Annotated in this window: 228 protein-coding genes and 1 tRNA gene (2 of these 229 cut by a window edge); 94 read left to right on the forward strand and 135 right to left on the reverse strand. The window is 62.3% G+C overall.

The features are described 5' to 3' along the window. On the forward strand, positions 1-143 hold the 3' portion of the coding sequence (locus R4P65_RS05565) for an SHOCT domain-containing protein (protein ID WP_317825752.1). It extends 457 nt beyond the left edge of the window; only the last 143 of its 600 coding nucleotides appear in the window; the start codon falls outside the window, past its left edge; it ends in the stop codon at positions 141-143. 104 nt (positions 144-247) lie between these two features. On the opposite strand, the gene R4P65_RS05570 is transcribed toward R4P65_RS05565, so the two are convergent. From R4P65_RS05570 to R4P65_RS05600, 7 genes are all read right to left on the reverse strand, one after another. Further along, positions 248-1,036, reverse strand: a complete 789-nt coding sequence (locus R4P65_RS05570; RefSeq protein ID WP_317825753.1) for an SDR family NAD(P)-dependent oxidoreductase — start codon at positions 1,034-1,036, stop codon at positions 248-250. 24 nt (positions 1,037-1,060) lie between these two features. After that, positions 1,061-1,711: a PaaI family thioesterase gene (locus R4P65_RS05575; RefSeq protein WP_317825754.1), complete on the reverse strand. Its 651-nt coding sequence runs from the start codon at positions 1,709-1,711 to the stop codon at positions 1,061-1,063. Beyond that, positions 1,711-2,580 (reverse strand): MaoC/PaaZ C-terminal domain-containing protein, encoded by an 870-nt coding sequence (locus R4P65_RS05580; RefSeq protein WP_317825755.1) that lies wholly within the window; start codon positions 2,578-2,580, stop codon positions 1,711-1,713. Before R4P65_RS05580 ends, R4P65_RS05575 begins: the two co-directional genes overlap by 1 nt. Then, complete coding sequence (locus R4P65_RS05585) at positions 2,580-3,782, reverse strand: lipid-transfer protein (RefSeq protein WP_317825756.1); 1,203 nt, start codon at positions 3,780-3,782, stop codon at positions 2,580-2,582. The genes R4P65_RS05580 and R4P65_RS05585 overlap by 1 nt, the downstream gene beginning before the upstream one ends. A 7-nt stretch (positions 3,783-3,789) precedes the next feature. Continuing rightward, on the reverse strand, positions 3,790-5,970 hold the full coding sequence (locus R4P65_RS05590; protein WP_317825757.1) for an acyl-CoA dehydrogenase: 2,181 nt from the start codon (positions 5,968-5,970) through the stop codon (positions 3,790-3,792). Between the two features lie 34 nt (positions 5,971-6,004). Then, entirely contained in the window at positions 6,005-7,168 is a 1,164-nt protein-coding gene (locus R4P65_RS05595) for a steroid 3-ketoacyl-CoA thiolase (RefSeq protein ID WP_317825758.1), read from the reverse strand. A 193-nt stretch (positions 7,169-7,361) separates the two neighbouring features. Next, the gene (locus R4P65_RS05600) at positions 7,362-7,988 is read right to left on the reverse strand and encodes a TetR family transcriptional regulator (protein ID WP_019745323.1); all 627 of its coding nucleotides are present in this window, start codon (positions 7,986-7,988) and stop codon (positions 7,362-7,364) included. Between the two features lie 153 nt (positions 7,989-8,141). Here R4P65_RS05600 and R4P65_RS05605 point away from each other — a divergent pair, with 153 nt between their 5' ends. Continuing rightward, the gene (locus R4P65_RS05605; protein ID WP_317825759.1) at positions 8,142-9,674 is read left to right on the forward strand and encodes an FAD-dependent oxidoreductase; all 1,533 of its coding nucleotides are present in this window, start codon (positions 8,142-8,144) and stop codon (positions 9,672-9,674) included. Positions 9,675-9,753: 79 nt separating this feature from the next. Here the strand turns inward: R4P65_RS05605 and R4P65_RS05610 are convergent, their stop codons facing one another. The 7 genes from R4P65_RS05610 to hsaA form a co-directional block, all read right to left on the reverse strand. After that, on the reverse strand, positions 9,754-10,305 hold the full coding sequence (locus R4P65_RS05610) for a pyridoxamine 5'-phosphate oxidase family protein (protein ID WP_317825760.1): 552 nt from the start codon (positions 10,303-10,305) through the stop codon (positions 9,754-9,756). A 30-nt stretch (positions 10,306-10,335) separates the two neighbouring features. Next, the gene (locus R4P65_RS05615; protein ID WP_317825761.1) at positions 10,336-11,352 is read right to left on the reverse strand and encodes an LLM class flavin-dependent oxidoreductase; all 1,017 of its coding nucleotides are present in this window, start codon (positions 11,350-11,352) and stop codon (positions 10,336-10,338) included. A 1-nt stretch (position 11,353) separates the two neighbouring features. Beyond that, positions 11,354-12,232, reverse strand: coding sequence for an SMP-30/gluconolactonase/LRE family protein (locus R4P65_RS05620; RefSeq protein ID WP_317825762.1), 879 nt, complete (start codon positions 12,230-12,232; stop codon positions 11,354-11,356). Between the two features lie 81 nt (positions 12,233-12,313). Beyond that, on the reverse strand, positions 12,314-12,775 hold the full coding sequence (locus R4P65_RS05625; protein ID WP_317825763.1) for an SRPBCC domain-containing protein: 462 nt from the start codon (positions 12,773-12,775) through the stop codon (positions 12,314-12,316). Then, a complete protein-coding gene (locus R4P65_RS05630; protein WP_317825764.1) occupies positions 12,768-13,127 on the reverse strand; it encodes a metalloregulator ArsR/SmtB family transcription factor in 360 nt (119 codons plus the stop codon). Before R4P65_RS05630 ends, R4P65_RS05625 begins: the two co-directional genes overlap by 8 nt. 64 nt (positions 13,128-13,191) lie before the next feature. After that, positions 13,192-14,484 carry a glutamine synthetase family protein gene (locus R4P65_RS05635; protein WP_317825765.1) on the reverse strand — a complete coding sequence of 431 codons (1,293 nt, stop codon included), beginning with the start codon at positions 14,482-14,484 and terminating at the stop codon, positions 13,192-13,194. Between the two features lie 38 nt (positions 14,485-14,522). Next, positions 14,523-15,689 (reverse strand): 3-hydroxy-9,10-secoandrosta-1,3,5(10)-triene-9,17-dione monooxygenase oxygenase subunit, encoded by a 1,167-nt coding sequence (gene hsaA / locus R4P65_RS05640; RefSeq protein WP_317825766.1) that lies wholly within the window; start codon positions 15,687-15,689, stop codon positions 14,523-14,525. Positions 15,690-15,926: 237 nt separating this feature from the next. Here hsaA and R4P65_RS05645 point away from each other — a divergent pair, with 237 nt between their 5' ends. The 4 genes from R4P65_RS05645 to R4P65_RS05660 are packed head-to-tail and all read left to right on the forward strand — an operon-like array spanning position 15,927 to position 18,693. After that, complete coding sequence (locus R4P65_RS05645; protein WP_019745333.1) at positions 15,927-17,090, forward strand: Rieske 2Fe-2S domain-containing protein; 1,164 nt, start codon at positions 15,927-15,929, stop codon at positions 17,088-17,090. Further along, positions 17,068-17,364 carry a hypothetical protein gene (locus tag R4P65_RS05650; RefSeq protein ID WP_317825767.1) on the forward strand — a complete coding sequence of 99 codons (297 nt, stop codon included), beginning with the start codon at positions 17,068-17,070 and terminating at the stop codon, positions 17,362-17,364. Before R4P65_RS05645 ends, R4P65_RS05650 begins: the two co-directional genes overlap by 23 nt. A 30-nt stretch (positions 17,365-17,394) precedes the next feature. Continuing rightward, entirely contained in the window at positions 17,395-18,183 is a 789-nt protein-coding gene (locus R4P65_RS05655; protein ID WP_317825768.1) for an SDR family NAD(P)-dependent oxidoreductase, read from the forward strand. Between the two features lie 51 nt (positions 18,184-18,234). Continuing rightward, on the forward strand, positions 18,235-18,693 hold the full coding sequence (locus R4P65_RS05660; protein WP_317825769.1) for a nuclear transport factor 2 family protein: 459 nt from the start codon (positions 18,235-18,237) through the stop codon (positions 18,691-18,693). A gap of 1 nt (position 18,694) precedes the next feature. Here R4P65_RS05660 and R4P65_RS05665 read toward each other — a convergent pair whose 3' ends face one another. Continuing rightward, on the reverse strand, positions 18,695-19,489 hold the full coding sequence (locus R4P65_RS05665) for an SDR family NAD(P)-dependent oxidoreductase (RefSeq protein WP_317825770.1): 795 nt from the start codon (positions 19,487-19,489) through the stop codon (positions 18,695-18,697). 214 nt (positions 19,490-19,703) lie between these two features. Between R4P65_RS05665 and R4P65_RS05670 the strand changes: the two genes are divergently transcribed. Beyond that, positions 19,704-20,282 (forward strand): GNAT family N-acetyltransferase, encoded by a 579-nt coding sequence (locus R4P65_RS05670; RefSeq protein ID WP_317825771.1) that lies wholly within the window; start codon positions 19,704-19,706, stop codon positions 20,280-20,282. On the opposite strand, the gene R4P65_RS05675 is transcribed toward R4P65_RS05670, so the two are convergent. The 6 genes from R4P65_RS05675 to R4P65_RS05700 all read right to left on the reverse strand — a co-directional run bounded on the left by R4P65_RS05675 (position 20,273) and on the right by R4P65_RS05700 (position 30,135). Beyond that, on the reverse strand, positions 20,273-20,779 hold the full coding sequence (locus R4P65_RS05675) for a ClbS/DfsB family four-helix bundle protein (RefSeq protein WP_317825772.1): 507 nt from the start codon (positions 20,777-20,779) through the stop codon (positions 20,273-20,275). The two genes, R4P65_RS05670 and R4P65_RS05675, sit on opposite strands and share 10 nt — an antisense overlap. Before the next feature lie 86 nt (positions 20,780-20,865). Beyond that, complete coding sequence (locus R4P65_RS05680) at positions 20,866-21,801, reverse strand: alpha/beta hydrolase (RefSeq protein ID WP_317825773.1); 936 nt, start codon at positions 21,799-21,801, stop codon at positions 20,866-20,868. A gap of 32 nt (positions 21,802-21,833) precedes the next feature. Then, positions 21,834-22,913: a dipeptidase gene (locus R4P65_RS05685; protein WP_317825774.1), complete on the reverse strand. Its 1,080-nt coding sequence runs from the start codon at positions 22,911-22,913 to the stop codon at positions 21,834-21,836. A gap of 98 nt (positions 22,914-23,011) precedes the next feature. Next, complete coding sequence (locus R4P65_RS05690; protein ID WP_317825775.1) at positions 23,012-24,406, reverse strand: serine hydrolase domain-containing protein; 1,395 nt, start codon at positions 24,404-24,406, stop codon at positions 23,012-23,014. A 217-nt stretch (positions 24,407-24,623) separates the two neighbouring features. Beyond that, a complete protein-coding gene (hutC, locus tag R4P65_RS05695) occupies positions 24,624-25,379 on the reverse strand; it encodes a histidine utilization repressor (protein WP_230815477.1) in 756 nt (251 codons plus the stop codon). Positions 25,380-25,488: 109 nt separating this feature from the next. Then, positions 25,489-30,135: an NAD-glutamate dehydrogenase gene (locus R4P65_RS05700; RefSeq protein WP_317825776.1), complete on the reverse strand. Its 4,647-nt coding sequence runs from the start codon at positions 30,133-30,135 to the stop codon at positions 25,489-25,491. Between the two features lie 235 nt (positions 30,136-30,370). Between R4P65_RS05700 and R4P65_RS05705 the strand changes: the two genes are divergently transcribed. The 11 genes from R4P65_RS05705 to hutG all read left to right on the forward strand — a co-directional run bounded on the left by R4P65_RS05705 (position 30,371) and on the right by hutG (position 44,022). Next, positions 30,371-31,540 carry an acyl-CoA dehydrogenase family protein gene (locus R4P65_RS05705; protein WP_317825777.1) on the forward strand — a complete coding sequence of 390 codons (1,170 nt, stop codon included), beginning with the start codon at positions 30,371-30,373 and terminating at the stop codon, positions 31,538-31,540. A gap of 11 nt (positions 31,541-31,551) precedes the next feature. Continuing rightward, the gene (locus R4P65_RS05710; RefSeq protein ID WP_317825778.1) at positions 31,552-32,694 is read left to right on the forward strand and encodes a CoA transferase; all 1,143 of its coding nucleotides are present in this window, start codon (positions 31,552-31,554) and stop codon (positions 32,692-32,694) included. A gap of 37 nt (positions 32,695-32,731) precedes the next feature. Continuing rightward, the gene (locus R4P65_RS05715; RefSeq protein WP_166809096.1) at positions 32,732-33,394 is read left to right on the forward strand and encodes an IclR family transcriptional regulator; all 663 of its coding nucleotides are present in this window, start codon (positions 32,732-32,734) and stop codon (positions 33,392-33,394) included. 118 nt (positions 33,395-33,512) lie between these two features. After that, entirely contained in the window at positions 33,513-34,304 is a 792-nt protein-coding gene (locus tag R4P65_RS05720; RefSeq protein WP_095968444.1) for an IclR family transcriptional regulator, read from the forward strand. A 106-nt stretch (positions 34,305-34,410) separates the two neighbouring features. Continuing rightward, entirely contained in the window at positions 34,411-35,979 is a 1,569-nt protein-coding gene (hutH, locus tag R4P65_RS05725) for a histidine ammonia-lyase (RefSeq protein ID WP_317825779.1), read from the forward strand. Then, positions 35,976-37,049, forward strand: a complete 1,074-nt coding sequence (locus tag R4P65_RS05730; protein WP_317825780.1) for a histidinol-phosphate transaminase — start codon at positions 35,976-35,978, stop codon at positions 37,047-37,049. The genes hutH and R4P65_RS05730 overlap by 4 nt, the downstream gene beginning before the upstream one ends. Before the next feature lie 16 nt (positions 37,050-37,065). Further along, entirely contained in the window at positions 37,066-38,430 is a 1,365-nt protein-coding gene (locus tag R4P65_RS05735; RefSeq protein WP_317825781.1) for an FAD-binding oxidoreductase, read from the forward strand. Between the two features lie 202 nt (positions 38,431-38,632). Continuing rightward, positions 38,633-40,069, forward strand: a complete 1,437-nt coding sequence (locus R4P65_RS05740) for a purine-cytosine permease family protein (protein ID WP_230815262.1) — start codon at positions 38,633-38,635, stop codon at positions 40,067-40,069. Between the two features lie 59 nt (positions 40,070-40,128). Continuing rightward, positions 40,129-41,802: a urocanate hydratase gene (gene hutU / locus R4P65_RS05745; RefSeq protein ID WP_069145580.1), complete on the forward strand. Its 1,674-nt coding sequence runs from the start codon at positions 40,129-40,131 to the stop codon at positions 41,800-41,802. Between the two features lie 37 nt (positions 41,803-41,839). Continuing rightward, complete coding sequence (gene hutI, locus R4P65_RS05750; RefSeq protein ID WP_317825782.1) at positions 41,840-43,030, forward strand: imidazolonepropionase; 1,191 nt, start codon at positions 41,840-41,842, stop codon at positions 43,028-43,030. Between the two features lie 23 nt (positions 43,031-43,053). Continuing rightward, a complete protein-coding gene (gene hutG, locus R4P65_RS05755) occupies positions 43,054-44,022 on the forward strand; it encodes a formimidoylglutamase (protein WP_317825783.1) in 969 nt (322 codons plus the stop codon). On the opposite strand, the gene R4P65_RS05760 is transcribed toward hutG, so the two are convergent. Next, positions 44,019-44,672 carry a TetR/AcrR family transcriptional regulator gene (locus R4P65_RS05760; protein ID WP_317825784.1) on the reverse strand — a complete coding sequence of 218 codons (654 nt, stop codon included), beginning with the start codon at positions 44,670-44,672 and terminating at the stop codon, positions 44,019-44,021. The genes hutG and R4P65_RS05760 overlap by 4 nt on opposite strands. A 110-nt stretch (positions 44,673-44,782) precedes the next feature. On the opposite strand from R4P65_RS05760, the gene R4P65_RS05765 reads away from it, so the two are divergent. Beyond that, the gene (locus R4P65_RS05765) at positions 44,783-45,046 is read left to right on the forward strand and encodes a hypothetical protein (RefSeq protein ID WP_317825785.1); all 264 of its coding nucleotides are present in this window, start codon (positions 44,783-44,785) and stop codon (positions 45,044-45,046) included. On the opposite strand, the gene R4P65_RS05770 is transcribed toward R4P65_RS05765, so the two are convergent. From R4P65_RS05770 to R4P65_RS05785, 4 genes are all read right to left on the reverse strand, one after another. Beyond that, complete coding sequence (locus tag R4P65_RS05770) at positions 45,015-45,566, reverse strand: TetR/AcrR family transcriptional regulator (protein WP_317825786.1); 552 nt, start codon at positions 45,564-45,566, stop codon at positions 45,015-45,017. The two genes, R4P65_RS05765 and R4P65_RS05770, sit on opposite strands and share 32 nt — an antisense overlap. A gap of 27 nt (positions 45,567-45,593) precedes the next feature. Then, the gene (locus tag R4P65_RS05775) at positions 45,594-46,280 is read right to left on the reverse strand and encodes an ABC transporter ATP-binding protein (protein ID WP_317825787.1); all 687 of its coding nucleotides are present in this window, start codon (positions 46,278-46,280) and stop codon (positions 45,594-45,596) included. Next, complete coding sequence (locus tag R4P65_RS05780) at positions 46,277-47,407, reverse strand: ABC transporter permease (protein ID WP_317826131.1); 1,131 nt, start codon at positions 47,405-47,407, stop codon at positions 46,277-46,279. Before R4P65_RS05780 ends, R4P65_RS05775 begins: the two co-directional genes overlap by 4 nt. A gap of 143 nt (positions 47,408-47,550) precedes the next feature. Then, complete coding sequence (locus R4P65_RS05785) at positions 47,551-48,501, reverse strand: TauD/TfdA dioxygenase family protein (protein ID WP_317825788.1); 951 nt, start codon at positions 48,499-48,501, stop codon at positions 47,551-47,553. Between the two features lie 127 nt (positions 48,502-48,628). On the opposite strand from R4P65_RS05785, the gene R4P65_RS05790 reads away from it, so the two are divergent. After that, entirely contained in the window at positions 48,629-49,444 is an 816-nt protein-coding gene (locus R4P65_RS05790) for a MerR family transcriptional regulator (RefSeq protein ID WP_317825789.1), read from the forward strand. A 77-nt stretch (positions 49,445-49,521) separates the two neighbouring features. Next, positions 49,522-51,075 (forward strand): alpha/beta hydrolase, encoded by a 1,554-nt coding sequence (locus R4P65_RS05795; RefSeq protein WP_317825790.1) that lies wholly within the window; start codon positions 49,522-49,524, stop codon positions 51,073-51,075. A 5-nt stretch (positions 51,076-51,080) separates the two neighbouring features. Here R4P65_RS05795 and R4P65_RS05800 read toward each other — a convergent pair whose 3' ends face one another. The 3 genes from R4P65_RS05800 to R4P65_RS05810 form a co-directional block, all read right to left on the reverse strand. Beyond that, complete coding sequence (locus R4P65_RS05800; RefSeq protein ID WP_317825791.1) at positions 51,081-52,610, reverse strand: AMP-binding protein; 1,530 nt, start codon at positions 52,608-52,610, stop codon at positions 51,081-51,083. Positions 52,611-52,683: 73 nt separating this feature from the next. Next, positions 52,684-53,805 (reverse strand): DUF5938 domain-containing protein, encoded by a 1,122-nt coding sequence (locus R4P65_RS05805; protein WP_317825792.1) that lies wholly within the window; start codon positions 53,803-53,805, stop codon positions 52,684-52,686. 56 nt (positions 53,806-53,861) lie between these two features. Further along, entirely contained in the window at positions 53,862-54,665 is an 804-nt protein-coding gene (locus R4P65_RS05810; RefSeq protein WP_317825793.1) for an SDR family NAD(P)-dependent oxidoreductase, read from the reverse strand. 223 nt (positions 54,666-54,888) lie between these two features. On the opposite strand from R4P65_RS05810, the gene R4P65_RS05815 reads away from it, so the two are divergent. Beyond that, positions 54,889-55,575, forward strand: coding sequence for a TetR/AcrR family transcriptional regulator (locus R4P65_RS05815; protein WP_317825794.1), 687 nt, complete (start codon positions 54,889-54,891; stop codon positions 55,573-55,575). A 1-nt stretch (position 55,576) separates the two neighbouring features. Here R4P65_RS05815 and R4P65_RS05820 read toward each other — a convergent pair whose 3' ends face one another. Beyond that, positions 55,577-56,170: a TetR/AcrR family transcriptional regulator gene (locus tag R4P65_RS05820; RefSeq protein ID WP_003940428.1), complete on the reverse strand. Its 594-nt coding sequence runs from the start codon at positions 56,168-56,170 to the stop codon at positions 55,577-55,579. Between the two features lie 116 nt (positions 56,171-56,286). On the opposite strand from R4P65_RS05820, the gene R4P65_RS05825 reads away from it, so the two are divergent. The 3 genes from R4P65_RS05825 to R4P65_RS05835 all read left to right on the forward strand — a co-directional run bounded on the left by R4P65_RS05825 (position 56,287) and on the right by R4P65_RS05835 (position 59,156). Further along, positions 56,287-57,048 carry an enoyl-CoA hydratase-related protein gene (locus R4P65_RS05825; RefSeq protein ID WP_317825795.1) on the forward strand — a complete coding sequence of 254 codons (762 nt, stop codon included), beginning with the start codon at positions 56,287-56,289 and terminating at the stop codon, positions 57,046-57,048. Positions 57,049-57,289: 241 nt separating this feature from the next. Continuing rightward, a complete protein-coding gene (locus tag R4P65_RS05830) occupies positions 57,290-57,805 on the forward strand; it encodes an OsmC family protein (protein ID WP_230815236.1) in 516 nt (171 codons plus the stop codon). A 37-nt stretch (positions 57,806-57,842) separates the two neighbouring features. Further along, positions 57,843-59,156 (forward strand): bifunctional o-acetylhomoserine/o-acetylserine sulfhydrylase, encoded by a 1,314-nt coding sequence (locus tag R4P65_RS05835; RefSeq protein WP_230815235.1) that lies wholly within the window; start codon positions 57,843-57,845, stop codon positions 59,154-59,156. A 64-nt stretch (positions 59,157-59,220) separates the two neighbouring features. On the opposite strand, the gene bphC is transcribed toward R4P65_RS05835, so the two are convergent. The 4 genes from bphC to R4P65_RS05855 all read right to left on the reverse strand — a co-directional run bounded on the left by bphC (position 59,221) and on the right by R4P65_RS05855 (position 63,391). Beyond that, positions 59,221-60,141 (reverse strand): biphenyl-2,3-diol 1,2-dioxygenase, encoded by a 921-nt coding sequence (gene bphC, locus R4P65_RS05840; RefSeq protein WP_230815234.1) that lies wholly within the window; start codon positions 60,139-60,141, stop codon positions 59,221-59,223. 35 nt (positions 60,142-60,176) lie between these two features. Further along, entirely contained in the window at positions 60,177-61,355 is a 1,179-nt protein-coding gene (locus tag R4P65_RS05845; protein ID WP_003940250.1) for an acyl-CoA dehydrogenase family protein, read from the reverse strand. A gap of 181 nt (positions 61,356-61,536) precedes the next feature. Continuing rightward, on the reverse strand, positions 61,537-62,406 hold the full coding sequence (locus R4P65_RS05850; RefSeq protein ID WP_019745379.1) for an alpha/beta fold hydrolase: 870 nt from the start codon (positions 62,404-62,406) through the stop codon (positions 61,537-61,539). Positions 62,407-62,482: 76 nt separating this feature from the next. Further along, a complete protein-coding gene (locus tag R4P65_RS05855; protein ID WP_317825796.1) occupies positions 62,483-63,391 on the reverse strand; it encodes an IclR family transcriptional regulator in 909 nt (302 codons plus the stop codon). 138 nt (positions 63,392-63,529) lie between these two features. Between R4P65_RS05855 and R4P65_RS05860 the strand changes: the two genes are divergently transcribed. The 3 genes from R4P65_RS05860 (at position 63,530) to R4P65_RS05870 (ending at position 66,305) form a co-directional block, all read left to right on the forward strand. Beyond that, a complete protein-coding gene (locus R4P65_RS05860) occupies positions 63,530-64,405 on the forward strand; it encodes a TIGR03619 family F420-dependent LLM class oxidoreductase (protein ID WP_230815231.1) in 876 nt (291 codons plus the stop codon). Between the two features lie 32 nt (positions 64,406-64,437). Then, positions 64,438-64,929: a nuclear transport factor 2 family protein gene (locus R4P65_RS05865; protein WP_317825797.1), complete on the forward strand. Its 492-nt coding sequence runs from the start codon at positions 64,438-64,440 to the stop codon at positions 64,927-64,929. 128 nt (positions 64,930-65,057) lie between these two features. Beyond that, complete coding sequence (locus tag R4P65_RS05870) at positions 65,058-66,305, forward strand: Nramp family divalent metal transporter (protein ID WP_317825798.1); 1,248 nt, start codon at positions 65,058-65,060, stop codon at positions 66,303-66,305. 56 nt (positions 66,306-66,361) lie between these two features. Here R4P65_RS05870 and R4P65_RS05875 read toward each other — a convergent pair whose 3' ends face one another. Then, a complete protein-coding gene (locus R4P65_RS05875) occupies positions 66,362-67,957 on the reverse strand; it encodes an acyl-CoA synthetase (RefSeq protein WP_317825799.1) in 1,596 nt (531 codons plus the stop codon). Positions 67,958-68,326: 369 nt separating this feature from the next. Here R4P65_RS05875 and R4P65_RS05880 point away from each other — a divergent pair, with 369 nt between their 5' ends. After that, positions 68,327-69,265 carry a 3-oxoacyl-ACP reductase gene (locus R4P65_RS05880; protein ID WP_214879990.1) on the forward strand — a complete coding sequence of 313 codons (939 nt, stop codon included), beginning with the start codon at positions 68,327-68,329 and terminating at the stop codon, positions 69,263-69,265. Positions 69,266-69,292: 27 nt separating this feature from the next. Next, complete coding sequence (locus R4P65_RS05885) at positions 69,293-70,036, forward strand: SDR family NAD(P)-dependent oxidoreductase (RefSeq protein WP_019745385.1); 744 nt, start codon at positions 69,293-69,295, stop codon at positions 70,034-70,036. Positions 70,037-70,057: 21 nt separating this feature from the next. Here R4P65_RS05885 and R4P65_RS05890 read toward each other — a convergent pair whose 3' ends face one another. Further along, entirely contained in the window at positions 70,058-70,963 is a 906-nt protein-coding gene (locus R4P65_RS05890; protein WP_003940342.1) for an amidohydrolase family protein, read from the reverse strand. A 125-nt stretch (positions 70,964-71,088) separates the two neighbouring features. Between R4P65_RS05890 and R4P65_RS05895 the strand changes: the two genes are divergently transcribed. The 3 genes from R4P65_RS05895 to R4P65_RS05905 all read left to right on the forward strand — a co-directional run bounded on the left by R4P65_RS05895 (position 71,089) and on the right by R4P65_RS05905 (position 73,833). Further along, positions 71,089-71,616 (forward strand): nuclear transport factor 2 family protein, encoded by a 528-nt coding sequence (locus R4P65_RS05895; RefSeq protein ID WP_019745387.1) that lies wholly within the window; start codon positions 71,089-71,091, stop codon positions 71,614-71,616. Positions 71,617-71,620: 4 nt separating this feature from the next. Beyond that, positions 71,621-72,754, forward strand: coding sequence for a 12-oxophytodienoate reductase (locus tag R4P65_RS05900; RefSeq protein WP_317825800.1), 1,134 nt, complete (start codon positions 71,621-71,623; stop codon positions 72,752-72,754). Between the two features lie 80 nt (positions 72,755-72,834). Then, the gene (locus R4P65_RS05905) at positions 72,835-73,833 is read left to right on the forward strand and encodes an MDR family oxidoreductase (protein WP_317825801.1); all 999 of its coding nucleotides are present in this window, start codon (positions 72,835-72,837) and stop codon (positions 73,831-73,833) included. Between the two features lie 5 nt (positions 73,834-73,838). On the opposite strand, the gene R4P65_RS05910 is transcribed toward R4P65_RS05905, so the two are convergent. Continuing rightward, positions 73,839-74,390, reverse strand: a complete 552-nt coding sequence (locus R4P65_RS05910; protein WP_230815474.1) for a ribonuclease H — start codon at positions 74,388-74,390, stop codon at positions 73,839-73,841. A gap of 45 nt (positions 74,391-74,435) precedes the next feature. Here R4P65_RS05910 and R4P65_RS05915 point away from each other — a divergent pair, with 45 nt between their 5' ends. From R4P65_RS05915 to R4P65_RS05925, 3 genes are all read left to right on the forward strand, one after another. Continuing rightward, on the forward strand, positions 74,436-75,389 hold the full coding sequence (locus R4P65_RS05915) for a DNA-3-methyladenine glycosylase 2 family protein (protein WP_317825802.1): 954 nt from the start codon (positions 74,436-74,438) through the stop codon (positions 75,387-75,389). Between the two features lie 30 nt (positions 75,390-75,419). Continuing rightward, positions 75,420-76,070 carry a pyridoxamine 5'-phosphate oxidase family protein gene (locus R4P65_RS05920; protein ID WP_317825803.1) on the forward strand — a complete coding sequence of 217 codons (651 nt, stop codon included), beginning with the start codon at positions 75,420-75,422 and terminating at the stop codon, positions 76,068-76,070. A gap of 111 nt (positions 76,071-76,181) precedes the next feature. Next, entirely contained in the window at positions 76,182-76,679 is a 498-nt protein-coding gene (locus R4P65_RS05925; RefSeq protein WP_317825804.1) for a hypothetical protein, read from the forward strand. Between the two features lie 7 nt (positions 76,680-76,686). On the opposite strand, the gene R4P65_RS05930 is transcribed toward R4P65_RS05925, so the two are convergent. The 5 genes from R4P65_RS05930 to R4P65_RS05950 are packed head-to-tail and all read right to left on the reverse strand — an operon-like array spanning position 76,687 to position 80,806. Then, positions 76,687-77,070, reverse strand: coding sequence for an ArsR/SmtB family transcription factor (locus R4P65_RS05930; RefSeq protein ID WP_230815221.1), 384 nt, complete (start codon positions 77,068-77,070; stop codon positions 76,687-76,689). A 59-nt stretch (positions 77,071-77,129) separates the two neighbouring features. Continuing rightward, positions 77,130-78,326 (reverse strand): acetyl-CoA C-acetyltransferase, encoded by a 1,197-nt coding sequence (locus R4P65_RS05935; RefSeq protein ID WP_317825805.1) that lies wholly within the window; start codon positions 78,324-78,326, stop codon positions 77,130-77,132. Between the two features lie 40 nt (positions 78,327-78,366). Beyond that, positions 78,367-78,819, reverse strand: a complete 453-nt coding sequence (locus R4P65_RS05940) for a MaoC family dehydratase (protein ID WP_230815219.1) — start codon at positions 78,817-78,819, stop codon at positions 78,367-78,369. 57 nt (positions 78,820-78,876) lie between these two features. Continuing rightward, positions 78,877-79,623, reverse strand: a complete 747-nt coding sequence (locus R4P65_RS05945; protein WP_003940169.1) for a GntR family transcriptional regulator — start codon at positions 79,621-79,623, stop codon at positions 78,877-78,879. A 31-nt stretch (positions 79,624-79,654) separates the two neighbouring features. After that, positions 79,655-80,806, reverse strand: coding sequence for an acyl-CoA dehydrogenase family protein (locus R4P65_RS05950; protein ID WP_317825806.1), 1,152 nt, complete (start codon positions 80,804-80,806; stop codon positions 79,655-79,657). A gap of 200 nt (positions 80,807-81,006) precedes the next feature. Between R4P65_RS05950 and R4P65_RS05955 the strand changes: the two genes are divergently transcribed. From R4P65_RS05955 to R4P65_RS05965, 3 genes are read left to right on the forward strand one after another with little or no spacing between them, the layout of a single operon-like run. Further along, the gene (locus R4P65_RS05955) at positions 81,007-81,882 is read left to right on the forward strand and encodes a CoA ester lyase (protein ID WP_317825807.1); all 876 of its coding nucleotides are present in this window, start codon (positions 81,007-81,009) and stop codon (positions 81,880-81,882) included. Then, positions 81,879-82,877 carry a MaoC family dehydratase gene (locus R4P65_RS05960; RefSeq protein ID WP_317825808.1) on the forward strand — a complete coding sequence of 333 codons (999 nt, stop codon included), beginning with the start codon at positions 81,879-81,881 and terminating at the stop codon, positions 82,875-82,877. The genes R4P65_RS05955 and R4P65_RS05960 overlap by 4 nt, the downstream gene beginning before the upstream one ends. A gap of 31 nt (positions 82,878-82,908) precedes the next feature. Continuing rightward, on the forward strand, positions 82,909-84,129 hold the full coding sequence (locus R4P65_RS05965) for a CoA transferase (RefSeq protein WP_317825809.1): 1,221 nt from the start codon (positions 82,909-82,911) through the stop codon (positions 84,127-84,129). Between the two features lie 66 nt (positions 84,130-84,195). Here R4P65_RS05965 and R4P65_RS05970 read toward each other — a convergent pair whose 3' ends face one another. Continuing rightward, positions 84,196-85,353, reverse strand: a complete 1,158-nt coding sequence (locus R4P65_RS05970) for an acyl-CoA dehydrogenase family protein (RefSeq protein WP_317825810.1) — start codon at positions 85,351-85,353, stop codon at positions 84,196-84,198. Positions 85,354-85,548: 195 nt separating this feature from the next. On the opposite strand from R4P65_RS05970, the gene R4P65_RS05975 reads away from it, so the two are divergent. The 5 genes from R4P65_RS05975 to R4P65_RS05995 all read left to right on the forward strand — a co-directional run bounded on the left by R4P65_RS05975 (position 85,549) and on the right by R4P65_RS05995 (position 91,748). Then, complete coding sequence (locus tag R4P65_RS05975) at positions 85,549-87,012, forward strand: MFS transporter (protein ID WP_317825811.1); 1,464 nt, start codon at positions 85,549-85,551, stop codon at positions 87,010-87,012. A gap of 134 nt (positions 87,013-87,146) precedes the next feature. After that, positions 87,147-88,277, forward strand: coding sequence for a thiolase family protein (locus tag R4P65_RS05980; protein ID WP_317825812.1), 1,131 nt, complete (start codon positions 87,147-87,149; stop codon positions 88,275-88,277). 53 nt (positions 88,278-88,330) lie between these two features. After that, positions 88,331-89,095: an SDR family NAD(P)-dependent oxidoreductase gene (locus R4P65_RS05985; RefSeq protein ID WP_317825813.1), complete on the forward strand. Its 765-nt coding sequence runs from the start codon at positions 88,331-88,333 to the stop codon at positions 89,093-89,095. Between the two features lie 41 nt (positions 89,096-89,136). Continuing rightward, positions 89,137-90,789 carry a class I adenylate-forming enzyme family protein gene (locus R4P65_RS05990; RefSeq protein WP_317826132.1) on the forward strand — a complete coding sequence of 551 codons (1,653 nt, stop codon included), beginning with the start codon at positions 89,137-89,139 and terminating at the stop codon, positions 90,787-90,789. Continuing rightward, positions 90,786-91,748: a nitronate monooxygenase family protein gene (locus R4P65_RS05995; protein WP_317825814.1), complete on the forward strand. Its 963-nt coding sequence runs from the start codon at positions 90,786-90,788 to the stop codon at positions 91,746-91,748. Before R4P65_RS05990 ends, R4P65_RS05995 begins: the two co-directional genes overlap by 4 nt. Here the strand turns inward: R4P65_RS05995 and R4P65_RS06000 are convergent. The 6 genes from R4P65_RS06000 to R4P65_RS06025 are packed head-to-tail and all read right to left on the reverse strand — an operon-like array spanning position 91,745 to position 97,788. Further along, positions 91,745-92,641 carry a LysR family transcriptional regulator gene (locus R4P65_RS06000; RefSeq protein ID WP_230815210.1) on the reverse strand — a complete coding sequence of 299 codons (897 nt, stop codon included), beginning with the start codon at positions 92,639-92,641 and terminating at the stop codon, positions 91,745-91,747. The two genes, R4P65_RS05995 and R4P65_RS06000, sit on opposite strands and share 4 nt — an antisense overlap. Before the next feature lie 3 nt (positions 92,642-92,644). Next, on the reverse strand, positions 92,645-93,547 hold the full coding sequence (locus R4P65_RS06005) for a LysR family transcriptional regulator (RefSeq protein ID WP_230815209.1): 903 nt from the start codon (positions 93,545-93,547) through the stop codon (positions 92,645-92,647). Positions 93,548-93,577: 30 nt separating this feature from the next. Then, entirely contained in the window at positions 93,578-94,390 is an 813-nt protein-coding gene (locus R4P65_RS06010; RefSeq protein ID WP_317825815.1) for an enoyl-CoA hydratase/isomerase family protein, read from the reverse strand. Continuing rightward, positions 94,387-95,148, reverse strand: a complete 762-nt coding sequence (locus R4P65_RS06015) for a crotonase/enoyl-CoA hydratase family protein (protein WP_317825816.1) — start codon at positions 95,146-95,148, stop codon at positions 94,387-94,389. The genes R4P65_RS06010 and R4P65_RS06015 overlap by 4 nt, the downstream gene beginning before the upstream one ends. Before the next feature lie 37 nt (positions 95,149-95,185). Beyond that, on the reverse strand, positions 95,186-96,232 hold the full coding sequence (locus R4P65_RS06020; protein WP_317825817.1) for an MBL fold metallo-hydrolase: 1,047 nt from the start codon (positions 96,230-96,232) through the stop codon (positions 95,186-95,188). Next, complete coding sequence (locus R4P65_RS06025) at positions 96,229-97,788, reverse strand: AMP-binding protein (protein WP_317825818.1); 1,560 nt, start codon at positions 97,786-97,788, stop codon at positions 96,229-96,231. The genes R4P65_RS06020 and R4P65_RS06025 overlap by 4 nt, the downstream gene beginning before the upstream one ends. 187 nt (positions 97,789-97,975) lie before the next feature. Between R4P65_RS06025 and R4P65_RS06030 the strand changes: the two genes are divergently transcribed. Continuing rightward, entirely contained in the window at positions 97,976-98,920 is a 945-nt protein-coding gene (locus tag R4P65_RS06030; protein ID WP_317825819.1) for a LysR family transcriptional regulator, read from the forward strand. Here R4P65_RS06030 and R4P65_RS06035 read toward each other — a convergent pair. Further along, positions 98,854-99,744, reverse strand: a complete 891-nt coding sequence (locus R4P65_RS06035) for a LysR family transcriptional regulator (protein ID WP_317825820.1) — start codon at positions 99,742-99,744, stop codon at positions 98,854-98,856. The genes R4P65_RS06030 and R4P65_RS06035 overlap by 67 nt on opposite strands. Before the next feature lie 181 nt (positions 99,745-99,925). Here R4P65_RS06035 and R4P65_RS06040 point away from each other — a divergent pair, with 181 nt between their 5' ends. After that, the gene (locus R4P65_RS06040) at positions 99,926-101,596 is read left to right on the forward strand and encodes a chitobiase/beta-hexosaminidase C-terminal domain-containing protein (protein WP_317825821.1); all 1,671 of its coding nucleotides are present in this window, start codon (positions 99,926-99,928) and stop codon (positions 101,594-101,596) included. A gap of 78 nt (positions 101,597-101,674) precedes the next feature. On the opposite strand, the gene R4P65_RS06045 is transcribed toward R4P65_RS06040, so the two are convergent. Then, positions 101,675-102,865, reverse strand: a complete 1,191-nt coding sequence (locus tag R4P65_RS06045; protein ID WP_230815201.1) for an acyl-CoA dehydrogenase family protein — start codon at positions 102,863-102,865, stop codon at positions 101,675-101,677. Between the two features lie 308 nt (positions 102,866-103,173). Between R4P65_RS06045 and R4P65_RS06050 the strand changes: the two genes are divergently transcribed. Beyond that, on the forward strand, positions 103,174-104,394 hold the full coding sequence (locus R4P65_RS06050) for an acetyl-CoA C-acetyltransferase (RefSeq protein WP_317825822.1): 1,221 nt from the start codon (positions 103,174-103,176) through the stop codon (positions 104,392-104,394). Between the two features lie 5 nt (positions 104,395-104,399). Here the strand turns inward: R4P65_RS06050 and R4P65_RS06055 are convergent, their stop codons facing one another. The 5 genes from R4P65_RS06055 to R4P65_RS06075 form a co-directional block, all read right to left on the reverse strand. Then, positions 104,400-105,596 (reverse strand): CaiB/BaiF CoA-transferase family protein, encoded by a 1,197-nt coding sequence (locus R4P65_RS06055; protein ID WP_317826133.1) that lies wholly within the window; start codon positions 105,594-105,596, stop codon positions 104,400-104,402. 73 nt (positions 105,597-105,669) lie between these two features. Then, the gene (fabG, locus tag R4P65_RS06060) at positions 105,670-106,410 is read right to left on the reverse strand and encodes a 3-oxoacyl-ACP reductase FabG (protein WP_230815199.1); all 741 of its coding nucleotides are present in this window, start codon (positions 106,408-106,410) and stop codon (positions 105,670-105,672) included. A 44-nt stretch (positions 106,411-106,454) separates the two neighbouring features. Then, the gene (locus R4P65_RS06065) at positions 106,455-107,621 is read right to left on the reverse strand and encodes an acyl-CoA dehydrogenase family protein (protein ID WP_230815198.1); all 1,167 of its coding nucleotides are present in this window, start codon (positions 107,619-107,621) and stop codon (positions 106,455-106,457) included. A gap of 120 nt (positions 107,622-107,741) precedes the next feature. Then, positions 107,742-109,262, reverse strand: a complete 1,521-nt coding sequence (locus R4P65_RS06070) for an acyl-CoA synthetase (protein ID WP_317825823.1) — start codon at positions 109,260-109,262, stop codon at positions 107,742-107,744. A 44-nt stretch (positions 109,263-109,306) separates the two neighbouring features. Next, the gene (locus R4P65_RS06075; protein WP_029256329.1) at positions 109,307-110,104 is read right to left on the reverse strand and encodes an enoyl-CoA hydratase; all 798 of its coding nucleotides are present in this window, start codon (positions 110,102-110,104) and stop codon (positions 109,307-109,309) included. 109 nt (positions 110,105-110,213) lie between these two features. Between R4P65_RS06075 and R4P65_RS06080 the strand changes: the two genes are divergently transcribed. Continuing rightward, positions 110,214-111,644, forward strand: a complete 1,431-nt coding sequence (locus R4P65_RS06080) for a coniferyl aldehyde dehydrogenase (protein ID WP_317825824.1) — start codon at positions 110,214-110,216, stop codon at positions 111,642-111,644. A gap of 36 nt (positions 111,645-111,680) precedes the next feature. On the opposite strand, the gene R4P65_RS06085 is transcribed toward R4P65_RS06080, so the two are convergent. From R4P65_RS06085 to R4P65_RS06130, 10 genes are read right to left on the reverse strand one after another with little or no spacing between them, the layout of a single operon-like run. Beyond that, complete coding sequence (locus R4P65_RS06085) at positions 111,681-113,603, reverse strand: SEC-C domain-containing protein (protein ID WP_317825825.1); 1,923 nt, start codon at positions 113,601-113,603, stop codon at positions 111,681-111,683. 35 nt (positions 113,604-113,638) lie between these two features. Continuing rightward, on the reverse strand, positions 113,639-115,549 hold the full coding sequence (locus R4P65_RS06090; RefSeq protein ID WP_317825826.1) for an SEC-C domain-containing protein: 1,911 nt from the start codon (positions 115,547-115,549) through the stop codon (positions 113,639-113,641). 18 nt (positions 115,550-115,567) lie between these two features. After that, complete coding sequence (locus R4P65_RS06095) at positions 115,568-116,245, reverse strand: GAP family protein (RefSeq protein ID WP_019745421.1); 678 nt, start codon at positions 116,243-116,245, stop codon at positions 115,568-115,570. A 49-nt stretch (positions 116,246-116,294) separates the two neighbouring features. Beyond that, positions 116,295-117,857: an acetolactate synthase large subunit gene (locus R4P65_RS06100; RefSeq protein ID WP_317825827.1), complete on the reverse strand. Its 1,563-nt coding sequence runs from the start codon at positions 117,855-117,857 to the stop codon at positions 116,295-116,297. Continuing rightward, on the reverse strand, positions 117,854-118,594 hold the full coding sequence (locus R4P65_RS06105; RefSeq protein ID WP_021331919.1) for an enoyl-CoA hydratase/isomerase family protein: 741 nt from the start codon (positions 118,592-118,594) through the stop codon (positions 117,854-117,856). The genes R4P65_RS06100 and R4P65_RS06105 overlap by 4 nt, the downstream gene beginning before the upstream one ends. 52 nt (positions 118,595-118,646) lie before the next feature. Then, positions 118,647-120,221, reverse strand: a complete 1,575-nt coding sequence (locus R4P65_RS06110; RefSeq protein ID WP_020970881.1) for a polyamine aminopropyltransferase — start codon at positions 120,219-120,221, stop codon at positions 118,647-118,649. Beyond that, entirely contained in the window at positions 120,221-120,724 is a 504-nt protein-coding gene (locus tag R4P65_RS06115; protein ID WP_019745424.1) for a DUF350 domain-containing protein, read from the reverse strand. Before R4P65_RS06115 ends, R4P65_RS06110 begins: the two co-directional genes overlap by 1 nt. Next, the gene (locus R4P65_RS06120; protein WP_044480673.1) at positions 120,721-121,098 is read right to left on the reverse strand and encodes a DUF4247 domain-containing protein; all 378 of its coding nucleotides are present in this window, start codon (positions 121,096-121,098) and stop codon (positions 120,721-120,723) included. Before R4P65_RS06120 ends, R4P65_RS06115 begins: the two co-directional genes overlap by 4 nt. A gap of 26 nt (positions 121,099-121,124) precedes the next feature. After that, complete coding sequence (locus R4P65_RS06125) at positions 121,125-121,625, reverse strand: DUF2617 family protein (RefSeq protein ID WP_182261327.1); 501 nt, start codon at positions 121,623-121,625, stop codon at positions 121,125-121,127. Then, the gene (locus tag R4P65_RS06130) at positions 121,622-122,254 is read right to left on the reverse strand and encodes a DUF4178 domain-containing protein (protein WP_019745427.1); all 633 of its coding nucleotides are present in this window, start codon (positions 122,252-122,254) and stop codon (positions 121,622-121,624) included. Before R4P65_RS06130 ends, R4P65_RS06125 begins: the two co-directional genes overlap by 4 nt. 171 nt (positions 122,255-122,425) lie before the next feature. On the opposite strand from R4P65_RS06130, the gene R4P65_RS06135 reads away from it, so the two are divergent. The 3 genes from R4P65_RS06135 to R4P65_RS06145 all read left to right on the forward strand — a co-directional run bounded on the left by R4P65_RS06135 (position 122,426) and on the right by R4P65_RS06145 (position 125,759). Next, on the forward strand, positions 122,426-123,739 hold the full coding sequence (locus R4P65_RS06135; protein ID WP_317825828.1) for a YhgE/Pip domain-containing protein: 1,314 nt from the start codon (positions 122,426-122,428) through the stop codon (positions 123,737-123,739). 99 nt (positions 123,740-123,838) lie between these two features. Next, positions 123,839-125,215 (forward strand): NAD-dependent succinate-semialdehyde dehydrogenase, encoded by a 1,377-nt coding sequence (locus tag R4P65_RS06140; protein WP_021345629.1) that lies wholly within the window; start codon positions 123,839-123,841, stop codon positions 125,213-125,215. 100 nt (positions 125,216-125,315) lie between these two features. Beyond that, positions 125,316-125,759: a hypothetical protein gene (locus R4P65_RS06145; protein ID WP_317825829.1), complete on the forward strand. Its 444-nt coding sequence runs from the start codon at positions 125,316-125,318 to the stop codon at positions 125,757-125,759. Between the two features lie 4 nt (positions 125,760-125,763). Here R4P65_RS06145 and R4P65_RS06150 read toward each other — a convergent pair whose 3' ends face one another. Beyond that, positions 125,764-126,597: an alpha/beta hydrolase gene (locus R4P65_RS06150; RefSeq protein ID WP_317825830.1), complete on the reverse strand. Its 834-nt coding sequence runs from the start codon at positions 126,595-126,597 to the stop codon at positions 125,764-125,766. A 74-nt stretch (positions 126,598-126,671) separates the two neighbouring features. On the opposite strand from R4P65_RS06150, the gene R4P65_RS06155 reads away from it, so the two are divergent. The 5 genes from R4P65_RS06155 to R4P65_RS06175 all read left to right on the forward strand — a co-directional run bounded on the left by R4P65_RS06155 (position 126,672) and on the right by R4P65_RS06175 (position 132,566). Beyond that, a complete protein-coding gene (locus R4P65_RS06155; protein WP_020970889.1) occupies positions 126,672-127,151 on the forward strand; it encodes a MarR family winged helix-turn-helix transcriptional regulator in 480 nt (159 codons plus the stop codon). Then, positions 127,148-127,780: a 5-oxoprolinase subunit B family protein gene (locus R4P65_RS06160; RefSeq protein WP_020970890.1), complete on the forward strand. Its 633-nt coding sequence runs from the start codon at positions 127,148-127,150 to the stop codon at positions 127,778-127,780. Before R4P65_RS06155 ends, R4P65_RS06160 begins: the two co-directional genes overlap by 4 nt. Then, positions 127,777-128,640 carry a biotin-dependent carboxyltransferase family protein gene (locus R4P65_RS06165; RefSeq protein ID WP_020909246.1) on the forward strand — a complete coding sequence of 288 codons (864 nt, stop codon included), beginning with the start codon at positions 127,777-127,779 and terminating at the stop codon, positions 128,638-128,640. The genes R4P65_RS06160 and R4P65_RS06165 overlap by 4 nt, the downstream gene beginning before the upstream one ends. Positions 128,641-128,687: 47 nt before the next feature. Next, positions 128,688-130,238, forward strand: a complete 1,551-nt coding sequence (locus tag R4P65_RS06170; protein WP_113682604.1) for a bifunctional 3'-5' exonuclease/DNA polymerase — start codon at positions 128,688-128,690, stop codon at positions 130,236-130,238. Positions 130,239-130,340: 102 nt separating this feature from the next. Beyond that, on the forward strand, positions 130,341-132,566 hold the full coding sequence (locus R4P65_RS06175; protein ID WP_317825831.1) for an MMPL family transporter: 2,226 nt from the start codon (positions 130,341-130,343) through the stop codon (positions 132,564-132,566). 3 nt (positions 132,567-132,569) lie between these two features. Here R4P65_RS06175 and R4P65_RS06180 read toward each other — a convergent pair whose 3' ends face one another. The 4 genes from R4P65_RS06180 to R4P65_RS06195 are packed head-to-tail and all read right to left on the reverse strand — an operon-like array spanning position 132,570 to position 135,049. Further along, positions 132,570-133,415, reverse strand: a complete 846-nt coding sequence (locus R4P65_RS06180; RefSeq protein ID WP_020970893.1) for a DNA-3-methyladenine glycosylase family protein — start codon at positions 133,413-133,415, stop codon at positions 132,570-132,572. Then, positions 133,412-134,011, reverse strand: coding sequence for a methylated-DNA--[protein]-cysteine S-methyltransferase (locus tag R4P65_RS06185; RefSeq protein ID WP_133727148.1), 600 nt, complete (start codon positions 134,009-134,011; stop codon positions 133,412-133,414). The genes R4P65_RS06180 and R4P65_RS06185 overlap by 4 nt, the downstream gene beginning before the upstream one ends. Next, positions 134,008-134,562: a sigma-70 family RNA polymerase sigma factor gene (locus R4P65_RS06190; RefSeq protein ID WP_317825832.1), complete on the reverse strand. Its 555-nt coding sequence runs from the start codon at positions 134,560-134,562 to the stop codon at positions 134,008-134,010. The genes R4P65_RS06185 and R4P65_RS06190 overlap by 4 nt, the downstream gene beginning before the upstream one ends. Then, entirely contained in the window at positions 134,549-135,049 is a 501-nt protein-coding gene (locus R4P65_RS06195; RefSeq protein WP_317825833.1) for a methylated-DNA--[protein]-cysteine S-methyltransferase, read from the reverse strand. The genes R4P65_RS06190 and R4P65_RS06195 overlap by 14 nt, the downstream gene beginning before the upstream one ends. A 144-nt stretch (positions 135,050-135,193) precedes the next feature. Between R4P65_RS06195 and R4P65_RS06200 the strand changes: the two genes are divergently transcribed. Continuing rightward, the gene (locus tag R4P65_RS06200) at positions 135,194-135,739 is read left to right on the forward strand and encodes a hypothetical protein (protein ID WP_019745442.1); all 546 of its coding nucleotides are present in this window, start codon (positions 135,194-135,196) and stop codon (positions 135,737-135,739) included. On the opposite strand, the gene R4P65_RS06205 is transcribed toward R4P65_RS06200, so the two are convergent. The 4 genes from R4P65_RS06205 to R4P65_RS06220 form a co-directional block, all read right to left on the reverse strand. Continuing rightward, entirely contained in the window at positions 135,740-136,477 is a 738-nt protein-coding gene (locus R4P65_RS06205) for an SDR family NAD(P)-dependent oxidoreductase (RefSeq protein WP_020970896.1), read from the reverse strand. After that, positions 136,474-137,499, reverse strand: coding sequence for a phosphotransferase family protein (locus R4P65_RS06210; protein WP_317825834.1), 1,026 nt, complete (start codon positions 137,497-137,499; stop codon positions 136,474-136,476). The genes R4P65_RS06205 and R4P65_RS06210 overlap by 4 nt, the downstream gene beginning before the upstream one ends. Further along, a complete protein-coding gene (locus tag R4P65_RS06215; protein WP_317825835.1) occupies positions 137,496-138,707 on the reverse strand; it encodes an acyl-CoA dehydrogenase family protein in 1,212 nt (403 codons plus the stop codon). Before R4P65_RS06215 ends, R4P65_RS06210 begins: the two co-directional genes overlap by 4 nt. 75 nt (positions 138,708-138,782) lie before the next feature. Then, positions 138,783-140,561 carry an ABC transporter ATP-binding protein gene (locus R4P65_RS06220; RefSeq protein ID WP_317825836.1) on the reverse strand — a complete coding sequence of 593 codons (1,779 nt, stop codon included), beginning with the start codon at positions 140,559-140,561 and terminating at the stop codon, positions 138,783-138,785. A gap of 94 nt (positions 140,562-140,655) precedes the next feature. Here R4P65_RS06220 and R4P65_RS06225 point away from each other — a divergent pair, with 94 nt between their 5' ends. Continuing rightward, the gene (locus R4P65_RS06225) at positions 140,656-141,243 is read left to right on the forward strand and encodes a helix-turn-helix domain-containing protein (protein WP_317825837.1); all 588 of its coding nucleotides are present in this window, start codon (positions 140,656-140,658) and stop codon (positions 141,241-141,243) included. Here the strand turns inward: R4P65_RS06225 and R4P65_RS33120 are convergent. Beyond that, positions 141,178-141,321 carry a hypothetical protein gene (locus R4P65_RS33120; RefSeq protein WP_411742515.1) on the reverse strand — a complete coding sequence of 48 codons (144 nt, stop codon included), beginning with the start codon at positions 141,319-141,321 and terminating at the stop codon, positions 141,178-141,180. The two genes, R4P65_RS06225 and R4P65_RS33120, sit on opposite strands and share 66 nt — an antisense overlap. Positions 141,322-141,334: 13 nt before the next feature. Here R4P65_RS33120 and R4P65_RS06230 point away from each other — a divergent pair, with 13 nt between their 5' ends. After that, positions 141,335-141,466: a hypothetical protein gene (locus R4P65_RS06230; protein ID WP_317825838.1), complete on the forward strand. Its 132-nt coding sequence runs from the start codon at positions 141,335-141,337 to the stop codon at positions 141,464-141,466. On the opposite strand, the gene R4P65_RS06235 is transcribed toward R4P65_RS06230, so the two are convergent. After that, positions 141,453-142,430 (reverse strand): DMT family transporter, encoded by a 978-nt coding sequence (locus tag R4P65_RS06235; RefSeq protein WP_411742516.1) that lies wholly within the window; start codon positions 142,428-142,430, stop codon positions 141,453-141,455. The genes R4P65_RS06230 and R4P65_RS06235 overlap by 14 nt on opposite strands. A 34-nt stretch (positions 142,431-142,464) precedes the next feature. Between R4P65_RS06235 and R4P65_RS06240 the strand changes: the two genes are divergently transcribed. Beyond that, positions 142,465-143,043 (forward strand): TetR/AcrR family transcriptional regulator, encoded by a 579-nt coding sequence (locus R4P65_RS06240; RefSeq protein ID WP_317825840.1) that lies wholly within the window; start codon positions 142,465-142,467, stop codon positions 143,041-143,043. A gap of 501 nt (positions 143,044-143,544) precedes the next feature. On the opposite strand, the gene R4P65_RS06245 is transcribed toward R4P65_RS06240, so the two are convergent. Both R4P65_RS06245 and R4P65_RS06250 read right to left on the reverse strand, forming a co-directional pair. Further along, positions 143,545-145,158, reverse strand: a complete 1,614-nt coding sequence (locus R4P65_RS06245) for a P-loop ATPase, Sll1717 family (protein WP_317825841.1) — start codon at positions 145,156-145,158, stop codon at positions 143,545-143,547. Positions 145,159-145,565: 407 nt separating this feature from the next. Continuing rightward, the gene (locus tag R4P65_RS06250; RefSeq protein ID WP_317825842.1) at positions 145,566-146,189 is read right to left on the reverse strand and encodes a TetR/AcrR family transcriptional regulator; all 624 of its coding nucleotides are present in this window, start codon (positions 146,187-146,189) and stop codon (positions 145,566-145,568) included. Positions 146,190-146,278: 89 nt separating this feature from the next. On the opposite strand from R4P65_RS06250, the gene R4P65_RS06255 reads away from it, so the two are divergent. Further along, positions 146,279-146,740, forward strand: a complete 462-nt coding sequence (locus R4P65_RS06255) for an SRPBCC family protein (protein WP_317825843.1) — start codon at positions 146,279-146,281, stop codon at positions 146,738-146,740. Positions 146,741-146,742: 2 nt separating this feature from the next. On the opposite strand, the gene R4P65_RS06260 is transcribed toward R4P65_RS06255, so the two are convergent. The 3 genes from R4P65_RS06260 to R4P65_RS06270 all read right to left on the reverse strand — a co-directional run bounded on the left by R4P65_RS06260 (position 146,743) and on the right by R4P65_RS06270 (position 149,490). Then, the gene (locus tag R4P65_RS06260; RefSeq protein ID WP_230815469.1) at positions 146,743-147,390 is read right to left on the reverse strand and encodes a TetR/AcrR family transcriptional regulator; all 648 of its coding nucleotides are present in this window, start codon (positions 147,388-147,390) and stop codon (positions 146,743-146,745) included. A 97-nt stretch (positions 147,391-147,487) separates the two neighbouring features. Next, complete coding sequence (locus R4P65_RS06265; protein WP_003939707.1) at positions 147,488-148,249, reverse strand: SDR family NAD(P)-dependent oxidoreductase; 762 nt, start codon at positions 148,247-148,249, stop codon at positions 147,488-147,490. A 95-nt stretch (positions 148,250-148,344) separates the two neighbouring features. Beyond that, a complete protein-coding gene (locus R4P65_RS06270) occupies positions 148,345-149,490 on the reverse strand; it encodes an acyl-CoA dehydrogenase family protein (protein WP_007730036.1) in 1,146 nt (381 codons plus the stop codon). Positions 149,491-149,630: 140 nt separating this feature from the next. Here R4P65_RS06270 and R4P65_RS06275 point away from each other — a divergent pair, with 140 nt between their 5' ends. The 3 genes from R4P65_RS06275 (at position 149,631) to R4P65_RS06285 (ending at position 152,319) form a co-directional block, all read left to right on the forward strand. Then, a complete protein-coding gene (locus tag R4P65_RS06275) occupies positions 149,631-150,230 on the forward strand; it encodes a TetR/AcrR family transcriptional regulator (RefSeq protein ID WP_317825844.1) in 600 nt (199 codons plus the stop codon). Between the two features lie 35 nt (positions 150,231-150,265). Beyond that, the gene (locus R4P65_RS06280) at positions 150,266-150,844 is read left to right on the forward strand and encodes a hypothetical protein (RefSeq protein ID WP_317825845.1); all 579 of its coding nucleotides are present in this window, start codon (positions 150,266-150,268) and stop codon (positions 150,842-150,844) included. Between the two features lie 62 nt (positions 150,845-150,906). Next, positions 150,907-152,319 (forward strand): FAD-binding oxidoreductase, encoded by a 1,413-nt coding sequence (locus R4P65_RS06285; RefSeq protein ID WP_317825846.1) that lies wholly within the window; start codon positions 150,907-150,909, stop codon positions 152,317-152,319. Between the two features lie 8 nt (positions 152,320-152,327). Here the strand turns inward: R4P65_RS06285 and R4P65_RS06290 are convergent, their stop codons facing one another. Then, entirely contained in the window at positions 152,328-153,569 is a 1,242-nt protein-coding gene (locus R4P65_RS06290) for an RNA polymerase sigma factor (RefSeq protein WP_317825847.1), read from the reverse strand. A gap of 6 nt (positions 153,570-153,575) precedes the next feature. After that, on the reverse strand, positions 153,576-153,920 hold the full coding sequence (locus R4P65_RS06295) for a YciI family protein (protein WP_007730031.1): 345 nt from the start codon (positions 153,918-153,920) through the stop codon (positions 153,576-153,578). A 139-nt stretch (positions 153,921-154,059) separates the two neighbouring features. Between R4P65_RS06295 and R4P65_RS06300 the strand changes: the two genes are divergently transcribed. After that, positions 154,060-154,536 carry a DUF309 domain-containing protein gene (locus R4P65_RS06300; RefSeq protein WP_020970927.1) on the forward strand — a complete coding sequence of 159 codons (477 nt, stop codon included), beginning with the start codon at positions 154,060-154,062 and terminating at the stop codon, positions 154,534-154,536. Next, positions 154,536-155,174, forward strand: a complete 639-nt coding sequence (locus tag R4P65_RS06305; protein ID WP_020970928.1) for an LON peptidase substrate-binding domain-containing protein — start codon at positions 154,536-154,538, stop codon at positions 155,172-155,174. Before R4P65_RS06300 ends, R4P65_RS06305 begins: the two co-directional genes overlap by 1 nt. Positions 155,175-155,180: 6 nt before the next feature. Here the strand turns inward: R4P65_RS06305 and R4P65_RS06310 are convergent, their stop codons facing one another. The 4 genes from R4P65_RS06310 to R4P65_RS06325 are packed head-to-tail and all read right to left on the reverse strand — an operon-like array spanning position 155,181 to position 158,944. Beyond that, a complete protein-coding gene (locus R4P65_RS06310; protein ID WP_317825848.1) occupies positions 155,181-155,996 on the reverse strand; it encodes a mycofactocin-coupled SDR family oxidoreductase in 816 nt (271 codons plus the stop codon). A gap of 58 nt (positions 155,997-156,054) precedes the next feature. Next, positions 156,055-156,681: a lactate utilization protein C gene (locus R4P65_RS06315; RefSeq protein WP_317825849.1), complete on the reverse strand. Its 627-nt coding sequence runs from the start codon at positions 156,679-156,681 to the stop codon at positions 156,055-156,057. Then, positions 156,678-158,198, reverse strand: coding sequence for a LutB/LldF family L-lactate oxidation iron-sulfur protein (locus tag R4P65_RS06320; RefSeq protein ID WP_317825850.1), 1,521 nt, complete (start codon positions 158,196-158,198; stop codon positions 156,678-156,680). Before R4P65_RS06320 ends, R4P65_RS06315 begins: the two co-directional genes overlap by 4 nt. After that, a complete protein-coding gene (locus tag R4P65_RS06325; protein WP_317825851.1) occupies positions 158,195-158,944 on the reverse strand; it encodes a (Fe-S)-binding protein in 750 nt (249 codons plus the stop codon). The genes R4P65_RS06320 and R4P65_RS06325 overlap by 4 nt, the downstream gene beginning before the upstream one ends. Positions 158,945-159,042: 98 nt before the next feature. Between R4P65_RS06325 and R4P65_RS06330 the strand changes: the two genes are divergently transcribed. Together R4P65_RS06330 and R4P65_RS06335 are read left to right on the forward strand one after the other, a co-directional pair. Beyond that, on the forward strand, positions 159,043-159,753 hold the full coding sequence (locus tag R4P65_RS06330; protein WP_317825852.1) for a FadR/GntR family transcriptional regulator: 711 nt from the start codon (positions 159,043-159,045) through the stop codon (positions 159,751-159,753). A gap of 53 nt (positions 159,754-159,806) precedes the next feature. Further along, positions 159,807-159,880, forward strand: a tRNA-Met gene (locus R4P65_RS06335). A 97-nt stretch (positions 159,881-159,977) separates the two neighbouring features. On the opposite strand, the gene R4P65_RS06340 is transcribed toward R4P65_RS06335, so the two are convergent. The 8 genes from R4P65_RS06340 to R4P65_RS06375 are packed head-to-tail and all read right to left on the reverse strand — an operon-like array spanning position 159,978 to position 166,953. Beyond that, entirely contained in the window at positions 159,978-160,604 is a 627-nt protein-coding gene (locus R4P65_RS06340; protein ID WP_230815152.1) for a TenA family protein, read from the reverse strand. Further along, positions 160,601-161,353: a glutamine amidotransferase gene (locus R4P65_RS06345; RefSeq protein WP_317825854.1), complete on the reverse strand. Its 753-nt coding sequence runs from the start codon at positions 161,351-161,353 to the stop codon at positions 160,601-160,603. Before R4P65_RS06345 ends, R4P65_RS06340 begins: the two co-directional genes overlap by 4 nt. Further along, positions 161,346-162,395, reverse strand: coding sequence for a phosphotriesterase (locus R4P65_RS06350; protein WP_317825855.1), 1,050 nt, complete (start codon positions 162,393-162,395; stop codon positions 161,346-161,348). Before R4P65_RS06350 ends, R4P65_RS06345 begins: the two co-directional genes overlap by 8 nt. Next, entirely contained in the window at positions 162,392-163,435 is a 1,044-nt protein-coding gene (locus R4P65_RS06355) for an ABC transporter permease (protein WP_020970933.1), read from the reverse strand. The genes R4P65_RS06350 and R4P65_RS06355 overlap by 4 nt, the downstream gene beginning before the upstream one ends. Next, positions 163,432-164,202, reverse strand: coding sequence for an ATP-binding cassette domain-containing protein (locus R4P65_RS06360; protein WP_003939830.1), 771 nt, complete (start codon positions 164,200-164,202; stop codon positions 163,432-163,434). Before R4P65_RS06360 ends, R4P65_RS06355 begins: the two co-directional genes overlap by 4 nt. A gap of 2 nt (positions 164,203-164,204) precedes the next feature. Further along, positions 164,205-165,212 (reverse strand): substrate-binding domain-containing protein, encoded by a 1,008-nt coding sequence (locus tag R4P65_RS06365; protein WP_317825856.1) that lies wholly within the window; start codon positions 165,210-165,212, stop codon positions 164,205-164,207. Next, positions 165,209-166,108 (reverse strand): carbohydrate kinase family protein, encoded by a 900-nt coding sequence (locus R4P65_RS06370; protein WP_317825857.1) that lies wholly within the window; start codon positions 166,106-166,108, stop codon positions 165,209-165,211. Before R4P65_RS06370 ends, R4P65_RS06365 begins: the two co-directional genes overlap by 4 nt. Before the next feature lie 2 nt (positions 166,109-166,110). After that, a complete protein-coding gene (locus R4P65_RS06375; RefSeq protein WP_003940276.1) occupies positions 166,111-166,953 on the reverse strand; it encodes a BtpA/SgcQ family protein in 843 nt (280 codons plus the stop codon). 234 nt (positions 166,954-167,187) lie between these two features. Between R4P65_RS06375 and R4P65_RS06380 the strand changes: the two genes are divergently transcribed. Further along, on the forward strand, positions 167,188-168,213 hold the full coding sequence (locus R4P65_RS06380) for a LacI family DNA-binding transcriptional regulator (protein WP_317825858.1): 1,026 nt from the start codon (positions 167,188-167,190) through the stop codon (positions 168,211-168,213). Here the strand turns inward: R4P65_RS06380 and R4P65_RS06385 are convergent. The 4 genes from R4P65_RS06385 to R4P65_RS06400 form a co-directional block, all read right to left on the reverse strand. After that, entirely contained in the window at positions 168,174-169,256 is a 1,083-nt protein-coding gene (locus R4P65_RS06385) for a M20/M25/M40 family metallo-hydrolase (protein WP_317825860.1), read from the reverse strand. The genes R4P65_RS06380 and R4P65_RS06385 overlap by 40 nt on opposite strands. A gap of 27 nt (positions 169,257-169,283) precedes the next feature. Further along, positions 169,284-169,901 carry a class F sortase gene (locus R4P65_RS06390; protein ID WP_317825861.1) on the reverse strand — a complete coding sequence of 206 codons (618 nt, stop codon included), beginning with the start codon at positions 169,899-169,901 and terminating at the stop codon, positions 169,284-169,286. Continuing rightward, a complete protein-coding gene (locus R4P65_RS06395) occupies positions 169,873-171,567 on the reverse strand; it encodes a hypothetical protein (RefSeq protein WP_317825862.1) in 1,695 nt (564 codons plus the stop codon). The genes R4P65_RS06390 and R4P65_RS06395 overlap by 29 nt, the downstream gene beginning before the upstream one ends. 133 nt (positions 171,568-171,700) lie before the next feature. Continuing rightward, positions 171,701-172,273: a peroxidase-related enzyme gene (locus tag R4P65_RS06400; RefSeq protein WP_070795619.1), complete on the reverse strand. Its 573-nt coding sequence runs from the start codon at positions 172,271-172,273 to the stop codon at positions 171,701-171,703. 154 nt (positions 172,274-172,427) lie between these two features. Between R4P65_RS06400 and R4P65_RS06405 the strand changes: the two genes are divergently transcribed. Beyond that, positions 172,428-173,306, forward strand: coding sequence for an AraC family transcriptional regulator (locus tag R4P65_RS06405; protein WP_230815144.1), 879 nt, complete (start codon positions 172,428-172,430; stop codon positions 173,304-173,306). A 63-nt stretch (positions 173,307-173,369) separates the two neighbouring features. Here the strand turns inward: R4P65_RS06405 and R4P65_RS06410 are convergent, their stop codons facing one another. Together R4P65_RS06410 and R4P65_RS06415 are read right to left on the reverse strand one after the other, a co-directional pair. Next, positions 173,370-174,017 (reverse strand): CoA transferase subunit B, encoded by a 648-nt coding sequence (locus R4P65_RS06410; protein WP_007730017.1) that lies wholly within the window; start codon positions 174,015-174,017, stop codon positions 173,370-173,372. After that, on the reverse strand, positions 174,014-174,760 hold the full coding sequence (locus R4P65_RS06415) for a CoA transferase subunit A (protein ID WP_007730016.1): 747 nt from the start codon (positions 174,758-174,760) through the stop codon (positions 174,014-174,016). Before R4P65_RS06415 ends, R4P65_RS06410 begins: the two co-directional genes overlap by 4 nt. Positions 174,761-174,931: 171 nt before the next feature. Here R4P65_RS06415 and pcaH point away from each other — a divergent pair, with 171 nt between their 5' ends. The 6 genes from pcaH to R4P65_RS06445 are packed head-to-tail and all read left to right on the forward strand — an operon-like array spanning position 174,932 to position 180,911. Continuing rightward, positions 174,932-175,651 carry a protocatechuate 3,4-dioxygenase subunit beta gene (gene pcaH / locus R4P65_RS06420; protein ID WP_317825863.1) on the forward strand — a complete coding sequence of 240 codons (720 nt, stop codon included), beginning with the start codon at positions 174,932-174,934 and terminating at the stop codon, positions 175,649-175,651. After that, positions 175,644-176,336 carry a protocatechuate 3,4-dioxygenase subunit alpha gene (pcaG, locus tag R4P65_RS06425; RefSeq protein ID WP_317825864.1) on the forward strand — a complete coding sequence of 231 codons (693 nt, stop codon included), beginning with the start codon at positions 175,644-175,646 and terminating at the stop codon, positions 176,334-176,336. The genes pcaH and pcaG overlap by 8 nt, the downstream gene beginning before the upstream one ends. 11 nt (positions 176,337-176,347) lie before the next feature. Next, positions 176,348-177,676, forward strand: a complete 1,329-nt coding sequence (gene pcaB, locus R4P65_RS06430; RefSeq protein WP_317825865.1) for a 3-carboxy-cis,cis-muconate cycloisomerase — start codon at positions 176,348-176,350, stop codon at positions 177,674-177,676. Then, on the forward strand, positions 177,673-178,854 hold the full coding sequence (gene pcaD / locus R4P65_RS06435; RefSeq protein WP_317825866.1) for a 3-oxoadipate enol-lactonase: 1,182 nt from the start codon (positions 177,673-177,675) through the stop codon (positions 178,852-178,854). The genes pcaB and pcaD overlap by 4 nt, the downstream gene beginning before the upstream one ends. Next, on the forward strand, positions 178,851-179,675 hold the full coding sequence (locus R4P65_RS06440; RefSeq protein ID WP_095972084.1) for an IclR family transcriptional regulator C-terminal domain-containing protein: 825 nt from the start codon (positions 178,851-178,853) through the stop codon (positions 179,673-179,675). The genes pcaD and R4P65_RS06440 overlap by 4 nt, the downstream gene beginning before the upstream one ends. A gap of 24 nt (positions 179,676-179,699) precedes the next feature. Beyond that, positions 179,700-180,911: an acetyl-CoA C-acetyltransferase gene (locus R4P65_RS06445; RefSeq protein WP_317825867.1), complete on the forward strand. Its 1,212-nt coding sequence runs from the start codon at positions 179,700-179,702 to the stop codon at positions 180,909-180,911. Here R4P65_RS06445 and R4P65_RS06450 read toward each other — a convergent pair whose 3' ends face one another. Beyond that, a complete protein-coding gene (locus R4P65_RS06450) occupies positions 180,912-181,451 on the reverse strand; it encodes a MarR family winged helix-turn-helix transcriptional regulator (RefSeq protein WP_317825868.1) in 540 nt (179 codons plus the stop codon). A gap of 72 nt (positions 181,452-181,523) precedes the next feature. Between R4P65_RS06450 and R4P65_RS06455 the strand changes: the two genes are divergently transcribed. After that, positions 181,524-182,249, forward strand: coding sequence for an SDR family oxidoreductase (locus tag R4P65_RS06455; RefSeq protein ID WP_317825869.1), 726 nt, complete (start codon positions 181,524-181,526; stop codon positions 182,247-182,249). Here R4P65_RS06455 and R4P65_RS06460 read toward each other — a convergent pair whose 3' ends face one another. Both R4P65_RS06460 and R4P65_RS06465 read right to left on the reverse strand, forming a co-directional pair. After that, complete coding sequence (locus tag R4P65_RS06460) at positions 182,250-182,969, reverse strand: dienelactone hydrolase family protein (protein ID WP_317825870.1); 720 nt, start codon at positions 182,967-182,969, stop codon at positions 182,250-182,252. It abuts the gene before it with no gap. Positions 182,970-183,015: 46 nt separating this feature from the next. Further along, positions 183,016-184,023 carry an ABC transporter substrate-binding protein gene (locus R4P65_RS06465; RefSeq protein ID WP_317825872.1) on the reverse strand — a complete coding sequence of 336 codons (1,008 nt, stop codon included), beginning with the start codon at positions 184,021-184,023 and terminating at the stop codon, positions 183,016-183,018. Between the two features lie 362 nt (positions 184,024-184,385). Between R4P65_RS06465 and R4P65_RS06470 the strand changes: the two genes are divergently transcribed. Next, the gene (locus R4P65_RS06470; RefSeq protein ID WP_003939930.1) at positions 184,386-184,589 is read left to right on the forward strand and encodes a cold-shock protein; all 204 of its coding nucleotides are present in this window, start codon (positions 184,386-184,388) and stop codon (positions 184,587-184,589) included. A 69-nt stretch (positions 184,590-184,658) separates the two neighbouring features. Here the strand turns inward: R4P65_RS06470 and R4P65_RS06475 are convergent, their stop codons facing one another. From R4P65_RS06475 to R4P65_RS06490, 4 genes are all read right to left on the reverse strand, one after another. Continuing rightward, entirely contained in the window at positions 184,659-185,387 is a 729-nt protein-coding gene (locus R4P65_RS06475) for a Clp protease N-terminal domain-containing protein (protein ID WP_317825873.1), read from the reverse strand. A gap of 70 nt (positions 185,388-185,457) precedes the next feature. Then, positions 185,458-186,243 (reverse strand): alpha/beta hydrolase, encoded by a 786-nt coding sequence (locus tag R4P65_RS06480; RefSeq protein WP_317825874.1) that lies wholly within the window; start codon positions 186,241-186,243, stop codon positions 185,458-185,460. An 83-nt stretch (positions 186,244-186,326) separates the two neighbouring features. Then, positions 186,327-187,319, reverse strand: coding sequence for an ABC transporter substrate-binding protein (locus R4P65_RS06485; protein ID WP_317825875.1), 993 nt, complete (start codon positions 187,317-187,319; stop codon positions 186,327-186,329). 428 nt (positions 187,320-187,747) lie between these two features. Beyond that, positions 187,748-188,386: a DUF2461 domain-containing protein gene (locus R4P65_RS06490; protein ID WP_003939783.1), complete on the reverse strand. Its 639-nt coding sequence runs from the start codon at positions 188,384-188,386 to the stop codon at positions 187,748-187,750. A gap of 86 nt (positions 188,387-188,472) precedes the next feature. On the opposite strand from R4P65_RS06490, the gene R4P65_RS06495 reads away from it, so the two are divergent. Next, positions 188,473-189,318 (forward strand): mechanosensitive ion channel family protein, encoded by an 846-nt coding sequence (locus R4P65_RS06495; RefSeq protein WP_024487521.1) that lies wholly within the window; start codon positions 188,473-188,475, stop codon positions 189,316-189,318. Positions 189,319-189,412: 94 nt separating this feature from the next. Here R4P65_RS06495 and codB read toward each other — a convergent pair whose 3' ends face one another. Then, entirely contained in the window at positions 189,413-190,744 is a 1,332-nt protein-coding gene (codB, locus tag R4P65_RS06500) for a cytosine permease (protein WP_259116596.1), read from the reverse strand. Next, complete coding sequence (locus R4P65_RS06505) at positions 190,741-191,205, reverse strand: nucleoside deaminase (RefSeq protein WP_003940577.1); 465 nt, start codon at positions 191,203-191,205, stop codon at positions 190,741-190,743. The genes codB and R4P65_RS06505 overlap by 4 nt, the downstream gene beginning before the upstream one ends. A gap of 175 nt (positions 191,206-191,380) precedes the next feature. Here R4P65_RS06505 and R4P65_RS06510 point away from each other — a divergent pair, with 175 nt between their 5' ends. Continuing rightward, positions 191,381-192,901: a PucR family transcriptional regulator gene (locus R4P65_RS06510; protein WP_223257826.1), complete on the forward strand. Its 1,521-nt coding sequence runs from the start codon at positions 191,381-191,383 to the stop codon at positions 192,899-192,901. A 26-nt stretch (positions 192,902-192,927) separates the two neighbouring features. Beyond that, positions 192,928-193,572, forward strand: a complete 645-nt coding sequence (locus tag R4P65_RS06515; RefSeq protein ID WP_030243927.1) for a formylglycine-generating enzyme family protein — start codon at positions 192,928-192,930, stop codon at positions 193,570-193,572. Here R4P65_RS06515 and R4P65_RS06520 read toward each other — a convergent pair. Together R4P65_RS06520 and R4P65_RS06525 are read right to left on the reverse strand one after the other, a co-directional pair. Then, complete coding sequence (locus R4P65_RS06520) at positions 193,555-194,130, reverse strand: hypothetical protein (protein WP_020909296.1); 576 nt, start codon at positions 194,128-194,130, stop codon at positions 193,555-193,557. The genes R4P65_RS06515 and R4P65_RS06520 overlap by 18 nt on opposite strands. 9 nt (positions 194,131-194,139) lie before the next feature. Next, positions 194,140-195,258 (reverse strand): DUF6670 family protein, encoded by a 1,119-nt coding sequence (locus tag R4P65_RS06525; protein WP_317825876.1) that lies wholly within the window; start codon positions 195,256-195,258, stop codon positions 194,140-194,142. Positions 195,259-195,404: 146 nt separating this feature from the next. Between R4P65_RS06525 and R4P65_RS06530 the strand changes: the two genes are divergently transcribed. Genes R4P65_RS06530 through R4P65_RS06540 form a run of 3 tightly spaced genes read left to right on the forward strand, consistent with a single transcriptional unit; the run spans position 195,405 to position 197,679 of the window. Continuing rightward, positions 195,405-196,247, forward strand: a complete 843-nt coding sequence (locus R4P65_RS06530) for a lysophospholipase (protein ID WP_317825877.1) — start codon at positions 195,405-195,407, stop codon at positions 196,245-196,247. Between the two features lie 2 nt (positions 196,248-196,249). Beyond that, positions 196,250-196,816, forward strand: a complete 567-nt coding sequence (locus R4P65_RS06535) for an NTP transferase domain-containing protein (RefSeq protein ID WP_046379382.1) — start codon at positions 196,250-196,252, stop codon at positions 196,814-196,816. Positions 196,817-196,875: 59 nt separating this feature from the next. Beyond that, a complete protein-coding gene (locus tag R4P65_RS06540; protein WP_317825878.1) occupies positions 196,876-197,679 on the forward strand; it encodes a transglutaminase-like domain-containing protein in 804 nt (267 codons plus the stop codon). Positions 197,680-197,686: 7 nt separating this feature from the next. Here the strand turns inward: R4P65_RS06540 and R4P65_RS06545 are convergent, their stop codons facing one another. From R4P65_RS06545 to R4P65_RS06565, 5 genes are all read right to left on the reverse strand, one after another. After that, positions 197,687-198,658, reverse strand: coding sequence for an alpha/beta hydrolase (locus R4P65_RS06545; RefSeq protein ID WP_230815121.1), 972 nt, complete (start codon positions 198,656-198,658; stop codon positions 197,687-197,689). Positions 198,659-198,801: 143 nt separating this feature from the next. Further along, positions 198,802-199,239, reverse strand: coding sequence for an SRPBCC family protein (locus R4P65_RS06550; protein WP_317825879.1), 438 nt, complete (start codon positions 199,237-199,239; stop codon positions 198,802-198,804). Between the two features lie 17 nt (positions 199,240-199,256). Continuing rightward, positions 199,257-199,796: a LiaF domain-containing protein gene (locus R4P65_RS06555; RefSeq protein ID WP_317825880.1), complete on the reverse strand. Its 540-nt coding sequence runs from the start codon at positions 199,794-199,796 to the stop codon at positions 199,257-199,259. A 46-nt stretch (positions 199,797-199,842) separates the two neighbouring features. Further along, positions 199,843-200,373, reverse strand: coding sequence for a gluconokinase (locus tag R4P65_RS06560; RefSeq protein WP_230815118.1), 531 nt, complete (start codon positions 200,371-200,373; stop codon positions 199,843-199,845). A 12-nt stretch (positions 200,374-200,385) separates the two neighbouring features. Beyond that, the gene (locus tag R4P65_RS06565) at positions 200,386-201,774 is read right to left on the reverse strand and encodes a GntP family permease (protein ID WP_003939838.1); all 1,389 of its coding nucleotides are present in this window, start codon (positions 201,772-201,774) and stop codon (positions 200,386-200,388) included. A gap of 133 nt (positions 201,775-201,907) precedes the next feature. Between R4P65_RS06565 and R4P65_RS06570 the strand changes: the two genes are divergently transcribed. Further along, entirely contained in the window at positions 201,908-202,636 is a 729-nt protein-coding gene (locus R4P65_RS06570) for a FadR/GntR family transcriptional regulator (RefSeq protein ID WP_230815117.1), read from the forward strand. A 97-nt stretch (positions 202,637-202,733) separates the two neighbouring features. Then, positions 202,734-203,741, forward strand: coding sequence for an NAD(P)H-dependent glycerol-3-phosphate dehydrogenase (locus tag R4P65_RS06575; protein WP_003940093.1), 1,008 nt, complete (start codon positions 202,734-202,736; stop codon positions 203,739-203,741). 54 nt (positions 203,742-203,795) lie between these two features. Here the strand turns inward: R4P65_RS06575 and R4P65_RS06580 are convergent, their stop codons facing one another. The 8 genes from R4P65_RS06580 to R4P65_RS06615 all read right to left on the reverse strand — a co-directional run bounded on the left by R4P65_RS06580 (position 203,796) and on the right by R4P65_RS06615 (position 209,968). Further along, positions 203,796-204,632, reverse strand: coding sequence for an NAD(P)-dependent oxidoreductase (locus tag R4P65_RS06580; protein WP_317825881.1), 837 nt, complete (start codon positions 204,630-204,632; stop codon positions 203,796-203,798). 173 nt (positions 204,633-204,805) lie between these two features. Then, positions 204,806-205,525 carry a M50 family metallopeptidase gene (locus tag R4P65_RS06585; RefSeq protein WP_230815115.1) on the reverse strand — a complete coding sequence of 240 codons (720 nt, stop codon included), beginning with the start codon at positions 205,523-205,525 and terminating at the stop codon, positions 204,806-204,808. Beyond that, positions 205,522-206,709 carry an ATP-binding protein gene (locus tag R4P65_RS06590; RefSeq protein WP_007729973.1) on the reverse strand — a complete coding sequence of 396 codons (1,188 nt, stop codon included), beginning with the start codon at positions 206,707-206,709 and terminating at the stop codon, positions 205,522-205,524. The genes R4P65_RS06585 and R4P65_RS06590 overlap by 4 nt, the downstream gene beginning before the upstream one ends. 118 nt (positions 206,710-206,827) lie before the next feature. Continuing rightward, positions 206,828-207,889 carry an FAD-binding oxidoreductase gene (locus tag R4P65_RS06595; protein ID WP_317825882.1) on the reverse strand — a complete coding sequence of 354 codons (1,062 nt, stop codon included), beginning with the start codon at positions 207,887-207,889 and terminating at the stop codon, positions 206,828-206,830. An 80-nt stretch (positions 207,890-207,969) separates the two neighbouring features. Continuing rightward, entirely contained in the window at positions 207,970-208,263 is a 294-nt protein-coding gene (locus R4P65_RS06600; RefSeq protein WP_317825883.1) for a DUF4259 domain-containing protein, read from the reverse strand. A 122-nt stretch (positions 208,264-208,385) separates the two neighbouring features. Beyond that, positions 208,386-208,868 carry a MaoC/PaaZ C-terminal domain-containing protein gene (locus tag R4P65_RS06605; protein ID WP_317825884.1) on the reverse strand — a complete coding sequence of 161 codons (483 nt, stop codon included), beginning with the start codon at positions 208,866-208,868 and terminating at the stop codon, positions 208,386-208,388. Beyond that, positions 208,865-209,314, reverse strand: coding sequence for a MaoC family dehydratase N-terminal domain-containing protein (locus R4P65_RS06610; protein WP_124569115.1), 450 nt, complete (start codon positions 209,312-209,314; stop codon positions 208,865-208,867). Before R4P65_RS06610 ends, R4P65_RS06605 begins: the two co-directional genes overlap by 4 nt. Positions 209,315-209,323: 9 nt before the next feature. Next, positions 209,324-209,968 (reverse strand): TetR/AcrR family transcriptional regulator, encoded by a 645-nt coding sequence (locus R4P65_RS06615; protein ID WP_317825885.1) that lies wholly within the window; start codon positions 209,966-209,968, stop codon positions 209,324-209,326. Positions 209,969-210,079: 111 nt separating this feature from the next. Between R4P65_RS06615 and R4P65_RS06620 the strand changes: the two genes are divergently transcribed. Then, positions 210,080-210,961: an alpha/beta fold hydrolase gene (locus R4P65_RS06620; protein WP_317825886.1), complete on the forward strand. Its 882-nt coding sequence runs from the start codon at positions 210,080-210,082 to the stop codon at positions 210,959-210,961. On the opposite strand, the gene R4P65_RS06625 is transcribed toward R4P65_RS06620, so the two are convergent. After that, the gene (locus R4P65_RS06625; RefSeq protein ID WP_317825887.1) at positions 210,937-211,194 is read right to left on the reverse strand and encodes a hypothetical protein; all 258 of its coding nucleotides are present in this window, start codon (positions 211,192-211,194) and stop codon (positions 210,937-210,939) included. The two genes, R4P65_RS06620 and R4P65_RS06625, sit on opposite strands and share 25 nt — an antisense overlap. On the opposite strand from R4P65_RS06625, the gene R4P65_RS06630 reads away from it, so the two are divergent. Next, the gene (locus R4P65_RS06630) at positions 211,169-213,124 is read left to right on the forward strand and encodes an ABC1 kinase family protein (RefSeq protein WP_317825888.1); all 1,956 of its coding nucleotides are present in this window, start codon (positions 211,169-211,171) and stop codon (positions 213,122-213,124) included. The genes R4P65_RS06625 and R4P65_RS06630 overlap by 26 nt on opposite strands. A gap of 14 nt (positions 213,125-213,138) precedes the next feature. Here R4P65_RS06630 and R4P65_RS06635 read toward each other — a convergent pair whose 3' ends face one another. From R4P65_RS06635 to R4P65_RS06645, 3 genes are all read right to left on the reverse strand, one after another. After that, the gene (locus tag R4P65_RS06635; protein WP_230817582.1) at positions 213,139-213,870 is read right to left on the reverse strand and encodes a hypothetical protein; all 732 of its coding nucleotides are present in this window, start codon (positions 213,868-213,870) and stop codon (positions 213,139-213,141) included. A 37-nt stretch (positions 213,871-213,907) separates the two neighbouring features. Then, the gene (locus tag R4P65_RS06640) at positions 213,908-214,192 is read right to left on the reverse strand and encodes a hypothetical protein (protein ID WP_230817581.1); all 285 of its coding nucleotides are present in this window, start codon (positions 214,190-214,192) and stop codon (positions 213,908-213,910) included. 139 nt (positions 214,193-214,331) lie between these two features. Then, positions 214,332-215,939, reverse strand: a complete 1,608-nt coding sequence (locus tag R4P65_RS06645) for an AMP-binding protein (protein WP_230817579.1) — start codon at positions 215,937-215,939, stop codon at positions 214,332-214,334. A gap of 320 nt (positions 215,940-216,259) precedes the next feature. Between R4P65_RS06645 and R4P65_RS06650 the strand changes: the two genes are divergently transcribed. Further along, positions 216,260-216,775 carry a CGNR zinc finger domain-containing protein gene (locus R4P65_RS06650; RefSeq protein WP_317825889.1) on the forward strand — a complete coding sequence of 172 codons (516 nt, stop codon included), beginning with the start codon at positions 216,260-216,262 and terminating at the stop codon, positions 216,773-216,775. Between the two features lie 10 nt (positions 216,776-216,785). Here the strand turns inward: R4P65_RS06650 and R4P65_RS06655 are convergent, their stop codons facing one another. From R4P65_RS06655 to R4P65_RS06665, 3 genes are all read right to left on the reverse strand, one after another. Continuing rightward, a complete protein-coding gene (locus R4P65_RS06655) occupies positions 216,786-216,920 on the reverse strand; it encodes a hypothetical protein (RefSeq protein WP_317825890.1) in 135 nt (44 codons plus the stop codon). An 88-nt stretch (positions 216,921-217,008) separates the two neighbouring features. Further along, positions 217,009-217,545: a hypothetical protein gene (locus R4P65_RS06660; RefSeq protein ID WP_317825891.1), complete on the reverse strand. Its 537-nt coding sequence runs from the start codon at positions 217,543-217,545 to the stop codon at positions 217,009-217,011. A 150-nt stretch (positions 217,546-217,695) separates the two neighbouring features. Beyond that, on the reverse strand, positions 217,696-218,859 hold the full coding sequence (locus R4P65_RS06665; protein WP_317825892.1) for an LLM class flavin-dependent oxidoreductase: 1,164 nt from the start codon (positions 218,857-218,859) through the stop codon (positions 217,696-217,698). 157 nt (positions 218,860-219,016) lie between these two features. Here R4P65_RS06665 and R4P65_RS06670 point away from each other — a divergent pair, with 157 nt between their 5' ends. From R4P65_RS06670 to R4P65_RS06680, 3 genes are all read left to right on the forward strand, one after another. After that, positions 219,017-220,348, forward strand: a complete 1,332-nt coding sequence (locus R4P65_RS06670) for an MFS transporter (protein ID WP_317825893.1) — start codon at positions 219,017-219,019, stop codon at positions 220,346-220,348. A gap of 141 nt (positions 220,349-220,489) precedes the next feature. Beyond that, positions 220,490-221,155, forward strand: a complete 666-nt coding sequence (locus tag R4P65_RS06675; protein WP_317825894.1) for a TetR/AcrR family transcriptional regulator — start codon at positions 220,490-220,492, stop codon at positions 221,153-221,155. Next, entirely contained in the window at positions 221,152-222,807 is a 1,656-nt protein-coding gene (locus R4P65_RS06680; RefSeq protein ID WP_317825895.1) for an FAD-binding dehydrogenase, read from the forward strand. The genes R4P65_RS06675 and R4P65_RS06680 overlap by 4 nt, the downstream gene beginning before the upstream one ends. 6 nt (positions 222,808-222,813) lie before the next feature. Here the strand turns inward: R4P65_RS06680 and R4P65_RS06685 are convergent, their stop codons facing one another. Then, entirely contained in the window at positions 222,814-222,951 is a 138-nt protein-coding gene (locus R4P65_RS06685) for a hypothetical protein (RefSeq protein WP_153211511.1), read from the reverse strand. Between the two features lie 47 nt (positions 222,952-222,998). Beyond that, on the reverse strand, positions 222,999-225,365 hold the full coding sequence (locus tag R4P65_RS06690) for an arylsulfatase (RefSeq protein WP_317825896.1): 2,367 nt from the start codon (positions 225,363-225,365) through the stop codon (positions 222,999-223,001). A gap of 117 nt (positions 225,366-225,482) precedes the next feature. Between R4P65_RS06690 and R4P65_RS06695 the strand changes: the two genes are divergently transcribed. After that, positions 225,483-226,694 carry a DUF2254 family protein gene (locus tag R4P65_RS06695; protein WP_317825897.1) on the forward strand — a complete coding sequence of 404 codons (1,212 nt, stop codon included), beginning with the start codon at positions 225,483-225,485 and terminating at the stop codon, positions 226,692-226,694. Between the two features lie 94 nt (positions 226,695-226,788). After that, on the forward strand, positions 226,789-227,505 hold the 5' portion of the coding sequence (locus R4P65_RS06700; protein ID WP_317826135.1) for an APC family permease. It continues 1,116 nt past the right edge of the window; only the first 717 of its 1,833 coding nucleotides appear in the window; the start codon lies at positions 226,789-226,791; the stop codon falls past the right edge of the window.

The raw sequence follows: 227,505 nt of genomic DNA on the forward strand, positions 1-227,505 counted from the left end.
CACCGCCAGAAGCGGCCCCGCCAATGACAACCGCGCCGGACGCGATCGAGCAGCTCACGAAGCTCGGTCAGCTCCGCGACGCTGGAATCCTCACCGAAGACGAGTTCGCCCAGAAGAAAGCGGACATCCTCGCAAGAATGTGAGATCGGCGGGTTGATAGATCCGCCCGCCACCGAAGTGGCGGGCGGAAACACAAATGTTGGAAATTTTCTGAACTTCCAAAACGCACGAGCGCAGCAACGGTCGATCAGTCGACGGTCGGCGCCCACTGCACCCCGTTGATGTGCCCACCACCGTCGACGAAGAGAGTGTTGCCGGTGACGTAACGGCTGTCGTCACTCGCCAGGAAGGCCGCAACGGGGCCGATATCGTCGAGAGGATCGCCGATCCGCCCCATCGGGTTCTGGGCGGCCATCACTGCTACGTTCTCCGGATTGGCTTCGGCGACACGCTTGTACGCCGCGCTCTGCGCGCCGGGGCAGATGACGTTGCAGTTCACGTGCCGAGGAGCCCACTCACGAGCGGCGGTTCGAGTGAGCGTCCGCAAAGCTTCCTTGGCCGCGTTGTACTGCACCGAATACATGTGGGCGTTGACGCCGTTGAGGCTGCACATGTTGATCACGCGGCCCGTGCCGTGACGCTCGAGTTCCGGTAGTGCAGCCTGCATGGCCCAGAAAGCCGCCATCACCGCCATGTCGAAACCGCCGCGCAACTGCTCGTCGGTCATCTTCTCGAACCGAGCGAAACCGAAAGTCCGCCAGGCATTGTTGACCAGAATGTCGAGGCGTCCGAACCGCTCGACAGCCCGGTCGACCATGGTAACAACCTGCTCTTTGTCAGTGACGTCGGTGCGGATGAACTCCGCCTCCGCGCCCCATTCGTCCCGCAACCACTGGGTGGTTTCGAGGCCCGCTGCCTCGTCGATCTCGGCAACCAGCACCGACGCGCCTTCACGCGCGAACGCGCCTGCCACTCCACGCCCGATGCCCATACCGGCACCGGTGACCACTGCTACACGTCCGTCGAGTTTGCCCACAGGGGCCCTCCTTCGTCAGAACCCCTATCTGGGGCGTGGCACGGTCTTGTCGATGAACAGTCCCTCTACCGACACACACAATTCGCCGTCTGCAGTCTTGATCTCACCGACGGTGTGGATCTTGCGGCCGTCCTTGGAAAGGAATTTGCCGCTGATCGTGAGGGGCTCGAACAGCGGAGTCGGGCGATGGTACCGAGTGCTCAATTGTGCTGTCATGCCGGAAGTTCCACCCCAGGCGTTCGCGACGCCGAGAACGTGATCGAGCAGCAACGCCGAAACACCGCCGTGTACATGGCCAGGAGGGCCCTGGTACGGCAGCGTCAACGTGACCACTCCCTGCACCGACCCGTCAGCGAGCCCTTCCAGAACGAGCGGCGGCGCAATGGCATTCTCGAGGCCGGTCACCGGATCGTGTCGAGTCACGCCCTCGCCGTTCCACATGTCGATCAAGCGCTCGGCCACCTCGGGTGAGTGCTGCTCGAGGTGCTCGGCAATGCTGTTGAGTTCCTCCGCAACCCGGTCCAGGTTGGCGTTTCCGCGGTCGGTGCGCAGCATCGCGTCGACAACGCGACGGGCCGCTGCCGTCGCCCGGTCCACCGGGGCGTCCTGAGGCGGCGACGTCAAAATCGTGCCGCCCGGGTGTGTGGCTGTTGTGGGGTGGGTGCCCAGGTCCATCAGTTGATCTCCATTGTTGCGTGTGTGAGAACCGGGGAGTTCTCGCGTTCGGGGCACGTCGCCGCCAAGGTCAGTGTGTTGCCGTCCTGCCATACCGAGGTGGTGATGGATTCGCCGGGGAACAGCGAACCGGCGAACCGCACCGAGTAGTTCTTCACCCGCGTCGGATCTCCGTCGAGAATTCCGTCTACCACTGCCTTGCAGACGATGCCGTACGACGCCAGACCGTGCAGAATCGGAGCGTCGAATCCCGCCATCTTCGCGAAGGAGGGATCAGCGTGCAGCGGGTTCATGTCTCCACTGAGTCGGTACACCAGCGCCTGTGAGGGACTCGTGCTCGACGTCAGTACTTTGTCCGGTGCTCGATCAGGCACCCCGGCAACAACTTCGGGACCGGTGCCACCACCGAATCCGCCTTCTCCGCGCGCCCAGATCTGCATTCCGGTGGTCCACAACGGGTTCCCGTCAAGGTCGTGCGCCGCGGTCTCGAGAACGATCACAGCTGCCTTTCCCTTGTCCCAGACGTCGGCGACCCGGGAGGAAATACGAGCGGCACCCGTCGACGGGATCGGCGCGTGAAGTGTCAGCGACTGCCCACCGTGCAGAATCTTGCGGAGGTCGATGTCGATTCCCGGCATACTCATCGACGGTGCGGGCAGTACACCCGCCGAAACTCCCTGACCTGAAACCATTGCAAACGTCGGGAGTACCTTCAGACCCTTTTCGTACACCCAGGTGAGCTCGGCGGGATCCAGAGCGTTCACGCCGGCGCCGAGCCCCAACTGGTAGAGCATGACGTCGCGGTCGGTCCACGACGCTTCGCGCACAGTCGGTTCGGCGGACAACGCCACCTCGAGATCGATAGCCATCAGTTCTCCAAAGTTCCGGCTCGGTAGACGGTCACGACGCACGCGCCGCCCAGCCCGAGGTTGTGCTGCAATCCGATTCGCGCGCCTTCGACCTGGCGAGCGTCCGCGGTCCCGCGAAGCTGCCACGTGAGTTCGGCGCACTGTGCCAGCCCGGTGGCACCCAGCGGGTGGCCCTTCGAGATCAGACCGCCAGACGGGTTGACGACCCACTGGCCGCCGTACGTAGTCGCACCGGACTCGACGAGCTTTCCGCCTTCACCGGCGCCGCACATTCCGAGACCTTCGTAGGTGATGATCTCGTTGATCGCGAAGCAGTCGTGCAGTTCGATGACATCGACGTCGTCGATGCTGATGCCGGCTTCGGCGAAGACCTGCTCGGCGGCCGCAGCCGTCATCGGCGCGCCGACCACGTCGATCATCGACTTCTCGGCAAACGCTGCCTCGGTGTCGGTGGTCATGGCCTGAGCGACGATCTCGATCGCACGATCCTCGAGTCCGTGCTCACGGACGAACTTCTCACTCACGACGACGGCAGCACCGGCACCGTCCGAAGTCGGTGAACACTGCGAGCGCGTCAGCGGCTCGTGAATCATCTTGTCGCCGAGTACCTGTTCGAGGGTGTACTCGTCACGGAACTGCGCATACGGATTGTTGACCGAGTGCTTGTGGTTCTTGACCGCCACGGCTGCAATCTGCTCGACCGTGGTGCCGTACTTCTTCATGTGCTCGACGGCGGCATTACCGAACAACTGAGCTGTCATGGGTGATCGGGCGAAGCCGTAGTCCTCGACCATGATCTTCAGCTGCGAGTCCAAAGTGGTGACCTTGGGCATCTCACCGTTGCCGGTCAGCGCCGTTTTGGTCATCTTTTCGAAGCCAACGGCCAGTGCGCAGTCCGCTTGTCCGGCCTGGACCCACTCGCGCGCCATCATCAGTGCCGTCGAGCCGGTGGCGCAGTTGTTGTTGACGTTGAAGATCGGGATACCGGACAGACCCGTTTCGTACAGGGCACGCTGGCCTGCTGTCGACACGTTGAACACGTAACCGACTGCAGCACGCTGGATCTGGCCGTAGCTGATCCCGGCATCGGTGAGTGCATTCGAGACGGCTTCGGTCACCATGTCCGGGTATTCCCAGTCGCGGGTCTCGATCTTCTCGAACTTGGTCATGCCCACGCCGATGACGAAGGTGCGATTGCTCATGTGCAGGTCACTTTCCCGGTTCGGGGTCACGAGGCAGACCCAGGATTCGCTCACCGATGATGTTGAGCTGAACATTGGTTGTACCACCCGCGATGGACATGCACTGCGAGTTCAGGAACATCTGCGTCGCAGACATCCGATGCTGATTGCCCAGAAGGGAACTGGGACCAGCCCACTCCATCGCCACATCCCAGACCTGCTGGATGTGTTCGACCCCGATCAGCTTCGCCACCGAGGACTCAGCCCCCGGTTGCGCGCCTGTAAGCGAGCGCAGCGTGGTTCGCAGACCGAGCAGACCGCCGGATTGCGCGTCGCACAGCACCTTTCCGAGAACCGTCAGCTGCTCGTCGTCGATACCACCGGGTAGTCCGTCGACCAGGCTCAGAAGAGCCTCACCGCCCGATCCGAGAGACGAGTCGTTGGACAGCGAGACACGCTCGTTGGCCAGTGTGGTGCGAGCGAGCTTCCAGCCGTCCCCCGGCTCGCCGACCAGGCACTCGTCGGGGACGAAGACGTCGTCGAAGAAGACTTCGTTGAACAGTGCTTCACCGGTGATCTCGCGAAGCGGGCGAATGTCGAGGCCGCTGTTCTTGATGTCGATCAGGAAGTAGGACAGGCCCTTGTGCTTGGGGGCGTCGGCGTCGGTGCGCGCGAGGCAGATTCCCCAGTGCGCGTCGCGTGCCATCGACGTCCACACCTTCTGGCCCTGCAACTTCCAGCCACCGTCGACCTTGGTGGCCTTTGTACTCAGCGCGGCGAGGTCGGAACCTGCGCCGGGCTCGGAGAAGAGCTGACACCAGACGATGTCGCCGCGCAGTGACGGCGGGACGAACTTGGCGAGCTGCTCTTCGTTGCCGTGCGCGATGAGCGTCGGGATGACCCAGTTGCCGATGATCATGTCGTGCGGCTTGATCTTCGCTGCACGTAGTTCTTCGGCGATGACCAGCTGACTGACAGCGTCCGCGGACTTGCCCCACGGAGCCGTGAAGTGTGGTGCGGTGTAGCCCTTTTCCGCGAGATACGTCTTCTGCGCGGCACCTTCGAGGTCCAAAGCCGGTGCGAGCTCGGCGCGGATGTCCGCGCGGATCGCCTCGGCCTCGGGCGGCAACTCGATGCTGAGCACGCGACGGGTACCGGCAATGGTCAGCTCGGCAACCCGACGGCGCCAGGATGCCGTGGAACCCAGCAGAATTCGCAGGGACTGCGCGCGGCGAAGGTACAGGTGCGAGTCGTGCTCCCACGTGTAGCCGATTCCACCGAGCACCTGGATGCAGTCACGTGTGACGGAGAAACCGGCTTCGAGGGCCGTAGCTCCGGCGACGGCTGCTGCGAGAGAAGCCTCTTCGGCACCGACGCCGTTGGCGGGCGTCAGTGCGCGGGCAGCGTCCCAGGCGCAGACGCGCGCCTGCTCGGCAAGAGCGAGCATCCGGGCAGCCTTGTGTTTGACACCCTGGAACTGGCCGATCGGGCGACCGAACTGCTGACGCACCTTCGCGTACTCAGCCGACGTCGTGACTGCCCAGTCGGCCAAGCCTGATGCCTCGGCCGCGAACAGTGTTGCGGCAATGTCGAGTACACGCTGGGTATCGATGGTGAGGATCTCTGAATCGGTGAGGACCAAACCGTCGACGGTGACTTCGGAGTTACGACGCACGACGTCGTAGCTGGCCAAGTCCGTGACCTCGAGGCGGTCACGTCCGAGCAGAACGAATCCGCTGTCCGTCGCGAGGAGGAACACGTCGCCGACATGGCCACCGAGAATCTGGCTGGACGTTCCGCTGAGGGTGGCGGTGTCGCCGTCACGGGTGATCTTCAGCGAACCCGGCTGCAGTGCAACGGCTCCGAGTGTGCTGCCGTCGACCAGTCCGGCCAGCGGCGCGGTGACTCCGGCGTCGCTGAGAACGGCGCTGACCACGACTGTCGGCAGGAACGTGCCGGGAACCATGGAGCGCCCGAGTTCCTCGACGACAATCGCGAGCTCGACTAATCCGTATCCGGCGCCGCCGAATTCCTCGGCGACGTGTAGTCCGAGAAGTCCCTGCTCGGCAAGCCCGTTCCAGAGTTGGGGGCGGGTTTCGACCTTCGCCTCGACCGCTTCACGGATAGCGGTGGGTGTTGCGTGACGCGCCGCCCAGCCCCGTACGGAGTCGCGGAGGTCACGATCTTCTTCACTCAATCCAATGGTCATGTCTACCTCGTCAATTCGACAGTGTGAGTGCGGGTCAGATGCGTTCGATGATGGTGGCGGTCGAGAGAGCTCCACCGGCGCACATCGTGACCAGCGCCGTGGACTTGTTCGAGCGCTCGAGTTCATGCAGCGCGGTCGTGATCAGACGAGCGCCGGTCGAACCGACGGGATGCCCGAGTGCGATCGCACCGCCGTTGACGTTGACCTTGGACAGATCTGCGTCGTGAACCTGCGCCCAGGAGAGCACTACCGAGGCGAACGCTTCGTTGATTTCGACGAGATCGATGTCGTTCAGAGTCATTCCAGCCTTGTCGAGCACCATCTGGGTGGACTCGATCGGTCCGTCCAGGTGATAGAAGGGATCGGATCCGACCATGCCGGACGCGACGATCCGCGCGCGCGGCTTCAATCCCAGTTCCTGTGCGCGCTCTTCACTCATCAGCAACACTGCTGCGGCGCCGTCGCTGATCTGCGACGAGTTGCCGGCGGTGTGGATATGGCCCTCGATGACCGGCTTGAGCCCGGCGAGCGCTTCCGCTGTCGTCTCACGCAGCCCACCATCGCGCGTGACAGTGGCGATCTCGCCGGTGGGCGTACCTTCCTTGTCCACCACCGGAGCCTTGACGGGAACGATCTCGCGGTCGAAACGGCCTTCCACCCAGGCCTGGGCTGCGCGGCGCTGCGACTCGAGACCGAAGGCGTCCACGTCGGCGCGCGTGATGCCACGCTTCTCGGCAATACGCTGCGCAGAAGTGAACTGGTCACCCATGTCGATGGTCCAGTCGTCCGGGTACGGGTTTCCCGTTCCGGGCGCATTTGCCTGACCCAGGAACACACGGCTCATAGCCTCGACGCCGCAACCGATACCGGCCGAGATCTGACCCGACGAAATCAGGCCGGAAATCAAATGCACTGCCTGCTGGGCAGATCCACAGGCGCAGTCGATAGTGGTTGCCGCGGTGCTGTATGGCAATCCGGCGTGCAGCCACGCCTGCCGCGTGACGTTGTTGGACTGCTCACCCGCCTGCGTGACACAGCCACCGATGATCTGTCCGATGTCTTCCGGTGCGACGCCTGCCCGTTCGAGAACGCCGAGCTGTGCTGCTCCCAGAATCTCGGCGGGGTGCAGTCCCGCCAGGGCGCCGCGACGACGGCCGATCGGTGTCCGAGCGGCCTCGACGATGACTGCATGACCCATGATGTGCGCTCCTTCGTGGAGTTTTCGGTCGGTGAGCTGACTCACCGTCAGCTTTTCTGTAATGTATTCTATTGATGATGTCAGGGCAATGCCGGAATGAACGTCATCTTTGAACCAAGTCTGACTCGAATAATAGAATTGATTTCAATTTTGAGGACATGACGAACCCACCCCGAGAAGGGGCGAGGTCACGTCAGTGTCGTGAGAGATTCACCAAAAGCAGGTCGCACCCCTTGCGGATGTCGTACTCCGCATCCGGGATGGAAATTCGACCGTTGAGGCACGATTGGATGACCCCGAACCACAGCTGCATCAGCAGACGCAACCCGGTGTTGTCTTCCTCGGTCGGGTTCTCGATCCCGGCCGCATCGAGGATGATCTGCCGGAAGCCGCGATCGATCTTGCCCACGTCCGGCACCGTCGCGACGTTGGCGGTACTGGACGACTGCAGCATCGCAGTCGAAAGGGCCGGCCGACGCAGTAACCCGCGAGTCGCGCGCACCAGGACCTCGTACACCGCGTCCTGCGGATTGGCCGACTGCACCTGATGCTTGGCAAAACTGTCGCCGATCTGATCGATCTGCTCGACCATCACAGCGACGAAGAGGTGCGTCTTCGAAGGGAAATAACGGTAGAGAGTGCCGATGGCCACGCCTGCCCGCTTGGCAACTTCGTGCATCTGAACCCGCGAGAGTTCTTTCTCGGTCCCCAATTCGGCGGCCGCTTCCAGCATCCGCACATGGCGCGCCCGCTGCTCGTCCGAACTGGGCTCAGCAGCGTCCCTGACCTCGGCAATTCTCGGCAACGTCGCCCCCATCATCGATTATGTGTCCCGGCCGCGAACGACCGCGCTAATTCTCTCACCTGGACCACCCATCTCGGCATATTGCCCGCTCAGTGGGACCTGGCATGGCCTTCCAGTGCCGTGCGGTATTCCGTGGACACCCCACCCTCTTGGAGTAAGGACGCAATGATGCAGGACTGGACCAGCGAGTGCGACGTGTTGGTAGTCGGCTCCGGCGGCGGAGCGCTGACCGGCGCATATACCGCCGCTGCTCAGGGATTGACGACGATCGTCCTCGAGAAAACCGATCGTTTCGGCGGGACCTCCGCCTACTCGGGCGCCTCGATCTGGCTCCCAGGTACCCAGGTGCAGGAACGCGCCGGACTTCCCGACTCGACCGAGAATGCCCGCACCTATCTGCGCGCGTTGCTCGGTGACACCGAGTCCGAGCGCCAGGACGCCTACGTCGAGACCGCTCCCGCTGTCGTCGCTCTACTCGAGCAGAACCCGAACATCGAATTCGAGTTCCGTGCGTTCCCCGACTACTACAAAGCCGAAGGCCGGATGGACACGGGACGCTCCATCAACCCTCTCGATCTCGATCCCGCCGACATCGGTGACCTCGCCGGCAAGGTGCGTCCGGAACTGGACCAAGACCGCACCGGTCAGGATCATGCTCCCGGCCCGATGATCGGTGGGCGCGCACTGATCGGCCGTCTGCTGGCCGCAGTTCAGAGCACCGGCAAGGCAGAACTTCGCACCGAATCCGTCCTCACCTCGCTAATCGTGGAAGACGGCCGTGTTGTCGGCGCCGAGGTCGAATCCGGCGGCGAAACCCAGCGAATCAAGGCGAACCGCGGTGTCCTGATGGCAGCAGGCGGCATCGAAGGCAACGCCGAGATGCGTGAGCAGGCAGGCACCCCCGGCAAGGCGATCTGGAGCATGGGCCCCTTCGGCGCCAACACCGGCGACGCGATCTCCGCCGGAATTGCTGTCGGCGGCGCAACAGCCTTGCTCGATCAGGCGTGGTTCTGCCCCGGCGTCGAGCAGCCCGACGGCAGCGCCGCCTTCATGGTCGGCGTTCGCGGTGGGCTCGTCGTCGACAGCGCCGGTGAGCGCTACCTCAACGAATCGCTTCCGTACGACCAGTTCGGACGAGCCATGGATGCTCACGACGACAACGGTTCTGCCGTGCCGTCGTTCATGATCTTCGACTCGCGCGAGGGTGGCGGACTGCCCGCCATCTGCATCCCGAACACGGCGCCCGCCAAGCACCTCGAAGCCGGAACCTGGGTCGGTGCCGACACACTCGAAGAACTCGCTGCCAAGACCGGACTACCGGCCGACGCATTGCGCAGCACTGTCGAAAAGTTCAACGATGCCGCAAAACTGGGCGTCGACGAAGAGTTCCATCGCGGCGAAGACCCGTACGACGCGTTCTTCTGCCCACCCAACGGTGGTGCGAATGCGGCACTGACGGCCATCGAGAACGGTCCGTTCTACGCGGCCCGCATCGTCCTCAGTGACCTCGGCACCAAGGGCGGATTGGTCACCGACGTCAACGGCCGAGTCCTGCGTGCTGACGGCAGCGCCATCGACGGCCTGTACGCCGCCGGCAACACGAGCGCGTCACTGAGCGGCCGCTTCTACCCCGGCCCCGGAGTTCCACTCGGCACGGCCATGGTCTTCTCGTACCGAGCAGCCCAGGACATGGCGAAGTAACCAGCACAACGAGGTCGTGGGGCAGGCAATGTCAGAATCACCTGCCCCACACTCTTTCTCACGGCGTCGCGATTTTGTATCACTCCGCGTCGATACCGGGCAAACCGTCCACACTCTTCGCGTTCTTCTCGGCGCGATAGGCGATGAGCCGCTCCGGACCCCGCTTCTCCGCTACGCGGTCGAGCACGTCACGATCGGATTGGTAGTCCATCAGCGGTACTGCGTATCCGCACGAATCCGAAATGCGCGTCAGATCGACCACGACGATCGACCGCAGCCCCGGATGCTCCGGGAACCTACCGACAATCGCGTTGAACGCTTCCGACCCTGCAAGCAGAACTTGTCCGTGACCGTGCAGTCGAACGATCTTCGGCGGACCGTCAAATGCCATGAACATCAGGGTTATTCGGGAGTTCTCGCGCACGTGCGCGATGGTTTCCACACCGCTGCCAGTGAGATCGAGGTACGCCACCCGGGTGGATGTCAGCACCACAAACGATCCGACTCCCCCTTTGGGTGAGCAATTGATCAACCCGTCAGGAGACAACGGCGCGGTAGCAACAACGAACAGCGGTTGAGCCTGCAACCACGTGGTGAGCTTTTCATCGATGCCTTCGTAGACGCGCCCCATGTCGAGAGTGTAGTTCGCGCCGACGGCACGTCACTTGGCGGACGCTGAGGCCGCGCGTAGCCCCTCACACATCGCTGCGAAGGTGCGGTCGTCGGCGGGATCCGCCGGCACTGCCAGTGCAATGCCGTCGCAGAGACTCGCGTATTTCGAACTCAGCACCTCGGGGAGCTCGGCGTAGGTGCATTGCGTGACCAGCCTGTCGAGAACATCCTCGGTGAGGACGGCACCCAGATCAGCCCACTCCCCAGCTCTCCCCATTGCGGTCAACTTCTCGCCGATCCCCGCCAAGCCGAGAACCTCGAGCGCGGTTCGATATGCCGGCGTGGAGTAGAGAAAGGCAAGTTCGCTGCGCACCGCTTCTCGTTGAGCAAGTATCGCAGCACGATCTTTGCCGGTGATCGTCTTCGGAACGGCAATCAGTCGCGGCTTCCTTCCGCCTGCCGTCAATGATGGAATAATCCTCTCCGCGAGCACCTTCGGATGGGAGCTGGTGGGGTGAGCAACAAAACCGTCGGCGACGGCTCCTGCCAGTGAGCACATGCGGGAGTTCACTCCCCCGGTCCAGATCTCCGGAGCCTGAACATCGAGCGGCCCCGGATTGAAGTAGGGCTGCAGTCGGTTGAAGGTGTAGTGCGTTCCGGCATAGTCGAGTTCACCGCCCTCCTGGAACACTCGGAAGATCTCGCGTACAGCACTGACGTAATCACGCAGTTGCGCAACAGGATCCGTCCACGGCATCGAGTACCGCCCGACGATGTTCCCTCGCACCTGCGTCGCGAGCCCCAGCTGGAATCGTCCGCCGGAGAAGTCCGCCAGATCCCACGCAGCCAAAGCCGTCACCATGGGACTGCGCGCAAATGCGACAACCATCGACGTCCGGACTGTGAGGGTGGTGCTGTGTTCGACGGCGAGTGCTGCCACCGCAAAAGGATCGCGGACGGTCTCGGAGATGTGTACCGTGTCGAAACGGAGTTTCTCGATGCGTTCGACGTGCTGAGCTACCTGCCGTAGCGGAGTGTCGGCAGGTAGCGAGGTCACCAATTCCATGTCAGCCCAACGGCTCCAGGCGAATCGACAACAGCTTTCCTTCGTTGGCGACCTTACGAGCGTGCTCATTGAAGTCCGGTGCGGCGCAGACGAACAGCGTACGTCCGTCGGAGCCGCCGAGCCCGCACGCGAAGACACCGCTGTCGAAGGCAATTTCATCGATTATCTTGCCGGCGCTCACATGAAGAACACGACTTCCAAGGGCATCGGCCACCCACATCGAATCGTCTCCGTCGATGCAACATCCGTCGGGCGCAACGACGATCTGAGCGAGAGTGGTCTCCACCTCGGGGCCACCAGGTACCGGCCCGAACGACGCCCAATCACGGCGTTCACTCAGGGAGCCGTCGGCCTGAACCGCAAATGCACTGATTCGATTTCCCAGCGTTTCGTCCACGAGCAGATCTCCGGTCGACGTCAGAGCCATACCGTTGGGGAAGTGGAGATCTCGCGCCACGACGTGTACCGATCCGTCCGGGTCGACGCGGAGGAGATCTGCCGTCTCGACGGGAGCCAGGTTCATCAGGTCGAACCCGAAGTTGCCCACGTACGCTCGTCCCTGCGCATCGACCAGCATGTCGTTGACGTTGGCACTGACGTACTCGGACAAGTCTGCGTGCACCACCAACTCGCCGTCGGATTCTCGCCGCAGAATCTTCTGGTCCCGCATGGAGACCACCAGCAATCTGCCGTCCGGAAGCCACCCCAGCCCGGACGGCTGCCCTGGAACCTCCGCCTCGACGCGTATGTCGGTCCCGTCCTCGCGGGCCGAAATCACCTGGTAGGTGTAGAAGTCCGACACCCAGATCCGGTTCTCGTGCCAGCGCGGGCATTCGAAGTAGGTGTATCCCTCGAGAACTACCGCAACTTCTGGTGCCATCAGGCTCTCCTGCGTCGGTGAAGAATGGTGTGTCAGCCTCATTCAATCACCGGCGCCCCGGTCGCGGTGTGCAATTCCCGACTAGTCGCCGGCGCGAACTTCTTCCAACACGTCGAACGCGGATTCCCACCCGTCGTACACATTCCCGTCACCCTTGAATCCCGGAATCCCTACCAGGTGGAATGTCATTTCGGTTTTGTCACCCCGTTCTGCGAGCGTGACCGTTATTCGAGGCGCAGCGCCTACCGGATCACCCGGATTTCCCCAGGTGAAGACAAGCCTCTTCGGCTCGTCGACCTCGAGATAGGTTCCGCCGGTGGGGTACTCGGCTCCATTCTCGTCGTTGATCATCAAGTAGCGGTACGTTCCGCCAACTCTGGGATCGATCGTGACGTGCTCCCGGGGGCTGCTGACGCCCTCGGGATGCCACCAGCGTGCTGCCTCGTCGGGATCGGTCCACGCTTGCCACACGAGTTCACGTGGTGCGTCGAAGATTCGGGAGATGGTGAATTCTGCGGTGGTATCTGCATTCTGGTCACTCATTGTCCTTCTCCTTCTTCAGTCGACGTTGCTTCAGCTCACGTAGACGCTCGTCGAGGAGATCGAAGCGTTCGTTCCAATCCCGCCGATGTTCGTTGACCCAGGCACTGGCGTCGTCGAGTCCCTCTGCGCGAAGGGTGCAGGTGCGCCATTGCGCAGTGGCGGTCCGTTCGATGAGACCTGCCTTCTCCAACACCTTCAGATGCTGCGAGATGGCGGGTCGACTCATCTCGAACGGCTCAGCCAACTCACCGACGGTCATCGAACCATCCGTCAGGCGAGAGAGCATTTCACGCCTCGTCGGGTCGGCCAGTGCGCTGAACACTGCATCGAGCCGGCCACTTCGCTCATCCATGTAAGCAACTCCTTAATTAAGGAATAACTTAAACATAGAACTCAGGAACTTGGGCGTCAACCCTTCAACTCCAGGTGTATCGAAGCCGTTCGACGGTTGTCGCCTCGTCCATCTGGGAGAACGTCTCCCGCTCAGCTCCCTTCACGGACACCATCGCTTCGATGATCGACTCCCCGAAGATTTCCTTCGCCGCCGAGGAACAGTTGAACTTCTGCACTATCTCGCCGAGATCGGTGGGGACTCGGGTCACCCCGCGCTCATCGCGTTCCGCATCCGTGAGAGTCGACGGGTTCACCACAATTTCCGCAGGTAATGGCGCGGCATTGCCGATACCGATATGCGAAAGGCCAAGTATCGCAGCGGTCGCCAGATACGGGTTGGCCGACGGATCGACGTTTTTCACTTCGGCGTTGGCGCCGTGCGGATTCGACGGTGACTCTGCGCAGAACCTCAGTGCCGCTTCGCGGTTCTCGAGCCCCCAACAGACGTAGGCCCCCGACCAACTGTCCGGGCGCAGCCTGAGGCCGGAGAGCGGTGAGGACGCAAAGACGGCCGTGAATTCCGTCAGATGAGCGAGGACTCCACCCAAGGCGAAAGCTCCCGCATCCGTCATTCTGTGCTCCCGATTGCCACCGGAGAAGATTGGCCTACCATCTGCGGTCATCGAAAAGTGCTGGTGTGCACCGTTTCCTGCGCCGCCCAGGGTGGGAAACGGCGAGAACGAGGCCGCCAATCCGTGCGCTCTGGCTGTACGGCTGATCAAGATCCGAGCCAACACCGCGAGATCAGCGGCTTGAACAGGAGCACTCGGCGCGATCGACATCTCGAATTGATCTGCTCCGTACTCGGCATGGACTTGCTCGATATGCAGTTGTGCGCGTTCGGCATTGCGCAGGAGGTCCTTGAGGAAGTCTTCGCGACCAAGGACTGCGCCCAGACCGTAGGCCGACCACTCACCGCCGCACACATCACCGAAAAGAGTGAACTCGATCTCGTTACCCACCCGAGCTTCCAGTCCGTCGGCAGCAAGCCGCGCCACGACCGCGGCAAGCGCGGAACGTGTGCACACGGCAGCCGTCGAACCGTCTTGCTCGTGCAACGTGGCCGGCGCCCACGACACACCCCCGCCGAGATCGCGGAGGTCGGATCGGTCGATACGCAATCGGAGATCACCGACGACCGAGAAGGAATCGGTGAAGGCAATCCGATCATCGCTACAGAAGACGTTCCAGCTCGGTGAGACTCCCGCACCGACTTCCTCGAAGACACCGGTTCGGCCAGCCGGCATCACTTTCGCGCGCGCGACACCTGCCATGTCGACGATCGAGCCGATGGTCAGAGCCGGTACTTCCCTCATCCAAAGGCAAATACCCCACCCGGTGGCGCGCCAACCGGTCAGATCAGGTTGTCCTCCACCGGCAGTCCGAACGCCGCCCGGCCGTACAGCGCCAACGCGCGCTCGGGTTCGTTGGCAACGTGAACGCTGCCCGCATGAACGTCACGCCACGCACGCTCGATCGGGTTTCCGCGAGAGAGGGAGTTGCCGCCTGCCGTCTTGAACAGCATGTCGATCGCTTCCACCGAACGTTCCGTCGCGCGAACCTGATCACGACGCGCGCGCAGCCTCATCGAGAGCGGAAGCTCCTTGCCGGCGACAGCAAGTTCGTACATCTCCCGGATGTTGCGATCCATCTGCAGAATCGCGGCATCGATCTCCGACGACGCACGTGCGACGGCGACCTGAGCGAACTGGTCCTCGCTGAACCGTCCGCCACCCAGGCTCAGACGGACGCGCTCACACATCACGTCCAGGTACCCCTCGTAACAACCGGCGACGATGCCCACACACGGAGCAGCGACCGTCGAGGTGAAGATGCTCCCGAACGGAAGTTTGTACAGCGGGCCAGGATTGACCGCTTGGCCAGGCCCACTCAGTTGCGCGGTTTCGTAATTGCGTTTCAAGCGGTGCTCGGGAACGAACGCGTTCTTGACCACGATCTCGTTGCTCGCGGTGCCTCTCATTCCCACGACGTCCCAGACGTCGCGGATCTCGTAATCGGTGCGCGGCACCAGCACCGTCATGAAGTCGACGGGACGGCCGTCCACGCCGACCACCATCGCTCCCAGCAATGCCCAACTTGCGTGATCACAGCCGGAAGAGAAACCCCACTGGCCCGACAGTTCGTAGCCACCGTCCACCGCCGTAAGTCGACCGACCGGCGCGTAGGCGGACGAGATGAGCGTCGTCTGGTCCTCTCCCCACACGTCGTCCTGCGCTCGGTCGTCGAAAAGCGCCAGATGCCACGGGTGCACTCCCACCACCGAGGCGACCCAACCGGTCGAGCCACAGGCAGCGGAGATGGCCCTGATGACTTCGTAGAAGTGGACCGGGTCGCTCTCGGCGCCTCCGTATCTCTTCGGCGCAAGCATGGAGAAGACACCGGCTTCGGACAGTTCCCGGATGGTCCGTTCGGAGATCTTGCGCGAATCGTCGACCTTCTGAGCACGGGCCGCGATCTTCGGAAGCAGATCACAGACTGAGCTCAGAACCTTGTTGACCATAGGAGACACTCCTCGCACCGAACCGTGAGGGAGCGGATCGGCAGATAGACATAACGGCTGCCTCGCCACGATATGTCGGTCACGCGGTCCGGTGATCGGAAGTCCCGAAGGCCGGGATGAGCCGCCGGATCCTCGCGCTCTCCGCAGGTCCCGGCCAGTGAGACGAGGCCCCAGAGGCAATTCACGCTCCCCTAGCGTCGGGCGTCGACACTGCCCCTGGAAAGGACGGGACTCATCGTGACGATCAATCAGTCCGACAACGACGAAGTTCGCGAGATCCAAGCTGGAACCGCGCCTACTCGCTTTGCACGTGGATGGCACTGCATTGGGCTCACGGAGTCCTTCAAGGACGGCCAGCCGCACTCCATCGAGGCGTTCGGCACCAAGCTCGTCGTCTTCGCCGACAGTGAAGGCAACGTCAAGATCCTCGACGCGTACTGCCGTCACATGGGTGGCGACCTGAGCCAGGGCACCATCAAGGGCGACGCCATTGCCTGTCCGTTCCACGATTGGCGATGGGGCGGCAACGGCAAGTGCCAGAAGATTCCGTACGCACGCCGCGTTCCCCCGCTGGCCAAGACGCGCGCATGGCAGACCCTCGACCAGGACGGCATGCTCTTTGTCTGGCACGACCCCGAGGGCAACCCGCCGACCGACGACGTAGCCATCCCCCGCATCGAAGGCGCGCTAAGCGACGAGTGGAGCGACTGGGTCTGGTACACCACGACCGTCGACACCAACTGTCGTGAAATCGTCGACAACATCGTCGACATGGCGCACTTCTTCTACGTGCACTACTCCTTCCCGACGTACTTCAAGAACGTCTTCGAAGGCCACGCCGCAACGCAGTACATGCGCGGCGTCGCTCGCTCGGACATGCGTCCCCACGCAGCAGGCACCCCGAAGATGGTCGGCAGCAACTCGGTTGCGACATACTTCGGCCCCTCCTTCATGGTCGACGACCTGACCTACGAGTACGAGGACTACAACGTCGACTCTGTGCTCATCAACTGCCACTACCCGGTCAGCGCTGACAAGTTCGTGCTCCAGTACGGCATCATCGTCAAGAAGTCCGATCGCTTCCAGGGTGAAGCCGCCGACGCGATGGCCGCGAACTTCGGCACGTTCATCGCCAAGGGCTTCGAGCAGGACGTCGAGATCTGGAAGAACAAGACTCGCATCGAGAACCCGCTCCTGTGCGAAGAAGACGGCCCGGTCTACCAGCTCCGTCGCTGGTACGAACAGTTCTACGTCGACGTCGCTGACATCGCTCCCGAGATGACCGAGCGCTTCGAATTCGAACTCGACACCGCGCGACCCGTCGCCGCCTGGCAGAAGGAAGTCGAAGACAACCTCGCTGCGAAGAAGGCAGACGAAGATGCAGCCTCTTCAGTGCGCTGAGTGCAAGGCGCAGGTCCTGGTCCAGAAGAACAGTTGGGAACACACCACCGTTCAGTGGAGTGACCAGGCCCGCGCCCAGTGCCTCGAAATCGCCGACGACCGTGAATTCGGGCAACGTGAGGGACGACCCGGTGCTCCTCGCAAGGAGTGCGGCGCCTTGATCGCGTCCATCGTGAACGCCGCGACCGCCGGCGAGCTCGAGATTCTCAACGACGAGCCGGCGCCTCAGCCGATCATCGACGACAGCGAACCAGTACCCGCTCCGTTTCACTAGACGAGCCAACATCTTTCGAAGAAGGTAGTAATGATCGATCCCCAGTACTACGGCCCGTGGGCAGTCATCGCCGGCGGTTCCGAAGGTGTCGGCGCAGGGTTCGCCGACGAGCTCAGCAAGATCGGCATCAACCTCATTCTCATCGCCCGCAAGCCGGGCCCACTCGAGGAGACCGCGGCCAAGGCACGCGCCAACGGCGTCGAAGTACGAACTCTTGCACTGGATCTATTGGTTCCCGACGCGCTCGACCAGATCAAGGCTGTCACCGACGACGTCGAGGTCGGCCTGCTCATCTTCAACGCCGGCGCCAACAGCTACGGCCACGAGTTCGTCACCGGTGATTTGACGGGATTCGCCGGAGTCATCGAGCTGAACATCAACAAGCAGCTCGAACTCTCGCACCACTTCGGCGGTTTGATGAAGGATCGCGGACGAGGCGGCATCATGCTGCTCGGCTCGCTGGCCGGATTCATGGGCTCCGAGCACCAGAGCATCTACGCGGCCTCGAAAGCTTTCGGTCGCATCTTCGCCGAAAGCCTGTGGCTCGAACTTCAGCCGTACGGCGTTCACGTCGTCGAGTTCATTCTCGGTGTCACTCGCACGCCGGCCATGATTCGCGCGGGATTGAACTTCGACATCCCGGGCATGAACGTCGCAGAGCCCGAGGATGTTGCACGCGAAGGCCTCGAACACCTTGCCGACGGCCCGATCTGGGTTGCTGCAGGAAACTACGAAGGCGCCAAGAAGCGCAGCGGCTTCCCCCGAGACAAGATGGTCAAGGGCGCTGCCGAAGCGATGCGCAAGCTGCTGAACCGCTGACTTCTGCTGTGCGCCTTTATTAACCCCCGACGCCCGAGAAAGGCGCACAGCATGAGCGTCGACATCACCACTCTTCTCGACGAACGCGAGATCACCCGCTCCATTTTCGAGTTCGCCCGAGCCATGGATGCGCGGGACTGGGATGAACTCCACCGGATCATGACTCCGGACGCTACGGCAGAACTGGGAACCGGAACTCTGTGCGGACCCGCCGAGGTAGTGGCTTCCATCCGCTCGTTCCTCGACGAGTGCGGTCCCACCCAACATCTGATCGGCAACGTGCTGGTCGAGGTGGTCGGTGATATTGCCACCAGCCGCTCCTACGTCAGTGACATGCACGTGGGCACCGGGAGCAAAGCTCACCTGAACTTCTTCACGCTCGGCGACTACCACGATTCGTGGTCGCGAATCGACGGAACGTGGCGAATGACGCACCGCACCAAGCATTCACACGCCAGTCAGGGATCCATCGAGGTTCTGGGAGCCGGCCCCAGCGGTTGGCGGAGCTGACTCAGCTCAACATCGACGACCGGCCGGTCGCGAGTGGACTCTTGCTGGTGAGTCCGCCGTCGACCACCAAGGTCTGCCCCGTTATGTAGCGAGATTCGTCCGACGCCAGGTAGACCATGGCGTGTGCGATGTCTTCGGGTTCGCCGAGGTAAGGCAGGGCGTTGGCCTGCTTCATGCCTTCGATGACGTCAGCAGGGATGTTGTCCACGAGTGCGGGTGTCATGATCGCACCCGGCGCTACGGCGTTGCACCGAACACCGTTTGCTCCGTACTGAACTGCGATGTATTGAGTCAACCGGATGACCGCCGCCTTGGCAGACCCGTAGGCCGACTGCAGGGAGTCTCCGATCGATCCACCGACCGAGGCCGTGTTGACGATCGATCCTCCGCCGGCACTGTTCATGTGCGGAATCGCAAGGCGTGAAGCGACCACAGTGCTTCGGACGTTGAGCGACATCACGCGATCCCACTCGTCCAGGTCCATCCGTAGCAGGTCGAGATCCTTGCGCGGATTACTACCGCCCACGTGATTGCACAAGACGTTGATGCCACCGAATTCGGCGACCGCCCTTTCGATCATCGCTGCCAGGGACTCCTCGTTCATGACATCGACGCCGAAACCCAGCGCAGTGCCACCGGTCTCGCGTATCGCCGCCGCTGCTTCCTCCGCTCGAGCTGGATCGAGGTCGGCAACCAGCACCTTGGCGCCTTCTGCCGCCATGAGTTGTGCTGCTGCACGCCCGATTCCGCTGGCGGCGCCGGTGATCACTACATTTTTGCCTTCGAGCCTGTTCATATTCATTCCCTTCGCGGGGAATCGCCGTACCCGGATCTCATGTGCCCGAAATTGACAGCTCGGCGATTACCCGATCACTACCAGTGAACGCAGGATCGACAGCCGCGTCCAACTTTCTTGAATGAACTCACAAGTACGTGACCACGGCCCGCGCACCTGCTACACCGCCGAAATCGAGTGGCGACAGAAGACACCACTGTGCTGAAGTGGCACTATGCAGAATTCTGTTCGACCGCTGTCCATCAACGACCTCGACCGTGCCGCCGAGGTTCTCGGCGAGGCTTTTGCCGACTATCCCTGGACGAACTGGTGCGTCGCCGAAGACTCTCACGTGGAACGGGTCGCCGCTCTACAACGGATCTACCTCGAACACCTGGCACTACCGTTCGGACGTTCATACATCGATGATTCAGGCAACGGCGTCATCGCAGTCCTGCCGCCCGACGCCCCGGAGCCTGATGAAGCGACTGTCGAGAAGATCGTGGAACTGCACGGAGATCGGTTCGAGCGCATTCTCCAGGCTGACGAACAACTGTCTGCGCTTCCCGCCCTCGAGCACGCGTGGTCGTTGGCAACGATCGGTACGACACCGCGTTCACAGGGCAGTGGATTGGGCTCTGGACTACTGAAACATGCTTTGGCGGAACTGGATCGAACCGAACAGACTTGCTGGCTCGATACGTCAACCGAACGGAATCTCCCGCTGTACCAACGGTTCGGTTTCACGATCGTCGGACAGACCTCGCTCCCCGACGGACCGGACGTATGGCGGATGCATCGACTTCAGGGCTGATTGTTCGACTTCAGCACTCGCCGAATCATTTTCGACAACGACGCGTATTGGGTGATCGTATTGACGGCGATCCACCTCGACACCGGCCACGTCCGGGTCCACGAGAAAACCCCGACCGACAGCAGTTGATCGTCGTCGAGAGTTTTCACATACCGACGCAGCGCTGCGACGGCCGCGCGCAAACGATCCCGAAGCTCTCGAACCGAGGTACCTGCACTCGCCTCGACCACCGACTGGTTCAGCGCGGGTGTTTGCGTCCACTTGTAACCCGCAGCCGGCGTCTGCGGTGTCTCGTCTCGCAATCCGGCACCTATCCACTCTACGACGGCCTCTGCCCACCAGACACGCAAAGAGAGTACGTCGTGCACCGTCCACGCATCGACGGCAATGGCGTCGAAAACATCGGCCTCGGCGGCGCTCTCGAGTAACGCGTCGAGTTTCGAATACGCCTTGTCCAGCTCACTCGCCAGTTCCTCGCGTGACAAGGTCTGCGCCACAATGCCTCCGAACTTTCGTCAAAAAATGGAAGAAGCGGAGCCATCGCAATCCGATGACCCCGCGTCCAACTTAACGTCTACCGAAGCTAGTTCAGTTCTCCCATGAATCTGTTGACGTTCTCGGCGATCTCCTTCGACTTGGTGTGGTGCAGGTAGTGGTCTCCGTCCAGCAAGACCAATTCACCATGATCGACCGATGCTGCCTGTCCTTCGTGCAGCTCTGTCCAGCCCTGGACCTTGGAATTCTGTACCGCGAACAACAGAATCGGAAGATCGGCCGGGAACGTCTTGCCGATCGCCGCGGCGAAGTTGCTCGAGAGGTGATCCATTTCGTTGAGGTACGTGTCGCTGAAGTTGTTCTTCGCGACCAGTCTGCTCATCTCTGCCTTCTCGGCTTCATCGAGGTATGCATCGGTTTCCTCGCTGCCACCGAGTTTCGCCAGGACGTCGGAGAAGCCCAATTTCTTTGCAACGCGGAAGGCTTCGATCGGGAACTTGGTGTCCATGTTCGGCTGCCCCGGGACGCTGCTGTCGATGCCCACGAAAGCGGTGACCTCGTCGCCGTACTTCGCTGTGTAGTCCAAGGCATAAACACCGGTGATCGAGTGACCCATGAGGATGTATTCGTCAATTCCCAAGGCCTGCACAGCCTCGTGTATCTCTTCGACGATGTTCTCAGCCGTGCGGTCCTTGTCGGTGGCGTCGCTGTATCCGTAGCCGAAGGGCTCGATCGTGACCACGCGGTAATCAGGGGCAAGCTCGTTGATGAGCGATTTGAAGTCGAGAATCGGTGCAGACGTTCCGAACCCCGGTAGCAGCACTATGGTCTGATCGCCGTTGCCGCGGATCGAGTAGCTCATGTTCTTTCCGTCTACGGACACGAACTGGTTGCCGGTTTCCCCGGTCGGAACACTCGCCTTGGCGGAGCCGACATTGAATACGAGCGCTATCGATACCAGCACAACCAGAACTACGGACACCGAAGCAAGAACCTTCAGTGCAACGGTACGAATCTTCTTCATTCTCATCCCCATCTTTTCGGGCGTCGATACGGCTAGGAAAGGCTCGACATCGAGGCCACACTTGTCTCGTCGAGCACACGCAACACGTTGTTGCCCATCAGCTTTGCCAAGTCTTCCGCAGACCAACCGCGTTCCGCCAGACGGTCTATCAACACCGCGAAACCGGATACGTCCTGCATACCGTCCGGAAAGTCGTCGAATCCATCGTAGTCACTACCCAAACCGATGTGGTCGATGCCCGCGACGTCTCGGGCATGCTCGACATGTTCGGCCAGATGGTCCACCGTCATCGCCGGCCGTGGGCCGACCCGCCCGCCTTTGAACCACTCGTTGTACTCGGAAGAAAGGAACATGGGCACAAAGGCGATCATGATGACCCCGCCGTTTGCCGCGAGCAGCCGCATGACGTCGTCGGGAACGTTGCGGGGGTGACCGCATAGCTGAGAGCAGGACGAATGGCTGAAGATCACCGGTGCCGACGACGTCTCGATGGCATCTCTCATCGTTTCCACCGAGACGTGCGACAGGTCGACGAGCACGCCGAGCCGGTTCATTTCGCGCACGATCTCGCGGCCGAAGTCCGTCAGCCCGCCGTGTACTCGCGTATCCGTCGCGGAGTCCGCCCACCCGGTGTTGTCGTTGTGCGTCAGAGTCATGTACCGAAGACCAAGGCGCGCCATCATTCTCAGGACGCCGAGCGAACTGCCGATGCTGTGACCGCCCTCTGCGCCTAACAATGACGCAACCTTGCCCTCGCTCCAGATGCGACGCACGTCGTCACCTGTACGCGCGAATTCGAAAGTATCCGGGTACCGCCCGATCATCCGGTACACATAGTCGATCTGTTCGAGTGTGTAATGGACAGCCTCGGCCTCCGTCCGGTCACACGGGGTGTAAACCGACCAGAACTGTGCACCGACGCCACCGCGACCGAGTTTGTCGATGTCGGTTTGGAAGATGGAATCCTTCTCGAGATTCTCCACCGAGTAGGCGGCAGTCTCGCGAGCCGTCCATGCCAGATCGTTGTGACCGTCGATGACCGGCGCAAGGCCGTAAGCATCCAGTGCCGCTGGGTGATTCACGTCCGGGAAAGGAGCGAGAGGTTTCATCATGAGTCTTCCTCGGGAAAGTAGTGCGGGCAGGTCGAGGGCCCTCATCGCCCTCGACCTGCCCGAGATTTCATCCAGCGGAGAGAATCATCTCGCCGCGACTAGTCGGAAATCTTCTTGAAAAGCCTGGTCATGTACAGATATTCCTCGCCATCGATCGTGAGATGAGCCATCTCACCCGAAGCGCTCTCGTTACTGATCGAGAACCGGGAAGCCGACAGAGGCACGACCTTGGTGGGCGGGGCCGGCGGCTCGCCGTCGATCTCGATCTTGGCGAAGTTCTGCACCTGGAATCCGCCGTCGTCGCCACGCGTGAGTTCGATGCGAACGGTTGTCGATTCATAGGTTCCGAGAATGTTCGACAGGTCGATGTCTTCTGCATTCGGCTCGGACTTCGGCTCCGGCAAAACGAGGTCGAGCTCCTGCGCGATCTCCTTCTCGATGTCGTGGGCCAGGGCACCGCCGCCACGCGAGTTGGTGACTACGGCCATGGCGAGACCGAGCTCGGGGAAGGTGTGAAAACGAGTGATCTGACCGATCGTCGCACCGCCGTGCTGCGCGGACGTCACACCGCCCCAGTCGGACAGGATCCATCCGAGACCCCAGGCCTGATCGACGCTCGAGACCGCGGTCAGGTCGAATTGCGGAGTGCGCATCAGGCGCGCGGACTCTTCGGACAGAATGCGTTCACCCGTCAATGCGAGGCCGTCACGCATATGTGCAGCACCGAAGGTCAGGAGCGAGCTGACGGATCCGGTGATGATGCCGGCCGGACCGATACCGCGGGGAAGCAGCCACTGCTTGGTCGGAACCACCTTGTCCGGCGACGTCCAATCCGGGTTGGCCACATGGCCGACAGCCGTGCGGAACAGCGGGGCGTCCTTGGCCTTGGTGATGATGTGCGTCAATCCGAGTGGCTTCCAGAGGTATTCGACCAACGCCTCGTCCCACGTCATCTCACGAAGAACCTCGACGATACGGCCGGCCACGGCGAAACCCGCGTTGCTGTAACTCAGATGCCCGCCGGGCTCGGTGACGCTGATCGCGGTCGCGAGTTCGTCGACGTACTTCTCGACGCAGTCGTCGCCGTCACCGGTGTCGTTGAACAGGTCTCCGTCGATACCGCTTGTGTGCGTGAGCAACTGGCGGATCGTGATTTCCTTCGTGTTGGAAGGATCTGCGATCGTGAACTCCGGAAGCACCTCCACCACCAGGGTGTCCAGCGTCAGCTTGCCCTCGTCGACGAGTTGCATGATCAGCGTCGTCGTCCAGATCTTGCTCGCGGATCCGTACTGGAACAGGGTGTCGGCATCGACGTCGACTCGCGTGTTCAGGCTCGTCACTCCGGTGGTGATCACGCGGATATCCGCAGTGCCGTCTTCACCCAGCGCGATCACACCGACCTGCGCGCCCGGTACCGAATGCTTGGCTGCCAGTTCGTCGAGGCGTTCCTGCCACTTCGGGGCGACAAGTAGGTCCTTTGGCAAGTCGGTCACAGGTCGAACTCCTTCGATCATGGAAGCCAGTGGCGTAGATGGCGTTGCTTCGATCCGCTCAGGTCTCACTCGTCGGGAAGTGAGGTTGCGGAAGCAATAGCCGTCCACCCATGATCTCAGTGTGCTCGCAGTCACGTCCTGGTCGATTGCACCGAAGTTGCACCCGAAAATGGTGCGATCGGACGAGCCTGTGTTCAGGATTCGCCATTCGAAACGATCAGCGCTCGAAGGTTCCTTCCAAGCGATTGCGTGAACCCGGATGGATCAAGCGCGCCGCACTGACCAACCCGTTGGCCGACCAGGTGCGGCGGCGAATCAGCAGGCATGGTTCCCCTCGATCGATGCGGAGCAGCTCGCATTCGTCCGGGCTCCCCAACACCGCTTCCACGACATGCTCACCGCGAACCAGAGGCGCAACGTCACTCAAGTAGTTGTTGGGGGTGATCGCAGTGAAGTCCTGGCGCAGATAGTCGGGCGCCTCGTTCGGATTCACGAACCGATCTTCCACCTGAATCGGAGTTTCGTCCTCGAAGTGCACCATCAGCGAATGGAACACCCGTTTGCCCACCGATTCACGAAGGAACGTCTGCCCGTGGTCGGTTTCTTCCTCACGAACGAAGACGACCTCGGTTCGATGACGGTGGCCGCGGCGCTGAATCTCGTCGGCGATGTTCTTGACTTCGAACAGCGGGGACGCGGTCTTCGTGGCGGCGACAAAGGTACCGACCCCCATCATCCGCACGATCAGACCGTCGTTGGTGAGTTCACGAAGCGCTCGATTGATCGTCATACGTGACAATCCCAGCGCACTCACCAGTTGGTTTTCCGAAGGCAGCTGATCGCCTTCGGTCCACCGACCCGAGTTGATCTGCGAGACCACGAGGTTCTTGACCCGTTCGTAGGCAGGGGCGGACTCGCCGCCTGCCTCGTTGAACAGCACGGCGAGTTCTGCGTCCACCTCGGCAATCGCCATCGCCACCACCCGTTCGTCGAAAACCACCGAGTCGGTTCTCCCGTTCGGCCTCCGAAGTCTATCCGCCTCGTGCACCTTTCCGATCCATCCGCGGGCGTCCGCGCCGGGCCTAACCCACCATGCGCCGCAATTGGCTCGTCGCAACCGAAAGCGCAGCAAGATCGTGTTGCCCGGATGCCTCGATCTCGGCGAGCGCGAGAGTGGACCTCTCGATTCTCGACGCATTCCTCTCTTCCCACCGGGAGAGTTTTTCCGCTGTCGAGTCACCCGCTTGCGCGTCGGCCAAGACGTCGAGGGTCAATGCCCGCACCGTCGAGTACAACTCGTCACGCAACGACAACCTGGCCAGCGCGTTCCACTTTCCGTCCTTGCTCAATGCTGACACTCGATTGAGCATCGGGACGAGCCCAACATGCTCACCGAGCCGGAAGTAAAGCTCGCCGGTCTCCGCGATTGTGCGATCGGCGAGGTCCGCGATCTCCACCACGTCCAGCAGCCCGAACTGGTCGAGCAGGATCTCCACTCGCCTGACCAGGTTCTCCGGCGCGCCCTTGTCCGTGATGAGGACAGTTCGCGCAGCCAGGTTCCGCTGATCTGCACCTACCAGCCAGCCATCGAGTTCGGCCGATGCCTCGGCGATGCGATCACCGAATCGGCTGATCTCCGCCCCGACGGCCAGCGGTTGAGGCCGACGCGTCAGCATCCACCGTGACGCGCGGTCGAGCAGTCGCCTGGTGAGCAGGATCAACTCGTCGGACACAGCAGTCGAGCTCGAGGCTTCTCTGATGTCGCGCCACAACTCCCACAGACCGAACACCTCGGACACCACGGTGAAGGCGCGTACTGCGTCCTCCGGATCAGCGCCGACCTCTTCACCGAGGCGATACACATAGGTGATGCCTCCCCGATCTACGACGCTGTTCGTCAGCACCGTCGCGACGATCTCGCGCCGCAGTGGGTGCCGGTCGAGGGCGTCGCCCCCTGCATCTCGAACGCCCTCCGGAAAGTAGTTCACCAGCGCCTTGCGGTAGATCTGGTTGTCGATCGAGCTTCCCGCCAACAGAGTGGATTTCAGATCGAGTTTGACGTGGGCCATCAATGTGGCGAGTTCCGGCGACGTCAGTCCCGTTCCCGCCTTCTCGGCCGCGGCGAACTGCTTCTTGGTCGGAAACCCTTCGATGACGCGGTCGACGATTCCGCGAGCCTCGAGGCTCGAAATCACTCTGCCGTGCACGCCGATCATCGCCCCCGCATCCGCACGTGTGGTGCCCATCAGTTCGTTCTGTGAACGGTTGTCTGCAAGAACGAGTTCGGCGACCTGATCGGTCAACGATTCGAGCAGTGCGTCGCGATGTGAGTCCGCGACGGCGCCTGAGCTGATCAGGGAGTCGAGAAGGATCTTGATGTTCACCTCGTGATCGGAGCAATCGACTCCCGCGGAATTATCGAGAGCGTCGGTATTGATCCGCCCGCCGATGCGCGCGTATTCGATCCGTCCGGCCTGGGTGAGGCCGAGGTTGCCTCCTTCACCGATCACACGTGCGCGCACTTCGTTGCCGTTCACCCGAACCGCGTCGTTACTCTTGTCACCGACTTCGAGGTCGGACTCACCGGAGGCCTTGACGTACGTTCCGATGCCGCCGTTCCACAACAGATCTGCCGGGGACCGCAGAATCGCCCGAACCAGTTGCGGTGGAGTCAATTCGGTGACGTCGTCCTCGAGGCCCAGCGCCTGTCGCATCTCGTCACTGATCGGAACGCGCTTTGCCGAGCGCTCCCACACTCCGCCGCCGGCACTGATCAGGGTCGGGTCGTAGTCGGCCCACGACGATCGTGGGAGCGAGAAGAGACGTGATCGCTCGTCGTACGAGCGCTCCGCTGCCGGGTTCGGGTCGACGAACACGTGCCGATGATCGAACGCCGCGATCAGGCGAATGTGATTGCTGCACAACATTCCGTTACCGAAGACGTCACCGCTCATGTCTCCGATCCCCACCGCGGTGAAGTCGTCGTGATGAGTATCGACGCCGAGCTCCCGGAAGTGCCGCTTGACACTTTCCCAGGCGCCCTTCGCCGTGATACCCATGGCTTTGTGGTCGTAGCCGACCGATCCGCCGGAGGCGAAGGCGTCGCCGAGCCAGAATCCGTACTCCGCAGCAACTTCGTTCGCGATGTCGGAGAACTTTGCAGTGCCCTTGTCCGCGGCGACAACAAGATATGTGTCGTCTCCGTCGTGGCGAACGACCCGTCGCGCTGCGACAACGGCGCCGCTCTGTTTGTCGACGTTGTCGGTGAGATCAAGTAGTCCGCGAATGAAGGATCGGTAGCACTCGATCCCGGCCGCCAAGGTAGCTTCTCGGTCTGCGTCTACACCCTGCCCTGGAACCGGCGGGCGTTTGACGACAAATCCGCCCTTCGCGCCGACAGGCACGATGACTGCGTTCTTGACTGCCTGCGCCTTCACCAATCCCAGGACCTCGGTGCGGAAGTCCTCTTTCCGATCCGACCAGCGCAAGCCGCCGCGGGCAACCGTACCGAAGCGAAGGTGCACACCTGCTACATCGGGTGAGTACACGAATATCTCGAACTTCGCTCGAGGGAAGGGCAGTACGGACAGCTTCTCCGAATCGAACTTCAACGAGAGTGCGCCGAGCGATTCGGTGCCATAGACGAAGTAGTTGGTACGCAACGTGTTACGGACCAGTTCGGACAATGCACGCAGGATCCGATCGGCGTCGAGTCCTTGCACTTGTGCCACGGCCGTTTCCATCTCCGCTGCTGCACGCGCACCTCGATCTCCGTCTACGACGTCGGGATCAAAACGGCTCTCGAACAATTCGCACAGACCAGCGGCGATCTCGGGATGATCGGCAAGTACCTCGGCGACGCGACTGGTGCTGTACGGAAATCCTGCTTGCTGCAAGAACTCCGCGTATGCCCGCAGCACCACTACCTGTTTCCAACCGAGTCCGGCGATCGCGACAAGTTCGTTGAACGAGTCCGGCTCGGCGGAGCCGTTTCGAACCGCGGCAAACGTCGCCGCGAACCGCGCGGCAAAGTTGTCGAAGCCTTCGACCGGCGCACTCGGATAGCCGAGCGTGAACTCGTAGATCCAGGACTGTTCCGAGCCTGCCGAGACGAGCTCGTACGGACGCTCGTCGACCACTTCGACGCCTAGGCTCTGCAATACGGGCAGCACCTCGCCCAACGAGAGCGGATCACCCGATACGTACAGCCCGAGACGGTGAGTACCGGGTCCGTCGACAGATCGGGCCAACCGTGGACTTACTTCTCCGGGCGCGAGGCCCTCGAACACCGCCATGTCCTCGGCGGCTCGGACAGCGTCGAAATCCTGCTTGTATGCCACCGGAACTCGCTCGGCGAACCGAGCACGCCTGCGCCGCTCGTCGTAGTGCGAAGCATCCAGAACGAATCGCTCGTCCCATGTCAGGCACGCGTCAACGACGAGGTCCCGAATCTCCCGTGCTTGTCGCGCCGACGCGAAGTTCGCGCCGCCGCCGACTGCGGCCGTGAAATGTACGACGGCCAAGGGGGATTCCGAGACTCGACTGGAGAACTCGATATTGCGGGCACCGAGTGCGTCGGCGAGTACCGACTCGGCCGTTGTTCTGATCGTCGTACTGAACTTCTCGCGCGGAACGAAGAGCAACGCCGACAACTCTTGGTCCGGCCCAGCCGCAGGAGAACATCCCACCGGTTGCAAGAAAAGATGGATCGACGTGCGGCCGTCCACCGAAGTGAGTTCGTCCAGCGCGTCCGCGATTCGGGCCGGCTCGGCTGCAAACAGCACTGTGATCGGGATCGACTGGATTACTGCCAGCATCGATTGTCCGACAAACGAATCGACGGTGGATCCGGAGGCATCGAAGATGTCTGCGACACGTCCACGCACGAGCGGGGTTCGTCGAACATCCGAGACAAGGCCGGTCGCGGTCAAGGACCCGATGAACCGGTACGCACGGTCACCGACAGACACATCGATCTCGGTGGCGTAGGCGGAGCCACCGAACCCTTGCCCGAGAGACACCACCCCGACCGAGAGGGGCGCCGCTTTCGAATCCGAAGAGCCGGTTGGATCGGGGAGCACGCCGAGAGTCTTCGTCTCCTCGCCGTCGATTGTCCGCGCTCCGCCGACGACGCTGAAGTTTCCGGCGCTGCACCACCGGAGGAAGTCAGCCTCTTCTGCGTAGCCATCCGAGTCCAGTTGCTCGCGAGCCTCGTCGACAAGATCCCGCAGGGGTAAGGAATCGCGGAAGGCATGCGCGATTCGGTCGAGGATTCCGTCGACGTCCTCCGCGATCACCTGCGCCTGCTCGTCCGAACAATGTGCGGGTAGTCCTATGTGAATCCATGATTCGGTGCGCTCACCAATCTGGGCGCCTCCGGTGCTGTGCGCCGGTTGCACGACTGTGCCAAGCACGGGGTGCACCACGAATTCCGGTTCCATGCGAGCGCGGGCGAGTGTCGCCAGGACCGCTTCGACGAGCTGCGGCATGTCGTCGCCGACGTATTGAATCGCCGGGCCGTCCCCTAACTCCCCGGCCGGCGCGAGTCGCGAGATCGACGAATTATGTCCTCGCCGACGCGAAAGGTCCATGTGCGCGGCGACGATCGCACGCTTGCGGTCTTCGGCAAGCGCAGCGTATCGATCCGCCGACAAGCCCTCGAAATACGTACTGGACACCCTCCTCACATTCTCGGAGTCCGGTGTCATGTCGACTGAAACGAGGCTCATGTCAGCACCTTCCGCCGAAAGCCACGCTGCTTCCGACTTGTAGGGGGTTCGATCCGCGATCAACTTGTCTATACAGGAGTAGACAAGTTGATCATTGCAGAACGTGAGCCGCGACACAACAGCTACACCTCTGGACAAATTCGCCACCCTCGGCCATAGTCAGTCCATGCCAACTAGTGGCAATTTGATTCCATTAGATGAAATTCGTTAGACACCTCGCCTCGAAGGAGCCCCCGTGACCACCCAGACCGCGCCCGACATCGACAACATTGATCTCGCAGAGTTCCGCAGCACCGTCCGAGCCTTCGCCAACGCCGAGGTTCACCCCGGTGCGGCCGCACGCGACGAGTCAAAAGAGTTCCCGGCGCAGCTGGTCAAGCGCCTCGGGCAGCAGGACCTGATGGGCATTTCCGTGCCGGAGGAATTCGGCGGACTGGGTCTCTCGACACGAACCCAACTGGTCGCCATCGAGGAGGTTGCACGCACCGACGCCGCTCTGGCGTCGATCTACACCGCGCACTACCTGGGCCTCGAGCCGATTCTCGTCGGCGGCTCCGAAGAGCAGAAGCATCGCTGGTTGCCCCAGTTGGCTTCAGGCGAACTACTGGCCGGCTTCGCACTCACCGAACCCGACGCCGGATCCGACATCGCGTCGATGCGTACCGTCGCTCGACGCGAGGACGACGGCTGGCATCTCTCCGGATCCAAGACGTACATCTCCAACGCGAAGGAAGCCGACCTGGTCGTGCTCTTCGCCAAGACGGACCCGAGCGCAGGATTCCGCGGCATCACCGCCTTCGTCGTCCCCAAGGGCACTCCGGGAATCAGTTACTCGGAGCCGCAGGACAAGATGGGAATTCGTTCAGCTCCGACATACACCGTCTACCTCGACGACGTCGTGTTGCCGCTCGACTCGGTGATCGGCACCGAAGGTCGCGGCGGCAACATCGCCTTGACCGCACTGAACCGAGCGCGCATCGACGTAGCGGCAATGGCGAACGGCATCGCTTTGCGCGCTTGGGAACTGGGACGTGAGTACGCAACGGAGCGAAAGCAGTTCGGCACGCCGATCTTCGACTTCCAGGCAATTCAACTCCTCCTCGGTGGCTGCGATGCACAACTGGTCGCATCACGCGTCACCGCAGACTGGGCCGCCGACGTCAAGGACACCGGCCAGGACATCCGTCGCGCCGCATCGATCTCGAAGTACGTTGCCACCGAAGCCTGCTTCTCGATCGTCGATCAAACCGTGCAGATCCACGGCGGCGCGGGATTCATGCGCGAATCGGAAATCGAACGCCTGTACCGCGATTGCCGCATTCTCCGCATCTTCGAGGGCACCTCGCAGATCCAACTGCTCACCATTGCCGGCAACGCTCCGTCGCCGCGTTCCACCGATTTCTGAAAGGCGCGGACATGTCTGCACTTCCCCCACTCGACGGCATCCGGGTCATCGACCTCTCTCGCGTCCTCGCCGGGCCCTACTGCACCGCACTGCTTTCCGACGCCGGTGCGGACGTCGTCAAGATCGAATCCGAACACGGTGAAGACTCGAGGCACCTCGGCCCGTTCCGCGACGGTGAAAGCATCTACTTCAACGTGCTCAATCGTGGCAAGCGTTCGGTGGCACTCAACCTCAAGAACGACGAGGACCGTGAGGCGCTGCTGACGCTCATCGAGACCGCCGACGTCGTCGTGGAAAACTTTCGCCCGGGCGTCACCAAGCGCCTGGGAATCGACTACGAGGCTGTGCGGGCTCGCAATCCGCGGATCGTGTACGCGTCGATCTCCGGTTTCGGCCAGGACGGCCCCATGTCCGGCGCCGCCGCCTACGACCTTGTAGTCCAGGCTCTTTCGGGAATCATGAGCATCACCGGCTCGGAAGAATCCGGGCCGACACGGCTGGGCGAGTCGTTCGGAGACCTGGTCGCCGGGCTGTTCGCTGCCTGGGGAATCAGTACCGCCCTGCTGAGCGCGCGGGCGACCGGGCTCGGGCAGCATCTGGACGTCGCGATGTTCGACAGCATGCTCGCCATGCTGCCGACAGCACACAGCCAACTGCAATCCACCGGGCTCACTCCCCCACGCGTCGGCAACCGTCATCCAGTGTCCACACCGTTCGACACCTATCGGGCCGACGACGGACTCTTTGTCCTCGCAGTTGCGAGCCAATCCGGCTTCGAGAAATTGGCGCAGACGATGAATCGCATCGACCTGATCGCAGATCCCCGATTTGCCGACGACACCGCCCGGACTGAGAACGAGCCGGCACTGCGCAAGGACATCGAAAACTGGGCTGCCGGAAAGACCGTCGCCGACGTGGTCGGCATTCTCGGCGACGCGGGCCTCGCCGGCTCGGAGATCTGGGACGTTCAGCAGGCACTCACCTCCGCACAGGCCGAGTATCGCGGAGTCGTCCAATCGTTCGAGCACCCGGTAGCAGGAAAGATCTCCTACGTACGACAACCCGTCGTCTTCGGTGAGAGCCAGCGCCCCGTTGTCCGCCGCAGCCCCCTGCTGGACGAGCACCACGGTGAGGTACTGCCGGGGTCGCGATAGATTCAGCGCAGACAACCCTCGGCACTTGGAGTAGGACATGGCCCCCGGCGACGTGACCCGCAGCGCGAATCGCACGTTCGAACTTCTCGGTGCGATCGTCGAGCATGGCGGGTTGACGCTCGGCGACGCCGCCAAGGCAACCGATCTGGCAACCAGTACCGCGCTTCGCCTGATCAGAAGCCTCGAACAAACCGAGTTCGTCGTTCGCGGCGAGGACAACGTCTATCGCGTCGGCCCACGGCTACTGCAGATCGGAGCTCGCGCTCTCGGCGACAATCAACTGTTGCCGAGAGCCCGGCCCGCGATGAAAGCCATCGCCGAAACCACGAGGGAGTCGACCTACCTGTCGACGATGGGACCGAAAGACACTGCGCTGTATCTCGATCAGATCGAGGGCACGCACGCGATCCGCCACATGGGGTGGGTGGGCCAGAGCGTCCCCCTGAACGGCACCGCCGTCGGCGCTGCGTTGAGCGGCAAGGTCGGTGAGAGCGGATACGCCATTGCGCACGACACCATCGAGGACCACTCGACCGGAGTTGCCGCGCCGATCTACAACGCAGTCGGTCAGATAGCCGGAGCGCTCAGCGTCGTCGGCCCGACATTCCGTCTGACGGACGAGGTCTGCGCCAGCCACGGTCGCGTCTTGGTGGAGCACTGCGCCCGGTTGTCCGCGGAACTCGGCAGCCAGACTCCCTGAGCCACCCCGAGCGCTTGGCGATTCAGTCTCGTATCCGAGCGCTTGGCGATTCAGTCTCGTATCCGAGACAATGTGGGTCCCCCGCTAGCTCCTCCGACCTACCTGTAAGGACACACCCATGAGCACGAGCCGCGTGAAATCCGCTGAGCGTGTGCTCGACGTGCTCGATCTGCTGGCTCGCCGGGGTGTGCCGCTGGCGACCGCGGACATCTCCAGCGCCCTCGACCTACCCAAGAGCACGACGCATCATCTGCTCAATGTCATGCGGGATCGACGGTTCGTCTCGTACTGGGCTGATCAACGCGCCTGGACTCTGGGTGTCTCGGCGTTCGAAGTCGGTGCGTCGTACATGCGATCCGGCCCACTGCACCGCGAGGGCCAACGATTCATGCTGGCACTCACGCAGTCGACGGACGAGACCTCCCACCTGGCGGTACTTCAAGGTTCTGACGTCATCTACCTCGACAAACGTGAACCGCTCAAGCCGGGCGTGCGGTTGGTGACCGAGATCGGGACCCGCCTTCCGGCGCACCTCACCGCAGTCGGGCGGGCAATTCTGAGCCGCCTGGACGCGGAACAGATCAGCGCGCTGTACGAGGGGTACACCTGGCCGACGCGGACCGGAACGGGACCGTCGACCCTCGCCGAACTGCGAAACCTGCTCGCCGAAGCACGCGAGAGCGGGTATGCGGTCGAAGAGAATGCGACGACATCCGGGATCAATTGCATCGCCAGCCCCGTGATCACACGGGACGGTCGTCCGGTCGCAGCTCTCGGCGTCACCTTCCTCTCCGGCTCCAAATCGGCCGAGGAGAGTGCCCTGATCGCCGACCGAGTGCGCACCGTCAGCGCCGAGTTCTCCGCCGACCTCGGCGATCGAATGGTGGAGACCCCGACCGCCGACATGTAACAAAATTCTCCCCTGCGTACTTCTCGGGCCTTGTTTTCGTCTCATATTCAAGACTAGAGTCTCGTATACAAGACTTACTAAATCACTGCCGCACCATTGGAGTCCCATGAACGCCACCCCTGCCACCCAGACAGCCACCCGAACCATCCAGGTCGGAATCGGCGCTGTCACCATCGCCGACGTCGTCGACGTCGCACGAAACGGTTACGGCGTCGCGTTGACCGCCGAGTCCCTCGCCGCGATCGCCGAAAGTCGTGCACGCATCGAAGCCCTGGCCGCAGACCCCACGCCGGTGTACGGCGTTTCCACGGGATTCGGCGCGCTTGCCACCCGGCACATCCCGGAGCATCTACGGACGCAGTTGCAGCGCAGCCTGATCCGCTCGCATGCGGCAGGTTCGGGGCCGGAGGTCGAACGCGAAGTGATCCGGGCCTTGATGCTGCTACGCCTGTCGACGCTCGCCACCGGACGGACCGGAGTGCGCCCCGTGGTCGCGCAGGCGTACGCCGACCTACTTACCGCAGGCATCACTCCGGTGGTGCACGAATACGGCAGCCTCGGATGCTCGGGAGATCTGGCACCACTGGCGCACGTGGCGATGGCAATCATCGGTGAAGGTTCCGTTCGCACCGCCGACGGTGAACTCACCGATGCCGCAACGGCATTGGCCGACCATGGCCTCGAACCGGTGGTTCTAGCCGAGAAGGAAGGCCTCGCACTGATCAACGGTACCGACGGGATGCTCGGCCAATTGGCCCTCGCGATCACCGATCTCGATCATCTACTCAAGCTGGCCGACATCGCTGCCGCGATGAGCGTGGAGGGTCTGCTCGGCACCGATCAGGTATTCGCCGCAGATCTTCAGGCGCTTCGCCCCCACCCCGGACAGGGTGCAGCGGCCTCGAATATGGTGCGGTTGCTGGCCGCCTCCCCGATCGTCGCCAGCCATACTGGCCCTGACTGCACCAGGGTTCAGGACGCGTACTCACTGCGGTGCGCTCCGCAGGTCGCCGGCGGCGCACGTGACACCGTCGATCATGCCCGCCTCGTCGCCGGACGCGAATTGGCCAGTGCTGTCGACAATCCCGTTGTCACCCTCGACGGGCGGGTTCGGTCGAACGGCAACTTCCACGGCGCTCCCGTGGCCTACGTCTTGGACTTCCTCGCCATCGTGACCGCGGACGTCGCGGGCATCAGCGAACGCCGCACCGACCGCTTCCTCGACGTTGCGCGCAATCACGGCTTGACTCCCTTCCTCGCCGACGACCCCGGAGTCGACAGCGGACTGATGATCGCGCAGTACACGCAAGCTGCCGTCGTGTCCGAACTCAAGCGACTCGCGAGCCCCGCCAGCGTCGATTCGATTCCTTCCTCGGCCATGCAGGAAGATCACGTCTCCATGGGATGGTCGGGTGCACGCAAGCTCCGCCGGTCCATCGACGGTCTCACCAGGGTTCTCGCCATCGAGATACTGACTGCAGCACGAGGAATCGATCTCCGGTCCCCACTCGAGCCCTCCCCCGCCACCGGAGCGGTTCTCCGGACGCTACGCGAGAAGGTGCAGGGACCGGGTACCGATCGCTTCCTGTCGCCCGAGATCGAGGCGGCAGTGGACTTGGCCGCATCCGGCGCACTCGTTGCCGCCGCGGAGAACGCGATCGGTGCCCTGGCATGACCGCGCCCGGAGCGCTGAGGCCTCGTCCTCGACCCGAAATCGAAGCACTTCCTCGATACTCCAAAGCAGCCGGCCTCGAGCAGGTTCGGTGGCGGGCGTCGAGCAACGAGTCGACGGTTGCACCCTCGGCCGCAATTCTCGACGCCGTCAATCTCGCGGCGTCACAATCACACTTGTACCCGTCGTTGTTCGGCGACACGCTGATCGCCCGGTTGAGCGATCGCCTGGGCGTCGGCGACGACCAGGTGTTGGTCGGCGCCGGGTCGTTGGCACTGCTCCAGCAGGTATTGACTGCGTACACGGGTCCGGGCACCGAAGTCGTCTACCCGTGGCGCAGCTACGAGGCGTACCCGATTCTGATCGGAATCGCCGGAGCGAGCGGTGTACCTGTCGCACTCGATTCCGAACATCGACACGATCTGAGTGCGATGGCGGCAGCCGTGACTCCGCAGACCCGCGCGGTACTCGTCTGCAACCCCAACAATCCGACCGGAAGCGAGTTCTCGACCGCGGAGTTCGTCTCGTTCGCCCGCTCGATCCCAGGTGACGTCCTCATCCTTCTGGACGAGGCTTACCGTGAGTTCGCGACCAGCGATGTCGACGGCGTCGACCTGCTTCGAGCCTTTCCCAACATCGCCGTCTTCCGAACCTTCTCCAAGGCTTACGGATTGGCCGGCCTGCGTGCCGGCTATGCCATCACCAACTCGGCGATTGCAGCGGACCTTCGTAGCGCGGCGCCCCCCTTCGGTCTCAGCGCAGTTGCCGAGGCCGCGGCCTGCGCAGCGTTGACCGATCCGGCGCACACCGATTCGATAGTCGAAACGGTAACCGAGGGTCGCGCTCACCTACGTGAGCAATTGGCTCTGCGCGGCGTCGAGTCCGTCCCCAGCGGAGCCAACTTCGTCTGGATCCCTGTCGGCGAGAGAGCTTCTGCACTCGAAGCGGCTTGCGTCGCCCAGGGTGTCTCGGTCCGGATGTTCCCTCGTGAGGGGGTTCGGGTCACCGTCGGCGAGCGGGCCGCAGAAGACGCCGTGATCTCTGCTGTGGACGCTCTCGCACAAAACCTTTGACCGACTGGAGAAAAGAATGTCCGTCCACGAACTTGCTCGGTCGATCGGTTCGAGTCGCCTGATCACCGACCCGGCGGTAATGGACTCGTACCGCCGCGACGAGGCCCATCTCGCCGAACCCGGCCATCCGGTAGCCGTCATGCTCGCCGAAACAGCGGCCGACATTTCCGAGGCTCTGAAATGGGCTACTGCTCACCGTATCCCGGTGGTAACCCGCGGTGCGGGAACCGGTTTGGCGGGCGGCGGGGCAGCCGTCGAGGGCTGCCTGGTCATCTCGACCACTCGCATGCGCTCGATTCTCGAGGTCAATCCGGACGATCAGCTCGCTGTCGTGGAGGCCGGGGTGATCAACGCCGACATCAGCCGAGCCGCAGACGAGTACGGGCTGATGTACGCCCCGGATCCGAGCAGTTTCGAGATCTCCACGATCGGCGGGAACATCGCCACCAACGCTGGTGGACTTCGATGCGTGAAGTACGGCGTCACCCGCGATTCAGTCTTGGGCCTCGAGGTGGTACTCGCCGACGGGCGGATCGTGCGAACGGGCCGAAGGACCGTCAAAGGTGTTGCGGGATACGACCTGACGAGCCTTCTCGTCGGTTCGGAAGGAACTCTCGGAGTCGTCACGAGCGCCACACTCAAGCTTCAGCCCAAACCCAAGAGAGCACCGGTCACCGTCGTCGGCAGTTTCGATTCTCTCCGCTCGGCAGCGGACGCAGTTGCCGCTGTGGTTCGTGACGGGATCGGGCCGAGCCTGCTCGAACTGATCGATCGAGCAACGCTTCGCGCAGTCGACGACTGGAAACGAATCGGATTGGAGGACAACACTGCCGCGATGCTGATCGCGCAGACAGACGGGGTCGACGCCGAAGCAGCAGCAGCGGCGATGCAGAAACACTTCGAGCAGGCCGGCGCCGATTTTGTCGCCGTCTCGCAGGATGCATCGGAAGCCGCGCAGCTACTCGAGATCCGCCGGCTCGCCTACCCGGCGTCCGAACGTCTCGGGCAATGCCTCGTGGAAGACGTCGGAGTTCCGCGGTCGAAACTGCCCGACATGCTCGAAAGTATCGACCGGGCCGCTGCCGAGCACTCGGTGAAGATCATGACGGTCGCCCATGCGGGTGACGGCAACGTCCACCCGACGTTCGTATTCGACCGCACCGAAGACGGCTCGGCCCCCGAAGCCGTGTGGACCGCCGCGGACGAGGTCTTCCGACGTGCTCTCGAGCTCGGCGGGACTCTGACCGGAGAGCACGGCGTCGGCGTTCTGAAGCGTCGCTGGCTCTCTCTCGAGCTCGGCGAGGACAGCATGCAACTGCACCGATCGATCAAGGCCGCGTTCGATCCGCTCGGAATCCTCAACCCGGGTAAGGGTTTCTGATTCCCGAGTGGTGTTACACAGCATTTACGTGAAAACGGGTTCCGGGTATTGACGCCTGTATATACAGGCATATACATTTATCCGCAGTGACAGTGACCCAGCGCACAGAGCGCCGAGCAACAGGCACAAAGCACGAAGAAGGTGGGCAATACCCCGACGTCGATTCCGTCGCTCGACGGGCTCGCAGCAGAAAGACAGGCCTATGACTCACGATGGACCGGCCGAGGTCATCCTCACTCCGGAACGACGCACTATCGACGTCGTCCCGGATGCAGAACGACACGGCACCCCGCGCAGCCAGTTCACTCTCTGGTTCGGCGCCAACATGCAGATCACTGCAATCGTCGACGGTGCCCTCGCCGTCGTATTCGGCGCCGACGCCATCTGGGCGATCGTCGGACTTCTGATCGGCAATATCTTCGGTGGCGCTGTCATGGCGCTGCACTCTGCACAGGGTCCGCGCATGGGCCTCCCCCAGATGATCTCGAGTCGCGCACAGTTCGGCGTCAAGGGAGCCGTCGTCCCGCTCGTTCTCGTCATTTTGATGTACCTCGGCTTCGCTGCCACGGGCACCGTGTTGGCCGGACAAGCCGTCAACAAGATCCTGCACATCGACAGCCCCACCGTCGGCATCGTCGTCTTCGGTCTCCTCACCGCATTCGTCGCCGTCACCGGCTACAAGCTCATCCACATCGTCGGCAAGGTCGCGACCGTCGTCGGCATCGTCGGATTCTCCTACCTGGCCGTTCGACTGTTCCTCGAGTACGACGTCGCCTCGTTCGTCGGCATCAAGGGCTTCGACATCGTCACCTTCCTGCTCGCGATCTCGTTGGGTGCCGGTTGGCAGCTCACCTTCGGCCCGTATGTCGCCGATTACTCGCGGTACCTGCCGCGCAGCACCTCCGAGAGCACCACCTTCTGGTCGACGTTCCTCGGCAGCGTCATCGGATCGCAGTGGTCCATGACCTTCGGCGTCCTCGTCGCGGCCTGCGCCGGTGATGCGTTTCTGGGTAACCAGGTCGGTTTCATGGGAGACCTGGCCGGGCCGGCCGCCATCGCCTTCCTCATCTACTTCGTCATCCTGGTCGGCAAGCTGACGGTGAACGTGCTCAACGCCTACGGCGGATTCATGTCGATTCTGACCACCGTCACAGCATTCAACGGACAGTCACGAATCTCGAGCACCGCACGCACCCTCTACATCCTCGGTTTCACTGCGATCTCGGTACTGATCGCGATCGCCGCCAGCGCCGACTTCCTGGACAACTTCAAGAACTTCGTCCTGGTGTTGCTGATGGTGTTCACGCCGTGGAGTGCGATCAATCTGATCGACTACTACCTGATCTCCAAGGAGCGCATCGACATTCCGGCGCTCTACGACGTCAACGGTCGATACGGAGCCTGGAACTTCACTGCCTTGGCCTGCTACGCCGCAGGTGTTCTCGCCCAGATCCCGTTCCTCGCACAGAAGATGTACACCGGCCCCGTCACGGACATGCTCGGCGGCGCCGACATCTCTTGGATCGTCGGGATCGTATTCACCGGCCTGATCTACTACCCACTCGCCAAGCGCACCAGCAATCCGCCTGCGTCGATGATCTACCCCGATCACACCACGATGACCGACTCTCGCGTCTGATCCCCCACCACTTTTCGAACTTCAGTACAGCTGGAACTTCAGCGAGCAAGGAGAACACAATGGAAATCAGCACCCCCGGCCACGAGCCGCGCCCCGTCCGTGCTCCCCGCGGCCCCGAGCTCACGACGCTCGGTTGGCAGCAGGAGGGCGCCCTGCGCATGCTCATGAACAACCTCGATCCCGATGTTGCCGAGCACCCGGACAGCCTCGTCGTCTACGGCGGAACCGGTCGCGCAGCACGTAGTTGGGCCGCATTCGACGCCATGGTCGCCACGCTGAAGACGCTGAAGAACGACGAGACCATGCTGGTGCAGTCCGGCAAGCCGGTCGGCGTCTTCCGCACCAACGAGTGGGCACCGCGAGTGCTGATCGCCAACTCCAACCTTGTCGGTGACTGGGCCAACTGGGAGGAGTTCCGCCGTCTCGAAGACCTCGGCCTGACCATGTACGGCCAGATGACCGCCGGCTCCTGGATTTACATCGGCACGCAGGGAATCCTGCAGGGCACCTACGAGACCTTCGGCGCCATCGCGAAGAAGCGCTACAACGGCTCACTCGCCGGAACCATCACCCTCACTGCAGGTCTCGGCGGCATGGGCGGCGCTCAGCCACTCGCCGTCACGATGAACGACGGTGTCGCGATCTGTGTCGACTGCGACATCACCCGGATCGACCGTCGTATCGCCCACAAGTACCTCGACACCAAGGCCGACAGCATCGAGCACGCGCTCGAACTGGCGACCGCGGCACGTGACGCCAAGAAGCCGCTCTCCATCGGCCTCGAAGGCAATGCGGCAGAGATCTTCCCGGCGCTGCTTGAGATGAAGGCCCCCATCGACATCGTCACCGATCAGACCTCGGCGCACGATCCACTCGCCTACCTGCCGATCGGCATCGACTTCTCCGACATGAAGATCATGTCGGAGAAGGATCCACAGAAGTTCACCGAAGATTCCCGCAACGCGATGGCCGCGCACGTCAAGGCCATGGTCGGATTCATGGACGCCGGCGCCGAGGTGTTCGACTACGGCAACTCCATCCGTGACGAAGCCCGCAAGGCCGGCTACGACCGCGCTTTCGACTTCCCCGGATTCGTTCCGGCCTACATCCGCCCGCTCTTCGAAGAAGGACTCGGCCCCTTCCGCTGGGCAGCGCTCTCCGGTGACCCCAAGGACATCGAGGCCACCGACAAGGCCATCCTCGAACTCTTCCCCGAGAACGAGCACCTGCGGCGCTGGATCACCATGGCAGGCGAAAAGGTTGCCTTCGAAGGCCTTCCGGCCCGCATCTGCTGGCTCGGATACGGCGAGCGTCACCTCGCCGGCCTCAAGTTCAACGAGATGGTCGCCTCGGGCGAGCTGTCCGCACCGATCGCCATCGGCCGCGATCACCTCGACTCGGGATCGGTCGCCTCGCCGTACCGCGAAACCGAATCGATGATCGACGGGTCCGACGCCATCGCCGACTGGCCGCTGCTCAATGCCCTGGTCAATACCGCGTCCGGCGCTTCGTGGGTTTCACTTCACCAGGGTGGCGGCGTCGGTATGGGACGCTCCATCCACGCGGGTCAGGTGTGCATTGCCGACGGCACCGAACTCGCAGCCAAGAAGCTCGAAGCAGTTCTCACCAACGACCCCGGTATGGGCGTCATCCGGCATGCGGATGCAGGATACGACCACGCCATCGACACGGCAGCCACGCGCGGCGTCCGAATCCCGATGACCGAGAACTGAAACAGCTCCACCACCTCACACTGAGTTAGGAATTACATTGACCACGAATGGTTCTCGAACCACAGTTCTGACCAACATCGGAACCCTCGTCACCAATGACCCGACTCTGGGTGAGGGCAAGCTCGGCGTACGACACGACGCGGCAATAGTCTTCGACGACGGCGTTGTTGCTTGGGTCGGCGATTCCGCCGACGCCCCGGCTGCCGATATCGGTCAGGATATCGGCGGTCGGGCACTGCTCCCCGGTTTCGTGGAGAGTCACTCACACCTGGTGTTCGGTGGCGAGCGGGCCGAGGAATTCGCAGCTCGGATGGCGGGCGAAAAGTACGCCGCCGGCGGCATTCGCAACACCATCGAAGCGACGCGCTCGGCCACCGACGAGCAATTGCAGGCCAATGTTCGGCGCCTACTCGCCGAATCCCTGCGCTCGGGCAGCACAACCGTCGAATGCAAGACCGGGTACGGGCAGAACACCGAGAGCGAACTACGCAGCGCGCTGATCGCGGGGCAGTTCACCGACGAGGTCACACTGCTGGCCGCCCACGTTCCACCACCCGAATATGCCGGCCGCGCCGATGATTACGTCGCCATGGCGTGCGACGAGATGATCCCTGCCTGTGCGCCACATGCGAAGTGGATCGATGTCTTCTGCGAGCGAGGGGCATTCAACCGCGAACAGGCACATGCAGTCCTGAGCGCAGGCGTCGCCGCCGGGCTGATCCCCCGCGTCCACGGAAACCAACTCGGCGAAGGGCCAGGAGTCCAGCTCGCCGTCGAGATGGGTGCCGCGTCCGTCGATCACGTCACCTACGTCACCGCCGAAGACATCGATGCCCTGGCTCAGAGTTCCACCGTCGCAACACTGTTGCCCGGCGCCGACTTCTCCACCCGCAACAAGTACCCCGACGCCCGCGCACTTCTGGACGCCGGAGTCACCGTAGCTCTGGGCGCCGACTGCAACCCCGGCACCTGCTACACCACCAGCCTTCCGTTCTGCATCGCAATTGCGGTGCGAGACATGCATATGACGCCCACTGAGGCGGTCTGGGCAGCCACTGCAGGTGGCGCCCGCGCGCTACAACGTACCGACGTCGGAACCCTTTCTCTCGGAACACGTGCCGACGCCATCGCGCTCGATGCACCGTCGTACCTCCACCTCGCCTATCGCCCGGGCGTGCCTCTGGTGCGCGAGGTCTGGAAAAACGGCGCACTCGCCACCAGCTACTGAAATACACTCACCGGGAGGCCGTCGTGGCACATCAGATCGCAGTCGACATCGAACCCAAGCCGTGGACCGGCCGCTCCGACGGTACCTCTGCCGAGCATCTGCGGTGGCATCATGCCGTACAACCGTATTCAGTCGAAACCGCGCCTGGCGACTGTGTTCTGATCGGGTTCTCCAGCGACGAAGGAGTCCGCCGCAACAAGGGCCGTCGCGGTGCCGCGGACGGCCCGGACGCATTGCGAGCCGGGTTGGCTTCCATGGCGCTGGCCGAACCGCTGCAGATTCAGGACGTGGGAACCGTTGCCGTGTCGGGTGAGGAACTCGAGGCCGGTCAAGCCGCACTCGGGAACGCAGTCAGCGCTGCGCTCGATTCGGGACACTTCCCCGTGGTTCTCGGAGGAGGACACGAAATCGCCTATGGTACTTACCTCGGCGTCGCGGGCTCCAAGTTGCGGACCGCCGGAGCCAAACTCGGAATTCTCAACTTGGATGCGCACTTCGATCTACGTGGCGATCCGATCCCCAGCTCCGGCACGCCCTTTCGTCAGATCGCCGAGGACGAAGCCGCGGCCGGTACCTCGCATCAGTACAGCGTGATCGGAATCAGCCAGCCCAGCAACACCACTGCTCTGTTCGACACGGCCCACCGTCTCGGCGTTCGCTATCTGCTCGACGAAGAATGCGGAGTGATCGATCGAGGCGTCGTGGATCAGTTCCTCGCAGACTTCCTCGACGACGTCGATCTGGTCTACCTGACCATCGACCTCGACGTACTTCCTGCCGCCGTGGCGCCGGGCGTCAGCGCACCCGCGGCCTACGGTGTCAGCCTGGAAACCATCCAGTACGTATGTGATCGAGTCACGTCCAGCGGAAAGCTCGCGGTTCTCGATGTCGCCGAACTGAACCCGAGCCTCGACGTCGACAATCGCACTGCCCGAACGGCTGCTCGCCTGATCCACAGGATAGTCACGAAGCACGTGCCGATTCAGCGCTAGCCTCGGCGTGCCTCGAGCGCATCGAGGATGAGATCTAGACCGTAGGCGAACTCACTCGTGTGGTCGTAAGCCGAACTCAGACCGTGGTCGACGATCATCTCGTGAAGGAAGGGCAGCTCTTCGACAGGAAGGCGCTCGAGGATGTCACTCGCAACTTCTTCGACGTCGCCGGGTGCGCTCATCGGTAGATTCGCCTCCTGGAGAACATATCCGCCGATGTAGCTGTCGATCAGCGAGGCCCCGTGGGCGGCCATCGGCAGCGTGAACCCCGCCTTCCGGAAAACTCCCAGCACAGCGTCGAGATGACGCAAAGTCGCCGGGCCAGGGTTGCGTCGCGAATCCAGCAGGCCGAGAGCCCAACGGTGCTGAGACAGGACTGTGCGAGCGGAAAAGGCGCGGCCGCGGATCGCATCTCGCCAATCCTCACACTTGCTGTCGGGCAGGTCGATCGCCTCGAAGACCGCATCGACGACGCCGTCGAGAATCGCATCTTTGTTGGGCACGTGGTGGTAGAGCGACATCGCCTCGATGCCCAACTCCTGGGCCACCCGTCGCATCGTGACGGCCTCGACACCACCCGCGTCGGCAACTCGGATGGCACCCTCGATCACGCGAGTTCTGCTCAGCGACTGTCGCGGTTGCCGTGACACACAGACTCCCCTCGGCGGAACGAATACGCTGACAACCTTACATACGTAAGTCACCCTTACAAGTGTAAGCCCGCCTTACGCTCGTAAGGCGCTAGCGAAAGGAGATCACAATGCCGATGCCGAGATGGTGGGGACACGTCAACAAGCGAGTGTTCAATCCTCGCGCGATCTCGAGCGGGAAGCGGCCGGTACTGACACACGTCGGACGCACATCCGGCACGACCTACCGGACGCCTCTCGACGCCTATACGGTCGACGGCGGCTACGTCTTCATCCTGCCCGAGGCTGCTCCGCATCACCGAGTACCTTCGGATGGATCTGATTACTGCCTGAGGCTGCCCGTCACGCGAGGATCTCACGCACTGCGGACCTGACTTCCTCCATGCCGCAACCGGATTCGATCAGTTCAGTACCCGAATGCACCAGCGAGTTGATCAGCTTGGCGGTGAGCCTCGGGTCCGAGACGCCACGAAGACGGAGGGCCTCGACCAGAGGAAGCACAAGACTGTCGTGCATTTCCATGATCCGCGAATCTCGAAACGTTTGCGGGGTCAGTGTCGCCAACGCTCCGACTATCGCATGCTCCCCGTCGGCAACCAGTTGGAGGTTTGCTTCGACGTACGCCCATACCGGATCGTCGGCGCCTGCCATCGACTCGACGATCTTGTCGTTCCAGCGCGGGAACATGTCTTCGACGACGGCGCTGAGGAGATCTTCCCGGGACCGGAAGTAGTGGTAGGCACTCGATCTGGCGAGCCCGGCCTTCGCTGCCACCTCACCGAGCCCCGGCGGCCGGTCCGGGGCCTCGGACAGAAGAGCGTGTGCAGCGTCGAGGAGGGCGCGGCGCTGAGCAGCACGATGCTCGACCACAGTGGGCGCATCGATCCTCGGCACCGAATCTCCTCCAGTCCCCTTGCGGGCTTACTCGCTCTGACGCAATCGACCGTCAACCATTTCGAGGATGCGGTCGCAGTGCCCGAGCACGTCGTGATCGTGGGTCACCATGATCGTAGCGACGCCTGCCTCGTGAGTTTCGCGCGAGAGCAGTTCGACCACCTCATGGCTGCGTTTGCGGTCGAGAGCAGCCGTCGGCTCGTCGACGAGCAGTAGCGAGGGATTGCTCATCAATGCCCGAGCGATACCGACACGCTGGCGTTCACCACCGGAGAGTTGACCAGGTCGACGATCTGCACGGTGACTCATACCGACCGAGTCGAGCAATTCCTCGGGATCGCGACCCGGACGCCCCGTGAGCTTGGGAATCAGCCGAAGCTGATCGCGCGCCGTCAGTGCTGGAATCAGATTGCCGGATTGAAAGACGAAGCCGACCTTGTCTCGTCGAAGTTTGGCCAGGGCGCGGGCCCGCATCGCCGACACGTCGACGCCGTCGATGGCAATCGTTCCACTCGACGGCCGACCGAGTCCGCCGGCCACAGCGAGCAAGCTGGACTTTCCAGCGCCTGACGGCCCGACGATCGCGACAAGTTCGCCGCCCAAGACCTCGAGGTTCACGTTGTCGAGGGCGAGCACGGTGGAGTCACCGTCACCGAATCGAAGACTGACAGCGGTCAATACCAATCCGGTAGTGGTCTTTTCGACTGTGGTCATCGGTTTTCTCCCAATGCGGTGAGCGGGTTGACACGGGTAACGCGGACGATGGCAACGGCTGCGCCGACCAGCCCGAGTACCGCCAAGAGCACGGCGCCGTTGACGACAGGGCCGGACTCGAGGGCGAACGGCATCCCCCCGCCTTCGAGTCCCGAACCGAGCCCCAAGCCCAGCAACACACCGATGCCGATGGAACCGAGCAGCACTACCAGTGCCTGCGCCATGCCGTCACGAAGCAGGAAGCCGGTGGAGGCGCCCATCGCGCGCAACACTGCGAGTTCACGACCACGCTGAACCGTCCAGATACTGAAGAATGCACCGACCACCAGCGCGGAGATCGCGTACAGAAACGCCTTGATCATCGACATTGTCATCATTTCCGCGGAGAAGCCTGGTGAGGAGTCGAACGATTCCTCGAGCGTCTTGGCGGACGTTCCCGCCGCCGCATCGCCCGACACGAGGTCCGGCAACGCGCCACCAATGCCCCGAATCGCAACAACACTCGCTTCGGAATAGGCACTGGCGTTGGCGGTTTCGCCGATCTTGGCACCGGCGTGAACCTCCTGCCAAGTACGCAGGGGCAGGTAGGCCACGTCAACGTGACCGAAAGTGCGCTTGTCTTCGGTGAATCCGACAACTGTCAGCTCTGTACCGAGTCGATCGAGTATCACGGTGTCACCGATCGCAACACCATCATCACGGAAGGTAGAGCTGACGATGATGTCCGTGTCGGCTTGCAGTCCCCTCCCGTCGGCGGAGACTGGCTCGAGGAAGGAGCCAGGTTCGATGCCGAAAAGAGTGAGATCGACGGGAGTGCCACTGCGAGTTTTTGCATTGACGATCATGTTTCCGAACAGTTCGGCGTCTTGGACATCCGGTTGCGCGCGCCATGCCTGCGCCTGCTCTTCGGTGACGACCGAGCGCGAAAACGCCGAGTCGGCTTTGGTGTCCGGGGCGAAGGCAAACGCCTGGATCGGCGTCCGCTGCAAAGCGGAGACACCGTCGTTGACCAGGCCGGACGAGAGGCCGGACAGGATCACCATCAAGATCGAGATGAGGGCAACCACGGCGCCCATCAAGAGGAATCGGTTTCGCGCAAACCACAGTTCACGCAGGGCGAGGAACATTCGGGAAGCTCCAAAGTCGTCGGTGCGAGTCACGCCGACTTTTATCGACGCCTTGTCGAAATCATATCGACAAGGCGTCGAAAAATTATGTGAGGTGCGTTACTACGATTTGTAGTAGGCGCCTCGGGGCAGTGAGCGCCGAATCAGCCCACAATGCCCACCGGTCGATCTCCCACAATCGAGATTCGGTCCATCACACGTCTCGCAGGGAAGTAGTCGCTGGCTGCATAGTGCTGGCACGTTCGGTTGTCCCAGAAGGCAACGGTATTCGGCTCCCACTTGAGACGGACCTGAAACTCCGGACGGTTGACGTGTCTATAGAGCATCGTGAGAAGCTCGTTCGACTCCTCTTCGGATACCCCCAAGATTTTCTGCGTGAAGGTCATGTTGACGAACAACACCCGCCTGCCGCTTTCGGGAATGACCCGAACCACCGGATGTTGCACAGCGGGGAACTTCGGACGCAACATCTCGACCGCATCCGCCGGCATCGACCTCCCGAACGAATTGATCCAATCATGTTCTGCAACAAGCGGGTCGATACGCTTCTTGACGTCCTCCGGAAGTAGATCGTAGGCAGCAGCGGTGTCAGCCCACAATGTGTCACCACCCACCTCGGGCACCTCGACTGCACGAAGCACGGCAGCAAACGATGGAAACTCGTGCCACGTCACGTCGTTGTGCCAGTTGTTCTCGACGCCGCCGACCATCGCATCCTTGGCCAGCGTCGTGACATCGACGTCCGTCTGCCCGGGCTGCGTGTACTTGAAGAATGGATGCTGTTCTAGATCACCCCAACGCTCGGCAAAAGCTCGATGTTCCGCTCGGCCCAGGTCCTGATCCCGGAAGAAGAGGACTTTCCATTCGAGGAGAGCTCGGCGGAGTTCCGCAATCACGGCATCGGACAGGCCCCCGCTGAGTCGAATACCGGAGATCTCCGCTCCGATCGTCGGCGCGACCGCCTGGACTGCAAAGTGTTCGTACGGTGCCGGATCTACCGACTCGGGATTCCGGCGAGCAACGAGTGGACCGTAGGCAGCAAGCGGATCGGTGGGGATCGGAAAGATTGTTGCCGCAGGTAAAAGGGTAGCCATCGGGGCACTTCCTCGGAATCGACGATGTCGTAACGGACGAAATCCAGATTAAGGCTATGTCCTTAACGTGTCAACGGTCACGTTCTCTGCGCGAACCTTGACCCTGACGCCGCGTCAGGGTTGGAGAATGGTTTCCACAGACGGAATCCGAATCGACAAACGGGAGGGCGAGGCGATGATGACCATCGGCGAGCTGGCGAATCTGGCCGGCACCACTGTCAGATCCGTTCGCTACTACCACTCGAACGGACTTCTCGAAGAACCACAACGCCAACCCAACGGCTACCGCATGTACCGGGCGGTGGACCTGGCACGACTGAGCCGCATTCGCCGCCTGCGCGATCTGGGGATTCCTGTTGCCAAGATCGCCGAACTGCTCGACGGCGACGCTCATGACACCCGGTCCGCACTCGACGCACTCGACAAGGAACTGGCAGCTAAAGCCGAACAGATCGCGGTTCAGCGTGCTCACATCGAGTCGCTTCGCCGCAACGCCGACCCCGAACTACCCGATGCATTTTCGGAAGTGCTCGCACAGTACGTCGTTGCGGGTGCGCCGACAGCGTGGATCGACAACGAGCGCGAACTCCTGATCCTCGCGCTCACGGTCTCCGGGGGTGATCCCGAAGTCTGCGATTCACTCCTGAGCGCACACCGCCGGGCGTTGGCGGAACCGAACCGCGAGCAGGCAATCGAATTGATTACTCGCATGTACGCCCTCACCGAGGCTCCGGCGGACGCCGACACGATTGCGGCCCTTGCCATTCAGTTCTGCGATTTCACCGAGAGAGTGCTACCCGAACAGGCTGCTCCGGAGGGCCCTTCACCCACGCGGCTGGTAGCGGTACTGCGCGAACACCAAGCGGATCGACGAACCGTCACCCAGGAAAGATTCGCGAAGGCTGTGGCTGCGGAGTTCGCCGACCGCCAATCCCGACTCTGAACCCCGACACCGAATCCCCACATCAGAAGTGGGGCGATCAATGCTGCCCGAAGCGGGCCCGACCCAAGGACACGACAATGACTGGATCCATCATGCCCAGATCACGCTTGCCTCGACCACGAAAGTGGCTGGCTACCACAATCGCCGCTGCCGCGCTCGCGGTACCTGCATTGGCGGCGTGCTCGGATCCTGCTGCTCCGCAGGAAGATCCACAATCGAATCTCAGCGCGTTCTACGACCAGGATGTCGAGTGGGGGCCATGCGCCACAGACACCGGAACGTCGAAGGCAAGCGACTGTGCAATGGTCACAGTACCTTTGGACTATTCCGCCCCTGACGGTAAGACGATCGAAGTGGCGATCTCGCGGGTCGCGTCCACCGACCCCGCGCAGCGACGCGGGATCTTGCTCACCAACCCTGGCGGCCCGGGCGGCCGAGGACTGGGATTGCCCGAGATTCTGAATGCGGGCATGACACCGGAAGTCGCAGCGGCATACGACGTCATCGGCATGGACACCCGAGGACTCGGCAAGAGCACACCGATCGACTGCGGCGTCGAGCAGATGACATGGATGCGTTCGCCGGGTATCACGGATGAGGGGTGGAACGAGAGTGTTGCGCTCGCACGCGAGGCCGCCGACACATGCTGGGACAAGTACCCGGACTATCTGCCGCACATCAATACTCAGAACATCGCCCGCGATCTCGACCTGATTCGCGGTGCCCTCGACCACGAGAAAGCGTCGTACTTCGGGTGGTCTTACGGCACATATCTGGGTGCAACCTATGCTCAAATGTTCCCCGACAGGATCGACCGTGTGGTTCTTGACAGTGCACCGGACCCGAAAAAATACGGATACGAAATGTTCCAGGACATGGGCCCGGCCAACGAGAAGGCTATCGACGGTTTCTCGCGGTGGGCAGCAGAACACAACTCCACCTATGCACTCGGATCGACACCGGCCGAGGTTCGAGCCCTCATCGAAAAGCTGATCTCGGACGCTGCCACCACTCCGATTCGGATCGGTGACTACGCCGTCGACGATCACGTCCTTCCATTCCTGATGTACGTCAACGGAACCGGCGACACCGAGAAGGAGAGCGAGGCATTCGCACAGGTACTGGTTCAGTTGCGCGATCTCGCCGCCGGTAAGACCGTCGAGAACATCCATCCCCAGCTGACGGGACTGATGCAGGCGTGGTTCCAGACCGAGTTGGGAACCGGCCCTGACTATGCCGGAACAATCGCCATTGTCTGCGGAGACGTATCGATGCCGAGCGATCCCCAGTGGTACCGCAACAAGTTGGAGGAGCACCGTGATGATCAGCCGATCTTTGCCGGCACGCACAACACGATCATGCCCTGCGCATTCTGGCGCAGTGAGGCCCCGACGCGGATCGACATCGACAACAACGTTCCGACGTTGCAGATTCAGGCAACCGGTGACACCCGCACGACGTACGACGAAGGTCTCGGCATGCATGAAGCGATGAAAGGATCACGGCTCGTGACAGTTCCAGGCCGCACACATGCGGTGTTCCCCGGCTACGCGAATACTTGCGCAAACGCCGCCGTCAACTCGTACCTACTCGACGGCACACTGCCGGCAGAAGACGTGGTGTGCGAGTAGTGATCTCAACCAGCCAGCTCGCTCTTGATCTCGTTCTTGAGAACTTTGCCGACCTTGGAGCGAGGTAGATCGTCCCAGACGATGACTTGCTTCGGAGTCTTCACACTTCCGATGCGAGACTTCACGAAAGCCATCACCTCGGCGCCGTCGATGTCTGCGCCGAGGTGTGGCTGCACCACGGCCACAACGCGTTCGCCCCACTTGTCGTCCGGCAACCCGATCACTCCGCAGTCCTGAATCCCCGGATACGCCATGAGTGCCTGCTCCACCTCGACCGAATAGACGTTGAAACCGCCGGTGATGATCATGTCCTTCGCACGATCGACGATGAACAGGAAATTGTCCTCGTCCAGGTACCCGATGTCGCCGGTGTGATGCCAGCCGTGGGCTGACGCTTCCGCGGTCGCGTCGGGGTTCTTGTAATAGCCCGCCATCACCAACGAACTGCGGATCACCACCTCACCACGCTCACCACGCTCACCACGGTCGAGCAGTGCGCCTTTGTCGTCCATGATCCCCACGGTCACCAACGGCGACGGTCGACCGGCCGAGGAAAGTCGCGACGTTGCGACAGTGCCGTCCGGGCCGAAATGTTCCTTCGGTGACATCGTCGAGATCATCATGGGGGCTTCACTTTGCCCGAACAGCTGAGCCATGACCGGGCCGATCTTGTCGATCGCCTCCTCGAGCCTGGTCGGGGAGATCGGTGCCGCGCCGTACCAGAAGCACTGCAACGAGCTGAGATCCGTGGCTGCAAGACTCTCGTGCTCGAGCAACATGTAAATGAGCGTCGGCGGCAGGAAGGTGTGAGTCACCTTGTGCTTCTGAACGTTCGCGAGGAAGTACCCGAGGTCGGGCTTCGGCATGATCACCACTTCGCCGCCGAGGGCCATAATCGGGAAGCACAGAACACCGGCGGCGTGAGTCAACGGCGCCAACGCCAGATACACCGGGCGTCCCTCGAACGGATAGCTCATCAAGGTGATGGCCGTCATCGTCTCGATGTTGTGCCCGGTCAACATCACTCCCTTGGGCCGACCAGTTGTACCACCGGTACCGACCAGCATCGTGACATCATCGGGTGCAACGACATCGAGTTCTTGTTCCCCGAGCCAGCTTTCGAGGGACTGAGCTGAATCCCATTCGCCGTCGATACAGACGAGCGTCACCAGCTGGGGAAGCGCATCCTTGATCTGGTCGACGAGCGGCGCATAGGACTTCTGGAAGAAGAGAGCGCGACAATCGAACAGGTCCAACAGGTCTCGGTTTTCCGCAGCTTCGTTGCGAGGGTTGATCGGGCACCAGACCGCGCCAGCCCTACTGATACCGAATACGCAGGAGAACGAGATCGGGTCATTGCCGGACAGAATCGCGACCTTCTCGCCCGCCGCGATGCCCGAAGCCGCGAGCGACGCTGCGAAGCGTCGGCTGAACTGTTGCACCTCGCTGTAGGTGAGAGTGCGCTCCCCCATCGTCAAACACGGTGCGGTGGAACCCAGAGAGGCTCCCTTGTCGAGATAGTCGGTCAAACGCATGGGGAGCCTCCAGGGCGGGGCTCCCGGCGCGATGCACGCCGGGGGCCGTGAACATGATGACGAGGGCGACGAACTAGGCGTTGATAGTTACTTCCGGTTCCAGAGCCAGCCCAAAACTACGTAGCGCGCCGAGCAATTCGCGATGGCCGAACGCCTGGCAGGCCGAGGCAAGCCCGGTCCTCTTGGGCGCCTGCTGAAGCAACGAATGCGCTGCATAAGCGTGCAGGAGGCCCGTCTGCTTGTAGTTGCAGTTTCCGTGGATCACGACGTGCGAGCGACCCAGCGGTCCCGACGCGTAGACGGAGTCGAGTGAGGTGTTGATGCGCGGATTTTCACGAGGGGGCATACCCGCCTGAACCGAACCGGCGATCTCGGCCAAGGCGGCTTCCTGCTCGTCGGCGGGCAGGGTCTTGATCTGCTCCTCCACGATCTTCTGTGTCGCGACAACACCTTCCATCACGGTGCGGTCGAACACCCCACCCGCAGCCTTGACGTTGGAAACTCGCGGATCGTTCTTGAACCACACCGGGTGGCAAGTTCCGCCCCACGGCAACGCAAGCGCAGTTTCGTGTTGGCCGGGAACGACGACGTCGAAAGTCTGGCCGGGCGCCCACTGCACGTACTTGTTCTGCTCGAGGTAGTACCAGTTCGCCTTGAGGATGGTGAAGATCGTCTGAGTGGAGGCGTAGGTGGGAAATCCCTTCCACAGCACGAGAATGTCGAGCGTATCGAGACCCGGCGTTTCCAGTGCGATGTTGGCCGCGATCTCACCGGTGGTGTACATCTGCGCGATACCGGGCGAGAGAAGCAGACCCTTCTCCTGGTACTTGTCGCCGAATTTCCCCTGGACGTCGAGTACCCAGTCCTGCTCACCTGTGGTGTCCATGTAGTGGCAACCGGCATTCAACGCAGCCTCGACGACGGTGCCGCCAAGCTTGATGAACGGCCCGACCATGTTGCTGACAACCTGTGCGCCGGTGAACAGTTCAGTGAGCGCCTCGACGGTGTGCTCGACCTCTACGACCTCGTGATCGACGGTGTCCAAACCGGGGATCTTGTCGAGGACCTCTTGGATGCGAGCCGCGTCGCGACCGGCTGCGATGAACGGGATGTTGAACTCGCGCAGGTATTCACACACCAGACGGCCGGTGTACCCGGAGACGCCGTAGACGATGACTGGCTTCTTTTCGGACATGTTCGTGGAACCTTTCGAAGACGTGAGGAGGGTGTACGTACGAATGGGGAGGACAGTTACATGCCCATGCCACCGTCGACCGGTAGGCCGATTCCGGTGATGAATCGCGCGGCGTCGGAGGACAAGAACACCACGGCGTCAGCCATGTCGTTCACTTCACCAAGGCGGCCGAGCGGGGTGAGACCGATGACGTCGCCGACTGCCGCTTCGGCACTGGGCCACAGGCCGAGCTTCTCCATGTCCGCCGCGAGTCCGAGACCCATCTCCGTGGCGACGAGGCCCGGGTAGATGCAGTTGACGCGGACCCCGTAGCCGAGCTTGCCCGACTCGGCGGCGGCAACTCTGGTGAAGCGATCGACCGCGGACTTGGTCGCGGAGTATCCACTGATCCCGGGAAACGGAATGGTTGCGGCCACTGAAGAGATGTTGATGATGGAGCCGCCGGTTCCGGCTACGCCACCCGGACGCATGCTGCGCAGTCCGTGTTTGGTTCCGAGCGCCGTGCCGAGGATGTTGACCTCACACATACGGCGGATGTCGCCCGGATCGAGGTCAACCACCAGCGAGGAAATCTCGATGCCTGCGTTGTTGACGAGGATGTCGAAGCCGCCGAGAGTCTCCGCGGTGGCGGCGACTGCCTCTTCCCAGTTGGCGTCGTCGGTGACGTCCAGCTTTACGAAGCCGGTCTTGACTCCTCCCGAACCAACAGCCTCTGCGGTGGCACGACCTTCGTCTTCGAGAACGTCGCCGATCATCACTGACGCTCCCGCCTTTGCCAACGCCTCAGCCATTCCGGCTCCGAGCCCCTTGGCACCACCTGTGACCAGTGCTTTTCGTCCATCGAGATCAAACACGCTCATTTTCGACTGCCTCCATGACTGAAACGACTCTCGCGATGCCACCGTTCACAGCGACGCTGCCAAGTGGTGTGAGTCACAGAGTATTCAACTTTGGACGAGTGTCAAGAGAATTCTTGACGATTGTCAAGATTTTGTTACACGCTCGTCAAAGACTAAGGGTTACACTGATTCGGACGCGGCGATCGTGCCGCTGTGAAAACCGCAGGGAACAGGACGTGCCATCATGACCACGACAGTCGAGAAGCCAAGTGGGGCAGGAAAAAAGGCGGTTCCTGCTTCTTCGGAGAAGCGGTCCAACGCCGACAAGGTGTCACGTCGCCAGGTCGACAAGTTCTCCGAGCGACGCGATCAACTGGCCGAGGCTGCACTGCAAACGCTGGCCGAACTGGGTTACGCACGCACGAGCCTGCGCGAAATCGCCCAGAATTCGGAGTTCTCACACGGCGTTCTGCACTACTACTTCAGCGACAAAGTCGACCTGATCACCCACTGCGTGCGCCACTACAAGGCGCGCTGCGTCACCCGCTACGACGGCATCGTCGCCACCGCTCAGACGCCGGAGGAACTGAAAACCGGGTTCGGCGCGCTGCTGGCGGAGACCATGATCGAAGAACCGACGATGCACCGCCTCTGGTACGACCTGCGCGCGCAGTCGATGTTCGAGGAGTCGTTCCGAAGCGACGTGGCCGCGATCGACGAGAGTCTCGAAAACATGATCTGGCGCATCGTTTCTCGCTACGCCGAGCTTCTCGACGTCGAAGCATCGGTCACCTCGCCGGCGATGTACGCGATCTTCGACGGTTTGTTCCAGCAGAGTCTGCTGCGCCATCTGTCCGGTGATCAGACTGCTGCGAACTATCTTTCGGAGAGCGTCCAGCAGATGCTGCCCCTGGTCGTGCCCACACCCTGAATCAGCGGGCAGCGATGCCTTCCGCGACGTACCTGGCTCCGCGATCGAATTCGCCGACCACGTCGTAATCGGCGTCTTGCCGCCAGAAGCGGACCAACGCCCCGTAGGTACCACCGATCATCTGCGCGAGAAACAGCGGCGGGTAGTCCGATCTCACTTCGCCGGCTTCGATACCGGCAGTGACGATCCGCAGAAGTTCCACGTGGAACCGATGATCGTGGGCCGCCCCCGCTCCAGAGGAGGCGAAGTCGCGCTCGAGTTCTGCAGTCACCATGCGCAGATAGCGCGGATGCATGATCGCTTGCTGCGCAAAGTCCTGAAAAATCCGGGAGATGCGATCAGAAGTCGGCATCGGCGATTCCATGAGCTGATCTACCAGTGCCGCAAGCTGATCGAGATGATCACTGTGCAGCGCCTCGAGGACCGAGTCCTTGCCCTGGAAGTAGTTGAAGAAGGTGGCTCGCGACACCTCGGCTCGCTCGGCGATGTCGTCGACGGTCGTGCTGGCGAAACCCTGCGCCGAGAACAGAATTCGAGCAGCCGAGAGCAACCTGTCGTTGGTGTCGCGCTTGTTCTGTTCTCGTTTGGAAATCACGTCGACCTGCCTTTCTCCGCCTCAGCACACAGTCTTCGCCACAGTCCGGAATGTGTCCAACGTCCGCCCCGTCAGGTAACGCACCACCCCTTCGATAGATGGACTACAGTCCAATTATGTCGACTGTTTCCACCGAACGCCACGACCGCGTCCTCATCGTCAGGATCGAACGCGAAGAACGTCGTAACGCGATCAATCGCGAAACTGCCGAGGGAATCGAAGACGCACTGAACCTTCTCGACGACGACCCATCCCTGTGGGTCGGCATAATCACCGGAACCCCCAACATCTTTTGCGCCGGAACCGATATCCGCGAACGCGCCGACCTTCGTATGCCCCGCGGCGGTGAGTACGGCGTGATCCGGCGTCAGCGGAACAAGCCCCTGATTGCTGCCGTCGAGGGATACGCACTGGGTGGAGGTTTCGAAATCGCTTTAGCCTGCGATCTCATCGTCGCCTCTGCCACAGCACAATTCGGCCTTCCCGAAACCAAACGCGGTTTGGTTGCGACGTCCGGTGCACTCTTTCGGGCGCCTCGGACACTCCCGATCAACATCGCCCGCGAACTCCTGATCACCGGCCGCACACTCGATCCCATACGGGCCAGGGACCTCGGCGTCGTCAACGCAGTCACTGCGCCAGGAAAGGCATTCGACGAGGCGTTGGTGATGGCGGCCGAGATCTGCGATTCCTCCCCAACCTCGGTGAGCTTGAGCCTGAAGGCGATCGACGCACTCTACGCCGAAGCCGATGCCGTCGGATGGAACGTCACCGACGATGCCAAGGAAGCAGTGTTGCGTTCCCCAGACATCGCCGAAGGACTCGACGCCTTTGCGGGTCGTCGGACACCCCGATGGAGCGGACTGCCGCCCGCATGAGCGACCACGATCCGAGACAGATTTCCTACAGGGCTGGTCGGAAAGGGTGTGAACCGGTTACAGTCTCTTCCGTGACGGGAATTGGCGCATACGAGACGGGCACGCTGCTGACGCGGCGACGCCATGTCGATTTTGCGCACGTCTGTACATCCGGGTGTCCGATCTACTGATCGGACCTACGACGTGAGCGCCGCTCACGTCGATTCTCGTATGTACACCCAGATCAGGGGACATTCCTGTCATGACCACCGCTTCCATCTCGCACCTGAGTTCCGTCGTAGCAGCCAACGCCGACGCCATCGACAAGGACACAAGCAAAGCGCACGTCGTCTTCAAGGCTTCCGCTCAGGCACACGACGCCGTTGCCAGCACCATTTCTCTCGGTAAGTACAGCGTCGAGGTCGACGAACCGCCGGCCCTCGGCGGCGCGAACACCGCAGCCAATCCTGTCGAGTACTACCTCGCATCCCTGCTCTCCTGCCAGGTGGTTACCTACCGCGTGTGGGCGGACAAGCTCGGTATCGCGCTCGACGACATCTCGGCCAGGGCAGAAGGCGACCTCGACGTTCGTGGATTCTTCGGCTTCGACGACGCCGTCCGCCCAGGTTTCTCCGAGGTCCGCGTCGTGGTGACCCTGACCGGCCCGGAAACTCGCGAGCGATACCTGGAGTTGCAGGAGGCGGTCGACGCCCACTGCCCCGTACTCGATCTCACCCGAAATCCCGTCCCAGTGCATACAGTCGTCGAAACCGCCTGACCCGCACCAACCCACCTTCACCACGGAGTATGAATTCATGAGCGAGAACACCCCCGTCGACACCGATCCGACCGCCGATTGGTCATTCGAAACCAAGCAGGTTCACGCCGGACAGGGCCCGGACAGCGCGACCAACGCTCGGGCGCTTCCGATCTACCAGACCACCAGCTATGTCTTCGACAGCACCGACCATGCGGCGGCGCTCTTCGGCCTCGCCGAGCCAGGCAACATCTACACCCGCATCATGAACCCGACGCAGGATGCCGTCGAGCAGCGCATCGCCGCCCTCGAAGGCGGGGTCGCGGCTCTGCTGGTTGCGTCGGGTCAGGCCGCCGAGACCTTCGCGATCCTCAACATTGCCGAGGCCGGCGACCACATCGTCTCCAGCCCTCGTCTGTACGGCGGCACGTACAACCTCTTCCACTACACGCTGCCCAAGCTGGGTATCACCGTCGACTTCGTCGAAGACCCGGACAACCTCGAGCACTGGCGTGCAGCCATCCGTCCGAACACGAAGGCGTTCTACGGCGAAACCATCTCCAACCCCAAGAACGACGTGTTCGACATCCCCGGCATCAGCGCAGTCGCCCATGAGCACGGCATCCCCCTGATCGTGGACAACACGGTGGCAACTCCTTACCTCATTCAGCCGCTGAAGCACGGCGCTGACATCGTCGTCCACTCCGCCACCAAATACCTTGGCGGACACGGCACCGCGATCGCCGGCGTCATCGTCGACGGTGGCACCTTCGACTGGACGCAGGGTCGCCACACCAACTTCACCACCCCGGATCCCAGCTACCACGGCGTCACCTTCGCCGATCTCGGTGCACCCGCCTACGCCCTCAAAGCACGCGTTCAGCTTCTGCGCGACCTCGGTTCGGCCATCGCACCGTTCAACGCCTTCCTCATCTCGCAGGGCATCGAAACCTTGAGCCTGCGCATCGAGCGCCACGTGTCCAACGCCCAGAAGGTCGCGAAATTCCTCGAGGGCCGCGCCGAAGTCACGTCGGTCGCGTACGCCGGACTGGAATCCTCACCCTGGCACGAGCGCGGAAAGCAGCTGGCACCCAAGGGAACCGGCGCCATCGTCGCGTTCGAGCTCGCCGGTGGAGTCGATGCAGGCAAGAAGTTCGTCAACGCACTGACGCTGCACAGCCACGTCGCCAACATCGGTGACGTTCGCTCACTCGTCATCCACCCCGCCTCGACGACGCACTCGCAGCTCACCCCCGAGGAACAGCTCGCTTCGGGCGTCACCCCGGGACTCGTCCGCCTCGCGGTCGGTATCGAAGGAATCGACGACATCCTCGCCGACCTCGAAACCGGTTTGGCAGCAGCAGCTTCCTGATCAAGCACACGAAAAAGCTCGGTCCCGACAAGCGTCGGGACCGAGCTTTTTCGTTGCGCCAGAACTAGCTCTTGGGAGTGAACGCGGCCAGCGGTTCACTGTCGGACCAGTCGTGGCCCCAGTAGCTGTCCGCCGTGATTTCCTCAGCGGTGTAGAAGGTTTCGTCGACAAGCATGCCTTCGCAACCGAACTCGAGATCCCAGCCACCCGGTGCGCGCACGTAGAACGACACCATCTTGTCGTTCGTGTGGCGACCCAACGTCGAGGAGATCGAGAAGCCGAGCTTGGCAACACGATCGAGAGCCTGACCTACCGCGTCGAGAGTCTCGGCTTCCATCATCAGATGCACGAGACCGGGCTCGTCAACCGGCGGCGCCGGGCATAGCGCCAGGCTGTGGTGGCGCGAGTTGACACCCATGAAGCGAACGCGGCGAGCCGGCGGCGGTGCATCGATACCGCCGAGACGGATGGAACCGCGCGGGAGGAATCCGAGCACCTCGGTGTAGAAGGTGTACGCCTCGTCGAAACGCGTAACTGGAAGCACCACATGGCCGAGGCCCTGATCGCCGGTGACGAAACGGCCGCCGTGCGGGGTGACCAACGGGCTGTGGTCGAGCACCGGTCCGAAGAAGACCTCGACGCGATTGCCGTTGGGATCGTCGAATGCGATGACCTGCTCGGCATCGCGGTAGCTTGCGTCGACCTCGGAGAGGACCTCGACCTCGACTCCGGCCTTCTCTACTGCTTCACGAACGCGCTGGAGCGCGAAATGATCTCGCACTTCCCAGCCCACTGCGAGGGCCTTGTCGGTCTCACCGGGCAGGACGATCAGTCGCGCACGACGCTCGTCCAGGCGCAAGTAGAGGCCGTCGGCTTCTGGGCCACTACCGACCGCGAGGCCGAGTCCGTCGACCACGAGCTCGCGCCAGCGAGCCACGTCCTGCGTCTGGATCCTGAGATACCCCAGGCCCCGAATTTCAGTCATGCCTAACCGTCCTTGCTTCGAGAGTAATTGTGGGACTAGATCATCGAGCGGTGGATGCCTTGCGGTTCGCCACCGAGCTGCGAGAGCGTCGACGCATGGAAAATCGAACCGGGTACGTGGATCGCATGCGCCAAACCGGCATGCGCATCACGCCAGAACCGCTGCATCGGCGTGTTCAACTGCAAAGCGCCACCACCGGAACGAGCAAAGATCTCGTCCACCGCGCGCACCGCCCGCCACGCCGCAGCAGTCTGCGTACGCCGACCGATCGCACGAAGCTCGAACGAAACTTCCTGCCCCTTCTCCGTCATGTCCCAGAAACGATCCACCGTCTCCAAGATCGCAGCCCGAGAAGCAGCGATCTCGGCCGCCGCCTCACCGATCGCGAACAGCACGTACGGATCTTCCTTGATCGGAACACCACTGACCGTCACCCGCTCACGCTGCGCCGCCATGTTGCACGCCAACGCACCCTCGGCGATACCGATCAACGACGAGGTGATTCCCAGCGGGAAAATGCACGAGAACGGGAACTTGTACAACGTCTCCGTACGGCCCGCTTCCTTCCACGCCGTCCCGTCGTACACCTTTCCGGCGTCGATCGTGCGGTAGGTGGGCAGGAACGCGTCCTTGACGATCAGGTCCTTCGACCCGGTTCCGCGCAGGCCCACGACATTCCAGCTGTCCTGGTCGATGTCGTAATCGGAGCGCGGCAGCAGTACGTGCAGGTGCTTCGGCGGCATCAACGGCTTACCGGACTCGTCACCGACCATCGCGCCGATCATGATCCAGTCACAATGATCGGTACCCGAGGAGAACGACCAGCGACCATTGAGGATGTAGCCACCCTCGACCGGCCTCGCCACGCCCATCGGCGCATACGGTGACGCCATCCACGTATCGGGATCGGTTCCCCACACCTCTTCCTGAGCCTTGCGGTCGAAGAACGCAAGCTCCCACGGATGAACACCGACGATGCCGCTGACCCAGCCGGTGGCACCGTCCATCGCGCCGATAGCCATTGCCGTCTCGGCGAATTCACGCGGATGCGCCTCGAGGCCTCCGAACTCCTTCGGCTGGAACATCCGGATGACGCCGGAGTCGCGCAGGCGCTTCGCGCTGCCGTCCGTCAAGCGCATCAGCTTGTCGCCCTCGACTCCGTCGGCGCGGATCTCGTCGGCGAACTGTGAGATGTTGTCCAGAACCTGACCCATGATTTTTCCGGCTTTCTGGTTTCGCTACCCGGCGAGTGCCTGGGCAGAATGAAAATCTGTTGGTGAAACGGTGGCAGGTAGCCCGCCGAAGTGCAGAAACGCTTCCCGGTGAGTGGGAGCACCCCCTGTGCGCCTTTTTGGTAGTGGGAGCTACCAAAAAGGCGCACGGGGGCGAAGCCCCTTACTTGCCTTCTGGACGCGTCAGGAATGCCAGAACGGACGCGACCCAGGCGTCACGGGCCTCGATCATCGTCCAGTGTCCGCAGTTGGGGAAGATGTGAACTTCGCCGTTGGGGATGTCGCGCATCGGCAGTATCGCCATGTCCACGGGGCTGACGCGGTCGTCGCGTCCCCAGGTCAACAGCGTCGGCGCCTTGATCTTGTTCAGCTGCGCCCAGTACGGCACGGCGGTCGACGCAGCGGCAGCCGCGCCCATGGCGGCCATGGCCTTGCTGCTGTACATACGTCGGGCGATCTCGAGCGTCGTCGGCTCGGTGGCCAGGGCCCAGCGCTCTTCGATGAGCTGCTCGGTGACGACCGCGCGGTCGAAGACCATCGAGTGCAGCCACCGGACCAGTGCTTCGCGGGTGGGGTTGTCGGTGAACTCCATGAGAAGTTTGATGCCTTCACCAGGGCCGGGAGAGAAGGTGTTCTTGCCCATGCCGCCGATGGTGACGAGCTTGCTCACCCGGTGTGGTTCGTCGATCGCGACCTTGGTGGCGACGATGCCGCCCATGGAGTTGCCGATCATGTGGACAGGTCCGAGGCCGAGGCCGTCGAGGAACATCCCCACCGATGCCTGCGCCATCATCATCGGGTGGTCGGGGCCGGGATCGCTGACGCCGAATCCGGGGAACTCGAGAACGTAGCAGTGGAAGTGCTCCGCGAAGTCCGCGAGAACGCCGCGGTAATTACGCCAACCGGTGACACCGGGGCCCGAACCGTGCAGCAGCAGGAGCGGCGGGCCGTCGCCGGCTTCGTGGTACCGGAGCACACCGAGATCGGTCTGCAGTTCCTTCAGGGTTCCCTCGTAGCTCAGTTCAGTCGTCATGGTCCGAACGGTGCCATCAGTGCCGCTGAGCTGCTATGACTCGTCCCGATCAGCGAGACAAGTCGATCTAAATACGTCAGATCCAGTGGTCGGACGACGCTGCCAGCAGGCGATCCATCGTCTCCGCCGAGAACGTATTGGTCGGAACGGGAGGCGTCTTGCGGCCGCGGCGAGGAGCGCCCAGTTCGGGGTACAACGTCCGCGAGACCTCGCGAGCCGCGTCGACGACCAGCGGAGCAACTCGCTCGAGCTGAGCGGTCCGCATGTCACCACACAACGCGATGCTGCCGACGGGACCCTCGTGTCCGCGAATCGCCGACGCCACACAAGCGACCCCACGCGCCGACTCACCGCGCTCGAAGGCCAGTCCCCGACGCTGACGGATCCGGTTCAGTTCCTGATGGAGCACCGCGACGTCGGTGATCGTGTTCTCGGTGCAGCGGGGAAGACCCGACCCGAACAGAGCGTCGACACGCTCGGGGTCGATCCACGCCAGCATCGCCTTGCCGCCGGCCGTCGAATGAGCGAGCACTCTGCCGCCGACGCGGGACGGTAACGCCGCGGCGAACCGCCCGCCGACCTTGTCGAGGTAGACGCTCTCGCGCCCGTCGAGCACCGACAGATGAACAACCATGCCGGTCTGCAGGTGCAGTTCGTGCAGAAGCGGCGCTGCGGCTTCGCGGATCTGGCTGTGGCCGCCGTCGCCACCACCGAGGCCGAGCGCGCGGCGCCCGAGGCAATAGCCGAACGATGCGTGATCGACCCAGTCCAGCTTGACGAGCTGATCGAGAATGCGGTGGACGGTGGACCGCGGCAACTGAGTGCGGCACGCGACCTCTTCCAGCGTCAGCCGCGCAGCGCGGCCGTCGAAGGCGTCGAGAATCAGTGTCATCCGCTCGACCATCGACGGCGGCAGATCCTTCTTGGGTTGCTCGGCGGCGGTCTGGACGGTGGACAGTGTGTCGTTCATGTCAACGATGGTCATGGACGCCTCCCGAAAACTGGAATTGATTCTACCGACTATAACCCAGGTCACAGTTTCTGGAAAGTGAATCAACCTTTTCGATCCCGATCAGCGGTAATTCACCTGCCTCCGCGTGAGCGGGAGGGTTATAAACGCCCGATGCACCTGGGAATCGTCACGCCGGTCCTGATTCAGCACCCGAGCACGCGTTCGGAGTGGGAGGCGAGCGCCGACATCGGTGAGATTGCCACAATTGCGGCCGCGGCGGATCGACTCGGTTTCCACCATCTGACCTGCAGTGAACATGTGGCGGTTCCAGAGGAGATCGCCACCGAACGTGGCGGAACCTACTGGGATCCGCTCGCCACCCTCGGTTTTCTCGCCGCACGTACGTCACGAATCCTGCTGGCGACGCAGGTGCTGGTACTGGGTTATCACCACCCCCTCGAGATCGCCAAGCGCTACGGAACGCTTGATCGCGTCAGCAACGGACGCTTGATACTCGGGCTCGGAGTGGGGACTCTGAAACAAGAATTCGATCTCATAAATGCTCCGTTCGTCGACCGAGGAGCGCGTGCCGACGACGCTCTCGCCGCACTTCGAGCATCACTGTCGACTCCGACTCCGGAGTATCACGGCGAGTTCTACGACTACTCCGGATTTGTCGTCGAACCCCATGCCGTCCAGAAACGTGTGCCCCTCTGGATCGGCGGCCGGACCAAGAGATCGTTGCGCCGGGCCACCACACACGGCGACGGGTGGGTGCCGTTCGGGCTGCGATTCTCCGAACTGAAGGAAATGCTCGACGCCACGACGCTCCCCGACGGATTCGACGTAGTGCTTCCCGCCGGTGCGCCGCTCGATCCCCTCGGCAATCGCGAATCCAGCGTCCGCGCCTTGACACGCGTCCGCGACGCCGGGGCGACCATCGCCAGTTGCTCGATCAGCGCCAGAAGCGCAGAACACTACTGCGAACAACTCGAGGAACTTCACCGAATCGCCTTCGCCGAGGGCTTCGCTTTCACCACCCCATGATTCGTCAACCTTCCTACGCAAAGGACGTACCGATGACCGACTCGACCGCCCTGATCGAATCCCTGCTCGCCCGAGTGGAATTGCTCGAGGACAAGCTCGCGATCACCGAGCTGCTGACCACGTACAGTCCCGCCGTCGACAGCGGATCAGCCGACCAGGTCGCGAACCTGTGGCTCGAGGACGGTGTCTACGACGTCGACACCGGCGCGATGCACGGCCGCGGCGAACTGCGGGCCATGGTTCACAGTGCCTCTCACCAGAACTGGATCATGAACGGCGCGGCTCACATGATGACGCCCGCGCACGTCCGCATCGACGGCAACAAGGCCGTCGCTACCTGCCATTCGCAATTGGTGATCAAGGATCCCGAGAACCCGACGGGGTTCAAAGTCCTCCGCATCACGGCAAACCGTTGGGAGCTGATCAAGACGGACGGCGAGTGGAAGGTCGAGCTGCGCACCAACGCCCTCCTCGACGGCCGACCCGAGGCTCGCGCCCTGCTGGCCGCCGGAGTGACGGCCTAACCCCCTGTGCGCGGTTAAGGACCCTCTGCGGTCACTGACCGCGCACAGCTGTTGAAAGTTCGGCTACCCGAACTCTATAGTTCACTTATTCGAACCAACAGGTCCGAGTACGTGTGACCAGGAGACCGATGAGCACCAGTACGCAAGAGCCGACGACTCCGCGCCGACGACCTACGGGGAGATCCATCGCTCTGCTCGGTCCGGCGTTCGTCGCGGCAATTGCGTACGTCGATCCGGGCAACGTCGCCGCCAACCTCACAGCCGGCGCGAAGTACGGCTATCTCCTAATCTGGGTGCTCGTCCTCGCCAACGCGATGGCCGTCCTAGTGCAGTATCTGTCCGCGAAACTCGGGTTGGTCTCCGGCAGATCCTTGCCCGAAATGCTGGGTCAGCGCCTGCGTAAGAACAACCGTCGCGCGTTCTGGCTCCAGGCCGAGATGATGGCGATCGCGACCGACGTCGCCGAAGTCATCGGCGGCGCCATCGCACTCAACCTGCTCTTCAACATCCCGCTCTTCCTCGGCGGACTGATCACCGGATGCGTGTCGATGGTGATCCTGACGATCCAAAGTCGGCGCGGACAGCGCACTTTCGAGTTCGTGGTCATGGGATTGCTGGCCATCATCACCATCGGCTTCCTGACCGGGCTCGCCTTCACCGACGTCTCCGGGAGCGAAGCAGTCGCGGGACTGGTCCCCCGCTTCGAGGGAACCGAGACCGTACTGCTCGCCGCCAGCATGCTCGGAGCCACGGTCATGCCGCACGCGATCTACCTGCACTCCGCGTTGGCGCGTGATCGCCACGGCCACATCAAACCCGGGCCACGGTTGCAGCGACTACTCAAAGTCACCCGCTGGGATGTCGTCGTCGCCTTGATCATCGCCGGTGGCGTGAACATCGGCATGCTGCTTCTGGCCGCTTCGGCGCTGCGCGGAGTACCCGGCACCGACACCATCGACGGTGCGCATGCCGCGATCGAGAATTCGCTCGGCCCGGGCGTAGCCGTGGTGTTTGCGATCGGCCTCCTCGCCTCCGGACTCGCGTCGACCTCCGTGGGATGCGCGGCCGGCGCCGAGATCATGCATGGTCTTCTGGCCATTCGCATTCCGGTGATCACACGCCGAATCGCCACTCTCATCCCGGCACTGATCGTGCTCGGACTCGGCGTCGACCCGACGCTGGCACTCGTGCTCAGCCAGGTGGTCTTGAGCCTGTGCATCCCCTTCGCGATCATCCCGCTGGTGCGAATGACCTCGGACCCCGAACTCATGGGCGACGCGCGCAATGCCCCGCTCACGACCGTCGCGGCGTGGATTGCGGCGGGCTTGATCGTTGCACTCAACGTCGCTCTGCTGGTTCTGACGGTGACAGGCTAGAGCACCGGAGCCACCCAACGCGTCCCTCACAAACGCGCTGGACGGCTCCGGCCGGACTAGGAGACTTGCTCGGCGAGAGTGGCCTTGGCCCAGCGATAGTCGGCCTTTCCGCTGGGAGAACGCCTGATCGACGGAACGTTCATGACGGTGCGCGGCACTTTGTACCGAGCGACCTGCGACGCGCAATGCTCACCGATCTCGGCAGCGTCCGGGACGTCGAAGCCTTCGCGGGTCGTGATGACCGCAGCGACGCGCTCACCGAACTTCGCATCCGGAATTCCCGCGACCAAAGCGTCGAGCACCGCCGGGTGACTCTTGAGCGCCTGCTCGACCTCTTCCGGATACACCTTCTCCCCGCCGGTGTTGATGCACTGAGAACCACGTCCCAGCAAGACGATCGAGCCGTCGGCTTCCACGCGTCCGACGTCGCCGAGCACCGACATCCGCACCCCGTCGATCACCGGGAACGTAGCCGCGGTCTTGACCGGATCATTGAAGTAGCCGACAGGCACGTGACCACTGCGAGCGATGTAACCGGTCTCGGGGGATCCGGGCTCCAGCGGCCGCATCCTTTCGTCCACGACGCGGGTCTCGTCGCGAGCGGCGATGCGCATCAGGCCGTCTTCGCCGATCTCGAGATTGCCGTCGACGCCCGACTCCGAGGAGCCGAATCCGTCGCGGATCACCAGGTTCGGAAGTATCGACTTGAGCTGCTCCCGCAGTGAGAGCGAGAACAAGGCTCCGCCGGACGAGACCATTCCGACCGTGCTGAGGTCGTAATCTGCTGCGTTCGCAGCCAATTCGTCTGCGAGCGGACGCGCCATCGCATCTCCGACGACGGTGATGGAGACGGCCTTCTCACTCCCGGCGAGCTGCAGGGTCGTCTTCGCGTCGAACCGCGCCATCAGAATTGCGTTGCCACCCATGAAGAATCCGGTGAACAGCGAGTACGACGCCGCACCGTGCATCAGGGGTGCAGTGCTGAGCATGTTCATCGCGGGCACGTTCGGGACCGCGGCGTACAGAGCTTCAGCGGTGGTGTGCGGCGGACCGAACGGATTTCCTCCGGTGAGCGCCGCGAAGTAGAAGTCCTCGTGACGCCACATGACGCCCTTGGGCATACCCGTCGTGCCGCCGGTGTAGATGACAAAGAGGTCGTCGTTGCTGCGGGGCGCGAAGTCACGAGTGACGGACTGCTCCGCGGCAGCGTCGGCATATCGAACGATGTCGACGCCTTCGATATCGCGGACGGCTGACTCGCCGACGACAACGACGTGTTTGATGCCGGGTGCGGCCGGGAGAACCGCCTCCACGACGGAAATGAACTCCTCGTCCACGATCAGTGCTACCGACTGCGAATCGTTGTACAGGTAGGTCAGTTCGGCGTCGACGTAGCGATAGTTGACGTTGATCGGGACCGCTCGGATCTTGAGGCAACCGAGCAAACTTTCCACGAACTCGATGCTGTTGCGCATGTGCAGAGCGACGTGATCGCCCGGCCCGACACCGACACTCGCCAAGTGGCGGGCAATGCGGTTCGATCCTTCGTCCAGTTCGATGTAGGTGCGACGACGGCCATCGCACACGAGCGCCGTGCGGTCCGGAATCAAATCCGAAATGCCCTCGTACAGATCTGCCAAATTCAGTGACACTACTGGTGCCTTCCTTGATGTCCGGCCCGGTGAATTCGGGACCGACCGTACTGCGTTTTCGGTGAGAACTATCCGACCCTGGTGCCGACGAAGGCGGCCGAGAACTGAGCGGATCGGTGGTGACGCAAATGCGTACGCGGTGGGATCGCCGCGTCGACCCAAGGTGGCATGCGCCGCTCGTGACCCAGATCACCGCTCCCGCTCAGTGAGACTACTCGTCTTTCGGCCGACCTTCTGCTCAAAACTAGAACTAATTCTGATTTTGCTCGAATGATTTTTTCGGAACGACAACCGAACTCTCGACTTCAAATTAGAATGAATACTAATTTTGTTGAACCTACTCGCCAGACCGGATCGAAGGAGCACGACATGACGCAATCACTGAGCTTGGAAGGCAAAGTTGCCGCCGTCACCGGCGCCGGTGCCGGGCTGGGTCGCGCCGAGGCACTCGGACTCGCCGCTGCCGGCGCAGCCGTCATCGTCAACGACATGGGTGCAGCGGCCAACGATGTGGTCGACGAGATCAAGGCCGCAGGTGGACAGGCACTCGCCATCACCGGCGACGTCTCCGACTGGTCGCTCGGCGGGCGCATCATCGAAGAAGCTGTCAAGAACTTCGGATCCTTCGACATCCTCGTCAACAATGCAGGCATTCTGCGCGACAAGATGATCTTCAACCTGACCGAATCCGATTGGGACGACGTCATCCGCGTGCACCTCAAGGGTCACGCCGCCACCTCGCACGCAGCCGCAGTCCACTGGCGCGCAGCCAGCAAGGCAGCCGACGCACCGGTCTACGGCCGCATCATCAACACCTCTTCCGAGGCCTTCCTCTTCGGCAGCGCCGGACAGCCCAACTACTCGGCAGCCAAGGCCGGTATCACCGCTCTGACGCTCTCGAGCGCAGCAGGCCTCTCCCGCTACGGCGTCCGCACCAACGCGATCTGCCCCCGCGCCCGCACCGCCATGACGGCAGAAGCCTTCGGCGAGAACAACACCGGCGTAAGCGGCCTCGATCCGCTTGCACCCGAGCGCGTCGCGACCCTGGTCAGCTACCTCGCATCCCCCGATTCCGACGAGATCAACGGCCAGGTCTTTGTCGTCTACGGCAAGATGGTGGCGTTGATGGAAGCACCCAAGGTCGAGAATCGTTTCGACGCAGCCGGATCCGCGTTCACGGTCGAAGAGCTCGGTGGCCAGCTCTCGTCCTACTTCTCAGGCCGCGGACCGTACGAGACCTACGCCGCCTACAGCGTCGCCGGCCTCGAAAAGATCGCACTTGCAGTCGACGAGACCGCAACAGTTTAAGCAGCACTGACGAAGAGGAGCGTTTTCATGAGGTTGAACGGCAAGGTAGCGATCGTCACCGGCGGCGCCGGTGGAATCGGTCGTGCCATCACCCGAGTCTTCGCCCGTGAAGGCGCGAAGGTCCTGTTCGTCGACATCAACGACGAGCAGGGCCAGGCCCTCGAACAAGAACTAGCCGGCTCCGGCAAGTTCCTGAACGTCGACCTTGCTGCCGCCGGTTCGGCCGAGCAGATCCGTGACGCCGCGCTCGAAGCTTTCGGCAAGCTCGACATCCTGGTGAACAACGCTCACGCGTCCCGTCAGGCTCCGTTGCTCGAAACCACGCAGGACATGTTCGACCTGTCCTTCAACACCGGTTTCTACCCCGTTGTCCACCTCATGCAGGCGTGCCACGACGAACTCGCGAAGACCAAGGGTTCGGTCGTCAACTTCGCATCGGGTTCAGGTTTGGACGGAATGCCCACCCAGACGTCCTACGCTGCGGCCAAGGAAGCTGTGCGAGGCCTGACGCGCGTCGTCGCCAACGAGTGGGCGCCAGAAGGTATTCGGGTCAACGTGGTCTGCCCGTTCGCCGCCACCGAAGGCGTCGTCAAGTGGCAGGAAGCCTTCCCCGAGCGCGCAGCCGCATCGGTTGCCAAGGTACCTCTCGGACGCATCGGTGATCCCGAAACCGACATCGCTCCCGTCGTGGTATTCCTGGCGAGCGAGGACTCCAAGTACATGACCGGACAGACATTGATGGCCGACGGCGGCAGCATCAAATTGCGATGAGCGAAATACTTCTCGGTGGGCTCAGCTCACCGAGAAGAGTTTCGCAGCGTTGTCGTGCACGACGGCTCGCAGCCATTCGTCTCCGAGATCGAAGCGCGTAACCGCTTGCAAGGCTGTGAGATACGGGTACGGAATGTTCGGGAAGTCGCTACCGAACAGAATCCGGTCCTGCATGTCGACGAGCCGTGAAACGTCTGCCTTCGGGAAGGCGCACTGCTCTTCCGTGAAATCGGTGAACGCCATGGTCGTATCCAGGCGGACGTTGCCGTAAGCCTCTGCCAGATCGAGGAATTCGCTGTACTCGGGCATCCCCATGTGGGCGACGATCAAAGACAGGCGCGGGTACCGTGCGAGCAGCGAAGCAATGCGGTCGGGTCCCGTGTACTCCCCCGGCGCCGGTCCCGATCCACAGTGAATCACGATGGGCGTCTCGGAGTCCTCGAGCTGACCCCAGACCTTGTCGAGCAGAGGGTCGTTCGGATCGTAGTTTCCGACCTGGATGTGGGACTTGAAGATTCGCGCGCCCGACTCCAGGGCCTTTCCGACGTACGACGCCGCCGACTCCTCGGGATAGAACGTGGCCGTGTGCAGGCAATCAGGTGTTTGCGCGGCAAATTCGACGGCCCACTGATTGAGCCACTCGGCCATCGCGTGCTTGTGCGGGTAGATCATCGACGTGAAAGCCCGGACACCGAACTCGCGGAGACGATGTACCCGCTCCTCCTCGGCAAGTCGGTACGCGATCGGCCATGGTCGACCGATCATCGGTCCCGCCGAATCGAAGTAGCCCCACACCTTGTCCATGACGCTCTTCGGCATGAAATGGGTATGGACGTCGATCACGCCCGGAACACCCAACTCGCGCCAGAAAGCCCGAACCTCGGCGATCTCCTCCGGTCCGGTCGATGGGACCTCTTCGGTACACACGTCTGACACCCCTTTCGTTCGCTCGACCATACCGAGTGCCGTCGCGCTCACCGGGACAGGTCGTTGACGGCCCGCGTTGAGCACCCGAATGTGAACCCATCTTGCCGATCACCGTTGGAGGTTGAATGTCTCAGGCCGAGTCCGAAGTGGGATCGATCAGTGCCGTCGAGGAACTGCTCGCAATCGAGGAAATCAAACGTGTCTTCGCCGCGCGCCTACGCTGCATGGACACCAAGCAGTGGCACGTCTACCCAACCCTGCACACCGCAGACGTCGTCAGCGAGACGTGGGGCGGACTCCCGACAGACAAGCAACCCAAGACCGGTGACACCTCGAACCAGGTAGTGGGCATCGACAAACTCACCGCGGCAATTCGGAACATGCTCGACGGCGACATCCCCCTCACCACGGCGCACCACGCACACACTCCCGAAATCGTGCTGACCTCACCCACCACCGCAACCGGTATCTGGGCGATGGAAGACATGCTGTGGTGGAACGACGGCGAGAAAGAACTACACCTGCACGGCTACGGCCACTACCACGAGGAATACCGCAAAGAAGACGGCAAGTGGCTGATCAGCTACCGAACCCTCACCCGGCTCCGTGTCGACCAGGACCCCGGATTCTTCCGATTCATGAAAGCGCTGTGACGAAGTGACCAACCCGCTGTTCCAACCGCTCCGCATCCGTTCGCTCGAACTGTCCAACCGAATAGTCATGTCGCCGATGACGCGCACGTACTCCATCGAAGGTGTGCCCGGCAGCGACGTTGCCGACTACTACCGCCGACGCGCTGAGGGCGGCACCGGGTTGATCGTCACCGAAGGCGTCGCGATCGATCACGAGACGGCTGTCGATCACGCCAACGTCCCCAACCTCCACACCCCCGCTGCGCAGGCTGGATGGCGCAAGGTCGTCGACGACGTGCACGCGGCGGGCGGCAAGATCGTGCCTCAGCTCTGGCACGTCGGACCGCTGTGGGGCGCGATGACGCAGATGGACCCTTCACTCAAGCCGATGCGCCCCTCCGGTGAATGGGGCCCGCTCGGCGTCACCTCGTACTCCGCTGCCTACGTCGAACGCGCGCAGGCGAGCACCGAAGCGATGACCGAGCAGGACATCCAGGACGTCATCGACGCGTATGTCCGTAGCGCGAAGCACGCCGTCGAACTCGGCTTCGACGGTATCGCGATCCACGGCGGTCACGGCTACCTCCTCGATTCCTTCTTCTGGAAGGGCACCAACCAGCGCGACGACGCGTGGGGCGGCGACCTGGAGCGTCGTACCAAGTTCCCGGCCGCCGTCGTCGCTGCGATCCGCGCGGCCATCGGACCGGATCTGCCGATCATCTACCGTTTCTCGCAGCACAAGCAGCAGGATTTCACCGCGAAGATCGCGGAGACCCCCGAGGAGTTGGGCGTCATCCTGGGCGCGCTGGTCGACGCCGGAGTCGACGTTCTCGATGCCAGCATCAGGCGCTTCGACGTCCCGGCCTTCGAAGGCAGCGACCTCTCACTGGCCGGTTGGGCAAAGAAGCTGACCGGTGCCGTCACGATGGCCGTCGGTAGCGTAGGGATCGGAAAGTCACTGCGCGACAGCCGCATCGAAGGCGTTGCGCCGGTGGTGGACAACATCCCGCAACTCGAGGAGCGCATCGGCAGTGGTGAGTTCGATCTGATTGCGATCGGCCGTCTCCATCTCGCCGATCCTGCGTTGGCGACGACCCTGCGCGCGGGCGGTCCGCTGCCGGCTTTCGATCGAGCGGTGCATGAGGGCAGCTTGATCTAGGGGCTCCGCCCCTGTGCGCCTTTTCGGTAGTTCGCACTACCAAAAAGGCGCACACCGCCGAAGGCCTTTATGTTCGACCTATGACTACCTTCAACGCCTGGGTCGCCCGCGACAGCGACGGCACCATCGACTTCGCCCCCGAAACCGTCGACGAATCCATCCTCCCTGCAGGTGAGGTCACCATTCGCGTCGAGTATTCGAGCGTCAACTACAAGGACGCCCTCGCGGTCACCCCGAAGGGCGGGGTGGTTCGCGACTACCCGATCGTCCCCGGCATCGACGTTGCCGGCGAGGTCATTGCCTCCGAGTCCGACGCGTTCGCCCCCGGCGACAAGGTCGTGGCCCACGGGTACGAGATCGGGACCGCCCGTAACGGCGGCTACGCGGAGATCGCCCGGCTGCCTGCCGAGTGGGTCGTGAAGCTCGACGGCATCTCCACTGCCGACGCTGCTGCAATCGGCACGGCTGGATTCACCGCGGCCATGAGTGTCCAAGCCATTCTGGCCAGCGGAGTGAAGCCCGCCGACGGTCCGGTACTGGTGACGGGAGCGAGCGGCGGAGTCGGCACCGTCAGCGTCGACCTTCTGGCACGCGCAGGCTTCGACGTGGTCGCCTCCAGTGGCAAGCCCGGCGCGGCAGACCTTCTGACGTCTCTCGGTGCGTCTTCGGTGATCGGCCGGCTCCCCGAGGATCCCGACGCCAAGCCTCGCCCGCTCGGAAAATCTCAGTGGGCGGCGGCCGTCGACTGCGTCGGTGGGAAGACCCTCGCTCACGTTCTGAGCACGATCAACTACGGCGGTGTTGTGGCCGCCAGCGGATTGACCGGTGGCGCCGCGCTGCCTACGACCGTGCTGCCGTTCATTCTCCGCGGAGTCTCACTGCTGGGCATGGACTCGGTATTGATGCCGATCGAACCCCGTCGCGCGCTGTGGACCCGTCTGGGCTCCGACTTGGCGCCACGTCATCTGAAAGAGATCACGAACCTCGTCGCCGTCCGCGACGTCGTCTCGGTGATCGATCAGGTACGCGAGGGCAAGTACACGGGCCGGGCGCTTGTTCAGGTTGCCGACGGTTTCTGAACCGCTCAGAAAAGTGTGAACAGATCTGCCGGTTCTTCGGCCGTCGTGGACTTCTCTTTGTACGAGGAGTTCACGACGGTGGGTTCCTTCTTCACCGGCGCCGCAAGCGGGACCGACGCGATGTCCCCCGAGACGATGGCGCGTGCGGCTTCGCCGGCCAACTTGTCTGCCATCTCGTTGTAGTGGTTGCCGACGTGCCCGCGCACCCAGCGAAAGCGCACCGGTCCGACACGGTCGGTGATGGCTCGGTCGATGCTCTGCACCAGTTCCAGATTCTTGACCGCCCCGCCGCCCGCGGTCTTCCAACCCTTGCGCTTCCAACTGGGCAACCATTCGGAAGCGCACTTGATGGCGTACTGCGAGTCGGATTCGATGAGCAGAGGATCCCCACCCGGATGCGCGACGACGGCCTCGAAGAGGGCACGCAACTCGGCAATCTGGTTGGTACCGGATGCTTCTCCGCCAGACATGCTCGGACCCTCGTGATTGACCCACGCCCAGCCGATAGCCCCACCGGGGTTTCGCAGACAGGATCCGTCGGTGCTCACGATGATCATGGCTCGGACAATACGTTGCGCCACCGACACACGCCTTAACGGAGGATGGACGGTGGCGATACGCTGATCTCGATGACGCCGCTATCTCCGGCCGACGAAGTCACGGTGACTTCTCAGCGACCACTCGATGCCGCGCTGACGCTCAGCCCGCATCAGCGCGGACCCGGCGACCCCGCACATCGGCGGTCCGCCGACGGAGCGATCTGGCGAGTTTCCCGCCAACTTTCGGGTCCTGTGACCTACCGCATCACGCAGTCGGATCGGCACATGGTCCGCGTGCAGGCGTGGGGTCCCGGTGCCACGGAATTATTGGAAGGCGCCGACGCGCTGCTCGGCCTCGACGACGAAGCCGAAGATTTTGCCCCCGAACATCCCAAGCTCGCCGAAGCTCATCGACGCTTCCCTCATCTGCGCATCGGCCGCACCCGCCGCGTCATGGAAGCTCTCGTTCCCGCGATCCTCGAGCAACGAGTTCACGGCATCGACGCGTTTGCCGCGTGGCGCCGCCTGCTGACCAAGTTCGGTGAGCGCCCACCCGGCCCTGCACCCGACGGAATGCGAGTCCCACTCACCGCGGACCAATGGCGTCGAATGCCGTCATGGGAGTTCCATCGCGCGAACGTCGATCCCGCGAGGTCCAAGACGATCGTTCAGTGCGCTCGCGTCGCCGACCGCCTCGAGCAGGCATCCACGTTCCCCAGGGCCGAAGCGACCAAACGATTGCGAGCGGTGCCCGGCGTCGGAATCTGGACTGCCGCCGAAGTGGCTCAGCGTGCCTTCGGCGATTCCGACGCACTCTCGGTCGGCGACTACCACCTCGCTGCCGTCGTCGGGTGGTCACTACTGGGTGAACCGATCGACGACGCCGAGATGGTGCAGTACCTCGCTCCTCTCCAACCGCATCGATACCGCGCGGTGCGGCTTCTGCAGGTCAGCGGCCAAGCCGTCAAACCCAAGTTCGGTCCGCGAACTGCCGTTGCCGACCACCGCTGGCACTGAGGGATTGCACCGAGAACAAGGAGATAAGAAATGTCGACCCGATACGCACACATCGCCTTCTCCCCCGCTGCGGTGGAGCGTCAGCGGTCGACCGGGAGTTTCACCGTCTACGGTTCGAGACTCGATCAGCCCGACGAAGGCCCGATGGAATTCGATTTCCGCGCTCAGGGATTCGTGAAATCCGTGGATACCTTCTTCATGTCCACGGTGACGCCCGACGGTTGGCCGTACGTCCAACATCGCGGCGGCCCGCGCGGATTCCTGCATGTGTTGGGTCCGAATCGAATCGGATTCGCCGATCTTCCCGGCAATCAGCAATTCGTGACACTCGGCAATCTGGAAGCGAACAATCGCATCTCGCTGTTCGTCATCGACTACCCAACGCGGACGAGATTGAAGATCTACGGGCGTGCGCACGTGATCGAGGCGGACGAGGACCCTGCACTACTGCAACAGCTCTTGCAAGTTCCCGGCGGCACCATGACGGCAAAAGCCCAGCGTTCCATCGTCATCGACGTCGAAGCGTTCGACTGGAACTGCAGTCGAAACATCACACCTCGTTTCGACAAGGAGCGCATGGACGAATCCCTCGCTCTGGCACGCCAACCCCTGCAAGCCGAGGTCGATCGGCTTACTGCCGAGGTCGAAGAATTGCGTGCGCGGTTGTCGAAAAACGAATGAGACTGGGCGGTTTCAGGGCACCCGGAGTCGGGTAGCCACCAAACACGGCCCGTCGCGCGGAGACGACGGGTCCCGTTGTGCCCGAGGAGGTCCGCACGATCGATCCAGACGGTGGAGTTCCGGCTAGCGAACTGCACCGCTACCATTCACGACTGGTTCCACACAGACAGATTGGCCGTCCCCATGAAACTGTCCCGAACTCTCACCATGTCCGTACTCGTTGTCGCCGCAGTCGGCGCCGGAACCGGCACCGCGGTCGCAGCGCCCCCGAATGCGGGCTTCGATCCGTCCCAACCCCTACTGACCCCGACCGCAGAGTCGAACAGCCAGGCGGCGTTGATGCTCTTCCCCGGTAACGATCCGAAGCAAGCCGCGTTCGACACGATGGCCAACGAGGTCAATATCGGCTGGAACAACGGCGGCGTGCAGTCGACGCTCATCGGAGCCAACCTCGGCGTCGGAATCGGTTGCCTGTCGATCTTCCCGAACTTCATCGCCGGCTGCATCGTCGGTGGAGTCATCGGAACGGTTGCCGGGGTCGGCGCGGGAATCACCAACGGAAACCCGAACGCTGCACCGGCCGTCGAGAAGTTCTTCGCGACTCCTTGAGAAACGGTCAGCTGTGCGTGTGGCCGGGGGTGGGTGTCTCGTCGTGAAAATGCGTGGCGCCGATCGAATGCAACAGTTGGTGAACGGTGTCGTCTGCCAGTTGGTATCGCATCGATCGGCCGTCACGCGTCGCGCTCACCCACCCCTGGCTACGCAGTAGCCGCAGCGCATGTGAGACGGCTGTGCCGCTCATCCCCAGCGCCACGGACAGATCCGTGACGCAGATACCCGGTGCGTGGTGAAGGCAGAGCAACAGACGCAGACGGTTGGCGTCGGAGAGCAACTCGAAGCGACCGGACCAACTGGTGACATCGAGACCCTCGAGTGCAGCCCTGGCGCGACGAACATCCTCGACGCTCAGCGCGCCACTGGTGTCTGCTGCATTCGTCAACCGACTGCCTCCGTAGAACTTCCGATCCCCGGCGCAAGTGTACCCAGAAGCGAACCTCGTCAGGCAGACTCCACCACGGCTGCCATGCCCTGGCCACCGCCGATACACATGGTCAACAGCGCTTTTCCGCCGCCGCGACGGCCGAGTTCGTGAAGCGCGGTTGTTGCCATACGCGCACCTGTCGCTCCCACGGGGTGCCCGAGCGAGATGCCGGAACCGTTGACGTTCAGTCGATCGAGGTCCTCGAAGCCCCATTCCTTCACGACGCCGAGAACCTGGCACGCAAACGCCTCGTTCAGCTCGACCAGATCGAAATCGGCAAAGCCTGCCCCTGTCCGAGCAAACAGTTTCGAGACGGCGGCAACCGGCCCGAGGCCCATCAGCGCCGGTTCACAACCGGCCGCGGCCCAGCTGTCGAGGAACCCGATGGGCTCCAGCCCCAGCTCGTCCAGACGATCCTCGGCGACCACCAACATCGCTGCCGCAGCGTCATTCTGTTGGCTGGCGTTACCAGCGGTCACCACGCCTCCCTCGGTCACCGCACGCAGCCGTGCCAGGGTTTCGAGTGAGGTATCCGGACGGATCCCCTCGTCAGCACGAAACCGTGTGACGTTCCCTTTTCGATCCGTCAGTTCGACGGCGACGATTTCGTCATCAAAGCGGCCGGATTCTCTTGCCAGTATAGCTTTTCGGTGACTGTCGACGGCGAAGGCGTCCGACTCTTCCCGCGTGATCCCGCAGCGTGTCGCAACGTTCTCGGCCGTTTCGATCATTCCGCTGATCCGGCCGAAACGCCACTCGGGTTGCGAGCGCTCTCGACCACGATCGAGGCGGTCGAACAGTTGCAGCCCACCGGTTTTGGTGCCCCACCGCGCTCCGGTGGTGTAGTGCTCGATCCCGCTCATCGATTCGACGCCACCCGCGAGAACCACGTCGGCCGCACCTGTCTGGACCATCATGGCCGCGGTAACGATGGCCTGCAGACCCGTTCCACATCGGCGATCCGTCTGGAAGCCGGCTACCGAAATCGGCAACCCTGCCTCGAGCGCCGCCCACCTTCCGATGCACGGTGCCTCCGAATTGGCATACGACTGCCCCATCGCGACGTCGTCGATGCGGGACGGATCGATTCCGCTACGACGCACGGTCTCCTTGACGACAGTGGCGGCCAAACTTTCCGCAGGCACGTCACGAAGTGCCCCTCCGAAACGGCCCACCGCGGTTCGGACCGGCGCGACCAATGCTGCTCGTTTCACAACTGACCTCGAATCTCGTTCTGGAAGAATGGAAAAGGATTCAGGAGACCAACAGGCGCACGGTATCCGCCACCAGCGCCGGTTTACCCGCTCCTTCGATTTCGATCGTGTACCGCACGACAATCGTCGCGCCCTTCGCGGTGCGCTCGAAGGAAAGAATCTCCGCACCTGCCCGCACCGAAGAACCGACCTTGACCGGTTCGGGGAATCGCACCTTGTTGCTGCCGTAGTTCACGGTCATGGAGATTCCGTCGACACGCATCACCTGAGCGCCGAGCACCGGCAACAACGAAAGAGTCAGATAGCCGTGGGCGATGGTTCCGCCGTACGGCCCCTGCGCTGCGCGCTCGGGATCCACGTGAATCCACTGGTGATCCTCGGTGGCGTCGGCGAACTTGTCGATCCGATCCTGTGTGACCGGGAACCACTCGCTGTAGCCCAAGTGCTCACCGACAGCCGTCTCTACTTCGTCGATTCCGTTGAAAATTCGCATAGTTCTCTCCTGAAAGGTGTTGAACAGCAAAGGAAGCAACAGCGCCCGAGCGCAGTTCTAATGTGCGCCCCGGCGCAGTGTCACCCGATACGTGTACTGCTCCGGCAAGAAGTAACTCACCGACAACTCGTTGGCGACGCCCTGCGCGTTGGAGTACAACCGGTCTACCCGCAACATGGCGTGCCCGATCTCGCAATCGACGTCCCTGGCTACGTCCGCCGTCGCCGGGGACACCGTGATCGATTGTGCTGCTTCGACAATCGGACTGTCGATCAGCGGTTCCAGCAGGCCGATCACCGTATTGGCGCTCACCGCACCGGCCGCCATGGCAGGAAGGTCGATGATCTGCCGAGCGATCGCCTCCGGCAGATGCGCCGTCGTCTGGACGAACGGAACTCCTTCGTGTATCCGCCGAAAGACCACGGTGTACACGACGTCGGTGTCGAGCCGAAGCCGACTGGCAGCCTCGATGTCCACGCGCCGTTGCAGCGGTGAGACTACTTCCATGGTCGTATCCCGCGAAAGGTTCATGAGATCTTCGATGGACCCTAGATGACGGAGATAGCGGCCACTGTTCTCGGTCACGAACGTTCCGCGCCCGGGTACCCGGTACACGATGCCCTCGGCAACGAGGTCGTGAAAGGCTCGGCGGACGGTCTGTCGGCTCACGCCATGATGCTGCGCCAGTTCGGATTCGGTGGGCAGTTGAATGCCGTCGCGGTAGGTACCGGCAGAGATCTGCTGACGAAGCTCACGAGAGAGGCGTTGGTACGCCGGCTCCGTCTCTCTTTCCTTACCGCTCATAGCGACATGATCCTACTTGCTCACCGGGCCGTCACAGACCGCCGCGGGCAACCAACTGCGAAACGATCACGTTTCGCTGAATTTCGTTGGTTCCCTCACCGACGATCATCAGCGGTGCATCACGGAAGTACCGCTCGACGTCGTACTCCGTCGAGTAGCCGTAACCACCGTGGATGCGGACGGCGGACAACGCGATTTCCATTGCCACCTCGGAGGCGTACAGCTTGGCCATGCCTGCCTCCATGTCGCATCGCTCGCCGCTGTCGTACATCTGTGCCGCGTGCCACGTCAGCTGCCGCGCGGCCGTCAGCTTCGTTGCCATGTCGGCGAGGTAGTTGCCGATCGACTGGTGCTTCCAGATCGGCTGGCCGAAGCTCTCGCGCTGCTGCGCGTACGCAAGTGAATCTTCGAGTGCGGCCGTGGCGACGCCCAGTGCACGGCAAGCCACCTGGATACGGCCGGTCTCGAGCCCTTTCATCATCTGCCCGAAGCCCTTTCCGGGAGTGCCGCCCAGAATGGCCGACTCGGCGATGCGGTAATTGTCGAAGGACAGTTCACAACTCTCGACGCCCTTGTATCCGAGCTTCGGGAGATCGCGGGAGACGGTCAGCCCTTCGCCGTGCTCGACGAGAACGATCGAGATGCCCGCATGACGAGGGCTTGCGCTTGGATCGGTCTTGCACAGCAAGGCGATCACGCCGGATCGGCGGGCATTGGTGATCCATGTCTTGGCGCCGTTGATGACCAGATCTGTGCCGTCGATCTTGGCGTTGGTCGTCATGGCCTGCAGATCGGAGCCACCGCCGGGCTCGGTGAGGGCCATCGTTGCCCGGATCTCGCCGGTAGCCATTCGCGGCAGGTACTTCACCTTCTGCTCTTCGGTACCGAACAGCGAGATGAGCTTGGCAACCACTGTGTGTCCGCCCATCGCTCCTGCCAGGGACATCCATCCGCGCGACAGTTCCTGCGTCACCTGCGCATAACAGGGCATGGACACCGGCGATCCGCCGTACTCCTCGGGAATCGTGAGGCCGTAGATCCCGATCTGCTTCATCTGATCGATCCACTTCTCGGGATACTCGTTCGCGTGCTCCACCTCCTGGACCGTGGGCTTGACCTCTCGGTCGACGAACCGGCGCACGGTTTCGATCAGGAATGTCTCTTCGTCGTTGAGCTTGAGCATGAATCCGCCTCGACTTGAAATAAGTTTGTACGGCCATATTTCGATATTGTTCGCGCAATGTCAATACCGCGCCTTGACATCGATACGCAGCAACTGCCAGCATCGAGGCAGTTCGCTGCATATCAACGCCGTTCACGGCAGCACATCTATTTCGCAACTGGCCGTACATTTGATCACCAGATCGAGGTAATCGACACACTATGGACGAGAACCACTACCGCGCGACCAGACGCCGTGCGTCCCTGGTCGCTCCGGGTTCAGACGAGCGCAAGGCCCGCAAGGCACTCTCTTCGAACGCAGACGAGGTGATTCTCGACCTCGAAGATGCCGTCACTTCGGCGAACAAGGACCTTGCGCGAGCCCTCGTCACCGCACTGGTGCAGGAGTTCGGTGCGACGCGCACCATCTCGGTGAGGATCAACGGCCTGGCCACGCCGTGGGCCCGCGACGACCTGATCGCCTGCGGCACCCTCGGAGAATCGCTGACCAGCGTGATCGTCCCGAAGGTCGAGTTGTCCGACGAACTGCTCGAGGCCGAACAGATCCTCGCGACTGCCGGTGGGCACCACACCACCCTGCAAGCCCTGATCGAAACTCCGCTCGGCGTCCAGAATGCCGACTCCATTGCCCGCGCGACTCCTCGTCTGCAGGCCGCGATCATCGGATACGCCGATCTCGGTGCAGCGCTGGGTCGCTCACGCTCGGCACTGCCCGAACACTGGCTTGCCGTCCAGGACAGAATCCTGATCGCCTGCCGCGCAGCCGGCGTCGCCGCCATCGACGGACCCTTTCTCGGCATCACCGACGACGACGCCTTCCGCCGCGCCGCGCACTGGACCAGCGCTCTCGGGTTCGACGGCAAATGGGTCATCCACCCGGCGCAGATCGACTCGGCCACTACCGCATTCACTCCTTCGGACGACGCCGTCAATGACGCCAGACGGGTGTTGACCGCACTCGAAGAAGCAGAAACCCTGGGTTCCGGCGCCGCCCAGCTCGACGGTCAGATGCTCGACGAAGCTGTGGCCGTGGCAGCGCGTCGTACGCTTGCCCGAGCCGAAGGAGTCACCGTATGAGCGAGTACTACGTAGGAGGACCGTACTTCGACGAACTCACCCACGGTCAGATCTTCGACGAAGCACCAGCGGTGACGTTGACCAGTGGACTCGCCGCCTCCCATCAGGCGATCCTCGGTGACCGCATGCGCTTGCCGCTCGACGCACACTTGTCGTCGAGCGTCACAGGTTCCGCTGCACCAGTGGCGAATCCGGGACTGGTCACCGACGTCGCCATCGGCCAGTCAACCGTGGTCACACACCACGTCAAGGCGAACCTCTTCTACCGCGGACTGCGATTCCACCGTTTCCCGGTACTCGGTGACACCCTGTACACGCGCACCGAGGTTGTCGGTCTACGCGAGAACTCGGCCAAGCCGGGACGCGGCGCCACCGGACTTGCCGCGCTACGGATGACGTCTGCTGATCAGAACGGCAACACGGTCCTCGACTTCTATCGCTGCGCCATGCTCCCACTGAGCCCCGACCCGATCGAGACGAGAACTCGCCACGCCGACGATCTCTCCGTGATCGGTCCGTCCGAACCGGCGCCGTACGTATCACCTGACGGTTGGGACCTCGACATATATCGCGAGCGGGTACCCGGCAGGCACTTCGAGTCGGATTTGGTGGGCTCGGTATTCCTTAGCAGCGGCGACGTCGTCACCAGTGCACCCGAACTTGCCCGGCTGAGCTTGAACATCGCAGCGACGCACCACGACGAGCGCGTCGGCGCCCACGGTCGCCTCGTCTACGGCGGCCACACCATCGGGATTGCTCTCGCCCAGGCAACTCGCGCACTGCCGAACGTGGTGACAGTGCTGGGGTGGCACTCGTGCGATCACACCGGACCCGTTCACGAGGGCGATACCCTCTCGAGCGAACTGCACGTCGAAGGTTCGTCGCCCCTCGAACACGGAACCGCAGTGCAGCTGCGTTCACTCGTGTTCTCCCACAATGCTTCTGCAACACAAAATCCGGTCCTCGACTGGCGTTTCACCGTGTTGATGGCATGACCGCACACTCTTCTACCCCGGAGGAACACAGATGACTCAGACCCCAGGCCCGTTGTCCGGGCTTCGCATCGTCGAGGTCTCGAGCTTTGTCGCCGCACCCCTGTGCGGGCTTACTCTCTCACAACTCGGTGCGGACGTGATCCGGATCGATCCGATCGGAGGAGCCTCCGACTACAACCGATGGCCGGTGACGGCCGAGGGTGAAAGCATCTACTGGACCGGGCTCAACAAGGGCAAACGCTCACTCTCGGTGGACATGCGTGCCGAGCGCGGCCAGGAACTGATTCGCCAACTGGTCACGGCTCCGGGACCTGGCGGCGGAATCCTGGTCACCAATGCCGGCGGCCGCAACTGGATGAGCCACGACTCCCTGGCCCAGTTGCGCAGCGACGTCATCACTCTCGAGATCCTCGGGCGCCGCGACGGCAGCCCCGGGGTCGACTACACGGTCAACGCCGCGTTGGGATTTCCACAGATCACCGGCCCCGCCGACTACGCCGGAGTTGTCAACCACGCACTGCCCGCCTGGGACGTCGCCTGCGGGCTCTACGCCGCCCTGTCGATCACTGCCGCAGTGCGCCAACGTGACTCGACCGGACACGGCACGCAGATCACGCTGCCACTCGAAGACGTCGCATTGGCCACCGCAGGAACACTCGGCTACCTCACCGAAGTACAAGTGAACGGTCGCAGTCGCGAGTCCGGCGGAAACGCCGTCTACGGCACGTACGGAATCGATTTTGTCTCCCGCGACAACGAACGGTTCATGATCGTTGCACTCACTACCCGCCATTTCCGCGACCTTGCGTCGATCACCGGCACCACGGCGGCTGTCGACGCCGTCGAAGGTGCCCTCGGAGCCGACTTCTCCACCGAAGCGGATCGCTACCGCCATCGAGAGATACTCACTGCTCTGTTCTCACATTGGTTCCGGGAACACAGCGCCGCCGAGATCGTCGCAGCGCTGGACACATCGTCAGTTCTGTTCGAGAGGTACCGCAGTTTCGAGGAAGTAGTGAATTCCGGTGAACTGGAGAACAACCCGATGTTCTCCGCACTCGATCAGCCTCGAATCGGAAGTTATCTGGCTGCCGCGAACCCAGCCTCGTTCGACGGCGCCCACCTGAGCACCGGACCGGCCTCCGAGGTCGGCGGCGATTCGATTGCGGTGCTCGCGGATGTCCTCGGAACCAACGCCGATCACGCCTCGGCACTGATCGCGGACGGCATCGTCGGCGTTCCGGCGAACTGATCTACCTGGAACATGTTTTCGGCCTCGGAACAAATGTTCCGAGGCCGAAAACATGTCGAGAGTGCGTCAGAGACCAAGATCCTTCGCGATGATGGTCTTCATGACTTCACTTGTGCCACCGTAGATTCGTGTGACACGCGTGTCTGCGTAAAGACGCGCGATGGGATACTCGGTGATGTAGCCGTACCCGCCGTGCAATTGAAGGCACTTGTCGATCACTCGACCTGCTGCCTCGGTGCAGAACAGTTTCGCCTTCGCTGCGTCGGGAATCGTCAGAGTGCCGCGGTCATGACATTCGAGTGCGTTGTCGGACACCAGCTGGATGGCATCAACCTCGGTAGCGCATTCGGCCAGAACGAATTTGGTGTTCTGGAATGCCGCGACGGGCTTACCGAACACCTTGCGATCTTTGACGTAGTCGATGGCAAAGCGAAGCGCTGCACTGGCAGTGGCGGCCGCTCCGAAAGCGATGGTCAACCGCTCCTGAGCCAGGTTGTGGGTCAGATAGCTGAATCCGTCGCCCTCTTCTCCGAGTCGGTCCTCGACGGGCACCTGTACGTCGACAAACGAAAGCTCCGCAGTGTCGGAGGTCTTGAGACCGATCTTGTTGATCTTGCGCCCCACCGAGTATCCGGGCGACGACGTGTCGACCACCAGGATCGACAACCCGGTGCGTCGGTTCTCCGCTGTGCTCGGCGCGGTGCGGCACACTACCAGGACGCGATCGGCAAGTACCCCGCCGGTGATGAACGTCTTGGAACCATTGACCACGTAGTGCGTACCGCCCTCCGACAGCTTGGCCGTCGTCGCGATGTTCGCCAGATCCGACCCTGTTCCCGGTTCGGTCATCGCAATCGCGAACATCAGATCGCCGGAGGCGAAGCCCGGCAACCAGCGGCTCTTCTGCTCGTCGTTCGCGTACTCGAGCAGGTAGGGCAGGATCAGGTTCGTATGCACCGACTGCGAGCCGAAAGACGCCCCGGCGGCAGCAACCTCCTCGGCGACGACGACGTTGAACTTGAGCGACTTCTCGCCGCCTCCGCCGTATTCCTCCGGCACCTGAATTCCGAGTACGCCCAGCTCTCCGAGTCGTCGGTAGAAGTCACGAGGCGGGTGACCGTCCTCTTCCCACTTCTCGTGGACCGGGGTTACTTCCTTCGCGATGAAATCGCGGACGGTAGCCCGGAATGCCTCGTGATCCTCGTTGAACACGGTGCGCTGCATGTATGAACTCCAGTCGGTCAAGGGAACAGGGTGATCCTGATCTCACCTTGCCTCAAGGTTCCGCATTCGATCCAACACTCATCAGCTATGCGTCCGATAGGGCGTACCAATATGGCCTGACCTGCGATACATAGGCAACCGCTATCGTTCCGATCATCGACGCGACATTGCTCAAAGTGATCCAGAACACGTTGAATGGGTCAGCCGGCAACCACAACACCATCGATCGCTTCGAGGCCGCGCTTCGAGCACGATCGCATCCGCCCACCAGTCTCGAAGGGACGCCACGTGACCCCCATCGCGCCACAGCGTAACGACGTCCAGCCCGAAGCAACAGCAACGCCAGATTCGTCAGCAGTCCCCGTCTTCGGTACCCGCAAGCGTGCGTGGACGATGACCGGGCTCGTCGTCTTCCTCTACATCGTCAACTACGCGGACAAAGCAGTCCTCGGAATCATCGCTCAGCCCCTCGCTCGCGAGCTCGGACTGAAGTCTTCGCAAATCGGCATGGTCGGCTCGCTGTTCTTCCTGATGTTCTGCATCGGCGGATTTCTCGCCGGACCGCTCAACAAGTACCTGACCCTACGTTGGGCGCTGTTGATCCTGGCCGCAATCTGGTCCGTGGTCATGCTCCCCCTCGTTCTCGGTGCCAGCCTCGCGATGTTGATCGTCTCGCGCATGCTCCTCGGATTCGCCGAAGGCCCCAGCTCGGCGCTGATGCACACCGCCGCGTACTCGTGGCACCCGCCGGCCAAGCGCGGCCTTCCCGGTGCAATGCTCGCCGGATCCGCCTCCGTCGCGAAGATCGCCCTCGCGCCCGTACTGACCTTCATCGCCGTTCACTACGGCTGGCGCGCAGCGGTTCTCTCGCTCTCTGTCCTCGGACTCGTGTGGATGGGTTGCTGGCTGGCCGGTTGGTCCGAAGGCCCGTACACGAGCAAGGCCGTCAAGTCGACCAAGACTGCAGATACAGAAGCAACCGAGGCGACCAGGACGGCAACGAAGGCAGTCACCGAGCCCAACGTTCCGTGGCGCAAGATCCTGCTCTCCCGCACCTTCGTCAGCTGCTGCTTCCTCATCGCCACCATCTACGCACTGACCACCGTCGTTCTCACCTGGTTGCCGTCGTACTTCGAGGTCGGCCTCGGATACAGTGCGATGCAAGCCGGTTCGATGTTCGCGCTGCCCTCGATCGTCGGTCTCGTCCTCATGATCACCTCCGGTTCCGTCACGGACAAGTTGATCGGCCGCGGCTTCACCTCTCGCACGGTTCGCGTCATCGTCCCCTGTGTCGGCGTTCTGATCTGCGGATCGATTCTCCTGTTCCTGCCACAGATCTCCACTCCCATCGTCGCTGTCGCCATGGTCTCGATCGGCTACGGATTCTCGGCAATCACCTTCCCGCTCATCAACGCTGCGATCTCCGAACTGTGCCCGCCGCAGCAGACTGCAGGCACCATGGGATTCTTCCTCGCCATCATGTCGATCGGCGGCCTGATTGCCCCCTACGCAACGGGAGTCATCGTGGACAACGCAGCAACCCCGGCCGACGGTTACGCCCAGTCCTTCCAGGCAATCGGCATCATCGGAGTCGTCGCCGCGGTTCTGGTCCTCGTCTTCGCCAATCCCGAGCGCGATCGCAAGCTCATCCGCGGCTGAATGCTCCACGTATAGCCATTCGCTAACAAAGCCATTCAGCGAAAGACATTGCCGGGTCGACCCGCTCGTGATCGACTCGAGGTACGCCCCGACCGCACAATCGCAACACCGGGCACGAACAGCAGGAGAGATACATGCGAGATGCCGTCATCGTCGACGCAGTACGTACACCGATCGGCCGTCGAGGACGCGCCCTCTCGGAGATCCATCCGGCCGAACTGTCCGCACATGTACTGCGTGCACTCGCTGAACGGACCGGACTCGACGCGGCCACGGTCGACGACGTGATCTGGGGATGCGTCAGTCAGGTCGGCGAACAGGCCGGAAGCATCGCCCGCACAGCGGCACTCGCCGCCGGCTGGCCCGACAGCGTTCCCGGCGTCACATTGACCCGGGCCTGCGGATCGAGCCAGCAGGCAGTTTCCTTTGCTGCCGCCACCGTCATCTCCGGTCAGAACGACGTGGTCGTAGCCGGAGGCGTCGAATCGATGTCGCGAGTTCCGATGGGAACCGCCAGCAAGAACGGTGAGCATTTCCCGGCTTCGGTACTCGAACGCTACGGTGTGGACAGTTTCAGCCAGGGAACCGGCGCCGAGATGATGGCCCGGAAATGGGCACTCACCCGAACGGCCCTGGACGAATATTCCCTCCGCTCACACGAACTCGCGGCCAGCGCCACCGATGCTGGAGCATTCACCGGGCAGATCACTCCGATCGCCGACTTGTCCCAGGACGAAGGCATTCGGCGAGGTGGAAGTCTGGAGTCGCTCGCGAAGTTGCCCCCGGCCTTCGACGCCGACGGTGTCATCCACGCCGGCAACTCTTCTCAGATCTCCGACGGAGCGGGCGCCACACTCGTCACGACCAGCGAGTACGCCCGGGCACGCGGTTGGAAGCCGCTCGTTCGTATTCACACCGCAGTGGTCGCAGCCGACGACCCGGTCATCATGCTCACCGGTCCGATTGCCGCCACCGCAAAGGCACTAAACCGCTCAGGGTTGTCCATCGACGACATCGGCGCCTTCGAGATCAACGAGGCATTCGCTCCCGTCCCGCTTGCCTGGCAGGCTGAAACCGGAGCAGCCATCGATCGTGTGAATCCGCTCGGCGGCGCTATCGCTGTCGGCCACCCACTCGGCGGATCAGGTGCGATCTTGATGACTCGCCTGGCACATCACATGCGCGACAACGGAATTCGATACGGTCTTCAGTCGATGTGCGAGGCCGGCGGCATGGCCAATGCGACCATTCTCGAATTGATCTGACCCGACAACGCTTTCGGGTCACACGTCATCCAGCAGGAAAGAAGAATTGATTCATGAAACTCGAGGGACTTTCCACCGCGATCACCGGCGGCGCTTCAGGTCTCGGCCTGGCCACCGCTCGACGACTGCTCGACGCCGGGGCGCAGGTCACGTTGATCGATCTGCCTTCCTCCGACGGTAAGCAGGTGGCGGCCGATCTCGGAGCTGCCGCGCAATTCGCCCCGGCCGACGTCACCGACAGCGAACAATTCGCCGAAGCACTCGACGCGGCGCACGAGCGCGGCGGCCTTCGCGGCGTCGTCCACTGCGCGGGTGCCGGGCGTCGCATGCGCATTCTCGACAAGGACGGAAAAGCCGGATCGGTCGAAGATTTCGAGTTCGTCGTCAAACTGAATCTTGTCGGTTCGTTCAACGCACTCCGTCTCGGCGCCGAGCGGATGGCCGAACTCGACGCCGTGGACGGTGAGCGCGGTGCCATCATCATGACGGCGTCGGTCGCGGCATTCGAAGGTCAGATCGGTCAGATCAACTACACGGCATCCAAAGCCGGCATCGTCGGTATGACGGTCACCGCTGCTCGCGATCTCGCCAGCCGAGGAATCCGCGTCAACACCATCGCTCCTGGCATCATGGACACTCCCCTGCTGGCGCGCCTGCGCGAAGACGTGCGCACCGCCCTCGAAGCTTCGGTTCCCAACCCTTCACGGTTGGGTCGCCCCGACGAGTTCGGTCAGCTGGCCGTCTCGATGCTCGAGAACCGCTATCTCAACGGCGAAACCATCAGACTCGACGGCGCGATCCGAATGGCTCCCCGGTGACGGGCATCAGCGTGATCGCCAATCCACAACTGCGCCACAACATGCACTACCCGGACACCACCATGGCCTACTGGGCACCCAGCATGGCGGCGCTCTACGGTGATCGCCTCGCCGTCGTGGACGGCGAGCGCACGTGCACCTTCCGCGAACTCGGTCAGCGCAGTGCGCAATTCGCCGGCGCACTGCGGCAAGCCGGGGTGGGCGTCGGCGACGTGGTGTTGATGCACCTCGGGAACTGCGTCGAGTTTCTCCAGGCTTACTACGGATGCCTACAGGCCGGGGCGACAGTCACATTGGTCAACCCACTGCAGCCAGAGCTCGGCCTGCGCAAGCAGATCGAAGAGACGTCCGCCGTTGCTGCAGTCACTCAGAGTTCGCAGCTTCACATACTGCTCGCGGCCGCTTCAGGAACCTCCGTGCGTACGATCGTGATGGTCCAGGACACCGAGGGCGCGCTCGACACACCGGAGTCGGTCGTCGCATTCGACTCCTTCATCGCCGATCTACCCACCGAATTCACCCCTGCCTCGGTTCGTAGCGACGACATCGCACACATCGCGTTCACGGGCGGAACCACCGGGGTGTCCAAAGGTGTTCGCGTTCTTCACCGCAACGTCGTCGGCAACATCACGCAGATGTGTGGTTGGAGAACCGGACACGAGTTGGAGGCAGGTGCCGACGGTCTCGTCACGCCTCGACGCATCGACGGCCTCGACGTGCTCGGTCCGACGCCGGGGACCGGGGCGACCATCGTGGTCTCACCGCTCTTCCACGCGCATTCGTTGCTCAACACGTCGTTCCTGTTGATTTCCGGGCTCACCCAGGTATTTGCCGGCCGGTTCGAACCCGGCCGGATGCTCGAGCTGATCGAAAAGCACGGTGCCACCTATCTCACCGGGTCTCCCGCCATGTGGCACGCACTGTCGGTTCATCCCGACGCTACGGTGCGCAACACCGACAGCGTGTGCGTCGTGTCCTCGGGCGCTGCCCCGATCGACAGCGTCACGCTCGCCGCACTCCGCCGGGCATTTCCCAAAGCGCTCGTCGTCGAAGGGTACGGGCTGACCGAGGCCACTTGTGTGGTCACGGCCGCTCCGCTGATCAACGGCTCGCAATACCGTCAGAGCAGCGTCGGCCTCCCGATCTTCGACACCGAAATCCAGATTCGCGATCAGCTCGACCGGAAGACCGTTCTGGGCGAGAACGAACGTGGTGAACTGTGGGTGTGTGGACCTCAGGTCACCGACGGCTATCTCGGACACCCGGAAACCACCGCAGAACAGTTCGTCGACGGCTGGTTGGACACGGGCGACATCGCGTACCTGGACTCGGACGGATACCTCTTCATCTGTGACCGGGCGAAGGACATGCTCATCTACAAGGGGTACAACGTCTATCCGCGTGAACTCGAAGAGATTCTGGTCTCGCACCCGGCGATCTCGACTGCCGCGGTTGTCGGCCGCGAAGTGGGGAGCAATGGTCAAGAACCCGTCGCCTTTGTGGTGATGATTCCGGGTGCCGAGTTCGACGCCGAGCAGATCAAGGCGTTTGTCGCCGAGCAAGTGCTGCCGTACAAGAAGATTCGCGATGTCGTCGAGGTAGAGCTACTCCCGACGTCCGCCGCCGGCAAGGTCCTCAAAACCGATCTCCGGTCGAGGCTTCTCGAGTCGGTCGACAAGGCAGGTTCCAAATGACAACCTTCGCAGATCTGACGTCGCAACTGCGGGTACCCGTTCTCGCGTCACCGATGTTCATCATCTCGACGCCCGACCTCGTCATCGCGCAGTGCACGTCCGGGATCATCGGGTCTTTCCCGGCCCTGAATGCTCGTCCGCAGTCAGCACTTCGGGATTGGCTCAAGCTGATCACGGTGGCGCGCGAGGAGCACGATCGTGCGCACCCGGAGAAGCCCTCCGCACCATTTGCGGTCAACCTCATCGTCCATCGGTCCAACAACCGCCTGGAAGAGGACCTTGCGACCATTGCCGAGTTCGAGGTCCCGATCGTCATTACCTCGCTCGGCGCACGCACGGACATCAACGATGCGGTTCATGCGTACGGCGGAATCGTTCTCCATGACGTTATCGACAACCGCTTTGCGTGCAAGGCGATCGAGAAGGGCGCGGACGGGCTGATCGCGGTCGCCGCCGGAGCAGGCGGACATGCCGGTAGACAGTCGCCGTTCGCCCTGATTCGGGAGATTCGTGAGTGGTTCGCCGGTCCGCTACTGTTGTCAGGTGCCATCGCTCATGGTGATTCGATTCTTGCTGCACTCGCGGCCGGTGCCGACCTGGCTTATGTCGGTTCGGCTTTCATCGCAACCGAAGAGGCCAACGCCGATCCGGCGTACAAGGAGATGATCGTGGGTTCAGGGGCCTCCGACATCGTCTATTCCAACCTGTTCACCGGAGTACACGGAAACTACTTGCGGGGCAGCATCGTTGCTGCCGGCTTGGACCCCGACAACCTAGCCGAATCCGATCCTTCCGCAATGAGTTTCGCGACCACCGACACCGATACCAAGGCGTGGCGTGACATCTGGGGCGCGGGCCAGGGAATCGGTTCGGTCGACGCCGTACTTCCGACGCATGCAGTAGTAGAGCGTCTCGCATCCGAGTACGAGGCGGCTCGCGAGCGTATCTGCCGACGCTAGGGCTGAGACAGGTATTCGTCGGACAGGTATTCGTGGACCAGGTTCACGAATGCCTGTCCCACCGGCGACAACGTCGAGGGGTCGAAGGCGAGACCGTACGCACGCAGGAATCTCGGCTCGCAGGCTCGTTCCACCACCTGACCTGGCATCGATTTCGCCACCGAGCGCTCGACCAACGAACCGCCGAGCCCAGCGATGACCATCGGTAGCCGCGACTCCCGCTGCTCCGTGACCACTGCGAGTTCCGTTCTTGTACCGGCTTTTCGGATCGAATCTTCGATCGCGTCCCCCATCGCCGCCCCGCGAGGAACGAATACCATGGGAATGTCCGGCATTTCCGAAAGACGTACCGGCCCCTCGGGCAGATCAGTTCCCGCCGGGTAGACCAGGCGGTACTCCTGCTCCCCCAATTCTACGATCTCGAGCCCTTCGCCGGCCTCGAGCGGCAGATGCGCCACCGCGAATTCGCAGTGACCGTCCCGGATGAGACTTTCCAGATTGTCCTCCCGCTCGAGTTCCGAAAATCTGACTCGCGCTTGCGGATACCGTCGACAGAACTCCGCGATCAGATCGACGATCGTCCCGGAGGTCAGAGCAGGAAAAGCCATGATGTCGAGTCGACCGACAATCGCACCGTCGGATGCTGTCAATTGTTCCGCCGCGGCTGCAACGTCTCGCAGAACCTGTCGACTCGGGCCGACCAAACTGCGACCGGCTGCACTGAGCACCATTCCGCGCCCGATCCGGTGGAAAAGCCTCACTCCCAGTTCACGTTCCAACCCGCGCAACGCCTGGGACACCGTCGGCTGAGCAACACCCAAAGCCGCTGCGGCACCGTTGATTCCCTTGTTCTCGACGACCGCGAGAAAGTACTCCATCTGTCGAAATTCCACCGCTCAGTCCTTCCCCGTGGATGAAGAGGACGTGGCGGCCATCTCGGCAGCCGTCGCGATGAGCGCGGCAGCGGCCGGCGATTGCTCGCCCGAGCGGTAGACGATGCCGACGTCGCGTCGAAGCGGCGGATCGAACGAGAAGGCACACACATCCGACATCTGCTGTTGTGCAACCTTTCTCGGAACAACCGTGGCGCCGATTCCGCGACGGACCAGGTCCCACGTCGTGACCGGATGGACACAATCCACGACGACGTTCTCGGCGCCTTCGCTGAGCAAACCCCGGAACTGGTTCGATTGGTCACCGAGGTCGACGACGAGAGGCAAAGTGTGCAGTAGCGCTCGAGGAACCGGATCCATCAACGGCGCCACCAAGCGGCCGGACAACGACGCGTGCGTGGCGAGCACCAACTCCTGAGTGACGATCGGAGCCGTGACCAACCCCTCGTACCCGATACTCAGATCGGTGACACCGACCTCGGCCGATCCGCGCCGCAACGCGTTGTCGACCCCGGCCGGGCCGTACGTGTCGAGAACGCGCACGACGATCTTCGGGAAGTTGGCCCGGAATCGACGGACCAACTCGACCATCGGATCGATCGAGAACGCCGAGTACGAGACGACGTCCACCCGGCCGAACTCGAGTTCGCGAACGGCGGTCACCTTTGCCTTCGCGCGCTCGACGTCGGCGAGTATTCTCCTGGCCGCGAGATCGAAAGTTCGTCCGGCATCGGTGAGAACCAGCCGTCTGCCGGTCCGGTCGAACAGCGTGGCGCCGAGTCGACGCTCGAGCGTGCGAATTGCCTGTGACAGCGAGGGCTGCGAAATGTAGAGAGCCTGAGCGGCCTTCGTTATCCCACCGTGGTCGACAACAGCGACGAAGTAGGTAACAAAGTGCAGGTCCACTCACTCATCATACGACCAGCGATCTGTCGCTCACTCCACGCGAGTTACCCCTGGTACCGCCCACTCTCCGGTGAAGATCGGCTCCCGCTTTTCCACGAAGGCACGAACCGCGTCGGTAGCGTCCGTCGCAAAATTGACCGCTTGTGCCCTCGCCTCGTTGTCCAAGGCTTCCCGCAACGAGAGTGAGGTGTGATGTTCGAGCATGGCGGCAGACTGACTCAGTGCGGCTGGCGGACCGTCAGCGAGCCGCTGCGCAAGCTTCGACGTGTGTTCGTCCAGTTCACCCGGCTCGACCAGATAGGTCACCAGCCCGAGCTCGTAGGCTTCCTGTGCGTCGATCGTCTCGGCGAGCATCACCAGTCGCTTGGCTTGCTGGAGGCCGACCAGTCTCGGCAGGATCCACGAACCCCCGAAGTCGACAGACAACCCCCGTTTGGCAAAGATCTGGCTGAACTTCGCGCCCTTGGCTGCCACGACGAAGTCGCAGAGCAACGCCATGTTCCATCCGGCTCCGACGGCAAACCCGTCGACCTTTGCCACCAGGGGCTTGGGAAACTCACCCAGGGCGGCTGCCGTTGCGTTGACGACGCGCATTCGATCGAGCGGATGCGACGAGCCGCGTTTGTCCAGATCGGAACCCGCGCAGAAGGTCCCGTCCGCGCCGGTCAGGATCACCGAGCGAATCTGCGAGTCCTCTTGAAGTTCGAGGACTGCTTCACGGAGAGCGATCCAGGCGTCGAGATCGAGAGCGTTGCGGCGGTGCGGCCGACAGAGAACAATCGTCGCGACAGCACCGTCACGTTCGATGCTTACGGCCGCGCGCTCGATCGTCTCGGCACTCATGAACCACTCCACACGGGAGAGCGCTTCTCGGCAAACGCCGTTGCACCTTCCTTGGCGTCACGTGAGATGAAGACCGGATCGATGAATTCGCGTTGCGCGACAAAGGCATCCGGATCGGTGTACTTGGCGGACATTGCCAGTACCTGCTTGGTCGCGCGAACAGCCAGTGGACCGTTTGCCGCTACTCGGGCCGCAAGCTCGCGTGCGACGGTCAGTGCCTGTCCAGGTTCGGCGAGCCGATTGACCAAGCCGTGGTGATGCGCCACGGTGGCACTGAGCGGATCCCCGGTGATCGCGATTTCCATGGCCGACTGGTACGGGAGGATCTTGGGCAGACGCAGAAGACCACCGGCGGCCGCGGCAAGCCCCCGCTTCACTTCGGGTAAGCCGAATTTCGCGTCGGAAGATGCCACGATCAGATCGGCTGCCAACGCCAGTTCACAACCGCCGGCGAGGGCCCACCCCTCGACGGCTGCGATCAGCGGCTTCGACGGCGGAGCTTCAGTCAGGCCGGCGAACCCACGACCAGGCAGCGATGGTCGTTCTCCACGCGCGAATCCCTTGAGATCCATACCAGCGCAGAAGGTTCCACCAGCTCCGGTCAGAATTCCGATGGTGAGATCGGACCGTTCCTCGAACTCGTCGATCGCGGCCGCCAAGGCCTTCGCGAGTTCCAGGTTGACCGCGTTCTTGGCCTCGGGACGATTGAGGGTGATGACGGCAACGCCGTCGGCGAAGTCGGTGAGCACGACGCTCATGTTCGGTTCCTACTTCCGTGATGTGATTCTTGAAAGGTCACTGCGCGCGAATGCTCCAGCGCACGGGTGTGCCGCCGGACGGTGTCACGATCTCCCTCTTGGCCAAAACAACAAGATGAGCATGGGTTTCGCGGACCGCCAAGCGAAGTAGTCGCGGCGACATCTGTTCGAACGGGCGAGACCAGGAGATCGTGCGTGAGAGTTCCCAGGCCGTGGATTCGGGCTCATCCTGCACCGCAGCCACGATCTCCGCCAATCGCTCCTCGTGGTGCCCCATCAATTGACGTGCACGATCGGCGATCCCGCGGAATCGATATTCATGTGCCGGAAGCACTTCGCACTCACCCAGGGTTGTCGTCGCCTCGAGCGAGAGCAGATAACGATGAAGCGGGTTCTCGAGTTCACCGGGAATCGTGGAGATGTTCGGGCTGATCCTCGGCAGCATGTGATCGCCGCTGAACAACAAGCCTCTGTCCTCTTCCACGAAGCAGAGATGTCCGGGAGTGTGCCCCGGCGTCCACTGGGCCCGGAGATTCCATCCCGGCAGCTCGAGTGAATCTCCATCTCCCAGAACAACGTCGATGGTTTCGTGCTCGGCGAACCGAACCAGGTCGACCCGAGACGCGTCGAGCACTTCCGCCGGCGCGCCGAGTTCGGACAACTGCAAGTTCCAACCACTGATGTCGTCGCGAGTCTGCTCGGGGCCGTGGTATCCGAGAAGCGTCGCGTCGGCCAAGTGCATCGCCAGCGTTGCACCGCTGACCTGCCGAAGGCGCGGCGCCAGGCCGAAGTGATCGGGATGCAGGTGTGTGATTGCCGCATAACGCACTTCGGAAACGTGGTATCCGATCGACGCTATGCCATCGACCAGAGCCTGCCACGACTGTTCGTGATCCCAACCGACGTCGATGAGGGCTAGTCCGTCGTCGAGCGCGAGCGCGTAGACAAGCACGTAGCGCAAAGGGTTGTCCGGCATGGGAACAGGGATCGACCACAATCCATCCCGAACCTGCTCCACCGGTGGAAGGACTTTGTTCGCCCACGCCTCACGTTGTGCGACGCCGACGTCTTCGGTCACGATCATGATGCTTCTCCGCTCGCGTTCAGCATGGTCCGCAGGCTCGACTTGAGCAGTTTCCCGCTCGCATTGCGAGGTAGAGAGTCCACGAAATGAATCTGGCGAGGCTTCTTGTACGACGCCAACTTCGCTGTGCTGAACGCGATCAACTCGTCGACGCTCGGCACGTCGGCACCGTCGACCAGTTTGACCACCGCGGTGACGGATTCACCCCAGCGCTTGTCGGGAACCCCGACCACCGCGACCTCGGCAACCGAGGGGTGTTCGGCCAGGATGGATTCCACCTCGATCGGATAGACGTTCTCTCCGCCGGTGATGATCATGTCCTTGAGGCGGTCGGTGACGAACAGATAGCCCTCGTCGTCCAGATGGCCGGCGTCGCCTGTTCGGAGAAAGCCGTCCTTAGTGAACAATTCCGCGGTCTCTCGTTCACGTCGCCAGTACCCGCGAGTGTTGTTTCTGCTGCGCGCGACGATCTCACCGGATTTGTTGGGCAGCAATACCTCACCAGTTGTGACGTCTCGAATGGAGATCTCGACGCCGATCATCGGTTTTCCTGCAGAGCGGAGCAAGTCCGATCGCGGCCCACTCACATGATGGTCGTAGGCGCGAAGGACGGATACCGAACCCGTTGTCTCGGTCATCCCGTATCGCTGAACGAATTTGCAGTTCAACACGTTCATCGCGTGGGCGAGGAGTGCCGGTGTGATCGGCGACGCCCCGTACGCGACCACCTGCAAGCTGGAGAGATCGAAACTGTCGAGGGTGGGCAGATCTACCAGTGTCTGAATGACCGCAGGCACCAGAAATGCGTGGGTGACGTGGTGAGTCGCGATGGCATCAGCGACCCGAGCCGGCGCCATGTCTCCGAGCAGCACCAAAGGCACTCCGGCGGACAGGCACGTACTCATCCAGCCTGCACCGGCGATGTGAAAGAGGGGCAGCGCGTCGAGTGCCACTGCATTCGAACCGAATTCGTACACGTCGAACCCCACGGGTTCGTTGTACAGATTCCGGTGCGTGGCCACGACTCCCTTGGGCCGGCCGGTGGTCCCGGACGTGTACAGCTGCAAAACTGCCGCGTCTGGATCGTGCCCAAGTCCGGGGTCGACGCCGTTTCCGGAGGCCACGAACTCCGCCCAGGTTCGCGAATCCGGCAGGCCCCCTGCAGCTCCCACGGTGATGACCTCGATCTCCGGCAACGCTGCGGACATCGCCGCCGCGCCCGCGGCGAACTCGTCATCGACGATCAAGACGTCGAGCTCCGCGTCCTCGGCGATGTCGACGAGTTCGAGTGGGTTGAGCCGCCAGTTCAACGGGATGAACACAGCGCCTGCCTTCGCACACGCGATGAAGGTTTCCGCACCTTCGAGCCCCATCCGCAGTAGCGCACCGACGCGAGCACCGGCTGCGGTCACTTCTGCCAGCGCGCTCGCCAAGGTACTGGTCTCGCCATCCAGCTCAGCCCATGTCAAAGTTCGGTCGCCGCACGTGATCGCCGGATCGGACGGCCGTGTCGACGCCGAGTGACGTATCCGGTTGGGTAGGTGAAGCTCGCTCACATCACGCTCCTGTGTTCCAGGTACTCACCGAGCACGAACCGCGGTCGGTGGTACTGGAACAGTCGACCATCGCTATGGCCTGCGCCACAAAGACGAGAAGGCGCACAGAGCCATAGCTGAGACCTATGTCTGCAGGTCGCAGCAAGTCACCGCCGCCAGGACGCCGTCATCTGGGAGAATTTGTCAGATGCAGGCACCCGGGATGGACATACGCAGCGCACAGTATCTCGTCGCCGTTGTCGATCACGGCAGCGTCACCGCCGCCGCGGACGTCCTGCGTGTCTCGCAACCGTCACTCTCGCAGGCCGTACGCAACCTCGAACGAGCGCTGGGAGCCACACTCTTCGAGCGCACCACTCGCGGCCTGGCTCCCACCACAGTCGGACTTGCGGTCGCCGAGTCTGCTCGTGCGTTGCTTTCCGACGTTGCCCGGGCCGAAGCCGCGGTGGCTGCGGTAACCACCTTGCGTGCCGGGGAACTCGCCATAGCTGTCCAGTCCGATCTTGCCATCGACCCGGTGGCAGAGGTCGTCGGACGCCTCCATCTGACGGCACCCGGAATTCGGTTCTCCACGAACGCCGCCGCGAACGCACAGGACGTGCGAGCACTGGTCAGAGCAGGCGCGTGTGAACTCGGGTTTCTCGAAGCCCAGCCGGGTACCGGTGTCTCCGACGGGCTTCGAGAAATCTCCGTGAGCACCCAGGAAACGGTCTTGTCTATCCCCGTTCACCTGGCCACAGAACTACCCGACCCGGTTCCACGCGCTGTAGTTGCGCGCTTGCCGATGGTGGTCGAGGCCTCTGCAGCCAGGCGCGGGCATTCGGTCGACGACGACCTGGAACTCACCAACGTCGTGGTGGAAGTACCTGATCGCCTTGCCGTCCGGGAGATGGTCGGTCAAGGTGCAGGCGCCGCACTGCTTCCCAGATCGATCGCCGAACAAGACACCCCAGCAGCTGAGGTTCGCTCGCTGTTCCCACCGATCACCCGGCAGACGATCTTGGTCTACCGCGACGGCCCACTCTCACCGGCCGGGTCCGCGTACATCGAGAAACTCTGCACACGTCACAAGCCGTCCACGAACAGCCTGCCCAACGGGGAGAGCGTCTCCGGATCGAATTCGACGCCGTAATTCAGTGAGATCGCCGGCTCCACCGGAAATATCTCCGCGCCGGACGCGACCGATCTCTCGGCCAGCGAACGCTCCATGAATGCCATTCCCAAACCCGCAAAGACGAACGCGCCGACGGTCTCCCGCTGCGCCAGCTCCGTCGACATTCGAGTCCTGGCACCGGCAGCCTGCAGGGACGACTCGATAGCGAGCCGCGCCCGCGAGTGTTTGAGCACGCCCACCACCGGGAGATCGGGCAATGCCGTCAATGACACCGGCCCTCCCGCAGCGGGTTTCGCACCATTCGGCCACACGTCGGGATGAACCCCCGACGGCACTGCCAGCCAGTACTCGTTCACCCCGATCACTTTCGCGGACAGCGCCGACATGTCGGGTGGCCAATAGCTGAAGACCACCTCGCATGCGCCGTCCGCCAACACCTGCTCCGACGTTGCACCCTGCGGCAACTCACCGACCCGAACGGTCACACCAGGCCACCGCTCACGAAAGTCCGCCACGATGCGTGCGATCGGCCCTTCGAGACCATGTGCCGCGGAGCAGATGTCGAGCCTCCCACGAGGCTCGTCGGCCGTACCGATCGCGACATTGAATGCTGCCGCACTGCTACGCGTCATCTGCCTGGCCGGCCCTACCAACGCCCGACCTGCTGCCGTCAGAACCAAACCGCGACCGACACGGTGAAACAGTTCGACTCCGAGTTCGCGCTCGAGACCACGAATACCCTGCGACAGCGACGGCTTGGTGACCGACAGATTCTGCGCGGCCGCCGACAAGGACTCCCCACCGGCAACGGCAAGGAAGTATTCGATCTGACGTAGGTCCACGCCATCGACTTTGCCACAAGCGCAGCCGAGGGTACCGCCGGCAAGTGCGGACGGTGTTCATACACGCTTCACTAATCAGACATTCGGGACACACCTTTTTCTACCCGGCACCACCTACCGTAATTGGTCCAGACCAATTACGGATGGGTCTGAACCACCGCGTCGAAGACAAGGAATCCTCGTGAGACGTACGACCATCGCGATAGCAGCCGTGACCGCGGCTCTCGCCGTTCCCGGCATCGCCCCCGCCGAATCCCACGCCGAACCCAGCTGGGGCAGTTCGTCCTTCGAATGGGGCAGCTCTTCGGGCGAGAACAACACGCCGCCCGCAGCGCCCGGCGTCAGCGTCCCCGGCGGACGGTACGAGCACCCCCTCGACCTGACCTTCACCGCCGAGCGGGGCGCCACCGTCCGCTACACCTTGGACGGAACGACACCCACCGCCGACAGCCAAGCTGCCACGCCGGGACGTCCGCTGCAGATCGCACAGGACACCAACGTCACTGTCGCCGCTTTCCGCGGCGATCACGCGAGCGCGGCCGTCTCGTTCGGCTACCTGATCAAGACCTCGGAGAAGCCGCTGGCTCAGGTCGTCGTGATGTCCGACGTCCATGTCGGCGATCACGTGAACAACGACAAGAAGTACGAAAGCTTTTTCGACACAATCGGTTCCATCTTCCCGAAACCCGACGCGATCCTCTCCAACGGCGACATGATCAACGACAACGGAGACGGCAAGGGGCCAGACCACAAGATCGTCGCAGAAATCTTCCAGGCAAACCTCACCAGGAAGGGCATGAACGACACACAACTCCTGATCTCCAACGGCAATCACGATGCAAGTCTCGCGGCGATCAGAGCCGGATATCCGGCGGAGTGGTTCCCGGATTCCGGTGGCGGATACTACGAATCCGACGTCAGCGGTGTCCATCTCTTCACGGTCAACACCGAAACCTACAACAGTGATTCAGCGCAACGTAATTGGCTGAAGTCCCGCCTGACCGAAATCACCGCGGAGTCCGGGAACCTGACCAAGCCGATCCTGGTCCAGGGACACCGGCCGGCAAGCAACACAGCCATGGACGGCCAGCAGGCGTCGAACCCTCGACTGACCGAAGACTTGAGTGCCTTCCCTCAGGCAATCTTCTTCTCCGGACACTCGCATCTGAACAACAACGACGACCGGTCGATCCATCAGCGTGACTTCACGTCGGTCAACGACGGCTCGATGTCGTACATCGAAATCGATCACGGCTACCAGATGGTGACCGAGTCCGGTCTCGCGAACCGATTCGAATCACCCACTGCCCAAGCGCTCTTCGTCGAGGTCTACCAGGATCGCACGGAAATCAACCGCATCAACATGGCGGCAGACAAGCACGACATCTACACCGGCGGCGCATGGTCAGCCAACTGGCAGCCGCCGTACTCGAGCGCCGGCACTCTCAGCGGTTCGGGGTGGACCGTCGAGCTCGACGGGTCGACCAACCAGCAGATCAAGGACAACTTCCGTTACACCTCGGGCGCACGCAACACGAATGCACCGGAATTCACCACGGCCACCCCGCTATCGGCGAGCACCGGAGCGAACGGGGAAACAGCGCTACGGATCGCGCAGGCGAAGGACGACCAGATGGTCCATCACTATGCCGTCGAGATCACGGACACAGCCACCGGGGCGAAGGTGGTCTCGTCGAAGGTGCTCTCCGACTTCTATTTCATGCCACGGCCGAACAGCCTCGACATTCCGATTCCCGATGCAGCAGCAGGCACCGCATACGAAGCCCGTGTCGAAGCCGTTGACGCATACGGCAACCGGTCACCGGTGACGACCCTGGCCTTCACCCGCTGATATTTACCCACTGACGTCCACCCGCTGATCCGACACGACAAGGCGGCACCGCGCATGTTCGCGGTGCCGCTTCTCGGTTCAGTTGTAGGTACGCAGCAGGCCCTTGCTGATGATCTGCTTCTGAATGTCGCTGGTGCCTTCACCGATCAGAAGGAACGGCGCCTCACGCATCAACCGCTCGATCTCGTATTCCTTGGAGTAGCCGTACCCGCCGTGGATGCGGAAGCTGTCCTGTGTGACCTCAGAGCAGAATTCGCTCGCCAGATACTTAGCCATACCTGCGGCGACGTCGTTGCGCTCACCCGAGTCCTTGAGCCTGGCAGCATTGACCATCATCAGATGGGCCGCTTCGACTTTGGTGCCCATCTCGGCGATCCGGAACGCGATCGCCTGATGCTCGGCGATCGGCTTGCCGAAAGTCTCGCGTTGCTTGGCGTAGGTGACCGCCAGCTCGAAAGCGCGCTGGGCGATTCCGCACGCGCGAGCGGCGACGTTGACCCGGCCGACCTCGACGCCGTCCATCATGTGCCGAAATCCCAAACCGGGTGTCCCACCGAGAACCTCTTCGGCTGCGATCTCGAAACCGTCGAAGATCATCTCCGTGGTGTCGATTCCCTTGTAGCCCATCTTCTCGAGCTTGCCCGGAATGGTCAGGCCCGGGAGTACCTCACCGAAACCTGCGGGCTTCTCGATCAATATCGTCGTCAGATTGTTGTGCGGCTTCTCCGCACCCTCGTCCGTCTTGACCAGGACTGCAACCAGCGTCGACGAACCACCGTTGGTCAGCCACATCTTCTGACCGTTGATGACGTAGTCGCCCGATTCGGTGCGCCGCGCCCTGGTGGTGATCGCGGCAACGTCCGAACCCAATGCAGGTTCGGACATGGAGAATGCGCCGGTGAGCTCCCCGGACGCCAGACGCGGCAGGTACTTCGCCTTCTGTTCCGGTGTCCCGTGCGCGGAAATCATGTGAGCCACGATGAAATGCGTGTTGATGACACCGGACACGCTCATCCATCCGCGGGCCAACTCTTCGACGCACAGTGCGTAGGTGAGCAATGACTCGCCGATACCCCCGTACTCGGGTTCGATGGTCAATCCGAACAGACCCATGTCCTTCATCTGCTTGACGATGTCGGTCGGGTACGTGTCCGAGTGTTCGAGCTCCTGCGCCGCGGGGATGACGACGCGATCGACGAACTCTCGTACCGCCCCGACGATGTCGGTCTGGGTTTCGGTCAATCCCGCCGTCTGCGCCAAACGAGTCACTGTTCCACCTGTCAGTCGGTACTTTGCACTCTCCTGTCGACGAAACAGATTCGACTACAGGAACTTTCAACCAGCGGCGAGCCGTGCTCAGCAGAGGTCGTGCGTCCATTCAATCCTTGAACGGTATATGTGTCAAAGTCGATTTCGCATACGAACCGTATGGCGGAAACTATGTCCGAACAGGCCGTTCCCTCTGTTGACAATCCCGCCGCGCGTGCTGGATATTCGAGTGGCCAGGTCGCGGTGGCCCTTCGATCGGTCCCTTCACGCGGCGCATTCCCCACCTCTCCTCGAGACAGGCGCATTCCATGCACGACGCAGTCATCTGTGAACCCGTTCGCACCCCGGTAGGCGGATTCGGCGGAGTATTCAAGGACGTTCCCGTCACCACTCTCGCCGGCGCTGTTGTGCGTGGCCTTGTCGAACGGACCGGCATTGCGTCCACAGATGTCGACGACGTCATCTTCGGTCAGGGTTACGCCAACGGGGAAGCTGCGGCCATCGGGCGAATCGCGGCACTCGACGCCGGTCTCGACGTGTCCGTTCCCGGAATACAACTCGATCGCCGTTGCGGTTCAGGTTTGCAAGCAATCATCTACGCCGCGATGCAAGTACAGACCGGGATGAGCGACCTGGTCATCGCCGGCGGCGCCGAGAGCATGAGCGGAACCGAGTTCTACTCCACCGACATGCGTTGGGGCACAAAGCGCCCTTCCGTCGAGTTCCACGACCGATTGGCCAAACCGCGCACGAACTCCGGCGGAGTCAACTTCCCGGTCGAGGGCGGAATGATCGAGACCGCCGAGAACTTGCGTCGGGAGTACTCGATCACTCGCGACGAGCAGGACCGTTACGCGGTCCGATCACACGAGCGGGCAGTTCATGCCCAGGACAGCGGATACTTCGACGACGAGACCATTCCCGTTTCGGTGCCCGGACGCCGTGGTGAGCAAACGGTGGTCACCCACGACGAGCATCCGCGCCGAGGGATTCAGTTGGCCGATCTCGCTGCACTGCGCCCCATTCGAGGTCGCGTCGATCCCGAAGCCACTGTCACGGCCGGTAATGCGTGCGGCCAGAACGACGCCGGCGCAGCCGCGATCGTCACTACAGCTGCCAACGCCGAACGGCTGGGCCTGCGACCGTTCGCGAAACTGGTCAGCTGGGGTGTAGCCGGTGTGGAGCCGAACCGGATGGGCATCGGCCCGGTGCCTGCCGTGGCGAAGGCACTCTCCCGTGTCGACCTGTCACTCGACGACATCGACCTCATCGAAGTCAACGAGGCCTTCGCCGCACAGGTTCTCGCGTGCGCCAAAGCCTGGGGATTGAGCGCGCAGGACATCGAAGAACGCTTCAACGTCAACGGTTCCGGGATCTCGCTCGGACATCCTGTCGGCGCTACCGGTGGGCGGATCCTCGCCAACCTGCTGCGCGAACTCGACCGGCGCCAGGCACGATACGGGATCGAAACCATGTGTATCGGCGGCGGACAAGGGATTGCCGCGGTGTTCGAGAACCTGCGACGCTAGAAGCGTTAACCGATCGATCTGTCGCGGCGAAGTTCCGCGATCTGGTCGCCCGTAAGCCCCAACTCGGCCAGCAGAGAATCCGTCTGCTGGCCGAGTGCCGGAACGTCACCCATGCGCATTTCGACATCCGAGTACGTCATCGGAGGCAGCACGGCATCGATCGGACCGTTCTCGGTGCCCACGGACCGCCACCTGGCACGCTTCTCCAACTGCGGATGTTCCAGCAGACCGGCCATGTCGTTGAGTGCCGCGGCCGGAACACCCGCGGCGGCCAGGCGCTGATCCAGATCTGTCGTCGAGTACAGACGAGTGAGAGATCCCACCAATTCGTCTACCTCAAAACGGTTTTCGACGCGCACGATATTGGTGCGGTACCGCGGATGGTCGACAAGATCCTCGCGCTCGAACACGTCCACCATCAACGCGCGCCATCCACGATCGTTCTGGACGCCGATCAGGATCTCGCCGTCGGTCGTGGGGTACGAATCGTAGGGAACGATCGCGGCATGGCCGAGACCGACGCGCGGAATCTGCTTGTCCGCATACATTTTCATGTACATCGGATGACCCAGCCACTCGACGGTGGAATCGAACATCGAGACCTCGACGAGCGCTCCCTTGCCCGTTCGCTCTCTACGGAACAGGGCGCTCAGAATCGAAGTCAGCGCGTACATTCCTGCCGCGATGTCCGAGACCGGGATGCCGGTCTTGGTGGCCGTCTCCGGTGTACCTGTCACGGAGATCATTCCGGTCTCGGCTTGAACCAACATGTCGTACGCCTTGCGCTCGCGCCGTGGGCCAGCGCTGCCGTAGCCGAACATGTCGATCACGATGAGCCGTGGGAATTTCTCGCGCAGTTCCTCCGCGCCGAACCCCAGTCTCGCGGCAGCGTCGGGAGCCAGGTTCTGCAGGAACACATCGGCTCGCGCGACAAGGTCGAGAACGATCTGCCGGCCGGATTCCGATTTCACGTCGACGGCGATGGATTCCTTGGAACGGTTGAGCCACACGAAGTGTGATGCCTGACCGTGAACCGCCTGGTCGTAGTGACGCGCAAAGTCACCCTCGCCGACGCGTTCTATCTTGATCACCCGCGCACCCATGTCCGCGAGATGTCTGGTGGCGAGCGGTGCCGCCACCGCCTGTTCGAGTGCAACTACGGTGATTCCGTCGAGCGGAAGATCCGAGTTCGGCTGTCCCATGTCAGTAGTCACCCCAGAAGTTTTACACCCAGAAGTTTTGCACCCTGAATTCTTGCACTCGAACAGGACAGCTTCAGATGTGGCGGCCGCCGGTGATCTCGAGAACCGTGCCCGTCATGTAGCTCGAGAGGTCGCTCGCGAGGAACAGAACAACCGAAGCAACTTCCGAAGGCTCGGCTGCGCGCCCCATCGGAATCTCGGCCAGCTTCTCGTTCCAGATCCGTTCGGGCATCGCCTCGGTCATTGCCGTACGGACCAGTCCGGGCTGAACGGCGTTGACGCGAACGTTCTTGAACGCGACCTCTTTTGCCGCGGCCTTCGTCAGGCCGACGATGCCTGCCTTGGCGGCGGAGTAGTTGGTCTGCCCGAGCATGCCGACCTTGCCGGAGATCGACGAGATGTTCACGATTGCGCCGGTTTCGCGCTCACGCATGCGGGCTGCGGCAGCGCGTGTCCCGTTCCACGCTCCCTTGAGGTGAACGGCGATCACGTCGTCGAAGTCCTGCTCGGTCATCTTCCGCATCGTGGCATCGCGAGTCATGCCGGCGTTGTTGACCATGACATCGACTGGACCGAAAGCGCTTTCAGCCAGATCGAGCATTGCCTCGACCTGTCCGGAGTCCCGCACGTCGCAGGAAGCGAAACGGGCGACCGACTCTCCGCCGAGTTCGGCGACCGCAGCCGTCCCCACGCTCTCGTTGATGTCGCCGAGAACGACGGTCGCGCCTTCCTTGATGAAGGTGCGCGCAATTTCGAGCCCGATCCCCTGTGCTCCGCCCGTCACCACTGCGACCTTGCCGTCCAACAATCCCATGTCCACTCCGTTCGTGAGGTTAAAGCTCGTCAGGTAAAAAGGTGTCAGCGCTGGTTTTGCTTTTTCGCTTGCGCCACGAGCCCACCGCCGAGAATCAGTCGCTGGATTTCGCTGGTTCCCTCGTACAGGCGCAACAGGCGAACTTCACGGTAGATGCGTTCGACCGGCACACCGCGCATGTACCCGTTGCCGCCGTGGATCTGCACGGCGAGATCCGCGACCTTGCCCACCATCTCGGTGCAGAAAAGCTTTGCCGCCGAGGGTCCGAGACGTCGATCCTCACCGCTCACGTACCGCGCGGCTACCTCACGCACCATCGCGCGTCCGGCCATGACACCGGCCTGCTGGTCCGCCAGCATCGCTTGAACCAGCTGGAAGTCGCCGATAGCGGTACCGCCCTGTTCCGTGACCACGGAGAACGCGACAGATTCGTCGAGCGCTCGCTGTGCTGCTCCCACCGAGAGCGCAGCGATATGGACTCGTCCGCGTGCGAGAGACGTCATCGCTGCGCGGTATCCGGTGTCCTGGTCGCCACCGACGAGGGCCGACCCGGGAACCCGGACGTTGTCGAAGGTGACCTCGGAGGTCCAAGCACCTTCCTGACCCATCTTCTTGTCCTTGGGGCCGACCGTGACGCCCGGTGTGTCGGCCGGAACCAGGAACACTGCAATTCCGGGGCCATCGGAGTCCGCCGGGCGGGTGCGTGCGAACACCACGAACAGCTGCGCCAGTGGAGCATTGGTGATGAACCGCTTGTTGCCGTCGATGACCCAGTCGGATCCGTCCAGAACTGCCTTGGTCCGAAGGCCGGCCGGGTTGGAGCCTGCGCCCGGTTCGGTCAGAGCAAAGGAAGCCACGACGTCACCGGAGGCGATGCGCTCGAGCCACTGAGCCTTCTGCTCGTCGGTACCGAAGCCGACCAATACCTGCCCGGCAATTCCGTTGTTTGTACCGAACATCGAGCGCAGTGCCAGGGACGTATAGCCGAATTCCATTGCCAGTTCGACGTCTTGGGTGAGGTCGAGTCCAAGCCCACCCCATTCCTGAGGGATCGCGTAGCCGAAGAGCCCGATGGCTGCGGCCTTCTTGCGTATGTCCTCAGGAATGGCGTCGGTGTCGGCTATTTCTTGCTCACGCGGAACGACTTCCTTTCGGATGAACTCCCGCGCAGTCGCCAAGATATCTGCGAAGTCATCTGCATCGACCTGCATTCCCACCACTCACCTTGCTGTTTCCGAAGTCCATGCCGTCCTCCGAAGTCAATACCGTGAGGCAATCGGAGTCAAAGACCTGAAAACGAACCGAAGGTAAGGCAGAACCTATAGCAAGTCTCAGACGGTGCGCAGTTCCCGCTTCAGTAGCTTGCCGCTCTGATTGCGCGGAAGTTCGGCCACGAAACGGATGTGCTTGGGCACCTTGAACGGAGCGATCCGTTCCTTGACGTGGGCAATCAACGCCTCGGGCGTCAACTCGTCGTTGCCGTCCTTGAGCACGACGATCGCGGTGACGGCCTCGATCCACTTCTCGTCGGGAGTACCGATCACGGCAACTTCTGCCACTGCGGGGTGTGTGTAGACCGCATCTTCGACCTCGCGCGACGCCACCAGGATGCCGCCGGTGTTGATGACGTCCTTGATCCGGTCGACGACCGTGATGAAACCTTCTTCGTCCCGCACGACCAGATCGCCCGAATGGAACCAGCCGTCGCGGAAGGCCTCGGCGGTGGCTTCCGGATTCTCCCAGTAGCCGTTGCACAGCTGCGGCGAGCGGTAGAGAACCTCACCGGACTCACCGTCGGCGACGTCGATTCCGTCGGCGTCGACGACTCGGGTTTCGACGAAGAACACTGCGCGACCGCAGGAAGACGGACGATCAGCATGCTCGCTGGGCTGGAGAACCGTTGCCAGTGGACCGATTTCGGACTGACCGAAGCAGTTGTAGAAGCCGATGTCCGGGTAGCGCTCGCGCAGGCGATTGAGCACGGTGACCGGCATGATCGAGGCGCCGTACTGTGCCTTCTTCAGCGAGGACAGATCGCGGGTCTCGAGGTCAGGATGGTTGGCCAGCGGTACCCACACGGTCGGGGCCAGGAACAGCGATCCGATCTTTTCGGCTTCGACACGGCGCAGGATCTCCGGGATGTCCGGCGCCTGCATCAGACTGACCGTCGCGCCGACGGACAGGTACGGCAGCATGAAGACGTGCATGCCCGCGGAGTGGTACATCGGCATGCAGATCAGCGGGTTGTCACTCTTGTCGAGCCCCAGCGCGATCACCGACGACACGTACTCGTGAACCAGCGCACCGTGAGACATCATGGCGCCCTTGGGCTTCGAGGTGGTACCCGAGGTGTAGAGCAGCTGCGCCAGATCCGTCGACGTCGCACGCGGTTCGAAAACAGGCACCTCGCCGGCCTCGCTGATCGTGACCACCGACAGTTCCGCGTCCCGCAGTGCGATCACGTGGTCGAGATCGAGGTCGGAGCGAACCGAGTCGAGCGTCGACGCCAATGCCGGATCCACCAACACCGCGCGGGCGCCTGACTGCGCCACGAGGTACCGGAGTTCCTCCCCCTTGAGTGCGTAATTGACCGGAACATGCACCAAACCTGCTCGCGCACAGGCAAGGAATCCGATTGCATAGGCGTCGGAGTTGGTTCCGTATGCCGCGACGCGGTCGCCGTGTTCGAGGCCCAGACCGAGCAAGTGGGCAGCGACCCGCGTCACCGCGTCGTCGAGTTCGCGGTAGGTGCGAGTGCGATCTTCGAAGACGACGGCTACGCGGTCGGGGTACTTGGCTGCCGAGCGCCGAAGCACTCCGTCGACGGTGTTGGTGCGTGGATCCAGGCTCATTCGCTCAGGTTATAGGACGTCCAACTAAACCGGAAGAGCGATCGTTACTTATTGCGCCATTCAGGCTTTCGCTTGTCCACAAAAGCTTGCATACCTTCTTGAGCGTCGCAGGTCACGGCATTGGTTGCCATCGTTTCCGCCATCGCCTCGTACGCCTGGGCTTGCGGCAGATCGATCTGGTGATAAAACGCTTGTTTACCGATCTTCACCGTCAGGGGGCTGGCCGTCGTGATCTTGCCGGCCAGTTCGCGCACCTCTCGGTCCAGGTCTTCGGGCGCGACGACGAAGTTCACCAGACCCCAGTCCGCAGCGGTGTCGGCGTCGATCGTCTGCCCGGTGAGCAACATCTGCATCGAGCGCTTGCGCCCTACTGCCCTGCTCAGGGCCACCATGGGCGTCGAGCAGAACAGTCCGATCTTGACGCCGGGAGTACCGAAGACAGCGTTCGACGCAGCAACAACCAGATCACACGACGCGGCCAGTTGGCAGCCCGCCGCGATAGCCGGGCCCTGTACTGCGGCAATCACCGGCTGCGGAATCCGCTGTACGGTCTCCATCATCTCGGTACAGCCGTCGAAGATCGCCCGCTCGTCTTCGAGGGTTCTCCCGATCATCTCCGTCAGATCGTGGCCGGCGGAGAACACCGGGCCTTCGGCGCGCACGATCACGACCCGCACGCGCTCGTCTGCAGACAATTCGAGAAGGGCAGCCGTCACCTCGCGCATGGTCTCCGCCGAGAGCGGATTGCGCCGCGCCGGCCGATCGAGCGTCAGGAATCCGAGTCCCACCGACTCCTCGACGGAAATCTTCACTGCAGTGTCTTCTACCTGTGTCTGCGACATGTGTTCTCTCTACCAATCGAATCCGTCCCGGTCAACGAGACGAAAGGGGCATCTGTTCGCGCCGCGTCGATACGGTCCGGTCAATACTTCGCCACTACGAGGAGTGCCCATGAGCACCGATGCCGCCGTCACCACCGATCTCGAAGAGATTCTGCGGGCCCAGCAGGAAGCAACTCGCGCCGCTGGTCTTCCGTCCGCGCAGACACGACGCGAGCGCATCCAACGCGTCGTCGATCTTCTGGTGGCAAACCACAAGGATCTGACCGAAGCGATCAACGAAGACTTCGGCGGCCGAATCACGGCCTACTCGGTGATGAATGATGTTCTGGGATCCATGGTTTCACTCAAGCACGTTCGTGATTCGCTCGAAGAGTGGATGATTCGCTCACCGAGAGCCACCGGGGCGATGCAGGATCAGCTGGGTGCCACGGCGTACGTGTCGTACCAGCCGAAGGGTTCGATCGGCATCATCGGAACCTGGAATGCTCCCCTTTTCACTCTCCTGAGCCCGCTCGCCTGCGCCCTCGGAGCGGGAAATCGCGCCGTTCTCAAACCGTCGGAGATCGTGCCGAACACTGCGGCGGTCCTGGCCGAGGCGGCGCGTCGAACGCTCGACCCCGTGGAGGTCGCGGTGGTGACAGGTGGACCGGAGGTCGCTGATCTGCTGACGTCGCTGCCTTTCGACCACCTCGTCTTCACCGGCAGCACAACCGTCGGAAAGCTGGTCATGGCCAATGCTGCGAAGAACCTGGTGCCGGTCACCCTCGAACTCGGCGGCAAGTCACCGAGCGTCTTGAGCCGCAGTGCCGATATCAGCTCTGCTGCATCACGTTTGGCCATCGCGAAGTCGACCAATGCCGGCCAACTCTGCGTCTCTCCCGACCTGATCTACGTCCCGCGCGAGAACACAGAAGCGTTCATCGACGCGTTCACCGATCAGTTCACCGGACTGTTCCCCACGATCGCCGACAACAAAGACATGGTCTCGATAGTCAGCGATCGTCACCTCGCACGCATCGAGGGGTACATCGCGGACGCGGAAGAGCGTGGGGCACGAATCATCACCGTTCCCGACGAAGAACTCTCCGCAGACACTCGCCGCCGCCCACTGCGAATCGTGGTCGACCCTCCGACCGACGCGCAGATCATGAAGGAGGAGATCTTCGGACCGGCCGTCGTGATCCTGCCGTACGACCAACTCGACAGCGTCGTCGCCGACATCAATTCACGGCCGAAACCGTTGGCGCTGTATTACTTCGGAACCGACCTGGACGAGAAGGAATCCGTACTCGAACGCACCGTCTCGGGCGGCGTCACCATCAACGACGCGATGTCACACCCGGGCCTGAGCGACGCACCCTTCGGCGGCGTCGGAGCTTCGGGTATCGGGCACTACCACGGCCGCGAGGGTTTCCTCGAGTTCAGTCACGCGCGAACGGTATTCGAAGCAGCGCAGCATGATCCGCGCGGCGAGTGGGGAATGCTCCCGCCTTACGGTGAGGGTTTCGAGCAGATGATGTTGGCTCAGGTCACGCCCTGAGGCCTCCGGCCCCGTGCGCCTTTTTGGTAGTGCACGCTACCGGAAAGGCGCACCGGCAAGGCCGCGGCTGAGGAACTCCACCAGCTGACCCGGTTCGGTATCCACCGACTCGATCAGTTGGATCAGTTCCTTCTTGTCCTCTGCTGCAAGCGGTTCGATGCCACCGAAGGTGCGCATCGTGGAGCCGGCGGGGAGAACGCGTGCACAGACGAGCGTGCCCGGCTCGAGATTGACTGAGCCCCACTCGTCCGTGACCTTCACCAGATGCCCGTTGCGGACGTCGCTGAGGGTCACCAACTGTCCCGGCTCCGTCGAGGCGACCTTGTACACCGAGCGCGGAATCGACAACCACTGATCGGCCAGTTCGCGTTCGTCGGTAGGCAACAGTTCTCCGCGCCGCTCGACAAATGCCGCGAAAATACCCGCATCGAACAAGGCAGCGTCGACGGCCAATCCGCCTTCGACGGCCAACGTCAGTGCTTCTTCGCTGTTGAACTGCTCGGCACGGATGAGCGCAAGATCGAACACGGCGTCGAAGTACTCCGGTGTGCGCGAGAACAACTGAGCCTTGACGTAGAGCCAGTTGGCCCGGTCGTCGAACGTCACCTCAGACTTACCGAGATGGCAGACCTTGAACTTGCGACCGGAACCGCACCAGCACTTGTCATTTCGGCCGAGTTCGGGGTGCTCGGCCGGGGCATAGCGCTGAAGAACCTCGTGCAGAACCTCGGACTCGCCACCCTCGATTCGGCCGAGAAGTGCCAGCGCGCGGGTCACGTCGCTGCGATCGGCCGCCAGCAGTGCCAGATCGAAGATCGCGGGAGTCCAGTCGGGATCAAGATCGTGCGCCGTTTCGTACGACGCCTCAGCGACAAGGATCTTGCCGAGACGATCCGAAGCCTTGCCTGCCAGCCAATGCGCTGCCGGCGTGACACGACGCGACCCTTTCTCGGCGAGAGCAGTTGCAACAGAATGCAATACGGAATCATGATCGTCGAGTTCGGACAACAGCTCCAACGCTGCCGCAGCCGCGGGCGGCTCGGCGATGCCGGCGAAGGTCTGCGGATCCTTCTTGATCTGCTTGCGCGCCCAGTCCGAGACATCCTCGACGGCTTCGGCTTTCGCGGCCATGACCACATCGACGAAGGCAATCACCGAGGCGGCTTCTTCCGGGTGCAGGTTCTCCCGAACCTCGAGCATGCGGGCTCGGTTCGCCAGGTGGTATGCCTCGAAATCGAATCCGTCGACCGCAACGTAATCACCGTCGCGGACGTAACCTGCCGCCTCGAGCATTTCGCCCAGCGGTGCGGTGGGCTGACGGAACAGCGACGGCTCGTCGAGCATCAATTGCCAGACAATGGCATCGAGGGTGTCAGCACCGATGTCTGCGAGGACCGTCCCCAGGCTCTCGCCGAATCCGGGTGCGGGATCCAGTACCTCGGGGATGGTGCAGAGCGTCAGCTCACGATCAGCGACGAACAATCCGATCAAATCGCCCGCAGAACATTCGGCGAGAGTATCGGTGTCGAGGAGAAATCCCTCGTCGTGCGGGAACTCCGGATCTTCGATCCCACGATCAGCCAACAGGTCGTCGTCGATCCCGCGGTGCACGACGCTGATGCCATGAATCTCGTCGTCGTCACGATCGAGGAACACCCGCAGCATCATCAGATCAGGGTTCGCGTCGAGAACGCCGGACTTTATTTCGGCTTCGGTGAGCCGATGGGTCAGCACTCGATGCTCGAACAACGTGTCGAGTGCGGCGTACCGCTCCTCACTCAAGTAGCCGAGCAGTGGGTCCTCGACGTACTCGACGAATTCGGCCATGTCGTCGGCTGTACCGTGGCCGGCATCGGCCAACAGGGTGCCCCAGTCCGCCGCTGTCTGCGGGCCGTGCTCACGCAACAACTCCATCGCGGCTTCGGCGATCAAGTCATTGGCATCCATCGGTTCGTTCACCTATCCAACTTTAACGGGGTCGACTCGATACATCGTCACCGGTCATCGGTCGAGTGATCGGCGCCTCCACGCGACTCGCGCACCAGTTCTTCGGCGTCGAGTTCCTCGGAAGCGAGAACCTCGAGTACCCTCGCAGCCTGCGATTCCGAGGACATGACGACTACGCCCACCGCAAGCGCGCCAGTGGGGGCCGTCAGGAGCCTGGCACTGATCAGGTCGCCGGGCTTTCCTTCGACCGGGTGACCAACGGTGACGGTTTCCTCGGACACACGATCGAGCAGCACGACGCCGGTGTCGGAAGTTTCGATCACCTCGTACACCGACCTCCGGACCCCGAGCCACTGTGCGGCTGTCACTACTTCCGCCTCGGGAAGTAGTTCGCTACGTCTGGCCAGGAAGTCGGCAAAGATCCCACCCTCGAACAGAGCCACGTCCAGTGCCGAGCCGTCGAAGATCGTGGCGGCGATCAGTTCGTCCTCGGAGAGATTCGCGTTTTCGAGATCGTCGAGCCCGGTCACGACGTCGACGAATTCGGAGGCAAACGCAAACAGGCACGCCTTCTTGTACAACCAGCGACCATCTGCCTTGACCGATTCATCGGCCTTTCCGAGGTGGCAGACCTTGTACTTGCGGCCGGAACCGCACCAACACTTGTCGTTTCGCCCGAGTTCCGGGTGATCGACTGGGACGAAGTCCTGCAGTACGGCGTAGAGATTCTCTTCACTTCCGCCGTCGATCCGCCCGAGCAGTGACAGCGCCCGGGTCGCGTCGCCGCGGTCCGACGCGAACTGAGCCAGCTCGAACAAGGCCGGACCCCAACCGGATTCGGCAAGGAGCGCTTTCTCGTAGTGCGCCTCCGCTTCGAGCACGCGCCCCAGCCGATCGACGGCCTTACCTGCGAGCCAATGAGCCGCCGCCCTGACCGACCGTGGCCCTCGCTCGGCCAGCTCGGAGGCAAGCGCTTCGAGGATTGCGTCGGTCACCGGGTCCTGATTCCGAAATCCGAGATCGAACACGGCCACTGCAGCACCCGGATCTGCCAGTGAGACAAAGAAGTCCGGGGCGGCGCTGACGTGGCGGCGAGCCCAATCCACGATGTCGAAGTCGGCGATGACGGCATCGGTGTATCCGCGGTCCGCCAGATCGACAAATGCAACAGCAGCGACGGCCTCGTCGTGGGTCAGGTCGTAGGTACTGGCGACCAATGCTGTCCGAATCTGCAGGTCGTAGGCATCGAAGTCGAATCCCCGCCGAGCCAGTAGTTCATGCTCGTGCTCGTATCCTGCCGCCTCGAAGATCTCACCCAGCGGCGCAACAGGAACCGTGAAGAGAGACGGATCCTCGAGCAGGAGTTGCCAGCACACCGAATCCAGGGCCTCGACTCCGTCCTCCTCGAAGAGTTCGCCGAGCGCCGGAGCAAGATCGGGTTCGTCCTCGATCTCGACCAGACGAAACGCAAGTCTTCCGTCTTCGACTGCCAGGCCGATGAGATCACCGTCGGCGCACTCGCCGAGGGTTCCGGCTGGAAGAACCACAACTCGTCGACTCCGGAAGGGAGCAGCTCCACGTTCCACGGCCGCTTCTTCCGCCAGGGCCACCCGGATCGCCCCGTCCTCGCCGTCGCCGAATGCCAAGATCGGTTCCAGATCGGGGCTCGCGTCGAGGATGTCGGACGCAATCTCGAGCTCACTTAGCCGGTGAGTGAACACGAGCCCTTCGAGGACCGTGTCGAGGGCGACGTACTTTCCGTTGGGCAGGTACCCGAGCATCGGTTCGGACAGATACTCGAGCACGTCGGCCAACTCCGTCGCAGTTCCGTACTCCTCGAGATGGGTCGCCCACTCTTCGAGACTCAGCGGGCCTTGCTCGCGCAGAACAGCCAAAGCAGCAGAGGCAATGGAACCAGCAGCGTCGGAACCAGCGGTTTCGTCGTCGAAATCAGTCACCCGCCAATGGTAGGCGACTTATTGCAGTCCACTGAGCCCCTCGCCCAGCACGGTCGCACCGAGGATTGCCAGGATGACCGTCATCATCACTGCGTTGTTCGCGGTCATCCATGACTTCGCTGATGCGAGGATCTCGTCGGCTCGCTTGCCGGAGAACACCTTGACCAGGATCGGCGACGCGATGCCGACGCTCGCGATGACCGTGAAGATCACCGCGGCAACAATCTGTTGGGCAACAACATTCGTGGCGACCGCGATAGTGGCCGCACCGGATACCGCCAGCGCTGCATTTTTGGGATTGACCGCCGCGGACAAGAACGCCAACCCGAACGCCTTCCGCGGAGTCAACCCGTCGATGCTCTTCATCCACTTCGGAACTGTCGGATCACTTCCGTCCCTCGGACGCGCTCGCCACTGCTTGTACGCCAATCCGAACAGAACGAGCCCCAACACGATTCGTACGACGCTCGACCACACCGAAGTCTGCGACGACTCCGACTCAGCAAACGAATAGTCAGCGATCACGATCGTCACCGCAACGACTGCCGAGATTCCGAGGACCCACCCGAGTAGAAAAGATGCCGCCCCTCGATGTGCTCCAGCGGTGATCATGACGAGCACGATCACCGCCATGGGCATCGAGACGAAAAGCAGGCCGAGGGCAATCGGAAGAGACAGACCGATCGCAGCTAGCACCAAAAACCTCCAGTTGAATGCAAAATCGACGATCGATTCGAGGTCGAAATCACGACGGCGGAGGCAGCATGACCTCGATGAGATGCGGGCCGGGTTCCGCCAGCGCTGCGGCAAACTGTTCGGCCAACTCCTCCGCTGTGATCGCCCGCGACGCGGGCACTCCCAACCCCTCGGAGATCTTGACGTAGTCCATGTTCGGAGACGACAGATCCAACATCGACTGTGCGACGACGCCGCCACCTTCTGCGCCGACTCGTTGCAGTTCGCCACGCAGAATGGCGTACGCGCGATTGTTGAGCAGAATCGTCGTGACGTTCAACTGTTCTCGCGCCTGCGTCCACAACGCCGTGATGGTGTACATCGCGCTTCCGTCGGCTTCGAGATTGATCACCGGCCGCTCCGGCGCTGCCACAGCGGCGCCCGTCGCCACCGGGATGCCCTGGCCGATGGCACCTCCGGTGAGCGTGAGCACGTCGTGGCGCGGCGCTCCGGCAAGGGCAATCGGGATCGCCCAACCGGAAGTGGCCGCCTCGTCGGAGATGATGGAGTCGTCTGGCAGCAGGGCCCCGATCACGTCGGCCCAATTTCGCACGTCGAGAGGCCCGCTCGGCAGCGACGGCCGATTTGCCTCCTGCAGAACGGGTTCCACTCCGGGTGCCACGAGTTCCGCCACTGCTTCCAACGCACCGACAACATCGTCGCTGACATTCGCCAGCGTTGTCACCGCGGCGCCGTCCGGGACCAGATCGCTCGGTTTTCCGGGATACGCAAAGAACGAGACCGGCGAAACCGCGCCGGCCAGGACCAGCTGAGTTGTTCCGCGAAGTTGTTCGGTGGCGTGCTCGGCGAAGTATCCCAAGCGCTCGAATGACGGTAGTCCCGCACCGCGTTGAAGCCTGGCCGGAAAGGTCTCGACCAGAATCTGTGCACCGGTCGCGACTGCAATTCGGGAAGCGGCGCGCAGTCCGGCTTCGGAACACGCTGCGCCGCCCAGCAGTAGCGTGGCGCGCCCCTCGGCATTGAGCGCGCCTACCACCGAGTCGATCTGTGCTGCAGTTACTTCCGCCCGCCCCGGTATGTCTCGAGGACCCGCAAGAACTCCACCTTCGCCCCACGAGACGTCGGCGGGGAGGACAAGTGTGGCAATGCGTCCGGGCGGATCCATGGAGGCGGCAACGGCGTCGGCCGCATCGCTACCGACGGTCGCGGTGGAGTCGGAACGTCGACTCCACCCCTCCAGCCACTCGGTCAGCGCGTCGATATTCGATTCGAGTGGAGCGTCGAAACCGTGGTGGTAGGTCGCGTGGTCCCCGACGATGTTCACGATGGGGGTGTGGGCGCGGCGCGCGTTGTGAAGGTTCGCCAGTCCGTTCGCCATTCCGGGGCCGAGATGAAGCAGCGTCGCGGCAGGCTTTCCGGCGATACGCGCGTACCCGTCCGCGGCACCGGTGACGGCGCCCTCGAACAAGCCGAGTACCGCACGCATCTGGGGAACGGAATCGAGTGCGGCAACAAAATGCATCTCGGACGTTCCGGGATTGCCGAAGCACACCTCGACACCCGAGTCGACCAAGCTCTGGATAAGCGATTGTGCACCATTCATTTCGGTCACCTCTTCTTCATGAAAGCTGCGAAGGCTTCTTGCGCTTCGTCGGATCGCCGCCGTCTCGCGAAATGATCCGACTCCACGTCGATGGTTTCCAGCAGGGCATCGAGATGTGGGCGGCGGAGGAGCATCTTCGTCAGCGTCACCGATTCAGCCGGGGAGTCTGCAATGCGCACCGCGCGCTCCAATGCCACGTCGAGCGCGGTCTCGGCCTCCACGACTCGATTGATCAGGCCGGCTTCGGCAGCCTCCTCCGCCCCGAACATTTCTCCGAGCATCAGTAGTTCCGTTGCCCGCTTGAGCCCCGCGATCTGCGGCAACAGGTAACTCGATCCGCCCTCGGGCGAGAGCCCGAGCGGAACGAACGGCAATCGGAATCGTGTACCTCGCCCCGCGAATGCCAAGTCGCAGTGCAACAACATCGTGGTGCCGATTCCGACTGCAAACCCCTCGACCGCTGCGACAATCGGTTTGCGTGCGGTGACGAGTGCGATCAGCAGGTCTTTGGCCTCGCCGCCGTCTCTCCCGGCAGTGTCCTGGAAACTTCCGATGTCGTTGCCGCTGGTGAAGACACCACCGGCGCCCGTCAGCACCGAAACCCGCACTGCGTCATCGTCGTCAGACTCCCGGATCGCGTTCGTCAGTTCGCGGTAAGTCTTGGGGTCGAGCGCGTTGCGCCTCTCCTGGCGATCCATCGTGAGCAACCGGACTCCCGGTGCGTGCTCCTCGATCCGAACAGTCATCCGTACCTCCGTCGTGGCCGAGAGTCTCGATTCAAGCTACTCGGTCGGGAGTTCAGCGTTCATAGCCCTTGCGCATATCGTCGACGATGCGCGGCCGGTCGAGTGTTGACGGCTCCAACTCCCGCCTCGGGCGATCGCGAGGAAACACCGAGGCCGACGCCAGGGTGGGCTCGTCGAGGAACCGCAGGTTCGGCACATCAGCGGGCAGACGAAGCTCGGGCGGCGTGGAACCTCTTTGCGCGAGCACGTATCCCCAGTCACCGAAGCTCGGCACGAAAACGTGATAGGGCGAGACGCTCAGTCCGACAGCCGATACCGTCGACACCGTTCTCCAGTACGCATCCGGTGTCGAGTACGGACTGCCGGACTGGACGACCATCAGCCCGCCCGGATTCATCGCGGCAGCGGCAAGTCCGTAGAACTCCATCGAATACAAGCGGCCAAGTGCGGGGGTGTCAGGATCCGGGAGGTCGACGATGACCGCATCGAAGCCTGGATCCGGACGCTCGCGCAACCACCGAAACGCGTCGTCGAGTACGACGTCCACCCGTGGATCCTCGAGTGCTCCCGCGTTCAGATCACGAAGACGCGTGTTGGCCAACTCGATGACTGCCGGATCGAGTTCCACCTGAACTATCTGCTCGACGCTGTTCATTCGCAGCACTTCTCGTGCAGCGAGGCCGTCACCTCCGCCCAGAATCAGCACGCGCCGCGGGTCGTTGACCAGGGCCGGATACACCAGCGACTCGGTATACCGATGCTCGTCGACACTGGAGAACTGCAGGTCTCCGTCGAGGAACAGTCGCACGTCGTTTCCCCGCTCGGTGACGACGATTTCCTGGTACACCGATCGCTCGGCGGCCACCACGGGATCGGTGTAGAGCCGCTGCCTCGACGTGGTCTCGATGTCCGAGGCCGCGATCAGCAGCCACCCGATCAAGCTCGCCGCCAACAGCATTGCGACGACGGCGATCAATCGTGCACGCAGGCTGAGCTGCCACCGAAGAAGTATCAGCGCGACAACTGCCGCAGCCACGAGATTGATCATGCCGGTGAGTGCGGCGCCGCGAATCATGCCCGCCCACGGCAACAATACGAACGGCCACAGGAGGCCGCCGATCAGCGCGCCGAGATAGTCGGCTGCATTGAGGTTGGCCAATACCTTTCCGGTGCTCTGTGCGTCGTTGTCGCTGCGACCGGACTGCAACAGCGTCATCAGCAGAGGCACTTCGGCACCCACGAGGATACCGATCAGCGCGGTCGCAGCCACCAGAACTGCTGCGCTGGAACCGAAGAACGTGAAGGTCACGTACAGCGTGACGGCACTGAATCCGCCGATCAGCCCGAGCAGGATTTCGACGGTCACAAACGAGATGGCCGCATGCCCCAACAGCGGTTTGGCGGCCAGCGCTCCGATACCCAGCGCCGCAACAAATCCCGCGACGATCAACGACGTCTGGGTGATGCCGCCGCCGGTCAGACTCACGCTGAGCGTCAACAGGGCCAGCTCGTAGATCAGGCCGCACGCCGCGCACGCGGCAACAGCCGCAAGGAGAAGCACGCGTGCGCGTGAGCCGAGCATCGTCGAACGCTCGGCAACTTTCACATCGCGATCAGCGGCAACCATCAGGTGAGCGCTGCGGCGTTCACCAAACCGATGGACAACAAGCTCACACCCACCGCCCACGCGGCGCCGCACATCTTCGGATCCTGCACCAGTGCAACCAACTTGCCGGGAAGAAATGCGTTCATCAAACGCAGCGCGATCGCTTGCAACACGATCGCGAACAGTCCGTACACCGCGGAGTCGGCGAGTCCCTGGGCAAAGCCGTCCGAACTGGTCAGGATTGCCGTCACCACGATGATCGCCAGCGCAAGATGGTTGGAAGCCAACAGAATCGCAGCGTTCGGGTTCTTGTCGACGTAAACCTGGTGGCGGAGATTTCCGGGTGTCATAAGGTCGAGGACCAGGAATCCCGTCGCCAGAACCGCTACGCCGACGACGAAGTAGGCGAGGGTGCCGAGAACGCCCCCGACGAGCAATGCCGGATCCACCGTTCCGATCTCGACGGAAGTGGATGCAAAGATGTTCGTCACGCCGTTCTCCTTCTCATTGAGCACTACCGTCATTTGGCACTACCCGAGCCGCCGCTGCCACTACTTCCACCCGCCGGGGATCCCGGGTTGAAGCCCGGTCCCAGGTACGCGTATCCGCCGCTGCGATACGTGCCGTCGATGTCCTCTACCTTGATGGTGCTGCCACCGCCCGAAGCCGAACTGACAGTGACGATGTCATCGTCGTAGCGCAGGTATTCGTTGCCGCCGTCAGCACTTCGCGCCGCTGGTTCGTCCGCGTCGACAATCCGTGAGACGGTCGTGCCCACTGGATCTTTCGACGAGTACAACACGACGTCGCCATCCTGGGACGTCTTGGAATAGTTGTCCGCGATGAAGTCTTTGGCTCCACCACCGCACGCCGACAACATAATTGCGGCTGCCACCATCACCGGAGCAAACCACGTCCGCCCCCTCACGGGCGCCACCTACTGCGCGTCTTCACGATCACTCCTGTCCCCTCCCCCGGGTACAAATGCCAACTCTGCCAACTCCACCCCTGGCGGTCTCGCACGCCACACAACGCGGTCAACGCTGTGTCGTCGCCGGGAAAGGATCCGCAGATCCAACCGTCCTGGCCGGCGGACTCTCTCAACGATGCAGCTTCCGAATCGAATTCGACTCGGTCCAGGATCAGCGACGAAGACTCGAACCGGTAGTTTCCCGTGGACTCCACTGACGGCAAGGGTTCACCGCCGGCGGCAAGAGCATCGCACGAAACCTGCTCGGTCAGTTCCTTTCCCGACGCCCGGGCCGTCACCACGTGAGATGCCCCGAGCACTCCGAGTGTCAACGTCGCATCGGAAGTTTCGATCACCAACTCGGCGAGGGTCGGCGGCGAGGGGGCTCCCAGCACCAACCCCAGTGCCGAGGCATTCACGTCGGTCGGTTCCACATCGAGTCGATACAGACTCATTCCGGTGGGCCCGAGTGGATGACGGTGAGTTCGCTGCGGGTGACCGCACGTCCCGTGGAAACCTCCCACGACTGTCCGCGCGCCCACTTCTCGAATGCGATCAGCCCGGTCTTGTCGGCGGTCGCGTAGTCCGCGTATTCCATCGAGCCGGAGGGGGCCGTACCCGTCGTACCCTCGGCCGTGAACTTCGCCGTTCCACTTTCGATCTTGCGGTGAACCTTGTCGTCGAGAATGACGTCGCCGTTCGGGACCAGGTTGGTTCCTTCTCGACGCATCCAGAGAGTCATCTCGAGTTCGCCCTCGTCGTCCTCCACTGTCAGCCAACGACGACCGGTCGACCCGTCGAGAAGGTGCTCACGCCAGATGTATCCCTCTTCGTCGAGCGTGATGGTCCCTCGAACAACGTGGTCGATACCCGCGTACGTGATGATGTCGCCGACCCCGATCTTGTGGGGGTCGTACACCTCGGGATAGTCGGCGAGCGGGTCCACGCGAGCATTCGGCTTCCCCTGGCGTCCACGCAGGACCACAAACGCGACGGCAGCGATCACTACGAGTATCAGGACAACTATCAGCACGTTGGTCAACGGTTTCTCCGAAATCGTCTCGGCAGGGTTGCCGCGGGCCATACCCTACCGATCCGTTCTCAGCCTTTTCGGATGAGACTGCCGGCAAGCTGACCCGCCGCCGGCCGGGCAGGTCTCCAGCGCCGTGGGCAGATCGAAAGACTGCCCCGGCGCACCTTTGCGTTTACGCTCAGCCCGAGGAACTCCGCGCGAAAGAAAGCCGGTCGACTGACGATGAGCAAGAACACGGAGCCGTCTGCCCGCACCGTCATGCACACACCACGATTCTGGTTGACGCCGTTGATAGTGGTCACCCTCTTGATGTCGGCGCTGGCAGCGCTGTACATGGGCGGAATACTCGACCCCAAGAAACACCTGGACCAGTTCCCGATCGCCCTGGTCAACCAGGACGAAGGCGACACCCTCCCCGGCGGCGACCCCGCCGACCGCAAGAATTTCGGAAACGACATCGTCGCCGGCCTCGAAAACGGAATCGACCACCAGAAGATCGACCTGCAGCAGATCGGTATCGCCGAAGCCCAATCTCGGTTGAACTCCGGCACGCTGTACGGCGCGATCGTGATTCCCAGTGATTTCACGAAGAGGACGATCATCCTGGCGGAGGCCAGCGTCGTCGCCGGTGACGTAGAGCAACCGATCATCACGATCTACACCAATCCACGTGCAGGTTCCGTCTCCGCATCTCTGGTCCAGTCGATCGGCACTACAGCCCTCGCCTCGGTCAACAAGAACATGGGCGAGCAACTCACCACCCTGGTCACCCAGCAGCTGGAAGCGGGAGGCACCGGAACCCAGATCTCAGGAGCGAGCCGCCTGCTGCTCGAAAATCCGGTGAACGTACTCACGGTGGCCCACGATCCGATTCCCGACGGCACCGGATTCGGTTTGGTTGCATTCTATTTCGCGCTGCTGTTGGTCCTTGCGGGATTCACCGGAGCAACCGTGGTCAATTCCTTGGTGGACGGCATGCTCGGATATGCGCCTACCGAATTCGGTCCGCTCTTCGTTCAGAACGACGTTGTGGGTATCAACAGGTTTCGGACGCTGCTCGTCAAATGGGCGTTCATGATCGTGTTGTCCGGCATAGTCTCCGCGTTGTTCCAGTGGATCAGTCGCGCCCTCGGAATGCCGGTCACTCACGGGCTTGCATTGTGGGAGTACGGCGCGCTGGTCATCACTGCAGTCGGCATCACGGCGATGTCGGTGATGGCCGCATTCGGCTCGTTGGGCATGTTGATCAACCTGTTCGTGTTCGTCATCCTCGCGCTGCCCTCGTCCGGTGGCACCATCCCCCTCGAAGCCAGCCCCAGGTTGTATGCCTGGCTGGCGCAATTCGAGCCGATGCACCAGATCTACATGGGTACGCGATCGATCCTGTTCTTCGGCGCACGCGGTGAGGCAGGGCTGCTGCATGCCGTCTGGATGACGTTGGTGGGTCTACTGATCGGCGTCGTACTCGGCATCGTGACCACCCGTTTCTACGACCGCAAGGGCTACGAACGCACCCATCGCCCCAAAGTGGCGTGAGATGGTACCCAGCCGGGATTTGATCGAAACCTGTTGGGCCGATTCAATGTGATTGCGCGTTTCGGGAATCTTCGACCCCCTTCCGCACGTTGTACAACTATGGCTAATTACAAAACAGTCAATCCCGCGACAGGTGAAACCGTCAGGGAATTCGATACTTTGGATGACGCCGGAGTTGAAGCCGCACTTGCGAACACGCATCGCGGCTACTTGACCTGGCGCAACAGTGCGCCACAGCAACGTGCGGCAGTCCTGAGCAAGACCGCCGAACTGTACACAGAGCGGGCGGACGAACTGGCCCGAATGATCTCGTTGGAGATGGGTAAGCCGGTCCGCGAGGCCAAGGGCGAAGTACAACTCTCGGCCGCGATCTATCAGTGGTACGCAGACCACGGTCCGGCGTTGCTCGAGGAAGAACGGCTCGACGTTCCCGGGGCCGAGGAGTCGGTTGTGTACCGGCGACCGATCGGTGCCCTGATCGGCGTCATGCCGTGGAACTTCCCGTACTACCAGGTCGCCCGCTTCGCGGCACCGAATCTCATGCTGGGCAACACGATCATTCTCAAGCACGCGTCCAACTGTCCGCAGTCGGCTCTGCTGATGGAAGAGATCTTGCGACAAGCCGGATTGCCGGACGACGCCTACGTCAACGTCTTCGCGACCAACGAGCAGATCGCGGACATGATCGCCGATCCACGAGTTCAAGGCGTGTCACTGACTGGCAGCGAACGCGCCGGCACCAGCGTCGCCGAAACTGCGGGACGCAATCTCAAGAAGGTCGTCCTCGAACTCGGCGGATCGGACGTGTTCATCGTCCTCGATTCCGACGACATGGATGCCACCGTCAAGTCCGCAACCAAGGCGCGTCTGTCCAATGCCGGCCAGGCCTGCAATGCGGCCAAGCGTTTCATCGTCACCGAAGATTTCTACGACGACTTCACCCGCAAATTGGCGACGTCCTTCGAATCCGTTTCTGCCGGTGACCCGTTGGACGAATCCACCGTCCTGGGCCCGCTGTCCTCACAGAGCGCGGCAGACACTCTGATCGAGCAGATCGACGACGCTGTGTCCAAGGGAGCAACGCTGCTCACCGGTGGGAAGAAGATCGACGGCCCGGGCGCCTACGTTCAGCCGACGTTGCTCGCAGACGTGACCCCGGACATGCGGGCTTACAGCGAAGAACTGTTCGGACCTGCCGGCGTCGTCTACAAGGTCAAGTCGGCCAGCGAGGCTGTGGAACTTGCCAATTCGTCGGTCTACGGTCTGAGCGGGTCCGTCTGGAGCAGCGATCTCGATTCCGCCCGGTCGGTCGCTGCCGATCTCGACGTGGGAATGGCGTTTGTCAACGAGCACGGAACGACGTTGCCCGGTCTGCCCTTCGGCGGAGTCAAGCGCTCCGGAGTCGGCCGCGAGCTCGGTCCGTGGGGAATGGACGAGTTCGTGAACAAGAAGCTGCTCCGCGTCTCCAAGAAGTAGCGCGGTGCAAAAGTAGCGCAATACAAAGGAAGGCCCTGATCTCTGTTGAGGTCGGGGCCTTCAACTGTAACGCTCCGCAGGATGAAACCGACCTGCTGGTATGACACTTTCACGAATCGCTCGCACTACCGTGATCGCCGCCGCCATCAGCGCGAGCGCCGCCATCTGGTCCGCGACGTCAGCTTCCGCGGACGTAGTCGACGTCACGATCCTTCCGGGTCTCAGTAGCGGGCCGACAACGCCGTACGGGGCGGGCTGCACGTATCTGGTGGTTGCCAGGACAGCAGCGTTGGACGAGTCGAACGTCTCGATTGTCGACCTGAACCGGGCGTCGACCATGTTCCCGCAGGAATTGATCTGGGACACCGTCAATCCCCATTTCACCTTGCCGGTTGTACTCGGCCACGCCGTCACGCTGTGGACTCCGACCGCACCCGGCGAACACTCTCTGATGGCCTACCAGACGTCAGCGGGCGGGCCGGTCACAACGGTCGATGTCAATCCGGCCACCCCGATCGGTCCGGGGTGCGTCGTCGCACCCTGATCCGCTAGCCCTCCAAGAAGTCGACGAGCACTCGGTTGAGTTCATCGGCGGGAACCATCGGAATACTGTGATGTGAAGCATCTTTCAGCACCTCGACACGTGCTGCGGGAATCCTCTCCCGCACCGACCTCGACACCGTTTCCGCATCATGCACCCGTCCGTCCTGCGCGAGGACCACCAGCAACTCGACATCCAGTGCGCTCAAGCCCTCTTTCGAAGGACGTTGAGGCACTACGAGATCGGGTCGCGGTAGATCCGAAGTGCCCACTTCCACAAGAGACAGCCAGTCGGAGTCGATACTCAACTCACCTGTCTCCCACTCCAACAGTCGCTTTCGGCGTGCTCGCGACGGGGACAGCAACAGCGGAAGCGCACGCAGAAGGTAGCCCGCCTTCATGCCGGCGAAACTCGAATTAGGATCGAGCAGAACAAGTTTCCCGACACGATCCGGCCGATGCAGCGCAAAGGCCAACGCAATCATTGCGCCGTAGGAATGTCCGATCACATCGACGGTGTCGGCGCCGGTGCAATCGACTATCGAGTCCATCCACTCGATCAGATCGTCGACGGACTTCATCGGATCACCATTCGGAATGCTGAGTCCGGCATCGCCCAGGGTGTCGACGGCAAAAACACGCCGGAATTTCGACAGCGCCGCAACGTTGTCGAACCACACCGTCGAAGTGGCACCTCCCCCGGGCAGAAGGATCAACGGCCGCGAGTCTTCAGGTCCACAGACGTTCACATGTGTGCTGCCGAACCGGCCTGCGAGATCCACACCCAGCGGTTTTTGCGGCCATTTGGTCAGTACGGCGTCGTATGCGCGATTGAAGTCCATTCCCCACCCCATTTTCTCTCGACTATCGAGATAGTAGACAATCGAGAGACAACACACCAGGGCTGGAGGCATCCATGAGCGTCGGCGATGCAGAAGACGAAGCGATGGCGATCGTCCACTCGCTTCGCGCACTGACCGTCGACTTGAACGTGGCGGTTTCCGGCTTTGCGAACAAGTACAAAATGCACTCGACCGACGTCCGCGCACTGATCTGCCTTCTCGATGCCGAGCGCTCGGACACACCGGCGACGCCTGGTTGGTTGGGCTCACAGCTCGGGATCAACTCGGCGTCGGTGACTGCACTGGTCGACCGGATGGTCAAAGCGGGGCACGTAGCTCGGGAGCGGGACTCGGAGGACCGCCGACGGGTGCTCTTGCAGGTCACACCATCGGCGGTCACTCTGGGCGAGAGCTTCTTCGGCCCACTCATTTCACGGGCTGCGAGCACCGTCGGGAATTACACCGCGGCCGAGCGAGCCACCATCGCGAGTTTCATCGTGGCGATGCGAGCGGACGTGGAGCGGACTCGAATCGATCGGGAGCCCTCCCTGTGACTCGCATACTTCCCGCCGGAGAACGCGCATTTCTCGTAGACCTCGATTCCGAAGCTGACGTTCTCGCGTTCACCGAAGCACTGACGCGTAACACCCCGGTCGGGGTCGATGACTTCCTCCCCGCAGCTCGCACGGTCCTGGTCACGTGCACCCCGGCGGCAGATCTCACGTACGTCCGGAAGTGCTTGAACGATCTCGAGCAAACCAATTCTGCCGCGACCACAGACGAGCATTCCGAGACGGATGCACTCACCATCGCCGTCAGGTACGACGGGCCCGACCTCGACGACGTCGCCCAGTCACTCGGAATGAGCCGTTCCGAGGTGGTTGCGGCCCATACCGGGGCGATGTGGCGTTGCGCCTTCATCGGATTCGCACCCGGCTTCGCCTACCTGACTTCAGTCGACACTCGGCTCGACGTTCCGCGTCGAACTCAGTCGCGAACCGCAGTGCCAGCCGGTTCCGTCGCCCTGGCCGCTGGATACAGCGCGATCTACCCGCGGGCATCGCCCGGTGGCTGGCAGATCATCGGGAGCACCGACGCCGTGATGTGGGATCTGAACGCCACACCACCGGCCGCCGTTCAGCCTGGGTGCCGCGTGCGCTTCGTGAACGAGGACGACCGATGAGCGGTCTGGAGATACTCGACACCGGGCCGCTGAGCTTGATCCAGGACCTCGGACGGACCGGACACCTTCGCTCGGGCGTCGGGGTTTCCGGTGCTGCGGACAGGCGATCGCTCAAACTCGGCAACCGGCTCGTCGGCAACGACGAGAGCGCGGCAGGCGTCGAGGTCCTCCTGGGCGGATTGAGCATTCGAGCGCAGCAACAGGCAACGATCGCGTTCACCGGGGCGCCCGCACAGGCCTACCGCGACGGCATTCCGGTCGGGCATTCGAGCGTGATCGCTCTCGACGTCGGTCAGACCGTCCGCCTCGACTACGCACCGAGTGGCCTGCGGACGTATCTGACCGTTCGAGGCGGCATTGTGGTTCCCGAGATCCTGGGATCGCGCAGCACCGACACCATGTCCGGGATAGGTCCGGCGCCTCTCGAGCCCAAGGTTGTTCTCCCGATCGGGCCTTCGCCGACCGCGTTCTCGCTCGTCGACCTTGCACCAGTTCCACCGATGACAAACGAGACTCTCGAGATTCGAGTCGTATTCGGGCCGCGCGCAGATCGATTCACCAACCCCGAATCGCTCCTGCGGGGGCAGTGGGCGGTCTCCACCGACTCGGACCGAATCGGGGCGCGACTCGATCGTGTCGGCACCGACGAACTGCTGCAACAAACGAATGACGCCGAACTCCCCACCGAAGGCGTAGCGCTCGGATCGATCCAGGTCCCACCCAGCGGCCAACCTGTCGTGTTCCTCGCCGATCACCCGATCACCGGCGGGTATCCGGTGGTCGGAGTGGTCGCGGACGCAGATATCGACCGACTCGGCCAAGCCCGCCCGGGTCAGCACATCCGGTTCGTCGGGGCCTGAGCAGCGCCGAGCGATGGCGTGTCGGACCCTGCCGTCACACTGATGTCGTGCGAGTTGTCCTGGTCCCCGGTAGTACGACGTCCACGGGAGCTGTGACGGCAACTGTCCTACGGACCGATCCCGGTGGAACGCCGCTCGCCGATCCCGTCGAATACCCCGACCTGATCGCAGCGGTGCGCACCATCGAGGAAGCCGAGCACCCGCGGTGGGTGTGGCCGAGTACGGCGACCGTGTACCCACCGCTACTGCGGGCAGGCGTACGGGTTCAGCGGTGCCACGACATCTCCCTGACCCGCGCGATACTCGGAATGCGCGTCGGCAAACCGTCACCGCCTGCCGAGGAGTTCGACGACGATCGACTCGGACTCTTCGACACTGCACCCGTTCTCGATCCTCTCGCCGTCGCCACCGAATTCGCCGATCAGCGCGCAACCATCGGCACGGACGCTCGACTGGACTTGTTGATCGCAGCAGAATCGGCCGGCGCTCTCAGCGCCGCCGAGATGACGCACACGGGCCTGCCGTTCTCGACGCAGAAGCACCGCGAACTCCTCGAAGAACGACTGGGGCCGCGGCCGACGGGATACGACCTCCCCGCACGCATGCAGGAACTTGCCGCCCAGATCAGCGAGGTCTTCGGGCGCACCGTCAATCCTTCGTCTTCGGTGGAGATCACCGAGGCGTTCGGGCGTCAGGGCATCGAACTGCCGTCGACGCGCAAGTGGTTTCTGCAGGAAATCGATCATCCGGCGGTGCCGTTGCTCCTGCGTCACCGCGAACTCGCCAAGCTGTACAGCACCAACGGTTGGCAATGGATGGACAGTTGGGTGCGGGGCGATCGATTCCGCCCGATTTACGTTCCCGGTGGTGTCGTGTCCGGCAGGTGGGCGAGCCGGGGCGGCGGGGCCCTCCAGATTCCGAAGACCATGCGCTCGAGCGTCGTCGCCGATCCGGGCCACGTGTTCGTCGTCGCCGACGCCGGTCAGCTCGAGCCCCGAATTCTGGCCGCCATGTCCGGCGACCGCCGCATGATGGCCGCCGCCGGGGACGACGATCTGTACGCACTTGTTGGTGCCGAAGCCTTCGGCGGTGATCGCGCAAAAGCCAAGGTCGCAATCCTTGGAGTCCTGTACGGGGCGACGGCGGGTGAAGCCAAAGCACTGCTCATCTTGTTGAGGAAGCGATTCCCGGTCGCCGTCGAGTACGTCGAGCAAGCTGCCAAGGCAGGTGAGCGCGGCGAGGTGGTGAAGTCACTGCTCGGCCGGGCCTGTCCCCCACCGTCTCCCGACTTCTACTCCCACGGCGACGCTCACGCCCGCGGTCGTTTCACGCGGAACTTCGTCGTGCAGGCCACTGCGTCCGAGTGGGCGCTGTGCCTCCTGGCCGACCTCAGGCGCCGCCTCGCCGAAGATCCGGACGGTGAGTTGGTCTTCTTCCAGCACGACGAAGTGGTCGTGCATACGCGAAATCCCGAGTCAGGTACCGCCCACGTGCTGGCCGCTGCGGCTTCGGCAACTCGATTGTTGTTCGGCGACACAGTCGTCCGTTTTCCCATGGACGTCGCAGCCCGCGAGACGTACGGCAAAGGCACTTCGTAGCGTCGTCAATTCCACTCCAAGTGGTTCCACCGCGCCCGTATTGCGTGTTCTACTGGAAAACGTTGCTTTGTTGGTGCTGGTCGACTGCGTTCGAGGAGAACCATGACCAAGCTGGATACAACTGACGCAGAACGGAACGACAGCGGAGCGGTCAAACGCCGTCGACTGCCGGTCTTCACCGTGATCGCCCTTGCGATCTTCGCCTTCGTCGCAGGCGGATTCGGCGGTTCGTTCCAAGGAAAACTGGCCGAGGTTCAGAAGAACGACAACGCCTCATATCTTCCGAGTTCCGCAGAATCGACGATTGTCAGCAACCAATCCGCGAACTTCCTTGCCGTCGAGACGATCCCTGGTTTTGTTCTGTTCCATCGGGATTCGGCCCTTACCGAGGCAGACAAGTCTGCAATCAACTCGGCATACGGCGCTATTGCCGGGATCTCCGGAGTAGACGCCGACGGTATGCAGCCCACCCAGTACTCCGCAGACGGCACAACTGCGTCGATCTTCGTGCCACTCGTCGCCAAAGACGGTGATACATCCGTGGCAGGCGATGTCCTGGCGACCACCGAGCAGAACGTCATCGACGCCGCAAAACAAGCAGCTGGTGATGTCGAGGTACTCCCAGCCGGTCCAGGTGGGCTACTCGTTGCGTTCATCGACGCCTTTGCCGGTCTGGACGGAGCGCTCCTTGGCGCGGCACTCCTGGTCGTGGTCCTCATCCTGCTTGTCGTGTACCGATCGCCGGTGTTGTGGTTCTTCCCGCTGTTCTCCGCGCTCCTCGCAATCGGCTTGTCGTCGATGGTGATCTATTTTCTCGCGAAAGCCGAACTGCTCACGCTGACCGGACAATCTCAAGGCATCCTTTTCGTGTTGGTGATCGGTGCCGGTACCGACTACGCCCTACTCTTGATCTCTCGCTATCGCGAAGAACTGCACACGTATCCCAACCGCTTCGACGCGATGATCAAGGCCTGGCGCGAGTCTGCGCCGGCCATCACCGCTTCAGCTGTCACCGTAATTCTCGGTCTGCTCTGCCTGACGTTCTCTCAACTCAACTCCAACAAGAGCCTCGGACCCGTCGCCGCCATCGGGATCGCCTGCACCTATCTGATGATGATGACGTTCATGCCTGTCGCTCTGGCCGCCACCGGACGGTGGGTCTTCTGGCCGCGCAAGCCCAAGGTCGATCACGCCGCAGACCTTACGACGCACGGGATGTGGGGCAAGATCGCCGAGGCCGTCGGTAGCAAGGACCGCCCACTGTGGATCGGCGCCACAGTCTTGTTGATCATCCTGTTCGCGGCCGGGATCGGCAGTCTCAAAACCGATGGCCTGACATCCACCGAAAGCTTCACCAATCGTCCGGACGCTGTTGTCGGACAGGAACTCTACGACTCGAAGTTCGATCCCGGAGCGGGCGCACCGGCCGTAATCACCGCAAACGCCGACCAGGCCGACGCCGTCATCAAGGCAGCCAGCGGAGTCGAAGGTATCTCACAGGATCCCGGTGCCGTGTGCACCCAGGTAGACGTCGCGAAGGTCAGCGAGCTGATCAAGACCAACCCCGCTGCCGTCGCGCAAGCCGCCGCTGCGGGTTGCGCCCCTGCGGCTTTCACCGTTGCACCGATCGACGGCCGAACCATGATCAATGCAACCCTCGCCGACTCTTACGATTCGCCGCAGGCACTCGAAACTGTCAAGCGACTGCGGACTGCCGTCCACGACGTGCCCGGCGCCGACGCGCTCGTCGGAGGCAGCACGGCCACCACCCTCGATGTCCAGGCGGCCTCGGTCCGCGACAGAAACCTGATCATCCCGATCGTGTTGGTGGTGATCTTCCTGGTCTTGGCCGCTTTGCTCCGTGCTCTGCTGATCCCGGTGATTCTCATTGTCACCGTGGTGCTTTCCTTCGCGGCGACGCTCGGTGTGAGCGGATTCTTCTTCACACACGTATTCGGGTTCGCCGGGGCGGATCAATCGTTCCCACTGTTCGCCTTCGTGTTTCTGGTCGCTCTGGGTATCGACTACAACATCTTCCTGATGACCCGTGTGCGAGAGGAGACCGGAGAATTCGGCACCCGCGCAGGTGTCCTGCGCGGTCTTGCGGTCACCGGGGGTGTGATCACCTCAGCCGGAATCGTCTTGGCCGCAACATTTGCCGTACTGGGCATCCTGCCGCTGGTCTTCCTCGCCGAGATCGGATTTGCCGTGGCCTTCGGTGTGCTGCTCGATACGATCATCGTGCGCAGTGTCCTGGTGCCTGCGCTCTCTCACGACATCGGGAAACGTATATGGTGGCCGTCCGAACTGGCCCGCGCGAAAGATTGACCACTACAGAAACGCTTCCTTGGTCCACAGATGAAAGAGTGCGTACGCTCGCCAGGGTCGCCAGCGCTCGGACAACGCTGCGGCTTCTTTGCCCGACGAGACCCCCAACGCTCGCTTCAACACCAGATCGTCGGGTACGAAGGCGTCGCGATCACCGAGAATTCGAACAGTGAGATAGTCAGCGGTCCACGGTCCGATTCCCGGTAGCGCCAACAACTCTTGTCGAAATTGGACAGGATCCGCATCCCAGGAGAGATCGAGACCGTTCGCTGCCGCAGTTGCCAACGTGTGCACTGTTCTTGCGCGCACTGTGGTCAATCCGACGGCTTTCTGTATGTCCTCCGGCGATTGCGCTGCAACCGCGTCCGGATCAGGGAAGGCAAGAAACTCCCCTTCCACCGGCGCTCCGAATGCGCTGACAAAACGACCACCGAACGTCCTCGCTGCGGCGAGCGAAACCTGTTGCCCCAGAACGGTGAGCACTGCGGTCTCGAAACCGTCCACCGAGCCGAGCACCCGCAATCCTGGACGGGCGGCAACGAGTGGGGCCAACAACTCATCGCTACCGAACGCTGCTTCGACAGCAGTGTGATCGGCGTCGAGGTCGAGCCAACGACGCACGATCACCTCCAGCACTGCGGAATCCTCCGCCGGCACATCGGAATCCATGACGACACCGTCGTCTGTCCACGACACCGACACGACAACCGGGCCGGAAGGCAACGGTATGACTCTGGTGTGAACACCGTCGTCGTGACGCTCGAGGCCTGCGACGCAGTGAGCCCGCAGGGCACCGGTGAGCGGTTCGACTGCGTAGGGTGCCTGAAAGCGCAGCGTCACTGCGCTCACCGGCCGGCTTCCAGATCCAGCAGAATCGCTTTCAGTTCGGGGCCGCCGGCGTACTGCCCGAGGCTGCCGTCGCTGCGCACCACCCGGTGACACGGGACCACCAACGGCAGCGGGTTCTTTGCGCATGCGGTCCCCACGGCACGAACGGCACGTGGGCTACCCGACGCTGCTGCGACCACCGAATAGCTAGCGGTGTGGCCGTATTCGATCTCGGGGAGATGACGCAACACTTCGCGTCGGAACCCCTTCGCGAGTTGGAAGTCCAAGCGCAGATCGAATTCTCGACGCGCACCGGCAAAGTACTCGTCCAACTCGCGAGCGACAGTGTCCAGCCTGCGCGGGTAATGAAGCACACGGGGGCTGACGGTGTCCGCCAAACGTTCCAGAACGAGGTCGTGCCCTTGGACGGCAAAGGCAACCCGCACCAGGCCGACATCGGTCGCCGCGAGGAGCAGCTTTCCGACCGGCGAATCGACGGTTCGATATGCCACGTCGATCAATTCAGCTTCGGACGCCTGCGCAGCCAGGCGCGCCCGTAGGCGGATCATGGCGTCAGCGTCAACGGCTGGAAGCGCCTCGAACACATCGTTACTCATGAGTGACTCCCTTCCGCAGCGGTAGCGGACAAGTAGGTTCTTCGTAGTGTGGCGATACCGTCGGCACCCGCGCGTCTGGCGGCCGCCGGGGTGTTGCCGAGGATGTCCGCGATCTCTGCGTACGGCAGCCCACCCAGAAAGTGATAGGCGACTGCCGCACGTTGTTTGAGCGGTAGCTGTTCGAGTGCGTCCCAGAGTTCGTGATCCCACGTTCCGGGTACGCCGATTCGCGTCGGCAACTCCGGAACCTCGTCTGTGGGCACGGCCACGCGGGCGCGCACTCGGGTGATGTCGATTGCCTTGCGGTGCGCGATGGTCACCAGCCAGGCTTCGATGTTCGCGTCCGGGTTCAGATCCGGATATGCCCGCATCGCTGCGATGAACGTCTCGGACCACGCGTCCTCGGCGTCGACGGGACCGACCACCGCGCGGCAGACACGGAGGACCACTGCACCGTATTCGGTCACGACGTCTTCGAACAGTTTGAGTCTCACGATCGGTAGACGTTCCCGATCACCGAATTGTGAGCCGAGCGCATCAGAAGAGGACATCCGATTCGCCGCCGTGCTCGCGGTCGAGCAGGAACCGCTTGCGTTCGAGGCCGCCGGCGAAACCGGTCAGACTTCCGTCGCTACCGACCACACGATGACAGGGAACGATGATGCTGATCGGATTCTTGCCGTTTGCCGCGGCGGCGGCACGGATCGCAAGCGGGTTACCCAAAGTTTGCGCGAGCTCCATGTATGTCCAGGTTTCGCCGTACGGGATCGTTCGCAAGGTATCCCACACCCGCTTCTGGAACTCGGTACCCACGGGCGCCAGCGGCACGGAGAACTCCGTGCGATCACCCTCGAAGTACTCGGTGAGCTGCGATTCGACTTCACCGAAGACCGCCGCGGAACGATCACCGAACGTGGACTCGTCCGGCTTGTGGCGATGCTCCGCCATGTACAGCCCGCAGAGGTTCTCACCTGCCGCTACCAGCGTCAACGCCCCGATCGGCGAGTCGATCACGGTGTGCGTACGGATAGCCGTCATGTCTCGATCCTTCCAGGTTGCGCGGTGCAGCAGGCAGCGGGTGAATTGATTGTCCGCGCCGGCACCGACACCTCGAAGACGCCGCTGGCCTCGTGAATGTGAGATTTACCTGTACTTTGACGTCACATCAGGCAGTATCGAGGGATGGCTCTAGTTTTGCCCGGCAGCTCCACCGTCGTCCGCTCCGTCGGCGACGTGGTGCACTGGTCCCTGTCCACGGTCGCTTTTGCGGTCACCCTGCCCACTCGACTCGAGGCGCTCCTCTTCTCGGTCGAGAGGTTGGTGGCACGCATCAACCAGATCGCCGACAACGCCGACCGCGTCGTCATCGGAGCCGCCGCCGTGACCGTTCGAGCTGAGACGCTGGTCGAGGCCGTCGAACAGACCTCGGACATCGCGGGACAACTCCTCGAGATCTACGAGCCCATTGCGTTGCAGCTCGCGCCGCTGGCGGCCAGATTCGCCGACGACCTGTCCGAGGCGGAGGTCAGCGCCGCGATCAAACTGATCGACCAACTGCCGGAGCTCACCGACCGCGTGACCGCGGTGCTGCCCATCCTCGGAACCTTGGACTCCGTCTCGCCCGAGATCCACGAACTCCTCGGAGTGGTGAAGGACCTGCGTCAGGCGATCGTCGGAGTGCCCGGCTTCCACTTTTTCCGCAAGCGGGGCGAAGCCAAGCTGGATTGATCAGGCCGAGTAGCCGTTGGTTCCGGCTCGCGTCATGACGACCTTCGGAACCACTGCTCGAGACGAGAGCTTGAGCAGTCCGTCCACCAACTCCACGATGTCGTCGACCTTGATCATGGTCTCGGGTGTGATCCGATCGTGCGTCCACGCCGACATGTCCGTGTCGACGTAACCGGGAGCAATGGCCGTCGCGCTCACTCCGTTTCCGGATTCCTCGGCGTTGAGTGCTTCGACCATCGAAATGAGTGCGGCTTTGGTGGCTCCGTAGACGGCCAAGCCGCTCTCGGCATACACACCGGCCATCGAGGCGAGAGCGATCACCTTTGCTCCGCCGGCGAGGTCCGCGTCCGCCGCTGTACGCAGGAGCGGCAGCGACGCTTGCAATAGTGCGAACGGTGTCCGGAGATTGACGGCGACGGTCTTGTCGAAACGGCGCATCGGGTAATCCGCCACTCGCCCACTGGTTCCCACTCCGGCGTTGAGGACGAGGGCTCGCATGGAGCCGAATCGCTCGCCGTGCGTGGCTACGAGTGCTGCGGCGAAGTTCTCGTCCGCCATGTCGCCGGCCGAGACGACGACGTCCGGCGATCCGGCGCGCGTAAGTTCTTCGGCGACAACGGCGAGCCGTTCGGCATCACGTGCCGTGATGGTCAGCCCGTACCCTTGCGAAGCCAAGCGTGTTGCGATGCCGAGCCCGATTCCCTTGGAGGCGCCGGTGACCAGTGCTGATCGAGTCATTCGAATTTCCCTTGCAGTGCGTTGAGTCCGGCCGAGATCAGTTCCGGCACAGAAGATCCAGCCTTGTCGAATCCCCCGCCGACGGTGGCTCCTGCTCGGAATCGGTGATCGATGCCCTGCGCCACGACGGCGAGTTTGAAGAACCCGAGCGCCATGTAGAAGTTCCAATGCGCCAATTCACGACCCGAAACGGACGAATACCGTTGCGCCAGATCGACAACAGACGGTAGCGACGGGCTCGTCCACGCAGCAGGCTCACCCAGAACCAGATCCAGCGCGGGATGCCGATAGACGCACATCATCGCGATGTCCGCCAGCGGATCTCCCAGCGTCGACAGTTCCCAGTCCACCACTGCGGCAACCTTGGTGACGTCGTTCGCCGCGAGAATCGTGTTGTCGATCCGGTAGTCGCCGTGCACGATCGACGAAGCCGATTCAGCCGGAATCAATTCCGCGAGGCTCGACGCCAACCTGTCCACGTCTGCCGAGTCCTCGGTCTTGACGCGCGACCATTGACCGGCCCACAACTTCACCTGGCGGGCGACATAACCGTCGGGACGGCCGAGTTCGCCGAGACCCACGGCGTTGTAATCGACGTCGTGCAGGGCGGCCAGAACACGCACCAATTCGTCGATACACTGCGTGACCTGCTCTGCCGGAACAGCTTCCAGCTCGGTTTTGGTCCGGATCACCTGACCGGTGACGAACTCGACCACCGTGAACGACGCACCCATCACCGAGGCGTCCTCGCACAGCACGACGGTCGGCGCGACCGGTACTGCAGTGTTCTGCAACGCCGAGGTGATTCGAAACTCGCGCGCAACGTCGTGCGCCGACGGCGTGAGGCCGGCAGTGGGTGGGCGGCGCAGAATCCACTTCGAGTTGTCGTCGAAGATTCCGTACGTCAGGTTGGATTTGCCACCTGAAATCAGTTCGGCTCGCAACTCACCGCTGACAGTGACGCCTGCGGCTTGCAGATACTTGCGCAGTGCCGCGAGATCGAGTCCTGGAAAGTCCGTCACTTCGATTCCTCCCGCGCCGCGCGCTTCGCAGCTCCGACAACACGTTTCGCAATGGCCCAACGATGAACCTCGGACGGGCCGTCGTAGACGCGGAAGGGACGCACTTCGCGGGACAACCGTGCCAGCGGCAGATCACCGGACACGCCCATTCCGCCACACATCTGAATGGAGCGGTCGACGATCCGGAAGATCGCCTCGGCCGCATAGGTCTTGGCGATGGACGTCGCGTTGCTTGCGTGCCCGCCCTGATCGAGTTCGAAGCAGGCCTGCACCAGAAGTGCACGGCTGGCTGCGATGTCGATCTCGTTGTCGGCGACCATCTTCTGGATCATTCCGAGATCACCGAGTTTCGAGCCGAAGCCTTCGCGTTCGGCAACCCTGGCCACGGCGACGTCGTGGCCGCGGCGCGCTGCACCGAGCCAGCGCATCACGTGCGTCATGCGGGCGGGACCGAGGCGAACCTGGGCGTAGGCGAAACCCTGATCGACCTCACCGAGTACGGCCTCGTCGGGTACGAAGAGATCTTCGAACGTCACCTCGCAGTGCCCACCGATCATTGCCTTGTCGAGGGTGTCGATGTGTCGACCCACTACCAGGCCGGGAGTGTCCGTCGGCGCCAGGAACATGGTCGCTCCGCCGCGCTGCCCGGGCTCGCCGGACGTGCGCGCCATGATGATGAAGAACCCGGCGCCGTCGGCGCCGGTGATGAACCATTTCTTACCGTTGATCTTCCAGCCACCGGGGACTTTCTCGGCGCGGGTGTTCAAAGCCGAAGGATCGGATCCCGCTCCGGGCGCGGGTTCGGTCATGGCGAATGCCGACCGCATGTCCCCGCTTGCGAGCGGCGCGAGGAACTGCTGCTTCTGTGCTTCGTTCGCCACGTGGGCCAGCATGTGAACGTTGCCCTCGTCCGGCGCCGCGATGTTGAGCGCCGTCGGCCCGAAGAGCGAGTAGCCGGCTTCCTCGAAGACCGGCGCGCGATCACTCATGTTGAGCCCGTGTCCGCCGTACTCGATCGGCACATGCGGGGCGAAGACACCGGCTTCTTTGGCTGCCGACTGCATCTCGATGCGAATGGCATCGCCACCCGCTACGGCGATGTCACCGGCGTGTTCGTCTTCGATGGGGAGCACTACGTTGCGCGTGAAGTCGCGCGTCTTCTCGATCAGCGCCACCACCTCGGGCGCGTACGTCAGATCGATTGCCACCAGCCACCTCCGAAAGAACATCCCGACCGAGCGATCGCTCGGTATCAGCACTCTCGCACACGCCGATGCGTCGGGTCAACAATCTTCGAGCATCGCCTCGCCCTGATCGAGCCGGCCGGCAACGACCATGTCGCGGTACAGATCGTCCTTGTCCATGAGCTCCTCATGGTTGCCGATGTTGCGGATCCGACCGTCTTCCATGACCACGATCCAGTCGGCGTCACGCACCGTCGAGAGCCGGTGAGCGATAGTCACCACGGCCCCGGTGCGCGCCCGTTCGTTGATTGCGTCGACAATCGCGGCTTCTGTGAGCGTGTCGACCTGGGCAGTGGCTTCGTCGAGCAGAAGCAAAGCACTCGGCCGCAGAACTGCGCGCGCCATCGCGATCCGCTGACGTTGGCCACCCGACAGCGAAGTGGCCGTCAGAGCGGTGTCGAGTCCGTCGGGCAGGGCCTCGATCGCGTCGTCGAGCCGAAGCAAGCGCAGAACAGCCTGGACTTCTTCGTCCGTCGCGTCGGGATGACTGAAGACCACGTTCTCCCGAATCGTTCCGGGTACCACCGGCGTCTCCTGCTCCACGTACGCGAGACTCTCGCGCACAGCGCGGTGATCGAGCGCGTCGTAACCGACTCCACGCAGGAGAACTTCACCCGATCGCGGTTCGACAAATCGCAGCACAGTCGAGAGCAAGGTCGTCTTTCCGGCACCCGACGGGCCGACGATGGCCATGTGCCCACGCGTCGGAATAACCAGCGAGACATCGCGCAACGCCGGCTGGTTCGATCCGTGATAACTCACGGTGACGTCGCGCAACTCGATCAGCGGCGCGGCAGCGTTTGTTTTCGCGACCACGTCCACGACCTCGTCGTACTGCTCGGTGGGCAACGACTGCATCTCGCGAATCCGGATAGCTGCCGCGATTCCCGACTGAACGGAAGTCACGTTCTGCGCAAGCTCCGACACCGGCCCCATCAGGGTGAAGGCGTAGAGCAAAAACGCGATGAGCGTCGAGACTGCCATTTCGCCGTCGGCGACTCGCCAGGCACCGAAGCCCAGGATGGCAATGATCGATCCTTGAATGGCGGTCCACGCGACAGTCCACGCGGTTGCCGACACTCGAACCGCCGTGATCGCATGCTTTTTCGCATCGGACGCATTGTTCGTCACCAGAGCGCCGACGCGATCCTCGGCGAGGGAAACCTTGACCGTCCGGATCGCACGCAAGCCACCCTCGAGAACGCCGCCGAGCTGACCGAGCGATTCCTGGGTTCGCGCTTCGGCCGCGGAAATCCGGGGCATCAGAACGGCAAAGAGTATGGAGGCGAACACGATTGCCACCATGGTCACGCCTAACAACGGCAGATCCAGAACGCCCATCAGAACAATCGTTCCAATGGTCAACGCGGCTGCGTTCAGAATATTCACCGCGGCCGACGACGCCGCCTCCCTCAGCAGCAAGGTGTCCGACGTGACCCGGGTGACCAATTCACCCACGGATCGCGATTGCAGCGACGGCACAGTCGCAGCGAGGAATCGCCTCACCAGCGAAGACCTGGCGTCGAACACAACCTTCTCGGCTGCGGTTCCGAGAACGATCCACTGAGCACAGCCGAGCACAGCACCGACGACCAGAAGGACGACGAGCGTGAGGATCGGCCCCTTCAGCGACGCACCGGTATCGAGGGTGTCGAGAACCCACTTGGTGACCATGGGCGTTGCCAGCGTCGCCGCGGAGCCGCACAGCGCCAGTACCAATCCGAGCAGGAGCGACGGCAGATGCGGTCGAGCGAACTCCGAGAGGACGCGGAGATTGCTCCATTTCGGTGCGGGCTGAGAAGCGTCGGGTTCAAGCATGAATTTATGGAACACGAATGTTCCATAAAGGGCAAGAGAAATTCCGATTCGGAACACTGGATACCGAAACCGGACACGGCTACGCTTCGAATTCGTGACAACGATCCACAGCGCACCTGAACAAAGCGCGACCCGCGAGCGCACACGGAAGGCAATCCTCGATGCCGCCGTTTCGGTGTTCGCATCCAAGCCTGCCGCGACGCTCAGCGAGGTCGCTTCGGCCGCGAAGGTCGGCCGGACCACTTTGCACCGCTACTTTCCCGAACGGTCGGACTTGGTCGACGCAGTCGCGGCCGAGGCCACCCGCGCCGTCGGAGAGGCAGCAGCAGCAGCTCGACTCGGCGAGGGTACCGGAGCCGAAGCGCTGGTTCGCCTGTGCCATGAATACTTCGAACTGGCCGACCTTTTGACGGTCCTGCTCTTCACTCCCGGCGTGTATCAAGAAGATTCGTTTGCCGAGTCCGCGTCGAACGACGACGGAGTCACCGACGCCATCGAGCGCGGACACTCCGACGGTTCCATCGACCCCGACATGGGTTCGGACTGGGTGCAGAACCTGCTGTGGTCACTGATCTACACGTCGATGGACTACGTGAACCGCGGTTCCGGGACGCGCCTACAGGCCTTGGACTTGACGGTTCGCAGCCTCCGCCGCGGAATCGCCCCCGATCCCGCGGTCTAGGTTGTCGGCTGCTTGAACAGCGGCGCGCCGTTTGGTCACACCTAATTTTCGGTAGATCGAGCGAAGGTGAGTCTTCACTGTGGGATAGGCGATGCCGGGGTGCGCAGCGATCTCGTCTGCAGTCGAGGACTACGCAATCAACGGACTGAAGCTCACCGCAGAGCAACTCACCGTGCTCCGCGAGCGGTTCACATCCCGATCGAGCTTCATCAGCGCGACATGATCGGGGCCCTGACAGGACAGGCATCGTCGCCCTCGTCCCGGTTCTTCTGACGATTGTCGACTCGGGTGACCACGACGACGGCGAGGATGCCCACCGCCAAGCCGAGCGCAGTGAACGGGGTGAAGGATTCTCCGAACATCAACGCGCCCCAGACCGCGGTGACGGGGGCGATCAAGAACATCAAGGTGTTGACGGACGTGATGCCGATGCGACGCAGCAATAACCAGTACAGGCCGTAACCGCCGAAGGTGGACAACACGATCAACCAGAGCAATGCGATCCAGAATGTGTTGACACTCGGCGGTGCGGCAGCACCCGAGGCGATCGCCAGAGTTGTGAAAACTATTGCGCTGGTTGAGCAGTGGATGGCCAAGGCCTGCAGTGGTGGCATGGACGTGGGAGCCCGTTGCTCGACGAAGGTGGATGCAACCAGGCTCACCATCCCCAGGAACGGAATCGCGTAGGCCCACCACGGCGCCGATGTACCAGCTCCGGCGTCGGCTGCCGTGACCATTGCGACGCCGCCCAGTCCGATCACCAACCCGACCCACTGCATCCGCGGGACTGCGACGCCGAGGACCGGACCGAGCAGCGCGGCTGCCACCAGCGGCTGAATACCGTCGATCAGCGCAGTTGTTCCAGTGTTCACGCCGAGATCGACTGCCCAGTACACAGACAACAGGTAACCGCTCTGGGAGAGCATCCCGATCACTACCTGCCTGCCGAGCGCTCGCGGTGTCGGCATCGTGTTCCGGCGCCGCGCGGAGAGCCAGACAATCGGGACGAGCACCACCGCAAGCGGGAGAAAACGCCACATCAGCAGCGTGAGGACCTCGGCACTACCGGCGCCGAGTTTGGCTCCGATGAATCCCGAACTCCAGCACGCGACGAACAGGACCGACAAGGTAGCCGTCACGGCAGATCTCGAGGTCACGATCCGAGGTATACCGATCTGTTTACTCATGAATTCGACTATACAGATCGGTATACTTTTGTCCATGGCAGAGGAATCCGTACCCGAATTAACTCCGAAAGCACGTCGCATCCTGGAGTCGGCGTCGAAGTTGTTCTACGAAAAGGGAATTCACGCCGTCGGTGTGGATACCGTCGCACTGGACGCCGGGGTCACGAAGAAGACTTTGTACGAGCGGTTCGGCTCGAAGGACGGTCTCGTCGTGGAATACCTGAAGGATCGAGATCGGCGGTGGCGAATCATTCGCGACAAGAAGCTGGCATCAGCCGGAGACAGTCGCGCCGAACGGTTAAGTGCGGTGTTCGATGCTTCCGCCTCCTGGTCCAAGGCGAGCGGAGGCAAAGGGTGCAGCATGATCAACGCGCACGCCGAGTTCAGCGATCGCTCACATCAGGTGTTCGCTGTCATCGCCGAACAAAAGCGGGAGATGTTGGACCTTTTTCGGCGCATTCTGGCGACGGAAGGGCAGGCCGACGAACGTCTCGCCGAGGCAATCATGCTGCTTCACGAAGGCGCCCTCGTCGCAGACGGGATCGGTATAGGCCCCAACCCCTTCGGTGTCGGCCGGGACGCAGCCCTCGAATTGCTGAAGAACTCCGCGTGATTCGCGGAGTTGCGTCAACAATTTCACTGCCCACCCGCTTCGCCCCCACCGTCGGAGCCGCTATCTCAAGATACTTTCCACCAGCTCGTCCCGAGACAGATCACCCACGGACCGGTGCGAGACCGCCACACGCATCCATTCCTGATACAGGTAGTCCGCGTTAGCCTCAACCCACGACATTCCCGGGAGCTGACGTTGAACAAAGGCCATAGGACATAGGCTCTTCAGCTACTTGCACAAGTTCGCTGGTAGCGCTTGATCTCGCCAGATTACGCGAACGGTAAAACTATAGAACACTAGCGTCAATTCAAGCATTAAGCAATTGACCAAAATTCGGGGGGCAGAACTACCTTTAAGCCTAACATTATTTCCACCAGCGGCGCTATTTCATATTTTCTCACCAAAGCGAAGCAGTTAAAATAACCTACCTTAAAACGTTTCTCACCCATCTGCAGAAAATAGATGGATACAACTGGGCAACGAGTCCATCCCGCGGAAATTCTAAGATGACGGCAAATCCAAGGCCCGATGAAAAGCTGGGTGTATATGAAAATAGAACATCCCCTGCAACCTTTCGTCACGCTTGCAGTAATTGGATTCGTCATAGCTGTACACAACAGATGAATCAGGGGAAACTTGGGCGCCAATAAATCCGACACGGAAGAGTATCCTTATAAGCGCACCATAATTTTTCGCGAAGGTTCTTTCACCCGGAGCATAAAGCAGTTCGGTAGCCGAATTGAACCAATTTGGCATACTCGGATTGCTAGACAGGACATCGCCAACTACCAATCCCAACTTTTCTTCGAAATCATCTTTGGTGAATTTTGTCGCAGCATTGCTAAATGCAGTGAGCACAATAGCGAAGTTCGGATATGTCGTCGACCACTCATCCGTCAGTGCCCTCAGTCTGCCGTCCGAGTAAGATGCTTCCGCTGTTACGATATCACCCCAGTCAATTCGACTCTTACCTGCACCTACGACCAAGCATTCATTTGCGAAACGAATCGCATCCCTAGGACGAAGTAGCGTTCTGTCCAAAATATAATCCACACCGCTTACGTTCTGATAATTTTCAATCGGCATAAGGTCGGAAAAACTATCAACATCTACACCGTACTTCTTCATCGCTAGATTCGTTCGACTGTCGAGGACAACTTCAAGATTTGCACGAGACCACCTGATCGTGTGCTGCAAAGAGTCATACTTCTCTACTTGCCAATCACGAGTGGATTGTTCTATTTCATGAAGTAAATTTGTCCTCAACGCTACAACGACCTTCAAAAATTGGACACTTTTCAAGTCCCTGATTGCAGTGAACAGTGCGCGAATCATGTCATGAACTAGCGGCTCATCTATCCAGTTCAAATCCAGATCGTCGATAACGACATAGATTCTCTCATTGTGGGTATCAAGAATATCCGACTGCAAGACATTTATCATCTTCCTCAACTGGGCATGCTGATCGGTATTGATAATACGCTTGAAACGTGCATTCCTTTCTCCGGACTCTTCCGTCTCAAGCATGCTCTCCTCCCCAGCCTTAGCCTGAATTCCAACTTGACCGAACGAAAAAGATCCACCGGCTTCGACCTGCACTGTTTCACTCAGCCTGTTAGTATAGTGAATGATTCGCTCATCTGTTTCTTCCCAAAACTTATCTTCGTAAGTTTCAAGGTACTCCAGCGCTTTGATTTTGGATCTATCCCTAGATAGCTTTTCCTTTAGCGAATCCAGGAAGCGGCGCATTGCAGATTGATCTTCAATTCGATACCTTTTTCGAATAACCTCCACCACTAATACATGTTTCCATAGAGTAGTCCAAAACAAGTTAAGATCAATATCCAAATTTCGCAAAAAGTGAAATACCTGTTGATCTAGAATATAAGTCAAGGCAAGATCTTGCGGATTCAAGTGAATCACCCGGTCAGGCTCAGCCATAGCCAATCGAGTTAGTATCGCAGACTTTCCCGAGCCCGTTCGCCCCACCACTATGCACTCGACCTCGTCAAAGGATGCGATCAAGTCATAATCGCCTGTTTCTACGAAGGCCGGGTCGAGTAGTGGATCATGCTCTGCCTGATCTTTTCCCAGGCTGATGCGCTGCTGGATCATGTATTCTCCCTCCCAGGAGTTGGACGTCACTGAATTCTACTGCCTACTTCCCCTTCACATAGACGTATTACTTAAACTGCGTTTTAAAATTTCCTGAAGGGTATTCAACCCTGAAGCGCAATCCGATCGTTGTTGAGCATAGGAATGCGTTGCTCAGGCCCTCTGCCCGAATCACGTCGGCTTCTGTACCAGCGTTCCTGGTTGCAAATTGATCGCGACTGGTTGGCGATTGTCTGGACGAACAGAATCGCACAATCGATTCCCGGCTGTTTCGGTTCACGCAATCGGTATTACCGTATAGGAAGACAGCCCCTTCAAGCTCGTATTTCCCGGAGCAACCCTTCTCCGCTGCAGGGCACGATCGCGTGCACACGACAAGTCCGGTACGCGGAAACCGAGGGCCATCACTACCCCACCCGCTTCGCCCCCACCATGCGCCTCGCTATCTCCAAATACCTCTCCACCAACTCGTCCGGAGACAACTCACCGTCCGGTCGATACCACACCGCCACGGCGACGCACATCGTCACCACGGCGCGGCTGACATCTTCGGGATGGTCGGCCTCGAACACTCCCGAAGCGACGCCGTCGAGGACGATCCGGTCCACCTGCTTCTGCTGTTCGTCGCGCTGCGCGATGTAACTCGCCCGACTGTCGGGCTCCATGCTGCGGATCTCCGAGGAGGCAACGAACGACTGCTCGCGTCGAAACATGTGGAACCGCAACAGAGATTCGATCACCGCGTCGAAGCGATCAGAGGGATCGTCCCCGGCATCGAGTTCGGCGGCGCGGCTTCGCTCCAACAACTCCGTCATCACAACGGTCGCCAGACCGATCAACAGAGCCTGCTTGGACGGGTAGTGGTGGTAGAGCCCCGGCACCGACAGCCCGGACCGCGACGCGACGTCACGGATCGAAGTCCCGTGATAGCCCTGCTCGACGAACGCCTCCAGCGCCGCAGCGAGCGGTTTCGGTAGTCCCAGGTCTTCGTAATCGCGCCAGGACCCGCGTACCGGAAGCTCGTTCGTCATACCGATACCGTAGATCGCTCTTGCGCCGCCGCCGAACCCGTCGGAGCCATTGGTTAGAGTCGGTGTTCACCGAAAGACAGGGACCAGTCATGATCCATGTTCGCCACACCGCGGTTGCTGCCGTGCCGGTTGATGTCGCCTTCGACTACATCGACAACTACCGCAACGTCCCGACATGGATGTTCGGTGTTTCCGAGTTCACCCCGTTCGGAGAGTTCGATCAGGGGCTCGGCGCCACGTTCGACGCGGCCATGCAGATCGGGCCAAGCACGTTGCGCTCCAAGCTCGAGGTGACCGAGTGGGAGAAGAACCGGATCATCAAGCTGTCTTCGCTCGGCGGTGTATCCAACTCGTCCACGTGGGAGTTCGCCGCGATCGACGATTCCAAAACCGAGCTTTCCGTGGACTTCGCCTACAAGCTCCCCGGCGGCATTGCCGGCAAAGCTCTCGGCCGCTTGATCGGGCCGTTCGTCGAAAACGCTGTCAGGAACAGCGAGGAGACGTTGCGCCACAGCCTCGAGCAGCAGTTCGCGGCCCGCGGCGAAGGCTGAAACTACCCGCGGTCGCCTTCGAGGCCCAGAGCGTTGGCCCACACCTGAGTAGCCGTCTTGACGACGTCCTCGAACGGGACGGGGTTGCCGTCGGCGCCAGGTTCCTCGGAGACGAATGAACTGTAGGCAAGACGGCTCACCATCGCCGACAGCGCTCGGGAAGCCAGCAGCGGGTCCAACGAGCCGTCTGCCTTGCCAGCTGCTTGCAAGCGTTCGATGGCTCGGGCATTACGAGAAATGAAGGTCTCGGCTCGGTCCCGACGCAGTTTCGCGAAGGCCGGATCGATGTGCGATACCTGCTCGAGCAGACCCATCAGTTTGGCGTTGCGGCGAAAAGCCGTCAGGTAGGCACGGTTGCTCGATTCGAGGACCGCATACGGATTGTCGACCTCGCGGACCCGCCCCATGCCGGGGTGCAGCATGTCTTCCTGCGCAACGTCGAGAACTGCGGCGAAGATCTGCTCTTTGTTGTCGAAGTAGGTGTAGAACGTGCCGGTGGAGCAGTTCGCTTCCTTGGTGATGTCCGTGAGACGGGCGTCGAGATACCCTGCGCGCTCGAACACCGTTCGAGCCGCTGCGACCAGAGAAGCCCTGGTCCGGACGCCGCGGGCAGTCACCGGCAGGTCACGCAGAAGCTCCGTCGCAGCCATGGATGGTGGCGGACGGTCTTCCCAGTTCTCCTGAGGTTCGGCGCGAGAGGTCACCAGCTACTTATACGGCAAAGCCGGCGACATCTCGGCATCGGCGTCAGGTGATGGTGATTCCTCCGTCGACGGCGATGGTCTGACCGGTGACGTATCCGCCTGCCTCGGACGCGAGCCACACCATGGTGGCCGCGAGCTCTTCCGGATCGCCCATGCGGCCGAGGATCAGGCGCGGAGCCATCGCGTCCAAGTAGCCGTCGTTGTATTGGTCTGTCATTTCCGACTTGAAGAAGCCGGGCGCGATCGCGTTGACGCGAATGCCCTTGCGCGTTCCCCACTGCTGTGCGAGGTCACGGGTCAACCCGACGACGCCTGCCTTGCTCGCCGCATAGGCGGCCTGTGGGAGTCCGGCGGTCGTCAATCCGAGAATGCTCGAGATGTTGACGATGGAGCTGCCCGGGAGCATGACGCGGCCGCAGGCCTGCGCTGCCCAGTAGGACCCATTGAGGTTGATGTCGATGACGGCGCGGAACTGGTCCGGGGTCTCACGGGTTGCCGGAACAGCGGTTCCGACGCCGGCGTTGTTGACCAGTACGTCCACGCGGCCGAACTTCTCCATCGCGGCGTCGACCATGTTCTGAGCCTGTGCCGGATCGACGATGTCGGTGGCCACGCACAACGCTTCGCGGCCTGCGTCACGCACGAGCTTGGCCGTGTCTTCGAGCTTGTCGACGCGGCGAGCAGCGAGGACGACGTCCGCACCCGCCTCTGCTGCGGCTTTCGCAAACGCCACCCCGAGGCCCGACGACGCACCGGTCACGATGACCACTCGATCGGTCAGAGAGAACTTGTCGAGAACAGACATGCGCGGTGATGCTCCTGTGTCGTCGGGTTCGGGAAGTGACGTATGGACTGCAGTGACGTATCGACTGCAGTGACATATGGACTGCAGTTGCGAAATTACAGGCCGAGATCGCGGCCGATGAGTTCCTTCATGATCTCGTTGGATCCCGCCCAGATCTTGGTGACGCGGGCGTCCATCCACGCGCGAGCGGCGCGGTACTCGGTCATGAAGCCGTAGCCGCCGTGTAACTGAACACAGTGATCGAGGACCTCGTTCTGCACCTGCGCGGTCCACCACTTCGCCTTGGCGGCGTCGATGGCGGTCAGCTCGCCGGCAGCGTGTGCTGCGACGCAGTTGTCGACGTAGGCCTGGGTGACCTCGATGCGGGTCACGAGGTCCGCGAGAAGGAATTTGTTCCACTGCAGCGAGCCGATCGGCTGACCGAAAGCCTTGCGGTCCTTGGCGTATTGCAGCGTCTCTTCGAGGATCGGAGCAGCGTGCGCGATGTTGGACACCGCAGCGCCGACGCGCTCCTGCGGCAGCATTTCCATCATGTGGATAAAGCCGCGGTCGATCTCACCGATGATGTTGGTGGACGGCACGCGAACATTCTCGAAGAACAGTTCGGCGGTATCGGACTCGTGCTGGCCGACCTTGTCGAGCTTGCGTCCGCGCTCGAAACCTTCCATGCCGGTTTCGACGGCAAAGAGCGTGATGCCCTTGGACTTCTTCTCGGGACTGGTCCGCGCCGCCACGATCACGAGATCAGCGTTGTAGCCGTTGGTGATGAAGGTCTTGGAGCCGTTGATGATCCAGTCGTCGCCGTCCTTGACCGCAGTGGTCTTGAGCGAGGCGAGGTCGGATCCGCCGGAAGGCTCGGTCATGCCGATGGCCGTCAGCATCTCACCGGTGCAGAACTTGGGCAGCCAACGCTGCTTCTGCTCTTCGGTGGTGAGCTGAACGAGGTAGGGAGCAACGACGTCGGCATGGATGCCGAAGCTCGAGGCAACAGCTGCACTGGCACGCGAGAGTTCTTCGGCCAGAACAGCGTTGAAGCGGTAGTCGCCGGCTTCGCTTCCGCCGTACGCCTCTGGAACCTCGAGTCCGAGGAAGCCGTTGCGTCCCGCTTCGAGCCAGATTTCACGATCGATGAAGCGCTGGTCGATCAGCTTCTCTGCGACCGGAAGGATGTTCCGGTTGACGAATTCGCGGGCAGATTCGCGAAATGCCTCGTGATCGGGTCCGTACAGAGTGCGACGCATGACGAGTTGCTTCCTTTCGGCGTGGCAATGCCACACGTAACGATGTTCCTAAGCATCCGCTTAGAATCTAAGCATCTGCTTATAGTGAATCGAGAGCGGGATATTGTCAACATCGAAATCCGTCACACCTGGAGGAAACCGTGAGCGATTCACCTGACGTGGTGATCAGCCCCTCCAAAGCTGCGGCCCGTATCCGCGCGGCGGCCGTGGACGCTTTTGCCTCCGCGGGCTACGGCGGCACCACCACGCGTGACATCGCCGCGCGACTCGACATGAGTCCCGCCGCCATGTACCCGCACTACCGCTCGAAAGAAGAGCTGCTTTTCGCGATCAGCTTCGAAGGTCACACCGAAGCGTTGAAGGTGGTCGAGAGCGCCGACAGACCGGGTGAAGAGCCGTCCGTTCGCCTCCAGGAACTGGTCAGTACCTTCGCCAGTTGGCAGGCCGCGCACCACTCACTCGCTCGCGTCGTCCAATACGAACTCACTGCACTCACACCAGAGCACTACCGAACCGTCGTCGCGCTTCGCCGCAGCACGACGCGGGTGGTCCGGGAGGTTGTCGACGCCGGCGTCCAGTCGGGCGACTTCACAATCCCCGATGCCGAAGGCGTCACCCTCGCCTTAATGTCCCTGTGCGTCGACGTGTGCCGCTGGTTCCCGGCCGGCAATTACACGAATCCGGAAGACATTGGAAAACTGTACGGAGACCTGGCATTGAGGATGGTGGGCGCCGCCTGAATCAGGTGACACCGACCGCAGAAAGGACTCGGCCAGTGGCCAACCGCACCTATCTCTACTCGACCCCTGTTGCTCCGCATGAGAATCCGGCTGCCACTCGCACCCGTGGACTCAGGGGAGTCTCGGAGTGGTCGTACGCGATACCGCTGGTCCCCCGGATCCTTGTGTCCGTGAATCCGCTCGCCCGCCAGTCGATCATCTGGGACGACACCCCCGACCTGATCGCGGTCACCGCGCCCTGTGGTCCTGGGATCGCCCGGCTCGAAGACTTCCTCGGCCGCATCGATCACCCCGAACTCGGCACGATGGCCGGCGATGCGCTGCGTTTCCTGCGCAGCCACACCGAGCCCGACCACTACTTCGTCCTCGAGTGCGGCGAAATCTTCGACATGGACGACGAACCGTTCGCCGAACAGAGCACGGCCCTGATGGCCGGTCTGGCGAACATCGATGCGGAGATGGAGGCAGCTTTGGCCACGCTCGCACCCGCCAAGCCGCGCTTCTGGGAGCGACTGTTCACGCCGACTCAGGAGAGCGTCGAGGAACCGCTACGCGAACTCGGCCTCGGTTACTGGTCCGAGACCCTGTACTTCGATCTCGACCTCTCGCGATAGGCGAACCGGCGCAGCCATCGGTTTCAGACCAGTTGGTCCGCAAACAGGTACCCTCGGATTTCGTGCCCGACAACTCCACCGATCTGCCAACCACTGCGTCCACTGTCCTCGGCGGTTGGGGTCGCACAGCCCGAACGACCTCGCACGTCGTTTCGACCCCTGATGTAGAGGGGATCGCGAAGGCCGTCGCCCGCGTCGCAGACGACAATGCAGACAAGCCGTTGCACCTCCGACGCGGAGTCATCGCCCGCGGTCTGGGTCGGTCTTACGGAGACAACGCGCAGAACACCGGCGGCTTGGTAATCGACATGACTGCCTTCCGTCGAATTCACAAGATCGATGTAGAGACCCGACTGGTGGAGATGGACGCCGGAGTGTCCCTCGATCAGCTGATGCGGGCGGCACTACCGTTCGGCCTCTGGGTCCCGGTGCTCCCCGGAACACGCCAGGTAACCATCGGCGGAGCGATCGCCTGCGATATCCACGGCAAGAACCACCACACCGAAGGCAGCTTCGGAAATCATGTCCGCTCGATGGATCTGCTCACTGCTGACGGCAGTATCCGAACACTGGAGCCGCAAGGCCCGACATCCGAGCTCTTCTGGGCTACCGTCGGCGGAATCGGACTGACCGGGATCATCCTTCGCGTCACCCTCGAGATGACGCCGACCGAAACGGCGTATTTCGTCAACGACGGCGCTCTGACCGCGAGCCTGGATGAAACCGTCGCTTTTCACAGCGACGGCAGCGAAGCCGACTACACATATTCGAGCGCCTGGTTCGACGCGGTCAGTGCGCCGCCGAAGCTCGGCCGGGCCTCGATCACGCGTGGTTCGTTGGCGACCGTCGACCAGCTTCCACTGAAGTTGCAGAAGAATCCGTTGAAGTTCGATGCGCCACAACTGTTCACGACGCCGGACGTGTTCCCCAACGGCTTGATGAACAAGCTTTCGGCCTCTGCGATCGGCGAGTTCTACTACCGCACCGGCGGCAACTACGTCGGGAAGGTCCAAAATCTGACGCAGTTCTACCATCCGCTCGACCTCATCGGTGAGTGGAACCGTGCCTACGGGTCCAAGGGATTCCTGCAATACCAGTTCGTGGTACCCGTCGCCGCGGTGGACGAATTCAAGAGCATCATCCGCGATATCCAGCATTCGGGACACTACTCAGCGCTCAACGTCTTCAAACTTTTCGGCGAAGGAAACGCAGCGCCACTGAGCTTTCCGATGTCCGGGTGGAACGTGGCCTTCGACTTCCCGATCAAGCCCGGACTGGGTGAGTTCGTCGCTTCGCTCGATAAACGGGTACTCGAATTCGGCGGTCGCCTCTATACCGCGAAGGACTCTCGGACTACCGCAGCAAGCTTCCACTCGATGTATCCGCGAATCGACGAGTGGATCCAGATGCGCAGAAACATCGATCCCACAGGTGTTTTTGTGTCCGACATGGCCCGAAGGCTCGAATTGATCTGAGGCGGCGCTCAGTTGGAAACCTCAGCCAACCGACGCTCCAGGTAGGCCCGCTCCGGATCGGTACCAACCAGTTTCAGGGCTTGCCGGTACGCAGCTGCTGCCGCGTCGGTGCGCCCCAACCTTGCGAGCAGTTCGGCGCGCGCCAGGTGATACGGGTGGTAGTCGGCAAGTTTGGGCTCGGCGGACAGCTCTTCCAACGCTGCCAGCCCGACCTCCTCGCCGTCGCGCATCGCCAATGCAACTGCCCGATTGAGGGCCACGACCGGCGAAGGAGACAACGTGAGGAGCACTCCGTAGAGCGCGCAGATCTGTGGCCAGTCGGTGCTCTCCACATCGGCGGCCTCGTCGTGCAATGCGGCGATAGCCGCCTGGACCCCGTACGGCCCCGGCGCTCCCCCGGTCAATGCGACCACGACGAGGTCGCTGCCTTCCTCGATCATCGGCGTATCCCAGCACCCGCGATCCTGATCTTCGAGGAGCACGATCGCGCCACCGGCATCGGTACGGGCATCCCGGCGCGCATGGACGAGAAGCATCAACGCGAGCAACCCGGCGATCTCGCGCTCATCGGGAAGCAAAGCGCGCAAGATCCTCGCCAGTCTGATCGCCTCTACTGCTAAGTCGACGCGTTGCAGATCTGGACCCGAACTGGCGGCGTACCCCTCGGTGAACACCGAATAGATCACCTGCAGAACACCGGGCAGGCGCTCCGGAAGTTCTTCGGCGCTAGGAGTTCGGAAGGGAATCCGGGCCTGACGGATCTTCTTCTTCGCACGCACGATCCGCTGCGCCATGGTCGCCGAAGGCACGAGGAAGGCCCGAGCAACTTCGGGCGTCGTCAACCCGCCGAGGCAACGCAAGGTGAGCGCAATTCGGTCGTCCTCGGCCAGCGCTGGGTGCGAGCAGGTGAAGAACAGCTGCAACCGCTCGTCGGGAAGTTCCCCCTCGGCGGCGGGCGGCGCCGGGTCGGCACGATCGGCGTCCACCTGCATCACCGCCAATCGCGCCGCATAGGCCTGATCACGACGAAGCCTGTCGACGGCTTTGCGACGCGCCGTGGTCAGCAGCCAGGCGCCGGGTTTGGCTGGCACTCCGTCCACGGGCCAGTGCACCAACGCGGCCTCGACGGCTTCGGAGGTGACCTCCTCGGCCAGATCCAGGTCACCGAAACGGCGGACGAGCGAGGCCAAGAGTCGTCCACGTTCCTCCCGGAACACTGACTCGATGGAGTTCTCGGCCTGCTCGTCCACGGCGAATCAGTCCCCGAACCCGGCCAGCGGACGCACCTCGACGCTGCCACCGTCGCGCGCGCCGGGGCACCGCGCGGCCCACGCGAGCGCTGCGTCCAGATCAGGAACGTCGATGACGTCGTAGCCGCCGAGGATCTCACGGGTTTCAGCGAAGGGTCCGTCGGTGACGGTCTTTTCTCCGGACTGCGAGACCCGAACCGTCGTCGTAGTCGTCAGGTCGGCGAGGGCATCGCCGGACACCCAGATGCCGGCATCCTTCATTTCCTTGTCGTATTGCTGCCAGTCCTCGAACGTGCACTGGGGTTCGGTGTCTCCGCCGGGTGCGGTGTAGATGAGCAACATGTACTTCATGACTGACTCCTTGGTCTGTTGTTTCTCTTCCGGCTTTCTTGCCTTACAACATGACGACGAACGGTTCTCCCCGGAATCGACAGGCGACTCGAAAAACTCTCGGCGGGTTCGTCCAAGGTGCTGCCGTTAGGCTGAGTGTATGACCGAACGCGACCGGGACGCCGCTGGAAAGCCCCTCAATTCGCGGCCCCGCGACGGACTCGGCCGTCCACTGCCACGTGACGCAGCGGGCGGCGTCCCGCGCATTCCCGACGATGTGCGCCTCCCGCCGGACGAGTCGATCACCGAGGCTCAGCGTCTTCTCGACCACGGGATGCCCTTTCACGCGCACGAGATTTTCGAAGGAACGTGGAAGGACGCTCCCGCCGAGGAGCGTGACCTGTGGCAGGGACTGGCTCAATTGGCCGTGGGGCTCACCCATCTACTTCGGGGCAACAACACCGGTGCCGTCTCACTCCTCGGCCAGGGTCACGACCGCATCAGGCACTACGAAGTGGAAAGTCCGCACGGCCTCGACATCCCCGGCCTGCTGATGTGGTCCGAGCACTTGCTCGCTGAAATCGATCGCCCCGGCGATTTCCCCGCCCCTCCGATTCCGAGGTTGAGAATCCCCTGATGCCCATCTTCCCCATGTTTCCGCTCGGCTCTGCATTGCTTCCGGGTGAGGTGTTGCCACTGAACATCTTCGAGCCTCGGTACCGCGCACTGGTCGAGAACGTTCTCGAAGCTGCCGACGGCCCTCTGTTCGGAGTAGTGCTCATCGCTCGTGGCCACGAGGTCGGTGGCGGCGAATCACGCCACGACGTCGGCACTCTGGCTCGGATCGAGTCTCATGTCGCAATGGGTGCCGGACGGTATCAGTTGTATTGCCGGACCGAAGACCGCATCCGCGTCAATCGCTGGCTGCCGGACGATCCTTACCCACTTGCCGAGGTCGAATTGTGGCCTGACGAGAACAACGGAACACCTGTCACCGCTTACGAATACGACTCTCTCCTCGAGCGCATCGAGTTCATGTACGGCATGCTGGGAAAGCTCGCACTTCGGGCCGGCGAACAGACTCCGCGAATGCCCGTCCCACCGGATCCCTTGGATCCGCTGGGTTCTCGGCTGTATGCCCTCGCCAGGAACATTCCGATGGGTGACGCCGATCGCCTGGCGATTTTGACAGCGCCAGGCGCCGACGAACGTATTCGCACGCTCTCGGAGGCAGTCGAGAACACCATCGAGGTCGCGCAGTTCAATCTGCTTTGAGCGCGACTACGCCATCGTCTGACCCATGTCGATGACGATCTTCGTCCCGGTGACCGCGCGGGAGAGATCTGTCGCGAGGTAGACCACGGCATTGGAGATGTCCTCGACTGTCGTGCGCGGAACCGAGGTGAGCGGCCACTTGTAGGAATTCATGTACTCCGGATGAGCGGTGAGCACCTTACCGACGTTGGGATCGTTGCCCATCTCGGTCTCCACCGCGCCGGGGTGGATGCTGTTGACTCGAATGTCGAAGCTTCCCAATTCCGTTGCCGCAGCGCGGGCCAAACCGACGAGGCCGTGCTTGGCAGCCGAGTAGTGCGCACAACCAGGCGCTTCGGCGACGCCGGCAGCACTGCTCACAATCACGATGGAACCGCCGTTGCCGGCTTCGATCATTGCAGGAACCGCAGCTGTCATCGTGCGCCACACACCATTGAGATTGATGTCCACCAGCGTCGACCACTGCTCTTCCGGCATCTCCCAGAAACGGTTCCACGTAGCGATGCCTGCGTTGGCGATCACGACGTCGAGGCGACCGAACTTGTCGACGCCCGACGCCACCGCCGCGCGCAGCGCCTCGAGGTCACGGACGTCCGCTACCGCGGTGACGATCTCGCGCCCCTCTGCTCGCACGAGACGGGCCGTTTCTTCGAGGTCGGCTTCAGTCGCGGCCGCGTAACCCACGTCTTCGGACACTGACGCGCACACGTCGACAGCGATGACGTCGGCACCTTCCTGCGCGAGTCGGATCGCGTGATTGCGTCCCTGACCCCGCGCTGCACCGGTGATGAAGACGACCTTGCCTGCCAAGAGTTGTGTCATGGCCGGGACGTTAGACGCTGATGTGGCCCGCTGCCCCTGAGTTCCCGCTCGGCGGGAATCAGCCATCCACGATCACGACGTGCAGATTTCGCGGACCGTGTACACCTTCGACGCGTTCGAGTTCGATGTCGGAGGTTGCCGACGGGCCGCTGATCATGGTGGTGGGACGCTGCGGCGTCAGCCGCGCAATCGCCTCCGGCACTCCCACTTCCACACTGTCGCGATACACGACGCAGATGTGTGTGTCCGGTACCAGAGTCAACGCACGACGTCCCTGCTCCGGACCGGCGTCGAAGAAGATGGTGCCGGTTTCGGCGCACGCTACCTTCGAGCCGGTGACAACGGCGTCGAGGTTCTCGAGTTCGGGAGCCGGTACGTCCGGGCTGTCCACCACCAGCGTTCCGTCGAACCCGGCTACCCATGATCGGTCGAGGCCGGCGGGGATCCCCAGAGTGTTTAGTCCGTGCTGTTTCAGTATTCCGGCGACGGCATCGGCGATTTCTGTTGCAGCGCAATGGTGAACGTGCGCCTTGTAGTCCTCGAGGCGGTCGACGAACAAATCGATGAGCTCCCCGTCTGGCATGGTTCTGCCAGTCCGGTAGTTTCGCGGTATCTCGCCTTCACCGGCGGGCGCCAAGGTGATGGCATCACGAATGCGTCCGAGCACCACGTCACGTGAATTCATCTGTCTGCCTTCCCGTCACGACGAGCCTCGTCCAATGCCTCGCGGCCTTCGTCGGAGTCCCACCAGGATCGGAAGGTCTGCTTGGGTGGTGCGGGAATGTCTCTGGCAGCGGTCCAACCGTTCAATGGAGGTGGCAACGTGGAGATCTTCCCTTTCTTGCCGGCCACGACGCGTCCGAGCCCGGCGGCTTTCTGCGCCAGCGTCCACCTGCCCTCGGTCGACATCGCCAGAGATGCGGCTTTCATCGCCAAAGACTCTGCCGTGACACCGGATTGCTCGACCTTCTGGTGCCGCAATTCAACCAACAGCGACGGGATGTCGATCTTGACCGGGCAGGCGTCGAAGCACGCACCGCACAGACTCGAGGCAAAAGGAAGCGTCGAGTTGGGATCGTCTTTGCCATGCATGCCCGCGAGCTGCGGAGTCAGCACCGCGCCGATCGGCCCCGGATAAGTCGATCCGTAGGCGTGACCACCGGTGCGCTCGTAGACCGGGCACACGTTCAGGCACGCCGAGCACCGTATGCAGCTCAGGGCTTCCCGTCCGATCTTGTCGGCAAGCGCGGCAGTCCGGCCGTTGTCGAGGAGGATCAGGTGGAACTCCTGTGGACCGTCATCGGGCGTCACTCCGGTCCACAGGGAGGTGTACGGGTTCATCCGCTCCCCCGTCGACGACCGCGGCAGCAATTGAAGGAAGACCTCCAGATCCTGATACGTCGGCAGAATCTTCTCGATGCCCATCACGGTGATCAGCGTTTTCGGCAGCGTCAGGCACATTCGCCCGTTGCCCTCCGACTCCACGACGGTCAGTGTTCCCGTGTCCGCGATACCGAAGTTGGCGCCGGAGACTGCGACCGGCGTCGTCATGAACTTGTGGCGCAGGAATTTTCGTGCGGCTGCGGCGAGCTCGGCCGGATTCTCCCCGAGGTTCGGATCGACATCTGGCATCTCACGAAGGAATATCTCTCGAATCTCGGACCTGTTGCGATGGATCGCGGGAACCAGAATGTGCGACGGTTTGTCGTGGCCGAGTTGGACGATCAATTCCGCGAGATCGGTCTCGTAGGCGGTGATGCCCTGGGTTTCGAGATGCTCGTTGAGCCCGATCTCCTGCGTTGCCATCGACTTGACCTTGATGACCTCGTCGGAGCCGGTGGCTTTGACAAGCTCGGTCACAATGGCGTTGGCCTCGTTGGCATCCGCCGCCCAATGCACCTGCCCACCGCGGGCGATCACTGCGGATTCGAACTGTTCGAGCAGTTCCGGCAACCGCGCCATGACGTCGGCCTTGATCGCCGAACCCGCGTCACGCAGATATTCCCAATCGGGAAGCTCGCCGGTCACGTTGATGCGCTTGGCACGGATGGTGTGCGTCGCCTTGCCGATATTGCGTCGCAGTTGCGCGTTGGCCAGCTCGTGATGTGCTGCGGCGGGAAACTTCTCAGTACCTCGCAGGAATCCTGCACCTTCGGGTGACCTCGGTGGGAAGCTGGGCAGACCCAGCGTAACAACGCTCATGCGTGCACCCGGCTTTCCACCGATGCCAGAATCTGCGCAAGGTGAATGGTCTTGGCGCCCATCTGCAGTCGTGACATCCCGCCGCCGATGTGCATGAGGCAGGAGGAGTCTCCGGCGCTGCAGAATTCGGCGCCGGTGTCGGCGACGTGGCGAATCTTGTCCGCCAGCATGGCCGTCGACGTTTCGGCATTCTTGATAGCAAACGTGCCGCCGAAGCCGCAGCAGGAATCTGCTTCGGGGAGTTCGACCAGATCGATGTCGCGGACGTTGCGCAGCAACTGAAGTGGTTTGTCTCCCACCCTCAGCATGCGCAGTGAGTGACAGGTCGGGTGATAGGTGACCCGGTGCGGGAAGTACGCGCCCACATCGGCGACCTCGAGAACGTCCACGAGGAATTCGGAAAGCTCATACGTCTTTGCCTTCACGGTCTGCACCTGTCCGCACAGTGACGCGGTCCCGTAACGCTCGGCGACGATCTCATGTTGATGGCGGATCGAACCGACACACGATCCCGATGGTGCGACAACGACGTCGATCGACGTGTCACCGAAGGTATCGGCGTAGTTCGCGACCAGCGGCAGCGCACCTGGCTGGTAGCCGGTGTTGACGTGCATCTGCCCGCAGCAGGTCTGCCCGGACGGAAACACGACGTCGTGCCCGAGACGGGTCAGCAGGAGGGCGGTGGCCTTGGCGGCGTCGGGAAACATCGTGTCCCCGATGCAGGTGGCGAACAGCGCTACGCGCATGTGGATCCCCGCAATCTGTCGGTGTGGTCTGACCACAGTAATACATCCCTGGACAGGCCACCCCATGAACGACGCCCACCCGGTTATGCTCTTGCCTCATGCCGACCGAGCCGAGCCCACGAGCGTGGGAACAAGTACTGAGCCATCTCGAACGTCGGCTCGTCTCAGGCGAGGTGTCTCCCGGACAGCGCCTCCCAGGAGAGAGAATTCTGGCAGCAGAGTTGGGCGTCGGACGGTCATCGGTCCGCGAAGCGTTGCGAGTCATGGAAGCACTCGGACTCCTCAAGGCGCAGACTGGATCCGGCCCGACGTCCGGCGCGATGATCGTCGCCAAACCGACCGGCGGCATGACCATGCTGATGCGGATGCAGGTTGCAGCACAGGGCTTTCCGGTCTCTGACGTGGTGAAGACAAGACTCGTGCTCGAATCCGAGGTGATGCAGTCCCTGGCATCGCGGACCCCGACACCCGACCTCAGCGCGGCCGTCGAACTGCTCGACTCGATGGACGACGCAGCTCTCTCGGCCGAGGAATTCCTGCTACTCGACGCACAGTTCCACGTGGCGCTCGCCGACGCGGCGGGCAATCAGGTGATCGCAGCCATGATGACCGGCCTGCGCGAGTCCATCGAGGCCTACGTTCTCGCGGGCGTCCAGATCGACAGCAGGCTGAGCACCTGCACGCGACTACGTCACGAACACCGAGGATTGATCGATGCGGTCAACGCGGGCGACGGCGAACTCGCACGTCAGCGCATAGTCGGCCACATCCGCGGTTACTACTCGGAAAGCGCTCACTCCAGCCGGTGACAGGGGGTGGTAATTGCACCTCCAGAAGTCGTGTACTGTTGGTTTCACACCGACGCGGGGTGGAGCAGCTCGGTAGCTCGCTGGGCTCATAACCCAGAGGTCGCAGGTTCAAATCCTGTCCCCGCTACAAAGAAAAGGCCCGTAGGTTGCGAAAGCCACCTACGGGCCTTTTGCTGTGCGCCTTTAATAACCGCCGGGGGTTAAGAAAGGCGCACAGCAGTGGTTCACACCGCCACTTTGTGAAAATCGATCTCCGCGGCCAGCATCCCGGAGAACCAACGATCCAGGTCCTCATCGCTCACGGACTCGGGCATGGCGTCCACCTCGCACGCCAGCACCGCCACCTGAGACACGAACGGCGGAGCGACATGCATGTCCACCCAGTCCTGCAACGCTGGTTCGCGCTCGACCTTCAGGGCCGCAGCCTCCCGGCACCACGACAGATACAGGGTTTCCGCGGCGTACATGCCCACCAGGGCCGCCGCCCTGCCCTCTTCGCGAGCGAGGGCCAAGGCGTGTGTGGACAGCACGGCCGACTCCTCGACCAGCGCCGCTGCGTCACCCTTGTACGGGAAGCGGGAACGCAACTGCGCGAAATACTCGCGCTGTTCGCCGACCAGGTTGGACATCGACGTCACGTGGTCGAGCGCGTCGTCGAGCGTTGGGGATTCGGCGACCACCAACCCCAACACCTTGACGGCCGTCAGTACAAATGCCTCTTCGATCACGAGGTACCGGCGGAATCCCTCATCACTCAACGTCCCGCCGATGGTCTCCGTGATGAATGGAACCGCCCGCGCGGCAGCGAGGTTACTCTGCTGCCGCGCGAGCAGATCTGAGGACCGACTCATTCGCCGGCGACCCAACTGATCAAGCCGTCGAACAGGTCGGTGTATCCGGGCCACTGCTCACAGAACTCCGGCGGAGCCCAGTGCGGCGAGCAGTCCGAGGTGAAGACGATCGACCGTCCGGCGCCGTATTCACCGGCAGCGACAAGCGGATCACCGTTGATGGTGGCGGGAACCGCGGCACCGTCCTTTGCGACGACGCGGTTGTATCCCAGGAGCGCCGGCCAGGAATCCCCGGCACCACCGAGAGCCGGGTGAGCAGCATCGACGACGGTGGGAACGATCCCGGCCGGTGTCTCGACGCGATCGTCCTCGGCCAGCATCGTCACGGGCAGTACCTCGGCGATCGCGGTCTGACGGAAAGCTGCTCGCGCCTGGAATCCGGAGAACGAGAGGTACCCACCGATCATCATCAGCGAGCCGCCGGCGTTCACCCAGTCACGAAGCGCGACAAGACGATCCTCGCCGGCGCGGAACTGGTCGAACACGCCGGGAGCCAACTGCAGCGAGTTCGCTCCGATGTCGGAGAGAACGACGACGTCGAACTGGGACAACGCTTCTGCGGTACCGGGGAACTGCGTCGGCACCAGGTGTGCGGGCATGTGTGTCACGTCGTGGCCACGTGAGGTGAGCGCATCCCGAAGCGGACCGACTCCCTCGACGTAGGAATGGACACTGAACTCGTCGACGCCCTTGACGTGCGTCGACGTCGTCATCCAGCTCTCGCCGGCGATCAGTACTCGTTTACCCATGACTGCTTCTGTTTCCTTTCGCGGCCTGCTCGAAGAGCGACCTCGGGTTGTCTCGCATCAGTGCGGACACTTGCTGGGGATCTACGCCTGCGCGCACCAACCGGGCGGCGAAGGCGAGTGGTACGTAGGAGAATCCGTTTCCGCCGTGCTTTCTGAGCATTGATTTGAGGAAGAGGTCGTGACTGAGCAGGAGCTGTGATGCGTGACCGGAGGTGACCAATCCGGCTACCGCAGTGGCTGTTTCCGCCGGATGCGGCGAAAGACCCTCGCCGGGGAAATCGAAAGGCATCCCGATCATGTCGAACTCGAGAAAGACACCGCGGTCGGCGAGCGATCGTTGGTAGTCGGCGTCGTGTCCGGACGGGTCCATGTGGCACAGGACCACTGCTTGCGGATCGACGCCCATCTCGTCGACCACGATGTCGACGACGTGATGTCCGACGCGCTGCCATCCCGGAAGGTGGACGAACAGGGGCACGTCCACCTCGCGCTGGGCGATGCATGCCGCCCTCAACGCTTTCGCCTCGTTCTGAGTGAAGAGCGGGGAGACTCCGATCTCCCCGATCACGCCAGGAGCCAATTCCTTTGCCGGATCGAACTCCTCGACGAGCGAACATGCCAGATCGTCGACACCGAGTTCGTGTACCTCGACCGGATGGGTCGTCTCGAGGTACCACCCTGAACCCATGATCACTCGCACGTCTGACTTTCGCGAGAACTCCGCCAACTTCTCCGGCGCCCGGCCCAGTCCCGGCGGTGTCAGATCGACGATCGTCCGACCACCGAGGCGGGCGAAGTCCGCAAGGTCGTCCACCACGGCCGCTGCGTCGTCGACTCGACAATTGTCGAGACTGTAATACGGATTGTCGTGAAGAAGCCACGCATCCTCGGCGCGTACCGGACCGGCCAACCGCTGTGCCACAACCGGATCCGGGGCCTCGGTGTACGCACCGGTGACGTCGTTGTGCAGATGTTCGTGTGGGAGAACCAGTCCGAGTTCCGAGCTGTCCACAGTTCCCGTGACAGTACGAACCTTGCTCATGAGCGTGCAGGCCCCGAGGGTGCGGATTGTAGGTGTCGCCACAGCGCGCTCAGGGTGTGTCCCCGCATGTTGATCCAGATGGCTAGGAGCAGAACGACACCGGTGATGATCGGTGTCAAGAACGGGCTCACACCGAGCAGGGTCAGTCCGTTGGCGATGATGCCGGTCAGGACGGCGCCGATGACGGTACCGATAACGGTGCCGCGACCGCCGAAGAGGTTGGTGCCACCAAGAACCACCGCGGTGATCACCGTGAGCTCGAATCCCGTTGCGGAGTTGGCCGAACCCGAGCCCAGTCGAGCCGCGATCAGCAGTCCCGCGATACCGGCAGCCAAGCCGGTGAAGACGAGCGTCATCATGAGCACACGACGCGTGTTGACGCCGGACCGTCGCACGGATTCGACGTTGGATCCGATACCGGTGACGTAGCGCCCGAAGCGCATGCGGTTGAGCGCAATTGCTCCGATGATCACGACGACGAGAGCAATCCAGGCGCTGGCGGAGAACCCGAGGAACTCAGCAGTTCCGAGCTTCGCGAAGTAAGTGTCGGCCGGAACCGGAACGGAGAATCCTTCGGTCCGATACAGCGCGATACCGCGAATGACGGACATCGTCGCCAGAGTCACGATGAACGGCGGAATGCCCTGATAGGCGGCGAGCCACCCGTTGACCAGACCCCAGGCCGCACCCATCACCGGGGCGGCGACGAAGACCAGGGACGAATCGACGCCGGCCTGGATAAGCTCGGCACTCATCGCCGCGACGAACGCGACGATCGCACCGACGGACAGGTCGATCTGGCCGGCCGTGATCACGAATGTCATTGCTACCGCGATGATCAGAACCGGAGCAATCTGGGTCGCCAAGTTCGACAGGTTCGTGAACGTCAGGAATGACGACGTGGTTGCCGAGAAGACGGCTGCGACAGCAACTGTCACCGCCAGCATCGCGAGCGTCGGTTTGTTGACGCTGTCCCATAAGGAGGGTTTCGCGGCGAGCTTGCGCTCGATCGGCGCCTGGGTCTTCTCGAGAGTGGTCATGCCGTGGCTCCCTGTGTTGCTGCCGATGTCCGTTGCGGCACCGGAGTTCGAGTGATGAGTCCGACGAGGGACTCGATGTTCAGGTCGCCGATCGGAACGTCGTCGACGCTCTGCCCCTCGTACATGACCGTGATTCGGTCACATACGCGGAACAGGTCCTGCAGGCGGTGTGTCACGAGAATGACGCCCACTCCGGCCGCTGCGACGTCCGTGATCAGCTTGAGCACCGACTCGACCTCAGCGACGGCAAGCGCTGCGGTGGGCTCGTCGAGGATCAATACGTCGGGTCGGAAGGAGACTGCGCGGGCGATCGCGACGGTTTGCCGCTGCCCGCCGGACAGTTGCCCGATCTCCTGGTAGGTCGATTTCACCTTGACATGCAGGTCCGCGAGAATGTGAGCCGCCTTCTCGTGCATGGCATGCCGGTCGAGAAAGGGACCTTTTCGCGGTTCTCTACCGAGGAACAGGTTGCTGGCGACGTCGAGCGTGTCGCACAGCGCCAGGTCCTGGTAGACGATGCCGATCTTCTTCTGCTGCGCGTCGAGCGGAGTCGAGAAGCGCACTGGTTCACCGTTGACGCGCATTTCGCCGCCGTCGTGCTGGACGGCGCCCGCGAGGATCTTCATCAGGGTGGACTTGCCGGCGCCGTTGTCGCCGACAACTCCGAGTACTTCACCCTTCGCCAGCCGAAGGTCAACTCCTTGAAGGGACTTCACCGGTCCGTACGACTTGGTGATGCCCGAGAGTTCGATCAGTGGAGGTGCCATGATTACTTCTCCAAGTAGTACATGTAGTCGGCTACGTTCTCCGGGGTCACGATCTGGGTGGGGACGGGGATGTTCGCCGGAGCGCCGCGACCACAAGCCAGGTCGATTGCCGAATTCATTGCCTCGTGGCCGAATTCGAAGGTGTTCTGCTGGACCACGCCTTTAAGCCAACCGGCTTTGAGTCCGCCTACCGCCTGATCCGAAAGATCCCAACCGACTGCTTCGATGCGATCCTGCGCCTTCTGACTGTTGACCGCCGCGACGAGTCCGATCAAAGCCGGCTCACCGGTTGCGTAGACGTACTTCATGTCGCCGCCGCCGGTCAGCAGGTTCTCCGCTGCGGTCTGTGCGTTCTCCTGAATGTTACGTCCGTCCACGACGGTGCCGACGGTCATTCCGCGGCCGGTCACGGTCTCCGTGAAGCCCTTCTGCCGCTCCAACTGGACTGTGCTGTTGAGCGCGCCGACGATACCGACCGTTCCGGTGTTGTTCGCGACGTCGGCCAAGGTGTTTCCGATCTTGGCACCGCCCTCGGCATTGGCCGTACCGACCTGAGTCGACAGCGCCGGATCGTCGATGGTTGCGTCGACCGCGACGACGGGGATGCCCGCGTTCTTGGCCTTGACCACCGACGGCTTGATTCCGTCCGTGTCGATTGCATCGACGATGATCGCGTCGACTCCGGCGGCGATCAGATTGTCGAAGGCGTTGGCCTGCGCCACGGAATCGTCGTTGCCACTGATGATCTGCAGGTCGACGCCTGCCTTGTCCGCGACGTTCTTGGCCGCATTGTTGATCTGGTTGAAGTACAGCGCCTGAAGGTTGATCGTCACCAGACCGACCTTGAGCTTGCCGTTCGTCCCGTCACAGCCCTCGGCAACCCGGGTCGGCTGCGGGACGGACGAGCCACCCGATGCGTCTTTCGAGTCACTCGACGAGGCCGAGTCACAAGCGGTGAGCGTGAGCGCGACTGCAGCTCCCAGCGCCAGAGGCAAAGCACGTTTCATCATCGAGTCTCCAAAAGGGTGTGAGGGGTCAATGTTGCTGTGAAGCTATCCAATTCATCTCGGGTGGGGCATCCGCGGGGTCCGGCGGTGGCGCACGCCAAGGCAGCCGAGGCTCCCGCGAGTCGTGCGGCGTCCACCGGTGAGCGCCCGGCGTCGATGAAGGCTATGTACGTACCGCCGAAGCAATCACCGGCTCCGACTGCATCGACGACGTCGACCACTACTGCCGGTTCGCTCGTCACCTCGCCGTCCGGTGTAGCCAGTGTCCAACCTCGCGAGCCGTCGGTCACCAGCAGGTGGGTGTTGTGCTCGGCGGCCAGTGTCTGCCACTGATCGAAGGCGATTCCGAACTCGCCTTCCCACAGGGCACGCCCTACGACGACGTGGTCGGCGAGCGCGAACGCGCGCAGTGCCGCGGCCTTGTTTTCACAACCGTCCAGATCGATTACCAGACTTACGCTTCCCGGCAGTACGTCAGGCAGAAACTCTGCCCGGTATCCGTCGAGGAACAGTCGCCCACCACCGGCAGCGGCCAATCGTGTGATGACAACTCCGATGCGTTCGGCATCGTTCGGGTCGTCCTGACTGATGATGGAGCGATCGCCGTCCTGCGCGATGAGTACAACTGCCGTCGACAGGAACGCATCTCGCGGCGCCCAGCTGGTGCCGACGCCGTCAGCCTCGAGAGTGTCAAGAAACTCGGTGGACCGCGCGTCCGGGCCCACGGCACCGGCAAAGATCACCTGCGCGCCCATTCTGGCCGCGGATACCGCAGCATTTGCATTCATTCCGCCGTCGATCTGACTGATGGCCGTTGCCTGCACGCGCTCTCCGAGCACCGGTACATGGGGGACATGTACCGTCACATCGTTGTTGGCGTATCCACAAAAGACAATCATGGTTACTTTCCTGCAGCCCGGGACAGTTCGCGAACCTTCTCGCCTGCGACCCGCCCCCACCAGCGTCCGTTGTCCTTCACCGAAGATGCAACTATGGCGCCGTCGCATTCCTTCATCAGCGCTGCGACGTTGGCAGCCGTGATGCCGGATCCGATGATCACCGGAAGAACGGTGTTGTCGCGGATCACGGAAACCTCGTCGACCGAAGCGGCGTCGCCGGTGCGCGAACCTGTCGCGATCAGGACGTCTGCATCGAAGAACTCGGCGTCTTCGGTCTGTTCCGCGACGGTCCGGTCCGCGACGATGGCATGCGCACCGTGCTTGACGTGCACGTCAGCGAAGATCCGGACCGGATCGGCGCCGATGCGATGACGGAAGCGCGTCGTCTTGGCGGCCTGACCCTCGATGAAACCCTCGTTGGCAATGTAGGCATTGGCCCACTGATTGACGCGCACAAAACTCGCGCCCGCCGCCCACGCTGCGGCCACTCCGCACTCGCCGGCGTTGGACAGGATGCTGACGCCGACGGCCTTGCCGAACTCGCCGACCACCGCTGCCGTGATGACTCCCATGCTGGCGGCGGTTTCGTACCCGTGTTCGCCGGGCTTGAGGAACGGTATGTCCCAGTGATTTTCGACGATCACGCCGTCGAAACCGTTGTCGACATACGCGTGTGCTTCCTCGACAGCGAAGCGAGCAATCTCCGAAACCGGCTGCCCGGTGTAGTGCGGGCTGCCCGGCAGGGCCGGGAGGTGAATGGCCCCGATGAGAGATGGCGTGCCGGTGAACATCTCTGCCAGCGCCGAGGGCTTGGGCGGAAAGACTCCGAGCGGTGATGCGGTCACTTCAGCTACCCCATTCCATGCGCAAGATTTGCGCTGTATGTCCATGCACAAGATCTGCACACGATGTAATCGATTGCCTTGATGAATTAGCAGGTTATGTGATCAACACCGGGTTGTGTCAAGGATTTTACAATTCGAATTTGTAAACGATTGCCTCAATCGCGTTACATGCGGGACACTGGACCGTGCGGTTCGATAACCTCGGACCCGAATCGAGCAGAAAACGGGGGACGCATGCGCAAGGCGACCATTCGCGATGTCGCGGAACTGGCCGGGGTGTCGACTGCCACCGTGTCGCGGGCGCTGTCCGGCTCCCGCCCTGTCTCGGACGAGCTTGCAGCGACGATCAAACGAGCCGCGGATTCTCTCGGATATTCGGGAAACATCATCGCCAGCTCACTGCGTCGTAATCGGACGGACACTGTCGGAATGGTGGTTCCGAGTATTGCGAACCCCTTCTTCACTTCGCTGGTGGTCAACGTCGAACACGTCCTCGCTCAGCGCGGACTACAGCTGTTCCTGTGCGATTCTCGTTCCGACCCCGACGTAGAAGCGCAGCGGCTCAAGTCGCTCGTCTCCCGGCAAGTGGACGGAATCATCATCAGCCCGTGCCACGGCGAATTGAGTGCCGAAGCTGTCCGAGCCAGCGCGGCAACGCTTCCGGTCGTTCAACTGGACCGGTTCGCCATGGATACCCAGACGGACTGGGTCGGTGTCGACGACGACGCCGCGCAATCCCTGGTGATGGAACATCTGTCCGAGCGCGGCGCACGATCAGCCGCCTTCATCAGTTCCGAGCTGACCAATTCGTCAACAGAACTTCGCCGGGCCGGCTTCTTCCGCCACGCGGATCGAATGGGCATCGAAACTCGTGACGAGTGGACACAACTCGGCGAGTACTCGATCGAGTGGGGCCGCACGGCGTCCACCACCATCCTGACCGGCAAGACCCGTCCCGACGCTCTGGTCTGCGCCGACGACCTGATCGCGCTCGGTGTGCTGCAGACCTGCCACGCATTGGGCATCGACGTCCCCGGCGACGTTCTAGTCACCGGTTTCGACAACATCCCCTTCTCCGAACTGTGCAATCCGCCGTTGACCACCGTAGGACAGCCGCAGGAAAGAATCGCAGAAGAAGCTGTGCGCCTTCTGGATCAGGCGATGAACAACACTTCCGAGTCGACAGCCCACATTGCGCTTGCTCCTGAACTGATTGTCCGTCAGTCCACCGTCGGCCAAGTCGCGGCAACGGCACCGTAGGCAGCGATCGCATCGTCCAGTTCCGAGACCTTGACGCTTTCGTTGGCCGCATGCATCAGCGAGGGAGTGCCAGGCCCCCAGATAACGACGGGAGCTCCGGGGGCGGCCGCGGCCAGCACCGAAGCGTCGGTGAAGTACGAAACCGGTTCGGTCGCAACAGGGATCGGCAAGGTATCCAACCACGGATCCGACGCGTCGGTACGCACACCTCCCAGGTGAATCGACGTCTCTACCGAATCGACTTCCGGTTGGGCGCGCCACCATGCGAGCAGGTCTGCGCCGTCTCCCACTGTGCGGTGATCGATCACCGCACGTGCACTGTCCGGCACGATGTTCGGAGCCGAACCGCCGCCGACCAAACCGAGGTTCCAGGTTTCGGCGCCCAGAAACGCGTCGGACGACAGCGGAAGCTCACGCCGAGCTCGATCGACGACGTCAAGCAGTTTGAGGACAGCGTTTGTTCCTCGCTGCGGCGCACTCCCGTGCGCGGCTTTTCCTTTGACGGACACTTCGAGCCACAGTGCGCCGCGGTGCCCCAGGTTGATGCGATTACCGGTCGCCTCGGGAACGATGACGGCCCCGACCTCGAGATTCGCTACGGCGTCGGCCGAACGAACGGCCCCGAGCGATCCGATTTCCTCGTCGCTCGTCAGCAGTAGTGCGGCCGGGACTCCACGTTCGAAAGCGTCGACAACCGCGGCAGTAGCGGCAACAAGGCCGGCCTTCATATCCGATGTCCCTCTGCCGAGGAACAATTCGCCGTCGACCTGCGCGGCGTACGGGTCGAACTCCCAGTCGGAGACAGTGCCCACCGGCACCGTGTCCACGTGGCAGGCGAACAGGAGTCTGGCTGCCGAGGGTGCAGCTTCGTTGGTGATCAAGGCCCAGGGATGATTGCCGGTCAGGTCTGACTCGACCTTCGCCTGTGGCGCACGTGAGAGAACCAACGAGACAATCGAATCCATCGCCCGCCGTTGAGGAGCGGCCTCCCCCGAGACCGTGTCGAGCGCTACCAGTTCCGAGAGAAGTCCGAGGGAATCCATGTACCCCATTCTTGCACTGCCACGGATTCAGTGCGCTGCCAGCTGGGCGATGACGACGTAATTGTCGTCGGTCGACTCTCCCTCGACGACATCACAATTGGCGAGGATCAACCGCCCCGGAACCGATTCACGCAACTCGTGAGCGCCCAGCAGCGAACCTTTGTGCAGCGGCCCGACTGTTTCGACGTCGTACTCGAGTGTGCCGTTCGGTGTACCCAGGAGAATTCGATCGCCCGGCTCCACTACCCGGAGCGCCCGGAACGGTGCTTCGCGAGCGGTGTAGTTGTGGCCGACCACGACAACTGTTTGTGAGGTCGACGTTCCCGGCATTCCGCTCTCACCCCACCACACCGGCAGTTCGTCGACAGGATTCAGTTGCTGCCCACTCTCGCCGCCGCGCATCAGTTTCTCCGAGTGCAACGGACTGCTCAGGTACGTGACCCCGGACGCAGACCTCAACTCGATCCGCTCGGGTTCTGCCGGATCGACGGTCACCGAAGCCGGTGCAGCCGCGATGTGCGCCTGCACCGGCGAGCGGTCAGGTAGTGATCCCGCGTTCTCGCCCGAACATCCGGATACGAGGAGGGCGAGGATCGCTACCGCCGAGAGACCGAGGCTACGCAGACGTGTTGCCCGGGCCGTCATGACGCTTGCGACGAACAACCACCGTCGTAGCTGCTGCGGCTGCGGCGCCCACGACTCCGACGCCGATCAGCACAGCAGGCAGATTGGAACTGCTGCTACCGCTGGTGCTGCTTGCAGTGTCACCGAGAGCAAGATCGACCGGGGGCAGGCTTCCGGCAAGTGCCGGATCGCCGTCGGCGTCGGTGACGTAGTAGTCGACGACGTCGAAGGCGCCCTTGTTGTTGTAGTAGCCGACCAGCTTGACGCCGGTCTTGTTCACTACAGCGGTGGTCTCGTCTACCTTCGTGACTCCGGAACCGTCGTCAGTGTGCTCACCGATGATCACTTCACCGCCGACGCCTGTTCCATTGTCGATCTCCTTCTCGCCCTTTGCCTTGAGCTCGTCGACGATCTTCTGCGCTGCATCCGCTTCGGCCTTTGCGGCAGCCGCGGCAGCCTGAGCTTCCTTGGCCTTTGCTGCTGCTGCGTCGGCTGCGGCCTTCGCGTCTTCGGCCGCCAGGTAAAGATCCTGTGCCTTCTTGCTCGCCGCTTCGGCAGCTTCGGCCTTCTTGGCAGCCTCGGCAGCCTTTTCGTCGGCGATTGCTCGCTTGTCGGTGGCAGCCTCGCCCGCAGCATCAGCTTCGGCCTGGGCCGTCTCCGCGGCCTTCTGCGCAGCGTCGGCGTCCTTTCGTGCGGAAGCCGCAGTAGCTGCCGCTTCATCTGCGGCCTTACGGGCGGCAGTGGCAGCTTCGACCTCGGTTGCGGCCGCGGACTCGGCTGCCTTGGCCGTGGTTTCGGCGGCGGTGGCCACCTTCTGAGTCTCCCTCACAGTGACTGCAAGCTGCTTGGCATTCCACGCTGCTGCCAGCGCTTCGGCCTTCGCAGCGAACGCCTTCGCGAAATCCCAGTTCTTGAGAGCTTCCTCTGCTTCCTTGTTCTTGTCATCGACCAGTTTGGCGTTCGCATCCGCGGCAGCCTTCGCCTCATCGGCTTTGGCCTGCAGAGCATCAGCCTCGGCGCGCGCCTTTGCTGCCTCTTCGGTCTTGGGCCCAGAACCGGCGGCCTTCGCAGCTTCCTCGAGTTCAGCAGCCTTGGCTGCGGCGGCGTCTGCTTCTGCCTGAGCTGTTTTTGCTACCTCTTTCGCATCGGCCGCCGCGGACTCCGCAACCTTGGCTGCCTCTTCGGCTTCCTTGGCGGACTGTTCCGCGGCCCCTGCCTCCGCCTTGGCCTGCGTCGATTCGACCGCCGCCTTGGTTGCCTCGACGCTCGCCTGAGTCATTGCCTCGGTCGCCTTCACCGAAGTGTCTGTCGCTGCGGACGAGTCGACCCCTGCCGTCGCGGCTGCTTCGGCGGCCTTCGCTGCCGCGTCGGCTGCTGCTTTGGCTTTTGCTTCGGCTTCCGCCAGTGCTGCGGCGTCCGTACCTGCGGTTTCGACACTGCCCGCGCCCGCGACGCCAGCTTCAACCTTCTCTGGTGTGGTCTCGGTGCTCGTCGCCGCGTCGGCGTCGGTGGTGGCAGCTGCCTCTTCCTCGGCGCAGGTCACCAGCGGATCGGCACTCGGGGTACACACGGTTTCGGGCTCTGCCGATGCAATTCCTGTGCCGCCCACCGCCAATCCGAGAGCTAGAACGGCACCGGCGGCCGCAGAGCGGACCCTCCGAGAATGGGCGATGGACTTCTCCGACATAGCGCTCAACCTTTCGGCCTTCTTTACGAAGACGGCAATTCCGGCGTGGACAGCCTTTACTTCGTCGGCTGAGTTCCAGACGTTACGACCGGTCGGTCCGAAAAATTGAAAGCTTATGTTCGAGACGCAGGAATCAGGACCGCGGAACGCGCCCCATCAGGTAGAACTCCGGGTTGGGCAGCATGCCGGAGAAGCTCGCCATGCGATTGCTCAGCCCGAAGAATGCAGTGATCGCGGCGATGTCCCACGCGTCCTCGTCACCGAAGCCGTGCTCACGGAGAGCATCGAAGTCTGCGTCGGCGATTTCGTGTGAGGCAGAGTTCACCTTGGTGGCGAAGTCGAGCATCGCGCGCTGTCGATCGGAGATCTCTGCGGTGCGATAGTTGACCGCAACCTGGTCGGCAACCAGCGGCTTCTTCTCGTAGATACGCAAAATCGCGCCGTGCGCGACAACGCAGTACGTACATTTGTTGGCCGCAGAGATCGTAGTGACGATCATTTCTCGATCACCCTTGGTGAGCGCGGAATCTTCCTTGAGCATGATCGCGTCGTGGTACGCGAAGAATGCCCGGAACTCGGCTGGGCGCCGAGCGAACATCAGGAAGACGTTGGGCACGAACCCCGACTTCTCCTGGATCTCGAGAATCTTGGCGGCGATGTCCTCGGGCACCTCGGTCAATTCAGCCTGCGGAAAACGGGTGCTCACTGTGCCTCCTGGTCAACGATCGATGTTCGATTCAAGATAATGATGATTAACTGAGTTGTCCAGATGCATTTCCTGCCCTACTTTTTCGGGCACGGATAGTCGGGTACGGCCCAAGTGATCTGCGTAGCGTGAAACCCGTGAACAGGAAGACACGATGATCGACGGACTGAACCGCGCGCTCGACTACATCGAAAGCAATCTGAGCTGCGAGATCGACACAGCCGAGATGGCAAGGCTGGCAACCACCTCGGAATATCATTTTCGGAGGATGTTCTCGGCCCTGGCCGGCATTCCCGTATCCGAATACATCCGTCGACGTCGACTCACCCTGGCCGGTGCCGAGTTGTCCGTCAGCAGATCAGGAGTGTTGGAGACCGCCGTGAAGTACGGCTACTCGTCCGCGGAAGCCTTCACACGAGCGTTCACCGCATTTCACGGCGTGAGCCCTGGCGCCGTCAAACGCGCTCCCGCCGTTCTCAAATCACAACAGAAACTTGTCATTCACGTGACACTAGAAGGAGCCACACCGATGGACTACATGCTTGTGGACAAACCTGCCCTGACGGTAGTCGGGTTCAAGACCCGGGTTCCACTGGTTCACGAAGGTCCCAATTCTGCGATCGAAGATTTCACCCGCTCCGTGGACAAGGTTGCGTTGCGAGGGTTGCGCGAGCTGTCCGATCAGGAACCGGCGGGAATCGTCAGTGTCGTCGACAATGTGGCGCATCCCAGAACCGAAGGCACAGAGCTGGATTACTACCTGGGAGTGGTCACCGGCAAACCTTCACCCACTGGTTTCGATGTACTGACGGTCGACGCACACTCGTGGGCCGTGTTCACCGCCGACGGGTCGGCAATCGAATCTGTGCAGTATTTGTGGCGAGATATCTACACGGAATGGTTCCCGGCCAACCCTTTTCGCTCCGTACCTGGTCCCGAGATCATGCGTACCGAATACAACGACGATTTCACCGTCGCACGGTTCGAGCTCTGGATTCCGGTCGAGAGCGAGCTGAACGACGTCGGGGCGTAAAACAGCCGCCAGGTCGGATGGAAGTCACGACCCGGCGGCTGAGCCATCAGATGAAACAGACTGTCAAAGAATCAGTTTCGCTCCGGTGGCAGCAACCACGTCCTCGACGCTGATACCCGGCGCCGTCTCCACCAGGCGGAGACCGTCGTCAGTCACGTCGATCACGGCCATGTCGGTGATGATTCGCTGGACGCAGCCCTTACCGGTCAGCGGAAGCGAGCACTCCTCGACGATCTTGTGCTCACCCTTCTTCGAGACGTGCTCCATCATCACGATGACGCGCTTTGCGCCGTGGACCAGATCCATCGCGCCGCCCATGCCTTTGACCATGTGGCCGGGGATCATCCAGTTCGCGAGGTCTCCGGTGGCACTGACCTGCATGGCACCGAGCACGGCAACGTCGACCTGGCCGCCGCGGATCATGCCGAACGACGCGGAGGAGTCGAAGAACGACGCACCGGGGAGAACGGTGATGGTCTCCTTGCCCGCATTGATCAGCTCGGGATCGAGTTCGTCCTCGGTGGGGTACGGCCCCACGCCCAGAACGCCGTTCTCCGAGTGCAATACAACGGTGATGTCGGTCGGGAGGTAGTTCGGAACCAGCGTCGGCATACCGATGCCGAGGTTCACGTACTGCCCGTCCTCGAGTTCGCGCGCGACGCGGGCCGCCATCTCTTCGCGGGTGAGTTTGGTGGGTAGTACAGAAGTCATGCTCGTACCGTCCGATTCTCGATGCCGACCGTCACGGGGCCGACGTGGACAACGCGCTGAACGTGAATGCCAGGCGTGTGGATCTCGGCGGGGTCGAGCTCACCCGGCTCGACGAGGTGCTCGACCTGCGCAATGGTGATGCGTCCCGACGTTGCTGCAGCCGGATTGAAGTTCTGGGTACTCGCGCGATAGACGAGGTTGCCGTGCCGGTCGCCCTTCCAGGCATGGACCAGTGCGTAGTCGGCAACGATGCCGCGCTCCATCACGTAGGTGACGCCGTCGAAGTCACGAGTTTCCTTGGGCGGACTGGCAACTGCGATACCGCCGTTGCCGTCGTAGCGCAATGGCAGACCGCCGTCGGCGACCTGGGTGCCGACGCCGGCCGGGGTGAAGAACGCGGGGATGCCCGCTCCCCCGGCGCGCATGCGCTCGGCGAGCGTGCCCTGGGGCGTGAGTTCTACTTCCAGCTCACCGGAAAGGTACTGACGCGCGAACTCCTTGTTGGAGCCGACGTACGAGCTGACAGTACGGCGGATCCGCCCCTTCTCCAGGAGTACTCCGAGCCCGAACCCGTCGGTTCCGCAGTTATTGCTCACCGTTTCCAGTGATGTCGCGCCCTGCTCGAGGAGCGCATCGATGAGGATCTCCGGCACTCCGACGAGCCCGAAACCTCCGACAGCGATCGTGACGCCGTCCGGCACGTCGGCGACGGCCTCGGCAGCAGTGGGAATGACTTTGTCCATCATGTCGATCACAGTAGCGCGACGCGTACGTATTGTGAACCCCCGTCCGCATCACGAACATTTTCCACCCCCGGCATTGCCTGGGTCACATCTACGACCTATCCTGTTCGCAGAGCGCAACACATGTACACATTGCGAACAACTTCACGTAACCGAACGACGAGGTTCCCTATGCTGCATCTACCGCCGAGGTACCAGCGGCCGACTGGCGTCAACGCCCCGGCCGATTTCGCGGACTACAAGACGACTTCCCTTCGCCACCCGAAGCAACCGCTGAAGCTGCTCCCCCAGCGGCTCACGGAGCTCACCGGGCCGGTATTCGGCGAAGATCGCGTCGGCGCCGGCGAAAACGACCTGACCGTTGCCAACGGCGGCGAAGCACAGGGACAGCGCATAGTTGTCCACGGCCGCGTACTCGACGGCGACGGAAAACCGGTCCCCCACACACTGCTCGAGGTCTGGCAGGCCAACGCAGGCGGACGCTACCGCCACACCGGCGACAACTGGCCCGCCCCGTTGGACCCGTTCTTCAACGGGCTCGGTCGCTGCGTCACCGACGCGAACGGCCACTACAGCTTCACCACGATCAAGCCGGGCGCCTACCCGTGGATGAACCACGACAACGCATGGCGACCGGCACACATCCATTTCTCGCTGTTCGGCACGGCCTTCACGCAGCGCCTCGTGACGCAGATGTACTTCCCCGACGATCCGATGTTCTTCCAGGACCCGATCTACAACTCAGTGCCCGAAGAGGCCCGCCATCGCATGGTCAGCGTCTTCGACTACGACGCCACAGTCCCCAACTGGGCTCTCGGGTTCCGCTTCGACATCGTCCTGCGCGGCCGTAATGCCTCCGTATTCGAGAACGAGGAAGACCACGATGACTGAAAAGCTCACCCCGGCCACATCCCCCGTCGCTTCGCTCGCCCCGGCCACATCCCCCGTCGCTTCGCTCGCCCCGCGTTACCCCGTCGTCCCCGGCGACTTCACCACCGCCCCCTTCGGTGTCACGCCCTCTCAGACCGTCGGACCGTACTGGCACATCGGCCTCCCCTGGACGGACGGCCCTGACGCTGCCCCGAGCGATACCCCCGGACGAATCACGCTGGCCATCACGGTGATCGACGGCGCCCGTACACCCGTCGCCGACGCGATGATCGAAACATGGCAGGCCGATACGCTCGGGCGCTTCAACCATCCGGACGATCCCCGCGGCGCAGTGGACCTCACTCCGGCGGGTTTTCGCGGATTCGCCCGCAGCGCAGCAGATTCCACCGGCACCGCACTGGTCTACACCGTCAAGCCCGGAGCGCAGCCCACTGAAACGGATGCGGACGAGGCCCCACACGTCAACGTGTCGGTCTTCGCTCGCGGCATGCTCGACCGCCTGGTCACCCGCTTGTACTTCCCCGAGGACACCGACGCACACGCAACAGATCCGGTGCTGTCCTCACTGAGCGAAACCGAACGCGCGAAGTTGGTTGCAACCAAGGTCGACGGTGGGTACTCCTGGACGGTCTATGTTCAGGACGAGGACGCGAACGGCGCCGAGACGCCCTTCTTCGAGCTGTAAGAGGAGTACACATGCCCACTCGCGGCGCACTGTTCGACCCGGTGTTCGGGGCCACCCGAGTATCGGAGCACCTGTCCGACCAGGCGTGGGTCACCGCGCTGCTCGACGTGGAAGCCGCACTGAGTTGTGCGATGGCCACCGTCGGGTTGGCCGACGGGGAACATTGCGCCGCGGTGGCGACCGCCGCAGCTGAACTCTCACAACCGGGCAGCCTGGACATCGTGGCGCTCGGCCGCGCGTCGGCCGCCGGCGGAAATCCCGTCATTCCGCTGGTGAAGATGCTGCGCGAAAGGGTGGGACAGGGAGGTGTGCCTGCCTCCGTGGTGCACCCGGGCGCCACCAGTCAGGACATCATGGATTGTGCGCTGATGCTGTTGACGCGACGCGCGGGCGCGGTGGTTCTGGCCGACCTGACCCGCGCCGCCGATTCCGCCGCCCACCTCGCCCGCATCCATCGCTCTACTCCGATGGTCGCGAGAACCCTGGGACAACAAGCACTTCCGACCACCTTCGGGCTACTGGCATCGAGTTGGTTCACCGCACTCGACGCCGCAGCGATTCGTCTCGAAATCGTGCTGTCCACGTTGCCGGTTCAATTCGGCGGAGCCGCAGGAACACTCGCTGCGTTGTATCCCGACGGGCTCAGGATCGCGGACGCGCTGGCCGACGAACTCGGTCTGGCCAGGCAGGTCACTCCCTGGCACACCGACCGCGTGACCATCGCAGAACTCGCGACCACACTCGGTATCGTCGCCGGCGCCGTTTCCAAGCCCGCCACCGACATCACCGTCATGGCGTCCACCGAGCTGTCCGAGGTTGCCGAGAGCGCTCCGGGCGGCTCATCAGCCATGCCACACAAGCAGAATCCGGTTGCCGCGATCACCGCCCGCGCGGCAGCGCGACGTGCTCCCGCACTGGTGGCCACAGCCCTGTCGAACATGGATCACGAATTCGCTCGCGCCGCAGGTCCCTGGCACGCCGAGTGGGAAACCGTCACCGATCTCCTGCGTCTGGCAGGCGGAGCAGCGCACCAGCTTTCCGTGAGCCTCACCGGCCTGCAAGTACACACCGAGTCGATGGCTCGTAATCTCGACATCACCGGTGGCCTGATTCTCGCCGAGCGTGTCACCAAGGCCCTGTCCGCACACACTGATCGAGCGCGCGACATCGTCACCGCGGCAGCCACTTCCGGAACCAGGTTGGATCGTGATCCCGCCATCGCCGAGCACCTGAGCGAAGCGGAGATCGCCGAACTACTCGACCCCGCACACTATCTGGGCCACGCCACCGATCTGGTCGACCGCGCCCTCGCCGAACGCCCCACAGGAGGATCTCGATGAGCGTCGCGCTCAACTTTCAACAAACCGGCAATCCAGATGCTCCCGCAGTGGTTCTCCTGGGTTCACTCGGATCCGATCTGTCCATGTGGCAGCCGCAGATTCACGCGCTGTCGAATCGCTACCGCGTCATCGCCGTCGACCATCGCGGCCACGGCAAGTCACCGGTGCCTGCGGGCCCCTACTCCATTGCCGATCTCGCCGGCGATGTCATCTCTCTCCTCGATTCGCTCGAACTAGAGTCCGTCCATCTGGTCGGGCTCTCCCTCGGCGGCGCTGTCAGCCAGTGGATCGCCGCGCATCACCCCACTCGCGTCGAGACGTTGACCTTGATGTGCACGTCCTCGCAGTTCGCCCCGGCTCAGCCGTGGATCGATCGCGCCAAGGCTGTCCGTGCGGACGGTGTCGCGTCCATCGCGACCGCCGTCGTCGGACGCTGGTTCACGCCGGGACTGGCCGACAACGATCCGGAACTTGTCGCCCGCCACGTCGCGATGGTCGAAGCCACACCCGACGAGGGTTATGCCGCCTGCTGCGAGGCGCTTTCGGCGTGGGACGGCCGCGCCGACCTGACCCGCATCGTCGCTCCGACGCTCCTCGTCGCGGGCGAGCAGGATCCGTCGACACCTCCGACGACGTTGAGCGCGATCTCCGACGGTATCGCCGATGCGGTACTGCACGTCGTTGATCCCGGCGCGCACCTGGCCAACGTCGAACAGGCCGGGCGCGTCACCAAACTACTTGCAACGCATATTGCCTCGCACACATCTGCGCTCGCCCAACGTAGCGCCGCGGTGTCGGCAGGCATGACCGTACGACGTCAGGTGCTCGGTGACGCCCACGTCGACCGTTCCATCACCGGTGCCACCGAGTTCACGGCCCCGTTCCAGGATTTCATCACTCGCACGGCGTGGGGCGACATCTGGTCACGCCCCGGCCTCGATCACCACACTCGCCGGCTCCTCACTCTCGCGATCCTCACCGCCGTCGGCAACGAACACGAACTCGACATGCATATTCGCGCTGCACTGCGTGCCGGGATCGATCCCGACGAACTCGTGGAAGTATTTCTCCATACCGCGGTCTATGCGGGTGTGCCGAACAGCAACTTGGCTTTTGCGCTGGGAAAGCAAGCACTCGCGGACCTCTCGGCCGAACCTGAGGAGAACGAGACAACATGAGCGAGAACAGCAGCGAGCAGTCGCCCGGACCGTCCCCGGACTACGTGCAGTCGCTGGCCCGTGGGCTTTCCGTCATCAAGGCCTTCGACGGTGAGCACCCGCGTCGCACCCTCAGCGAGGTTGCCAGGCACACCGATCTCACGCGTGCGACCGCTCGCCGCTTCCTGCTCACACTCGTCGAACTCGAATACGTACGTACTGACGGTTCGGTGTTCTGGTTGACGCCGCGTGTCCTCGAACTCGGCTACAGCTACCTCTCCAGTCTGTCCCTTCCCGAGATCGCCGGGCCGCATCTGGAAGCCTTGTCCGCCAAGGTCCGTGAATCGACGTCCGTGTCGATCCTCGACGGTGACGACGTCGTGTACGTGGCTCGTGTTCCGGTCAGCCGCATCATGACGGTGTCCATCACCATCGGCACGCGCTTTCCCGCGTACGCCACTTCCATGGGTAGGGTTCTGCTCGCCGGCTTGCCGGACGACGCACTGGACGCCTACCTCGCCCGGGTGTCCTTTGCCCGCCTGACCGGCAAGACCATCTCCACCGCCGACGGACTGCGCGCCGAACTCGAGAAGATTCGCGCCGACGGGTTCGCGATAGTCGACCAGGAACTCGAAGAGGGTCTGCGCTCGCTCGCCGCACCGATCCGGGACGCAACCGGTGACGTGGTCGCGGCCGTCAACATCTCCACCCAAGCCGCCCGCTACAGCGCCGAAGCTGTTCGCGGTGAACTGGTTCCGGCCGCAGTCGCCACCGCGGACGCCATCTCCGTCGATCTCGGACGTACTCAGTCGTCCAACAATCACTCGGCAGCTACTCGCTGACCGGGCATACCCAAGGAAGAACCAATGCCTGACGTTGTCATCTGTGAGCCCCTCCGTACCCCTGTCGGCCGCTTCGGCGGCGTATTCCGTGACGTCGCACCGGAGGATCTCGCCTCGACGCTGATCACCGAACTCGTCATGCGTACCGGCATTTCCGGCGCGGAGATCGATGACGTCATTCTCGGCCAGGCTTCGCCGAACGGTGAGGCTCCGGCGATCGGACGCATCGCGGCGCTGAACGCGGGTCTGGGTGTCGACGTTCCCGGCATGCAGGTGGATCGCCGGTGCGGGTCGGGATTGCAGGCAATCATCCAGGCCGTCATGCAGGTTCAGTCCGGTGGCAGTGACCTGGTCCTCGCGGGTGGTGCCGAGTCGATGAGCCAGGCCGAGTTCTACGCAACCGGAATGCGTTGGGGCGTCAAGGGTGAAGGTGTTGCGCTCAGCGATCGTCTCGCTCGTGCCCGCGTCACAGCCGGTGGACTCGACTTCCCGGTTCCCGGCGGAATGATCGAAACGGCGGAGAACCTGCGCGCCGAGTTCTCCATCAGCCGAGAGGATCAGGACGCACTCGCGGTGCAGTCACATCAGCGTGCAGTCGCCGCCCAGAAGAACGGCGTCTTCGCCGAGGAAATCGTTCCGGTATCCGTTCCGCAGCGCAAGGGTGAGGCCCTGATCGTCGACACCGACGAGCATCCGCGGGCCGACACCTCGATGGAATCGCTTGCACGCCTTCGTCCCATGCGCGCAAAGATCGACCCCGACTCCACCGTGACGGCAGGTAATGCCAGCGGTCAGAACGACGGCGCAGCGCTGGCGATCGTCACTACTGCCGACAAAGCTCGTGCCCTCGGACTGCGCCCCCTCGCACGCCTGGCAAGTTGGAGTGTCGCGGGCGTTCCCCCGCGCACCATGGGCATCGGTCCCGTCCCGGCGTCGGAGAAGGCACTCGGCCGCCTCGGATTGACCTTGGCGGACATGGATGTCATCGAACTCAACGAAGCCTTTGCGGCACAAGCCCTTGCAGTCCTGCAGAGTTGGAAGCTCGAGGCCGACGACCCACGCATCAACCCCAACGGCTCCGGCATCTCCCTCGGCCATCCGGTCGGTGCCACGGGTGCACGAATCCTGGCTACCCTGTTGCGCGAGATGGACCGTCGCGAAGCGCGTTACGGCCTCGAGACGATGTGCATCGGTGGCGGGCAGGGCTTGGCTGCGGTCTTCGAGCGCCTGTCCTGATCAAGCTCCGACGTGCGCGACGCCGGGGTCACCGAGTTCGCCGCGTAGACCGTCGAGAAAGACACGCAACAGTTCGGTCAGTTCGGCCTGCTGCTGCTCGGTGAGAATCGACGTGAGTTCGGCTTCACGGCCGAGGACTCGGTCCACCAATTGCTCCACCAGCTCGTGACCGGCGGCAGTGAGGGTCACGAGCACGATTCGTGACCCTTCCGCGGCGGGAGACCTCTTCACCAGACCCGCGTTCTCCGCGCGCGCGAGTCGCTGCGAGATCGCACCGGCCGTGACTCCGGTCTGCTCGGTGATCTGGCGAGTCGTCAACTGATACGGCTCGCCGGACCGGCGCAGGACACTGAGTAGGTCCAGAGTCGCGGTGTCCGCACCGGCCGAGGCGAGTACCCGTCGGCGGTCCTCACCGAGCAGCTTGGCGCACATCCACAGCCTGGTCACGATGCCGATACCCTCTACGGGCGTGCCCGGCCTTTCGCGAAGCCACGCCAAGGCAACCGCGTCCACCGCGTCGTCCGGGTTGTAGTCGCCCACCACTGCACACCTCATTTAGCTCTAAATGATACGTTCTTCGTATAGGTCTAAACGTAGCTCACGGAGGTAGGCATGACACGCACAGTTCTGGTAAGCGGCGGCGGAACAGGGATCGGGCGCGCAGTTGCAGCAGCGTTCGCCCGAGACGGAGACACAGTTTTTGTCACCGGCCGACGCACGGAACCACTCGAAAAGACCGCGGAGGAGTTGGGTTCCGATGTTCACGCCTTGACGTGTGACAACTCCGACCCGAAAGACCTGAAACGGCTGCAGGATTCGCTTCCGGGAACCATCGACGCCGTCGTGCACTGCGCCGGTGGCAACACGGACTTCGACCGCGAAGCACCGTCAGATCTGGAATCCCTGGCCGCCGGGTGGCGTGCCAATCTGGACTCCAACCTCATCTCCGCGGTGTTGACCACAGCAGCAGTTCGAGATCGAATCCCCAGTGGCGGTGCCGTCATCACCATCGGATCGATCGCCGCCGACAAGGGCGCGGGAGCGTACGGCGCTGCCAAAGCCGCAGTTGCGACGTGGAATATCGATCTGGCCGCCGAACTGGGCCCCGAAGGCATCACGGCGAACGTCGTCTCCCCCGGCTACATCGCTGACACCGAGTTCTTCCGAGACTTTCTGACGGACGAGCGTCGCGCGATGCTGATCGAGTCCACCAGCACCAAGCGCGCCGGAACACCGGACGACATCGCGTCGGCCGTCCACTTCTTGGCCTCACCTGGCGCCCGGCAGATCACCGGCCAGGTACTGGCAGTCAACGGCGGTGAGAGAACCAGTCGCTGATCATGCCAGGTGGCGCTCGAAGAACGAGTCGATTCGCTTCCAGGCATCCTGCGCTGCAACAGGATCGGGACCGATTCCGACGATGCGCTCCAACGGACGAAGCACCTTGGGTCCGGCCTCCGCGTCGTTGAGGAACGCGTGGCCGGCGGTGGGGTACTCCTTGACGTCGTTCTCGATACCGGCATTGTTGAGCGCCGTCTCCAGTTTCGCTGCTGCGCCCCGGAGCGAAAAGTCCTTGCCTCCGAAACTCCCGACGATCGGGCACGCATCCACCACGGCCTCATCGAGTTTGCGTGGAAGCTGACCGTAGTTGACCGATGCAGCATCGAAATCTCCGGCGCTGACCATCGCGAAGCCGCCGCCCATACAAAATCCGATGACACCGATCTTTCCCGTGCAGTCCGGAGATTCCACCAACCAACTGCGAGCGACTTCGATGTCGGTGAACGCCTTGCCGTGGCCTCGAAGCATCGACGTCATGGTGGGCACGAGGCACCGCTTCGCCCCGCCCGCGCTGTAGAGGTCGACGGCGAGCGTCAAGAACCCCGCAGCGGCCAGCCGCTTGGCTTGACGCTGCATTACCTCTTCGAGCCCGAAGGCCTCGTGAATCATCACTACCCCCGGCCACGGGGCGGGGGTAGTGGGTGTTTCAAGTATGGCTCGTAGCGGTTGTGATCCGCCGACTACTGCGGCGCGGCCCGTCAGATCTATGTCCACCATGTCTCGATGCTAGGCCGACACGGCGTCCATAGGCTCGGAAGCGAGGTCAGGGAAGCTGTTTCCCCTGGCCCGCCGCAAGCCCGGTCAAGGCCTCTGCGAGCTGCGGCAAGGCGTACGGCGCGCTCAGTGGACCGAAATTGTCGACGAAGGCATTCGAGAGCAGTAGTTCGACCGGCGCGTAAGCTCGAGCCTTCACAGCGGGGAGGTTCTGGAAAACTGCGAAGTCTTCCAACCTCGCCGTCGCCTCCGGATCAGATGCGAGGCTGAGCAGAATGTCTGCGGGCGCGAGTACTTCGGCCTGCTCCATCGACAGAGCAGCCATCTGCTCGGCGTTGTATCCGCGATAGTTGAGTCCGAGTTCGCGCAGCAGAACCCCGGGCGCACTGGCATCCCCTTGCACATACAACTGATCGCCGTACATTGAGCCGATCATGATGGCCTTGCCGCCCAGACCGTTGAGTGAAGCTGCCGTGTCGGAGATCAGGGCATCGGTCCGGGCGATCGCCGCAGTAGCGGCCTCGTCGACAAAAGCCGCCTGGCCGACCGTGGCGACGCCGTCACGCCACGACGTGGTCCAGTCCAACGCCACGACCGGCGCGATCTGCCTGAGCTTCTCAGCCGCAGGTTCGAGATAAGTCTTCATACCGATGATGAGGTCCGGCGAGTAACCCGCGATGATTTCCGGATTGATTTCGCCTGTGGTGCCGAAGCTTTCGAGATCAGCTATCCCAGCGGTACTCTGCCACGGCAGAGCGCCGCGGTCCCACGCTCCCGTATTGCCGTAGGCGACGGGGTGCACGCCGAGGGACAGGAGGAATTCGAGATCCGTGAAGTCGCTGGCGACAACGATCCTTTCCGGCTTTCCCGAGATCGTGGTGGTTCCGAGCGCATTGATCACCTTGCGTTGTTCGCCGGCATCAGCGGCATCTGAAGTCGTCGAACAACCCGCAAGGATGGCGGCCGCTGCCGCCGCGCCTACACCGAAGAACCCACGGCGACTGAGCTGGTCCACAAGTTCAGCGGACGTCGGTGATTCGCGAATCGTTCCGTACACGTGTGCACTCTCCTTATCGGCGTCTGCTGCGCGCGCCGAGGGCACAGCAGATGAGAGGTTAGCCCACCCTCAGCTCCCATGGGGTCCCTACGCTGTCGAGTTCGAGCGATCGGAGCGCGAGAACACAGCTGGGCAGCTTTCTCGCTGGTCCAGCCCGCAGGCCGGCATGCGAACCGCTAGTCCGGGCCTTCGACGGATTGATCAGACAAGTGTTGAAGATCGCTATCCCTCCCCCCTCGTCGGCCCCTGACAACGCGCTTATGCATGTCGCCCACCGTTCGACTTGCGCGGCATGGGAGGATAGACACATCGAGATCGGGACTTCGATGTGAGGGCCCGGATCGAGTTTGTAGGGAGTTTGTATGGCACAGGGCATCGTGAAGTGGTTCAACGGCGAAAAGGGCTTTGGTTTCATCGCTCCCGACGACGGAACACCGGACGTGTTCGTTCATTACTCTGAGATCTCGGGCAACGGCTACAAGTCGCTCGACGAGAACCAGCGTGTGGAGTTCGAGGTTGGCCAGGGCCAGAAGGGTCCTCAGGCCACCAATGTGCGCGCTGTCTAATCAGTGACACATGAAGAGGGCCGCACCCGCAAGGGTGCGGCCCTCTTCTGCATCAAATTCACCCCTGAATCACTGACCCTGAATGACGGCCAAAGCTCCCACGATGTTCGACTCCGCAACCGACTTCGAGATTCCGAGATCAGCCAGAACACCTGATCCGTCTTCGAGTTCGAGCAGCGCGAGCAGGATGTGCTCGGTTCCGATGTAGTTGTGGCCCAGGCGAAGAGCCTCACGGAACGTCAGTTCCAGGACCTTGCGCGCACGAGCGTCGTACGGAATGAGTTCTGGTAGTTCGGAAGTCGGCGCCGGTAGTACACCGGCTACTGCAGCTCGGACGGATCCGAGCTCCACCCCCTGCGCCACTATCGCCTTCGCAGCCAACCCGGCGGGCTCCTCGACAAGCCCCAGGAGCAGGTGCTCGGGCTGGATCTCTGCGTTACCTGCGGCGCGGGCTTCGTTCTGCGAGGCCATGACGACGTTCTTCGCCCGGGGAGTGAATCGGTTGAATCCTTCGTTCGGATCCATCGGCTTCTGATCACTCGACGCCTTGGGAACAAAACGCTTCTGCGCAGCCTGCTTCGAGACACCCATGCTCGCGCCGATCTCCGTCCACGACGCTCCCGACCTGCGCGCCTGGTCGACGAAGTGGCCGATCAGATGATCTGCAACTTCACCGAGATGGTCAGCGGCGATCACGGCGTCGGAAAGCTGGTCGAGCGCGTCGGTGTGCACCTTCTTGATCGCGTCGATGAGGTCGTCGAGTCGAACCTTGTTGGTCATTTCCACTGGCTTACTCATGCGTCAACCCTAGGTTGACGCAATCGAAAACGTCAACCCTAGGTTGACGATCGTCTTCGCCGCCCAGTGATCAGCCGGAAAAGAATTCACGCAGAGCCGGGACAATAGCGTCGTCGGCGACGCCATGACCCTGACCGGGGATCTCCAAAGTCTTTGTCCCCGAGACTTTTGCAGCGATACGCATCGCTGAGGCAGGTGCCCATCGACCACTGTCACCGCCGTACATGACCAACGTGGGGACGGTAATCGAGGCCAGCCAGTCGAGCGACTCGCAGCCGTGATCACACACCGCGACGTCATAGGGCAAGGTGTGCGCGATGGCGCACATTTCGGGCCAATCGGTACTGCGCTTGATCTCGTCGACCATCTCCGGAGACGCGCCGGTCAGGTCCAGAAAACGGGTCACAGCACCTTCTCTGTCGCCGGCCGCAATCAACCGCTCCAGATCACTTTGGACGGTTTCGTCTTGCTGGTCGTCGTCCATGTACGGCGCCTCGTAGACGGCGAGCTTACGCATCGGAACGGCCTGCGCAGCGGCTTCCAATGCCAGCGCCGCACCCGACGACAATCCGTAGATCAGCGGTGTTTCACCGGTGGCCGCGACAACTGCTCGCAAATCCTCCACCTCGTCGCCGATCGAGAACGCGTGGCTGTCACCGCTGTCCCCGCGCCCGCGCCTGTCGTACGAATACACCGTGAAGTCCGACGCCAACTCCCCAGCGAGAGAATCGAACCATCCTCGATCGCAGAACGCTCCGGCAACCAGAACTACTGCTGGTCCGGCACCGGAGCGTTCGTACGCGATGGTCGTACCGTCGCGGGATTGCACTACCTCTGGGGATTGCTCTGTTTTCACGTCGATCTCCTCAGGTCTGGTCAATGCCTACCTGATTAGACCGCCCGCACTACCGAAACTCATCGGTCCAGTCGGCAGAGGCTTCAGCTGATCTTGTTGTAGAGCGCATCCCAACCCTGTGCCACGTACGAAATCGTGTAGATCGAACCGTAGAACGTGGAGCCACCCAGACTGGTGACGTTGCCCGCCTGCACTGCCGGGAGTCGCTGCCACAACTTGCTCGCCACCAATGCCTGGTACGCGGCACTGTCCTCGTTTTCGGTGATCATGAAGCCGTCGACGCCGGCCAGCACACCGAGTCCTTCGAGGCTGACGCCGCCCTCGGGATCGAGGCCCTCCGAGGTCGCAGTTTTGCCACCGATGTCGCCGAGCGTCATGTCGCTGGGCTTGTCGCCCTTCTCGGACGTACGGATGCTCGTGACGTACAGCGTGTTCGTGTCTGGCATGAACGAGACACTGGCGACTGTCTTGGACGCAATCTTCTCGGCATGACGACTACGGATGTCGGAAATCAGATTGTCGTAGTCGAGCGTCAATCGATCGAGGGTGGCTGTTCGACCGAGCCAGCCCGACAGTCGCGAGAGGTTGGTACGCCAATCATCGGTGAACTCGGTCGTCAGAACCGGTGCGATGGTGGACATCTCGGCGACCGGCCACCACTCGCTCTCGTAGTTCAGGCACACTATCAGGTCAGGTTCGAGCGCCAAGATCTGCTCGCGGTTGGGGATCTCCGACAGGAACGGTACCGACGAATCGATGGGTACCCACGGTGTCGCCTGGGCGTACGTGTAGCCGACGAGCGGAAGTTCCAGAGCTACAGCAGGTTCCAGATCGAGCCGCGAGTCGATCGCGACAACCCTCTTCGGATTGACGGGAATGTCGTAGGTACCGAGAGGTGTCGTCACAGAACGCATTTCGGTTTCACCCGAACTGCTCCCGCTGTCACCGCAGGCCGCCAGGAACGCGCCCAGTCCGGCGATCCCGGCACCGAAGCCGAACTGCCGACGTGTGAGGTCCGAAACGAGGCGGTTGTCGGAGTAGCCCTCGGGAAGCAAGAGCATGGATTGAGCGGGCATGCGTGTCGAACCTCCAGAAGAAATGAATCATCCACTGTTGCGAGCGGATAAGGATGCCCTAACAGCGTACGCAGGGAGGGTCGTCGCGATCGGCCCAGAAATAGTCGAATCAGGCCAATTCGCACCCCTTACTTGTCGAGTTTGCGCATCTCGACGAAGTAGACCGCACTGAACGCGAGGTAGGTGCCGACGATTCCGAGGACCGAGATGATCAGGACGAGAGCGAGAAACATAGCCATGATGGTCTCCACTGACACGGGTTGTTCACGATGTCGATCGAGAGAAAATGGCTTCGAACTGCGGCGCTGCGACTCGAAGCGGGGCCGAAACTTTCGGTTACGCACATCACGCTAGCCCCAGGCGTCTCGAGTTTCGATGAACTCGAGGTGAACTCTCCTACGGCTACGTCACACTTTTCTGTCGGACAGTCAGTTCGGTCCGAGCACCTGTCCGGACCATTCGACCAAGGGCGTCAGTGCGCGCCACGCTGTGCGAACTTCCTTCAATGTCCTGGCGCTGTCCAGCCACGACGGGCTTGGGTAACTACGACCAGCAGTCAGCGACTTGTGACGCAGCAATTCGATCCGCGGGTGGTCGACCGTGTATCCGCGAGGTGCCGTCTTGAGCTTGTCGCCGCCGATCGTGAATCCGGCCTTCTCGACGGAGGCCAAGATCTTCTCGAGCTCCGGCCCTCGAACGTCGTCGTCGACAGCCGCACGATAACGCGCGATGGTCTCCGAACTGCTGGCGTAGAAACCACCGGCCACCATCAACCCTGCCGCGTCGATCTGCACGTAGTAGCCACAGCTCTCGGCGAGACCGACGAACGCTCCCTGGTGCGTCTTGTACGGGATCTTGTCCTTCGAGAATCGAACGTCACGATATGGCCGAAAGAGCTTGGCCGTGCCGAATTCGTCCTCCAACGCCGCGGTCAACGACGCCATCGGACGACGAACCACCTCGTCGTACGTCTCCTTGTGCGCTGCCCACCAGGTCTTGCTGTTGTCAGCCTCCAGGTCTTCGTAGAAGTCGAGTGCAGCAACGGGTATGCCAGTGAACGCAGCCATGGCGTAAGCCTAGCTGCCTGTACGGCTTTGGACCGCCTGCCCTGCGACGATGCCCGGATCGGCCGGAATCCGTAGAATGCATGGGGATGATTTCCGAAATACAAGCATGGGAACTGACCGACACCAACCGAGACTGGCTGATACACCGACCCGTCGAGATCGCGATCTACGTGGCGCTCGCAGTCGTTCTGCGCTTCGCACTGCACCGCGGGATCGATCGAATGTCGAAGCCTCGCAAGTCTCCGAACGCCAAGGTGAACGAGCGCCGATCGCAGCGAGCCCGGACCATCGGTTCGGTACTCAAATCGACGGTGTCCATCGTCATCCTCGTCTGGTGTGTGCTGCAGATCCTCGGCATTCTCGGGATCAACGTCGCGCCGTTCATCGCATCCGCCGGAGTCATCGGTCTTGCCATCGGTTTCGGTGCACAAAACCTGGTGCGTGACTTCCTCTCCGGCATCTTCATGTTGCTCGAGGATCAGTACGGTGTCGGCGACGTCGTCGATCTCGGTGACGCGGTCGGCACCGTCGAAACAGTGGGCCTGCGTGTCACCACGATTCGAGATGCCAACGGCACCTTGTGGTACTGCCGCAATGGCGAAATCCTGCGAGTGGGCAACATGAGTCAGGGTTACGCCACTGCAGTTCTCGATCTCCCGATCGCCCACAACGCGAACGTGCACAAAGCGTGCGAGGTGGCGACGCGAGCTGTCCTCGAGGCGGCGGAGTCCGAACCGATCAGGGCGGACATGATCGACAAACCGGAGATGCTGGGAGTCAATTCGGTTACTGCCGAGGCAATTACCATTCGAGTGACGGCGCAGGTCAAGCCTGGGCGCCAGTGGGCAGTCCAGCGCGCATTTGCACGCTCGGCGCTGACTGCGTTCGAAGAGCAGGGAATCGAGGCACCTTACCTGCCTGTTCTACGCTGACGGTTGAGACGGAATCGTCTGCCCTTTCCATCAATTACGCGAGCCCCCGGCGGGGTCGAAACCACCGGGGGCTCGCTGGTGCCTGAAGCACGATTCAGACGGTGGAGGTCGAGACCTCCCGATCTGCCGAGCTGTTGCCAAACACCCTGTGCAGGAACATCGTCAGAGCAATTGCTGCCACGATTCCGATCAGCGGCGGGATTCCCACCTCGAACTCACCGGAAAGCCAAGCGAGGAACGCTGCGACGGCATAGACGGCGAGGTTTCGCCAGTGGACCGGCTGCGGGGTGTATCCCTCGGGAATGCCGCGCCGCCACCGGCACAGGAAGTCCGCGATGATCACGCCGCCCAATGGCGGGATGAACGTTCCGAGCAGGCTCAGATAGTCGACAAGATGGTTGTGCACACCGGTCAGGGCGAGCGCCGTGCCGATCACACACCCACCGATGACGAACGGGGTCTTGCGGGGCTTTCTGAACAATTCGGCGCCGGCCACCCCGAAGGCGTATGCGGTGTCTGCGTTGCTCTTCCAGAGGTTTCCGAACAGCAAGACCAGACCCCAGCCGACAAGCCCGAGGTTGTAGAGAATCAGCACGAAGTCACCCTCGTGGAACGTGATGGCTCCGATGGCACCGAACAGGATCATCAATCCGTTTCCGAGCAGGAACCCGATAACGCAGGCCCACACCGCTTGTGATCCGGAACGGGCAAACCTGGTCCAGTTGGGCGCTTGCGTTCCCGCCGATACAAATGTGCCGACCACAGTGGTGATTGCGAGCGCGATCGTCATGGTCGTCTGTGGTTGAACCGAGACCAGGCCGGAGAATCCACCGACTTCCTCGAGGGACCGGAACACGACCCAGCAGGCCAACGCCAGAATCAAGGGCGTCGAGACGAGCGAGACCCAATACATTCCGCGGTAGCCGTAGCAGGCGGTGATGCACATCAAGATGCTCGCCGCGATCATCACCGACGCCCGCGCGAGATAGGAATCCCAGCCCAATGCCTGCGCGGTGAGATCGCCGATCGTGCCGATGATGACTCCGTACCAGCCGATCTGGGTACCGCCCAGCAGGATCGAAGCGAGCTTGGACCCGCGAGTGCCGAAACTGTAGCGCGCCATCACAACTGTTGTCAGCCCGGTTCTGGCTCCGACGAACCCCATCATGGCGACGTAGACCCCCAAGATGGCGGATCCGGCGGCGATCACCACCATCAGTTTCCAGAACGAGAACGCGGTACCGAGCGCTGCTCCGGCCAACATCGTCGGCGTGAAGATGGTGAACCCCAGCAACACCACCGCGAGCGAGAAGAACGGCTTTCGTGCATGAAGCGGAACCGGACTAACGGGATAGTCCGGATCGACGGGGTGACCCGCACTCTCCGAATCGCTTGCGGCCGTGGCAGGTTCGACGGCGCTGCTCATACAACTTCGCCGATGTCTTCGAGCCACAGGCTCGGGCGCTCGGCCAACATGCGGTCCATCAGTGCCACACACTCCGCGTCATCGACGACGTCGACCTGAATTCCGCTGCTGCGCAACCATTCTTCCGACGCCTCGAAGGAACGATTTTCGCCGACCACGATTCGAGGGATCTCGTACAGGCGCGCCGTTCCGGCGCACATGAAGCACGGTGACAAAGTCGTGTAGAGGACACACTCGCGATACACCGAGGCCGGCAGTCGTCCGGCGCGCTCGATGCAGTCGGTCTCTCCATGACGGATGGCGCTGTTCATCTGAACCCGGCGGTTGCGTCCGACTGCGAGGACCTCGCCGCGGTGAATCAGCGCCGCGCCGATCGGCACGCCGCCCTCCTCCCAACCGATCTTCGCCTGTTCGATCGCAAGTCCGAGAAAATACTCATCGGTGTGTGCCGGGTGGTTCATGTGCGCTCCTGGAGTCTGACCAAAATCGTCGATTGTGGCTCGTGTCACAATCCGACCACGGTGGTAACAGCCCGACAAGGGACAACCTGTCAGTTCGGCAGAACTAGCTCTATGACGAAGTGCCCCCTCGGCGGACGATATAGAAATGCTCCCGACTCTGCGACAAGTTCTTGCGATGCCCTCGTTCAAGGCCGCCGCAATCGAGGTGCTCGCGGGCGACGTCGACACCGCGGTGGTCCGCTGGGTCCATTCGTCCGAGGTGTACGAGATGGGTGGGCTGCTGTCCGGAGGTGAGGTCCTCCTGACCACGGGCCTCGGTCTGCACGGGCGATCTCCCGAGCAGCTCACCGCCTACATCGACCAGTTGGCGGACGCGGGATGCGTCGCGCTCGCGATGGAGGTCGGCCGCTCGTTCCTCACGGCCCCTCCCGAACTCGTCGAAGCATCGCGCCGACGCGGGCTCGCGTTCTTGGCCCTGCACGCAGTAGTGCCCTTCGAGCGGATGGTCGAAGACTTTCACGACCTCATGCTCCGCCGCACTCTCGGTTCGGCACAGGCGGGCGAGCCTGTCTGGCAAGAACTTCTGAGTCTCGTGGTGGCAGGCCAGGGTATGACCGCGCTGCTCGACAAGGTGTCACGACTCGCGGGGTGCGGCGTCGATCTCCTCGACGCGGATGGCAGAACCGTCGAGCGCAGCACAACCGGCGCAGAGCGATCCGAGACCGAACGCACGATCCACGACGTACGCGGTCCGACGAACTCACTCGGTCGACTTGTCCTGTGCGGGCCCGCAACTACACGCCGAACCGCCGTCGCAAACTGCGCCGCCGTCGCAGTGGCTCTGGAACTCGGCCGTCACGGCGATCTCGGCCCAAGACAGTCACTCGCCCAATCGGTGATCACCGACGTGGTGGGCGGTGTGCTCACATCGCACGGCGACTTGTCCGAACGACTGACAGCGGCCGGGTGGACGCCATTGTCGGAGGGGCACCACGTCCTCGTCGCCGCTGTCGACATCGATCGGCAAACGCCGGTTCGAGAGCTCGCTGACCAAGTACGCGACGCCGTGCGGGCCGTGCTCGGCTCCTGTGTCGTCGGGACTGCGGCCAATCACGTCATCGTGCTCGCGCATGGGTGGGCGTCCGCATCCCCCGCTCGAGTGCGGACTGCGTTCACCGAAGCCGACGAGCTGCTACGCCGCGGGCCGGGCGGTTCCGCGGTACGCACGCTCGGAGTGGCGACGCCGGTCGAGGATCTGTCGGGCGTCGGGGCGGCGGTCGCGCAAGCTCGCGAAGTCGTCCAGATCGCGCGGCGTTTCGGCACCCGGACCGGAGTGATCCTCGCGAGGGACGTCGGCGTCCAACGACTGCTCGCCGCCGGCACGACACCCGCTTCCTTGTCCTCGTTCGTCACGGAGCAACTCGGTTCGCTGATCGCTTACGACACAGCACATTCCGCCGATCTCGTCCGGACACTCGACGCGTACCTCGCACACCGGGGCGGCAAGGCGAGAACCGCGGATTTCCTCGGCATTCGGCGCCAGTCGCTCTATGCACGGCTCACTCGTATCGAGAAGCTGATGGGAGTTTCCCTCGACGATCCGGCGCAGGTGGTGTGTCTCGGGCTTGCACTGACCGCATGGCGCATGCGTACCGGCCTTGACCCACAAGCTGCGTTCGAGCGTCTCCCCGGGTGAGCGACAACCTCTGCGATGATGAACGAATGACCGGAGCAGCGGAATTGATGATCGAGATCCCTGCCGGCGAGGTGCATCTCAGAGACGATCGCAAAGGCACTGCGTGGACCTCGAAAGTCGAATCATTCCGCCTCGCTCGCCATCTCACCACCAGGGCACTGCTTCACGGAGATTCGGCGGACGATCCGAGCAAACCCGCGGTCGACCTCTCGTGGAAAGACGTCATCGCAACCTGCAACACACTGTCAGTCGCGGACGGTCTGTCGCCCGCGTATCACGACATCGACACCGAGTCTCCCCGGTGGGACCGGGCGGCAACCGGCTACCGACTCGCCACCGAGGCCGAGTGGCAGTACGCGTGCAAAGCCGGCACCTCCGGCTACCGCTACGGCGAAATCGACGAGATTGCCTGGTACAGCGACAATTCAGAAGGACGAGCACATGACGTCGGGATGAAGGCACCCAACAACTGGGGCCTGTACGACATGATCGGCAATGTCTGGGAATGGTGCTGGGATCTCTACGACCCCGAGGTTTACGGCACGTACCGGATCTTCCGCGGCGGCAGTTGGGCCGAAAGTGAGCGCGGTTGCGGCGCTACCGTACGGAGGCGAAGCCACCCGACGTTTGCTATCGATGACTTGGGATTTCGCCTAGCTCAGACGATCTGAGGGCAGACGGCCGAGGACTTCGAGCACAGCCTCGATCTCTTCTCGACTGCGCAGCCGAACTATCGGCAACGACGGCACATCGACAAGGACCGTGGCCATACGCCCGACGTTGCGTCCGTCGCTTCGCCAGGCCCAGCGCACCACATGATCCGGATCGAACAGAATGGTGTGCAGTGGCGGCTCCATGTTGCGATTCCACAACACCTCTCGCTGCAATCGCCGACGCACGGTTCGTGTGATCACCTGGCGCATCACCGTCCGCCGAGGCAGATCCAACCACAGCATCAGGTCCGCACGCTCGGCCAGAAGCTCACGCACCGCGCCGTACTGCCACTCGGTCACCCAGGCCGGCTCGCTGGAAAAGCGTCGTACTTCGGTTTCGAAACTCTCGAGCGGAACCCAGTCGGGCCCGTGGAACAGCGAGTCCAACTCAGTGTGTTCGATCCCGAGAAGCTGCCCGATTCGACCGGCGAGAGTCGTCTTTCCGGCGCCCGAGGTCCCCGCGACAAGGATCTTCTGCGGACGAGTCGTCAGCGAGGCGGGGTCTACGAAAGGCACCGATACACACTAGGTGCCTTTCACTTCGCAGTCCACCCATTCGATGTAACCGGTGCCGTTGATCGACGCACCGTCGAAGCTTCCCCGGTAGGTGTACGCGCCGACGTATCCCTTACCGTGGCCATAGCGCCACTCCGAGTCGATCTCGGCCTCGAACTCGACAATCGCCCTGCCGTAATCGCGTACCTGCCAACGCAGTACGCGCGGCACACGCATCTCACGTCCCTGCGGGTCGACATGCAATGCGTCAGCGTACTCGAGTACGTCGAACACCACATTGTCGAAGACTCTTGCGCTGCCGTCCACCGTCCGAATGTAGGCGAGCTTGCACGCCGTAACCCCTGAAGCTCGAACATCGGTGAGCAACAATTGATGCCGGTCGTCGGGCTGAACGATCTGGTAGGTGAAGAAATCGGCCGGGAGCTTCCAGGACTCGGGAAGGGCGCGGCGGGTCAACGATTGCGGTGTCATACACCGCGCGTATTCGACGGTGCACGGAGCCGAAATACTCACCGGGCCATCCGGACTCGAGATCGTCCCGGAACACTGCGCCAGCAGACTGACGTGGTCGTAGACGGGATTGCGCACGAACCACGACGCTTGATCTGATGCCACGATCTCGAGATCGACGTCGAAAGAGTCGTATCGTCCGGTGACACGGAACTTCGGATAGCTGTTGTCGATGATCAGGTTGTCACCGAAGGCGATTCGCGAACCATCTTCTTCGAACGCACACTCATCGGCCGCGTCGTACGCCCGATAGAAGTGATGCCCCGGCGCTGCGGTAGAACTCAGCACGGTTGCAGTGTTTCGCGCGTCGGGTGCAGCGAGATAGTCGTTGTCGAACACCACCGTCCCGGTTGCACCGATCAACGTCATGATGTTGAGGTAACGGAAAGGCCCTGGCAGCCGGGGAACGAAGATCCCGTAGTGCGTCCACGCGAACTTCCGCGAAGCCAGGTGCGGACGCATCATGTCGGGCCGATCGAACGGGCGTACCGATTCCGCCATTCGCTTGTCGATCAGCGGTAGCGCGCCGTCCAGCAAGGCCCGAACCGCGGGTCGCCACAATCGGCGCGAGCGGGTGGCTGGAACAGGGTCGGAACGATCAACGGTTTGTCCGGTCACGCCCCTAAGTTAATGTAACCAGCCGTAACAAACAAGTGTCGAAGTTTCCTCGACGACCTCACACCCTGAACACCCGCGCCCTGCCCACGGGGCGAATAGCATGTGAGAATCCGCGTACCGGAACCGGTCGCAGAGAGGGCGCAACAATGCAGCACGAAGAGTCGTCGTTCACCGGAGTAGCCGGCACCAAGATCGTCTACGACGTGTGGACACCGGACCGCGAACCCACCGGGGTTCTTGTCCTGTGCCACGGACTCGGCGAACACGCGAGGCGCTACGACCATGTTGCTGCGCGGCTCGGGGAACTCGGGCTCATCGTGTACGCACCCGACCATCGCGGACACGGACGCTCTGGCGGCAAGCGCGTTCACCTGAAGGAATTCTCCGACTTCACCGACGACGTCCACACGTTGTTCTCGATCGTGACGGCGGCACATCCCGGCAAGGACAAGTTCCTGCTCGGCCACAGCATGGGAGGCGCAATCGCACTTTCTTATGCCCTCGACCATCAGGCCGATCTCAAAGCACTCGCCCTGTCCGGACCTGCTGTGATCATCGCAACCGGCACTCCGAAGATCGTGATGCAGCTGGGCAAGATCGTCGGCAAGTACCTCCCCGACGTGCCTGTCGAGAACCTGGAAGCGGCTGCCGTATCGCGTGACCAGAAGGTTGTCGACAAGTACAACGCCGACCCGCTGGTTCACCACGGCAAGGTTCCTGCCGGAATTGCGCGCGGCATGATCACCGCCGCGGAAGGCTTCCCGGCGCGCCTGCCATCGCTCACCATTCCCGTACTGCTTCAACACGGCTCGGACGACCGATTGACGGACCCCGCCGGCAGCAAGCTCGTAGCAGAGTTGGCCGGTTCTTCGGACGTCACCTTGAAGGTGTACGACGGCTTGTATCACGAGATCTTCAATGAGCCTGAGCAGGAAGAGGTTCTGAACGATCTGATCAAGTGGCTGCGCCCGCGGGTCACCGGAGCATAATCATGTCGACGTGCGGGATCCTGCTGGCTGCCGGGGCCGGATCCCGCATGGGCAAACCGAAAGCTCTCGTTACGGGCACGGACGGCCAGCCTTGGCTTCGCCACGGGGTGGCGACACTGCAGTCCGCCGGACTCTCACCGGTCATCGTGGTTCTCGGCGCACAGGCCGAGGACGCCGTCGAACTGCTGCCCACCACCGATGTCATTGTGGTGAAATCGGATTGGGAACGGGGAATGAGCGCATCACTACGCTGCGGACTCGAGGCAGCCATGCAGATCGAGGGTGCCGAGGCGGCAGCGATCTCCCTGGTCGACGTCCCGGACCTGAACACCGACACCGTGACGCGAATCGCGGGTCAAGACATCCCATCACGAAACATACTGCGAAGAGCTGTCTTTCACGGAAGGCCCGGCCATCCTGTCCTGATCGGACGCGACCATTGGCCGACGCTTGCAGAGTCACTCACCGGGGACGGCGGCGCCAACACCTATCTACGCGAACACGGCGTGGAGTTGGTGGAGTGCAGCGACCTCAGCAGCGGCGTCGACGTCGACTATCCCGAAGCCTGATCGCACTGTCACAATCCTCCCAGGTGGTGGGTGTCCGAATTCGGTGTAAAGATGATCCGATGAAACGTACCGTCGCCGCCCTGCTCGACATCGAGATCGACGAGGCGACCAACCTGGAGTTCAAGATCGCGGTGACGCGCGCGCCGGGAGTCGAACTGCTGGAAACGATGTCGTTCGTCCATGACGGCAATCCGATCGAACCCCGTGAGGTCATCGCCGAACACGGCACCCGGATTCACCTACTCGACTGTGCCCCAGGCAAACTGATCGTCAGCTACGACGCGACCGCCATCGGCCGGGCAGCACCGGCGTCGGTCAGCGACTACGACGTATCGAAGTATCTGCGCCCCAGTCGGTATGCCGAGGCGGACAAGTTCTTCGGTTTTGTCGCCGGGCAATTCGATCTCGCCACTCCCCCGGCCGAACTCCTTCTCGAAGTCACTCGCTGGGTGAGTACACATTTGAGTTATGTTCCCGGCACCAGTCGCGGCACCGACAGTGCGGTCGACACCTTGCTCGCGGGCGCTGGAGTGTGCCGCGACTACTCGCACCTGACCATCTCACTTCTACGCGCCGTGGGGATTCCCGCTCGACTGGTGGCTGTCTACGCGCCGGGTTGCGATCCGATGGATTTTCACGCCGTCGTCGAAGCCAGTATCGACAACGTGTGGCGCGTGGTCGACGCAACGCAATTGGCGCCGCGCAGCAATCTTGTGCGGATCTCGACCGGGCGAGACGCCGCGGATACCGCCTTCCTCGACAACCACGGCGGTTCGATCACGTTGCATGCCTCGGAAGTTCGCGCAGTCGTCGACGGCGTTCTCGACAACGACGACTACGCGACCCTCACGTCGATCGGCTGAAACAGCGTCAGGCGCTGATCTGGTTCTGCGAGGCCATCGTTCGTTCGAGGAACTTAACTGTGAGATCGACGATCGCCTTCCCCTCTCGAAGAGCTTTGCCGATCACCGGGAAAGCATGGATCTGCCCACTCCAGATGTGCGTTTCGACGGCTTGTCCTGCCTTGATCAGGTTCTCGGTCATGATCTCGACGTCCGGACGCATCAATTCGTATTCGGCAGACACCAGGAACGACGGCGGAATCAGACTGGCATCGGCATTGATCGGAGACTCTGCACCGACTATTTCGTCCGGACCTTCGAGCCACCGGTCCTTGAGCTTTTCCACCTGTGACATCGGTAGGTAGGCATCGCGTTTCATGAAATCGGGATCGTGGTCCTCGAGGTTCACGTTGAGAAGTGGCGAGTAGCCGATCACGGCTGCGGGCCTCGTGATTCCGCGTAGTGCGGCAATTTCGGCGACCTTCATGGCCAGGTATCCGCCCGCCGAATCACCGGCAACCACAATCTTGTTCGGGTCTTCCGCTGACTCGAGCAACGCGGCGTACGCGGCCATTGCGTCCTTGACGGAGGTGCCGATGGAACCTTCCGGCAGTTGGCGGTAGCGCACGGAGATCACCGGTACGCCGGCCTTCGCCGACAGCAGGCCGCACAGTGCCCGGTGCGTTGCCAGACCGCAGAAGACGAACCCACCGCCGTGGAAGTACAGGATCGTGGCGCCGGCCAACTCGCCCTGCGCTTTGCGCGGATGCTTCACCTTCTCGCTGGGCACACCGCCCAGCGTGAAAGGCTCGATGTCGAGGTTCTTCGGCTTCGGCAGCTTGTCCGCCATCGCGTCGAGTCGCTCGAGTTGGCGGATACCGCGTTCGGTGGTCGGCCAGAGGGTGAACATCGGCTTCACGAACGTCCTGGTCAGGCAAAAGATAACCCGCGCTCGCGGACTCACGTTCCAATGCCATACCGTCGAATCTCGCGTCCGCATAGCGTCCTCCCAGGTCAAGCCGTTTTGTGCATTTGAGTTACACATACTTGTCGGCTGCTGTTGTGAACGATAACTGACGCTGCGTCAAAACGACACGACGGGTAGGGCTCAATTGCTCGAGCGTGTGCAAGTTCTGCTCGCGATCACGGCCGGGAGAGATACGCGGACAGTCCGCGGTGCCCTCCACACATCATCGCTTCATGATTCCACTCGAACAGCGGCTTCGCGATCTTCGAGGCCAGGCCGAGTGCTCCGGACACCGCTACTTGTTGCCGAAAGTCGGCGACGCAACCAGATCCAGCGGGGCGCACCGCCCAGCTACTCCAGCCGATCATTGCTCCGGAGAGATGCACTTTCAGGTAGCGCGCAATGGGGTCTTCGACCTCGCGTCGCCCGAAAACCAGCAACGTCAGAGGGACGGCGCTGCGGATGGCCATGGAGCCCGAATGCTCATCGGTCGTCCGGACTCGGCGTATCTGAGGCCACCACTGTGAATACCTCTCGGCGTCCGCGAGAACGTCGTAGACACGGTCGGCAGAGGCCGGGAGCGTCCAGACGCTGTGGAAATCGAAGTCCGTCACGGTTTACGGCGTCCGAGCTAGCCGGTGCGCACTGTGAGATCACCGAACAACGAATACGAGACAACACGAATAACCGGTGCACCTGGGCCGGGATCCTGTCGACCCCCGTCGAATTCCCGATCTCCGAAAAGGTCGAAGCCACCCAACTCGACTGAAACCCCCTCCGGAACTCGCAGCCTCGTGTCCCCGAAGATCGACACGATGGTGATCGTCGAGGAGGACGCTGTGATGGTTGCCGACCGCAGATCGAACTTGACGTCCCCGAACAACAGCAGGGCGAGTGTCTTTTTCGCCAAAGACCAACGGCCGGAGCGCTTCGTGTCACCGAAGACACCGACGATCGTTGTTTGCGGCGGCGACATCACAGCGGGTGGTGCCGCACTGAACGGCACGATCTGCTCGAGTTGCCCCCGATCCGCGGTGGGCGACCACACCACTGCTGCCTTGTCCGAGTACTCCTCGAGGGTCAAACGCCCTTCACCCACCGCGACTTCCAGACGCGCTTGGGCATCGACACGCAATTGATCGACGTCGTGGCCTTCTTCAGCAGCAGTCACCCAAGCACCGTAACCCGAACCGTGGGTGCCTACACGCCTGGCCCGCTCAGTACTCGAAGGTCTCCACCCGTCGCAGGATCTCTTCCGCGATCTTGGCGGGACTTCCACCCACGTCGACGACGATGGCCTGCTCATCCGGATCGACGGCCTCGAGCGTCGAGATCTGGGAATCGAGGAGCGAAGCGGGCATGTAGTGATCGAGGCGAGCGGTCAACCGCTGACCGATCTGATCCCGCGAACCGGCGAGGTGCACGAACACGACGTGCTCACCGCGAAGGACGTCGCGGTAGCTCCGCTTGAGTGCCGAACACGTGACGATTCCCGGCTGACCGGCGTCGGTGTGACCCTTGATCCAGACGGCGATCTTGTCGAGCCAGGGCCAGCGATCTTCGTCGTTCAACGGGTGCCCGGTCGCCATCTTGTCGATGTTCGCCTGCGGGTGGAGATCGTCGCCCTCTTGAAGGTCCCAGCCCATCGCTCCTGCGAGCATGCCGCCGACCGTCGACTTTCCCGAACCCGAGACACCCATCAGGACGAGCACGGGATACTGCTTCTGCTGTGCCGCTTCGCTGTTCATGTGCTCGCCTACCTAGATGAATGCGCTCAACACGAGCACTCCGGCCAGACCCGATACCGAGATGATGCATTCCATCACGGTCCAGGTCTTGAGGTTCTGTACCACGCTGACGCCCAGATACTCCTTCACCAACCAGAATCCAGCGTCGTTGACGTGTGAGAGGAAGAGCGAGCCTGCGCCGATCGCCAAGACCATCAGCGAGACATGTGCGGACGAGAGGTCGGCCGCGACCGGAGCGAGGATGCCCGACGCCGTCACCGTTGCCACCGTTGCCGAACCTGTTGCGACGCGGATCAATACCGCCACCAGCCAGGCCAGGAACAACACGGGAAGGCTGCTGCCCTTGATCGCGTCGGCGATCACTCCGGCGATACCGGTATCGATGAGGACCTGCTTGAATCCGCCACCGGCGCCGACTATCAACAAAATGCCTGCGATGGGAGGCAGGGAGCTTTCGAGTGACTTCGAGATGGCCTTGCGGTCCATACCGCCGCCGCGCCCCAGAAGCACCATTCCGACCAGAACCGCGAGACCCAGAGCGACAACGGGTGTTCCGAGGAAGTCGAGGACCGACTTGGGGAGTGCCTCGGAATCAGGAGCGATCACGTCGGCAAATGCCTTGCCCAGCATGAGAACAACCGGGAGGAGGATCGCTGCGAGAGTAGCCGCGAACGAGGGACGCTGCTTCTTCTCTTCCTCGCCTCGATCTTCGCCTGTGACAAAAAGATCCGGGACCTTCACGTCGACCCACCGTGCTGCGTACTTACTGAAAACCGGTCCGGCGAGAACAACCGTGGGGATCGCTACGAGAACACCGAGCGCGAGGGTGAGGCCGAGGTTGGCGTTCAAGGCCGAGACCGCAACCAGTGGCCCGGGGTGCGGCGGAACCAAACCGTGCATGGCCGAGAGGCCGGCGAGGGTGGGGATCGCGATGCGCATCAGGGACAGGCCGGAACGCCGCGCGACGAGGATGATGACCGGCATCAACAGGACGAGACCGATTTCGAAGAACATCGGCAGACCGATCACCGCGCCGACCAGAGCCATGGTCCACGGAAGCGCCTTGGTGCTGGATCGGCCCACCAGCGTGTCGACCACTCGGTCGGCACCGCCGGAATCGGCGAGGAGTTTGCCGAACATCGCGCCGAAACCGATCAGGATTCCGACGCTTCCCATGGTCGACCCGAAGCCGGTGGCGAACGCCGCGACCGACTCGGCCGATCCGAGGCCGGCCGCCAGACCGACGCCCACCGCGCCGATGGACAGCGCAAGGAAGGGGTGCAGGTCCAGCCAGGTGATCAGCGCGATGATGACCGCGACGCCGGCGACTGCAGCGATGATCAATCGTGCGTCGCTACCAGCGGGGACGACCTCGGCCGCCAGCAATGCTGTGGTGTTCATAGGGACTCCCAGTCCGATGAGTGATTGAGGTCACTGTTCCTTAATTAACCTACAATTTCAAGAGCAGACACTAATTTGTAGTATTTATCCGGCTTCCACCGGGCTTACTCCACACGCATGGGACGATCTACGTATGCCTTCTGTCCCGTTTCAGCAGTTACACGACTCGATGCTGGAACAGCTCGGCCAAGACATAGTCGGTGGTGTGCTCGCTCCGGGTACGACGATCTCTGCCGACGAGGTGGCAACGCGCTACGACGTGTCGCGAACCGTCATCCGTGAAGTTGTCCGCGTTCTCGAATCACTCGGACTGGCCTCGGTTCGTCGACGCGTCGGAATCACCATCCTCGGCTCCGAGCACTGGAACTCGCTCGACCCCAATGTCATCCGCTGGCAACTGGCCGGTCCTGATCGGTTCGAGCAGCTTTCGATCCTCAGTGAACTCCGTTCCGGCATCGAACCTCTGGCTGCGCGACTGGCCGCAACTCGCGCCACACCCGAGCAGTGCGGCGCACTCACTGCAGCCGTCATAGGCATGTCAGCTACCTCGCGCGCTGCCGATACCGACGCATATCTCGGCCATGATTCCGACTTTCACCGCACACTGCTCGCCGCTTCCGGCAACCCGATGCTGCGGGCGATGTCGCAGATCGTCGTCGAGATACTCGAAGGCCGCACCCGCCACTCGTTGATGCCCCACGAGGCCGACCCCGAAGCGATTCACCTGCACGGAGTGGTCGCGTCAGCCATACAGTCCGGCGACGCCGACGCTGCAGAAACCGCGATGCGCTCGATCGTCGCAGAATCCGCAGAAGCGGTCGAAACAATGCGCGAAAGCCCCGAACCGCCGCCTCATCTGTAAGTCGAGCCACAGACTCGGCGGAATTGGCCCGCAACTGCTCCGCGAGTGGAACGCTGGGCGCCATGACAGCACTCGCTACCCAGAACAGCGCACTCTGATGGCCCGCCCGGTACGCGTCGTCGTCCTCGGCGCCGGATCGTGGGGAACCACGGTGGCCGGCCTCGCTGCCCGCAACACCCCAACCCTGTTGTGGGCACGCAATTCCGAAGCGGCCGACGAGATCAATTCGCAACGGACCAACTCCAAATACCTTGGTGAGCGCAAACTTCCCAAGGGGCTCAAGGCAACCTCGGATCTGGTCGAAGCCGCTCGCGAAGCGGACGTACTCGTGTGCGGGGTGCCGTCGCACGCCGTTCGCTCCACGCTCGCCGAGATCGCCAACGAAGTTCGGGCGTGGGTCCCGGTGCTGTCACTGTCCAAGGGCCTCGAGCCCGGCACCCGGCAGCGTCCTACCGAAGTGATCGCCGAGTGCCTGCCCGGCCATCCCGTCGGACTACTCGCGGGCCCCAACATCGCCAAAGAGATCGTCGACGGCATGGCGGCGGCATCGGTCGTGGCTACCCAGGACGACCGCGTCGCCGCCGCGCTGCAACCGCTGTTCGCGTCGTCCGTCTTCCGGGTTTACCGCAACACCGACGTGCTCGGCTGCGAACTCGGCGGAATCCTCAAGAACATCGTTGCCATCGCCTCGGGTATGGCCGACGGTTTGGGAGTCGGTGACAACACCCGCGCGATGGTGCTCGCTCGCGGCCTCGCCGAAATGACCCGACTCGGCGAAGCGATGGGCGCCAACCCGCGCACCTTTGCCGGCCTGACGGGCGTCGGCGATCTGATTGCCACCTGCATGGCTCCGACTTCTCGGAACCGTCGCGTCGGTGAGGCTCTGGCGCAGGGCCTGACCGTCGAGGAGGCAGTCGCCAAACTCGGCCAGGTCGCCGAGGGCGTCAAGACCGCCCCCACCGTCATGGATCTGGCCCGCGAATACGGCGTCGACATGCCGATTGCCGCGGAGGTCGAGGCCGTCATCGGTGGCCGACAAAGTGCCAGCGACGCATATCGCGGTCTTCAGAAAGTGGCCCCCGGCGGCGAGCACGAGGTGGCGTGAGGAACATCTACAGGTATCTAGCGATTTAGCTAGATATCTGTAGATCGTCCGAGATCAGGGGGCTGGAGTATCGACGAAGATGTCGATCGCCAACGGTGACTGACCGCCGTACTGCGAGAAATCCGAGATCCCCGCCTCACGCAAGATCTCGACGTCGAGCACTGTGCGACCGGTATCCGTGCCGGCTGGACGCCCGAGAATCTCGATCGCCGCATCGGCCATGATCTCGGGTGAACGCGAGTGATCGATACTGTCGTCTCCCCCGAGCAGATTTCCGACAGCGGCAGTGGCGATCATGGTCTCCGGCCACAAGCAATTGCTCGAAATCGGTGTACCTGAATACTCCGCGGCGATACCCAAGGCCGCCAATGTCATTCCGTACTTGGCCAGCATGTAGCCCGGATGAGCGCCCAACCAGTGCGGCGAAAAGTTGAGCGGCGGCGACAGCGTCAATACGTGCGCGTTGGCCGAAACCCGAAGCTGCGGAAGGCACGCGCGGGTGAGCGCGAAGGTGCCACGGACGTTGACCTGCTGCATCAGATCGAATCGCTTCATCGATAGGTCTGCGCTTTTCGAGATGTCGAGGACGCTCGCATTGTTGACCACGATGTCGATGCCTCCGAAGTGCTCTACCGCGGTTGCCACGGCCCGCGCGATGTCGTCGTCGTTCCTCACGTCACCAACTATGGGAACGGCATGCCCCTCGAGTTCGTTCAACTCGTCGACAGCGGTGTGGATTGTCCCGGGCAGCCTGGGATCTGGCGTATCGGTCTTGGCGAGCAACACGATGTTTCCGCCGCGACGCGCTAGCGCACGGGCGATGGCAAGTCCGATACCACGGCTTCCCCCGGACATAATCGCGGTTCGTCCGCGGAAGTTCTTGTCGTCCAAAACGAATCCTTGTCATCGTCGACGGTCTTCGTCGCTGCGGATGTGGCCGAGGGAAGTCCCGACACGACCACTCGTCGCCTTCCACGATATGAGCGCATTACCGCGATGACTACGTCCGCGGAGCATCAAGAATCATTGATCCGTTGTCCTGACGGGACAACGGATCAAGGCGATCAGCCACCCACCGGACGCAGGATCCACCATCCGCCGAGCACCAGCACCGCGACGTTCACGAGCAGGAACAAACCGACCCAGACGATCGCGGGTATCGGTGAGAGCCTGGCCAATTGGTCTGCGTCCGAGTCCGGTGCCCCACCTCGTCGCATCCGCTGCCGTTGAAGTTCCACGACGGGGCGTGGTCCGGCAAAGAGGAGGAAGAGCGTCAGGAAGTACGCTGCGGCCACTTGCTGCTCCTGGGTCCCCCACCAGACGAGCCCGAACAACACTGCTCCCACGACGGCAAGTGAGAAGATTCCGTAGAGGTTTCGGATCAGGACCATCATGACCGCGATCACGAACACACCGATCCACAGCACCGAGACCGCACGCTGCGCACCCAACAGACCGGCCGCACCGAGGCCGAGAATCGACGGCCCGACGTACCCCGCGAACGTCATCAGGATGACGCCGAAGCCGGTCGGCTTGCCGGACGAAATCGCAACACCCGACGTATCCGAATGCAGGCGAAGGCCTTTCAACCGTCGACCGACCAGGACTGCGACGATCAGATGAGCACCCTCGTGTGCGATGGTGACGACGTTGCGTGCGATCCGCCACAGGTGCGGCTCGAGAACGATGATCACGGCAATCAACGCGGCCAACTGAACTACCCACGCCGGCGGATTGGGGCTGACGGCCGCCACCCGATCCCACGCGGTTTCGAGGGCGTTCACTCCGCTTGTCCGCGCAGGTATCGGCCGAAGTGCGGGACTGTGAATCCGATGGACCCCCGTTCGGCCGAGTAGATGAGGCCCTTCTTGATCAGTCCGTCCCGTGCCGGCGACAGCGAAGCCGGCTTACGGCCGAGCTCGACGGCGATCTTCGCGGTCGCGACAGGTCCGTCGTCTCCGGCGAGATCGGCCATGGCTCGCATGTACTCGCGCTCCGCGGGCGTTGCTCGCTCGTACCGTGATCCGAAGAAACCGACAGCGAGTTCTTCCTCCGCGGTTGGTGCGCCGACGCGCACGTCTTCTGCCGTGATCGGACTCGAGGCCGCCACATCCCACGTGGCTTTTCCGTAGGCCTGGACGAAGTACGGATACCCGTCGGCCGCTTCGTACAGAGCGTCGAGCGCGGATTCGGTGAACTCGACGTCCTCACGCTCGGCAGGTGCAATCAGGGCCTGATCTGCAGCTTCACGCTCGAGCCGGTCGATCCGGTGGTAGCTGAACAGGCGCTCCGAGTAGCTTTTCGACGCCGACAGCACGGCAGGCAGATGCGGAAGCCCCGCCCCGACGACGATCAACGGTGCCGCGTCCTGACTCAACTCGTGGCAGGCCCCGCAGATCGCCGAGACATCCGCGGCACCGAGGTCCTGCATCTCGTCGATGAAGATTGCGATCCCGACGCCGACATCCCTGGCCAGCGACGACGCGTCGAGCAGCAACTCGACCAGGTCGATCTCGATGTCGCCGCTGTCTGCCCGACCTTTGATCGCGGGTGCATCGATGCCTGGCTGCCAACGCTCGCGCATTCCCTTGTCCGCGGTGGCGCGTAGGGCAAACGATTTGAGGACTCCGAGGAACTGCTCGACCCGCTCCGGATCGCGATGGGAGACCGCGATCTCGCGGACTGCCATGTGCAGCGCCGACGAGAGTGGGCGTCGTAAATCCTGGTCGGGGCGCGCCTCGATCTTTCCGGTCCCCCAGCTGCGGGAGATCGCGGCCGAACGCAACTGATTGAGCAGGACGGTCTTGCCGACGCCACGCAATCCGGTGAGGACAACACTTCGTTCCGGGCGGCCACGTGCGATCCGCTCGAGCACGACGTCGAAAGCATCGATCTGCTTGTCGCGCCCGGCGAGTTCCGGCGGGCGTTGACCGGCACCGGGGGCATACGGATTGCGCACGGGGTCCATGCCCATCGACGGTACAAGCAGAGTAGACGAATATCCCGCTCTCTAGCGCGTGTCCTAGAGAGAACTAGGGACGGCAATATCGGCTCGACCTTGTCGAATCAGGCTCCCGGCATGTCGTCTAACAGTCCCGGCTTGACGCTCGGGCGAAGTCCCCGGCCACGTGGGCCCCAATTGCCCCGGCCAGAATGATTGCCGGATGCGCCGCGGCCAGATAGAGCCCCGACACGCCTTCGGCGAAGCCCAGCAGTGGGCGGCCACCACGCGGAATGGGACGGTCAGCGATTACCGCCTCGATCAGTTCCACGTGGTCACCGTCAACGAGCTGACTGCGGACTGCCTGCAGCGTCGGCTCGGCCAGCTCGCGAGCATCTCCGGAGAACCCGGCCGGAACATCCTCAGCCGCAATCAGTGTCGTGTCATCCAATTGCCGGATCTCGAAATCCGGAGTGGAGAGTATTCCGTTCACCAGTGTGCGGGGAGTCGAGAATCTGATGAGGCAACATGGCGAGGCGTCGACCTTGACGTCGACTCCCGCCGACGCCGCGAGCTCGGGGATCGCGGTACCTGCAGCGAGCACGGTGGTCGATCCGTAGACGGGACCGTCGGCAGTCATTACACCGCACACTCTCATGCCCTCCGCGAGCATCGAGAGCACACTGACATCGGAATACACTGTGGCACCGTATGCTTCGGCACTTCGCAGGAGCGATCGAGCGAATGCAACCGGGTCAACGCCGCCGTCATCGGGTGCGTACGCTGCCACCACCGGGGCCGTCCGCAATCCCGGCTCACGAGCAAGGATCTCCTCTTTGCCGATGAGGTCGACGGGATGGCCGAGTGCTCGATGAGCATCTACGAACGCTCGGGTCTCCGCTTCCGTCTCTTCCCAGGTGATCGCACCTCTGCGGCGCAAACCGATTGGTTCGACGAGTTCGCGCTCCAGGCGGTCGAATTCGACTGCGGCGCCTTGCCGGAACGGATCTGAGTAAGTTTCTGCGACACTCTTCGAGAGGCCGACCCAGGCAAAGGAGTTGCCGGTCACCCCTCCTGCCACCGAGCCGTGCTCCAGCACGGTGACTCGGAGACCAATGCGCGCCAGGTGATACGCGATCGACGCGCCGACGACGCCGGCACCAATCACCAGGATCGGACCGTCGTTTCGACCATTTGGTTCCGTCACCAGTGGACCATATCTACGAGCCGTACCCTGGATCCACTCAATTTGGATGCAAGGACGTCGGCGTTAGGGGAGGACTAGGCTCATTCCCGCTCGGCGGCGAGGGCAACAGCCCGCTCGAAGGTGTGGACGAGCACTGCACGTCGAGCGACCTTGTGATCCTCGTCAGGTTCGAGTTCGTCGATGTAGCCATCCCACACGCGCAGATATCGATCGCGCCAGTCGATCAGCACTTGCGACGACGGAAAGGTCACACCGACTCGTTTCGTCTGGGCAATATCGGTGAGAATCTCGAGCCAGGCCGGCACCATCTCCCCGCCCCATTCATCCGGCTCCAGACTCGAATCGTCTTCGAACTCGGCAGTGATATCGTCCACGATTCGACCGGTCAGTACCCCCAACCCATCCGCGACGGTGTCACTGTCAAAGTTTCCCGGACCCCAGACTCCCACAAAACCTCCCGCTGGTCGCTCGTATCGATAGTGGATAACCTGACCAATTAGCCCAGGCCTGAAACTGAGACTGGGGCAACAGATCCTGTCGGATCCCCCGGAAACTGAAGGTGTGCCTGGGTCTTTCCCAGAACCGTCTGACCCTTGTGCATGACGGTGACATCGATGCGCGCAGTGCGCGTTGTGGAGTCAATCCGCGCGATCTTCGCAGCGATGGAGAGATCTGCACCATCAACGGCATCGACTACGACGGGCCGAGTGAAGCGAGTTTCATACGAGATCACACCGCTCGGGTCACCAACCCAGTCGACGATGGCTTGCAAAGCAATTCCGGCGGTGAGCATTCCGTGCGCCAGAACTCCCGGTAGCCCAGCCGCAGTAGCGATTGCTTCGTTGAAATGGATCGGGTTCATGTCGCCAGAGGCACCTGCGTAGCGAACTAGGTCATCACGAGTGAGGACCAGATCGACCATCGCGACGATGTCACCGAGGACGAGGTTCTCGAAGACCGGCACGGCGGGAACGGTCATGCCTCTTCTCCTCGCGCCAGCAGGGTCGAGGTGACCGTCGCGACCAAAGCCTCGGTCGCGTCGTGGATCTCGGAAACTGTCGACAGGATCGCACTGCCTGCTCGCACTGTCACCCCTGTAATCGTCAGTGTCGTAGACAGGTCATCGCCAGCGACTATCGGACGCTGATGCTCGATCTTCTCGGAAGTATGCACCACACGCGTTGGATCGAGCCCAGTATCCGGCGTGCGCAGCAGAGCCATGATCGCTCGTTGCTGGACAACGGTTGTGAATGTTGTCGGCGCGATGACATCGACGAACCCTGCTTCCCTGGCGACACCGACATCATGGTGCAAGGGATTGCTCGAACGCACAGCCAGAGCGAACTCGCGAATCTTCTCGCGCCCGACAAGATACGACGACGAGGGAAACACCCGGCCGGCGAGCGCTGGGTTCACAGGAGACATCCCGGAATCCTAACGGCGGCCGACTTCGGGTTGATTCGTGGCCTGAGGTTTCGTCGGCCCGAGAATGCGATCCAGGAGGCGCTCAACCAACTGGACCGCCAATTCTGCTGTGCCGTAGCCGGGAAGCATCCCCTGGGCGAGCCCCGCGACAGCCGCCAGAATGAGTTCGGCGTCGAGGTCGGGATCTATTGACGGCACGACCGCGTCTCGATTGGCCACCCGTTGAAGCTGGCCGGAAATGAGCGCTGTCAACTCACGTGGGGCAGTGAGAGTTTCTTCGGCGGCGATTCCCTGTCCGGTCAGTGCGGCAGCGTGAAAGGCGCCGAGAACAATTGCTTCATCTCGACGTTGCTGATCGAGCGGGAGCATGCCGACAAGGAACGCTGAAATAACCTCGCGGGGTGTCGCTTCCGCGCCCAGAACAGACAACTCCTGCATGAGGCGAGCACCCGCATCCTGACGAACGGCTTGATGCGTCGCGAGGAGGAACTCCCGCTTCGTACCGAAGTAGTACTGCACGAGACGAACCGAAATCCCAGCCTCGGCAGCAACGGACTGAAACGTCACCGCCGCGAGCCCACCGTCGACAATCACTCGCCGCACCGCATCGGTGATCTCCCGTTGCCGCACTTCATGGTCGACCAGTCGCGGCATGTGGCTGTCCTTCCCCTTTCGAATGGATGACTTTGGCTCGTTAATGATACGCACGTACTGCCATAGTGATACGTTCGTACCATCAAATCAATCGCAGCGAGAGGGGCACTCATGCCGAAGATCGGACGATTCAAGAACGAGGCATCAAAGCAGGCGTACGACCGCATCTACCGAGAACTGGAAGACACCTGGCCGGTTCCGTCGACACAACTCGACGTGCCGACATCGTTCGGAACCACCCATGTCCGCAGGTCGGGGACCGGCACGGAAACGCCGATCGTCCTGCTGCACTCAGTCGGCGCCAATTGTCTGCAATGGCACATCGTCATCGAGGACCTGTGCCGAGACCGAGTCGTTTATGCGCTGGACACGATCGGTACCGCAGGCCGCAGTGTGCAGACCGCTCCATTGACCGGGGAATCCGACTTCGCCACCTGGGTGGGCGAGGTATTGAACGAACTCGGGGTCGATCGCGTCCACCTGGTCGGCTACTCGCACGGTGCGTGGCACGCCGTTCTCGTGGCACTTCATTCTCCTGAACGACTGGCGAGTGTGACGCTCATCGAACCGGGTGGAGTCTTCGACAAGCCCTCGTGGCGTGTGCTGCTGAAGATGGTCCGCGCCGGTATGCGTCGCACCGACAAAAATATTCGCAGGCTCAACGATTGGCTCTCCCCCGGGTACGTCATCGGCGATCGCGAGTTCGCGTTGGTTACAGAGGCATTGAACTACCGGCCCGGTATCGGATGGGCGCGGATGCTAGAGGATACAGAAGTGCAGTCAATCTCGGTTCCCATGCTCGTAATCTCCGGCGCCGAGACAGTGGTCTCCAACCCCGAGCAGGTGGCCGCGAGGCTAGCCGATCTTCAACCTGAAGCCGAGGTGGAGATTTATGCCGGAACCGGCCACGGAATCCTGGGACACATACCTGATCGGGTAATTCCCCGACTCATGAAGTTCGTCCGCAATCACGACGACGCGAAACGAATGTGATCTCCCCGATCAGGCACCGGTAGGGCGATAGCCTCGCCATCATCTTTTGGACCGTCGATCAGGACGGGTCGACAGCCGAGCGACTGAATACCGAAGTGCCCCGGCATGTTCGACACTTCGGCGCTTTCAATCTTGTGCGCCTCAATCAGGGGCGGGCTCAGGGTTTTCCTGGATGAATCGCAGATTGCGAACCCGTACGCTATCGCCATGGACTTGATGGTCTGGATCGTCACGACGCCATTTCTTGCAGCAGCACTGGCAGGCGTGATGCGACGAACACTGGGGATGAGAGTCGGATGGCCGCGAACCCTTGCAGTCGCGGTGATAGCGCTCTCGGTGGGAGTCCCACTGTCGGGATATGTTGCAACACTTGCAGGAATTGCCAGCCAAGACGATCAACTTCTGGTGAGCGTAGGAACAGCGCTCATATTCTTCGGAGTTGTCGCGCTCTGGGTGTTCGCAGCGTGCCTGGCCGCATTGGTTTTCCTCGAAGTCGTCGTTCCTACGGGGTTCCTACCGGGTCCGTCGGAAGCCTTGCGGCGCAGTCGAAAATCGTGGCGCCGAACGAAGCGGTACGTGCAGATCATGAGTATCTTCGTGCGAGCGGGAGGCGGGTCAGCTCTCCGCGCCGGACCGTCCGCACCTCAGTTCGGGGACGCGTTGGTCGAGATTGTCAGCCGATGCGGTGTCACTTTCGTGAAGTTGGGACAGATCCTCGGGACGCGAGACGACCTCATAGCACCCGAACTGGCTCGTGCACTCTCGTCCTTGCAAAGTTCGGCACGCCCGGCTGATCCCGACCGTATTGCGGAGCTACTGGCATCGGAACTCGGCGAAGCCCCAGAGGTGGTCTTCGCAGACTTCGATGTAGAGCCGTTCGCCGCTGCCTCTGTCGCACAAGTACATTCCGCGCGCACCACTGACGGCGTCGACGTTGTGGTGAAGGTTCAACGACCCGAGGCGAGCGCACAGGTGAGCGTGGATTGCGATATCTTCCTCCGCGTTTCATCCCTTGCGGAAACCCGTTTTCCCTGGGCACACGATATCGGCGTTCATCGACTCGCCGGCGGGCTCGTCACGTCGCTGCTCGAAGAGCTCGACTACCGCACCGAGGCCGCGAACACCGCCACGATCGCCGCCACGATGGTGAGTCGATCGGATATTGTCGTTCCGCACATCTACCCCGAACTCAGCAGCGGACGAGTGGTCGTGATGGAGCGTCTTCACGGAACACCACTTTCCGACGGCGAGGCAGCGCTCACCGACGTCGACGTCGACTCTCGCAGTAGAATTGCGAACGAGCTTCTTGCATCGCTCCTCGACGGGATCTTCGTCCACGGGGTGTTCCACGCCGATCTGCACCCGGGCAACATCATGATCCTTGACGACGGACGCGTCGGCCTACTCGACTTCGGCGCAGTAGGTGTTCTGGACGGGGAGACACGGATCCTGTTCGCCGTACTCCTGAATGCCGCACTGGCAGGTGACCCGGTGGCAACAGTCGACGCGATGCTGATGGCATTCGACGTGCCTGATGACGTGGATCGTGGAGCGCTGCGTCACCAAGTAGGCCGCGAGATCACCCTTCTCGGTCTTGCGCCCAATGTTTCCATGGGATCGTTCGCGCGAATGTTCACCGCGCTTCGAGAGCACCGAATAGGTGTGCCGGGAGACGTCGCAGCAGCTTTCCGTTCACTCGCGTCGGTGGAACGCGCCCTCCGGCTTCTGGATCCGAACATCGACCTCGTCTCCGCGGTGCGCGCCGAAGTACCCCGACTGTTGACCCAGGTCGCCAGCCCCTCCGCAGCGGTGCAGGCGATGCTGTCGACGATTGCGGTCACAACGGCCGTGGTCAGGCGGCTGCCTGGTCAGCTCGACCAGATCACGACCTCACTGGCGTCGGGAAGCTTCACACTCCGAACCCGCTCCATCGCGCACCCCGACGACAGGCGATGGCTCCGACGGTCGACGAACAACGCCCTGGGTATGGCGGCTGGAGTGACCGCGCTGATCGTCGCGGCGATCCTGCTGTCCGTACCTGGCGGACCACAACTCACACCTCAGCTGTCAGGCTACGCACTCGTGAGTGCGGTACTGGGCTTCGTCGGGGTTGTTCTGTGCATGCGGACCGTGTTCCGTTTGTTCACACTCGACAACAGGTAACCAAGCACTGATGTTCATCGCTTTATCTCGATGTCGTCGAAGTCGAGCGCCAGGAGCGTCGGCCGCGAGAGGACACGGCCACCTGGGCCCCGCGGGAGAACGCGCCGTCGGGTGGGGAATGTGAGGCCGTCGAACTGACGGTGCTGGTCGCAGTAAAGCGCAGCTCTCGCCCAGCTGCCTATCGGTTCGGCGACGAAGTCGTGCCGGCGGATGAGGCCACCGTTGTCGACATAAAAGGTCTGCTGCCGGCAATGGGTATCGATTGCCGGTGCGAACGTTGCCTGCAGTCGTCGCCATTGCTGCCCGGATTCCTGCCAAGGTTCGGCTTCGGTGACAGTGATGTCGTCGCGCGCGAGCAGCAGCGGTGCCGTCAGATAGTTCCAAAAGGCGTAGCCGGCGAAGTAAGCGGTGTCGAGCGCGTCCCAACGAAAGTTGCGCCGGATTCCACTCAACCCGAAGAACTCTGGACGCGGGTCGGTTCGGCTCTCGAGTTGTTCGCCGTCACGAGTTTCGATCCGCACGACGCCCTTGTCGAACACAGCGCGCTCGCCGACACGCGGAAAGTCTTGGAGGAGAGTGCGTTGCTCGGCAACTTGTACCTCGACCGTAAACGTCGCGAGCTTGTTGCCGGGGAAGCGCCCAGGCAACAGACCGCCGAGGCGTCCCCGCGCCGTGATCGCTGGAACGGACTGCCAATGTTCGACTCCGCCATGTGCGGTGAGAACTTCATCGAGCAATTCGTTCATGTCTCGTCGCTTTCCGTCCCCTGGCGGAACTGAGGAATCAGTGATCAGACGGACGCGATGCTGGCGTTGCGTTCTTCCGGCGGTACCACTGCCAGCTTGCGGTGATGATGACGGCGCCGGCGAGGGAACCCAGGATGCCGCTGGGACGCAATGATATTCCGTCGCCCGCAATCAAACTCACAAGCAGTCCGCCCACCAGCGAACCACCGATTCCAGCGATGAACGCGAAGGTCCAATCCACTCGTGCGGCCCTCTGCCCCAGAATCAACTGGGCTCCCGCTCCGATGACGATCCCGAACAGAAGAATTCCGATGATGAGCATGAGCTGAGACCCTTTCGTGGAGTGACGACGCAAGGCGCGAACGACTTACTGAACGACTTACTCTGCGCTATCTTTCCGGTATGTCTCTTATGTCGTGGTGAAATCCGTGTGAAAGGTCTTCGCCGCCCACTGCACGTTGCTAGGACGACGCCAGTGTCGTCGCCCAGCGGTAGTCCGCCTTACCGGCCGGGGTTCGCTTGACTTCATCGACCAGCACGATCGTGCGCGGCACTTTGTATCCGGCCAACGTCTTGCGGCAATGTTCCTGAACCGCTTCGAGAGTCAACTCGTCGGATCCGGGGTAGGTCGCGATCACCGCTGCGACCTGCTGCCCCATGCGCGGGTCGGGTGCGGGGACAACAAGCGCGTCCGATATTGCCGGATGCGCGTGAAGGGCGGCCTCGACCTCTTCGGCGAATACCTTCTCGCCGCCGGTGTTGATGCACTGTGAGCCGCGGCCGAGGAAGACAATGGTGCCGTCCGCTTCCACCTTGCCCATGTCGCCGAGCACCGAAAGACGGGTGCCATCAGCGCGGGTCGGGAACGTCCGGGCGGTCTTCTCCTCGTCCTTGTAGTAACCGAGCGGGACGTTTCCGATGCGCGCGATGTATCCCACATCGTCGGAGCCAGCTGGGATCTCTTCGAGACGCTCGTCGACCAGAATCATGTTCGGTGAGGGCGGCATCCGCAGATTTCCTGCCTCGTCGATAGCGAAGGCGCCGTCGTTGCCTGACTCCGAGGCTCCGAAGTTGTCCCGCAACAGCAGGTCCGGCTTCACCGCCAGCATGCGGTCCCGGACGCTGGTGGACCAGATCGCGCCACCCGAGGTGATCGAGAACAGGGTGCTGAAATCAACCTCGTCTTTGCGGCGTTCCATCTCGTCGACCAGCGGCAGTCCCATACCGTCGCCGACGATCAAGATCACCTGTACCGAGTCCTTCTCGATCGCTTCGACGACCTTCGCCGGGTCGAACTCTCGTCGTAGAACAACCCGCGCACCGAGGGTGAGGAAGGTGAACAGCGAGTACAACGCGGCGCCATGCATCAGAGGGGCGGCAACGAGGAACGAGAGTTCCGGAAATTCCTTTGCAGCACTAGCGATCTCGGCGAGATCCTGCCGCGCTCCCTCGCCGTACGGATTTCCGCCGGAGAGCGGCTTACGGAAGAAGTCGTCGTGACGCCACATGACGCCCTTCGGGTATCCGGTTGTCCCGCCGGTGTAGAGCAGGTACACGTCGTCGCCCGAACGGGAGTCGAACTCTCCCACTGGCGACTGCTCACGAGCATCGTCGAAGGAAACCACGGAAACTTCGTGCTCATTCGCGGCAGCGACCAGGTCGGCGTCGATCTCGCCGATCACGATCACCGTCTTCACCTTCGGGCATGCACCGAAGAGGGAAGCAAGGACACGCTGATGTTCGGGAAGTTCTACGACAACCGCGACCGAGTCGGAGTTGGTGAAGATGTACTCCAGTTCGGCGGGCGTGTACCGGTAGTTCACGTTGATCGGGACCGCGCGGATCTTGATCAACCCGAGGATCGACGTGACATGTTCAACGCTGTTCTTCAGGAACAGAGCCACGTGGTCACCACGTGAGATACCGGCTTGCGCGAGCAGGTTGGCGGTTCGATTGGCTTCCGCGTCCAACTGAGCGTAGGAGAAGTTCTCTCCCTCGTAAGTCAAGGCGACGCGATCAGGTACCGAGCTGGCGACGGTTTCGAATACATCAGCGAGGTTGAACTGCATCGTCTTCCCTTTCAGAGTCTGCGCCGCGATATCGAGGCATACAACCCTGAATCTAGAACACGTTCCATGTCACGCGAGGCGAAACGGAACGATTAGCTGATCATTACCTGGACCTGACCTTTATCGGTGCGGCAACGGCCGAGGCTGCACCTCCCGACATCCATTCGGTGAGCAGGGTCTGCCACGACCCACAATGACAGCGCAGATAGGTGACCGTCCCCTCGCTTGTTCGATGCCGGGATTCGACCTCCCAGCGATGGATGCAACCGATCGGCGTGAGCTCTGTTTTCTTCATGCAACGAGCATGATGTAATGGCATTGTGCATCTCAACCCTTACGGCGAATATGCGGTGACGCTGGCCGCCGACCTGGCCAATCGACATCCCGAAACCTTGGCCGAACTCGTCGAACGCTGCGTCGATGCAGGCATCATTCTCGATTTCCCCATCGCCGAGAAGGACCTCGACGAAACCCTCGACCTTCTGATCGAGTGGTCGAAAATCGTCGACGTCACGGACGAGACGGCACGCGCCGAATTGGTGAACGTCATGCTCGAGCAAGCGTCGGCGTATCCGCGTATGACCAACCACGCGAACGACGGCTGGCATCTGCACTACCGCGATCCCCAACAGTCACTCGCCGAGGTCCTCAAGGCACTCTTCTCGGTGGGCACGGCGCTACACCTCGTCGGCCGCGGCATGCACCGATTAGGTCGATGCACCCTGGACGAGTGCACCAACATCTACGCTGACACCTCCCGCAACGGCAATCAGCGGTACTGCTCCCCCACGTGCGCGAATCGCGACGCGGTACGGCGCCACCGCGCACGAAACTGAGTCGTAGACACTAGGACGTCGGGCCGACCACCTCGAAGTCGGAACCACCTTGGTAGTCGAACTGGAAGCTGACAGCCAGTCCCACGACGGTGACCGACGCCGCGACAATGCTTCTGAGGGCGCGTTTGAATCCACCACTTCGCATTTTCCGAACCTCCAGGCACGTTGGTCAGATCACCAGATGCATGAAGAATAGACCGCTCAGTCGGAAAATTGGGGAGACAGACGGTGAGCTACCCGAAAAGGCCCTCGGCGCTGCCACTGCCGAACAGGTCGCTCAAGCTGCCGGTATTGATGCCGCTGAACGGTCCGCCGATGACAACCAGGCTTGGCACGCCAGGAACCGGCTTACCCAACGTCTCGAGATCGAGAAGATCGGAGCAGGCGCCGAGCACCGCGTAGGTTCCGTCCGGAACATCGGTCACTGTGTTGGTGACCGTCTGCCCCTTGCCCACGGCGAACAGCGAGGCCGGATCGGTGATCTTGGGGTACACCACAAGGTTCGGATCGAGCAGTTTCAGCGGATCATCAAGCACAGCAGCAGAATCCGCGGCGTTGACGACAAACGCCTGGCACAACGGAGCAATGCCCGTGTTGTTGTTCGTGATCGTCAGTGACAGATCGTTTCCGGTCACCTTGTACGAGACGACCGGCGGGACCACCTCGGCCGACGCAGTTGCAGGATTGACCATCGCGACGCCTGCCGCGGTTGCAGCGGCAACCGCCACGGTTCCCACTACGCGACGTACTCCACTTGTGCCCAGCTTCATCGAGGTTCCTTTCGTACTGCGCCTTGAGTTCGGCAACAGTGCGCAGCCTAGATCGGATCTAGCGCCCGAAATGGCCCATTTGTCCCGCCGGGAGGTCATGCCCGAAAGGTCGGGACAAACGTCCCGTTCTCGAAGAGCTCGCTGTTCGACTCAGTTCCCACTGGAGACGAAGGGCGTTCGCACCGGTCCGCCGGCCGAACCGTGCGGTGCCACCAATCCACGCTTTTCGAGGATCGGACGCACGCCCTCACCGAACTGATACGCCTCTTCGAGATGCGGATACCCCGACAGTACGAAGTGATCCAGACCGATCGCTGCGTACTCGGCAATCCGATCAGCCACTTCTTGGTGCGAACCGACCAATGCGGTGCCCGCTCCCCCTCGGACCAACCCGACGCCGGTCCACAGGTTCGGCGCAATTTCCAGCGACCTTGCTCCGACGCCCTGCTTGTAAGCCGAACCGCCGCCGTGCAATTCCAGCATACGACGCTGACCTTCGGAGCCGGATCGCGCAAGACTCGCCTGAGCCTGCTCGACGGTCGCCGGGTCGAGCGCGCTGAGCAGCCGATCCGCTTCTGCCCATGCCTGCTCCGAGGTGTCCCGGCTGATGACGTGCAAACGGATTCCGTAGTCGAGGTGCCGACCTTGAACTTCTGCGAGGTCGCGAATCCAGGCGATCTTGGCGGCGACAGCGGACGGCGTCTCACCCCAGGTGAGGTAGGTGTCGGCGTAACGCGATGCGACGGTTCCGGCTGCCGGCGAGGATCCGCCGAAGAAGATGGGCGGTACCGGATCCGGAATACGCTGCAGCGTAGCCTTTTCCACGTTGACGTACTCACCGGAAAAATCAACCGGACCGTTACCGGACCACAGCTGGCGGATCACGTCAAGGAACTCGCCGCATCGTGCGTACCGTTGGTTCTTGTCGAGGAAATCACCGAAGGTGCGCTGCTCGTGGTCCTCCCCGCCGGTGACGACGTTGAGCAGCAGGCGACCGCCCGATTGCCATTGGAAGGTTGCGGCCATCTGGGCGGCAAGCGTGGGGCTGAGCAATCCCGGGCGCAGAGCAACCAGAAACTTGAGTGTCTCGGTGGTCTCGACCATCATCGCCGTCGTCAGCCATGCGTCTTCGCACCACGCGCCGGTGGGCGTGAGGACGGCTTCGAAACCGTTCGTCTCAGCGGCCGCGCCGATCTGATTGAGGTATTTCAGCGTCGCCGGACGATCACCGGACATCGAGCTGCCGTGCCCACCCGCCATCAGATTCCGGGAATCACCGTAAGTAGGCAAGAACCAGTGGAAGCGCAGTGACACGGTGATTCCTTTCGTCGACGAACAGGCAGAACTCTTCTGTCATTACAACCACACGCCACCTGGAAGAACAGGGTTGAAATCACCCTGATCGCTATGGGTGCCCACTTTCGGCTCCGGCGATACCTTCGTGAATTTGCACCGCAACCCGGGGGCTCCGATGACCACGTTTGCCGAAGTCGAGCACAATTCACCGTTCTCGAACGAAACCGACGGTGAGCGACGTTCCAGACTGAGAACCGTCGTCGCAGCAAGCCTGCTCGGCACGACGGTCGAGTGGTACGACTTCTTCCTCTACGCGACGGCCGCGAGCCTGGTCTTCAACCAACTGTTCTTCCCGAATCAGAATTCTTTTGTCGGGACGATGCTTTCTTTTGCGACCTTCGCGGTCGGCTTTCTCGTTCGCCCCATCGGTGGAGTGGTGTTCGGTCACATCGGCGATCGCATCGGACGCAAGAAGACGCTGGCTCTCACGATGTTCATCATGGGTATCGCGACGGCGCTCATGGGTGTTCTTCCAACTGCCGCCCAGATCGGAGTCGTGGCACCGATTCTGCTTCTGCTGCTTCGCATCCTGCAGGGATTTGCTCTCGGCGGTGAGTGGGCCGGAGCCGTCCTTCTCGCGGTGGAACACAGTCCGGAGAAGAAGCGCGGCCTGTTCGGCAGCATCCCGCAGATCGGATTAGCCCTCGGGTTGGCATTGGGCACAGGAATGTTCGCGCTGCTTCAAACGATCTTCGACGACGACCAGTTTCTCCGTTTCGGCTGGCGCATCGCCTTTGTTCTGAACTTGGTTCTCGTGATCGTAGGGTTGGTGGTCCGTTTGAAGGTGGATGAGACGCCGGCATTTCAGGCGGTTCGCGACCTCGAACAACGCTCCTCCGCACCGCTCAAGGAAGTCTTCCAAGGAAAGGTCGCCCGAAACACCGTACTGGGCATGCTGTCTCGCTGGGGCGAGGGCGCTGCCTTCAATACCTGGGGCGTCTTTGCAATCACTTATGCAACCAAGACTCTGCATTTCGAGAAGGTTCCCGTACTTCTCGTAGTCACAGTCGCCGCGGTCGTGATGGCGATCTTGCTGCCTTTCTCCGGTTTGCTCACCGATCGGTTCGGCCCGCAACGGGTCTACATCGTGGGCATCGCCGCGTACGGCCTTGCGATCTTCCCCGCCTTCGCACTGTTCGGGACCGAGAGCCTTCTGCTCTTCGGAGTCGCGATGGTCGTGGTCTTCGGAGTGATTCACGCCCTGTTCTACGGCGCCCAGGGAACGCTCTACGCGAGCCTCTACCCCACCGAAATCCGGTACACCGGGTTGTCCGTCGTCTACCAGTTCTCGGGTATCTACGCCTCCGGCGTCACTCCTCTGATCCTGACTGCACTGATCGGCGCCAGCGGCGGTTCACCGTGGCTGGCATGTGGATATCTGGTGGCCACCTCGGCGATCAGCGTCGTCGCCACTGCGGCGATCAGGAAGCGTGATCTGTACCTGTAGTGGATGATATCTAAATATCTCTATCTCTTGCATATTTACTAGATATTTATAGAAAGACCTGCGAAGAAGAACAGATCGAGATACGCCCACGCATCGGATACATCGGTGTATCGTTTGGGTTCCACCCCGACGGAGGCGCCGATGACGACTGGAACGGACAACTCGCCGGCCAAGCGTGTCACCAAACGCCGTGGTCAGACCAGACAGCGCCTTCTGGACGCGGCCGCGGACGTCTTCTCCGAATCCGGGTTCGGACATGCAACGGTCGAGCAGATCTGCGAACGCGGCGGATACTCCAGAGGCGCGTTCTACTCCAACTTCGATTCACTCGACGAACTGTTCTTCGCGATGTGGGAGCAGCGATCTGCAGCAATGCTCGCCGACCTCCGGTTGGCGACGGAGTCGATCACCGCCGGCAACGCCGTCGACATCCATTCCGCCGTGGCCCGAATCGTGGCCGTGGTTCCGGTCGACCCGCAGTGGTACCGGATCAACGCAGAATTCACAGCCCACGCGCTCCGCAACCCGGCACTTCGTAAAGCGCTTGCCGACCGTGAAGACGCAATTCTTCGGACCCTGCTTCCCATCGTGGAGTCCGCACTCAGCGATGTCGGTCGAACTATCGTCGGTGACCCGACGTCGCTGGGACGAGCGTTGGTCGCAGTTCACGACGGCACGAGCGTGCAGTGCCTCATCGATACCGACACCAACGCCGCCTTCGCGCTGCGTCGCGATGTCTTCACTCGAATTCTGCTGTCCTACAGCGAAATAATCCAGAACAACCAATCTGAAGAGGAGCTGTCGTGAGCGAACAAGCTGACGTCATCGTTGTCGGGGCAGGGCTGGCGGGACTGGTCGCCACCTACGAACTGACGCGCGCCGGCCGCAAAGTCCTTGTGGTGGAACAGGAGAACGCGGCCAACCTCGGAGCGCAGGCATTCTGGTCGCTCGGCGGACTCTTCCTCGTGAACAGCCCCGAACAACGCCGACTCGGCATCAAGGACTCCCTCGAGTTGGCCATGCAGGACTGGATGGGCACCGCCGCATTCGACCGCGACCGCGAAGATCACTGGCCGCGTCAGTGGGCCAAGGCGTACGTCGAGTTCGCGGCCGGAGACAAGCGTCAGTACCTGCACGATCTGGGCCTTCGCCTGATGCCCAACGTCGGCTGGGCCGAGCGCGGGCGCGGAATGGCTCTCGGACACGGCAATTCGGTGCCGCGCTTCCACCTCACCTGGGGCACCGGACCTGGCGTCGTCGACGTTTTCCTGACCAAGGTCATCGCTGCCCAGAAACGTGGGCTGGTCACATTCAAGCACCGCCACCAGGTGGATCAATTAGTGGTGACCGATGGTGCGGTCACGGGTGTACGAGGAACCGTCCTCGAACCTTCCAGTGATCTGCGCGGTGTGAAGAGTTCACGCACCCCCGTCGGCGAATTCGAGTTCGCCGCACAGGCCGTGGTGGTCACCTCCGGTGGAATCGGCGGCAATTACGAACTGGTGAAGAAGAATTGGCCGGAGCGACTCGGCAAGGCACCGAAGCACATGCTGACCGGCGTGCCCGCGCACGTCGACGGACGCATGCTCGAAATCACCGAATCCGCGGGCGGAAACATCGTCAACCGCGACCGCATGTGGCACTACACCGAAGGCATCCAGAACTGGAATCCGATCTGGCCGAACCACGGAATCCGCATCATCCCCGGACCGTCCTCGATGTGGTTCGACGCCACCGGCAAGCGTCTGCCGGTCCCCAATTTCCCGGGCTTCGACACGATGGGGACCTTCAAGTACATCCTGGACAGCGGCCACGAGTACACGTGGTTCATTCTCGATCAGAAGATCATCGAGAAGGAGTTCGCACTATCGGGATCGGAACAGAACCCGGACTTCACCAACCGCGACTTCAAGCTCCTTCTCGAACGAATCAAGAAGGGTGCCCCGGGACCGGTCGAGGCGTTCAAGCAGAAGGGCGCAGACTTCGTGGTGCGCACCAATCTTCGCGATCTGGTCGACGGCATGAACGCCCTCACCGACGAACCCCTCCTCGACTACGAGGACATCGAGCGCGAGATGATCGCCCGTGACCGCGAAGTCGACAACAAGTACAGCAAGGACTTCCAGGTCACTGCCATCCACGGTGCCCGTAATCTGTTGGCAGACAAGATCGTGCGCGTCGTTGCGCCGCACAAGATCCTGGACCCCAAGAACGGCCCACTGATCGCGGTCCGGTTGCACCTGCTCACCCGCAAGACTCTCGGCGGCTTGGAAACCAACCTGGATTCACAGGTCATCAAGGCCGACGGCAGCGTCTTCGACGGCCTGTACGCGGCCGGTGAGGTCGCGGGCTTCGGCGGCGGCGGAGTCCACGGTTACAGCGCGCTCGAAGGGACCTTCCTCGGTGGCTGCATCTTCTCGGGCCGCGCAGCCGGACGAGCATTGGCGCGCGACCTGTAGCCCAAATCAGGCGAGCGAATGCGTGACCAGTATGTGGTGGGCGCGCATTCGCCGTGCCTCGTGCACGGATTGATGGTGGTGATGGTGCGTCGGCCCGCGCGCGTGGCGGACCAGATCGTGAACGGTTCGGATGACGGTCGGCATTGCGCCCCTCCCTCAGGAGATTGTGACTGCTGCTCGTGCCTGTGGAATCACTGTCTGGACACCACCACTCGCGCCACCTCCTCCGGATCGATGAGGTGGGTATGGTCGTCGTCACCGACATCGATCTGCACGACGTCGATACGGCCGTTGAATGTGGTTGCGCCACTGTAATCGACACTGACAGGCATGCCGTAGTCGTCACCGATGTCGGTGGTCTCGTCCGCGGAGAAGACCATCGGTTGGGTCTGCTCGACGCGACCCGAGCCTACTTCCCGACCGTCGTGATAGATCGTGACCCCGCCGCCCCTCGCGAGTCCACCTCCGTCGTAGGCGAACTCGGCCCTGATCTGATGTGATCCTGCCGGTATGTCAACGTCGGAACCGATGACGAACTCGGTCATGCCGAGCAGGTTGTAGACGAATTTCGCACGGCCTTCCCGCGCGTAGAGCGCCCAGCCGCCGAACCTGCCTCCCTGCGCGATCATCACACCGTTGGCAGTAACGCCATCCGCGACGTCGACAGCTGCTGTGACACTGAACGATCGGTTCTTGATACTCAGCACGCTGTGCTCGCTCAGTCGCTTCATTCCGGGGAACAGAACTTGCCTGTTCCCCGATACCAACTGCGGACGCCCCGCGATGTGAGGGTTGAACCTCTCGAACCTACGGTCGTCGATCGGAAGTACGTTGTACTTGACCGCTTCGATCAACCACAAGCGTTGCAGTGCAGCCAATTTCTCCGGCATTTCGGCGGCCAAATCTTGGGATTGCGTCCAATCCTGCGACCCGTCGTAGAGTTCCCACACGTCGTCGTCGAGAGCGGGGAGCGTCTCCGCGAAGAGCCACGGAGTGCTGTGCCTGGTGACCGCACTCCAACCCTTGTAATAGATCCCACGGTTGCCGGCCATCTCGAAGTACTGCAGATCGTGACGTTCGGCGACTTCGGCGTCGTCGAAGGTGTAGACCATGCTGGTCCCCTCGATGGGTGATTGCTGGACGCCGTTGACAATGGTCGGTTCCGGTAGTTTCGCGACCTCGAGGATCGTCGGTGCAACGTCGATGACGTGGGTGAACTGCGACCGTGTCTCCCCCTTGGTCCGAATCCCTGCCGGCCAGTGCACGATCGTCCCGTTGCGAGTGCCACCCCAATGCGACGCAACCTGTTTCGTCCACTGATACGGCGTACACATTGCCCACGCCCACCCCACGGAATAGTGGTTGTACGCGTCCTTGGTGCCGAACTTGTCCTTCACTTCCGCCATGAACTCGGGCGTCTCGATGGCGGCGAGTCCGTTGAAGTTGGCCATCTCGTTGAAGGCTCCGTTGATCGTCCCCTCTGCGGACGCTCCGTTGTCCCCGATGATGTAGTACACGAGGGTGTTGTCGAGAGCTCCAAGTTCTTCGATCGCATCGACAAGCCGTCCGACATGGAAGTCGGTGTGTTCGAGAAATCCTGCATAGACTTCCATTTGGCGTTCGAGGACAGGCTTCAATTCCTCACTCATGTCGTCCCACGCCGGAATGGCCTCAGGGCGCGGGGTGAGGACCGCATCCGCGGGAACGACTCCCCGCTGCTTCTGCTGCTCGAGAATCGACTCGCGTTGAGCGTCCCAACCTCCGGCGAACCGGCCCTCGTACTTATCGGCCCACTCCTTCGGAACATGGTGTGGCGCATGGGTAGCGCCGGGAGCGAAGTAGACGAAGAACGGCTTGTCCGGAGCCAAGGATTTCTGCATCCGAACCCAGTCGATGGCGTGGTCGGCCAGGTCCTCGGTGAGGTGGTAGCCCTCTTCCGGTGTCTTGTCCGGCTCGACAGGCGCGACGCCCTCGTACAGCGCCGGGTAATACTGGTTGTTCTCCCCGCCGATGAATCCGTAGAAGTGCTCGAAGCCGCCTTCTCCCGTCGGCCATGATGTGAACGGCCCTACCGGGGATGTTTGCCACGGCGGTACCTCGTGACACTTGCCGAACTGCGCTGTCGAGTATCCGTTGAGTTTCAACGTCATCGGTAATGCAGCTTTGGTATTCGGGCGCAGACCGGAAAGGCCAGGAGCCGAGGTCGCGGTTTCGGTGATCGAACCCATTCCGACCGAATGGTGGTTGCGCCCACTCAGCAGAGCGGCGCGGGTCGGCGCGCATAGCGCAGTCGTGTGAAACCGCGTGTACGTGAGCCCATTACTTTGCAATCGCTCAGCAGTCGGCGTGTCCGCTGGTCCGCCGAAGGCACTGCTGGCGCCATATCCCACGTCGTCCAACAGGACCACCAGAACATTGGGTGCCCCGGCCGGCGGTAGTAGCGGAGTGATCGGCGGAAACTCGGTGTCCGGATCCTTCGCGTCGTACGTCACCAGACCAAGATGTTGTCGATCCGGAATCGGTAGTACAGCGCGGCTCGGGCCTGTCGGATCCGTCATGACGTCTCGCCTTCTGTCTCTCACATGGCTCTTTCAAGCGTTTCAGGATCACCACGACGTCGACATCATCCGTTTCGGGTGAAGGCGCACCAATGCCGCAGCGTGGAGGCTTGAAGTGTGGATCAGCCCGGACGTTTCGCTCCCACCCCGATAGGGCATGCCTTCCTCATCCCCCGGCGCCGTGTGCGTGCCGGCCTGACCCAGATCCTGTGCGTCGTCGTAGGACTGGCTACCGGACTGGCGATGCCATATTTACGTAGCGGCCCAATGATTCCCGCCCGTCAGGTCAGCGAGATGCTCGTTGCACTCGGGCTGGGGTTACTGGGTGTAGTCGCAGTGATCTTCTCGCTACTGTTCCTCGTCGTCCAGTGGGCCGCGACCACCTTCACTCCTCGCTTGTTGTTGTTCCGCGACGACCCCATCGTGTGGCGGACGTTTGCCTTCGCCATAGGCCAGTCGGTTTTCGACATCACGGCAGCGCTCGCCATCAGCAACGAAACGGATGTGTCCGTGGTCGTGCCAAGTCTCGCAGTGCTGGCGCTCTTAGCCACGCTGACGCTGATCAGGCTGCTCCAGCTGCGCGCATTCTCGGCCATCCAGTTGGCTCCTGTACTGACCTCGATCTCGAGTCGTGGCCGAGCAGTCTTCGCCGCCGTGTACCCCACCACCGATCGGGAGTTGCCTCCTCTACCAACACTTCCGGTGATCACGACTATCGAGTGGCATCGACCGCCGGCCGTTCTGCAACAGATCCTCGTCGAAGATCTCCTGCAGAGCACTCGGAACTGCCGATCCATGGTGGTCCTCCGAGTGTCGCCGGGTAGCACGCTGCGAGACGGATTGCCGCTCGCCGACGTCTACGGCGGACCCATGCCCGCCAACACGATCCTTGACGCCTTGGTCAGTGGGAGTGAGCGGACCTTCACCCAGGACCCCCTACTCGCGATTCGGTTGTTGGCTGACATCGCGCTCAGAGCGCTCTCACCCGCTATCAACGATCCTGCAACGGCCGTGCAGGCTCTGGACGAGATCGAAGACCTCCTCTCTCTGGTGGCCGCCGTTCGCGCAGATTCGATCCGGGCCGTCGACGAGCGTGGTGATCTGCGTGTGGTGATTCCGCTACCCGACTTCACGACCTTCGTCAGAACCGGACTGGACGACGTCATAGCCTCGGCATCGAACTCACCACTCGTTCTGGGCCGACTTCGCGACCTACTTTCGCACGTCGCCGCCCAATCGGAGTCTCGGAACCGCGATATTCTCGCCACGCGCGCCCGCTGGATTGATCAGCTGTCACAAGGCTTCCCTCGACTCGAACCCCCGTTGTGAACCCGTACAGATTTACGGGCCATCGCGTCAAGGCATCGTCAAGATCGGTCTCAGCTCAACGGGAAGTATCGATACTGACTCGGTGAGACATGCAGTGATACTCGGACACCGTGGAGTCATATCGTCGACCACCCGCGCCGGCGGCGAACCTGAGAAGCAAAAGCTCTCCGTCGCAACCGGACTGGCGGGTCTGTCGCTCGACGCGATGGCCTCGGTCTCGTACGGTCCAGAGGCCATCGTGTTGGTGTTGGCCCTCGCCGGCGGCGCGGGGATCGGCTTCACCGTGCCGGTGACGATCGCCATCGCCGTGCTGCTTGTGGTCCTGGTGGCGTCGTATCGCCAGGTGATCGCCGCATTTCCCGAAGGCGGTGGCGCGTACGCCGTCGCAAAGAAGCATCTGAGTCCTCGCGCAAGCCTGACTGCCGCCGCATCGTTGATCGTCGACTACACCCTCAACGTCGCGGTATCGATCGCAGCCGGTGTCGCGGCTCTGACCTCCGCCTTCCCTGCGCTTCTTCCCTATACGGTCTGGATCGCACTGGCGATACTCGGCGGCATCACGGCACTGAATCTGCGGGGCATCGCAGATTCCGCGCGGGTATTCATGTTGCCCACCGTGGTTTTTGTCGTCAGCATCTTCACGGTGATCGGTGCCGGACTACTTCGGGAAAACCCTGCCGCCGCCACGGCTCCCTTCCTCGCCGACAACGCACACACGATCGGCATTCTCCTTCTGCTCAAGGCATTTTCGAGTGGTTGCGCCGCATTGACCGGTGTCGAAGCCATCGCCAACGCGGTACCCAGTTTCAAG

Source organism: Rhodococcus sp. IEGM 1318, from assembly GCF_033142465.1.
Lineage (GTDB): Bacteria > Actinomycetota > Actinomycetes > Mycobacteriales > Mycobacteriaceae > Rhodococcus_F > Rhodococcus_F qingshengii_B.

What these genes read in the sequence shown, in the direction of transcription:
- R4P65_RS05575 (WP_317825754.1), bottom strand. Translation starts at nt 1,711, where the DNA reads ATGGACCTGGGCACCCACCCCACAACAGCCACACACCCGGGCGGCACG.
- R4P65_RS05580 (WP_317825755.1), bottom strand. Translation starts at nt 2,580, where the DNA reads ATGGCTATCGATCTCGAGGTGGCGTTGTCCGCCGAACCGACTGTGCGC.
- R4P65_RS05585 (WP_317825756.1), bottom strand. Translation starts at nt 3,782, where the DNA reads ATGAGCAATCGCACCTTCGTCATCGGCGTGGGCATGACCAAGTTCGAG.
- R4P65_RS05590 (WP_317825757.1), bottom strand. Translation starts at nt 5,970, where the DNA reads ATGACCATTGGATTGAGTGAAGAAGATCGTGACCTCCGCGACTCCGTA.
- R4P65_RS05595 (WP_317825758.1), bottom strand. Translation starts at nt 7,168, where the DNA reads ATGGGTCATGCAGTCATCGTCGAGGCCGCTCGGACACCGATCGGCCGT.
- R4P65_RS05600 (WP_019745323.1), bottom strand. Translation starts at nt 7,988, where the DNA reads ATGATGGGGGCGACGTTGCCGAGAATTGCCGAGGTCAGGGACGCTGCT.
- R4P65_RS05605 (WP_317825759.1), top strand. Translation starts at nt 8,142, where the DNA reads ATGCAGGACTGGACCAGCGAGTGCGACGTGTTGGTAGTCGGCTCCGGC.
- R4P65_RS05610 (WP_317825760.1), bottom strand. Translation starts at nt 10,305, where the DNA reads ATGGGGCGCGTCTACGAAGGCATCGATGAAAAGCTCACCACGTGGTTG.
- R4P65_RS05615 (WP_317825761.1), bottom strand. Translation starts at nt 11,352, where the DNA reads ATGGAATTGGTGACCTCGCTACCTGCCGACACTCCGCTACGGCAGGTA.
- R4P65_RS05620 (WP_317825762.1), bottom strand. Translation starts at nt 12,232, where the DNA reads ATGGCACCAGAAGTTGCGGTAGTTCTCGAGGGATACACCTACTTCGAA.
- R4P65_RS05625 (WP_317825763.1), bottom strand. Translation starts at nt 12,775, where the DNA reads ATGAGTGACCAGAATGCAGATACCACCGCAGAATTCACCATCTCCCGA.
- R4P65_RS05630 (WP_317825764.1), bottom strand. Translation starts at nt 13,127, where the DNA reads ATGGATGAGCGAAGTGGCCGGCTCGATGCAGTGTTCAGCGCACTGGCC.
- R4P65_RS05635 (WP_317825765.1), bottom strand. Translation starts at nt 14,484, where the DNA reads ATGAGGGAAGTACCGGCTCTGACCATCGGCTCGATCGTCGACATGGCA.
- hsaA (WP_317825766.1), bottom strand. Translation starts at nt 15,689, where the DNA reads ATGGTCAACAAGGTTCTGAGCTCAGTCTGTGATCTGCTTCCGAAGATC.
- R4P65_RS05650 (WP_317825767.1), top strand. Translation starts at nt 17,068, where the DNA reads ATGCAGCCTCTTCAGTGCGCTGAGTGCAAGGCGCAGGTCCTGGTCCAG.
- R4P65_RS05655 (WP_317825768.1), top strand. Translation starts at nt 17,395, where the DNA reads ATGATCGATCCCCAGTACTACGGCCCGTGGGCAGTCATCGCCGGCGGT.
- R4P65_RS05660 (WP_317825769.1), top strand. Translation starts at nt 18,235, where the DNA reads ATGAGCGTCGACATCACCACTCTTCTCGACGAACGCGAGATCACCCGC.
- R4P65_RS05665 (WP_317825770.1), bottom strand. Translation starts at nt 19,489, where the DNA reads ATGAACAGGCTCGAAGGCAAAAATGTAGTGATCACCGGCGCCGCCAGC.
- R4P65_RS05670 (WP_317825771.1), top strand. Translation starts at nt 19,704, where the DNA reads ATGCAGAATTCTGTTCGACCGCTGTCCATCAACGACCTCGACCGTGCC.
- R4P65_RS05680 (WP_317825773.1), bottom strand. Translation starts at nt 21,801, where the DNA reads ATGAAGAAGATTCGTACCGTTGCACTGAAGGTTCTTGCTTCGGTGTCC.
- R4P65_RS05685 (WP_317825774.1), bottom strand. Translation starts at nt 22,913, where the DNA reads ATGATGAAACCTCTCGCTCCTTTCCCGGACGTGAATCACCCAGCGGCA.
- hutC (WP_230815477.1), bottom strand. Translation starts at nt 25,379, where the DNA reads ATGGCGATTGCCGAGGTGGACGCAGAACTCGCCGTGCTGTTCAACGAG.
- R4P65_RS05700 (WP_317825776.1), bottom strand. Translation starts at nt 30,135, where the DNA reads ATGAGCCTCGTTTCAGTCGACATGACACCGGACTCCGAGAATGTGAGG.
- R4P65_RS05710 (WP_317825778.1), top strand. Translation starts at nt 31,552, where the DNA reads ATGTCTGCACTTCCCCCACTCGACGGCATCCGGGTCATCGACCTCTCT.
- R4P65_RS05715 (WP_166809096.1), top strand. Translation starts at nt 32,732, where the DNA reads ATGGCCCCCGGCGACGTGACCCGCAGCGCGAATCGCACGTTCGAACTT.
- R4P65_RS05720 (WP_095968444.1), top strand. Translation starts at nt 33,513, where the DNA reads ATGAGCACGAGCCGCGTGAAATCCGCTGAGCGTGTGCTCGACGTGCTC.
- hutH (WP_317825779.1), top strand. Translation starts at nt 34,411, where the DNA reads ATGAACGCCACCCCTGCCACCCAGACAGCCACCCGAACCATCCAGGTC.
- R4P65_RS05730 (WP_317825780.1), top strand. Translation starts at nt 35,976, where the DNA reads ATGACCGCGCCCGGAGCGCTGAGGCCTCGTCCTCGACCCGAAATCGAA.
- R4P65_RS05735 (WP_317825781.1), top strand. Translation starts at nt 37,066, where the DNA reads ATGTCCGTCCACGAACTTGCTCGGTCGATCGGTTCGAGTCGCCTGATC.
- R4P65_RS05740 (WP_230815262.1), top strand. Translation starts at nt 38,633, where the DNA reads ATGACTCACGATGGACCGGCCGAGGTCATCCTCACTCCGGAACGACGC.
- hutU (WP_069145580.1), top strand. Translation starts at nt 40,129, where the DNA reads ATGGAAATCAGCACCCCCGGCCACGAGCCGCGCCCCGTCCGTGCTCCC.
- R4P65_RS05765 (WP_317825785.1), top strand. Translation starts at nt 44,783, where the DNA reads ATGCCGATGCCGAGATGGTGGGGACACGTCAACAAGCGAGTGTTCAAT.
- R4P65_RS05775 (WP_317825787.1), bottom strand. Translation starts at nt 46,280, where the DNA reads ATGACCACAGTCGAAAAGACCACTACCGGATTGGTATTGACCGCTGTC.
- R4P65_RS05780 (WP_317826131.1), bottom strand. Translation starts at nt 47,407, where the DNA reads ATGTTCCTCGCCCTGCGTGAACTGTGGTTTGCGCGAAACCGATTCCTC.
- R4P65_RS05785 (WP_317825788.1), bottom strand. Translation starts at nt 48,501, where the DNA reads ATGGCTACCCTTTTACCTGCGGCAACAATCTTTCCGATCCCCACCGAT.
- R4P65_RS05790 (WP_317825789.1), top strand. Translation starts at nt 48,629, where the DNA reads ATGGTTTCCACAGACGGAATCCGAATCGACAAACGGGAGGGCGAGGCG.
- R4P65_RS05795 (WP_317825790.1), top strand. Translation starts at nt 49,522, where the DNA reads ATGACTGGATCCATCATGCCCAGATCACGCTTGCCTCGACCACGAAAG.
- R4P65_RS05800 (WP_317825791.1), bottom strand. Translation starts at nt 52,610, where the DNA reads ATGCGTTTGACCGACTATCTCGACAAGGGAGCCTCTCTGGGTTCCACC.
- R4P65_RS05805 (WP_317825792.1), bottom strand. Translation starts at nt 53,805, where the DNA reads ATGTCCGAAAAGAAGCCAGTCATCGTCTACGGCGTCTCCGGGTACACC.
- R4P65_RS05810 (WP_317825793.1), bottom strand. Translation starts at nt 54,665, where the DNA reads ATGAGCGTGTTTGATCTCGATGGACGAAAAGCACTGGTCACAGGTGGT.
- R4P65_RS05815 (WP_317825794.1), top strand. Translation starts at nt 54,889, where the DNA reads ATGACCACGACAGTCGAGAAGCCAAGTGGGGCAGGAAAAAAGGCGGTT.
- R4P65_RS05825 (WP_317825795.1), top strand. Translation starts at nt 56,287, where the DNA reads ATGTCGACTGTTTCCACCGAACGCCACGACCGCGTCCTCATCGTCAGG.
- R4P65_RS05830 (WP_230815236.1), top strand. Translation starts at nt 57,290, where the DNA reads ATGACCACCGCTTCCATCTCGCACCTGAGTTCCGTCGTAGCAGCCAAC.
- R4P65_RS05835 (WP_230815235.1), top strand. Translation starts at nt 57,843, where the DNA reads ATGAGCGAGAACACCCCCGTCGACACCGATCCGACCGCCGATTGGTCA.
- bphC (WP_230815234.1), bottom strand. Translation starts at nt 60,141, where the DNA reads ATGACTGAAATTCGGGGCCTGGGGTATCTCAGGATCCAGACGCAGGAC.
- R4P65_RS05845 (WP_003940250.1), bottom strand. Translation starts at nt 61,355, where the DNA reads ATGGGTCAGGTTCTGGACAACATCTCACAGTTCGCCGACGAGATCCGC.
- R4P65_RS05850 (WP_019745379.1), bottom strand. Translation starts at nt 62,406, where the DNA reads ATGACGACTGAACTGAGCTACGAGGGAACCCTGAAGGAACTGCAGACC.
- R4P65_RS05855 (WP_317825796.1), bottom strand. Translation starts at nt 63,391, where the DNA reads ATGACCATCGTTGACATGAACGACACACTGTCCACCGTCCAGACCGCC.
- R4P65_RS05860 (WP_230815231.1), top strand. Translation starts at nt 63,530, where the DNA reads ATGCACCTGGGAATCGTCACGCCGGTCCTGATTCAGCACCCGAGCACG.
- R4P65_RS05865 (WP_317825797.1), top strand. Translation starts at nt 64,438, where the DNA reads ATGACCGACTCGACCGCCCTGATCGAATCCCTGCTCGCCCGAGTGGAA.
- R4P65_RS05870 (WP_317825798.1), top strand. Translation starts at nt 65,058, where the DNA reads ATGAGCACCAGTACGCAAGAGCCGACGACTCCGCGCCGACGACCTACG.
- R4P65_RS05880 (WP_214879990.1), top strand. Translation starts at nt 68,327, where the DNA reads ATGACGCAATCACTGAGCTTGGAAGGCAAAGTTGCCGCCGTCACCGGC.
- R4P65_RS05885 (WP_019745385.1), top strand. Translation starts at nt 69,293, where the DNA reads ATGAGGTTGAACGGCAAGGTAGCGATCGTCACCGGCGGCGCCGGTGGA.
- R4P65_RS05895 (WP_019745387.1), top strand. Translation starts at nt 71,089, where the DNA reads ATGTCTCAGGCCGAGTCCGAAGTGGGATCGATCAGTGCCGTCGAGGAA.
- R4P65_RS05905 (WP_317825801.1), top strand. Translation starts at nt 72,835, where the DNA reads ATGACTACCTTCAACGCCTGGGTCGCCCGCGACAGCGACGGCACCATC.
- R4P65_RS05910 (WP_230815474.1), bottom strand. Translation starts at nt 74,390, where the DNA reads ATGATCATCGTGAGCACCGACGGATCCTGTCTGCGAAACCCCGGTGGG.
- R4P65_RS05915 (WP_317825802.1), top strand. Translation starts at nt 74,436, where the DNA reads ATGGACGGTGGCGATACGCTGATCTCGATGACGCCGCTATCTCCGGCC.
- R4P65_RS05920 (WP_317825803.1), top strand. Translation starts at nt 75,420, where the DNA reads ATGTCGACCCGATACGCACACATCGCCTTCTCCCCCGCTGCGGTGGAG.
- R4P65_RS05940 (WP_230815219.1), bottom strand. Translation starts at nt 78,819, where the DNA reads ATGCGAATTTTCAACGGAATCGACGAAGTAGAGACGGCTGTCGGTGAG.
- R4P65_RS05945 (WP_003940169.1), bottom strand. Translation starts at nt 79,623, where the DNA reads ATGAGCGGTAAGGAAAGAGAGACGGAGCCGGCGTACCAACGCCTCTCT.
- R4P65_RS05950 (WP_317825806.1), bottom strand. Translation starts at nt 80,806, where the DNA reads ATGCTCAAGCTCAACGACGAAGAGACATTCCTGATCGAAACCGTGCGC.
- R4P65_RS05955 (WP_317825807.1), top strand. Translation starts at nt 81,007, where the DNA reads ATGGACGAGAACCACTACCGCGCGACCAGACGCCGTGCGTCCCTGGTC.
- R4P65_RS05960 (WP_317825808.1), top strand. Translation starts at nt 81,879, where the DNA reads ATGAGCGAGTACTACGTAGGAGGACCGTACTTCGACGAACTCACCCAC.
- R4P65_RS05965 (WP_317825809.1), top strand. Translation starts at nt 82,909, where the DNA reads ATGACTCAGACCCCAGGCCCGTTGTCCGGGCTTCGCATCGTCGAGGTC.
- R4P65_RS05970 (WP_317825810.1), bottom strand. Translation starts at nt 85,353, where the DNA reads ATGCAGCGCACCGTGTTCAACGAGGATCACGAGGCATTCCGGGCTACC.
- R4P65_RS05975 (WP_317825811.1), top strand. Translation starts at nt 85,549, where the DNA reads ATGGGTCAGCCGGCAACCACAACACCATCGATCGCTTCGAGGCCGCGC.
- R4P65_RS05980 (WP_317825812.1), top strand. Translation starts at nt 87,147, where the DNA reads ATGCGAGATGCCGTCATCGTCGACGCAGTACGTACACCGATCGGCCGT.
- R4P65_RS05985 (WP_317825813.1), top strand. Translation starts at nt 88,331, where the DNA reads ATGAAACTCGAGGGACTTTCCACCGCGATCACCGGCGGCGCTTCAGGT.
- R4P65_RS05990 (WP_317826132.1), top strand. Translation starts at nt 89,137, where the DNA reads ATGCACTACCCGGACACCACCATGGCCTACTGGGCACCCAGCATGGCG.
- R4P65_RS05995 (WP_317825814.1), top strand. Translation starts at nt 90,786, where the DNA reads ATGACAACCTTCGCAGATCTGACGTCGCAACTGCGGGTACCCGTTCTC.
- R4P65_RS06010 (WP_317825815.1), bottom strand. Translation starts at nt 94,390, where the DNA reads ATGAGTGCCGAGACGATCGAGCGCGCGGCCGTAAGCATCGAACGTGAC.
- R4P65_RS06015 (WP_317825816.1), bottom strand. Translation starts at nt 95,148, where the DNA reads ATGAGCGTCGTGCTCACCGACTTCGCCGACGGCGTTGCCGTCATCACC.
- R4P65_RS06020 (WP_317825817.1), bottom strand. Translation starts at nt 96,232, where the DNA reads ATGATCGTGACCGAAGACGTCGGCGTCGCACAACGTGAGGCGTGGGCG.
- R4P65_RS06030 (WP_317825819.1), top strand. Translation starts at nt 97,976, where the DNA reads ATGCAGGCACCCGGGATGGACATACGCAGCGCACAGTATCTCGTCGCC.
- R4P65_RS06050 (WP_317825822.1), top strand. Translation starts at nt 103,174, where the DNA reads ATGCACGACGCAGTCATCTGTGAACCCGTTCGCACCCCGGTAGGCGGA.
- R4P65_RS06055 (WP_317826133.1), bottom strand. Translation starts at nt 105,596, where the DNA reads ATGGGACAGCCGAACTCGGATCTTCCGCTCGACGGAATCACCGTAGTT.
- fabG (WP_230815199.1), bottom strand. Translation starts at nt 106,410, where the DNA reads ATGGGATTGTTGGACGGCAAGGTCGCAGTGGTGACGGGCGGAGCACAG.
- R4P65_RS06065 (WP_230815198.1), bottom strand. Translation starts at nt 107,621, where the DNA reads ATGCAGGTCGATGCAGATGACTTCGCAGATATCTTGGCGACTGCGCGG.
- R4P65_RS06070 (WP_317825823.1), bottom strand. Translation starts at nt 109,262, where the DNA reads ATGAGCCTGGATCCACGCACCAACACCGTCGACGGAGTGCTTCGGCGC.
- R4P65_RS06075 (WP_029256329.1), bottom strand. Translation starts at nt 110,104, where the DNA reads ATGTCGCAGACACAGGTAGAAGACACTGCAGTGAAGATTTCCGTCGAG.
- R4P65_RS06080 (WP_317825824.1), top strand. Translation starts at nt 110,214, where the DNA reads ATGAGCACCGATGCCGCCGTCACCACCGATCTCGAAGAGATTCTGCGG.
- R4P65_RS06105 (WP_021331919.1), bottom strand. Translation starts at nt 118,594, where the DNA reads ATGACTGTTCGGATCGAGGAGCACGCACCGGGAGTCCGGTTGCTCACG.
- R4P65_RS06110 (WP_020970881.1), bottom strand. Translation starts at nt 120,221, where the DNA reads ATGGTTGCCGCTGATCGCGATGTGAAAGTTGCCGAGCGTTCGACGATG.
- R4P65_RS06115 (WP_019745424.1), bottom strand. Translation starts at nt 120,724, where the DNA reads ATGACGGTAGTGCTCAATGAGAAGGAGAACGGCGTGACGAACATCTTT.
- R4P65_RS06120 (WP_044480673.1), bottom strand. Translation starts at nt 121,098, where the DNA reads ATGGTGGCAGCCGCAATTATGTTGTCGGCGTGCGGTGGTGGAGCCAAA.
- R4P65_RS06125 (WP_182261327.1), bottom strand. Translation starts at nt 121,625, where the DNA reads ATGAGTCTGTATCGACTCGATGTGGAACCGACCGACGTGAATGCCTCG.
- R4P65_RS06130 (WP_019745427.1), bottom strand. Translation starts at nt 122,254, where the DNA reads ATGGCCCGCGGCAACCCTGCCGAGACGATTTCGGAGAAACCGTTGACC.
- R4P65_RS06135 (WP_317825828.1), top strand. Translation starts at nt 122,426, where the DNA reads ATGAGCAAGAACACGGAGCCGTCTGCCCGCACCGTCATGCACACACCA.
- R4P65_RS06140 (WP_021345629.1), top strand. Translation starts at nt 123,839, where the DNA reads ATGGCTAATTACAAAACAGTCAATCCCGCGACAGGTGAAACCGTCAGG.
- R4P65_RS06145 (WP_317825829.1), top strand. Translation starts at nt 125,316, where the DNA reads ATGACACTTTCACGAATCGCTCGCACTACCGTGATCGCCGCCGCCATC.
- R4P65_RS06150 (WP_317825830.1), bottom strand. Translation starts at nt 126,597, where the DNA reads ATGGACTTCAATCGCGCATACGACGCCGTACTGACCAAATGGCCGCAA.
- R4P65_RS06155 (WP_020970889.1), top strand. Translation starts at nt 126,672, where the DNA reads ATGAGCGTCGGCGATGCAGAAGACGAAGCGATGGCGATCGTCCACTCG.
- R4P65_RS06165 (WP_020909246.1), top strand. Translation starts at nt 127,777, where the DNA reads ATGAGCGGTCTGGAGATACTCGACACCGGGCCGCTGAGCTTGATCCAG.
- R4P65_RS06175 (WP_317825831.1), top strand. Translation starts at nt 130,341, where the DNA reads ATGACCAAGCTGGATACAACTGACGCAGAACGGAACGACAGCGGAGCG.
- R4P65_RS06185 (WP_133727148.1), bottom strand. Translation starts at nt 134,011, where the DNA reads ATGAGTAACGATGTGTTCGAGGCGCTTCCAGCCGTTGACGCTGACGCC.
- R4P65_RS06190 (WP_317825832.1), bottom strand. Translation starts at nt 134,562, where the DNA reads ATGTCCTCTTCTGATGCGCTCGGCTCACAATTCGGTGATCGGGAACGT.
- R4P65_RS06195 (WP_317825833.1), bottom strand. Translation starts at nt 135,049, where the DNA reads ATGACGGCTATCCGTACGCACACCGTGATCGACTCGCCGATCGGGGCG.
- R4P65_RS06200 (WP_019745442.1), top strand. Translation starts at nt 135,194, where the DNA reads ATGGCTCTAGTTTTGCCCGGCAGCTCCACCGTCGTCCGCTCCGTCGGC.
- R4P65_RS06205 (WP_020970896.1), bottom strand. Translation starts at nt 136,477, where the DNA reads ATGACTCGATCAGCACTGGTCACCGGCGCCTCCAAGGGAATCGGGCTC.
- R4P65_RS06220 (WP_317825836.1), bottom strand. Translation starts at nt 140,561, where the DNA reads ATGCTTGAACCCGACGCTTCTCAGCCCGCACCGAAATGGAGCAATCTC.
- R4P65_RS06230 (WP_317825838.1), top strand. Translation starts at nt 141,335, where the DNA reads ATGCCGGGGTGCGCAGCGATCTCGTCTGCAGTCGAGGACTACGCAATC.
- R4P65_RS06235 (WP_411742516.1), bottom strand. Translation starts at nt 142,430, where the DNA reads ATGAGTAAACAGATCGGTATACCTCGGATCGTGACCTCGAGATCTGCC.
- R4P65_RS06240 (WP_317825840.1), top strand. Translation starts at nt 142,465, where the DNA reads ATGGCAGAGGAATCCGTACCCGAATTAACTCCGAAAGCACGTCGCATC.
- R4P65_RS06245 (WP_317825841.1), bottom strand. Translation starts at nt 145,158, where the DNA reads ATGATCCAGCAGCGCATCAGCCTGGGAAAAGATCAGGCAGAGCATGAT.
- R4P65_RS06250 (WP_317825842.1), bottom strand. Translation starts at nt 146,189, where the DNA reads ATGACGAACGAGCTTCCGGTACGCGGGTCCTGGCGCGATTACGAAGAC.
- R4P65_RS06255 (WP_317825843.1), top strand. Translation starts at nt 146,279, where the DNA reads ATGATCCATGTTCGCCACACCGCGGTTGCTGCCGTGCCGGTTGATGTC.
- R4P65_RS06260 (WP_230815469.1), bottom strand. Translation starts at nt 147,390, where the DNA reads ATGGCTGCGACGGAGCTTCTGCGTGACCTGCCGGTGACTGCCCGCGGC.
- R4P65_RS06265 (WP_003939707.1), bottom strand. Translation starts at nt 148,249, where the DNA reads ATGTCTGTTCTCGACAAGTTCTCTCTGACCGATCGAGTGGTCATCGTG.
- R4P65_RS06270 (WP_007730036.1), bottom strand. Translation starts at nt 149,490, where the DNA reads ATGCGTCGCACTCTGTACGGACCCGATCACGAGGCATTTCGCGAATCT.
- R4P65_RS06295 (WP_007730031.1), bottom strand. Translation starts at nt 153,920, where the DNA reads ATGAAGTACATGTTGCTCATCTACACCGCACCCGGCGGAGACACCGAA.
- R4P65_RS06300 (WP_020970927.1), top strand. Translation starts at nt 154,060, where the DNA reads ATGACCGAACGCGACCGGGACGCCGCTGGAAAGCCCCTCAATTCGCGG.
- R4P65_RS06305 (WP_020970928.1), top strand. Translation starts at nt 154,536, where the DNA reads ATGCCCATCTTCCCCATGTTTCCGCTCGGCTCTGCATTGCTTCCGGGT.
- R4P65_RS06310 (WP_317825848.1), bottom strand. Translation starts at nt 155,996, where the DNA reads ATGACACAACTCTTGGCAGGCAAGGTCGTCTTCATCACCGGTGCAGCG.
- R4P65_RS06315 (WP_317825849.1), bottom strand. Translation starts at nt 156,681, where the DNA reads ATGAATTCACGTGACGTGGTGCTCGGACGCATTCGTGATGCCATCACC.
- R4P65_RS06320 (WP_317825850.1), bottom strand. Translation starts at nt 158,198, where the DNA reads ATGAGCGTTGTTACGCTGGGTCTGCCCAGCTTCCCACCGAGGTCACCC.
- R4P65_RS06325 (WP_317825851.1), bottom strand. Translation starts at nt 158,944, where the DNA reads ATGCGCGTAGCGCTGTTCGCCACCTGCATCGGGGACACGATGTTTCCC.
- R4P65_RS06330 (WP_317825852.1), top strand. Translation starts at nt 159,043, where the DNA reads ATGCCGACCGAGCCGAGCCCACGAGCGTGGGAACAAGTACTGAGCCAT.
- R4P65_RS06340 (WP_230815152.1), bottom strand. Translation starts at nt 160,604, where the DNA reads ATGAGTCGGTCCTCAGATCTGCTCGCGCGGCAGCAGAGTAACCTCGCT.
- R4P65_RS06345 (WP_317825854.1), bottom strand. Translation starts at nt 161,353, where the DNA reads ATGGGTAAACGAGTACTGATCGCCGGCGAGAGCTGGATGACGACGTCG.
- R4P65_RS06350 (WP_317825855.1), bottom strand. Translation starts at nt 162,395, where the DNA reads ATGAGCAAGGTTCGTACTGTCACGGGAACTGTGGACAGCTCGGAACTC.
- R4P65_RS06355 (WP_020970933.1), bottom strand. Translation starts at nt 163,435, where the DNA reads ATGACCACTCTCGAGAAGACCCAGGCGCCGATCGAGCGCAAGCTCGCC.
- R4P65_RS06360 (WP_003939830.1), bottom strand. Translation starts at nt 164,202, where the DNA reads ATGGCACCTCCACTGATCGAACTCTCGGGCATCACCAAGTCGTACGGA.
- R4P65_RS06365 (WP_317825856.1), bottom strand. Translation starts at nt 165,212, where the DNA reads ATGATGAAACGTGCTTTGCCTCTGGCGCTGGGAGCTGCAGTCGCGCTC.
- R4P65_RS06370 (WP_317825857.1), bottom strand. Translation starts at nt 166,108, where the DNA reads ATGATTGTCTTTTGTGGATACGCCAACAACGATGTGACGGTACATGTC.
- R4P65_RS06380 (WP_317825858.1), top strand. Translation starts at nt 167,188, where the DNA reads ATGCGCAAGGCGACCATTCGCGATGTCGCGGAACTGGCCGGGGTGTCG.
- R4P65_RS06385 (WP_317825860.1), bottom strand. Translation starts at nt 169,256, where the DNA reads ATGGATTCCCTCGGACTTCTCTCGGAACTGGTAGCGCTCGACACGGTC.
- R4P65_RS06390 (WP_317825861.1), bottom strand. Translation starts at nt 169,901, where the DNA reads ATGACGGCCCGGGCAACACGTCTGCGTAGCCTCGGTCTCTCGGCGGTA.
- R4P65_RS06395 (WP_317825862.1), bottom strand. Translation starts at nt 171,567, where the DNA reads ATGTCGGAGAAGTCCATCGCCCATTCTCGGAGGGTCCGCTCTGCGGCC.
- R4P65_RS06405 (WP_230815144.1), top strand. Translation starts at nt 172,428, where the DNA reads ATGATCGACGGACTGAACCGCGCGCTCGACTACATCGAAAGCAATCTG.
- R4P65_RS06410 (WP_007730017.1), bottom strand. Translation starts at nt 174,017, where the DNA reads ATGACTTCTGTACTACCCACCAAACTCACCCGCGAAGAGATGGCGGCC.
- R4P65_RS06415 (WP_007730016.1), bottom strand. Translation starts at nt 174,760, where the DNA reads ATGGACAAAGTCATTCCCACTGCTGCCGAGGCCGTCGCCGACGTGCCG.
- pcaH (WP_317825863.1), top strand. Translation starts at nt 174,932, where the DNA reads ATGCTGCATCTACCGCCGAGGTACCAGCGGCCGACTGGCGTCAACGCC.
- pcaG (WP_317825864.1), top strand. Translation starts at nt 175,644, where the DNA reads ATGACTGAAAAGCTCACCCCGGCCACATCCCCCGTCGCTTCGCTCGCC.
- pcaB (WP_317825865.1), top strand. Translation starts at nt 176,348, where the DNA reads ATGCCCACTCGCGGCGCACTGTTCGACCCGGTGTTCGGGGCCACCCGA.
- pcaD (WP_317825866.1), top strand. Translation starts at nt 177,673, where the DNA reads ATGAGCGTCGCGCTCAACTTTCAACAAACCGGCAATCCAGATGCTCCC.
- R4P65_RS06440 (WP_095972084.1), top strand. Translation starts at nt 178,851, where the DNA reads ATGAGCGAGAACAGCAGCGAGCAGTCGCCCGGACCGTCCCCGGACTAC.
- R4P65_RS06445 (WP_317825867.1), top strand. Translation starts at nt 179,700, where the DNA reads ATGCCTGACGTTGTCATCTGTGAGCCCCTCCGTACCCCTGTCGGCCGC.
- R4P65_RS06455 (WP_317825869.1), top strand. Translation starts at nt 181,524, where the DNA reads ATGACACGCACAGTTCTGGTAAGCGGCGGCGGAACAGGGATCGGGCGC.
- R4P65_RS06460 (WP_317825870.1), bottom strand. Translation starts at nt 182,969, where the DNA reads ATGGTGGACATAGATCTGACGGGCCGCGCCGCAGTAGTCGGCGGATCA.
- R4P65_RS06470 (WP_003939930.1), top strand. Translation starts at nt 184,386, where the DNA reads ATGGCACAGGGCATCGTGAAGTGGTTCAACGGCGAAAAGGGCTTTGGT.
- R4P65_RS06475 (WP_317825873.1), bottom strand. Translation starts at nt 185,387, where the DNA reads ATGAGTAAGCCAGTGGAAATGACCAACAAGGTTCGACTCGACGACCTC.
- R4P65_RS06485 (WP_317825875.1), bottom strand. Translation starts at nt 187,319, where the DNA reads ATGCCCGCTCAATCCATGCTCTTGCTTCCCGAGGGCTACTCCGACAAC.
- R4P65_RS06490 (WP_003939783.1), bottom strand. Translation starts at nt 188,386, where the DNA reads ATGGCTGCGTTCACTGGCATACCCGTTGCTGCACTCGACTTCTACGAA.
- R4P65_RS06495 (WP_024487521.1), top strand. Translation starts at nt 188,473, where the DNA reads ATGATTTCCGAAATACAAGCATGGGAACTGACCGACACCAACCGAGAC.
- codB (WP_259116596.1), bottom strand. Translation starts at nt 190,744, where the DNA reads ATGAGCAGCGCCGTCGAACCTGCCACGGCCGCAAGCGATTCGGAGAGT.
- R4P65_RS06505 (WP_003940577.1), bottom strand. Translation starts at nt 191,205, where the DNA reads ATGAACCACCCGGCACACACCGATGAGTATTTTCTCGGACTTGCGATC.
- R4P65_RS06510 (WP_223257826.1), top strand. Translation starts at nt 191,381, where the DNA reads ATGCCCTCGTTCAAGGCCGCCGCAATCGAGGTGCTCGCGGGCGACGTC.
- R4P65_RS06515 (WP_030243927.1), top strand. Translation starts at nt 192,928, where the DNA reads ATGACCGGAGCAGCGGAATTGATGATCGAGATCCCTGCCGGCGAGGTG.
- R4P65_RS06530 (WP_317825877.1), top strand. Translation starts at nt 195,405, where the DNA reads ATGCAGCACGAAGAGTCGTCGTTCACCGGAGTAGCCGGCACCAAGATC.
- R4P65_RS06535 (WP_046379382.1), top strand. Translation starts at nt 196,250, where the DNA reads ATGTCGACGTGCGGGATCCTGCTGGCTGCCGGGGCCGGATCCCGCATG.
- R4P65_RS06540 (WP_317825878.1), top strand. Translation starts at nt 196,876, where the DNA reads ATGAAACGTACCGTCGCCGCCCTGCTCGACATCGAGATCGACGAGGCG.
- R4P65_RS06545 (WP_230815121.1), bottom strand. Translation starts at nt 198,658, where the DNA reads ATGCGGACGCGAGATTCGACGGTATGGCATTGGAACGTGAGTCCGCGA.
- R4P65_RS06560 (WP_230815118.1), bottom strand. Translation starts at nt 200,373, where the DNA reads ATGAACAGCGAAGCGGCACAGCAGAAGCAGTATCCCGTGCTCGTCCTG.
- R4P65_RS06565 (WP_003939838.1), bottom strand. Translation starts at nt 201,774, where the DNA reads ATGAACACCACAGCATTGCTGGCGGCCGAGGTCGTCCCCGCTGGTAGC.
- R4P65_RS06570 (WP_230815117.1), top strand. Translation starts at nt 201,908, where the DNA reads ATGCCTTCTGTCCCGTTTCAGCAGTTACACGACTCGATGCTGGAACAG.
- R4P65_RS06575 (WP_003940093.1), top strand. Translation starts at nt 202,734, where the DNA reads ATGGCCCGCCCGGTACGCGTCGTCGTCCTCGGCGCCGGATCGTGGGGA.
- R4P65_RS06590 (WP_007729973.1), bottom strand. Translation starts at nt 206,709, where the DNA reads ATGGACCCCGTGCGCAATCCGTATGCCCCCGGTGCCGGTCAACGCCCG.
- R4P65_RS06605 (WP_317825884.1), bottom strand. Translation starts at nt 208,868, where the DNA reads ATGACCGTTCCCGCCGTGCCGGTCTTCGAGAACCTCGTCCTCGGTGAC.
- R4P65_RS06610 (WP_124569115.1), bottom strand. Translation starts at nt 209,314, where the DNA reads ATGTCTCCTGTGAACCCAGCGCTCGCCGGCCGGGTGTTTCCCTCGTCG.
- R4P65_RS06615 (WP_317825885.1), bottom strand. Translation starts at nt 209,968, where the DNA reads ATGCCGCGACTGGTCGACCATGAAGTGCGGCAACGGGAGATCACCGAT.
- R4P65_RS06620 (WP_317825886.1), top strand. Translation starts at nt 210,080, where the DNA reads ATGCCGAAGATCGGACGATTCAAGAACGAGGCATCAAAGCAGGCGTAC.
- R4P65_RS06630 (WP_317825888.1), top strand. Translation starts at nt 211,169, where the DNA reads ATGGACTTGATGGTCTGGATCGTCACGACGCCATTTCTTGCAGCAGCA.
- R4P65_RS06635 (WP_230817582.1), bottom strand. Translation starts at nt 213,870, where the DNA reads ATGAACGAATTGCTCGATGAAGTTCTCACCGCACATGGCGGAGTCGAA.
- R4P65_RS06640 (WP_230817581.1), bottom strand. Translation starts at nt 214,192, where the DNA reads ATGCTCATCATCGGAATTCTTCTGTTCGGGATCGTCATCGGAGCGGGA.
- R4P65_RS06645 (WP_230817579.1), bottom strand. Translation starts at nt 215,939, where the DNA reads ATGCAGTTCAACCTCGCTGATGTATTCGAAACCGTCGCCAGCTCGGTA.
- R4P65_RS06655 (WP_317825890.1), bottom strand. Translation starts at nt 216,920, where the DNA reads ATGCGAAGTGGTGGATTCAAACGCGCCCTCAGAAGCATTGTCGCGGCG.
- R4P65_RS06660 (WP_317825891.1), bottom strand. Translation starts at nt 217,545, where the DNA reads ATGAAGCTGGGCACAAGTGGAGTACGTCGCGTAGTGGGAACCGTGGCG.
- R4P65_RS06670 (WP_317825893.1), top strand. Translation starts at nt 219,017, where the DNA reads ATGACCACGTTTGCCGAAGTCGAGCACAATTCACCGTTCTCGAACGAA.
- R4P65_RS06675 (WP_317825894.1), top strand. Translation starts at nt 220,490, where the DNA reads ATGACGACTGGAACGGACAACTCGCCGGCCAAGCGTGTCACCAAACGC.
- R4P65_RS06685 (WP_153211511.1), bottom strand. Translation starts at nt 222,951, where the DNA reads ATGCCGACCGTCATCCGAACCGTTCACGATCTGGTCCGCCACGCGCGC.
- R4P65_RS06690 (WP_317825896.1), bottom strand. Translation starts at nt 225,365, where the DNA reads ATGACGGATCCGACAGGCCCGAGCCGCGCTGTACTACCGATTCCGGAT.